General features: G+C 70.7%; 215 protein-coding genes, 3 tRNA genes and 1 riboswitch (1 of these 219 cut by a window edge). Of the genes, 116 read left to right on the plus strand and 102 right to left on the minus strand.

Annotation, left to right across the window (positions count from 1 at the left end; translation table 11 throughout):
* The 6 genes from HHX35_RS04735 to HHX35_RS04760 form a co-directional block, all read right to left on the minus strand.
* On the minus strand, positions 1-1,210 hold a 1,210-nt coding region (locus HHX35_RS04735; RefSeq protein ID WP_182897808.1), incomplete at its 3' end, for a cation-translocating P-type ATPase.
* A gap of 28 nt (positions 1,211-1,238) precedes the next feature.
* A complete protein-coding gene (locus tag HHX35_RS04740) occupies positions 1,239-1,394 on the minus strand; it encodes a hypothetical protein (RefSeq protein WP_182897809.1) in 156 nt (51 codons plus the stop codon).
* Between the two features lie 173 nt (positions 1,395-1,567).
* Complete coding sequence (locus HHX35_RS04745) at positions 1,568-1,777, minus strand: heavy-metal-associated domain-containing protein (RefSeq protein WP_041952973.1); 210 nt, start codon at positions 1,775-1,777, stop codon at positions 1,568-1,570.
* A gap of 100 nt (positions 1,778-1,877) precedes the next feature.
* Positions 1,878-3,167 carry an ArsB/NhaD family transporter gene (locus HHX35_RS04750; RefSeq protein WP_182897810.1) on the minus strand — a complete coding sequence of 430 codons (1,290 nt, stop codon included), beginning with the start codon at positions 3,165-3,167 and terminating at the stop codon, positions 1,878-1,880.
* Positions 3,164-3,601: a CBS domain-containing protein gene (locus tag HHX35_RS04755; protein WP_041952971.1), complete on the minus strand. Its 438-nt coding sequence runs from the start codon at positions 3,599-3,601 to the stop codon at positions 3,164-3,166. The genes HHX35_RS04750 and HHX35_RS04755 overlap by 4 nt, the downstream gene beginning before the upstream one ends.
* A 119-nt stretch (positions 3,602-3,720) precedes the next feature.
* Positions 3,721-5,052, minus strand: a complete 1,332-nt coding sequence (locus HHX35_RS04760; RefSeq protein ID WP_259404811.1) for an NUDIX domain-containing protein — start codon at positions 5,050-5,052, stop codon at positions 3,721-3,723.
* Positions 5,053-5,163: 111 nt separating this feature from the next.
* Here HHX35_RS04760 and HHX35_RS04765 point away from each other — a divergent pair, with 111 nt between their 5' ends.
* The 3 genes from HHX35_RS04765 to HHX35_RS04775 are packed head-to-tail and all read left to right on the plus strand — an operon-like array spanning position 5,164 to position 7,365.
* Positions 5,164-6,099, plus strand: a complete 936-nt coding sequence (locus HHX35_RS04765; protein WP_220505067.1) for an aldo/keto reductase — start codon at positions 5,164-5,166, stop codon at positions 6,097-6,099.
* A 52-nt stretch (positions 6,100-6,151) separates the two neighbouring features.
* Complete coding sequence (locus HHX35_RS04770) at positions 6,152-6,472, plus strand: helix-turn-helix transcriptional regulator (RefSeq protein WP_396779683.1); 321 nt, start codon at positions 6,152-6,154, stop codon at positions 6,470-6,472.
* On the plus strand, positions 6,469-7,365 hold the full coding sequence (locus HHX35_RS04775; RefSeq protein WP_310738899.1) for an SRPBCC family protein: 897 nt from the start codon (positions 6,469-6,471) through the stop codon (positions 7,363-7,365). The genes HHX35_RS04770 and HHX35_RS04775 overlap by 4 nt, the downstream gene beginning before the upstream one ends.
* Before the next feature lie 18 nt (positions 7,366-7,383).
* On the opposite strand, the gene HHX35_RS04780 is transcribed toward HHX35_RS04775, so the two are convergent.
* The 3 genes from HHX35_RS04780 to HHX35_RS04790 form a co-directional block, all read right to left on the minus strand.
* Entirely contained in the window at positions 7,384-7,698 is a 315-nt protein-coding gene (locus tag HHX35_RS04780) for an STAS domain-containing protein (protein WP_182897811.1), read from the minus strand.
* Between the two features lie 205 nt (positions 7,699-7,903).
* Entirely contained in the window at positions 7,904-8,725 is an 822-nt protein-coding gene (locus HHX35_RS04785; protein ID WP_041952969.1) for an SAM-dependent methyltransferase, read from the minus strand.
* Positions 8,726-8,909: 184 nt separating this feature from the next.
* The gene (locus tag HHX35_RS04790; RefSeq protein WP_041952968.1) at positions 8,910-9,314 is read right to left on the minus strand and encodes an ATP-binding protein; all 405 of its coding nucleotides are present in this window, start codon (positions 9,312-9,314) and stop codon (positions 8,910-8,912) included.
* A 316-nt stretch (positions 9,315-9,630) separates the two neighbouring features.
* Here HHX35_RS04790 and HHX35_RS04795 point away from each other — a divergent pair, with 316 nt between their 5' ends.
* The 7 genes from HHX35_RS04795 to HHX35_RS04820 all read left to right on the plus strand — a co-directional run bounded on the left by HHX35_RS04795 (position 9,631) and on the right by HHX35_RS04820 (position 13,724).
* Entirely contained in the window at positions 9,631-9,861 is a 231-nt protein-coding gene (locus tag HHX35_RS04795; protein ID WP_041953044.1) for a DUF397 domain-containing protein, read from the plus strand.
* Positions 9,862-9,938: 77 nt separating this feature from the next.
* Positions 9,939-10,844 (plus strand): helix-turn-helix transcriptional regulator, encoded by a 906-nt coding sequence (locus HHX35_RS04800; protein ID WP_052400104.1) that lies wholly within the window; start codon positions 9,939-9,941, stop codon positions 10,842-10,844.
* A 141-nt stretch (positions 10,845-10,985) separates the two neighbouring features.
* Positions 10,986-11,381 (plus strand): ATP-binding protein, encoded by a 396-nt coding sequence (locus tag HHX35_RS04805; protein ID WP_052400103.1) that lies wholly within the window; start codon positions 10,986-10,988, stop codon positions 11,379-11,381.
* 304 nt (positions 11,382-11,685) lie between these two features.
* Complete coding sequence (locus HHX35_RS42490; protein WP_208802288.1) at positions 11,686-11,805, plus strand: DLW-39 family protein; 120 nt, start codon at positions 11,686-11,688, stop codon at positions 11,803-11,805.
* Positions 11,806-11,844: 39 nt separating this feature from the next.
* Complete coding sequence (locus HHX35_RS04810; RefSeq protein ID WP_041952967.1) at positions 11,845-12,561, plus strand: HAD family hydrolase; 717 nt, start codon at positions 11,845-11,847, stop codon at positions 12,559-12,561.
* Between the two features lie 151 nt (positions 12,562-12,712).
* A tRNA-Ala gene (locus tag HHX35_RS04815) sits at positions 12,713-12,785 on the plus strand.
* A 507-nt stretch (positions 12,786-13,292) separates the two neighbouring features.
* Positions 13,293-13,724, plus strand: a complete 432-nt coding sequence (locus HHX35_RS04820; protein WP_182897812.1) for a nuclear transport factor 2 family protein — start codon at positions 13,293-13,295, stop codon at positions 13,722-13,724.
* A 451-nt stretch (positions 13,725-14,175) separates the two neighbouring features.
* On the opposite strand, the gene HHX35_RS04825 is transcribed toward HHX35_RS04820, so the two are convergent.
* The 4 genes from HHX35_RS04825 to HHX35_RS04840 all read right to left on the minus strand — a co-directional run bounded on the left by HHX35_RS04825 (position 14,176) and on the right by HHX35_RS04840 (position 16,177).
* Complete coding sequence (locus HHX35_RS04825) at positions 14,176-14,517, minus strand: type II toxin-antitoxin system VapC family toxin (RefSeq protein ID WP_231532216.1); 342 nt, start codon at positions 14,515-14,517, stop codon at positions 14,176-14,178.
* Positions 14,518-14,626: 109 nt separating this feature from the next.
* Positions 14,627-14,914, minus strand: a complete 288-nt coding sequence (locus tag HHX35_RS04830) for a type II toxin-antitoxin system Phd/YefM family antitoxin (RefSeq protein ID WP_182897813.1) — start codon at positions 14,912-14,914, stop codon at positions 14,627-14,629.
* 338 nt (positions 14,915-15,252) lie between these two features.
* Complete coding sequence (locus HHX35_RS04835; RefSeq protein ID WP_182897814.1) at positions 15,253-15,429, minus strand: tyrosine-type recombinase/integrase; 177 nt, start codon at positions 15,427-15,429, stop codon at positions 15,253-15,255.
* Between the two features lie 109 nt (positions 15,430-15,538).
* Positions 15,539-16,177, minus strand: a complete 639-nt coding sequence (locus tag HHX35_RS04840) for an FCD domain-containing protein (protein WP_310738900.1) — start codon at positions 16,175-16,177, stop codon at positions 15,539-15,541.
* 84 nt (positions 16,178-16,261) lie between these two features.
* Between HHX35_RS04840 and HHX35_RS04845 the strand changes: the two genes are divergently transcribed.
* Positions 16,262-17,518, plus strand: a complete 1,257-nt coding sequence (locus HHX35_RS04845) for a CynX/NimT family MFS transporter (RefSeq protein WP_182897815.1) — start codon at positions 16,262-16,264, stop codon at positions 17,516-17,518.
* A gap of 186 nt (positions 17,519-17,704) precedes the next feature.
* Here the strand turns inward: HHX35_RS04845 and HHX35_RS04850 are convergent, their stop codons facing one another.
* Positions 17,705-18,133, minus strand: coding sequence for a hypothetical protein (locus tag HHX35_RS04850; protein WP_041952964.1), 429 nt, complete (start codon positions 18,131-18,133; stop codon positions 17,705-17,707).
* A 573-nt stretch (positions 18,134-18,706) separates the two neighbouring features.
* Between HHX35_RS04850 and HHX35_RS04855 the strand changes: the two genes are divergently transcribed.
* The 3 genes from HHX35_RS04855 (at position 18,707) to HHX35_RS04865 (ending at position 21,866) form a co-directional block, all read left to right on the plus strand.
* Entirely contained in the window at positions 18,707-19,984 is a 1,278-nt protein-coding gene (locus HHX35_RS04855) for an ABC transporter substrate-binding protein (protein WP_041952963.1), read from the plus strand.
* A 72-nt stretch (positions 19,985-20,056) separates the two neighbouring features.
* The gene (locus HHX35_RS04860) at positions 20,057-21,013 is read left to right on the plus strand and encodes a carbohydrate ABC transporter permease (RefSeq protein ID WP_182897816.1); all 957 of its coding nucleotides are present in this window, start codon (positions 20,057-20,059) and stop codon (positions 21,011-21,013) included.
* Positions 21,014-21,023: 10 nt separating this feature from the next.
* On the plus strand, positions 21,024-21,866 hold the full coding sequence (locus HHX35_RS04865) for a carbohydrate ABC transporter permease (protein WP_041952961.1): 843 nt from the start codon (positions 21,024-21,026) through the stop codon (positions 21,864-21,866).
* Positions 21,867-22,088: 222 nt separating this feature from the next.
* Here HHX35_RS04865 and HHX35_RS04870 read toward each other — a convergent pair whose 3' ends face one another.
* The 3 genes from HHX35_RS04870 to HHX35_RS04880 all read right to left on the minus strand — a co-directional run bounded on the left by HHX35_RS04870 (position 22,089) and on the right by HHX35_RS04880 (position 24,119).
* A complete protein-coding gene (locus tag HHX35_RS04870; protein ID WP_182897817.1) occupies positions 22,089-22,331 on the minus strand; it encodes a hypothetical protein in 243 nt (80 codons plus the stop codon).
* Between the two features lie 21 nt (positions 22,332-22,352).
* Positions 22,353-23,360 (minus strand): phosphotransferase, encoded by a 1,008-nt coding sequence (locus HHX35_RS04875; protein WP_220505069.1) that lies wholly within the window; start codon positions 23,358-23,360, stop codon positions 22,353-22,355.
* 228 nt (positions 23,361-23,588) lie between these two features.
* Positions 23,589-24,119 carry an RICIN domain-containing protein gene (locus tag HHX35_RS04880; RefSeq protein WP_182897818.1) on the minus strand — a complete coding sequence of 177 codons (531 nt, stop codon included), beginning with the start codon at positions 24,117-24,119 and terminating at the stop codon, positions 23,589-23,591.
* Positions 24,120-24,747: 628 nt separating this feature from the next.
* Here HHX35_RS04880 and HHX35_RS04885 point away from each other — a divergent pair.
* From HHX35_RS04885 to HHX35_RS04900, 4 genes are all read left to right on the plus strand, one after another.
* Complete coding sequence (locus HHX35_RS04885; RefSeq protein ID WP_156101935.1) at positions 24,748-24,897, plus strand: hypothetical protein; 150 nt, start codon at positions 24,748-24,750, stop codon at positions 24,895-24,897.
* Between the two features lie 59 nt (positions 24,898-24,956).
* Positions 24,957-26,186 carry a cytochrome P450 gene (locus tag HHX35_RS04890; RefSeq protein WP_182897819.1) on the plus strand — a complete coding sequence of 410 codons (1,230 nt, stop codon included), beginning with the start codon at positions 24,957-24,959 and terminating at the stop codon, positions 26,184-26,186.
* Positions 26,187-26,328: 142 nt separating this feature from the next.
* Positions 26,329-27,132, plus strand: coding sequence for an aminotransferase class IV family protein (locus tag HHX35_RS04895; RefSeq protein WP_182897820.1), 804 nt, complete (start codon positions 26,329-26,331; stop codon positions 27,130-27,132).
* Positions 27,133-27,247: 115 nt separating this feature from the next.
* Entirely contained in the window at positions 27,248-27,655 is a 408-nt protein-coding gene (locus HHX35_RS04900; RefSeq protein WP_182897821.1) for a hypothetical protein, read from the plus strand.
* A gap of 145 nt (positions 27,656-27,800) precedes the next feature.
* Here HHX35_RS04900 and HHX35_RS04905 read toward each other — a convergent pair whose 3' ends face one another.
* Positions 27,801-28,358, minus strand: a complete 558-nt coding sequence (locus tag HHX35_RS04905) for a DinB family protein (protein ID WP_310738901.1) — start codon at positions 28,356-28,358, stop codon at positions 27,801-27,803.
* 99 nt (positions 28,359-28,457) lie between these two features.
* On the opposite strand from HHX35_RS04905, the gene HHX35_RS04910 reads away from it, so the two are divergent.
* On the plus strand, positions 28,458-29,411 hold the full coding sequence (locus HHX35_RS04910; RefSeq protein WP_182897823.1) for a YafY family protein: 954 nt from the start codon (positions 28,458-28,460) through the stop codon (positions 29,409-29,411).
* A gap of 3 nt (positions 29,412-29,414) precedes the next feature.
* On the opposite strand, the gene HHX35_RS04915 is transcribed toward HHX35_RS04910, so the two are convergent.
* Complete coding sequence (locus HHX35_RS04915) at positions 29,415-31,685, minus strand: LLM class flavin-dependent oxidoreductase (protein WP_182897824.1); 2,271 nt, start codon at positions 31,683-31,685, stop codon at positions 29,415-29,417.
* A gap of 90 nt (positions 31,686-31,775) precedes the next feature.
* Here HHX35_RS04915 and HHX35_RS04920 point away from each other — a divergent pair, with 90 nt between their 5' ends.
* A complete protein-coding gene (locus HHX35_RS04920) occupies positions 31,776-32,300 on the plus strand; it encodes a MarR family winged helix-turn-helix transcriptional regulator (RefSeq protein WP_182897825.1) in 525 nt (174 codons plus the stop codon).
* A 34-nt stretch (positions 32,301-32,334) separates the two neighbouring features.
* Here the strand turns inward: HHX35_RS04920 and HHX35_RS04925 are convergent, their stop codons facing one another.
* Positions 32,335-32,787 (minus strand): MarR family winged helix-turn-helix transcriptional regulator, encoded by a 453-nt coding sequence (locus tag HHX35_RS04925; RefSeq protein ID WP_231532213.1) that lies wholly within the window; start codon positions 32,785-32,787, stop codon positions 32,335-32,337.
* Between the two features lie 92 nt (positions 32,788-32,879).
* Here HHX35_RS04925 and HHX35_RS04930 point away from each other — a divergent pair, with 92 nt between their 5' ends.
* Positions 32,880-33,347: an SgcJ/EcaC family oxidoreductase gene (locus HHX35_RS04930; RefSeq protein WP_182897826.1), complete on the plus strand. Its 468-nt coding sequence runs from the start codon at positions 32,880-32,882 to the stop codon at positions 33,345-33,347.
* Between the two features lie 50 nt (positions 33,348-33,397).
* On the opposite strand, the gene HHX35_RS04935 is transcribed toward HHX35_RS04930, so the two are convergent.
* Positions 33,398-33,859, minus strand: a complete 462-nt coding sequence (locus tag HHX35_RS04935; protein WP_041952948.1) for an Lrp/AsnC family transcriptional regulator — start codon at positions 33,857-33,859, stop codon at positions 33,398-33,400.
* A gap of 93 nt (positions 33,860-33,952) precedes the next feature.
* Here HHX35_RS04935 and HHX35_RS04940 point away from each other — a divergent pair, with 93 nt between their 5' ends.
* Entirely contained in the window at positions 33,953-34,801 is an 849-nt protein-coding gene (locus HHX35_RS04940) for an LLM class flavin-dependent oxidoreductase (RefSeq protein WP_182897827.1), read from the plus strand.
* Positions 34,798-35,223, plus strand: a complete 426-nt coding sequence (locus HHX35_RS04945; RefSeq protein ID WP_041952946.1) for a nucleoside deaminase — start codon at positions 34,798-34,800, stop codon at positions 35,221-35,223. Before HHX35_RS04940 ends, HHX35_RS04945 begins: the two co-directional genes overlap by 4 nt.
* Before the next feature lie 9 nt (positions 35,224-35,232).
* Here HHX35_RS04945 and HHX35_RS04950 read toward each other — a convergent pair whose 3' ends face one another.
* From HHX35_RS04950 to HHX35_RS04965, 4 genes are all read right to left on the minus strand, one after another.
* Positions 35,233-35,781 (minus strand): dihydrofolate reductase family protein, encoded by a 549-nt coding sequence (locus tag HHX35_RS04950; RefSeq protein WP_041952945.1) that lies wholly within the window; start codon positions 35,779-35,781, stop codon positions 35,233-35,235.
* 104 nt (positions 35,782-35,885) lie between these two features.
* On the minus strand, positions 35,886-36,425 hold the full coding sequence (locus HHX35_RS04955) for an NUDIX hydrolase (protein WP_231532212.1): 540 nt from the start codon (positions 36,423-36,425) through the stop codon (positions 35,886-35,888).
* Positions 36,426-36,463: 38 nt separating this feature from the next.
* A complete protein-coding gene (locus tag HHX35_RS04960) occupies positions 36,464-37,009 on the minus strand; it encodes a dihydrofolate reductase family protein (protein ID WP_182897828.1) in 546 nt (181 codons plus the stop codon).
* Between the two features lie 165 nt (positions 37,010-37,174).
* Positions 37,175-37,753 carry a peptidase inhibitor family I36 protein gene (locus tag HHX35_RS04965; RefSeq protein WP_041952943.1) on the minus strand — a complete coding sequence of 193 codons (579 nt, stop codon included), beginning with the start codon at positions 37,751-37,753 and terminating at the stop codon, positions 37,175-37,177.
* Positions 37,754-37,982: 229 nt separating this feature from the next.
* Between HHX35_RS04965 and HHX35_RS04970 the strand changes: the two genes are divergently transcribed.
* The 3 genes from HHX35_RS04970 (at position 37,983) to HHX35_RS44495 (ending at position 44,948) form a co-directional block, all read left to right on the plus strand.
* The gene (locus HHX35_RS04970) at positions 37,983-42,290 is read left to right on the plus strand and encodes a BTAD domain-containing putative transcriptional regulator (RefSeq protein WP_182897829.1); all 4,308 of its coding nucleotides are present in this window, start codon (positions 37,983-37,985) and stop codon (positions 42,288-42,290) included.
* Between the two features lie 49 nt (positions 42,291-42,339).
* The gene (locus HHX35_RS04975; RefSeq protein ID WP_182897830.1) at positions 42,340-43,005 is read left to right on the plus strand and encodes a hypothetical protein; all 666 of its coding nucleotides are present in this window, start codon (positions 42,340-42,342) and stop codon (positions 43,003-43,005) included.
* Between the two features lie 260 nt (positions 43,006-43,265).
* Positions 43,266-44,948: a discoidin domain-containing protein gene (locus tag HHX35_RS44495; protein WP_041952942.1), complete on the plus strand. Its 1,683-nt coding sequence runs from the start codon at positions 43,266-43,268 to the stop codon at positions 44,946-44,948.
* On the opposite strand, the gene HHX35_RS44500 is transcribed toward HHX35_RS44495, so the two are convergent.
* From HHX35_RS44500 to HHX35_RS05010, 6 genes are read right to left on the minus strand one after another with little or no spacing between them, the layout of a single operon-like run.
* Entirely contained in the window at positions 44,936-45,298 is a 363-nt protein-coding gene (locus tag HHX35_RS44500; RefSeq protein ID WP_081964613.1) for an SMP-30/gluconolactonase/LRE family protein, read from the minus strand. The genes HHX35_RS44495 and HHX35_RS44500 overlap by 13 nt on opposite strands.
* Positions 45,219-46,163, minus strand: a complete 945-nt coding sequence (locus tag HHX35_RS04990; protein WP_041952940.1) for a sugar kinase — start codon at positions 46,161-46,163, stop codon at positions 45,219-45,221. Before HHX35_RS04990 ends, HHX35_RS44500 begins: the two co-directional genes overlap by 80 nt.
* Entirely contained in the window at positions 46,160-46,792 is a 633-nt protein-coding gene (locus HHX35_RS04995; RefSeq protein ID WP_197051795.1) for a bifunctional 4-hydroxy-2-oxoglutarate aldolase/2-dehydro-3-deoxy-phosphogluconate aldolase, read from the minus strand. The genes HHX35_RS04990 and HHX35_RS04995 overlap by 4 nt, the downstream gene beginning before the upstream one ends.
* Positions 46,793-46,797: 5 nt before the next feature.
* Positions 46,798-47,943 carry a galactonate dehydratase gene (gene dgoD, locus HHX35_RS05000; protein ID WP_041952938.1) on the minus strand — a complete coding sequence of 382 codons (1,146 nt, stop codon included), beginning with the start codon at positions 47,941-47,943 and terminating at the stop codon, positions 46,798-46,800.
* Positions 47,940-48,644, minus strand: coding sequence for a FadR/GntR family transcriptional regulator (locus HHX35_RS05005; RefSeq protein ID WP_041952937.1), 705 nt, complete (start codon positions 48,642-48,644; stop codon positions 47,940-47,942). The genes dgoD and HHX35_RS05005 overlap by 4 nt, the downstream gene beginning before the upstream one ends.
* A gap of 18 nt (positions 48,645-48,662) precedes the next feature.
* Positions 48,663-49,427: an SDR family NAD(P)-dependent oxidoreductase gene (locus tag HHX35_RS05010; protein ID WP_041952936.1), complete on the minus strand. Its 765-nt coding sequence runs from the start codon at positions 49,425-49,427 to the stop codon at positions 48,663-48,665.
* Between the two features lie 139 nt (positions 49,428-49,566).
* Here HHX35_RS05010 and HHX35_RS05015 point away from each other — a divergent pair, with 139 nt between their 5' ends.
* The 6 genes from HHX35_RS05015 (at position 49,567) to HHX35_RS05040 (ending at position 56,090) form a co-directional block, all read left to right on the plus strand.
* The gene (locus HHX35_RS05015; RefSeq protein WP_197051793.1) at positions 49,567-50,580 is read left to right on the plus strand and encodes a substrate-binding domain-containing protein; all 1,014 of its coding nucleotides are present in this window, start codon (positions 49,567-49,569) and stop codon (positions 50,578-50,580) included.
* A gap of 68 nt (positions 50,581-50,648) precedes the next feature.
* Complete coding sequence (locus HHX35_RS05020) at positions 50,649-52,142, plus strand: sugar ABC transporter ATP-binding protein (RefSeq protein ID WP_182897831.1); 1,494 nt, start codon at positions 50,649-50,651, stop codon at positions 52,140-52,142.
* Between the two features lie 8 nt (positions 52,143-52,150).
* Complete coding sequence (locus HHX35_RS05025; protein WP_041952933.1) at positions 52,151-53,164, plus strand: ABC transporter permease; 1,014 nt, start codon at positions 52,151-52,153, stop codon at positions 53,162-53,164.
* Positions 53,161-54,228 (plus strand): zinc-binding dehydrogenase, encoded by a 1,068-nt coding sequence (locus HHX35_RS05030; protein WP_041952932.1) that lies wholly within the window; start codon positions 53,161-53,163, stop codon positions 54,226-54,228. Before HHX35_RS05025 ends, HHX35_RS05030 begins: the two co-directional genes overlap by 4 nt.
* Positions 54,225-55,196: a DUF4380 domain-containing protein gene (locus HHX35_RS05035; RefSeq protein ID WP_182897832.1), complete on the plus strand. Its 972-nt coding sequence runs from the start codon at positions 54,225-54,227 to the stop codon at positions 55,194-55,196. The genes HHX35_RS05030 and HHX35_RS05035 overlap by 4 nt, the downstream gene beginning before the upstream one ends.
* 24 nt (positions 55,197-55,220) lie before the next feature.
* Complete coding sequence (locus HHX35_RS05040; protein WP_182897833.1) at positions 55,221-56,090, plus strand: DUF72 domain-containing protein; 870 nt, start codon at positions 55,221-55,223, stop codon at positions 56,088-56,090.
* Between the two features lies 1 nt (position 56,091).
* On the opposite strand, the gene HHX35_RS05045 is transcribed toward HHX35_RS05040, so the two are convergent.
* Genes HHX35_RS05045 through HHX35_RS05060 form a run of 4 tightly spaced genes read right to left on the minus strand, consistent with a single transcriptional unit; the run spans position 56,092 to position 59,089 of the window.
* Entirely contained in the window at positions 56,092-57,258 is a 1,167-nt protein-coding gene (locus tag HHX35_RS05045) for a methyltransferase (RefSeq protein WP_197051787.1), read from the minus strand.
* A gap of 25 nt (positions 57,259-57,283) precedes the next feature.
* Positions 57,284-57,988 (minus strand): hypothetical protein, encoded by a 705-nt coding sequence (locus HHX35_RS05050; protein ID WP_041952929.1) that lies wholly within the window; start codon positions 57,986-57,988, stop codon positions 57,284-57,286.
* Positions 57,985-58,323: a PadR family transcriptional regulator gene (locus tag HHX35_RS05055; protein ID WP_041952928.1), complete on the minus strand. Its 339-nt coding sequence runs from the start codon at positions 58,321-58,323 to the stop codon at positions 57,985-57,987. Before HHX35_RS05055 ends, HHX35_RS05050 begins: the two co-directional genes overlap by 4 nt.
* Before the next feature lie 31 nt (positions 58,324-58,354).
* A complete protein-coding gene (locus HHX35_RS05060; protein ID WP_182897834.1) occupies positions 58,355-59,089 on the minus strand; it encodes a CPBP family intramembrane glutamic endopeptidase in 735 nt (244 codons plus the stop codon).
* A 212-nt stretch (positions 59,090-59,301) separates the two neighbouring features.
* Here HHX35_RS05060 and thrS point away from each other — a divergent pair, with 212 nt between their 5' ends.
* On the plus strand, positions 59,302-60,588 hold the full coding sequence (gene thrS, locus HHX35_RS05065; RefSeq protein WP_310738902.1) for a threonine--tRNA ligase: 1,287 nt from the start codon (positions 59,302-59,304) through the stop codon (positions 60,586-60,588).
* A 1-nt stretch (position 60,589) separates the two neighbouring features.
* On the opposite strand, the gene HHX35_RS05070 is transcribed toward thrS, so the two are convergent.
* Positions 60,590-61,645 carry an LCP family protein gene (locus HHX35_RS05070; RefSeq protein WP_052400095.1) on the minus strand — a complete coding sequence of 352 codons (1,056 nt, stop codon included), beginning with the start codon at positions 61,643-61,645 and terminating at the stop codon, positions 60,590-60,592.
* A gap of 2 nt (positions 61,646-61,647) precedes the next feature.
* Positions 61,648-62,226, minus strand: a complete 579-nt coding sequence (locus HHX35_RS05075; protein WP_259404813.1) for an RNA polymerase sigma factor — start codon at positions 62,224-62,226, stop codon at positions 61,648-61,650.
* Positions 62,227-62,582: 356 nt separating this feature from the next.
* Between HHX35_RS05075 and HHX35_RS05080 the strand changes: the two genes are divergently transcribed.
* The gene (locus HHX35_RS05080; RefSeq protein ID WP_259404854.1) at positions 62,583-63,404 is read left to right on the plus strand and encodes a class I SAM-dependent methyltransferase; all 822 of its coding nucleotides are present in this window, start codon (positions 62,583-62,585) and stop codon (positions 63,402-63,404) included.
* Positions 63,405-63,470: 66 nt separating this feature from the next.
* On the opposite strand, the gene HHX35_RS05085 is transcribed toward HHX35_RS05080, so the two are convergent.
* The 3 genes from HHX35_RS05085 to HHX35_RS05095 all read right to left on the minus strand — a co-directional run bounded on the left by HHX35_RS05085 (position 63,471) and on the right by HHX35_RS05095 (position 67,513).
* Positions 63,471-64,730, minus strand: a complete 1,260-nt coding sequence (locus tag HHX35_RS05085; RefSeq protein WP_182897837.1) for an MFS transporter — start codon at positions 64,728-64,730, stop codon at positions 63,471-63,473.
* Positions 64,731-64,807: 77 nt separating this feature from the next.
* A complete protein-coding gene (locus HHX35_RS05090) occupies positions 64,808-65,617 on the minus strand; it encodes a glycerophosphodiester phosphodiesterase family protein (protein ID WP_182897838.1) in 810 nt (269 codons plus the stop codon).
* Between the two features lie 132 nt (positions 65,618-65,749).
* Positions 65,750-67,513 carry an ABC transporter ATP-binding protein gene (locus HHX35_RS05095; RefSeq protein WP_182897839.1) on the minus strand — a complete coding sequence of 588 codons (1,764 nt, stop codon included), beginning with the start codon at positions 67,511-67,513 and terminating at the stop codon, positions 65,750-65,752.
* Between the two features lie 222 nt (positions 67,514-67,735).
* Between HHX35_RS05095 and HHX35_RS05100 the strand changes: the two genes are divergently transcribed.
* The 5 genes from HHX35_RS05100 (at position 67,736) to HHX35_RS05120 (ending at position 74,198) form a co-directional block, all read left to right on the plus strand.
* A complete protein-coding gene (locus HHX35_RS05100; protein ID WP_182897840.1) occupies positions 67,736-69,316 on the plus strand; it encodes a PP2C family protein-serine/threonine phosphatase in 1,581 nt (526 codons plus the stop codon).
* On the plus strand, positions 69,316-69,699 hold the full coding sequence (locus tag HHX35_RS05105; protein ID WP_182897841.1) for an STAS domain-containing protein: 384 nt from the start codon (positions 69,316-69,318) through the stop codon (positions 69,697-69,699). The genes HHX35_RS05100 and HHX35_RS05105 overlap by 1 nt, the downstream gene beginning before the upstream one ends.
* Before the next feature lie 126 nt (positions 69,700-69,825).
* Complete coding sequence (locus tag HHX35_RS05110; protein ID WP_182897842.1) at positions 69,826-70,302, plus strand: hypothetical protein; 477 nt, start codon at positions 69,826-69,828, stop codon at positions 70,300-70,302.
* Complete coding sequence (locus HHX35_RS05115) at positions 70,299-71,474, plus strand: zinc-dependent alcohol dehydrogenase (protein WP_182897843.1); 1,176 nt, start codon at positions 70,299-70,301, stop codon at positions 71,472-71,474. The genes HHX35_RS05110 and HHX35_RS05115 overlap by 4 nt, the downstream gene beginning before the upstream one ends.
* A 447-nt stretch (positions 71,475-71,921) precedes the next feature.
* The gene (locus HHX35_RS05120; RefSeq protein ID WP_182897844.1) at positions 71,922-74,198 is read left to right on the plus strand and encodes an ATP-binding domain-containing protein; all 2,277 of its coding nucleotides are present in this window, start codon (positions 71,922-71,924) and stop codon (positions 74,196-74,198) included.
* Positions 74,199-74,422: 224 nt separating this feature from the next.
* Here HHX35_RS05120 and HHX35_RS05125 read toward each other — a convergent pair whose 3' ends face one another.
* Entirely contained in the window at positions 74,423-74,857 is a 435-nt protein-coding gene (locus tag HHX35_RS05125; protein ID WP_156101932.1) for a hypothetical protein, read from the minus strand.
* Between the two features lie 206 nt (positions 74,858-75,063).
* On the opposite strand from HHX35_RS05125, the gene HHX35_RS05130 reads away from it, so the two are divergent.
* Positions 75,064-75,597 carry a peptidylprolyl isomerase gene (locus HHX35_RS05130; protein ID WP_182897845.1) on the plus strand — a complete coding sequence of 178 codons (534 nt, stop codon included), beginning with the start codon at positions 75,064-75,066 and terminating at the stop codon, positions 75,595-75,597.
* Between the two features lie 122 nt (positions 75,598-75,719).
* Positions 75,720-76,583 carry a rhomboid family intramembrane serine protease gene (locus HHX35_RS05135; RefSeq protein ID WP_041952916.1) on the plus strand — a complete coding sequence of 288 codons (864 nt, stop codon included), beginning with the start codon at positions 75,720-75,722 and terminating at the stop codon, positions 76,581-76,583.
* Here HHX35_RS05135 and HHX35_RS05140 read toward each other — a convergent pair.
* Complete coding sequence (locus tag HHX35_RS05140; RefSeq protein ID WP_182897846.1) at positions 76,576-77,289, minus strand: TetR/AcrR family transcriptional regulator; 714 nt, start codon at positions 77,287-77,289, stop codon at positions 76,576-76,578. The two genes, HHX35_RS05135 and HHX35_RS05140, sit on opposite strands and share 8 nt — an antisense overlap.
* A 113-nt stretch (positions 77,290-77,402) precedes the next feature.
* Here HHX35_RS05140 and HHX35_RS05145 point away from each other — a divergent pair, with 113 nt between their 5' ends.
* Positions 77,403-78,137, plus strand: a complete 735-nt coding sequence (locus HHX35_RS05145; RefSeq protein ID WP_182897847.1) for an SDR family oxidoreductase — start codon at positions 77,403-77,405, stop codon at positions 78,135-78,137.
* A gap of 65 nt (positions 78,138-78,202) precedes the next feature.
* Complete coding sequence (locus tag HHX35_RS05150; protein WP_041952913.1) at positions 78,203-78,409, plus strand: 4-oxalocrotonate tautomerase family protein; 207 nt, start codon at positions 78,203-78,205, stop codon at positions 78,407-78,409.
* Between the two features lie 143 nt (positions 78,410-78,552).
* On the opposite strand, the gene HHX35_RS05155 is transcribed toward HHX35_RS05150, so the two are convergent.
* Entirely contained in the window at positions 78,553-78,798 is a 246-nt protein-coding gene (locus HHX35_RS05155) for a cell division protein CrgA (protein ID WP_041952912.1), read from the minus strand.
* A 195-nt stretch (positions 78,799-78,993) separates the two neighbouring features.
* Here HHX35_RS05155 and HHX35_RS05160 point away from each other — a divergent pair, with 195 nt between their 5' ends.
* Positions 78,994-79,572 carry an aminodeoxychorismate/anthranilate synthase component II gene (locus HHX35_RS05160; RefSeq protein WP_041952911.1) on the plus strand — a complete coding sequence of 193 codons (579 nt, stop codon included), beginning with the start codon at positions 78,994-78,996 and terminating at the stop codon, positions 79,570-79,572.
* 202 nt (positions 79,573-79,774) lie between these two features.
* Here HHX35_RS05160 and pknB read toward each other — a convergent pair whose 3' ends face one another.
* The 7 genes from pknB to HHX35_RS05195 all read right to left on the minus strand — a co-directional run bounded on the left by pknB (position 79,775) and on the right by HHX35_RS05195 (position 88,560).
* Complete coding sequence (gene pknB / locus HHX35_RS05165) at positions 79,775-81,691, minus strand: Stk1 family PASTA domain-containing Ser/Thr kinase (RefSeq protein WP_182897848.1); 1,917 nt, start codon at positions 81,689-81,691, stop codon at positions 79,775-79,777.
* Between the two features lie 67 nt (positions 81,692-81,758).
* Positions 81,759-83,246 (minus strand): protein kinase domain-containing protein, encoded by a 1,488-nt coding sequence (locus tag HHX35_RS05170; protein WP_310738903.1) that lies wholly within the window; start codon positions 83,244-83,246, stop codon positions 81,759-81,761.
* Positions 83,243-84,700, minus strand: a complete 1,458-nt coding sequence (locus HHX35_RS05175) for a penicillin-binding protein 2 (RefSeq protein ID WP_041952909.1) — start codon at positions 84,698-84,700, stop codon at positions 83,243-83,245. The genes HHX35_RS05170 and HHX35_RS05175 overlap by 4 nt, the downstream gene beginning before the upstream one ends.
* A complete protein-coding gene (locus HHX35_RS05180; RefSeq protein ID WP_041952908.1) occupies positions 84,697-86,040 on the minus strand; it encodes an FtsW/RodA/SpoVE family cell cycle protein in 1,344 nt (447 codons plus the stop codon). The genes HHX35_RS05175 and HHX35_RS05180 overlap by 4 nt, the downstream gene beginning before the upstream one ends.
* A gap of 26 nt (positions 86,041-86,066) precedes the next feature.
* Positions 86,067-87,341, minus strand: a complete 1,275-nt coding sequence (locus tag HHX35_RS05185; protein WP_041952907.1) for a Stp1/IreP family PP2C-type Ser/Thr phosphatase — start codon at positions 87,339-87,341, stop codon at positions 86,067-86,069.
* Positions 87,338-87,802, minus strand: coding sequence for an FHA domain-containing protein (locus HHX35_RS05190; RefSeq protein WP_041952906.1), 465 nt, complete (start codon positions 87,800-87,802; stop codon positions 87,338-87,340). Before HHX35_RS05190 ends, HHX35_RS05185 begins: the two co-directional genes overlap by 4 nt.
* 17 nt (positions 87,803-87,819) lie before the next feature.
* Positions 87,820-88,560, minus strand: a complete 741-nt coding sequence (locus tag HHX35_RS05195; protein WP_041952905.1) for a DUF3662 and FHA domain-containing protein — start codon at positions 88,558-88,560, stop codon at positions 87,820-87,822.
* 157 nt (positions 88,561-88,717) lie between these two features.
* Here HHX35_RS05195 and HHX35_RS05200 point away from each other — a divergent pair.
* A tRNA-Leu gene (locus HHX35_RS05200) sits at positions 88,718-88,800 on the plus strand.
* A gap of 597 nt (positions 88,801-89,397) precedes the next feature.
* On the opposite strand, the gene HHX35_RS05205 is transcribed toward HHX35_RS05200, so the two are convergent.
* Entirely contained in the window at positions 89,398-90,402 is a 1,005-nt protein-coding gene (locus HHX35_RS05205; protein ID WP_139579642.1) for a hemolysin family protein, read from the minus strand.
* Entirely contained in the window at positions 90,399-91,883 is a 1,485-nt protein-coding gene (locus tag HHX35_RS05210; protein WP_182897849.1) for a hemolysin family protein, read from the minus strand. The genes HHX35_RS05205 and HHX35_RS05210 overlap by 4 nt, the downstream gene beginning before the upstream one ends.
* A gap of 254 nt (positions 91,884-92,137) precedes the next feature.
* On the opposite strand from HHX35_RS05210, the gene HHX35_RS44505 reads away from it, so the two are divergent.
* Complete coding sequence (locus tag HHX35_RS44505; protein ID WP_310738904.1) at positions 92,138-93,394, plus strand: LCP family protein; 1,257 nt, start codon at positions 92,138-92,140, stop codon at positions 93,392-93,394.
* Positions 93,395-93,446: 52 nt separating this feature from the next.
* Here the strand turns inward: HHX35_RS44505 and HHX35_RS05220 are convergent, their stop codons facing one another.
* Positions 93,447-94,097, minus strand: coding sequence for a GPP34 family phosphoprotein (locus HHX35_RS05220; RefSeq protein ID WP_182897850.1), 651 nt, complete (start codon positions 94,095-94,097; stop codon positions 93,447-93,449).
* Positions 94,098-94,140: 43 nt separating this feature from the next.
* Here HHX35_RS05220 and HHX35_RS05225 point away from each other — a divergent pair, with 43 nt between their 5' ends.
* Together HHX35_RS05225 and HHX35_RS05230 are read left to right on the plus strand one after the other, a co-directional pair.
* Positions 94,141-94,746 (plus strand): TenA family protein, encoded by a 606-nt coding sequence (locus HHX35_RS05225; protein ID WP_041952901.1) that lies wholly within the window; start codon positions 94,141-94,143, stop codon positions 94,744-94,746.
* Between the two features lie 22 nt (positions 94,747-94,768).
* Positions 94,769-95,647 (plus strand): Fpg/Nei family DNA glycosylase, encoded by an 879-nt coding sequence (locus tag HHX35_RS05230; RefSeq protein WP_041952900.1) that lies wholly within the window; start codon positions 94,769-94,771, stop codon positions 95,645-95,647.
* Between the two features lie 36 nt (positions 95,648-95,683).
* On the opposite strand, the gene HHX35_RS05235 is transcribed toward HHX35_RS05230, so the two are convergent.
* Positions 95,684-96,562, minus strand: a complete 879-nt coding sequence (locus tag HHX35_RS05235) for an alpha/beta fold hydrolase (RefSeq protein ID WP_310738905.1) — start codon at positions 96,560-96,562, stop codon at positions 95,684-95,686.
* A 194-nt stretch (positions 96,563-96,756) separates the two neighbouring features.
* Between HHX35_RS05235 and HHX35_RS05240 the strand changes: the two genes are divergently transcribed.
* The 3 genes from HHX35_RS05240 (at position 96,757) to HHX35_RS05250 (ending at position 102,137) form a co-directional block, all read left to right on the plus strand.
* On the plus strand, positions 96,757-97,080 hold the full coding sequence (locus HHX35_RS05240; RefSeq protein WP_182897851.1) for a rhodanese-like domain-containing protein: 324 nt from the start codon (positions 96,757-96,759) through the stop codon (positions 97,078-97,080).
* Positions 97,081-97,135: 55 nt separating this feature from the next.
* Positions 97,136-97,252: riboswitch (TPP riboswitch) on the plus strand.
* Positions 97,243-98,583 (plus strand): cytosine permease, encoded by a 1,341-nt coding sequence (locus tag HHX35_RS05245; protein WP_182897852.1) that lies wholly within the window; start codon positions 97,243-97,245, stop codon positions 98,581-98,583. It overlaps the preceding riboswitch by 10 nt.
* 221 nt (positions 98,584-98,804) lie before the next feature.
* A complete protein-coding gene (locus tag HHX35_RS05250; RefSeq protein ID WP_182897853.1) occupies positions 98,805-102,137 on the plus strand; it encodes a BTAD domain-containing putative transcriptional regulator in 3,333 nt (1,110 codons plus the stop codon).
* A 3-nt stretch (positions 102,138-102,140) separates the two neighbouring features.
* Here the strand turns inward: HHX35_RS05250 and HHX35_RS05255 are convergent, their stop codons facing one another.
* The 6 genes from HHX35_RS05255 to HHX35_RS05280 all read right to left on the minus strand — a co-directional run bounded on the left by HHX35_RS05255 (position 102,141) and on the right by HHX35_RS05280 (position 107,655).
* Entirely contained in the window at positions 102,141-104,276 is a 2,136-nt protein-coding gene (locus HHX35_RS05255; RefSeq protein ID WP_052400092.1) for a peptidase domain-containing ABC transporter, read from the minus strand.
* Positions 104,273-104,617, minus strand: a complete 345-nt coding sequence (locus HHX35_RS05260) for a hypothetical protein (RefSeq protein ID WP_182897854.1) — start codon at positions 104,615-104,617, stop codon at positions 104,273-104,275. Before HHX35_RS05260 ends, HHX35_RS05255 begins: the two co-directional genes overlap by 4 nt.
* A gap of 41 nt (positions 104,618-104,658) precedes the next feature.
* A complete protein-coding gene (locus HHX35_RS05265) occupies positions 104,659-105,672 on the minus strand; it encodes a TIGR04500 family putative peptide maturation system protein (protein WP_182897855.1) in 1,014 nt (337 codons plus the stop codon).
* Positions 105,669-106,670, minus strand: a complete 1,002-nt coding sequence (locus HHX35_RS05270; protein WP_052400091.1) for an MvdC/MvdD family ATP grasp protein — start codon at positions 106,668-106,670, stop codon at positions 105,669-105,671. The genes HHX35_RS05265 and HHX35_RS05270 overlap by 4 nt, the downstream gene beginning before the upstream one ends.
* Before the next feature lie 67 nt (positions 106,671-106,737).
* Positions 106,738-106,899: a hypothetical protein gene (locus HHX35_RS05275; RefSeq protein WP_182897856.1), complete on the minus strand. Its 162-nt coding sequence runs from the start codon at positions 106,897-106,899 to the stop codon at positions 106,738-106,740.
* A gap of 195 nt (positions 106,900-107,094) precedes the next feature.
* The gene (locus HHX35_RS05280) at positions 107,095-107,655 is read right to left on the minus strand and encodes a methylated-DNA--[protein]-cysteine S-methyltransferase (RefSeq protein ID WP_041952895.1); all 561 of its coding nucleotides are present in this window, start codon (positions 107,653-107,655) and stop codon (positions 107,095-107,097) included.
* Positions 107,656-107,879: 224 nt separating this feature from the next.
* On the opposite strand from HHX35_RS05280, the gene HHX35_RS05285 reads away from it, so the two are divergent.
* Together HHX35_RS05285 and HHX35_RS05290 are read left to right on the plus strand one after the other, a co-directional pair.
* Positions 107,880-109,748, plus strand: a complete 1,869-nt coding sequence (locus HHX35_RS05285; protein ID WP_182898384.1) for a PAS domain S-box protein — start codon at positions 107,880-107,882, stop codon at positions 109,746-109,748.
* Between the two features lie 149 nt (positions 109,749-109,897).
* A complete protein-coding gene (locus HHX35_RS05290; protein ID WP_310738906.1) occupies positions 109,898-110,350 on the plus strand; it encodes an ATP-binding protein in 453 nt (150 codons plus the stop codon).
* Between the two features lie 39 nt (positions 110,351-110,389).
* Here HHX35_RS05290 and HHX35_RS05295 read toward each other — a convergent pair whose 3' ends face one another.
* The 4 genes from HHX35_RS05295 to HHX35_RS05310 all read right to left on the minus strand — a co-directional run bounded on the left by HHX35_RS05295 (position 110,390) and on the right by HHX35_RS05310 (position 112,093).
* Entirely contained in the window at positions 110,390-110,881 is a 492-nt protein-coding gene (locus HHX35_RS05295; RefSeq protein WP_182897857.1) for a GNAT family N-acetyltransferase, read from the minus strand.
* A gap of 25 nt (positions 110,882-110,906) precedes the next feature.
* Positions 110,907-111,569, minus strand: coding sequence for a membrane protein insertase YidC (locus HHX35_RS05300; protein ID WP_182897858.1), 663 nt, complete (start codon positions 111,567-111,569; stop codon positions 110,907-110,909).
* Positions 111,570-111,642: 73 nt separating this feature from the next.
* Positions 111,643-111,924 (minus strand): DUF6412 domain-containing protein, encoded by a 282-nt coding sequence (locus HHX35_RS05305; RefSeq protein WP_041952892.1) that lies wholly within the window; start codon positions 111,922-111,924, stop codon positions 111,643-111,645.
* A 1-nt stretch (position 111,925) separates the two neighbouring features.
* Positions 111,926-112,093, minus strand: a complete 168-nt coding sequence (locus HHX35_RS05310) for a hypothetical protein (protein WP_182897859.1) — start codon at positions 112,091-112,093, stop codon at positions 111,926-111,928.
* A 262-nt stretch (positions 112,094-112,355) separates the two neighbouring features.
* Between HHX35_RS05310 and HHX35_RS05315 the strand changes: the two genes are divergently transcribed.
* Both HHX35_RS05315 and HHX35_RS05320 read left to right on the plus strand, forming a co-directional pair.
* Entirely contained in the window at positions 112,356-113,069 is a 714-nt protein-coding gene (locus tag HHX35_RS05315) for a response regulator transcription factor (RefSeq protein WP_041952890.1), read from the plus strand.
* Positions 113,066-114,181 (plus strand): sensor histidine kinase KdpD, encoded by a 1,116-nt coding sequence (locus HHX35_RS05320; protein WP_182897860.1) that lies wholly within the window; start codon positions 113,066-113,068, stop codon positions 114,179-114,181. Before HHX35_RS05315 ends, HHX35_RS05320 begins: the two co-directional genes overlap by 4 nt.
* A gap of 172 nt (positions 114,182-114,353) precedes the next feature.
* Here HHX35_RS05320 and HHX35_RS44510 read toward each other — a convergent pair whose 3' ends face one another.
* The 8 genes from HHX35_RS44510 to HHX35_RS05360 all read right to left on the minus strand — a co-directional run bounded on the left by HHX35_RS44510 (position 114,354) and on the right by HHX35_RS05360 (position 120,964).
* The gene (locus tag HHX35_RS44510; RefSeq protein ID WP_182897861.1) at positions 114,354-116,135 is read right to left on the minus strand and encodes an ABC transporter ATP-binding protein; all 1,782 of its coding nucleotides are present in this window, start codon (positions 116,133-116,135) and stop codon (positions 114,354-114,356) included.
* Positions 116,132-116,659: a TlpA disulfide reductase family protein gene (locus HHX35_RS05330; protein WP_041952887.1), complete on the minus strand. Its 528-nt coding sequence runs from the start codon at positions 116,657-116,659 to the stop codon at positions 116,132-116,134. The genes HHX35_RS44510 and HHX35_RS05330 overlap by 4 nt, the downstream gene beginning before the upstream one ends.
* 27 nt (positions 116,660-116,686) lie before the next feature.
* Complete coding sequence (locus HHX35_RS05335; RefSeq protein ID WP_220505073.1) at positions 116,687-117,163, minus strand: S26 family signal peptidase; 477 nt, start codon at positions 117,161-117,163, stop codon at positions 116,687-116,689.
* A 2-nt stretch (positions 117,164-117,165) separates the two neighbouring features.
* On the minus strand, positions 117,166-117,720 hold the full coding sequence (locus tag HHX35_RS05340; protein WP_052400090.1) for a MauE/DoxX family redox-associated membrane protein: 555 nt from the start codon (positions 117,718-117,720) through the stop codon (positions 117,166-117,168).
* 116 nt (positions 117,721-117,836) lie between these two features.
* Positions 117,837-118,034 (minus strand): hypothetical protein, encoded by a 198-nt coding sequence (locus HHX35_RS05345; RefSeq protein WP_041952886.1) that lies wholly within the window; start codon positions 118,032-118,034, stop codon positions 117,837-117,839.
* Between the two features lie 285 nt (positions 118,035-118,319).
* The gene (locus HHX35_RS05350; RefSeq protein WP_182897862.1) at positions 118,320-119,876 is read right to left on the minus strand and encodes a multicopper oxidase family protein; all 1,557 of its coding nucleotides are present in this window, start codon (positions 119,874-119,876) and stop codon (positions 118,320-118,322) included.
* 11 nt (positions 119,877-119,887) lie between these two features.
* A complete protein-coding gene (locus HHX35_RS05355) occupies positions 119,888-120,358 on the minus strand; it encodes a hypothetical protein (RefSeq protein ID WP_041952884.1) in 471 nt (156 codons plus the stop codon).
* Between the two features lie 168 nt (positions 120,359-120,526).
* Positions 120,527-120,964, minus strand: coding sequence for a hypothetical protein (locus tag HHX35_RS05360; RefSeq protein WP_231532205.1), 438 nt, complete (start codon positions 120,962-120,964; stop codon positions 120,527-120,529).
* A gap of 224 nt (positions 120,965-121,188) precedes the next feature.
* Between HHX35_RS05360 and HHX35_RS05365 the strand changes: the two genes are divergently transcribed.
* The 7 genes from HHX35_RS05365 to serS all read left to right on the plus strand — a co-directional run bounded on the left by HHX35_RS05365 (position 121,189) and on the right by serS (position 129,978).
* Complete coding sequence (locus tag HHX35_RS05365; RefSeq protein WP_030511009.1) at positions 121,189-121,539, plus strand: STAS domain-containing protein; 351 nt, start codon at positions 121,189-121,191, stop codon at positions 121,537-121,539.
* Positions 121,540-121,543: 4 nt separating this feature from the next.
* Complete coding sequence (locus tag HHX35_RS05370) at positions 121,544-122,290, plus strand: glycosyltransferase (protein WP_041952883.1); 747 nt, start codon at positions 121,544-121,546, stop codon at positions 122,288-122,290.
* Positions 122,291-122,405: 115 nt separating this feature from the next.
* Entirely contained in the window at positions 122,406-123,866 is a 1,461-nt protein-coding gene (gene mptB / locus HHX35_RS05375) for a polyprenol phosphomannose-dependent alpha 1,6 mannosyltransferase MptB (RefSeq protein ID WP_310738907.1), read from the plus strand.
* Between the two features lie 2,103 nt (positions 123,867-125,969).
* Positions 125,970-127,223, plus strand: coding sequence for a glycosyltransferase 87 family protein (locus HHX35_RS05380; RefSeq protein WP_182897864.1), 1,254 nt, complete (start codon positions 125,970-125,972; stop codon positions 127,221-127,223).
* Positions 127,224-127,245: 22 nt separating this feature from the next.
* Positions 127,246-127,665 carry a DUF4446 family protein gene (locus HHX35_RS05385; RefSeq protein ID WP_052400088.1) on the plus strand — a complete coding sequence of 140 codons (420 nt, stop codon included), beginning with the start codon at positions 127,246-127,248 and terminating at the stop codon, positions 127,663-127,665.
* 88 nt (positions 127,666-127,753) lie between these two features.
* On the plus strand, positions 127,754-128,674 hold the full coding sequence (gene pheA / locus HHX35_RS05390; protein ID WP_041952881.1) for a prephenate dehydratase: 921 nt from the start codon (positions 127,754-127,756) through the stop codon (positions 128,672-128,674).
* A 38-nt stretch (positions 128,675-128,712) separates the two neighbouring features.
* Positions 128,713-129,978, plus strand: a complete 1,266-nt coding sequence (serS, locus tag HHX35_RS05395; protein ID WP_182897865.1) for a serine--tRNA ligase — start codon at positions 128,713-128,715, stop codon at positions 129,976-129,978.
* A gap of 348 nt (positions 129,979-130,326) precedes the next feature.
* On the opposite strand, the gene HHX35_RS05400 is transcribed toward serS, so the two are convergent.
* Positions 130,327-130,530 (minus strand): cold-shock protein, encoded by a 204-nt coding sequence (locus HHX35_RS05400; RefSeq protein WP_041952879.1) that lies wholly within the window; start codon positions 130,528-130,530, stop codon positions 130,327-130,329.
* Between the two features lie 240 nt (positions 130,531-130,770).
* Between HHX35_RS05400 and HHX35_RS05405 the strand changes: the two genes are divergently transcribed.
* Positions 130,771-131,568, plus strand: coding sequence for a Cof-type HAD-IIB family hydrolase (locus tag HHX35_RS05405; protein WP_041952878.1), 798 nt, complete (start codon positions 130,771-130,773; stop codon positions 131,566-131,568).
* Between the two features lie 19 nt (positions 131,569-131,587).
* Here HHX35_RS05405 and HHX35_RS05410 read toward each other — a convergent pair whose 3' ends face one another.
* Both HHX35_RS05410 and HHX35_RS05415 read right to left on the minus strand, forming a co-directional pair.
* The gene (locus HHX35_RS05410; protein ID WP_041952877.1) at positions 131,588-132,115 is read right to left on the minus strand and encodes a bacterial proteasome activator family protein; all 528 of its coding nucleotides are present in this window, start codon (positions 132,113-132,115) and stop codon (positions 131,588-131,590) included.
* 58 nt (positions 132,116-132,173) lie between these two features.
* Positions 132,174-133,136, minus strand: a complete 963-nt coding sequence (locus HHX35_RS05415) for an NAD(P)H-quinone oxidoreductase (protein ID WP_139579667.1) — start codon at positions 133,134-133,136, stop codon at positions 132,174-132,176.
* A 186-nt stretch (positions 133,137-133,322) separates the two neighbouring features.
* On the opposite strand from HHX35_RS05415, the gene HHX35_RS42500 reads away from it, so the two are divergent.
* From HHX35_RS42500 to HHX35_RS05515, 19 genes are all read left to right on the plus strand, one after another.
* Positions 133,323-135,761, plus strand: a complete 2,439-nt coding sequence (locus HHX35_RS42500) for a MinD/ParA family protein (RefSeq protein WP_220505074.1) — start codon at positions 133,323-133,325, stop codon at positions 135,759-135,761.
* A gap of 99 nt (positions 135,762-135,860) precedes the next feature.
* Positions 135,861-135,949, plus strand: a tRNA-Ser gene (locus HHX35_RS05425).
* Positions 135,950-136,384: 435 nt separating this feature from the next.
* Entirely contained in the window at positions 136,385-137,776 is a 1,392-nt protein-coding gene (locus tag HHX35_RS05430) for an MDR family MFS transporter (RefSeq protein ID WP_310738908.1), read from the plus strand.
* Positions 137,777-138,243: 467 nt separating this feature from the next.
* Positions 138,244-138,666 carry a nuclear transport factor 2 family protein gene (locus HHX35_RS05435; protein ID WP_220505075.1) on the plus strand — a complete coding sequence of 141 codons (423 nt, stop codon included), beginning with the start codon at positions 138,244-138,246 and terminating at the stop codon, positions 138,664-138,666.
* Between the two features lie 55 nt (positions 138,667-138,721).
* A complete protein-coding gene (locus tag HHX35_RS05440; RefSeq protein ID WP_041952873.1) occupies positions 138,722-139,183 on the plus strand; it encodes a nuclear transport factor 2 family protein in 462 nt (153 codons plus the stop codon).
* A gap of 9 nt (positions 139,184-139,192) precedes the next feature.
* A complete protein-coding gene (locus HHX35_RS05445) occupies positions 139,193-139,597 on the plus strand; it encodes a VOC family protein (protein ID WP_139579845.1) in 405 nt (134 codons plus the stop codon).
* Positions 139,598-139,802: 205 nt separating this feature from the next.
* A complete protein-coding gene (locus tag HHX35_RS05450) occupies positions 139,803-141,260 on the plus strand; it encodes an MFS transporter (protein WP_067284637.1) in 1,458 nt (485 codons plus the stop codon).
* Between the two features lie 26 nt (positions 141,261-141,286).
* Positions 141,287-142,825, plus strand: a complete 1,539-nt coding sequence (mftG, locus tag HHX35_RS05455; protein ID WP_041952871.1) for a mycofactocin system GMC family oxidoreductase MftG — start codon at positions 141,287-141,289, stop codon at positions 142,823-142,825.
* Positions 142,826-142,828: 3 nt separating this feature from the next.
* Positions 142,829-143,725 carry a TIGR03619 family F420-dependent LLM class oxidoreductase gene (locus HHX35_RS05460; RefSeq protein ID WP_041952870.1) on the plus strand — a complete coding sequence of 299 codons (897 nt, stop codon included), beginning with the start codon at positions 142,829-142,831 and terminating at the stop codon, positions 143,723-143,725.
* 18 nt (positions 143,726-143,743) lie between these two features.
* Positions 143,744-144,961 (plus strand): acyltransferase, encoded by a 1,218-nt coding sequence (locus HHX35_RS05465; RefSeq protein ID WP_041952869.1) that lies wholly within the window; start codon positions 143,744-143,746, stop codon positions 144,959-144,961.
* A 4-nt stretch (positions 144,962-144,965) separates the two neighbouring features.
* Positions 144,966-146,273, plus strand: a complete 1,308-nt coding sequence (locus tag HHX35_RS05470) for a PP2C family protein-serine/threonine phosphatase (protein WP_052400087.1) — start codon at positions 144,966-144,968, stop codon at positions 146,271-146,273.
* A gap of 6 nt (positions 146,274-146,279) precedes the next feature.
* Positions 146,280-147,050, plus strand: a complete 771-nt coding sequence (locus HHX35_RS05475) for an AAA family ATPase (protein ID WP_081964603.1) — start codon at positions 146,280-146,282, stop codon at positions 147,048-147,050.
* A 130-nt stretch (positions 147,051-147,180) separates the two neighbouring features.
* Positions 147,181-148,005, plus strand: coding sequence for a type 1 glutamine amidotransferase domain-containing protein (locus HHX35_RS05480; protein WP_041952867.1), 825 nt, complete (start codon positions 147,181-147,183; stop codon positions 148,003-148,005).
* 6 nt (positions 148,006-148,011) lie between these two features.
* Positions 148,012-149,610 carry a thiamine pyrophosphate-binding protein gene (locus HHX35_RS05485; RefSeq protein ID WP_041952866.1) on the plus strand — a complete coding sequence of 533 codons (1,599 nt, stop codon included), beginning with the start codon at positions 148,012-148,014 and terminating at the stop codon, positions 149,608-149,610.
* Entirely contained in the window at positions 149,607-152,168 is a 2,562-nt protein-coding gene (locus HHX35_RS05495; protein ID WP_220505076.1) for a DJ-1/PfpI family protein, read from the plus strand. The genes HHX35_RS05485 and HHX35_RS05495 overlap by 4 nt, the downstream gene beginning before the upstream one ends.
* 79 nt (positions 152,169-152,247) lie before the next feature.
* Positions 152,248-152,589, plus strand: a complete 342-nt coding sequence (locus tag HHX35_RS05500; RefSeq protein WP_182897867.1) for an STAS domain-containing protein — start codon at positions 152,248-152,250, stop codon at positions 152,587-152,589.
* A 10-nt stretch (positions 152,590-152,599) separates the two neighbouring features.
* Positions 152,600-154,711 carry a glycogen debranching protein GlgX gene (glgX, locus tag HHX35_RS05505; protein WP_182897868.1) on the plus strand — a complete coding sequence of 704 codons (2,112 nt, stop codon included), beginning with the start codon at positions 152,600-152,602 and terminating at the stop codon, positions 154,709-154,711.
* 6 nt (positions 154,712-154,717) lie between these two features.
* Positions 154,718-155,053, plus strand: coding sequence for an anti-sigma factor antagonist (locus tag HHX35_RS05510; protein WP_182897869.1), 336 nt, complete (start codon positions 154,718-154,720; stop codon positions 155,051-155,053).
* Positions 155,053-155,481: an ATP-binding protein gene (locus tag HHX35_RS05515; protein ID WP_041952862.1), complete on the plus strand. Its 429-nt coding sequence runs from the start codon at positions 155,053-155,055 to the stop codon at positions 155,479-155,481. Before HHX35_RS05510 ends, HHX35_RS05515 begins: the two co-directional genes overlap by 1 nt.
* 138 nt (positions 155,482-155,619) lie before the next feature.
* Here the strand turns inward: HHX35_RS05515 and HHX35_RS05520 are convergent, their stop codons facing one another.
* Entirely contained in the window at positions 155,620-157,116 is a 1,497-nt protein-coding gene (locus tag HHX35_RS05520) for an ATP-binding protein (RefSeq protein ID WP_182897870.1), read from the minus strand.
* Positions 157,117-157,335: 219 nt separating this feature from the next.
* Here HHX35_RS05520 and HHX35_RS05525 point away from each other — a divergent pair, with 219 nt between their 5' ends.
* The 4 genes from HHX35_RS05525 (at position 157,336) to HHX35_RS05540 (ending at position 164,125) form a co-directional block, all read left to right on the plus strand.
* Positions 157,336-158,373, plus strand: a complete 1,038-nt coding sequence (locus HHX35_RS05525; protein ID WP_156101928.1) for a hypothetical protein — start codon at positions 157,336-157,338, stop codon at positions 158,371-158,373.
* Between the two features lie 31 nt (positions 158,374-158,404).
* Positions 158,405-159,556 (plus strand): IS701 family transposase, encoded by a 1,152-nt coding sequence (locus tag HHX35_RS05530; protein ID WP_041952859.1) that lies wholly within the window; start codon positions 158,405-158,407, stop codon positions 159,554-159,556.
* Between the two features lie 166 nt (positions 159,557-159,722).
* Positions 159,723-160,547: a helix-turn-helix transcriptional regulator gene (locus tag HHX35_RS05535; protein WP_052400086.1), complete on the plus strand. Its 825-nt coding sequence runs from the start codon at positions 159,723-159,725 to the stop codon at positions 160,545-160,547.
* Between the two features lie 314 nt (positions 160,548-160,861).
* Entirely contained in the window at positions 160,862-164,125 is a 3,264-nt protein-coding gene (locus HHX35_RS05540; protein WP_182897871.1) for a type I polyketide synthase, read from the plus strand.
* A gap of 160 nt (positions 164,126-164,285) precedes the next feature.
* Here the strand turns inward: HHX35_RS05540 and HHX35_RS05545 are convergent, their stop codons facing one another.
* From HHX35_RS05545 to HHX35_RS05575, 7 genes are all read right to left on the minus strand, one after another.
* A complete protein-coding gene (locus HHX35_RS05545; RefSeq protein ID WP_182897872.1) occupies positions 164,286-165,455 on the minus strand; it encodes an endo-1,4-beta-xylanase in 1,170 nt (389 codons plus the stop codon).
* A 403-nt stretch (positions 165,456-165,858) separates the two neighbouring features.
* Positions 165,859-166,821 (minus strand): dTDP-glucose 4,6-dehydratase, encoded by a 963-nt coding sequence (gene rfbB / locus HHX35_RS05550; protein ID WP_041952858.1) that lies wholly within the window; start codon positions 166,819-166,821, stop codon positions 165,859-165,861.
* Positions 166,822-166,857: 36 nt separating this feature from the next.
* Positions 166,858-167,736 (minus strand): glucose-1-phosphate thymidylyltransferase RfbA, encoded by an 879-nt coding sequence (gene rfbA, locus HHX35_RS05555; RefSeq protein WP_182897873.1) that lies wholly within the window; start codon positions 167,734-167,736, stop codon positions 166,858-166,860.
* 18 nt (positions 167,737-167,754) lie between these two features.
* Positions 167,755-168,792 (minus strand): alpha-ketoacid dehydrogenase subunit beta, encoded by a 1,038-nt coding sequence (locus tag HHX35_RS05560; protein WP_041952856.1) that lies wholly within the window; start codon positions 168,790-168,792, stop codon positions 167,755-167,757.
* 17 nt (positions 168,793-168,809) lie between these two features.
* Complete coding sequence (locus HHX35_RS05565) at positions 168,810-169,775, minus strand: thiamine pyrophosphate-dependent dehydrogenase E1 component subunit alpha (protein ID WP_231532201.1); 966 nt, start codon at positions 169,773-169,775, stop codon at positions 168,810-168,812.
* A 16-nt stretch (positions 169,776-169,791) separates the two neighbouring features.
* Positions 169,792-171,009: a nucleotide disphospho-sugar-binding domain-containing protein gene (locus tag HHX35_RS05570; protein WP_041952855.1), complete on the minus strand. Its 1,218-nt coding sequence runs from the start codon at positions 171,007-171,009 to the stop codon at positions 169,792-169,794.
* Positions 171,010-171,045: 36 nt separating this feature from the next.
* On the minus strand, positions 171,046-171,312 hold the full coding sequence (locus HHX35_RS05575) for an acyl carrier protein (protein WP_041952854.1): 267 nt from the start codon (positions 171,310-171,312) through the stop codon (positions 171,046-171,048).
* 161 nt (positions 171,313-171,473) lie between these two features.
* On the opposite strand from HHX35_RS05575, the gene HHX35_RS05580 reads away from it, so the two are divergent.
* The 5 genes from HHX35_RS05580 (at position 171,474) to HHX35_RS05600 (ending at position 178,067) form a co-directional block, all read left to right on the plus strand.
* Positions 171,474-172,493, plus strand: a complete 1,020-nt coding sequence (locus tag HHX35_RS05580) for a beta-ketoacyl-ACP synthase III (RefSeq protein ID WP_041952853.1) — start codon at positions 171,474-171,476, stop codon at positions 172,491-172,493.
* A 126-nt stretch (positions 172,494-172,619) separates the two neighbouring features.
* Entirely contained in the window at positions 172,620-173,621 is a 1,002-nt protein-coding gene (locus HHX35_RS05585) for an NAD(P)-dependent oxidoreductase (protein ID WP_052400084.1), read from the plus strand.
* 90 nt (positions 173,622-173,711) lie between these two features.
* On the plus strand, positions 173,712-175,028 hold the full coding sequence (gene rfbH, locus HHX35_RS05590; protein ID WP_225898220.1) for a lipopolysaccharide biosynthesis protein RfbH: 1,317 nt from the start codon (positions 173,712-173,714) through the stop codon (positions 175,026-175,028).
* Between the two features lie 47 nt (positions 175,029-175,075).
* On the plus strand, positions 175,076-176,509 hold the full coding sequence (locus HHX35_RS05595; protein WP_231532199.1) for an NDP-hexose 2,3-dehydratase family protein: 1,434 nt from the start codon (positions 175,076-175,078) through the stop codon (positions 176,507-176,509).
* Between the two features lie 7 nt (positions 176,510-176,516).
* Entirely contained in the window at positions 176,517-178,067 is a 1,551-nt protein-coding gene (locus HHX35_RS05600) for an FAD-dependent oxidoreductase (protein WP_041952851.1), read from the plus strand.
* Between the two features lie 64 nt (positions 178,068-178,131).
* Here the strand turns inward: HHX35_RS05600 and HHX35_RS05605 are convergent, their stop codons facing one another.
* The 3 genes from HHX35_RS05605 to HHX35_RS42505 all read right to left on the minus strand — a co-directional run bounded on the left by HHX35_RS05605 (position 178,132) and on the right by HHX35_RS42505 (position 181,673).
* A complete protein-coding gene (locus HHX35_RS05605; protein ID WP_041952850.1) occupies positions 178,132-178,692 on the minus strand; it encodes a YceI family protein in 561 nt (186 codons plus the stop codon).
* On the minus strand, positions 178,689-180,230 hold the full coding sequence (locus tag HHX35_RS05610; RefSeq protein WP_052400083.1) for an MFS transporter: 1,542 nt from the start codon (positions 180,228-180,230) through the stop codon (positions 178,689-178,691). The genes HHX35_RS05605 and HHX35_RS05610 overlap by 4 nt, the downstream gene beginning before the upstream one ends.
* Positions 180,231-180,389: 159 nt before the next feature.
* Positions 180,390-181,673 (minus strand): DUF6365 family protein, encoded by a 1,284-nt coding sequence (locus HHX35_RS42505; RefSeq protein WP_220505077.1) that lies wholly within the window; start codon positions 181,671-181,673, stop codon positions 180,390-180,392.
* Between the two features lie 126 nt (positions 181,674-181,799).
* Between HHX35_RS42505 and HHX35_RS05620 the strand changes: the two genes are divergently transcribed.
* Both HHX35_RS05620 and HHX35_RS05625 read left to right on the plus strand, forming a co-directional pair.
* Entirely contained in the window at positions 181,800-182,777 is a 978-nt protein-coding gene (locus HHX35_RS05620) for an acyltransferase domain-containing protein (RefSeq protein WP_182897874.1), read from the plus strand.
* 57 nt (positions 182,778-182,834) lie between these two features.
* Positions 182,835-184,115: a DUF6365 family protein gene (locus HHX35_RS05625; RefSeq protein ID WP_182897875.1), complete on the plus strand. Its 1,281-nt coding sequence runs from the start codon at positions 182,835-182,837 to the stop codon at positions 184,113-184,115.
* A gap of 51 nt (positions 184,116-184,166) precedes the next feature.
* On the opposite strand, the gene HHX35_RS05630 is transcribed toward HHX35_RS05625, so the two are convergent.
* Together HHX35_RS05630 and HHX35_RS05635 are read right to left on the minus strand one after the other, a co-directional pair.
* Entirely contained in the window at positions 184,167-186,056 is a 1,890-nt protein-coding gene (locus HHX35_RS05630) for a KedN5 family methylcobalamin-dependent radical SAM C-methyltransferase (RefSeq protein WP_182897876.1), read from the minus strand.
* Positions 186,057-186,093: 37 nt separating this feature from the next.
* The gene (locus HHX35_RS05635; protein WP_182897877.1) at positions 186,094-187,734 is read right to left on the minus strand and encodes an FAD-dependent monooxygenase; all 1,641 of its coding nucleotides are present in this window, start codon (positions 187,732-187,734) and stop codon (positions 186,094-186,096) included.
* Positions 187,735-187,895: 161 nt separating this feature from the next.
* On the opposite strand from HHX35_RS05635, the gene HHX35_RS05640 reads away from it, so the two are divergent.
* The 10 genes from HHX35_RS05640 (at position 187,896) to HHX35_RS05685 (ending at position 201,154) form a co-directional block, all read left to right on the plus strand.
* Entirely contained in the window at positions 187,896-188,993 is a 1,098-nt protein-coding gene (locus HHX35_RS05640) for a methyltransferase (RefSeq protein ID WP_052400082.1), read from the plus strand.
* 44 nt (positions 188,994-189,037) lie between these two features.
* Positions 189,038-190,696: an FAD-dependent monooxygenase gene (locus HHX35_RS05645; protein ID WP_041952845.1), complete on the plus strand. Its 1,659-nt coding sequence runs from the start codon at positions 189,038-189,040 to the stop codon at positions 190,694-190,696.
* Between the two features lie 13 nt (positions 190,697-190,709).
* Positions 190,710-191,096, plus strand: a complete 387-nt coding sequence (locus HHX35_RS05650; protein WP_041952844.1) for a PPOX class F420-dependent oxidoreductase — start codon at positions 190,710-190,712, stop codon at positions 191,094-191,096.
* Positions 191,097-191,131: 35 nt separating this feature from the next.
* Complete coding sequence (locus tag HHX35_RS05655; RefSeq protein WP_041952843.1) at positions 191,132-192,193, plus strand: methyltransferase; 1,062 nt, start codon at positions 191,132-191,134, stop codon at positions 192,191-192,193.
* Between the two features lie 124 nt (positions 192,194-192,317).
* Positions 192,318-193,778, plus strand: coding sequence for an acyl-CoA carboxylase subunit beta (locus HHX35_RS05660; RefSeq protein WP_041952842.1), 1,461 nt, complete (start codon positions 192,318-192,320; stop codon positions 193,776-193,778).
* A 934-nt stretch (positions 193,779-194,712) separates the two neighbouring features.
* Entirely contained in the window at positions 194,713-196,572 is a 1,860-nt protein-coding gene (locus tag HHX35_RS05665) for an AfsR/SARP family transcriptional regulator (protein ID WP_052400081.1), read from the plus strand.
* A gap of 165 nt (positions 196,573-196,737) precedes the next feature.
* Positions 196,738-198,009: a beta-ketoacyl synthase gene (locus tag HHX35_RS05670; RefSeq protein WP_182897878.1), complete on the plus strand. Its 1,272-nt coding sequence runs from the start codon at positions 196,738-196,740 to the stop codon at positions 198,007-198,009.
* Positions 198,006-199,217, plus strand: coding sequence for a ketosynthase chain-length factor (locus tag HHX35_RS05675; RefSeq protein ID WP_182897879.1), 1,212 nt, complete (start codon positions 198,006-198,008; stop codon positions 199,215-199,217). The genes HHX35_RS05670 and HHX35_RS05675 overlap by 4 nt, the downstream gene beginning before the upstream one ends.
* 18 nt (positions 199,218-199,235) lie before the next feature.
* Positions 199,236-199,499: an acyl carrier protein gene (locus HHX35_RS05680; RefSeq protein WP_041952839.1), complete on the plus strand. Its 264-nt coding sequence runs from the start codon at positions 199,236-199,238 to the stop codon at positions 199,497-199,499.
* Between the two features lie 20 nt (positions 199,500-199,519).
* On the plus strand, positions 199,520-201,154 hold the full coding sequence (locus tag HHX35_RS05685) for an FAD-dependent monooxygenase (protein WP_182897880.1): 1,635 nt from the start codon (positions 199,520-199,522) through the stop codon (positions 201,152-201,154).
* Between the two features lie 127 nt (positions 201,155-201,281).
* On the opposite strand, the gene HHX35_RS05690 is transcribed toward HHX35_RS05685, so the two are convergent.
* The 6 genes from HHX35_RS05690 to HHX35_RS05715 all read right to left on the minus strand — a co-directional run bounded on the left by HHX35_RS05690 (position 201,282) and on the right by HHX35_RS05715 (position 207,310).
* Positions 201,282-203,288 (minus strand): ABC transporter ATP-binding protein, encoded by a 2,007-nt coding sequence (locus HHX35_RS05690; protein ID WP_041952837.1) that lies wholly within the window; start codon positions 203,286-203,288, stop codon positions 201,282-201,284.
* A gap of 32 nt (positions 203,289-203,320) precedes the next feature.
* Positions 203,321-203,947: a TetR family transcriptional regulator gene (locus tag HHX35_RS05695; protein ID WP_220505078.1), complete on the minus strand. Its 627-nt coding sequence runs from the start codon at positions 203,945-203,947 to the stop codon at positions 203,321-203,323.
* A 120-nt stretch (positions 203,948-204,067) separates the two neighbouring features.
* Positions 204,068-205,075, minus strand: a complete 1,008-nt coding sequence (locus HHX35_RS05700) for a Gfo/Idh/MocA family protein (protein ID WP_041952835.1) — start codon at positions 205,073-205,075, stop codon at positions 204,068-204,070.
* Positions 205,072-205,695 carry a dTDP-4-dehydrorhamnose 3,5-epimerase family protein gene (locus HHX35_RS05705; RefSeq protein WP_041952834.1) on the minus strand — a complete coding sequence of 208 codons (624 nt, stop codon included), beginning with the start codon at positions 205,693-205,695 and terminating at the stop codon, positions 205,072-205,074. The genes HHX35_RS05700 and HHX35_RS05705 overlap by 4 nt, the downstream gene beginning before the upstream one ends.
* Positions 205,696-205,699: 4 nt before the next feature.
* Complete coding sequence (locus tag HHX35_RS44515) at positions 205,700-206,863, minus strand: cytochrome P450 (protein WP_052400080.1); 1,164 nt, start codon at positions 206,861-206,863, stop codon at positions 205,700-205,702.
* A 9-nt stretch (positions 206,864-206,872) separates the two neighbouring features.
* Complete coding sequence (locus HHX35_RS05715; RefSeq protein ID WP_041952833.1) at positions 206,873-207,310, minus strand: nuclear transport factor 2 family protein; 438 nt, start codon at positions 207,308-207,310, stop codon at positions 206,873-206,875.
* Positions 207,311-207,436: 126 nt separating this feature from the next.
* Here HHX35_RS05715 and fabG point away from each other — a divergent pair, with 126 nt between their 5' ends.
* The 6 genes from fabG to HHX35_RS05745 all read left to right on the plus strand — a co-directional run bounded on the left by fabG (position 207,437) and on the right by HHX35_RS05745 (position 214,362).
* Positions 207,437-208,258, plus strand: a complete 822-nt coding sequence (gene fabG, locus HHX35_RS05720) for a 3-oxoacyl-ACP reductase FabG (RefSeq protein ID WP_182897881.1) — start codon at positions 207,437-207,439, stop codon at positions 208,256-208,258.
* A gap of 24 nt (positions 208,259-208,282) precedes the next feature.
* Positions 208,283-209,233, plus strand: coding sequence for an aromatase/cyclase (locus HHX35_RS05725; RefSeq protein WP_182897882.1), 951 nt, complete (start codon positions 208,283-208,285; stop codon positions 209,231-209,233).
* A complete protein-coding gene (locus HHX35_RS05730; RefSeq protein ID WP_182897883.1) occupies positions 209,230-211,530 on the plus strand; it encodes an AMP-binding protein in 2,301 nt (766 codons plus the stop codon). The genes HHX35_RS05725 and HHX35_RS05730 overlap by 4 nt, the downstream gene beginning before the upstream one ends.
* A gap of 6 nt (positions 211,531-211,536) precedes the next feature.
* Positions 211,537-212,298, plus strand: a complete 762-nt coding sequence (locus HHX35_RS05735; protein WP_052400078.1) for an SDR family oxidoreductase — start codon at positions 211,537-211,539, stop codon at positions 212,296-212,298.
* Positions 212,295-213,527 carry an FAD-dependent monooxygenase gene (locus tag HHX35_RS05740; protein ID WP_220505079.1) on the plus strand — a complete coding sequence of 411 codons (1,233 nt, stop codon included), beginning with the start codon at positions 212,295-212,297 and terminating at the stop codon, positions 213,525-213,527. The genes HHX35_RS05735 and HHX35_RS05740 overlap by 4 nt, the downstream gene beginning before the upstream one ends.
* A 64-nt stretch (positions 213,528-213,591) precedes the next feature.
* The gene (locus HHX35_RS05745; protein ID WP_041952829.1) at positions 213,592-214,362 is read left to right on the plus strand and encodes a cyclase family protein; all 771 of its coding nucleotides are present in this window, start codon (positions 213,592-213,594) and stop codon (positions 214,360-214,362) included.
* Positions 214,363-214,462: 100 nt separating this feature from the next.
* Here the strand turns inward: HHX35_RS05745 and HHX35_RS05750 are convergent, their stop codons facing one another.
* Positions 214,463-215,548 carry a Gfo/Idh/MocA family protein gene (locus tag HHX35_RS05750; protein ID WP_182897884.1) on the minus strand — a complete coding sequence of 362 codons (1,086 nt, stop codon included), beginning with the start codon at positions 215,546-215,548 and terminating at the stop codon, positions 214,463-214,465.
* An 11-nt stretch (positions 215,549-215,559) separates the two neighbouring features.
* Positions 215,560-216,498 carry an SRPBCC family protein gene (locus HHX35_RS05755; RefSeq protein WP_041952827.1) on the minus strand — a complete coding sequence of 313 codons (939 nt, stop codon included), beginning with the start codon at positions 216,496-216,498 and terminating at the stop codon, positions 215,560-215,562.
* A gap of 183 nt (positions 216,499-216,681) precedes the next feature.
* Between HHX35_RS05755 and HHX35_RS05760 the strand changes: the two genes are divergently transcribed.
* Positions 216,682-217,680, plus strand: a complete 999-nt coding sequence (locus HHX35_RS05760) for an aldo/keto reductase (RefSeq protein WP_182897885.1) — start codon at positions 216,682-216,684, stop codon at positions 217,678-217,680.
* Between the two features lie 59 nt (positions 217,681-217,739).
* On the opposite strand, the gene HHX35_RS05765 is transcribed toward HHX35_RS05760, so the two are convergent.
* Both HHX35_RS05765 and HHX35_RS05770 read right to left on the minus strand, forming a co-directional pair.
* Entirely contained in the window at positions 217,740-219,194 is a 1,455-nt protein-coding gene (locus HHX35_RS05765) for an FAD-dependent oxidoreductase (protein ID WP_310738909.1), read from the minus strand.
* 120 nt (positions 219,195-219,314) lie between these two features.
* Complete coding sequence (locus HHX35_RS05770; protein WP_182897886.1) at positions 219,315-220,340, minus strand: class I SAM-dependent methyltransferase; 1,026 nt, start codon at positions 220,338-220,340, stop codon at positions 219,315-219,317.
* Positions 220,341-220,645: 305 nt separating this feature from the next.
* Here HHX35_RS05770 and HHX35_RS05775 point away from each other — a divergent pair, with 305 nt between their 5' ends.
* Together HHX35_RS05775 and HHX35_RS05780 are read left to right on the plus strand one after the other, a co-directional pair.
* Positions 220,646-222,199 (plus strand): alpha/beta hydrolase, encoded by a 1,554-nt coding sequence (locus HHX35_RS05775; RefSeq protein ID WP_220505080.1) that lies wholly within the window; start codon positions 220,646-220,648, stop codon positions 222,197-222,199.
* An 83-nt stretch (positions 222,200-222,282) separates the two neighbouring features.
* The gene (locus HHX35_RS05780) at positions 222,283-223,017 is read left to right on the plus strand and encodes an alanyl-tRNA editing protein (protein WP_041952995.1); all 735 of its coding nucleotides are present in this window, start codon (positions 222,283-222,285) and stop codon (positions 223,015-223,017) included.
* Between the two features lie 24 nt (positions 223,018-223,041).
* On the opposite strand, the gene HHX35_RS05785 is transcribed toward HHX35_RS05780, so the two are convergent.
* Both HHX35_RS05785 and HHX35_RS05790 read right to left on the minus strand, forming a co-directional pair.
* On the minus strand, positions 223,042-223,656 hold the full coding sequence (locus tag HHX35_RS05785; protein ID WP_041952823.1) for a GNAT family N-acetyltransferase: 615 nt from the start codon (positions 223,654-223,656) through the stop codon (positions 223,042-223,044).
* Positions 223,653-224,198 (minus strand): DinB family protein, encoded by a 546-nt coding sequence (locus tag HHX35_RS05790; RefSeq protein WP_041952822.1) that lies wholly within the window; start codon positions 224,196-224,198, stop codon positions 223,653-223,655. The genes HHX35_RS05785 and HHX35_RS05790 overlap by 4 nt, the downstream gene beginning before the upstream one ends.
* Positions 224,199-224,257: 59 nt before the next feature.
* Between HHX35_RS05790 and HHX35_RS05795 the strand changes: the two genes are divergently transcribed.
* Positions 224,258-225,211 carry a YafY family protein gene (locus tag HHX35_RS05795; RefSeq protein ID WP_182897888.1) on the plus strand — a complete coding sequence of 318 codons (954 nt, stop codon included), beginning with the start codon at positions 224,258-224,260 and terminating at the stop codon, positions 225,209-225,211.
* A gap of 5 nt (positions 225,212-225,216) precedes the next feature.
* Here HHX35_RS05795 and HHX35_RS05800 read toward each other — a convergent pair whose 3' ends face one another.
* On the minus strand, positions 225,217-225,738 hold the full coding sequence (locus tag HHX35_RS05800; RefSeq protein ID WP_182897889.1) for a helix-turn-helix domain-containing protein: 522 nt from the start codon (positions 225,736-225,738) through the stop codon (positions 225,217-225,219).
* Between the two features lie 83 nt (positions 225,739-225,821).
* On the opposite strand from HHX35_RS05800, the gene HHX35_RS05805 reads away from it, so the two are divergent.
* The 3 genes from HHX35_RS05805 to HHX35_RS42510 are packed head-to-tail and all read left to right on the plus strand — an operon-like array spanning position 225,822 to position 227,124.
* Positions 225,822-226,163 carry a hypothetical protein gene (locus tag HHX35_RS05805; protein ID WP_182897890.1) on the plus strand — a complete coding sequence of 114 codons (342 nt, stop codon included), beginning with the start codon at positions 225,822-225,824 and terminating at the stop codon, positions 226,161-226,163.
* Between the two features lie 14 nt (positions 226,164-226,177).
* Entirely contained in the window at positions 226,178-226,954 is a 777-nt protein-coding gene (locus HHX35_RS05810) for a S9 family peptidase (RefSeq protein ID WP_220505081.1), read from the plus strand.
* The gene (locus HHX35_RS42510) at positions 226,951-227,124 is read left to right on the plus strand and encodes a hypothetical protein (protein ID WP_220505082.1); all 174 of its coding nucleotides are present in this window, start codon (positions 226,951-226,953) and stop codon (positions 227,122-227,124) included. Before HHX35_RS05810 ends, HHX35_RS42510 begins: the two co-directional genes overlap by 4 nt.
* Positions 227,125-227,276: 152 nt before the next feature.
* Here the strand turns inward: HHX35_RS42510 and HHX35_RS05815 are convergent, their stop codons facing one another.
* Positions 227,277-227,881, minus strand: the 3' portion of a protein-coding gene (locus HHX35_RS05815; protein ID WP_310738910.1) for a PIG-L family deacetylase. It continues 238 nt past the right edge of the window; the window shows 605 of its 843 coding nt (coding positions 239-843); the start codon falls outside the window, past its right edge; it ends in the stop codon at positions 227,277-227,279.

Raw genomic sequence — 227,881 nt, forward strand, 5'->3', positions numbered from 1 at the left:
CCAGCCCCAGCGCGCAGGGGCAGGCGATGATCAGCACCGCGACCGCGGCGGTGAAGGCCGCCCCGGCGCCCTGCCCGGTGCCGAGCCAATACCCCAAGGTGGCGACCGACAACGCGATGACGATCGGGACGAAGATCCCGGAGATGCGGTCGGCCAGGCGCTGCACCTGCGCCTTGCCCGTCTGGGCGTCTTCCACCAGCCGCGCCATCTGGGCGAGCTGGGTGTCGGAGCCGACCCGGGTGGCCCGCACGACCAGCCGGCCGCCCGCATTCACCGTCGCCCCGGTCACCGCATCCCCGGCCCGCACCTCGACCGGGACCGACTCACCGGTCAGCATCGAGGCGTCGACGGCAGAGGTGCCCTCCTCGATGATGCCGTCGGTGGCGATCTTCTCGCCCGGCCGGACGACGAAACGGTCACCCACCGCGAGGTCACTGGTGGGGATGCGGATTTCCCGGCCGTCGCGGAGCACGGCCACATCCTTGGCGCCCAACTCCAGCAGCGCACGCAACGCCGCACCGGCACGCCGCTTGGAACGCGCCTCGAAGTAGCGCCCGGCCAGGATGAACGCGGTGACCCCGGCCGCGGCCTCCAGGTAGATGTTGCCCGAGCCGTCGCTGCGGGTGATGGTCAGGTCGAACCCGTGCCTCATCCCGGGCACGCCGGCATCGCCCAGGAACAGGGCCCACAGCGACCAGCCCAGCGCGGCGATCGTGCCGAGCGAGACGAGGGTGTCCATCGTGGCGGTGCCGTGCCGCAGGTTGGTCCAGGCGGCCTTGTGGAAGGGCAGGCCGCCGTAGACCACGACCGGGGCGGCGAGCGTCAGCGACAGCCACTGCCAGTAGGTGAACTGCACCGCCGGGATCATCGCCATCGCGATCACCGGCACCGCCAGCACGACGGAGACCAATAGCCGGGTCCGCAGGGGAGCGAGCTCGTCTTCCGGCTCCCCGGGCGCCTGCTCGGGTGTGGGCGGCTCGGGCAGCCTGGCGGTGTATCCGGCCTTCTCCACCTCCGCGACCAGCGTCTGCGGGTCCAACTCCACAGGGAAGGTCACCTTGGCCTTCTCCGTGGCGTAGTTCACCGTCGCGGACACGCCCTCCAGCTTGTTGAGCTTGCGCTCGATCCGGTTCGCGCACGACGCGCAGGTCATGCCGCCTATCGAAAGCTCGACCGCGCCAGACGGCCGGTCACCGGTTGTCGCCGACATCACCACTCCTTCCTCTCGCGTCGTGCCGTCAACGGCTGTGCCCCGCCGCTTCCGCGTGAACCGTGAAGGCCGCGGTGCGGACGGTCCCCTCGTGCGTGAAGTCCGGGAGCAGGCGATAGTCCCTGCCTCCCGGCACCGGCGCGGCGAAGGTCGCGCCGCCCGACGTCGCGTCCTCGGGGGGCACGTGCAGGTAGACCGGGTCGCCCGCGCGGATCGCGCCCAGATGGTGGTTCGAGGTCGCCGGCGGGCCTGCCGTCCTTGCTCACCGTGAACCCGAGCTTACTGACCCGGCCCGGTGCGAGGTCGTCCGTCATCACCGTGGATCCGTCCATCCGCGTCCGAGCCGGGCGGGGGTGTTCACGAGACACCCGCTACGTCATATCCGGCCTCCCGGACGGCCGCCACGATGGCCTTGTCGTCGACGCCGCCGTCGGTCTCGACCGTCAACAGGCCGGAGGAGAGGTCCACCCGGACGTCGGTCACGCCGGCGACCGCGCCGACCTCCTCGCTGACCGAGCTGACGCAGTGGCCGCAGGTCATGCCGGTGACGGTGTAGGTGCTGGTCATAACGATCACTCCGATAGCTCGTGCCTCACTGACGAGAACACCATACCCCCCTACCGTATTTCCGCGTCAGAAGGGGCCCCCTTTCGAGGGCCCGCCGGGCCTACATGAGGTAGCGCAGCCAGAGGTACGGCACGCACAGGGCCACCGTGACGACGGTGACCACCAGGCCATATTTGGTGAACTGCCAGAAACTGATCCGCGCGCCGTTGCGCTCGGCGATGCCGAGGATGACGACGTTGGCGGAGGCGCCCACGGCGGTGGCGTTGCCGCCGAGGTCGGCGCCGAGCGCGAGCGCCCACCACAGCACGTTGTGGTCGCCGCCGGGCACGTGGTGCGCGAGATCGGCCACGATCGGGCTCATCGTGGCGACATAAGGGATGTTGTCCACGATCGCGGACAGCCCGGCCGATGCCCAGAGCAGGACCATGACGGTCACTCCGGGCCGCCCGGCCGTCGCCTCCGCCGCCGCCCGCGACACCTGGGCGATCACGCCGGTCTCGACGAGCGCGCCGACCATCACGAACAGCCCGGCGAAGAACACCAGCGTCGGCCACTCCACCTCGCGCAGCGCGTCGTCGGTGGTGATCTTTGTGACCAGCACGAGCAGCCCCGCCCCGAGCAGCGCCACGACCGACGGCTCGTAGTGCAGAACCGGATGCAGCACGAACGCCGCGACGACCACGCCGAGCACGGACAGGCTCTGCACGAGCATGACCTTGTCCTGGATGGCCGCCCGCTCGTCCAGTTGCATGATCTCGGCCGCCCGCTCGGGGTCGTACCGGAACGCCTTGCGGAACAGCAGCCGGCACAGTCCGATGAAGACCGCCGTCAGCACGATCACCAGCGGCGCGAGGTGGACGAGGAAGTCGTTGAAGGTCAGCCCGGCGCGGGAGGCGATGATGATGTTCGGCGGGTCGCCGACGAGGGTCGCGGTGCCGCCGATGTTGGACGCCATCGCCTCGGCGATCAGGAACGGCGCGACCGGCAGCGTGAGGCGTTCGCAGACGAGGAACGTGACCGGCGCGATCAGCAGCACGGTCGTGACGTTGTCCAGCAGCGCCGACGCCATGGCCGTGATCACCAGGAGCAGCACCATGAGCCGGAACGGCCATCCCCTGGCCCGTTTGGCCGCCCAGATGGCGAGGTATTCGAACACGCCGGTCTGCCGCAGCACACCGACGATGATCATCATGCCCAGCAGCAGGAAGACGACGTTCCAATCCACGCCGGACTCCTGCGAGAAGAACGCCGAGCCGGCCGTGGTCGCGTGGACGAGCAGCAGGATCGCGGCGCCGCCCAGGGCGGCCTTGACCCGGTGGACCTTCTCGCTGGCGATAAGGACGTACGTGGCGACGAAGACGATCGCCGCCACCCATGCGGTCACCGTCATGTGAGCCGCTTGAGCAGCGCGGAGAGCGTCACCGCGCCCAGCAGACGGTCGCCGTCGAGCACCGCGACCAGGGGGCTGCGGGTGCGCGCCATCAGCGCGGCGACCTCCAGGAGCGTGGCGTCGGGATCGGTCACCGGCAGCTCGCGCGGCCGTTCCGGCATCGCCTGACGGACCGTGCGCTCGCCCAGCGCGCGGACGAACGCGTCAGCGTGCGCCTCGTCGATCACCCGGGCCAGCGCGGGGTCGTCCTGGCAGTAGCGGGGCACGGCCAGGCGCAGCACCTGCGTGCCCGGCAGGATCGACACCGGTGCTCCGCGCTCGTCCAGCACGATCAGCCCGGGCAGCTCGCGCTCGGCCATGAGGCGAGCGGCGTCGGTCACGGGGGAGTCGAGCTCCACGGTGGGGATCGGCACTACGAGATCCCGGGCACGCATGCTCTCACCTGCCTGCCACGTGTGGCTGTGCTCACGTCTGCCTTCCGGTCGCCGGTACGGTCCCTCGGGTATGGGAGACCCCTTCGCCGACCAGACTTCCCGGCACGCCCCGCACCAGGCTATCGACCGGACAGGCCGTACAAAAGCCCCGAAGAGGCGCGGCGGACGAATACCCCCTCTCCGTACGGCAGGCGTCCGAGCGACCCGGCCGGGAGCGGGACCATGCCCTCGGGCACCTCCGTCAGCCGGGCGGAGAAGGCGAGACGGCGTCCGGTGAGTCCTCGGGGCGAGACGTAGTCGTCCGCGCCGGCGAAGGTCACCTCCCCCACTGGGGCGAGCCGCGCCAGCGCCGCCATCACTCCCTCGCCCGGCCGTACGACCGTGGCGGGCAGGCGGTCGGTCTCGTCGTCGGAGTGGACGAGCACCGCGCCGTCGAGCCAGCCGGTCAGGCAGACCGTGACCTCCTCGAATCCGGCGCGTACGGCCTCGGCCGCCAGATCGGCGGAGCCCGGGACGTCCCATCCGTGCAGGGAGAAGACCGGCGCCTTGGAAGCGACCAGGGCGGCATCGGCGGCCGCGGGGAGGCCCGGCGGGGTCGCGGCGAGTGCCCGCCGCACGGCCTCGACGCCCGCCCGCGCGTACGGCACGGTCTGCTCGGGCAGCCGGTCCAGCGGAAACCACGCCAGCTCGGCGCACTTGTGCGGCTCGGCGTTGACCGGCGTGCCGGTGATGGAGCGCGGCACGAGGAACATCCCGATGCGTGCCGTCCCGCCCGCGTTGCGATGGTGCATCACGTGAACCACCTCGCAGTCGTCCACCTCGACGCCGAGCTCCTCGCGGGCCTCCCGCACGGCGGTGTCCACCACCGACTCCCCCTCCTCCAGGTGCCCGGACGGCATGATCTGCCACTCCCCGTCGGCGTAGCCGGTGCCCTGGCGGCGGCCGAGCAGCACCTTCTCGCCGTCCGTGAGCATCAGGTGCACGTCGACGATCGGCCGGTAGCGGCCCGGGGCGTACGTCGCGGCGTCGAGCAGCGCGGGCAGGGTCGCGGCGTTCGCGGAGATGAACTCCCCCAGCTCGGGCGGCACCATGGTGAGCGCGCGCACCTCCTCCGGGCGCACGCGCCGCACCTCGTGCAGGCCGATGTCGGGTTCGAGGAACTCCGGGCCGCTGCGGCGCGACAGGTCGAGCGACACCAGCCGGCAGGCGAAGACCGTGCTCAATCGGCCGGGCTCGACGAGGGTGAACACGTGCAGCGCCGGTCCCGCCGTCGCTCCGAGCTCCTCGTCGAGCTCGCGGCGCAGCGCCGCCTCGGGAGAGGCGTCGGCCGGCTCCACCCCGCCGCCCGGCGTGACCCAATACGGCTCCCGCCCCGGCCGTACGCGCCGGAACAGGACGACGTCGTCGCCGTCGAACAGGATGGCCCGGACGCTGTGCCGTACGGAGGTCATGTCCGGCATCTTCTCGCGGACGGTCCGGCGTCCGCTGCCGAAGGGGGCCGAAATACGGTGAGGAGAGCTCTCCCCGCTGGGAGGGGCTCCGCGAGAAAGGGATGCAGGGGCATGACCGAAATGACCTACCGGCGGCTGGGCGACTCAGGACTCGTCGTCTCGGCTCTCGGCCTCGGCGGCAACAACTTCGGCCGCAGGATCGACCTCGACGCCACGCGCGCCGTGGTCGACGCGGCGCTCGACGCCGGCGTCACGCTGATCGACACCGCCGACATCTACGGCGAGTCGGAGACGCTGCTCGGCGAGGTGCTGAAGGGGCGGCGTGACCAGGTCGTCATCGCCACCAAGTTCGGCGGGGACGTGAACGGCGCCAACGGGCCCGACTGGGGTGCGAGGACCTCGCGGCGGTACGTCCGTCTGGCGGTCGAGCGGTCGCTGCGCCGCCTCAAGACCGACTGGATCGACCTCTACCAGCTGCACTTCCCCGACCCGTCCACGCCGATCGAGGAGACCCTGTCGGTGCTGACGGACCTGGTGCGGGAGGGCAAGGTCCGCTATGTGGGCTCGTCCAACTTCGCGTCCTGGCAGGTCACCGACGCGGACTGGATCGCCCGCACCGGCGGCTTCGAGCGTTTCGTGAGCGCGCAGAACGAGTACAGCCTGCTCGACCGGCGGGTGGAGAAGGAACTCGTCCCGGCGCTGCTGCACCACGGCGTCGGCCTGCTGCCGTACTTCCCGCTGGCCAACGGCCTGCTCACCGGCAAGTACCGGCGCGGGGAGGAGCCGCCGGCGGGCACCCGCCTCGCGGGCCGGCCACAGTATCTGACCGGCGCGCGGTTCGAGGTGGTGGAGCGGCTGCGGGAGTTCGCCGAGCGTCAGGGGGTGACCCTGCTGGACGTCGCGATCGGCGGCCTGCTCGCGCAGCCGGCCGTCTCCTCCGTGATCGCGGGGGCGACCCGGCCCGAGCAGATCAAGGCCAACGTCGCGGCGGCGGCATGGCGACCGGACGAGGCGGCGCTGAAAGAGCTGAACGAGATCGCGAGCTGAGTATATGCAGTTGCGGGTATATAGCTGATGGAGTATGTTCGAAGGCGTGTCAGTGACCTTCGACGTACTCGCCGAGCCCGCCAGGCGGCGCATCCTCGACCTGCTGCTCGAACGTCCCCGCCTGGTCGGGGAGCTCACCGAGCGGCTCGGCCTGACCCAGCCCGGCACTTCCAAGCACCTCAAGGTGCTGCGGGAGGCCGGGCTGGTCCGTGTGCGCAGGGACGCCCAGCGCCGGTGGTACGAACTGTGCCCCGAGCCGCTCGCCGAGATCGACGCCTGGCTCGCGCCCTACCGGCGGTTGTGGTCGGAGAGCTTCGACGCGCTGGAACGGCACCTGGACGCGATGCCCGACCATTCAGAGGAGACACCGTGAACGCGACACTCGGCATGTTCGACGGGCGGCCGTCGCTGCGCATGGAGCGCAGGCTGGCCCATCCTCCGGAGCAGGTCTGGCGGGCGGTCACCGAGCCCGACCGGCTCGGCCGGTGGTTCCCGTTCACGGTCGTCGAAATGGACCTGCGGGTGGGCGGAAAGATCATGTTCGACGGCGGCGGCATGACGATGGACGCCGAGATCACCGAGCTCGACCCGCCCCGCCTGTTCGCCTTCCTCCAGCACTCGCCGCGGGAGATGCCGCGCGAGGGCGACAACCTCCTGAGCTTCGAGCTGCTGCCGGAGGAGGGCGGCTGCCTGCTCGTCTTCACCCAGATCTTCCACGACCGGCCGGCCGCGGCGAGCTACGCGTCCGGCTGGCAGGTCTGCCTCGACGCCATGGAGGCGATCGTCGGCGGACGGCCTGCCGAGTGGCCCGAGGGGAACTTCGCCCACCTCCATGAGGCGTACGTGGAGGCGTTCGGGCTGGCCGAGGGCGTGGCCGAGCGAATGGCCGAGCAGCCGGGCGAGCAGCTGGGCGAGCAGGCGGGCGAGCAGGCGGGCGGCGAATGGCGGGTGCGCTTCGAGCGCCAGCTCACCCGGCCGGTCGAGGAGGTCTGGACGGCCGCCGGCGCGCCTGCCGCGACGCTTGGGGCACCGGTGCCCGACGGCCTTGGCGAGGGGATCGTCACGGCCGTCGGGAAATCCGCTGCCGAGCTTCCCGCGTACGTGGAGTCCGGTGAGCAGGGCAGGCGCGTGCGCTGGGAACTGTCGCGGGGCACCGGGCACGGCGCCCGGCTGGTCGTCACCGAGACCGGCCTGTCCGACCCCGCGGGGCCTCTGCAGGCATGGCGGGACAGGATAGAGACGCTGGCGCGGCGGCTGCTCGCCTGAGCCTGGCGGGCGGGGCCGTCACCCGTCGAGCATCTCCATGAGGCGGCACAGGTAGGGGGGCACGTTGCGCAGCCGTACGGCGTCGCCCGCCGCGGGGGACGCCGGAGCCAGCAGAGCCCGCAGTCCCGCCAGGTCGATGAACCGCAGAGCGACCGTGTCGACGGTGATCTCGCCGCGCTCGCTCCTCGCCTCGGCGAGCGCGGTCGCCAGGGCGGCGCTGTTCGAGACGTCGACCTCGCCATCGAGGATCACCGAGGAGTCCGCATCGGACCACCTGACGCTGAGGTAGGTGTCCGTGTAGAGAACGCCGCAGTGACCGGCGGCTGGATTCACGAGCCGCACCGGCACGGCGAACCGGTGTAAGACGCGATGTCCGCCCGTCGTGGGCGCGTGTTTTCGAAGCAGGACACGGTGAACGTCGTCACGGTCCCACCTCCTCGCTGGGAGTGGAAATACTCACTGAGCGTGGCCGTCCGACAGCGCATCTGTCAATGGTTAGCTCGGTTAATATTCAACGAAGATCAAAGAACTGGCGCTTTCAACGTTTTCGGCCGACGCCGCCGACCGCCCAGACCGCGTCCTTCGGCGGTCGGAGCTCGTCGGGCTCCGGCCGCCATTCGGGCACCTGGACCAGGCCGGGCTCCACCATTTCCAGGTCGCCGAACAACGGCAGGATTTCGGCCCGGGTGGGCAGCCGCAGGCGGCCGTCGTCCTTGACCGCCCATTCGTTGGCGAAAAGCAGGGCGAGCTTGTCCGTCACCTCCGGCCGGAGGTCGGAGATCGCGTGGCTGATGGCCATATAGCTGCCGGGTGCGATCGCCTCGCGCAGGCGCGCGGTGATGGCCAATGTGAGGTCGTCGTCGTTGATCGCCGCCAGGACCGCGACGAGCAGGACGCCCACGGGCTCGTCGAGGTCGACGAGCTCCCGCAGCCGTGGATGCGTGAGGATCGAGTCCGGGTCGCGTACGTCGCCGCGGATCACCACGACGCGCTCGTTGTCCTCCACCAGCGCCTGGCCGTGGTTGACCACGACGGGGTCTTTGTCCACGTAGACCACGCGCGCGTCGGGGGCGCACTCCCGTGCGATCTCGTGCACGTTGCCCTGGGTCGGCAGGCCGCAGCCGATGTCGATGAACTGACGGATCCCGGCGGCGGCCAGGAACCGTACGGACCTGCGCAGGAACTTGCGCCCCTCGCGGCACATCAGGGGAAGCTCTGGCGCGATCAGCAGCGCCGCCTCTGCGGCCTCGCGGTCCGCGGCGAAATTGTCCTTCCCGCCGAGCCAGTAGTCGTAGACCCGGGCCTCGTTCGGGACGGACGGGTCGAAACCCACAGGCTCGACCGGGGGGAAACCCGGCATGATCCTCCGTTCAGCCCTCATGACCGATATTACCGGTGTAAGACGGGCCTAAGTGAGGATTCGTGGCGCGTGTTGGGCCTATGGCGTGGATGGTGTCGGCGGCGGGGCCGGCCTTCAGGCCTTCCCTGCCGGCCGTCGGGCCTTCCCGATCGGCCTTCTCCGGCGGCGTTCTCGGGTGGAGGGATCAGCGGTAGCCGGCGGCGTCGGCCGTGAATCCGGCCCAGACGGCCTTGCCGACGGGGCGTAGCCGCGCCCAGCCCCACATGCGGCTGACACCGGCGACGACCTGCAGGCCGCGCCCGGTCTCCGCGACGTAGTCGGGCTCGCGCAGCACCGGCGCGTCGGTGCTGGGGTCGGTGACCATGCACAGCAGCGCGCGGGACGAACGGAACATCAACAGGCGCACCGGCAAGGGGTGGATGGCCTGGTGCCGCAGGCCGTGGCGCAGCGCGTTGGTGACCAGTTCGCAGACCGCGAGCGCGGCGTCGTCGGCGACGTCCTCCATGGACCAGGTCCGCAGCACCCCGGCGGTGAAGTGCCGCGCGGTGCGCGCGGCGAGACTCTCACGGTGGAACTCGTGCACGGCCACCTGGGGGACACCACACGGCTCTTCGCCGCAGGTCCAAGGCCAGCGCTTGCCTTCCGGAAAGACCTGCGCAAGCGTGCCGAGCCAGGGATCCCGGGCAACGCTATCGGCTTCTGCGAGGGAAGCTCGGTCTGTCCGATAACCAGTCATTGAGAGCCTTATGAGGTTGATGTCGACCATGTGGCGGGATGACTCAGTAAGTCATACTGCTCCCATTGATGCTCCTGTGCAAGTACAGATGCACGTGCAAACGCACGAATGTCGTCGGTTGGGCTCGGATTCCGAAACGAGGTGCCCCGTGTCCGTGATCTACAACGGAATGCCCTCATCTCACCTGGGGCAGCAGGCCTGGCGCAAGAGCCGGCACAGCAATCCGAGCGGCAACTGCGTCGAGATCGCCGCGCTGCCCGACGGCCGGGTGGCCCTGCGCAACTCCCGGCACCCGGCGGGGCCGGCGCTGATCGTTCCTCTTCAGGACATGGCCGCATTCCTCCGCTCCGCCAAGGAGGGCGAATTCGACGACCTTCTTCTTGGTGAAGTGGAGAAATGATCTCGCCACTTGCGCGGGCCGACGTGGCGAGTATCGTGAACGTGGCGTAAACATCGGTGCACCTCAAAGGACCCCATATGACTGCGGCCCCTACCGAGGGTGTGCCTCACCCGCTCGACCTGACGGCACGGTCGCGCCGCAGCCCGACTGTCCTGCGCATTCTGCTCGGCACCCAACTGCGACGGCTCCGTGAGAGCAGGCACATCCGCCTGGAGGAGGCCGGCCACGCCATCCGCGCCTCCCACTCGAAGATCAGCCGGATGGAACTCGGGCGCGTCGGGTTCCGCCGCCGTGACGTCGCCGACCTCCTCACCCTGTACGGCGTCACCGACGAGAGCGAGCGGGAGGCGCTGCTCTCGCTCGTCGCCCAGGCCAACGCCCCCGGCTGGTGGCACAAGTACGACGACGTCCTGCCCTCCTGGTTCGAGGCGTACGTCGGCCTGGAGCAGGCCGCGAGCGCCATCCGCTGCTACGAGGTGCAGTTCGTGCCCGGGCTGCTGCAGGCCCCCGGGTACGCCGAAGCGGTCGTGCGACTCGGCCATCCCGACGCGTCGAACGAGGAGATCGAGCGCCGCGTCCGGCTGCGGATGGACCGTCAGGAGGTGCTGGTCCGCCCGGATTCGCCCGTTCTGTGGGCGGTGATCGACGAGGCCGTGCTGCGGCGTCCGGTGGGCGGGGCCGAGGTCATGCGGGCCCAGATCGAGCACCTGCTCGAAATGATCGCCCTGCCTCGTGTAACGCTCCAAATCATCCCGTTCAGCGCCGGCGGGCACGCGGCCGCCGGAGGGCCGTTCAGCATCCTGCGCTTCGCGGGGGTCGGGTTGCCTGACGTCGTCTACCTCGAACAGCTCACCAGCGCCATCTACCTGGAAAAGCGGGAGGACATCGACCGCTACCTCGCAGTCATGGAACGCCTGTGCATCCAGGCCAAACCCGCGTCGGAGACTAAGCGGATGCTGCGGCAGCTCATGACGGAGCTGTGACGATGCGCTAGCGTCACGTGCGCGACCTCCGCTGCCGCACGCCGCAGGAGACTGTGGCGCAAGCCGTACCCGAAAATACGTGTCAGGTGCGCGTGGGCGGTAAATGGAGTACTACCACACCGTGGGGCAAGCAGGAGGGCGGTGAGAACCTTGGCGGGCAGCCTGCTCAGCCTGGAGTTCGACCGAAGTTCGGTCACCAGGGTGCGGCATCTCGTCATGGTGTCGGCGCAGGAGGCCGGGCTCGAGGGCGTGGTCCTGGAGGACTTCGTGCTCGCGGTGCATGAGGCGGTCACCAACGCCGTCCGATATGGCTCCCCGCCGCGGGGAATCGCCATGTGGCGTGAGGCCGGAGTGCTGGTGGCTGAGATCACCGACAAAGGCCCCGGCATTCCCGACGAGGCGCTGGATCGCGAGGAGACGGCGACGCGGTTCGACTTCGGGGGACGTGGATTGTGGCTTATGAACCGCCTGGCCGACCTCGTCGTGCGTACGGGGGCCGAGGGAACGACGATCCGCCTCTGCGTGACCCTTCCCTGATCGACATCTGACTTCCGCTGAGAGCGGAGCGCGGACCGCCTGACCGAAATCAGGCTTCCCCATCTCCCCGAACACCGCCTGCAGGCATGGTTAGCGCCACTGTGAGCTGGGCACTTCTGATCTCGCCGCCCTGCTGCCAGGGTCGGACGGCAGGCCAGGCGGGCGAGCCGTAATCATGATTTTGATTCACCGAAATTTCGGGCAATCCAGGTTGGGCGCCGAAGCCTTGCTAGGCTGCAGGGAACCGTAGAACCGGGCGTTGTCTCACCCGGCAGGTGAGACCGTCGAGAAGTGGGGTCACACCGTGAAGAAGCTGCTTGTTCTCGCTCTGGTCGCCGTCGGCGGACTTCTGGTCTGGCGTAAGGTGCAGGCCGACCGCGCCGAGCTCGATCTGTGGACCGAGGCCACCGGCAGCGAGAACTGACCACCAGGGATGGTGCTTGATCGTGGCAAGGGTACGGGAATGAGCCCCGTGAAGCTGGCCTGTCTTGACTTGGCCGGGACCACGATCGGTGACATCGACATGGTGGAACGGGCGTTCGCCGAGGCGATCGCCACGCAGGGCATCGTCCCCGGGACCAGCGCCTATGCCCGTGCCATGGTGCATGTGCACAGGTCCCGGGGATGTCCCAAAATCGAGGTCTTCCGGGGCATCTTCCCCGGCAACGAGGCCCAGGCGCAGGCCGCGAACCTGACCTTCGAGCGCTCCTACGAGGGAGCCATCGAACGGACCGGGCTCGTGCCGCTGCCGGGGACCGTCGAGGCCGTAGCGAAGCTGCGTGACGCGGGCCTGAAGATCGCCCTGATCACCGGATTCAGCCGTGCGACCCTGGGACGGGTGCTGAGCACCCTCGCCTGGGTCGACATGCTGGATCTCGCACTGTGTCCCGAGGACGCCGGACGTGGCCGTCCTTACCCGGACATGGTGCTCACCGCCGTCCTGCGTTCCGGCATCGACGATGTGAGGCAGGTCGCGGTGGCGGGCGACTCCGAGAGCGACATGCTGTGCGGCCGGCGCGCGGGCGCTTCGATCGTCGCCGGAGTGCTCACCGGCGTCCACAGCAAGGACCGTCTGCTCGGCGGCGGCGCCACTCACATCATCGAGTCCATCGCCGACTTCCCCGGGCTCGTCCTCGGCAACGAGGTCGGCGCGTCACCGGTGGCCACCTCGGCCTCCTGATCGCCGGCTCGTTTTTGCGGTCTTCCCCGGTGCGGAGGGCCACGTGAGCGGCACGGCGCGGTATCGAGTGGCGCTCGGGTGCGGGCTGTTGCTACGGTGTACGCACCGGCGGCTTGTGGATCTGCGTGTTTGCGCAGTTCGCACCCGCTAAGGGGCCTTAGCTCAGCTGGCAGAGCGCCTGCTTTGCAAGCAGGAAGTCAGGGGTTCGAATCCCCTAGGCTCCACCCACTCGAAAGCCCAGGCCAGGGACCATTTTCCCCACCTGGGCTTTGATCGTTGATCGGCCTTCGTGCTCTTCCGTGCCCGTTGCGTGCCCGATCCACTCTTGAGTTGTCCTCGCGCGAGGCTGTCAAGGGCGGCGGTGCGGCGCGCCGCCGCACCGCGGCGCATCGCTCGCCCGCCGTCCGGGCGTGCGGCCTGGGGGCCGGTCCCGGCCGGCAGCGGCTCGCGCCGCCTGCCGCACACCAGCCCGCCGTACCCAAGCATCCCCCGTACGAGCGCCGCACCGCCGCCACCAGGTGCTGGACAGTCCACGCTCCCGCCTGAGGCTGAAGGAGCGGGAGCGGCAATGAAGGGTCCGGGAATTCGTTGCCAGCCCGTCGGTCAGGGGTGCGGTCGTCAGGGGTAGTCTCGCAACCGACCCGCACTCCTCGGGCTGGACGCCCTCCCAATGGGTGATGACGTCCGATTTCCGCTAGTCCACCGACCCTGCCTCGCCTACTCTCTGCGGAATGACACGGGACAACCGGGAGATCGTGCTGAGCGCGTGGCGAGCCTTCGCTAACCATGATCTTGAGAGGATTGCGGCCTACTTCACTGAAGATGCCGAATGGTTGGCTCCGGCAGGCAACGCAACCGCTGTCGCGCTGGACGTTCCGAGCCACATGGTCGGCAGGAGTGCGATCGCCCAATTCATCGCCAACGACTTCCCCCGGCTCTTTGCACGAGATGTCTCCGTCTCCTTCCGCGGCGTCTATGCCGAAGGAGACCGCGTGATCGTGGAGGAGACAATGAGCGCGACCCTGGCGAACGGAAACTCCTACGTCAACGACTACTGCTTCATCTTCGAGTTGCAAGAAGGGCTGATCCACCGAGTTCGTGAGTACATGGACACTGCACGTGGGCACCGGATGGTATTCACTGAGGTGCTTAGAACCGACTAGCACCGACACTCGCCGCTCGCCAGATAATGCCTCCGGCGGGGGCCTCCGGCTCCGGGATGATCACCAGCAGGGAGTACGTGCGGGCCTGCGTGCCTGGCAGTGCAGCGGACGCACAGGACGGTTCACACCAACGACCGTCCAGCACTGGTCGAGAGCACAACCCGAGCCCGTGATCGCGCGGTGAACAGTCCTGATGAGGAAGAGTTCTCCCGGACGGCGTGCCCGTTGCGTGCCCGATGGGGCGGTGATCAAGGGGGAGTAGAGGGAGTCACAGAGAGCGTGATCAGTTGCCCAAGCAGCAAAGACGCAGGCCGATCATGATCGGCTTACGTGTTTGCAAGCAGGAGGTCAGGGGTTCGAATCCCCTAGGCTCCACCCACTCAAGAGCCCAGGCCAGGGACCGTTTTCCCCGCCTGGGCTTTGAATTGATTCCTGCGAACGAAAGCACGTCTCAGGTGCCGTTCCACTGTGGTCGAGTGACCGGAACCACTGTGAGCAGATGATCCAGGCCCCTGAAATCCTTTGGGTTGCAGGTGTAGAGCGGCAGTTGGTTGGCCATCGCCACGCAAGCGATCATCAAATCTGCTGTGCGGGGACGCGGGTTGCGGCCTGAGGCGATGACAGCGGTCCAGAGTTGGCCGTACTCGCGGGCAGCGGTCTCGTCGAAGGGAAGAGGGTCGAACTCAGCCTCGGCGGCCTGCAGGATCTTCATCCGCTGAGCGAGTTCCTGCGGCCCGGACGCCACGAGCACGCCGACCGAGAACTCCGCCGCTGTGATGGCGCTGATGGTCATTTCGTCGGGCAGCTCGTCCGGGTCGATCCCAGCGCGCAGGATGAGGATGTTGATGTCGAGCAGCCCTTGCGTGAGGGTCTTTGTTCGCCCTCGCTGAACTCGCCTCTGCCTACGCGCGATCGTAGGGGTCGTAGAGATCGTCGTTGACGTGCCGGTCCATGTCCTCGCGGTACTTCCGGTCATCGAGACGCGGCATACCTCGGGACATGGCGGCGAACTCCGCTCGTGAGACGGCCCGGCGCCGGCGACGGACCGGCACGAGGTCGCCGATGTGATGGCCATTACGAGTCACGGCGTACCGTTTCCCGCGTTCCAGTCCATCCATGATCTCTGCAGACCGGTTGCGGAGATCGCGCTGCGAGATCTGATGGGAACGTTCAGGCTCAGAGATGCTCACCCCACAAGTGTGGAGGGGGCGTGCTATGTGGTGCTACCAAGTAGCACCACATTGTCCATCGTGGGGCTATTGCGTTGTGGGGGCCGCAGAGTCGGGCCATTAGCGGGCCATTGAGAGCGGTCAGCAGGGGGACTCGCGGTCGCACGCGGACTGTCCCTCGCTCAGGTCGCGGCCGATGTCCCTGGTGATCAGGCCGATTTGCGAGCAGGAGGTCAGGGGTTCGAATCTCCTAGGCTCCACCAGCCAAAACGCCGCTTCTCCGATCATGGGAAGCGGCGTTCGTGTCATTAACGTGCAATAGCTCTTGCCGGCATCGCGCTCTGCCTCGACTCGCGAGCTCAGCCATCGGCGATCTTCCGGTCGGCGTCTCGCGTATCGTGCCGGTAGATCAGCGCGATCCGGTCGCTGTCGTGGCCCATCCGCGCCTTGAGGTCTGCCAGGCTTGCGCCCGACTGCGCGGCGAGCGTGTTGCCCGTGTGCCGCAGGTCGTGGAAGTGCAGGCCCTTGACGCCCATCTCCTTGAGCGCTTCCGCCCTATGTCAGCACGATCAGCGGCCTGCAGTGCTTCGCGTTGCGGGGCATCGTCGGAGACGCCTCGCCCGAGCGGAGAGGCGATTGCGTGGTTCAGCGCATGAAGGGTTTGAAGATGGAAACCACCTTCGTGGCAGCACGGTCGGCGTCCCCGTCCGCGATCGCCTCGACCAGCTCATGGTGGTAGCGGTGTGCCGCGTCCTCATCCTCGCTCTTCTCGTCGCGCATGTGGGCAGCGAAGATGTCGAGCATGCTGGAGTACAGCTTGACGTAGAGAGGGTTGTGCGTCGCTGCCACGATCGCGCGGTGCAGGGCGAGGTCAGCGCTCGCTCGCAGGTCGGGATCATCGGCCGACCAGCTCGCTTCTCGACGGTCGCGCAGCTCGCGCAGCAGTTCGACGTCGGCATCTGAGCGGTTCAATGCGGCCAGTGACGCTGCAGCGCTGTCAAGGGCAAGGCGTAGTTCCAGGTAGTGGCGACGGGTGCCACCGGCGAGCTGACGTTCAAGAGTGCCTGTCAGCTCGGAGCTGGAGATGACGAAGGTGCCGCGGCCCTGCTCACGGCGCAGCAGACCTGCGTGCACCAGTGACTGCACCGCCTCGCGCACTGTGTTCCGACCGATCCCGAACTCCGACACCAGTGCGGCCTCGGTCGGTATCCGCTCACCGACCGGCCAGCGTCCAGAGACCACCTCCTCGCGGAAGCGCTCGGCGGCCTGGTCGATGAGTCCCACTCGACGCATCGGCTGTCGCGTGCCAGACTCTTCGAAAGTCATCCCATAACCCCATCATCTGCTAACCTTACAATGGAGTATAACGTGGCAACGCTCTCCTCGTCGCTCGTTCCGTTGCATCGTGGGCGTCTGACCTTGTGGGCCTGGCTCGCCATCGCCCTGACAGCGGTCAACCTGCGAACGGCCGTGACCGGGTTCACTCCGCTTCTGGAGATCATCGGATCCGATCTCGGCTTCGGGGTGACGCTGTCCGGCCTGCTCGGCACTGTGCCAGCGGTGTCCTTCGGCATCTTCGGGTTTCTCGCCCCAGCGGTGACGAGGAAGTTCGGCCTCGAGCGCACGGCCACTGTGGCGCTGGGCCTGACGGCTCTGTCGCTCCTGATGCGCGCCTTCTCTCCAACGCCCTTGTTGCTGGTGCTTTCGACCGTGCTGGCACTGGCCGGAATCGGAGCCGCGAACGTCGTGGTCGTTCCGTTGGTGAAGGCATGGTTCGCCGATCGACTGGCCCTGGGGACTTCGCTTTACCTGATCCTCATGCAGGCGGGCCAGTTCATCGCCCCGCTCCTCGCGGTCCCGGTGGCAGAAGCGGCGACGTGGCGGTTCTCGGTAGGTATCTGGGCGGGACCAGCTGCTGTGGCTGGCGTGGTCTGGCTCATCCTGGCAGTCAGGCTGCCCGCTGATCACCACGCGCCAGCGGCCGTGACGGCGGCCGATGCGGGACCAAGGATCAGCCGGTCGTCAACCGTCTGGGGCCTGGTGATCCTCTTCGCGATGATTTCGCTGTCCAACTACGGGATCATCACCTGGGTCCCGGCAGTGCTCACCGACGCAGGAGGCAGCGCGGCCCTGGGCGGCTCCATGGTCGCGCTCTACTCGGCATGGGGCATGCTCGCGGCCTTGGTGGTGCCACACCTGGCCACGCGCATGACGAACCCGTTCATCGTGGTCGTCGGGTGCGCGATCTTCCTGGTAGCGGGATACCTGGGCATGCTCCTGTCCCCGCTCAATGGCACGCTGGTGTGGGCATGCGCGCTGGGAATCGGGGTGAGCACCTTCCCGCTCTGCATGACCCTCATCAACCGTCGAACCAAGAGCCCGCAGACAGCCTCCGCCGTGTCGGGCTTCGTTCAGGGCATCGGCTATGGGCTGGCATGCTTCGGCCCGATCGGTTTGGGCCTTCTACGCGAGGCGACCGGATCATGGTCGATCCCGCTCCTGGTGCTCGCTGCGACCGCCATTCCAGGGGTGATCGCCGGCTGGTTCGCCTGCCGTCCTCGCTTCGTGGAGGACTCTGCGCCACAGCCGACGAAGCGCGACGCCGACCAGCAGCCGCGACGATAAGAGTCACGCGTAGACGAGCGAGTCTCTTTGTACGGCGGGCATCACTGAGCATGCGCGGCATAGGTCATCCGGTCCGATCAGATGGAGTCGGCTCTCGAATGCTCCACCCTGGAGCCGGCTCCAGGGAACCGCGAGGCATGTCGGGGCCGGCCACTTCGGCGGGCGAGGCGGCCGGCCCGTTTCACGTCAGGCCGGGATCTGCTTCTCGTACCAGGTGTAGTAGAGGTAGGTGCTGCCGGGCCCGGTCATGGTGCCGTAGACCTGCCAGAAAGTGTTGGCGCCGGGCGAGTAGCGGAAGATCTTGTCCCCGGGCCGGTCGTCCACGAACACGTCCGTGGGCCCGCCCGGATGATAGATCCGCACCTCGATCGTGAACGTCTCAGTGTCCGGGATGTCGAGGCAGACCTCGTACGTGTATGCCGTCGAACCGGAGAGATTGTAGCTACGACCATCCACCGCAGGCCGCTGGTCGTTGGTGGGGACGTAGCTGTTCCGGACCCAGGTGTAGCCGCCTGTGGAGCAGTCGACTGCCGAGGCGGACGCGGGGCTGATGCCGGTGAGCGTGGCGCCGAGGACGCCGGTGGTGACGGCGAGAACGGAGATCGTGCGCTTCATGCCTCTCCTCATCCGTGCAGTGACCCTACAACCAAGTAGTTGAAGGCTGAACTGATTCTGACCCGGCAGCGATACTTGGACAAGCCTGGGCAAAGGCGTTTGCGCGTTCGAGTCAAGGTGACGCCTCCGGCCCGTGGGCGTCGGATCTCTCCCTCGTTCCCGATGACCTGCGGTGAAGGCCGCCTCCGTTGTCCTGGTGAGGGGCGGCACGTCTCCGAAAACATAAAACCGGTGGGCCGATTGTTTCAGGAAGCCAGCCGCCAGATCATTGACGCTCAGGTTGACAGCGGCCTAATGTCCTGGAGCAATGATCGAAGTGACGCCACCGAAAGTTTCAGGCTCCAGAGCGTGGAGTCAGCAGACTCCGCGGGTGAAATACCAGGTCAGCATGGCGGTGCCGAACCTGTCCGGTGTTCGCGGTCCGGAGTCTGAAGTAGCACGGCGCCGTCGCCGTCCTACGCTCCAGGCAAGCACGGGGGTCCTGAACGTAGGAGGTGTCCGGCGAGCGCAGCGCACTCTCAATGCCGGGCCGCGCCTCACATCCCTGACCACAGCAAGCGAAAAGAGGTCGCCGTGAAGTTCCGCAACGTCTCAGCGGTCGTGTTCGCCGCTACCGCGGCCCTCGGCATGGCAGCGTGCTCAGGCTCGTCGTCCGGGACTTCCTCCGGCGGGTCCGACGGCAAGTCGTTCGAGTTCTGGTCGTTCACCGGGATCGACGCGAAGGGGTCCGCGGAGGAGTACAAGAAGATAAAGCCGGACATCCAGATCAAGCTGACCGAGGTGGGGAACGCGCAGGAGACGGCGCAGGCGCTCACGACGGCGCTGGCCGGCGGCAAGGTGCCCGATCTGGTGCTGATCCAGGGCGACGACCTGCCCAAGTTCGTCCAGCAGCCGCAGAACTTCGTCGACCTGCGCACGATGGGCGCCGACAAGATCAAGGGTGACTACCTCGACTGGGTGATCAGCCAGCCCACGGCCAAGGACGGTTCGATCATCGGCATCCCGACCGACGTCGGCGGCATGGCCATCGCCTACCGCGCCGACCTGTTCAAGAAGGCCGGGCTGCCGACGGACCGCGAGGAGGTCAGCAAGCTCTGGCCCACTTGGGACGCCTTCATCGAGACCGGCAAGAAGTACACGGCGGCCACCGGCAAGGCGTTCGTCGACAACGCCGGCGGGAGCATCTACTCGCAGGTGGTCAACCAGGGGCAGGAGAAGTACTACGACCCCGCGGGCAACCTGGTGTACGAACGGAGCCCCCAGGTCAAGTCCGCCTTCGACCTGGCGCTCAAGGCCGTGGCCGCCGGGATCACCGCCAAGCAGAGCACCTTCACCGAGGGCTGGAGCGCCGCGATGAAGAAGGGGGACTTCGCCGTCATCGCCGCACCGGTCTGGATGCTCGGCTCCATCCGCGACAACGCCCCCGACACCAAGGGCAACTGGGACATCGCCACGATCCCCGGCGGCTCGGGCAACTGGGGCGGCAGCTTCCTCGCCATCCCCAAGGGCGCCAAGAACCCGAAGGCCGCCTGGGACTACATCGCCGCCACACAGTCGCCGCAGGGCCAGCTCGACCACTTCTCGAAGGCCAGGTCGCTGCCCGCGACCCCGTCGGTCTACAAGGACCCGAAGCTCACCTCCGCCAAGGACGAGTTCTTCTCCGGCGCGCCGATCGGCACGATCTACACCGACTCTCTGCTTGGCCTGAAGCCGTTCCTCATCGGGCCCGACAGCACCACGATCGGTATTGAGTTCACGAACGCCATCACCAACGTCGAGCAGGGCAAGGGTGATCCCGCGAAGGCGTGGGACGCGGCGGTGACCAACATCAAGAACGCGATCGGCGGCTAGGACCCTTCACGAGCGCCGCCGGCGCGGGCCGTCCTCACGGCACGGCGCCGGCGGCGGGGAAGCGAGCAGACCGTGACGACGAGCATCACCCCCACCAAGGCGGGCCTGCCCCCCGCCCCGCCGGTGGAGGCGGCGCGGCGCGGTTTCACCGAGATCGTCGCCCCCTACGCCTACATCACCCCGTTCTTCGTGCTCTTCGCGGTGTTCGGCCTCATCCCGCTGTTGTTCACCTTCTACGTGGCGCTGTTCGACTGGAACCCGATCGGCGAGCACGTGTTCGTCGGACTGGACAACTTCAGCCGGCTGCTCGGGGACGTGCGGTTCTGGAACGCGGCGCGCAACACCGTGAGCATCTGGCTGCTGTCCACCGTGCCGCAGTTGCTGATCGCGCTGGTGCTCGCGCACATGCTCAACCACGTACGGCTGCGCCTCGCTGTGTTCTTCCGCATGACGATGCTCGTGCCGTACATCACCTCGGTGGCCGCCACGGCCATCGTGTTCGTCCAGATGTTCGACCGCGACTACGGGCTGCTGAACTGGCTGCTCGGCCTGGTGGGGTTCGAGCACATCGACTTCACCCAGTCGGTGATAGGCAGCCATGTGCTGATCGCCGTCATGGTGACCTGGCGGTGGTTCGGCTACACGACGCTGCTCTACCTGGCCTCACTGCAGGCGGTTCCCCGAGCGATCTACGAGGCGGCCGCCGTCGACGGAGCCGGAGGTGTGCGGCAGTTCCTGCACATCTCCCTCCCCTCGTTACGGCCGGTCATCGTGTTCACGATCGTGACCTCGACGATCGGCGGGCTGCAGATCTTCACCGAGGCCCTGCTCATGAACCGTGGCGCGGCCAACACCTGCGGACCGGTCCGCCAGTGTCAGACGCTCACGCTCTTCCTGTTCGAGCAGGGGTTCATCCAGTTCAAGTTCGGCTACGCCGCGGCGATCGGCGTGGCGCTGTTCGTGATGGTCGTCGCGCTCGCCGGCCTCAACTACTTCCTGTCCACCCGGATCCGCCCGGTCAAGGGCTGAGGGGGCGATCATGCGCACGACGAGGCCACGCTCCGGTGATCGGGTCCGATGGTGGGTCTACGCGCTGCTGGCGCTCGCCGCCTTCGCCTGCCTGTTCCCCCTGTACTGGATGTTCATCGTCGCCACCACCGACACCGCGACGGCGATCAAGCTGCCGCCCGAGATCGTGCCGGGCGGCAACTTCTTCCACCTCGCCGGCCTGGTGTTCTCGACCGTGCCGTTCGTCCGGTCGATCGTCAACAGCCTGGTCGTGGCCGGGTCGATCGGCGTGGGCCAGGCGGTGCTGTGCGCGCTGGCGGGCTTCGCGTTCGCCAAGATGCGCTTCCGCGGCCGCAACGCGCTGTTCCTGTTCGTCGTCCTGACGATGACCGTGCCGACCCAGCTCGCCATCGTCCCCCAGTACATGATCATCTCGTCGCTGGGCTGGGTGGACACGCTCCAGGCGCTGATCGTCCCCGGGTTGGCCAACGCCTTCGGCATCTTCTGGATGCGTCAGCACATATCGTCCGCGATCAGTGACGAGATCCTTCAGGCGGCCCGCATCGACGGGGCTTCGACCTGGCAGATCTTCTGGCGCGTCGCGTTCCCGCTGGTGCGTCCCGCCGCCTTCGTGCTCGGTCTGCTGGGCTTCGTCACGGCGTGGAACGACTTCCTGTGGCCGTTCGTGGTGCTGAAGTCGCCGGAGATGTACACCGTCCAGATCGCGATCAAGGCGTTGCAGAACAGCTTCAACATCGACCTCGGGCTCGCCATGTCCGGCTCCTTCCTCGCCACCCTCCCGCTGCTCGTCCTGTTCGTCTTCGTCGGGCGGCGCATGGTGTCCGGGATCATGAACGGCGCCTTCAAGGGCTGAGGCCGCCGCCGCGAACGGGGCCTCGGCGGCGGCGGAGTCCGGTCCTGCAGCAACGAGGGGCTCCGCCCCACGTCAAAGGCCACCTCCCATGATCAGAAGATGGCCTTTGCGATTCCGTGCAGCAGCGAAGTACAAGAACGGCGACGAATCCGGTTGCTCATCGAGCCGCTTGAAAGGTCGGAAGCATGTGGTCGCCGAACGAGGCGGCGGGCCCGTTCCGAGTCAGGCCGGGATCTGCTTCTCGTTCCACGTGTAGTAGATGTAGGTGCTGTCGGGCCCGGTCATCGTCCCGTAGACCTGCCAGAAGCTGTTGGGGTCGAGCGAGTAGTGGAAGACCTTGTCTCCGGGCCGGTCGTCCACGAACACGGTCTGTGTCCCGTTGTTCCAGATCCGTACCTCGATAGTGAATGTCGAGGTGTCTGGGACGTCGAGGCAGACGGAGCGCGGTTCACGAAGGTGGCGCATCCCTCTCCTGCGCCAGCAGTCTCAGCTGGATTCGAGATAGCCGGTGAGGTAAGTCAACGATGCGGCGATGTCCTCACCGGTGCCGTGTGGCCGGCGCAGCTCGTCGACGAAGATGGCGATGTCGGCGAGCCGCCACCAACGCGCACAGAGAGCGAGGCCGGCGGATGAGACGGTCCGGCCGGTGGCCCGGATGTAACGGACGAGTACGTCATCGTCGCCAACCGGGTTCTTGCCGAGCATGCGGGTGAGGGCGGGGGTGAGCATCCACAGGTCCCGCTCTGGCGGCGCGATCTGCACGGTGCCCCAGTCGACGAGCCGCAGTCCAGCCGGGGTACGCATGACGTTTCCGGGGTGCGGTTCGCCGTGTGTGACCACCCACACCGCCGCAGTGTTTCGTACCTGGTCGACCCGCCGATCGAAGTCGGCGAGCAATCGTTGGACTTGCCCGGCATAGACGGACAGCAGCGTGCGGGCCGGCTCGGCATGAGGCCCGCCGGTCCACTCTCGGTCGAGGTCCTGCAGCGCCTCCTCCAGCTTGTTCCGAGCGGGCAGCACCAGGTCGGCCCGTGGTGCGGTGTCCGCCACGATCGGGGTTGCCTCGTGCAGCTCGGCCAGCAGGTCGATCACCTCGACACGGTCCTCGGGTCGGTGGGCGCCGAAGTGCCCGGCGGCACCTGACACCATTGGAAACACCGACAGGGCGTACCGCGAGGTCAGCCGCCAGACCGGGGCGTCGGTCGTGGTCGGGATCGGCGCGAGGACGAAGTCGAGCCCCGCGTCCCGGTGCAGTGCCAGGGCGGCACCGAAGGATCGGCCGAGCCGGTCGAACGCGTCGTCACGTCCAGCGCCCTCGACGCCGAGGTCGTCCACCTTGACGAACCACGCCGTCCCACGTTCGTCCACCACCGACCAGTGGTAGCTGCCTGCGCCCACCGGGAGGTACTCGACCGAGTGGGGCGCTATGCCCCAGCCCTCGGTCATTGCCACCATCAGTTCGGCTTCCGCCAGACCTGCCGGTTTATCCCGCATGCGTCGGTATTCTGTCCCACTCACCGCAGGGCCGCAGATCACTTGCCACGCCTCCGCACAGATGCAGCCCTTACGATCGCCACGGCGTGGCCGGTCACCCTATGTGCTTGGGGGCGGTCGACGGGCCGGGACTTCGTTTCTAAGCCCCGGCCCACCGAAGGCGGGTTGCGTCCCGCCCGCCGCTCATGCCCTGCGGTGCGTCGGGAAGGTGCCGGGTGCGGCCGGGGATCAGGAAAGGGTGTCCTTGACCACGATCTGGCCGTCGTCGATCACGAATTTCTGGTTGTTGTTGGGCACACACTGCCACAGGTATACCGGCGCGAGGTTGGCGCGGCTGTTGGTGACGTCCAGACAAACGCGGTTGCCCGAGTTGAGGGTGGACTTGAGGATGATCAGGCCCCTTTGGATGACCCAGAGCTGGTTGGCGTTTCCGAGGCACTGCCACTGGTACACGCGGGTGCCGTTGGCGCGGCTGTTGGAGGCGTCCAGACACATCTCCCGGCCCTTACCGACGGTGTCTTCCACCTTGATGAGGCCGTTGTCGAAGACGAACTTCTGGTTGGAGTTGTTGTTCTGGCATTCCCACAGGTACATCTGGGTGCCGTTGCCGCGATTGTTGCTGACGTCGACGCACGCCGGGGGGCCGACCAGGGGCGTGCGGCCGACGTGCCGGCGAGCAGAGGCCACGGCGGGCACGGTGGTAACCGCACCGACCGCGGCGGAGATGACGGCGACGGCTAGCAGACGGCGAGCAAGCATGGTTGCCTCCCGAGAGAGTTGATCGAGACGCAAGCACGATGTCATCACTCACCGTCACTGATCAATTACGACTCGCATGCGCCCACTGTGCGGCGGAACCCGGGCCTGTCGGAGACGGCGGCGCCGACAGGGAAGGTTCACAGCTTCGGCAAGATCCGGAATGCGCTCGGAATGATCTCATCGCCAAGCGATCAAGAACGGCGAGATGAGCAGGTCGGAGCCATGCTTGAGCAAGAAAAGATCTTCGACTCCCAATTCGATGGCCTAGAGCCGCCGCTGAGCCCCGTAAGAACTTCTCAAGCACGCTCTCAGCGTGAATGTCGATATCGCGGTGGTCGTCGAGAACCAATTCGATGTCTTCGGGGGCCATGCTGCCTGTGCTCAATCATGGCGTCCTTGGCGCGGTTGGCATGGCGGACCGTCTGACCCGAGCTGCACCGTTTTCGCTGCGGCTCTGGTAAGACGTACGTCACATGTGGCTTCCTGTCATATATAGCCCGGACTACCCGGTCAATCGTGTGTCCGCAAAACGGCAGGGAGGCTACGTGGAATCGCGTCTCACCTATTTCGGCAACTTCCTCGCGCAAGCAGAAAATCGTTTGACGAGGACCGGCAGCGCGTTGCTCTGATGTCCCTCATCGTCGTCATCAACGCCATCGACCAGCCTGCTGGGCACTACCGGCCTGGCCGGTTCGGCGAGGAGCAGATCGCCCAGATACGGCCCGAGACAGACTCCGGAATTCCGCATCCGGCCACCGTGGCGAGCCCGACCGGATGAGCCTGCCCGTGAGGCCCCTTTCCCGTCGCTCCACCATCGCGACTTGAAGGAGAAGACAGATGTCCCAGCCCCTCCCGTTCGTCATCGACCCCACCGGTGCCGACCGGCACGCCGAATACCGGGCCCTGAGGGCTCGTGGCCCGGCCACCCCCGTGGACGTCCTCGGCCTGCGCGCCTGGGCGGTCAGCGACCCCGCCGTCCTCAAGACTCTTCTCACCAGCCCCGATGTCTCCAAGGACGGCCGTGCGCACTACCCGGCCTTTCAGCAGACGACCAGCACCTGGCCGCTCGCGCTGTGGATCGCGGTGCAGAACATGTTCACCGCGTACGGCGCAGACCACCGCAGGTTACGGCGGATGGTCGCTCCCGCCTTCAGCGCACGCCGCATCGCCGAGCTGAAGCCGACCATTCGGTCCATGGTCACCGAGTTGATCGACGACCTCGCCGCGGTGCCCGGCGGCGAGGTGGTGGACCTGCGCGAGCGACTCGCGTTCCCGCTGCCCATCGCCGTGATCGGTCATCTGATGGGCGTGCCGGAAGACCAGCGGGACGGTTTCCGGAAGCTGGTCGACCGCGTCTTCGACAGTACGCTCACGCCTGAGCAGGCCCAGGCCAACAGCGCACGCCTCTACGAGCGCATCGACCAGTTGATCGCCACCAAGCGCAGCAACCCCGGCGACGACATGACCTCCTTTCTCATCGCGGCACGGGACGAGGATTCGGCCGGCGCGGGCTTCACCGATCAGGAACTGCGCGACACGCTGTCTTTGATGATCAACGCCGGGTATGAGACGACCGTCAACGTCATCGACCAGGCCGTCTTCGCGATGCTGACGTCCCCCGGCCAGCTTCACCTCGTCCAAACCGGCCAGGCCACCTGGGACGACGTGGTGGAGGAAACCCTTCGCCACGAGCCCGCCGTCAAGTACCTGCCGCTGCGTTTCGCCGTCACCGACGTCAAGCTGCCCGACGGGCAGATCATCTCGGCGGGGGATCCCATCCTCGCCGCATACGCGGCAGCCAACCGTCACCCGGAATGGCACGGGCCGGACGCCGACACCTTCGACGTCACCCGTAGGCTCAAGGATCATCTGGCGTTCGGCTATGGCGTGCACTTCTGCCTCGGCGCTCCTCTGGCCCGCCTCGAAGTCGCAGAAGCCCTGCGTCAGCTCTTCGAGCGTTTCCCCACCATGTCGCTCGCGGTGCCGGCCGCTGCGTTGCAGCCGATCCCCACCCTCATCAGCAACGGTCACCGGGAGCTCCTCGTGCACCTGCACGCCGTCGAGTAGCCGCGGCTGCCCAGACTCCACCCACTCAGGAGCCCAGGCCAGGGACCGATCTCCCTGCCTGGGCTTCGGTTGATGTGAGGCGTTAACGTCGCCCATGGCGGTTGTCCGCAGTCCAATCCATATCGCACTGCTGGAGCGATGCATGTCCTCTTATGTTGCTCACCGTAATGGCCACGCGGCGAGCGCCGAGGAGCTGGCGCCGCTCGCCTTCGGGGGCTATGCCCACTTCACCGCCATGCAGGTACGTGGGGGCCGGGTCCGGGGCCTCGACCTTCATCTGGAGCGGCTGCGATCCGCCTCCGTGGAACTGTTCGGCCGGGCATTGCCCGACGAACGAGTGCGGGCCTGTCTGCGGGCGGCGCTACAGGCCGGTCCGGCCGACCTTTCGCTGACAGCCACCGTTTATCCCCCAATGGGCGGGTTCACGGTGACAGGGGCTACTTCGGAGCCCGAGTTGCTGGTGCGTACCGGACCGGCCGCGTCCGGCCCGCAGGGCCCGCTCACGCTGGCAGTGGTCGAGTACGAACGAGTCCTCCCGGCCGTGAAGCATGTCGGCGAGATAGCCAAGACGTATTTTCCCCGTCAGGCCGTTCGACAGGGCTTCGACGACGCCGCCTTCGTCGACCGCCGGGGCCGGCTCAGCGAGGGGTCGATCTGGAATCTGGCCTTCTGGGACGGCGCAGCCGTGGTGTGGCCCGAGGCCGAGATGCTGAGCGGCACCACGATGGGTATCGTCCGGCGGCAACTGGATCGCCTCGGTGTGCCCCAACGCGTCCAGGAGGTCACGCTCGCGGACCTGCCGGCTGCGGCGGGGGCCGTGGTGATGAACTCATGGACCCCTGGAGTGCCGGTGCGCCGGATCGGCGCTGTGTCCTTGCCTGAAGCGTCATCCTTCGTGCAGGTGCTGCACCGGGCCTACCAGGCCGAACCGCTCACTCCGCTGTAGGGGCCGGCCCGGCCGCGTGCCGGACCACCCTTCGGAACGGCCGGCCCGCCCCAATGACCCAGCGAAGTCGCGATGCCACCGACGAGGCACCGGCCAGGGCGATCCGCCGGAGCCGTTGCCGGAAGTCCTCGCCGCCGACCAGATCGGTCAGCTCGATCCAGGCGTCCACCTGGCCTGGTGCCGGGTCGTCCGGCAGCTCTTGGACGGCGGCCACGGTGGTCACGATGCCGCGTGGTCGTCGCTGATCGACTCCTACCTGTCACCCGAAGCACGTGACAACCCCGGCAGCGGATGCCCGGCAGCCGGTTTCGCCGGCGATTTCGCCCGAGATCCGGAATGGCGCGACACCTACGCCGCCGGAATTCGCGACATGGCCGGCTGGATCGCTCCTGAGGACACCGGGCTGGCCGCCCTGTCCACTCTTGTGGGCGCTCTCCTGCTCGCCCGGGCGACAGCGGGCTCCCCTCTGTCCGAAGAGATCCTGCGAGCAGCGAGAAAGGCAGCAGCTCGACTGACCGAATGACGGCCACGGAGAGCCGTAGCCAGGGAAGCGCACCGCCATCAGGAGGTGAGCCACTGGCTGAAAGGCGGTTCAGCGGGGGTCGAACTCTCGGCCGGGCGAAGTTCGGGCAGGCCCTCGAGTGAGGGCCCTTGCCCGTCCTCGCGACTCAGCCCATGCTTTTGGCGCCGTCCAGGGACTCGCGGATGATGTCGGCGTGGCCGGCGTGCTGGGCGGTCTCGGCGATGATGCGCATCAGCACCCGGCGGGCCGACCATCGCGCGCCCGCCTCGAACCACGGGGCCTTCGGCAGCGGCTGGGTCACGTCGAGGTCGGGCAGGGTGGCCACCAGTTCGTCCGTACGGCGGGCCACCTCGGCGTAGGCGGCCAGCACGCCGGCGAGCGTGTCGCCGGGCAGCATCCGGAACTGGTCGGCCCACCAGGCCCGGTCGGCTTCGGTCATGGTCGTGGCGTCGCCCATCGCCGACGGGCCGTTCAGGATGAAGTCCACCCAGTTCCGCTCGACCAGGGTGACGTGTTTGATCAGGCCGCCCAGGCACAACTCGCTGGCCGTGGTCCGCTGCCCGGCCTGCTCGTCGGTGAGGTCGCGGGTCGTGAAGCGCAGGAAGTGCCGGTTCGTGGCCAGCGCCGCCAGCAGGTCGGCGCGCTCGCCGCTGATGGCCGGCGTGTCGGCGATGTCGCTGGTGATCGACTCGTTGGTGGTCACGGTCTCTCCGCCTTCCGTTTGTTCCGCTCGTCGGTCAGGGACCACGCTAGGAGCCATAGCGGTCACTTTCTGGCCTGAATCGACGAGAGAATCGACGACATGGCGAACACCAGCACGCGGACGTTGCGGTTGCTCTCCTTGCTCCAAACCCATCGTTACTGGCAGGGCACCGAACTGGCCGAGCGGTTGGGAGTCTCCGTACGCACCCTGCGCCGGGACATCGACCGGCTGCGTGAGCTGGGTTATCCGGTCGAGGCGCAGCGCGGCGTCGACGGCGGCTACCAGCTCGCCGCGGGCGCCGCACTGCCGCCGCTGGTCATCGACGACGAAGAGGCGGTCGCCCTGGCCGTGGGCCTGCGGACCGCCGCTCAGGGGGCGGTGGAGGGCATCGCCGAGTCCTCGGTGCGGGTGCTGGCCAAGGTGGTGCAGGTGATGCCGGCCCGGCTGCGGCACCGGGTCGAGGCCCTGCGCACGATGACCGTGCCCGCCGAGTGGGGCGGCCCGGCCGGGGCGGGCGTCGATCCGGATGTGCTCACCACGGTCGCGCTGGCCTGCCGCGACCGTGAACAGCTCCGCTTCACCTATCAGGCGGCCGACGGCCGGCAGACCGACCGGCACGTCGAACCGCATCGGCTGGTCTGCCTCAGCCGCCGCTGGTATCTGGTCGCGTACGACCTCACCCGGCACGACTGGCGAAGCTTCCGGGCCGATCGGCTGACCGCGCCGGAGGCCACCGGCTATCGGTTCCGCCCCCGGGACCTGCCCGCCGCCGACGCCGCCGAGTTCGTCCGTGCAGGACTGGACAACCTGCCTCGTCCGTACCGGGTGGAGGTGCTCGTCGACGCTCCGGCCACCACTGCGCGCGAGCGGATCGGCCGCTATTGCACGATCGAGGAGGTCGACGCCGGGCATTGCCGGGTCCGGATGACCACGCACTCCCTGGATTGGCCGATCATGTCACTGGGCGTGCTCGGCGCCGAATTCCGCGTCATAGAGCCGCCCGAACTGCTCGACCGGATCCACGACTGGGGAGCTCGGTTCCAACGGGCCTGAAGCTCAGTCGTCCGCCGGTTGGATGGGGAAGTTCGCGCGGAACACGTTGTCCGGGTCGTAGGCGCGCTTGACCCGCCGCAGCCGGGCGAGGTTGGCCTCGCCGAACGCGTCGAGCAGCCGTTCCGGCCGGGTGTCGGTGTCGAAGGACAGGTAGAGGCCGTCGGCGTACGGCGCGACCTCGGCGTCCCACGCGGCATCCAGGGCCGGCTGCGCCGCGCCCATGGCCGTGAGCACGAAGTTCTGGTGCCGGTGCGGATACGCGGTCGCGTCGGGAGCCAGGTCGTGCGAGGCCCCACCGGTGGCGCGTATCTGCAGGAAGTAGGACAGCCCGGATTGCGCCATCCGCTCGAAGGCGCGGCTCACGTCCCCGTCGAGATGGGTGACCAGCCCGGAGCGTACGGCGGGGCTCCCGCCGCCGGTGTGATGTTTTTCGGCCGGCTGCACGACGCCCGAGTAGGGCAGTACATATCCCTGGTGTCCCAGCAGCGGGCCGGCCTCGGCGAGCCGTTCGAGCTCGCTCACCGCGGCCTCGGTGTCCGCGCCGGCGTACACGGTCATGAGCTGGGCGACCGCGTCCTGACCGCGGCGCGCCGGGGAGAGGATGAGGAAGCTCGTCAGCTCACGCGGTGCCTTCTCGACCGCGGCGCCCCAGCGCTCGAGGAGCCCGGCCGTGTCACGGGCGTCCAGGGTCATCTGGGAGAAGACGACGTCGCCGAGCTCCATCGCCTCGATCTCGACCCAGGTGACCACGCCGAGGTTGCCTCCGGCGCCGCGCAGGCCCCAGAACAGGTCGGGGTTCTCCTCCCGCGAGGCGTGCAGCACCCGGCCGTCGGCGGTCACGACCTCCGCGGCGACGACGTGGTCGATCGTCAGGCCGAACGCGCGCCCGAGCAGGCCGACGCCGCCCGTCGTCGCGAGGCCGCCCACGCCCACGCCGCCGAAGTCGCCCGAGCTGATCGCCCATCCGTACGGCACCAGGGCCTCGGCGACCTCGCCCCAGGTCGCGCCCGCGCCCAGCCGTACCCTGCGCGTGGCCGGATCCACGACCTGGACGGCGTTGAGCGCGCCGAGGTCGAGCACGATGCCGCCGTCGTTCGTGGAACGGCCGCTGATCCCGTGCCCGCCGGAGCGTACGCCGAGCGGGACGTCCTGGGACCGGGCGTACGCGAGCCCCTCGACGACCTGATCGACCGTCCGGGGGCGCAGCACCAGGCCGGGGGACCCGGCGCGCAGGTAGTTGTGCCGCACGGACTCGTAGGCGCGGTCGCCGGGCTCGACGGCGTCGGCCGCGAGGCTCGCAGGGACCTCGTCGTAGTCGATGCCGTCGCGGCGCAGCGCGATCGCGGCGGCTCCGCGACGGGCGGCCGCGGGGACGGTGCCGGTGGTCGCCCGTTCGCGCGCCACCGCTTCCCGTACGGCGGGGGCGATCTCCTCTCCGTACACCTGGATGAGCCGCGGGTCGTCCGAACCCAGGACGAACGTGCCGATGCCGTCCTCCAGCGCCAGAGCGGTCAGCTCCTCCACCCACTGCTCGACCGGTCCCCGCAGGAAGCCCTCACGGGTCTCGGCGACCGCGCCACTGATGTTCAGCAGGCGGCGCACCTGCGCCGGGTCGCGCCCGGCCTCCTCGGCGGCCTCGTCGATGATCGTGTTGCCGCGCCGCAGGTCGCCGTCCTTGAGGTAGGCGAGCGAGGGCAGCCAGCCGTCGGCCTCGCGCGCCACCAGGCGCAGCATCCGCGGCTTGTAGGCGCCGAGCCAGATCGGGATGTCGTGCGCGGGGGCCGGGCCGCGCTTGGCGCCCGCGACGCGGTGGTGTTCGCCGTCGACGCGCAGGATGCGGCGCTCACCTGCGTTCCAGATGCCGCGGATGATCTCGATGGCCTCCTCCAGCGCGGTCACGGACTCGGCCGGCGTCAGGCGGGTGCCGCCCATCGACTCGATCGCGTCCCAGAAGCCGCCCGCGCCGATGCCGAGCGCGAACCGGCCGCCGGAGAGCAGGTCGAGCGACGCCGCGGCCCTGGCCAGCACGGCCGGCGGGCGCAGCGGCAGGTTCAGCACGTTGCCTGAGACCGTGATCCGCTCGGTGCGCGCGGCCACCCAGGACAGCAACGTCCAGGTGTCCAGGAACCCCGGCTGGTAGGGGTGGTCCTGGAACGTCACGAGATCCAGTCCGGCGGCCTCGGAGACCTGGGCGAGCCGGACCGGCCCCTGCGGGTCCTGGTTCTGCGGGGTGAGGAACGTGCCGAAGGCCAGTTCGTGGCCGTAGTCCGTCATGCCGGGCCTCTCGCGAAGTAATCTGTCTAACAGACGATATGCGACACAACTTATCGAGAAGTCATCGTATTCCGGGTTAGAGTGGATGATGTGACCACCCGCGAACCAGCCGACTCCCCGACGCCGTCATCGCAGGGTTCATCGCAGGGTTCCGTGCTCGGGTGGTCCCTCACCGTGCTGCTGCGGGAGTGGAGCGCACGCGTCGAGGACGCTTCACGCGACCTGCCGCACGGCGTGCGCGGCTACCAGGTGCTCTCCGCGGTCGTGCACGACGCACCGCCCACGCAGGCCGCGCTCGCCGCCCGCCTCGGCATCGACCGCACGGTCATGACCTATCTGCTCGACAAGTTCGAGGGGTGCGGTCTCCTGGAGCGCAGACAGGACCCGGCCGACCGCCGGGCGCGGCGCATCGTGCCGACCGACCACGGCCGGCGGGTCCTCGCCGAAGTGGACGCGCGCGTCGCGCAGGCCGAGGACGAGCTGCTCTCCACCCTCCCGCCCGAGGACCGGCCTGTCCTCCTGGCACTGCTGGAGCACGCCGCCACCGGGGCGGCTCCCGGCGAGGACCGCTGCGCCGCCGTCGCGGGATCGGCCGGACTGACGCGGGAGGCGTGACCCGGCCCGGCACGTCCCGGCTGGTCGAGGTCCGTCAATCGGTCCGCTTGTCGTGGAGCTCCGCCGTGGCCTCCACGTACGCGTCGGCGGCGCGGGCGAAGTAGTCGAAGAGGACGGCCTGCTGCTCGGGCGAGTAGCCCTGGACGATGGCGCCGATCTTCTGGCGGGCCGGAGCCAGGGCCTCGTCGAGGCCGCCGGGACTGGCGACGAGTTCGACGATGACCTTGCGGCGGTCGTCCGGGTCGGGCGCCCGGCGCACGTAACCCGCCTGCTCCAGGCGGTCGATCAGCCTGGTCGTGGGCCCGGTGGTCAGGCCGGTGCGCCGGCCGAGCTCGCCGGGGGTCATCGCGCCGCCCAGCCCCAGGATGTTCAGCGCGTACAGGTCGGTCGCGCCAAGGCCGACGGCCTTGGCGCCGGCGTGGCCGTGCAGCATCACGGCGCTGAGGTAGCGCCGGTACACCGCTCCCGGGTTGTCGAGCGTTGACACGTGCCGGACCCTTCCTTAATCTCTTCCTTAGAGAAGATAAATCTTTGAAGAAGCAAATGCTTCAAAGAAGCTATCACGAGAGGGTATGAGCAATGAACGCGTCCACCACCGCCCGCGCCGCCGACACCGCCGCCGACACCGCCGCCGTGACCGCCGTTCTGGACCGCCTCACCGCCGCCTGGAACGCGGGGGACGGGGCCGCCTACGGCGCGGAGTTCACCGCCGACGCCACCTACATCACCTACGTCGGCACCCTCTACGTCGGCGGCACCGAGATCGGCAGCGCCCACCAGGCCCTGTTCGAAAGCTTTCTCAAGGACACCCGGCTCGCCAGTGAGATCGTCGGCATCCGCTTCACGGGCCCGGACACCGCGCTGGTCGTCACACGCGGCGACGTCCACAAGGGCAGGCCCGGCAAGCTCGGCAAGATCCAGACCTACACGCTGGTCCGCCGCGCGGGCGGCGACTGGAAGATCGCCGCCTTCCAGAACACCAAGCACAAGGCCCTCATGGAGGCCATCTCCTTCAAGGCCCAGCCCGCCACCAAGCCCGCCGCCTGATCACCACCCAAGCCCATCGCACCGGAGGACCCCGTGGCCCGCGACCTCGCCTACCCGCTCGATGGCACGGGGGAATGCGGCCCCCGGTAGGGGAGCGTCTCGCTGTAGACGATGTTGGTGGTGGTGCTGCCGAACCGCGCGAGCTCGTCCACCACCTTCTCCAGGTGGGCCATGGAGGTCGCGGTGACCTTGAGCGTGTAGCAGTCGTCGCCGGTGGTGCGCAGGCACTCCAGGATCTCCGTACGCTCGCCGAGCAGCCGGTGCAGCGGCTCGTGTCGGCTCCCCGGATACTTCAGCCGCACCACGGCGAGCACGGCGTATCCGACCTTTCCCAGGTCGACGACGGCGCGGTAGCCGCTGATGACGCCGGCCGCCTCCAGGCGCCGTACCCGTTCGGTGGTCGCGGAGGCGCTGAGGCTCACCCGCCGGGCCAGCTCGGTGAGCGGCAGACGGCCGTCGCGCTGCAGCTCGGCCAGAATGGACCAGTCCGTCGTATCAAGACTCTCGGCCATCGCCCGAATATACCGGCGAATCCACGGCCGAACGGCCTGTACGCAGGGAGTTCTTTCTTCCGGATGGCCTGATCGCCTGAATACTCTGGTCCCGTGAAACTAGGCGTCAACGTCCCGAACTTCGGGCCCGGCACTCGCCCCGGCGTGCTGCGCGGCTGGGCCGAGACGGTGGAGGGGCTCGGGTTCGACCTGCTCATGGTCTCCGATCACGTCGTAGTGACCCCCGACGTGGCCGAGCAGTATCCCGCCCCGTTCTACGAGCCTTTCACCACGCTGTCCTGGCTCGCCGGGATCACCACAAGGATCAGGCTGGGCACCACCGTGCTGATCCTGCCCTACCGGCACCCGCTGCTGACCGCCCGCATGGCGGCCAACCTCCAGGAGCTGAGCGGGGGGCGGCTGGTCCTCGGCGTGGGCGTGGGCTGGGCCCGGCAGGAGTTCGAGTCGCTGGGCGTGCCGTACGAGCGGCGCGGGGCGCTGACCGACGAGCACCTGCGGGCGATGCGCCTGGCCTGGCAGGACGAGGAGGACTACCGGGCCGGGCACATTCCGATCTGGGTCGGCGGCGGCAGCGACGCCGCTCTCCGCAGGGCGGTGCTCCTCGGCGACGCCTGGCATCCCCTGCGCTTCACCCTGCCGTGGCTGGGCGAGCGGATGGACCGGCTGGCCGCCGTCGCGGAGAGCCTGGGGCGTCCCACACCCGTGGTCGCCCCGCGCATCCTGCTGCGGCTCACCGGCACCCCGGTGACGGGCGAGGGACGCCGGGCCGGAGAGGGCACCCTCGACCAGGTCATGGACGACCTGGAACGGCTGCGCGTCCTGGGCGCGGAGACCGTCCTGCTCGACCCCTTCCAGGGGGACCCCGATGAGACGAACCATCCGGAGACGGCGTGGCACATGCTCGAGACGGTGGCCGCCGCGTACACGAAGGAGCATTCATGACCCTCGACGACGAGAAGTTCCTCCGCAGGGCGATCGAGCTGGCCGCCGAGGCCCGGGCGGGCGGCAACCCGCCGTTCGGCTCGCTGCTGGTGGGCCCGGACGGCGACGTGCTCGCCGAGGAGCGCAACACCTCGCTCACGGAGGCCGACATCACCGCGCATCCCGAGCTGAAGCTCGCGCGCTGGGCCGCCCGCGAGCTCGGCCCGGCAGCCGCGGCCGGCGCCACCATGTACACGAGCTGCCAGCCGTGCGGCATGTGCGCGGGTGCCATCGAGCGCTCCGGACTCGGTCGCGTCGTCTTCGCGCTCTCCACCGATCAGCTCGGCGGGCTCAAGCCGCCGGCCGGCCCGTCGTCCTTCCGGCAGGAGGGGCCGGCGCTCTTCGACGAGGCGCGTGTGCCCGTCGAGGGCTACTACCTCTGAAGCGCGCCGTCAGCCGGCGTCCGGGACATAGCTCAGGTGAAGCACGCCGGTCTTGAACGTCTCGGACTTCACCAGCTTCAGCTTGTGCGTCGGGGTGTCCTCGAACAACCGCTGCCCGCGGCCGACGACGATCGGGTGGACGAGCAGGTTCAGCTCGTCGAGCAGCCCGTTGGCGAGAAGCCACCGCACGGTCGTCGCGCTGCCGGACATCTGGAGGTCGCCGCCCTCGATCCGCTCCTTGAGCTCGCGCAGCCTGGCCGCGACGTCACCGTTGACGACGGTGGTGTTGTTCCAGTCCGCCTTCTCCATGGTGGTCGACACGACGTACTTGGGGGCGTTGTTGAAGGCCTCGGCGATCTCCGGGTCCTGGTCCGTCGTCGTCCAGTAGGCGGACCACTCCTCGTACAGCGTGCGGCCCATCAGCATCCCGGCCGAGTTCTGCATGCCCGCCTGGACCACGGCGCCCATCTCGTCGTTCCAGTAGGGGAAGTGCCACTGGTCGGGCGACTCGACGACGCCGTCGAGCGAGATGAAGAAGTTCGCGACGATCCTGGCCATGTGCTCCGCTCCTTGTGTCGTATGACGGTGGCTGCGAATGGAAGATTAGGCGGGACGCCCGCGCGGGTCTTGTACGGAAACGACACGGCCGTACGGCTCCGCGGTCACGCTCGGCGGAGCCGCCAGAGCAGGTAGGCGGCGACGGACGACGAGTCGCTGACGACGCCGTCGAGGATCATCTGCTCGAACTCGGTGCGGTGCACCCACCGCTGGCGCATGTCCTGCTCGGTGTGCTCGCGGTGGGGTTCGCCCCTGGTGAGGCCGGTGGCCACGTAGACGTGCAGCCCCTGGTCGGTCATCCCGTGGGCGTTGTCCATGCGCCCGAGATAGCGCAGCAGGCCGGCCTGGAACCCGGTCTCCTCCACGAGCTCGCGCCGGGCCTCGTCCTCACGCGTGTCCGCCTCGGCCGACCCCTGGGGGAAACTCCACGAGCGGCGGCCGATCGGGTATCGGTACTCCTCCACGAGGTGGAAGCCGTCGTCCTCTTCCGGCACGATCAGCACGAAGTCGGGCCTGGCCACGTATCCGTACAGGCCGGGAGAGCCGTCCGGGTGCTCGATCGCGTCCTCTCGGACCGTCATCCACGGGTTGCTGTAGACGATTCGGGAGGAGACCTGCCGGATCACGTGCTGCGCTTCGGTCACGTGGCCGGATACTACCCATGCTCCGGCCGTACGTCCGCCTAAGCGACGGGCTGGTAGGCGAGGGACAGCACGCCGGTCGGGAAGGTCTCCGAGGACGTGAGCGTCATCGGGATCTGCAGGCCCTCCTCGAACAGGCGCTGGCCCTTGCCCACCACGATGGGGTGGACCAGCAGCCGGAGCTCGTCCAGCAGGTTGTGCCGCATCAGCGAGCGGACGAGGTTCGTGCTGCCGCTGATGCCGATCGTCTTGCCCGGCTGCCGCTTGAGCTTGGTGATCTCCTCGACGAAGTCGCCGGTGACGAGGGCGGAGTTCTGCCAGTCGACCGTGTCGAGGGTCGAGGAGACGACGTACTTGCGGGTGGTGTTGATGAAGTCGGCGAAGGGGTCGTCCGTGCCGGCCTTGCTCGGCCAGTAGGCCGCCCAGCTCTCGTACATGACCCGGCCCATCATCATGGCGTCGGACTCGGACATCAGCGCGCCGACGGCCGCGCCCATCTCCTCGCTGAAGTACGGGAAGTGCCACTGGTCGGGCGCCTCGACGACGCCGTCGAGGGACATGAAGAAGCTGGCGACGATCTTGCGCATCTGGATCTCCTCTGTCTCGCGCTTGCGTGACCCAGGCTGGCATCCGACGAGTTCAGCTGTCAAGACAATTTTTCTTGTCGGATGCGACCGTGTCCTCCAGGCCCCGGACTGGAGGACACGCGTCCGGGCGGGGCCGGAAGGCGCCCGCCCGGGTCGGGGGCGTCGTCAGCAGAACAGTTCCACGTGGTCCGCCCGGTTGTTGTTCACGTCCCCCACGTAGCTCCAGCCCGCATGCGGGCTGGAGCTCCAGAGCGCGTAGTCGAACTGATGGCCGTACGCCGGGTTGCCCAGGTCATCGTGCTCGTAGAAGGCCACCTGCCAGTCGGTGTTGTTGTGCACCGAGGTCGTGCGGTCGTTCCACCCCCAGGTGGCGAGGTCCTGCCAGCCGCAGTCGTGGAGCTTTCCCCGGGGGTATCCGAAGTTCTTCCCGTCGTAGAAGCAGTACCAGCTGGACGGGCAGTCGGCGACCCCGGCCGCAACGGCGGCCTGACCGGGGAGGGCGTAGGTCACCACGAACCTGCCGTTGTCGTAGGAGATCTCGTTGCGGCTCGTCTGGACGCCTCCCGGGGCGACCTTCAGCTGAAGCTCCACCTGCTGACGCAGCTCCGCGTCCGAGCGGGCCTGCCGGTGGAGCAGGGACGGGTCGTCCGCCACGCTCGCCGCGTGCACGGAAGTCCCCGTCAGGGTGACCGCCGCGGCCGCGAAGCCGGCGAGCAGGACGGCGACGATCCTCGATCTGCGCATGGTGCCTCCACGAAACGGACCAGGAGAGTTCGCCCCACACAGGGGGCGGGATCGGGTCGAGCATCGGACGGGCCGGTATACAGCGCGTATAGGCCCTGATAGAGGCCAATTTGCCGCCCGGGAATCGTCCTGGCTCCGCCAGGGGTTCACCGCCCTGACTGGATCATTGACAAATAGGGCGAAGATCCTGGATTCTTCACTCCGGTGTCCGGACAGAGGCGGAATCTGAGTGGAATTTCACGTCCTGGGGCCGCTCAGCGTTTCCCACGATGGTCACCTGATCCCTGTCGGCGGAGCGCCGAAACTCCGGCTCACCCTGGCCGCGCTGCTGTCGAAGGCGGGCCAGCCGGTGTCCGTCGACTGGCTGATCGCCGCCGTCTGGGGGGACCGGCCGCCCGCGTCCGCGCGGCGCAACATCCACCTCTACGTCCACCAGTTGCGGCGGGCGTACGGCGCCCACGTCCTGCCCGGACGGCCGGGCGGCTACGCGATCATCCCCGACGCGCTCGACGCGACGCGGTTCCGCGGCCTCGCCGCCCAGGGAAGCGCGGCTCTGGACCGGGGAGACCTCGAATCCGCTCGTGACCGGCTCCGCGCGGCGCTGAACCTCTGGCGGGGGCCGGCGTTCGCGGAGTTCGCCGACTGCGTGCTCGTCGCCGACGAGGCCCGGCGGCTGGAGAAGTCGCGGCTCATGGCGCACGAGCGGTTGGCGGAGGCCGAGCTCGCCCTGGGCCGGCACGTCGAGGTGGCCGCCGAACTCGCCGACCTCATCAGGGAGCATCCGTACCGGGAGAGCCTGCACGGGCAGCTCATGCTCGCGCTGTATCGGTCCGGGCGTCAGGTCGAGGCATTGGAGGTCTTCCGCAGGACCCGCGACGTCCTGAACGTCCAGCTCGGCATCGAGCCGGGCCCCGTGCTCCAGCGTCTGCACGAGGCCATGCTCCGGGGCGACGAGGACCTCCTCCCGGCCCTGACCCCGCCCCCGGAGGCGGAGCGGCGGAAGACGGACGACTGCCCCTATCGGGGCCTGATGGCGTTCCAGCCGGAGGACGCGGACTGGTTCTTCGGCCGTTCCCACCTGGTCGACCGGCTGCGCGACCTCGTCGACCGGCTTCCCGTGGTCGGCGTGTTCGGCGCGTCGGGGAGCGGCAAGTCGTCCCTGCTGCGCGCCGGCCTGCTGGGGTCCGTCTCCGGCGAGGAAGGTGTCTTCGGCGAGAAGGGTGCGGCCCCAGGCGGGGACGGTGCGGCGGTGCCGTGGCGGGGCCTGCTCATGACGCCGGGGGAACACCCGCTGGACGCGCTGGCCGACGTGGTGGCGAAGGCGTCGGGCGGCGACCCGGTGGCGCTGCGCGACGACCTGGTTCGGGATGCGAATGCACCGGCCGCCGCACTGGCCGCCGCGCTCGGCGGCGTGCCGGAGACCCGCCTGCTGCTGGTGGTGGACCAGTTCGAGGAGATCTTCACGCTGTGCGCCGACGACGCGGAGCGCCGCCGGTTCGTCGAGGCCCTGCTCGGCGTGGCGCTCGGCACCGCATCCGGCACCGGTCGGCGCGTCGTCCTCGTGCTCGGCGTCCGCGCCGACTTCCTCGCCCACCTGACCCAGCACCCCGCCCTGGTCGAGGCGCTCGGCGGCGAGGCCCAGATGCTCGTCGGGCCGGTGTCGTCGCCGGACCTCCAGGAGATCGTCGTACGGCCCGCCGCCCGGGCGGGGCTCACCGTGGACCCCGACCTGCTGGCCACGGTGCTGGCCGACGCCGCCGAGGAGCCGGGCAGCCTGCCGCTGGTCTCGCACGCGCTGCTGGAGACCTGGCGGAACGCGACAGGCGCGAGGCTCACGCTGCCGGCCTACCAGGCGGCCGGCGGCGTACGCGGGGCCATCGCGCAGAGCGCGGAACGGGTCTTCGGCGAGTTCGCCCCGGCGGAGCGGCAGGCCGCCCGCAGGATCTTCCTGCGGCTGACCGCGCTGGGAGACGGCACGGAGGACACCAGGCGGCCCATCTCCCGTACGGAACTCGTCGGCGTGGCCGACCCCGACGTCACCGCCCGTGTGCTCGACCGGCTCGCCGCCGCGCGGCTGGTCGTCCTCGCGGAGGAGACGGTCGACGTGGCGCACGAGGCGCTGATCAGGGCCTGGCCGCGGCTCCACCGCTGGCTCACCGACGACCGCGAGGACCTGCTCGTCCACCGGCGGCTCACCGACGCCGCGCACACGTGGCGGGAGCTGGGCCGCGACCCGGGCGCCCTGTATCGGGGCGCCCAGCTTCTGGTGGCCGGGACCTGGGCGGAGGACCATCCGCAGGAGCTCAACGACGTCGAAAGCGCCTTCCTGCGGGCCAGCCGCGCGCTGGAGGACAGTGAGCGCACCGCGGCGCGGCGGCGGACCCGGCTGCTGCAACGCCTGCTGGCCGGGATGGCCGCGCTCTTCCTGCTCGCCCTGCTCGGCGGCGGCGTCGCCGTACGGCAGGGCAGGGAGGCCGGCCACCAGCAGCTGGTGGCCCTGTCGAGGCAGCAGTCCCTGCAGGCCCGATCGCTTCTCGCCACCGATCCCGATCTCGCGGGCCTGCTGGCGATCGCGGCGTACCGGCTCGACCCGGAGCCGGAGACGCGGGGCGCCCTGCTGAGCGTGTCGGCCGCGGCACGCCGCCGCGTCGAGCTCAACGTGGAAGGGCCGGCGGTCTTCGGGCTGGCGTTCAGTCCGGACGGGTCGCGCCTGGCCGCGGCCGGCACCGACGGAGCCGTCGGCCTCTGGGACCTGCGCACCCGCACGCGTGTCGCCGCCTTCCCCGGGCCGCTGCCCCGGACGGGACCGGGCGAGATCCACGCCAGGGCGGCGGCGTTCAGCCGCGACGGCAGGCTGCTCGCCTCCGTGGTCAGGGACGCCGCGCTCGAATCGAGCAGGGGTGTGGTCGTCGTGTGGGACCTGGCCTCCCGCCGGCCCGTGTTCGAGCGGCAGCGGGAGCGGATCACCGACGCGATGGCGCTGAGCCCCGACGGGACGAGGATCGCGATCGGAGTGGGCAAGGGCGCGGTCGAGCTGTGGGACCTGCGCGACGGGAGCATGCGCACCCTGAAGGGACACCGGGAGGAGGTCGTGGCTCTCGCCTTCAGCCCCGACCAGGCGTTCCTGGTGTCGACCACGGGCGGAACCGAGAACCCCCTCGTGTGGGACGCCGCCTCCGGGGCGAAGGTCGCGGCGCTCGACGCCGTGAACGTCCACCGGCTGGGCTTCGACCCCGCCGGCGGAATCCTCGCCACGGGATCGTCGCACTACGGTGTGCGGTTCTGGCGGATCGCTCACGACCATGTGACTCGACTGCCGGGGCTGCCCAAACGGTCGCCGTACACCTGGGACATGTCCGCACCGGTCGCCGGGCGGATCGCCGTCGCCGACGAGGACGGCCTGATCACGATCTGGGACGTGGCGCGACGGCAGCCCGTCGAGACCTACCAGGACAGAAGCCGCACCGAGACGCTGTCCCTCGCCCTGAGCGCCGACGGCTCGATGCTCGCCTCGGCCGGGCTGGGCCGGACCATCGTGGTCCGGGAGCGCGCCGTTCCCCCGTTCAGCGGACACAACCAGGCTGTGAACGACATCGAGATCAGCCCGGACGGCCGGCTCGTGGCCTCGGCGAGCAGCGACAGGACCGTCCGGCTGTGGGACGTGGCCGGGAACCCGATCGCCGTGTTCGGCGACCACCCCGATCACGTCCGGGCCGTCGCCTTCAGCCCCGACGGCCGCCTGCTCGCGACCGTCACCCGCAGCCACACGCTCACTCTCTGGGACGTCGGCAGCGGACGCAGGCTCGGCACGGCGGCGTACCGGGGGCTCGGCGCGTCCACCGACGTCGGCTTCGATCCGCGCGGGCGCTTTCTCGTCGCCACCGCGCTCGGCCGGTTCCGCTGGGACGTCCGCGATCCGGGCAAGCCGGTCGAGGTGCCGTTAGCGGGTGGATATCTCGTCTCGGCGCTGGCGTTCAGCCCCCGCGATCCGCTGCTCGTCACCACCGGCCCCGCCGGCGATCTGGTCGTCTGGGACCTCGCTCGCGACAGGGAGGTACGCGCCCTCAGGACCAGGCAGGGCTCCGTGCTCGACGTCGCCTTCAGCCCGGACGGCAGGTCGGTCGCCACGGCGGGCGCCGACCGCACCGTGAAGCTCTGGGACACGCGGACCTGGGCGTCGTACGCCACGCTGACCGGCCACACCGCCCCGGTCCAGGCCCTCGCCTTCAGCCGGGACGGCCGTTCGCTCGCGTCCGCGGGAGACGACCGCACGATCATGGTCTGGGACCTGGCGACCGCTGTCCCCGGAACCGGGCACCCGGCGGCCACGCTGACCGGGCACACCGCTCCGATCAGGGGCCTGGCCTTCACCGCGGGCGGAGACCTGATCTCGGGCGGCGAGGACGGCAGGATCATCCGCTGGGAGCTGCGGCCCGGCCCGCTCGTGGGGAAGCTCTGCGAGGAGATCGGCCGCGGCCTCACCCGCGCGGAGTGGGCCGCCCACTTCCCCACAGTGGACTACCGGCCCACCTGCTGACGGCCGCGGCCCTGGACCGGCTCCGCTCGTGTTTGTGAGACTGCCGGGCATGACAAGCCGGCCTTCCACCGCCGATCTCCGCCGCAGGCTCGCGCATGTCCGCTGGATTGCCGGCGGCGCCGGAGCGGGCAAGAGCACCGTCACCCGGGCCCTGGCCGAACGGCACGACGTGCTCGTCTACGACGGCGACCGAGCCGAACTCGGCTACGTCCACAGGTGTGATTCGCAACGACAGCCCTACCTGTGGGCGTTGCTGCGAACCTCACGTGAGGACAGATGGGCGAGCCGCACCGCCGAGGAGATCTTCCACGCCATGCCCAGCCTGCACGGCGAGACTTTCGGCTTCGTCCTCGACGACCTGCTCGCCCTGCCCGCCGACCGTCCCGTCCTCGTCGACGACTTCCGTACGCTGCCGAGGGAGGTCGCGCCGCTCGTCACGCGGCCGGAACAGGCCGTCTTCCTCCTGCCGGCGCCCGAATTCCGGGCCCGTGCGCTGAGCGCCCGGTTCGCCGATCCCGCCCGAGCGCGCGCCAACTGGGGAGACGGTGACCACGCCGCCGCCTTGGCCAAGCGACTGGCCCGCGACCTGCTCTGGGACGAGGAGGTGCGACGCCAGGCCCGCGAACTCGGGCTGCCCGTCCTGCCCGTCGACGGCTCCCGAGGCGTCGCGGAACTTGCCGCGGAACTGGCCGCGATGTTCCGGCTCGTCATGTGACGTGGGTTTCCCGTTTCCAGCTGCGGTTTTTCGCAGGCCTGGGCTGGGATCGAGCGCAACCGCGCGCAAAATGCCCGCGAGTTCCAGCGTAAATCGCCGCAATATTTTGGCCTATTGCACGAAGAAGTCAGACGCGGTAACCATTACGGCAAGCGGTCCGCCGGACGGAAACGGACGGGCCGCTCCGTGCCTCCTGGCGTCCCCGGAGCTTCCGGAAGGACGGCGCGGTCAGCGAACGCTGCCCAGCATGAGGAGTGCACGTGCCGTTCTCTCGCCGTACGTTCATCACGTCCGTGGTCTCCGGATCCGCGTTGGCCGCGGTGTCGTCCAGTCAGCTGGTGTCCGCCCTGACCGCCGCCGCGAGCGCGGCGAGCGGCCCGGGCGACGTGGTGGGCAAGATCACCGTGGGTTACCAGGGCTGGTTCGCCTGCCCCGGAGACGGAGCCCCCCTCAACGGCTGGTGGCACTGGAGCCAGAACTGGTCCCAGGCGCCCTCCCCCGGCAACAGCGCCATCGTCGCCTGGCCCGACATGCGGGAGTTCACCCACGCCTACCCGACCGCGTACGGCAACCTCGGCAACGGGCAGCCCGCGACGCTGTTCTCCTCCTACGACCAGCAGACCGTGGACACCCACTTCCGGTGGATGCGGGACAACGAGATCGACACGGCCGCCCTGCAGCGCTTCAACCCGAACGGCGGCGAGGGCGCCACACGCGACGCGATGGCCGCCAAGGTGCGCAGCGCCGCCGAGGCGAACGGCCGCAAGTTCTACGTCATGTACGACGTGTCCGGCTGGACGAACTTCCACCCGGAGATCAAGACCGACTGGACGACCAAGATGTCGGCCCTGACGGCCTCCTCGGCGTACGCGCGCCAGAACGGCAAGCCGGTCGTGGGCATCTGGGGCTTCGGGTTCAACGAGGACAAGCACCCGTCCGACCCGGCGGCCTGCCTCGACGTGGTCAACTGGTTCAAGGCCCAGGGGTGTTACGTGATGGGCGGCGTGCCCACCTACTGGCGTACGGGCGTGGAGGACTGCCGGCCGGGGTTCATCGACGTCTTCAACGCCCTGAACATGCTCTCGCCGTGGATGGTCGGGCGGATCGGCAACGCGGCCGACTCCGACCGGTTCTACGCCGCTCTCAACGTCCCCGACCAGACGTACTGCGACGCCCACGGCATCGACTACCAGCCGTGCGTGCTGCCGGGGGACGTGAAGTCGCGGCAGCGCGCGCACGGCGACTTCATGTGGCGGCAGTTCTACAACATGGTCCGCGCCGGGGCTCAGGGCATCTACATCTCGATGTTCGACGAGTTCAACGAGGGCAACCAGATCGCCAAGACCGCGGAGAACGCCTCGATGATCCCGGTGGGCTCCGGGCTCCTCGGGCTGGACGAGGACGGCACGGTCTGCTCGTCGGACTACTACCTGCGGCTCACCCGGGACGGCGGCCGGATGCTCAGGGGCCAGATCGCGCTCACCTCCGTACGCCCGACGCCGCCCGTCGTGGACGGCGGAGGCGACGTCGACCTGGCGCGGGGGAAGGCGACGTCGGAGAGCGGGCACACGCAGAACTACGGCAGCGGCAACGCGGTGGACGGCGATGCGAACACCTATTGGGAGAGCCCGAACAACGCGTTCCCGCAGTGGGTCCAGGTTGACCTGGGTGCCGCCGCGACGGTCGGGCGGGTGGTGCTGAAGCTTCCGCCGTCCGCGGCGTGGGAGAGGCGTACGCAGACGTTGTCGCTGCAGGCGAGCACGAACGGGTCGTCGTTCACCACGGTTGCCGGGCCTGGCGGCTACACGTTCGACCCGGCATCGGGCAACACGGTGACGATCAACCTGTCGCCGGCCTCGGCCCGATACGTGCGGATCACCGTGACCGGCAACACCGGCTGGCCCGCCGCCCAGGTCGGCGAGCTGGAGGTCTACTCCGGGTAGCGGGTAAGGACGGCGGCGCGGGCCGGTGGGGCGCTCACCCCCACGTCGCACGTCCACAACGCCCCGTCGGCCGGTGCCGGGTCGGCGAGGCCGTACCGCGCGGAGGTCACCAGCAGCCGTGTCCCGTCCTCGCCGCCGATCGCCACGGACGACGGCTGCCGGCACGGCAGGTGCACCACCCGGTCGACCTCGCCGTACGGGCTGACGCGCAGGACGCGGGACTCGCCCCAGACCGCCGCGCCTTCGCGTCGACCAGCATCTGCGGCGATGTCATCGCAGCGTCTCCCCGTCCGGCAGGGCCAGCGCGGGCAGCTCGGCCCGGGTGGGCAGCCCTTCCCAGTCCCCGGCACAGGCCACGGAGGCGGCGCCCAGCAGGGTCGCCCGTTCGAGCCGGCCGTGCGCGTCGAGCCCGTCGAGCCGCCCGGACAGATACCCGGCGGTGAACGCGTCGCCCGCGCCGACGACGTCCACCACAGGCACCCGTCGAGCCGGGACGTCGAACGAGCTCCGCGCGTCGTGGTAGCTCGCGCCCGCCGCGCCACGCTTGACGACGACCTCCTCGACACCGGCGTCCAGCAGAACCGCCACGCGGTCGCGTTCGCCGTCGCCGTCCGCCACGAGGTCCAGCTCGTCGTCGGACGCGATCAGCACCGTGACGTACGGCAGCAGCGGCCGCAGCGCCCGCGCGGCCTCCTCCCGGGACCACAGCAGGGAACGGTGGTTGACGTCGAGGCTCACCCAGGCGCCGGAGCGGTGCGCCTGCCGGGCGGCGGCGGCGACGGCCTCCAGCGGCGCGGGCCCCAGCGCCGGCGTGATGCCGGTGAGATGCAGGCCCGCCTGACCCGCCTCGACGGCGGGGCGCACTTCGTTCCACGACAGCGTCGAGGCGGCCGAGTCCCTGCGGTAGTAGTGGACGCGAGCCCGGCCCCCCGCGGCCACGTCCCGGAGCAGCAGGCCGGTCGGGGCGTCCGCACGCCGCACGACATGGTCGGTCAGGACGTCCTCGGCCCGCAGCGTGCGCAGGACCAGCTCGCCGGGCTCGTCGTTCCCGAGGGCGCCGGTCCAGCGGGCGGTGTGCCCGAGGCGGGACAGGGCGATCGCGACGTTGGCCTCCGCGCCGGCCGTGGACACCCGCGAGTCGCCGCCGAGGCGCAGCGGTCCGGCACAGCGCACCGTGACCATCGCCTCGCCGATCGTCAGGACGTCCGCCCTCATGGAGCGCCCACCAGGTCGAGCGCCGCGGCGACCCGGTGGCGCAGGTCGTCCAGGTCACCGCCGCGCGGGGCGTCGCCGAGCAGCGGCGAGCCGAGGCCGACCGCGACGGCCCCGGCCTCCAGATAGTCGTGCACGCTGTCGAGGCCGACGCCGCCCACCGGAACGAACGGCACGGCCGGGAACGGATCGCGCAGCGCGCGCAGATAGGGGACCCCTCCCGCGGAGGCGGGGAAGAGCTTGACGGCGGCGGCGCCCCGCGCGGTCGCGGCGACGACCTCGGTGGGCGTCATCGCCCCGGCGAGCACGGGCAGCCCGAGGCGCAGCGCCTCGTCCACCCCTTCGCCCAGGCCGGGCGTGACGACGAACGTCGCGCCCGCGTCCCTGGCCGCGACGGCGTCCCGCGCGGTCAGCACGGTCCCGGCGCCGAGGTGCACGCCCGCACCCAGGGTGGAGGCCGCCTTCCGGATGACCGACAGCGCGTCGGCGCCGCTGAGCGAGACCTCCATCAGGGTCACGCCCTCCTCGGCGAGGACGTCGATGCTGCGCAGCGCCGCCGCCGGGTCGTCGCCGCGGACGATGGCCAGGAGGCGCCTGGTCTTGAGGAGGTCGAGCAGATCGTGTGGTTGCACGCCGGTCACCATTCTGCGAAGGAGCGGTCGGGGTAACGCCAGATCGGAGAGCGCCAGGTGTGGCCCTGCTTGTCGGCCTCCCGCACCGCGGCCTCGTCGACCGAGATGCCCAGACCCGGCCCGGTCGGCCGGGAGAGCCGGCCGTCGCTGAAGGCGAAGACGGACGGATCGACCAGGTAGTCCAGCAGTTCGTTGCCGTCGTTGTAGTGGATGCCGATGCTCTGTTCCTGGATCAGGAAGTTGGGGGTCGCGAACGCCACCTGGAGGCTGGAGGCCAGGGAGATCGGTCCCAGCGGGCAGTGCGGAGCGAGCAGGGCGCCGAACACCTCGGCCTGGGCGGCGATGCGGCGGACCTCCGAGATGCCGCCGGCGTGGGACAGGTCCGGCTGCGCCACGGCGACGCCCGCCTGGAACGCCGGCAGGAAGTCCCAGCGGGAGTAGAGCCGCTCGCCCAGGGCGATGGGGATGTTGGACGCCTCCACGAGGCTGCGCACCTGGGGCATCGACTCCGGCACGACCGGTTCCTCGACGAACAGGGGCGTGAGCGGTTCGAGCAGCGGCAGCAGCCGCCGGGCGTTCGGATAGGACACCCGGCCGTGGAAGTCGACCGCGACGTCCCGGCCCGGGCCGAGCACCTCGCGGACCGCCGCGACGCGGTCGACGACCTCGTCGATCTCGCCCGGGCCCGCGATGGGGGACATGCGGCCGCTGGCGTTCATCTTCACCGCGGTGAAGCCCGCCTCCACCTGGCGCCGGGCCTCCTCCTCGATCTCGCCGGGTTCGTCGCCGCCGATCCAGGCGTACGCGCGGACGTGGTCGCGTACGGGACCGCCGAGCAGCTCGTGGACGGGGACGCCGCGCGCCTTGCCGGCGATGTCCCACAGGGCCTGGTCGAGGCCGGCGACGGCGCTGGCGAGCACGGGCCCGCCGCGGTAGAAGCCGCCCTTGGTCATGATCTGCCAGTGGTCCTCGATGCGCAGCGGGTCGGCGCCGACGAGCAGCTCGGCGATCTCGCCGACCGCCGCCCTGACCGACTGGGCCCGTCCCTCGACGACCGGCTCGCCCCAGCCGACGTGTCCCTCGTCGGTCTCCACCCGGCAGAACAGCCACCGGGGTGGGACCAGGAACGTTTCGATGCGCGTGATCTTCACCGGTCTCCCTGAAGGCGGGCCGCGCGGTCGACGTCGGCCATGGACTTGTCGAGGAGCGCGAGCGCGCAGGTTCTGGCGGCCTCGCCGTCCCCGGCCCTGATGGCGTCGAGCAGGGCCCGGTGACTCGGCACCGGGTCGTCGGTGGTGACGACGTCGTGGACGATGCGGTCCCGTTCCGCGAGCACGGACTCGATGACGACCTCCATGCGGACCAGGAGCTCGTTGCCCGTCGCGGCCAGGACGGCGCGGTGGAACCGCAGGTCGGCGGAGGCCGCCTCGGCCGGGGTCCTGGCGGCGGTCATGTCCTCCAGGGCCGCCTCGAGTTCGGCGAGGTCGGCGTCGGTGCGCCGGTCGGCGGCCAGCGCGGCGGCGGCCGGTTCGAACATCTGCCGCACCTCGGCGAGCTGCCCGAGCATCTCGCTGCCCCGGTTCTCGAACTCCCAGCTGATCACGTCGGGATCGAGCAGGTTCCACTCGCTGCGGGGGCGCACCACCGTGCCCCGCTTCTGCCGCGAGTCGACCAGGCCCTTGCCGGCCAGCACCTTCAGCGCTTCGCGCACCACGGTGCGGGACACCTGCAGCTCGGCCTCCAGCTCGACCAGGTCGATGCGCCCGTTCTCGGCGAACTGCCCGGTGACGAGGCGGCGGCCGATGGTCTCGACGACCTGGCCGTGGATGCCACGCCCTTTGTAGGTGCTCATGCTCTGCGGTCATCCCTCTCAGGAGGAGTTCTTCGTCGCGCTCCAGCCGCCGTCGACGACGAGGGTGGTGGCGGTGATGTAGGACGCCTCGTCCGACAGCAGGAAGGCGATCGCCGCGGCGACCTCGGCGGGCTCGCCGAACCGCTTGGCGATCGTGGCCTCCACGCTCAGGCGCCGGTCCTCCTCCGCCACGCGGTCCCACGCGGGGGACATGATCGGCCCGGGCAGCACGGTGTTGACGCGCACCCCGGGGCCGTAGTCCACGGCGAGCTGGCGGCCGAGACCCACCAGCGCCGCCTTCGTCGCCGCGTACGCCGGGTGGCCGGGCAGGCCGACGAGGGCGTGCACCGACGAGACGAGGACGACCGCCCCCGACGTCGCCTTCAGATCCTCGTGTAGCGTGCGAAAGGCCAGGTAGGAGGCGGTGAGGTTCACTTCCAGCTGCCGGTTCCACGATGCCGCGCCCAGGTCGTGGACGGGTCTCACGTCCACGACGTAGGCGTTGCTGACGAGGTGCCGCACCGGGCCGTACTCCCGGTGGGCTACGCGCCGGAGTTCCCCCCACGCGCTCTCGTCGCTGACGTCCATGCGCACGAATCTTGCCGTGCCGCCCGCCTCGACGACAGCCGCGGCGACGTCCTCCCCGGCCGGGGAGATGTCGCACAGCAGGACGGGCGTGCCCGTCGCGCCGAGACGCCTGGCGGTAGCCGCGCCGATGCCGGAGGCGGCGCCGGTCACGACCGCGCAGCATCCGGCCTCCGTGGAAGGTCCGGGGAGGTTCACGCGGCCACTCTACGATAAGTGTTTTTTTATGACAATTTATTGACAGGCACGTTACGTCCGCCTCATCATCTGGAACGTGGCGCAGCGCGCCCTACCCGGTGGCGTCGCCAACCGAAGACAGACTCATGGGAGGCCATTCGTGGCATCAGTTCGACTCACGGTGATGCGGTGCATCGCCTTGCTGGCCGTCGGCGCCGTGCTCGCCGCCTGCGGTCAGTCCGCCGGGTCCGGCGGCGCCTCGGGCGCGAAGGAGCAGCTGCGCGTCGGGGTGATCTACCTGGACTCGCAGGGCTTCTACGCCGGCGTGAAGAAGGGCATCGAGACCGCCGCCGCCCAGGACTCGCAGCTCAAGCTGCTGGGCAACAACGCGCAGGGCGACGCGGCCAAGGAGTCCTCGTTCATGTCGACCCTGGTCGCCTCCAACGTGGACGCGATCATCACCTCGGCCGTCTCCGCCACGGCGTCCACCCCGGCGATCGCGGCGGCGAGCAAGGCCGGCATCCCGGTCGTCTGCTACAACACCTGCATCAACGACGCGGACGCCAAGAAGTACGTGTGGGGCTACGTCCTGTCCGACCCGTACGTCTTCGGCAAGAAGCTGGGTGAGCAGGCCGGTGAATACTTCGCCTCCCAGAAGGTCGACAAGCCGAAGATCGCCATCCTGAACTGCGACTTCGTGGAGGTCTGCAAAGAGCGCAAGCGCGGCTTCAAGGACGGCCTGGCCGAGTCGGTGCCGGGCGCCCAGTACGTCGCCGACCAGGAGGGCGCGGTCGTCGACAAGGCCACCCCGGTCGCCGAGAACATCATCACCGCCAACCCGGACCTCGACGCGTTCTACGCCGTGGCGGGCGGCGGCACCCTGGCCGGCATCAAGGCCGTCACCACGCGCTCCCGCGTCGGCAAGACCGTCGTCTTCGGCAGCGACATGACCGTCGACATCGCCAAGGCCCTGGTCGACGGCAGCATCCTCAAGGCCGAGATCGACGTCCCCGCGCAGACCGTGGGCAAGCTCGCGTACGACGCCGCCCGCAAGGCGTCGAGCGGCGCCAAGAACGACTCGTTCGTCATTCCGGTGGACCCGATCCTCTACACCGCCGACGACAAGGCCACCAACGAGAAGTGGCTGACCGAGCACAGCGACGGGATCCCGTAAACCGTCCCTCGTATTGAAACAGGGCACAGGCACACCCGTCCCCACCGAAGGCTCCCAGGAAGGCTCCCATGTCGAACACCGACGTCGTCGCGGAGGTGCGTGCGGGCACCAAGCGCTACCCCGGCGTCACCGCTCTCAGCGACGTCGACTTCGCGGTGCGGCGCGGCGAGGTCCGCGCGCTGCTGGGCAAGAACGGCGCCGGCAAGTCCACCCTGATCAAGGTCCTGTCCGGCGCCGAGCACCTCGACTCCGGTGAGGCGCTCGTACGCGGCGAGCCGCTGGCGGGCCTCGGCACGCGGGACGTCGCCGCCCTGGGCGTCGCGACCGTCTACCAGGAGCTGAGCCTGGTGCCGGAGATGACGGTCGCGGAGAACCTGTTCCTGGGCGCCTGGCCGCGCTCCCGCGGCGCACTCGACCTGCGCAGGATGCGCGCCGACGCGAAGGAGGCGATGGCGCGCATCGGCGTGGACATCGACGTCGACAGCCCGGTCGGCTCGCTGGGCTCCGCCGGGCAGCAGCTCGTGGAGATCGCCCGCGCGGTCGCCCAGCGGCCCACCCTGCTCATCCTCGACGAGCCGACCAGCTCACTGGCCGCCGCCGAGGTCCGGCAGGTGATCGACGTCGTGAGGACCGTCGCGGAGCAGGGAGTGGCGGTCATCTACGTCAGCCACCGAATGGACGAGATCCGGCAGGTGTCCGACACCGCCACGGTCGTCCGCGACGGCAGGATCGTGGAGACGCTGCCGGTGCGCACGGCCTCGACCCACGAGATCGTGGCGATGATGCTCGGCACGGCGCCCGAGGCCGTGGCGGCCCGGGCCCGCCGCCCGAGCGCGGAGCCGCCGGTGCTGTCGGCGCGCGGCCTGGTCAGCGACCGGCTGAACGGCCTCGACATCGACGTGCGTCCCGGCGAGATCCTGGGCATCGCCGGGGTGCTCGGCTCGGGCCGCACCGAGACGCTGCGCGCCCTGGTGGGGCTCGACCGCCCGGCCTCCGGCGAGATCCGCCTGCGCGGCGAGGCCGTACGGCCCGGCGCGTTCGCCGCGATGCTCCGCAGGGGGCTCGGCATGACGCCGGAGAACCGGCGGCGCGAGGGGATCGTGCCGCTGATGGGCGTCGACGAGAACATCGTCATCAGCGACCTGCGCGGGGTGAGCAGGTCGGGCGTGCTGGACCGCCGGGCGATACGGCAGGCCGCCCGGGCGCTCATCGACCGCCTGGCGATCAAGACGGCCCGTCCGGGGACGCCGATCGGCACGCTCAGCGGCGGCAACCAGCAGAAGGCCGTGCTCGCCCGGTGGCTGCACGCGGGAAGCGACGTGCTGCTGCTCGACGAGCCCACCCGCGGCGTGGACGTGGAGGCCAAACGCCAGATCTACGACCAGATGCGCCTGCTGGCCGACGACGGGCGCGCGGTGGTCTTCGTGTCCAGCGAGGTGGAGGAGCTGGCCGACGTCTGCGATCGGATCGTCGTCCTGCGCGGCGGGCGCGCCGTGGCCGAGCTGAGCGGCGACGAGATCGAGCTCAACCGGGTCATGGCCCTGGCGATTGCCGAGGAGTGAGGGAGAACATGAGCACGACCACGCCCACGGGCCCGCCCGTGGCCAAGGCGGACGCCCGAGGCGGGCGGCTGGGACGCAACACGCAACGGCTGAACGAGATCGGGCTCATCGGGGCCATAGTGGTGCTGTTCGTGGTGCTCTCCGCCACGGCGCCGGGCTTCCTGTCCGTGACGAACCAGCTGGCCATCCTGCGCGACGCGGCGACGATCGGCGTCGTGGCGTGGGCGATGACCCTCGTCATCGTGGCCGGTGAGATCGACATCAGCATCGGCCCGGCCGTGGCGTTCTCCTCGGTCCTGCTGGCCAAGGCCACCGGGGAGTGGCACATCCCGTTCGCCCTCGCCGTGCTGGTCTGCCTCGCGGTGGGCCTGCTGCTCGGGGCCGGGGCCGGCTTCCTGCGCGCCCGCTGGGGCATCCCGTCGTTCGTGGCCACGCTGGGCCTGTGGAGCGCCCTGCGCGGGCTGGCGCAGTACATGACCGACGGCCTGCCGGTTCCGCTGGAGGCCAACGGGCTCCTCGACGTGCTGGCCGGGAGCATCCTTGGCATCCCGACCCCGGCCATCGTCATGGCGGTCCTGTTCGTCGTGTTCCTCTTCGTCGCCAACCGCACGGCCTACGGCCGCTCGGTGTTCGCGGTCGGAGGCAACGCCGAGGCCGCCCGCCTCGCGGGGATCAACGTCTCCCGGATCCGGGTGATCCTGTTCGCCACGACCGGCCTGCTCGCCGCGGTCAGCGGCCTGCTGCTGGCCGCGCGCCTCGGGTCCGGCAACGGCGGCGCGTCGGTCGGCCTCGAGTTCGACGTGATCGCCGCGGTCGTGATCGGCGGCACCTCCCTCGCCGGCGGCAAGGGATCCCTGCTCGGCACCCTGCTGGGCGTCGCCTTCATCACCGTCATCGGCAACGGCCTCGTGCTGCTCGGGGTCAACGCCTTCTTCCAGGACGTGGTCCGCGGCGTCATCATCGTCGGCGCGGTGCTGATCAACGTGTTGCTCTCCCAGCGGAACGGAGCCCGTACCTCATGACCACCATGAAAGGCGTCTTCCTGCCCGGCGACTTCACCGCCGTGCTCCGCGACGTCGAGGTGCCCACGCCCGGTCCCGGCCAGTTGCTCGTACGGGTGGGCGCGTCCGGCATCTGCGGCAGCGACCTGTCCTACATCTACCGGGGGCACAAGACCCACGTCGGCCAGGAAGGCGCGGCCTACAAGGGGGTCGTGGCCGGGCACGAGCCCAGCGGCCAGGTCGTGGAGACCGGCCCGGGCTGCCGGCGTTTCGGGGTGGGCGACCGCGTGATCGTCTACCACATCTCCGGCTGCGGGCGCTGCTCCAACTGCCGCCGCGGCCACATGATCAGCTGCTCCGACCCGGAGCGCAGGTCGGCGTACGGCTGGCAGCGCGACGGCGGGCACGCCGAGTACATCCTGGTCGAGGAGAGCACGGCCGTGCCGCTGCCGGACGAGCTGTCCTACGTGGACGGCGCCCTGATCGCGTGCGGGTTCGGCACGGCGTACGAGGGCCTGCTGCGCACCGGGGTCGGCGGGCGCGACGACCTGCTCGTGGTCGGCCTCGGGCCGGTCGGGCTGGCCGCCGCCATGATCGCACGCGGTCTCGGCGCGACCCGGGTGCTCGGCGTGGAGCGCTCGCCCGAGCGCGCCGCGCACGCCCGGTCCCTCGGCCTGTTCGACGAGGTCCTGATCGCGGACGACGGGGTCGCCGAGGCCGTGGACGAGGCCACCGGGGGACGCGGCTGTTCGGTGACGATGGACTGCTCGGGCGCGGCCGCGGGCCGGAGCGTCGCGATCCGGGGCGCGGCCGAGTGGGGCCGCGTCTCCCTGGTGGGCGAGGGCGGCCGGCTGGAGACCGAGGTCTCCGACCTGCTGCTGCACCGCCAGCTCACCCTGTACGCCTCCTGGGTCACCTCGCTGCAGGCGATGGAGGAGCTGGCCTTCCGCCTGGTGCGGTGGGGCGCGAGCCCGCAGCGGCTGGTGACCGACGTGCTGCCGCTGGAGAAGGCCGACGAGGCGTACCGCCTGGCCGACTCGGGGCGGACCGGCAAGGTCTGCCTGGTCCCCTCGCCGGACCGATGACGAACCACGAGAACGAGCCGCTGGTCCGGCTCGCCGCGCCCTGGGGGGAGGCGGTCGTCCTGCCGCGACGCGGCGGGCGCGTCATCTCGCTGCGCGCCGCGGGCCGGGAGTGGCTGTGGCGCAATCCCGAACTGCTCGACGCGTCGCTCGCGCTCACCCCCGCCGCGCGGCGGCTGCCCGCCCCCACCGGCTTCGCGAGCTGGGCCAACTGGGGCGGAGACAAGACCTGGCCCGCCCCGCAGGGATGGTCGTCGGCGCAGGAGTGGGCGGGGCCGCCCGACCCCGTGCTCGACGCCGGCGCCTACACCGTCCTGGAGCGCGACGACCTGCGCGTACGGATGCGCAGCGGCGACGACCCGCGCACCGGGCTGGCCGTCACCCGAACGATCACGATGCCGGCCGGCGAGACCGTCCTCGTGGTCGACAGCGAGCTGGAGAACGTCACCGACCACCCGGTGCGGTGGGCGGCCTGGACGGTGACCCAGTTCGAGACCGAGTCGTTCCGCGACCACGACGATCCCCGGTGCGGGGTGTGGGTCGGGCTGACCGAGCGCCACCGGGCGCCGGTGACGTTGTTCGCCCCCGACGGCGCGCCGGTCCTGGAGCGGGTCTCCCCCTCGGCGGGCCGGGTGCCGGTCCGCGACGTGGTCGGCAAGATCGGCATCGGCGGCACGGCCGGGTGGCTCGCCGTGGTGGCCCCCGGCGGGGCGACGCTGACGCAGCGGTTCGACGTGCGGCCGGGCGCGCCCTATCCCGACGAAGGCTCGGAGATCGCCATCTGGATGCAGTACCCCAAGGAGGAGGAGCTGGAGGGGCTGGAGGGCCTGCGCCCCACCGCCCGCCTGGTCGAGGCCGAGACCATGTCGCCCCTGACCTCGCTCGCGCCCGGCGAGGTGCTGCGCCACCGCGTCACGTGGTCCGTGACGGACGTGCCGCCGCCCGTCGCCGGGGAGTGGGCGGGGGAGTGATCCGGACCGGATAACGTCGGGGCCATGCGGCTTCATGTGGGATGCGCGATGTGGACGCACGCGCCGTGGCGGGGGCGTCTCCTGCCGCATCCGCTTCCGCCCGGGGAGCGGCTGCGGGCCTACGCGACCTGGTGCAACGCGGTCGAGGGCAACACGACGTTCTACGCGACGCCCTCGCGGAGCACGGTCGAGTCCTGGGCGCTGCAGACCGACCCCGGCTTCCGCTTCGTGGTCAAGCTGCCCAAGCCGATCACCCACGAGCGCCGCCTGACCGGGGCCGACGACGACCTGCGGGCCTTCCTCGACGCGATCGAGCCGCTCGGCCCGCGCGCCCACGCGCTGTGGATCCAGCTTCCGGGCTCGTTCGGCCCGGCGGACGTCGGCGCGCTCGCGGCCTTCCTCGGACGTCTTCCCCGCGACCACCGCTACGCCGTCGAGGTCCGTCACCGCGCCTTCTTCGACGACCCCCGGGCCGCGCGGCTCCTGGAGCGGGTGCTGACCGGGGCCGGCGCCGAGTGGGTGCCGTTCGACACGACCGTGCTGTTCCGCAGCCCGCCGACCAGCGACGCCGAACGGGACGCCTGGTCGAAGAAGCCGCGCGTGCCGCTGCGGACCGCCGCCCTCACCGACCGCCCGATCGTCCGCTACATCGGCCGCGACGACCCGGAGCGTACGGCCGAGGGCTGGCGGCACTGGGTGGACGCGGTCGCCGGGTGGCTGCGTGAGGGCCGCTCGCCGACGGTGTTCGTCCACACCCCGGACAACGCCGACGCGCTGACGCTCGCCCGCCGGTTCCACGACGACGTACGCGCCGAGGTGCCCGGCGTGGAGCCGCTGCCCGAGCCCATGTCACCGAACGGGCCGATGCCGGACGAGCCGCTGACCCTGTTCTGAGTCAGCGCTTCACGGCCCGCAGCACGACGAACTTCGGGTCGCTCGCGACGACCTCGCAGTTGCCGAAGAGCCGGCGCAGTTTCACGTGGTAGCCGAGGTGGCGGTTGCCCACCACCCACAGCTCGCCGCCCCGCCGCAGCGCGGCACGCGAGCCGTTGAACATGCGCCAGGCGGTCGCGTCGGTCCTGCCCCGGTGGGTGTGGAACGGCGGGTTGTTCAGCACCAGGTCGGCCGTGCCCGGCGGGAAGCCGGAAAGGCCGTCGGCCGCCACGAACCGGGCGGCGGCGTCCGCCCCGGTGTTCGCCCGGAAGGTGGCCTCCGCCGAGGCCAGCGCCTGGTAGGACTCGTCGATGAACGTCACCTCGGCCTCGCCGTTGGACAGCGCCGCGGCGAGCCCGACCACCCCGTTGCCGCAGCCGAGGTCGACCACGTGCTCCGGCCCCGTACGCGTGGGCAGGCTGCGCAGCAGGAGGCGGGTGCCGGCGTCGAGGCGCTCGGCGGAGAAGACGCCGGCGTGGTTGACGACGGTCAGGCCGGAGACCACCCCGACGTCGGTGGGCAACGCGTGGCTCCGCGGCCACGGATCGGCCCCTCGCACCGGCCCGGGGCCGGGCGAGCAGAAGATCAGCCGCGCCTTCCTGACCGCCAGCGAGGTCCGGGTCGGCCCGAGGACACGCTCGAACAGCTTCAGCGTCGAGGTGTGGATCTCGGTGACCATCCCCGCACCGACGACCACCGTGCCCTCGTGCACGTGGGGGGCGAGGCGGTGCAACTGGTCCTCCAGGAGGGCGAGGCTCTTGGGCACCCGCACCAGCAGCACGTCGATCCGGTCCGGCGGCGCGTCCCTGGTCGTGCGCAGCCGTACGGCGTCCGCGTCGAGGCCGTTGCGCTCGAGATTGGCGCGGGTGGCCTGCTGCCCGAGGAAGGAGTCGCTGATCTGGACCGGCCGGTCGATGGGGCGGTGCGCGGCGAGCGCGGTGACGAGGGCGCCCCACCGGTCGCCCAGCACGACCAGGCTCCCCGACAGGTCCACCGGCCCGCCCTCGCGCTCGTCGAGGTGCCGCAGCAGGTATTCGTCGGCCGCGTCCCACGCGCGGAGCGGGTCGCGGGGGTCCTCGGGGAAGCGGGCGAGGTCGAAATCACCCCGCGCCGTCGTCATACGGTCCATCGCCGCTCAGGCTAGTGCCCCGGCACTAGTGGCGGCGGCGGGCCGTCCACAGCCACATCGCCGCCAGGGCGGCGATCGCGACGCAGCCTCCGACGGCCATGCCGGCGAGGAAGCCCGGCCCGTCGCCGTCCGACGGCCCCCACAGGATCCCGGGCGCGATCAGGGCGAGCAGGGCCACGGCCAGCACAAGGTAGAACCGCCGGCTGAAGAAGACGTTGCGGCCGGGGGCCGCGGGCGGGGAGTCGAGCTGCGCGGCCGGTCCCACGCTGGCGGCCCTGGGCCGCTTGAAGTAGCGCCAGTACATCCAGGTGCCGCAGGGCTCCCAGCCCTCCGGCGCCAGCCGCGCGGCCAGCGCGGTACCGCCGATCGACGGTTCCCTGCGGTACTCCCACCGTTGCGGCCGTTCCGGATCGCGGTGGCTGACGAACCTGCCGAGGTGGTCGACGCGGTCGATCTCCCAGCCCTGGTCGCCGAGCCGGGCCAGCATCTGGCGGTCGGTGAAGATGTCGGCGGTCCACCGCCACTCGGTGGCGTCCGTCGCGTCGGCCTCGGGCGCCCGCGCCGCCAGCAGCTGCCCGGCGAAGTCGCCGACAGGACCGAACTCCTCCTCCGGGTCGGCGCCGGTCTCGGCGACGTACGCGGCGAGGTCGGCGACGGTGGCCTCGATCTGCGCCGCGGGCACGCCGCCGGCGCGCAACAGGGCCTCCAGCTCGTCGAGGTAGGTGCTCACTTCAACCCTCCTGAGGCCAGCACCGTGCGTACGGACTCGTCGAACGCCAGCCACAGGCGGCCCTGCTCGGCCAGCGTCTGCCGGCCCTGCTCGGTCAGCCGGTAGTAGCGCCGGCCGGGGCCCCGCTCGGTCACCCGGAACTCGGCCGACACCAGACCCGCCTCCTCCAGCCGGTTGAGCACGGGATAGAGCGTGCCGCCCCGAATCTGGCCGAGCCCCGAGCCGGCGAGCAACTTGGCGATCTCGTAGCCGTAGTTCTCGCCCTCCGTCAGGCTGGCCAGCACCAGCAGGTCGAGGACGCCCTTGAGCCAGCTCGCGCGGCGGTCGGTCGCCATGTGCTTCATCCTCGCACGGTAGGAGTACTACCTAGACCGCTTGACCGACCGTCTTGCCATCGGGCGCCGGCATGCACACGAGGCCCCGCACGTCGATCAGGACGTGCACCAGGATCGGCAGCAGCAGGCTGCCGGTGGACAGGTACACGATGGTGAGCCAGAAGCCGAGGAGGGCCACCACGACCATGCCCTTCCAGCCCTGGTAGAAGTGGCCCGCCACGAAGACCACCAGGGCCAGGGCGGCGGCCGCGGTGGTGCTCAGGCCCAGGACGCCGACGCCGAACGCGATGAGCAGGCCACGGTAGACGATCTCCTCGCAGACGCCCGCGGTCACCGCCATGGCCAGGCCGTGCCGCCGCTCGCCGGCGGTGCGCGGCATCAGTTCGGCGTAGGCCGCCTGACCCGGCACGGCACGGCCCGAGCGGGAGAGGCGGCGGAGCAGCAACGTGCCGATCGCGATGGCGCTGGTCATACCGACGACCGCCGGGGCGACCTGGCCGAGGTGGCCCGGCATCGCGAATCCCAGATCCGCCGGGTCGAGCCCCGGCGACAGCATCAGGATCAGCGCCGTCACGGCGAGCCAGATCCACTCCTCCGCGATCCACAGCCGGTACGCGTGCACCAGCGCCCGGGGGTCATGGGCGCGGCGTCGTGTCAGCCGGTCGTACTGACGCTTGCCCAGCCAGGGAGCGGCGAAGGCCAGATAGGCCGTCAGCGCGACCGTCAGGAGCAGACCCGGGGTCGAGAAGCTCGCAGAGATGCTCATGAATTGCCGCCCTTCTTACCTGTGTTGGCGACTTAGACGATAAAGCGAGCTAGTAAGGATTGCAATCTAGGTAGTTAACACTGCTTGCAAATCGGCTCGGAGACGATCAGCGGCTGTGCTAGCGTTCGCGGCATGATGCGCGCCTGCCTGACGACGACGCCGGAGACCGTCCCGGCGCGCTGACACGTACTTCCGACGAAGCCCCGGGGCGAGTGCCCCGGGGCTTCGTCGTCCGGTCGCTCGCCTCGCCGCAGACGAAACGCGAGGAGACCGCGATGCACGACCACCGCAAGCTGGGCCGCGAGCTCGGCCTGTTCGACACCGACCCGCTGATCGGCTCCGGGCTGCCCTACTGGCTGCCCGACGGCGCCGTCATCCGGCACACCCTGGAGGAGTACGTCCGCGACGCAGAACGGCGGGCGGGCTACCGGCACGTGTACTCCCCCGTGCTGGGCAAACGGGAGCTCTACGAGATCTCGGGGCACTGGTCGCACTACAGCGACGACATGTTCCCGCCGATGGACCTCGGGGGAGAGCAGGTCGTGCTGCGGCCGAGCCTGTGCCCCCACCACGCGTTGATCTACCGCTCGCGCTCGCACAGCTACCGCGAGCTGCCGCTGCGCGTCGCCGAGCTGGGCGGCATGTACCGCTCCGAGCTGTCGGGCGTGCTCGGCGGGCTCACCCGCGTGCGGGCGATCCAGCTCAACGACGCGCACATCTTCTGCACCCTCGACCAGGTCGCCGCCGAGGCGTCCGGGGCCCTGGAGATGATCCGGCGCGCGTACGCCGTGCTCGGCATCCGCCCGGTTCGTTACCGGCTGTCCCTGCCGGGGGCCGGCGGGAAGTACGTCGCCGCACCCGAGATGTGGCGGCGGGCGACCGCCATGCTGACCGACGTCCTCGACCGCTCCGGCCTGGCGTACGAGGCCGTCGAGGGCGAGGCGGCGTTCTACGGCCCGAAGATCGACGTGCAGATCGCCGACGGCGCCGGGCGTGAGGCCACCCTGTCCACCGTGCAGGTCGACTTCCACCAGCCCGAACAGTTCGACCTGCACTACATCGGCCCGGACGGCGCCAGGCACCGGCCGGTCATGGTCCACCGCAGCATCATCGGCAGCGTGGAGCGGGCCGTGGCGCACCTCATCGAGGTGTACGGCGGCGCCTTCCCCGCCTGGCTCGCCCCCACCCAGGTGGTGGTCCTGCCGGTGACCGAGGCCGAGCTGCCCCCGGCCGATGCGCTCGTACGGCGCTGCGCCGAGCTGGGCCTGCGGGCGGAGGTCTCCGGGCCCGAGCACGGCAGCCTGGGCGCCCGGGTCAGGGTCGCCCGGCTGGCGCCCTACCAGGCGGTGATCGGCGCGAAGGAGGCCGCGGGCGACGAGGTCGCGCTGCGCCTGCGCGACGGCCGCGCCCTGGACGCGATGCCCGCCGCCGAGGCGCTGGCCCGCATCGGCGGTTTCGTCGAGGCCCGCGCCGCCGTCCTCTGGGAGCCCGTGTCGTGACTCAGCTCGCGCCGAGTCGTTCGAACAGGCGGGAGGCTTCGGGCTGCCGCCATTCGATGCGGTTCGGATCCTTCGTGTAGGGCCGCCAGGGCACGGTCAGGGCCGTGACCCGGGTGCCGGCCCGCTGCACGTCCCGTGCCAGACCGAGCATGGTGTCGAGGTCGAGCCCCGCGTCGGTGGTGACGGACGTCGCGGCCACGCGGACGAAGGAGGCCAGGGCGGCGGGATCGTCGAGACGCGAGACCTTCTTCAGCATCGCCTGCATCAGGGCCGTGTTCCGCTTGATGCGGGCGATGTCGGAGCCGTCGCCCACGTAGCGCAGGCGCGTGTACGCCACCGCGGTCCTCCCGTCCACCACCGAGCGGCCTGCCGGCAGCTTCAGTTTCGACTTCGGGTCGTTCACCGCGTGGGGGAGGGTGACCTCGACGCCGCCGAGCGCGTCGACCAGCTTCTCCAATCCGTCATAGCGGATGGCGACGGCGTGGTCGACGCGCACGCCCGTGGTGATCTCCACCGTCTTCCAGGCACAGGTGAGGCCGCCGATCGCGTACGCCTGGTTGATCATGTCCTGATGCGCGGCGACGGTCCGGCCGACGGCTGACCGGCACTGCGGGATCCGGACCATGGAGTCGCGGGGCAGGCTGACGGCCGTCGCCCGCTTGCGGTCGGCGGACAGCCGCAGGAGGACCATGAGGTCGCTGCGCTCGCCCAGGTCGCCGACGTGCGCGGACGTCGGGCGCCGGTCGGAGCCGAGGAGCAGCACGGTCAGGGCCCCGCCCTCCTTGGGCGGACGGTTCCCCGTGGGCGGCGCCACGGTGTGCGCGCCGGTCGTCCCGCGCAGCAGCACGGTCGGCACCACGACCAGCGCGGCGGTGACCACCGCGACCGCCGCCAGGGCGATCCAGCCCGCCCGTCGGCCGCCGGCCCATGGCGTCAGGCGCCGGCGGCGCCCGCCCGCCGCCTCGTCGAGCAGGCGGCGCCGCTGGCGGGCGAGACCGGCCGGGGGCTCGTGCTCGAGGCCGCGGCCGAGATCGCGGAGCATCGTGAGGTCGTCCATGGCTACTCCTCGTCCCGCAGCGGATTGGTGTGGCCGAGCGCCTCGCGCACCTTGCGACGGGCCCGGTTCAGGCGTGAGCGGACGGTGCCCACGGGGATGCCGAGGGCCTGCGCCGCCTCCTCGTACGACAGGTCGGCCCAGGCGATGAGCAGCAGGACGTCGCGGTCGCCCTTCGACAGGCGCGCGAGCGCGGCGGCCAGCAGCGGGCGCACGGCCGTCGCGCGCACGCCGTCCTCGACCCGTTCGGCGGGGGACTGCGCGACGTCGTCCAACGGGCTGCGGGTGAGCGCCCGATAGCGGGCGGCCTCGTCTCGATGGTGCCGGGAGACGAGCTTGCTGACGATGCCGAACAGCCAGGGACGGGCGTCGGGGCGGGTCAGGTCGTAACGGTCCCGGCGGCGGAAGGCGACCAGGAACGTCTCGCCCACCAGGTCCTCGGCGACCTCAGGACCGAGGCGGCGGGAAACGTAGCGGTAGAGCATCGACGCGTAGCGGTCGAACAGCGCCGCGAACGCCTCGGGCCGCGCCCTGGACTCGGCGATCAGGTCCGAGTCGAGGCGTGGGGTGGCAAGGGGGATCATCAACGACACCATGGCATCGAGCCGGCCTTGGTCGCGCGTGACAGATCAAACCCTGCTGCGCGCGGCCCAGGCGGCGCCTCGCCGCGTTGTCGCCCCACCCGCGGAGATTCCTCGCAGGCTCGGAATCTCCGCGGGGCCCGGAGTCGTCGCCCGGAGCTCCGCTCCGGCCTCCTCCGCCTTGCGATGCATCCACCTGGATCCGCGCTCGCCACGGGCAGCATCTGTCACGCACTCCCTAACCCTTCGGGGATCTGACAGCCATGTCTCGCCACTTGTCGCGCTACGGGTTCACGGTATGGACGGACAATACTCGCCGACGTATAGTCGCTTACGAGTATCAGGATGGAGTGAACACGATGGCCGGGCGGGCCGAACCGGCCGGCTGGGTGCGCGACCTGGTCGCGACTCCGGAACGCGAGCAGTCAGGCTTCCAGGCGGGTCTTCCGGTGGGTGGGGTGCTTCCTCCACGGGCCGGTTCGGACACGCATGATCCGGAACCGGAGGAAACCATGAAGAAGATCTCGCAGAGGCAGGCGCCCGGCATGGAGGGCGCGATGGCCCGGTGGTACGCGCGGCAGCGTGCCTCGGCGCCCCAGATCGCCGCCGTACGGCGGTACGCGGCGCAGGTCACCGCCGGCCTGCCGGCCGGGGCGGCCGTCCTGGAGGTGGCCCCCGGGCCCGGTTACCTGGCCGTCGAGATGGCCCGGCTCGGCTGTGCGATGACCGCGATCGACCTCAGCCGTACGTTCGTGGAGATCACCGCGGAGAACGCCGCCCGGGCGGGGGTGCGCGTCGACGTGCGGCAGGGCGACGCCGCCGGCCTCCCCTATCCCGACGGCTCGTTCGACCTGATCGTCTGTCAGGCCGCGTTCAAGAACTTCGGGCGGCCCGTCCGCGCGCTGGACGAGATGCACCGGGTGCTGCGTACCGGCGGCACGGCGGTGATCAACGACATGAGCCGGGAGGCGTCCCGGGCCGCCATCGACGAGGAGGTCAGGGGGATGGGGCTCACGCCGCTGAACTCCCTGTTGACCAAGATGCCGCTGCTGGCGCTGCGCCACCGCGCCTACTCCCGGGCCCTGTTCGCCCGCCTCGCCGCCGAGAGCGCGTTCGGGACCTGCGAGATCCGCACGGAGGGGATCAGCGTCGAGGTCCGGCTGACCAAGTCGGCCCGGTAGGTGTCCGCGAGCCCGGGGTGCGGCGTTCCGGCCCCACCCCGGGCCCTGATCAGACGCACGCGGCCGTCATAGCGACGCGGTCGGTACGCCTGCCGGCTCCTCTTCGACGACCCGCAGCCGGCGTACGCCGGGGGCCAGCAGCGCGGCCAGCGTGACCAGGATGATGATCGCCCCGCAGACGACCAGCGCGGGCCGCGGCCCCACCGCGATGGCCACCGGCCCGGCCAGCAGCAGGCCGAGCGGCCCGAACATCAGGGACCCGAGCGCGTCGTAGGAGCTCACCCGTGACAGCGACTCGGCCGGGATCTCCCGCTGCATGGTGGTCTGCCACAGCACGCCGAAGATGTCGAAGCACACCCCCATCACGAACGCCCCGCCCACGACCGTCCACAGCGGCGCGCTCAGGCCGAGCAGCACGTACGGCGCGGCGGTGGGCAGCGTGAGGAGCGTCGCGACCAGGATGGGCCGCCGGGGCCGCAGGCGCAGCGTCACGACGACCCCCACGATCATGCCGACGGCCTCGCCCGCGAGGACGGCCGACCAGGCGGGCGCCCCGCCCAGCGACTGCTTGGCGACAAGCGGCCCGAGCACGCCGTGGGCGGCCTGCAACGCCATGACCAGGACCGAGAACTGGGCGACGACCACCCACAGCCACTGCCGTGAGACGAACTCGCGCCAGCCGTCCCGCAGTTCGGCCAGCACCGAGTGCCCGCCGCCGGCCGCGCGCTCGGCGGGCGTGAGGCGTAGCAGCGCGATCAGCACGGCGGCCACGGCGAACATCGCCCCGCTGGCCGTCAGGGCCCACCCGCCTCCCAGCAGGACCACGGCCGCGCCGCTCAGCACGAGGCCGGCGACGCGGGAGATGTTCTGTCCCAGTCCCAGCAGCGCGTTCGCGGTCTGCAGCCGGTCGGCGGGCACCACGTCCGGGATGATTCCGGTGAGGGCGGGGAACAGGACCGCGGCGGCGACACCGCTCACCGCGCTCGCGGTCACGAGGGCGGGCAGCGGTGTCCAGCCGGTGAGCATCATCGCGGCCAGGCAGAAGTACGCCGCCGCGTTGAGCGACTCCCCCGCCATCATGACCCGGTGACGCGGCAGCCGGTCGGCGATCACTCCACCCACGAGCATGAACAGCACCATCGGCAGCGCCTCGGCGGTGAGCACGGCGGACAGCGTCGTGGCGGTCGCGCCCGGGAGGCCGAGCACGCCGAAGGCGAGGGCCACCGGCGCGAAGGCGGTGCCGAGTACGGAGATCGTCCGGGCCGCCAGCAGCAGGGCGAACCGCCGATCCCTGAGCAGGCCGAGATCACGGCGGAGGCCAGGCATGAGAACAACTCCGGAGAACGCGGAACACGGGGAAGGGGTGACATCTCATCGTGCCGCCCCCACCCGCGCCCGTCACCTCATTTACCGGGGCCGGCGGAATAGCGGTGGCACCTGCCGTCGAGCCAGGCGCGGTAGTCCGCGGTGTGGCTGGTCATCACGCTGGTGGGAGCCCGGTCGAACACGGCCTGCCACCGCGGCACGTTGAGCTGCCAAGGGGGCGGTGGCTCGTCCCATTTGACGCCGTCGGCCCACTTCGCCGCCGAACCTCGCAGATGTTCCGGCAGCCGGTCGGCGAGCCCCGCCTCGATCCACTCGTCGTGGGAGTAGACGAGGATCGGCTGCTCGTCCTGCCGTTCGACGATGGGATCGATGATTTCCCGCCACGCGGCGGCGCCGTACTCCGGGTCGGCCAGGACGGGCTCGGCGGACGTCTTGATCTCCAGCAGCGCGATCAGCCCCCGGGCGCGGACGTGGTCGAGCCACTCCCGCAGCGTCGGCACGCGCTCACCCGCGTACGGCCCGCGGGCGACGCGGCGGTCGCGCAGGTCGCCGGGCCCGTCGGCCCACCCGATCTCGTGGATCTCCTGCCGGGGACCGGTCAGCCCGTTGGTCGTCCTGTTGTGCCACATGACGGCCTTCGTGCCCTGCCGCGTGAGCTGGACGTCGGCCTCGACGCCGTCGGCGCCCCACGAAGCCTGGTCGTCGACCGCCCGCAGCACGTTGGGCTGGCGGATCATGTCCTTGGCCCTGGCCCCGGCGCTCTTCGGGTAGCCGCCGTGGCCGATCACCAGCGGACACGGCGGCAGCTCCGCCGCGGGCGCGGGTGCGGGTGCGGCGAGCAGCGCGACCACGAGGGGCAGCGCGATTCCCGCCGATGCCCTGGTCATCGCCCGTCCTCCCCAACCGGCCGGCACAGATCGACCGGCACAGATCGACCAGCGCATTGTGCGCGGCCGCCAGGGGAGCGTGCGGCCTGTGCCGCGCGGGCGGACCCTTTCTTGACGACAAGGGGGAGCGTTTCAGGCGAGCTGGGCGGCCTGGAGCCCGGAGTAGACGCCCGGCCTGCGGCTCAGCTCGTCGTGGGTGCCCACCTCGGCGATCCGGCCGTCCCGCATCACGACGATGCGGTCGGCCGTACGGATGGTGGACAGGCGGTGGGCGACGACGAAGACCGTGCGGCCCGCGACCAGGCGGGCGAGCGCCTGCCGGATCAGCGCCTCCGACGCGGTGTCGAGCGCCGAGGTCGCCTCGTCGAGGATCAGCACCCGCGGGTCGCGGACGAGCGCGCGGGCGATGGCGAGCCGCTGCCTCTGGCCGCCGGACAGCCGCGCGCCGCGCTCGCCCACGATCGTGTCGAGCCCGTGCGGCAGCCGGTCGATGAACTCCAGGGCGTTCGCGTCGCGCAGGGCGGCCCGCAGGGTCTCCTCCGGCACGTCCCGCATGCCGTACGTGACGTTGTCGCGGATGCTCCCCTCGAACAGGATCGACTCCTGGGGCACCACGGACAGGAACCGCCGGTAGGTCCGCAGGTCGAGCTCCTCCATGTCCCTGCCGTCCAGCAGGATGCGGCCCGAGGTGGGGCGCAGGAAGCCGATCACGAGGTTGAGCACGGTCGACTTGCCCGCTCCCGAGGCCCCGACCAGGGCGACGGTCTCTCCGGGGGACACGGTGAGGCCGAAGTCGTCCACCGCGGGCCGGCCCGCCTCGTAGGTGAGCGACACCGACTGGAACTCGAACTCGCCGCGGACCGTCGTCACCTCGGCCTTGCCGTCGTTGTTCTCCAGGTCGGGCGCCTCGAGCACCTCGCCGATCGAGCGTACGGACTCCAGGCCCTTGCTGATCACGGGCGTCAGGCTCATCAGCGTGGTGACCGAGGTGGTGAGCGTGGTGAAGAACGTGCTGAGCATGACCACGTCGCCGGCCGTGATCGGCATCACCTGGTAGTAGGAGATCAACGCGGAGCCGGCCAGGAAGCCCGCGGCGAGCACGTTGAGCGTGATCCAGGCCATCGCGCCGAACCGGCCGTTGAGCAGGTCGAGGCGCAGGCCGGTGCGCAGGACACGGGTGAGCGTGCCGTCCATGCGGTGCAGCGCGTCCTGTTCCAGGCCGTGGGCGCGGGTGATGGGGATCAGGTGCGTCATCTCGGTCACACGCGCCGACAACCGCTCGACCTCCTGCCGGAAGCTCTCGTTGTCGGCCCGCAGCCGGTTGCGCATCCGCATGACCAGGACCGCGGCGGCCGGGACGACGAGCAGGAAGACCGGCAGCGCGGCCGGCACCCGGAAGGCGATCACCGCGAGACCGCCCATGAGCATGGTCACCGCCGCCAGGCCGCTGTCGGCCGTCTGCTGCACCATCTGCTCGACGCTCTCGACGTCCCTGACGACCTTGGTCTGCAGCACCCCGGCGCTCACACGGGAGTGGTAGCCGATCGACAGGTGCTGCATCCTGCGGCACAGCGCCGACCGCAGCCCGGTGCCCACCTGGCGGATCGCGCCGTGCAGGCACCGTACGTACAGCAGGTGGCCGGGGAGGTTCAGCAGGAGCAGGACGAGCAGCACGGCCATCGACGTCAGCAGGTCGGCGACGGGCGCGTGCCGGACGAGCGCGTCGATGACGTTCGCGGTGACCAGAGGGAGGAGCCAGGTCGGGCTGTGCTTGACCGTGAAGGCCACGACGGCGAGGACGAGACGGGGCCGGTGCTCCCGGAAGAGGTAGGCCAGCGTGCGGAGCGGGTGCTCGCCCCGGTATCGATGGTCCAGAGCGTTGTGCGGAAGCACCATCCCGACAATCCCCCTATCGACACCTAGAAGGGTAAAAAGTTCTTAAAAAATCATAAGAGCTGACATGGGAGCGTGCCCAGGGACAGAGGGAAGGCGTGGGGAGAGCAAGGGCATCCCGTGCCTATCCTGAAGGGCGGAGGGTAGCCTCATCGGGAAGGCAAGAGCGATCCTCCCGAAAGTCCGCTCTTGTGGATGCCTCGCGGAAGGTGGCCGGCGGATTCAATGAGTGGAGGTGATCGCATCCTGCGGCTTACTCCTGTGAGCGGCCCCTCTCTCGACGGGGGCGAATCGTCCCCCGAAGCGGTGGCCGGGCTGGTGCAGGCCATGCTCGATGCGATCGCGATCCAGGGCGTCTGGCTGGTGCCCATCCGCGACCAGGCCGGAGCGATCCGCGACTTCGAGGTGTGCGCGGCCAGTCCCGAGGCCAGGGACGTCCATGACAGGACCGGCAAGGAGCTCGTCGGCCTGCGCACGCTCGAGGCGTATTCGGGCGTCGCCGGCTCCCCCCTGTGGGACGCATATCTCCGCGTCATGGAGACCGGGGAACCCGAGGACGTCGATCCCTACGTGCACCGGGAAGACGGGGGCGGCGTGCCTCGTCTGTCGACCTACGGTGTCCGCCTCGCCCGGCTGCAGGGCGGCCTTCTCGTCTCCTGGGTGCTCCACGACAGGGAGGAGCGATTGGCGGCCCGGCTGCTCCACACCGAGCGCCTGGGCCACCTCGGATGGGGACACTGGAGCCTGATCACCGGCGAGGCCGAGTGGTCCGACCAGCTCTACGTCATCCACGGACGGGACCCGGCAGAGGGACCGTTCGGGCTGGAGTACTACCGCGAGATCGCCCACCCCGACGACGTCCCGGTCGTCGAGCACGCGCTCACGACGCTGAGCGGCAGCGGCGGGCCGCACGAGTTCGACATCCGCATTCGCGTCGGTGACGAGTACCGGCACATCAGGGTGACGGCCGAGGTCAGCCGGGACGCGAACGGGCGGCCCGTCGAGATCCACGGTGTCGTGCAGGACGTGACCGACTGGCGCAGGACCGCGGACGAGCTCGCCGAGGTCACCCAGCGGCTGGAGGAGGAGTCGCAGCTCACCGCGCGGCTGCAGAGCATCATCCTGCCGATGCAGGACTCGGTGCCCGGGCTGCAGCTCGGCGTGCGCTACTTCCCTGCCGAGACGGCGCCGCTGGGCGGCGACTGGTACCAGGCCATCCACCTCGACCACGGGGAGGCGCTGCTGGCCGTGGGCGATGTCGCCGGGCACGGCCTGGCCGCCGCCTCCGCCATGGCCAAGCTGCGGCACGCGATCACCGGGCTGGCCTTCGCCGACCACGATCCGGCGCAGATCCTCGTGGCGCTGAACCGGCTGCTCCGGCGGATGCGGCCCGACGTGCTCGCGACGTCGGTCGTGGCCCGCTACCGCACCAAGGACCGCACGCTGAGGTGGACCCACGCGGGCCACCCGCCGATGCTGCTAGTCAGGGGGACCAAGGTGCACCGGCTGCTGCACCCCGGCGTGCTGCTCGGCGTCTTCGAGGACGTGAGCTACAGCTGTGCCGAGATGCGGCTGGAGCCGGACGATCTACTCCTCATGTTCACCGACGGTCTCATCGAACGCCCAGGCCGGGACCTGTTCGAGGGCCTCGACATCCTCAGCGCGGCGATCGCCGAGACCGTGCCGAAGGTGCCACCGCAGGATCGGGTGGCGGCGGTCATGGAGACCCTGGCCCCGAGTAACACCGGCGACGACACCTGCATCCTGGTCGCGCGCATCCTGCCGAACTCCTTGGAAGTGTCCTGATGTCTGATCTTCACAACATCTCGACAGCCCAGACCACGTTCGCCGCCGAGAGCAGCGGAAACATGGGAGTGCTGACGGTGCGGGGGACGCTCGACTTCACCACGCACGAACCGGCCACCGAGTTCTTCGACAAGGCGTTCGCCCAGTTCGGGCCGCACCTCGTGGTGAACCTGCTCGAACTGGACTTCCTCGATTCCAGAGCGACGGGGCTGCTGGTCACCTGCTGGAAGCGCGCGCTGGACGAGGGAGGCTGGCTGGGACTCGTCGCGGTCGAGCACGGCGCGGCCCGCGCGTTGTGGATCACCGGGCTGGCGTCGCACGTCCCGGTCTTCCCCACCGTCGCGGACGCCCTCTCCGCCGCGCCGTCTCCCGACGCCGAATAGCCCGCGGGCCGTCGTCCCGAGACCGTCACCTGGCGTCCAACTCCTCCTCACGTGCCAGCCGCGGGCGGATAGAGCCCATGAGCGGGGGTAGCACCCGAGGAAGTGGGCCGTGGAGGGGGCGAAGCCATGAAACGTCTCGTTGCCGGAGCGGCGGCGCTCGCGGCTGCCGGCCTGGGGGTGGCGCGATGGGCGGCCGCGCGTGGCCGGGTGCCGGCCGCGGCGAAGGACCCGCTGGAATCCAGCCGCTGGCTGGGCGTCACCGTCAATCGGCCGCCGGACGAGGTCGCGCCGGCCGGGCACCTGCCCGAGCCGCTGGCCCAGGTGGACGCCGAGGTGCGGATGAACCGGGCGCCCGGCGATCGGGGCACGGAGATCTACGCACGGCCGAGGGAGCACCGGGCCGGCGCCGACGGCGTCCTCGCCCGGCTGCGGGGTGAGGATCCCCGCACGGAGATCCGTACGGCGCTGCGCGAGACGAAGTCCCTGCTGGAGACCGGCGACGTGCTGCGCTCGGACGAGGAGATCGCGACGACCCGGCCGACCCTGCCGGGCAAGGTCCTGGACATGGCGCTGGGACGCGCCTCCGAAGGGGGGCGGCTGTGAAGGCGCTGTGCTGGCAGGGCGTGAACGAACTGTCGGTCGAGCAGGTGCCCGACCCCGTGATCCTCAACGCCCAGGACGCGATCGTGAAGGTGACGGCGAGCACCACCTGCGGTTCCGACCTCCACCTGCTCGGCGGCTACATCCCGGCCATGCGGGCCGGTGACGTCATCGGGCACGAGTTCATCGGCGAGATCGTCGACGTCGGCCCCGAGGTGAGCCGGCACCGGCCGGGCGACCGGGTGGTGGTCTGCTCGATCATCGGATGCGGCCGTTGCTGGGCCTGCCGTCACGACGAGTGGTCGCTGTGCGAGAACAGCAACCCCAACCCGGGCGTCACGGACCTGATGTGGGGCGGCACGACCGCCGGCATCTTCGGCTACTCCCACGCGATGGGCGGCTTCCGGGGCAGCCACGCCGAGTACATCCGGGTTCCCTTCGTGGACTACAACGCGTTCACCGTTCCCGAGGGCGTCTCGGACCTCGACGCCCTGTTCGCCTCCGACGCGGCCCCGACGGGCTGGATGGGCGCCGAGCTCGGCGGCGTACGGCCAGGAGACGTGGTCGCGGTGTGGGGGTGCGGCGCGGTCGGCCAGATGGCGGCCAGGGCCGCCATGCTTCTCGGCGCCGAGCGGGTCGTCGCGATCGACCGCTACCCGGAACGGCTGGCAATGACCGCCCGGCACGTCGGCTGCGAGGTGATCGACTACACGAGCACCGACGTCACCGCCGAGCTGCGCGAGCGCACCGGCGGCCGGGGCCCGGACGTGTGTGTCGAGGCCGTCGGCATGGAGGCCGACAGCACCGGGATCCAGCGCGTCTACGACGGCGTCAAGCAGCAGCTGCGCCTGGAGCAGGACCGCCCGATCGCGGTGCGGGAGGCGATCCACGCCTGCCGCAAGGGCGGCTCGGTGTTCGTGCTGGGGGTCTTCGCCGGCTTCGTGGACAAGTTCCCGCTCGGCGCGCTGATGAACAAGGGCCTCACACTGCGCGGTGCGCAGCAGCACGGCCAGCGGTACATCCCGAAGCTCCTCGACCGCATCGCGAAGGGCGACCTGAAGACCTCCTACCTCGCGACGCACACGATGACGCTCGACGAGGGGCCCAAGGGCTACGACATGTTCAAGCACAAGAAGGACGGCTGCGTCCGCGCCGTCTTCCGCCCCTGGGCCTGACCTGTGGGAGTGCGCCCGCCGCCCCCGTGAGGAGGCGGCGGGCCGGTGATCTCAGCGTACGGCCGGGGCGGCCAGCCGTTCCGCCTCGTGGTGCAGTGCCTCGATGAGGACGAGCTCCAGGCGGAGCTTGTCGTCCACGAGGCTCTCGAGGACGTCCATCCGGGCCTCCTTGTTTCCAAAGACGTCCCGCGGCGCGCGACGGTTGACCATGGCGCGATGCGAATCCGGACGGAATGTGGCGATGCGTCCCGCCGATCGCGCCGTACGCCGGTTACCCAGGACGGACGCGACATCACTCACATGAGTCACAGAAGTCGTTAAAAACAAAAATCCACCCCGGAGCGGAGTGGACGGAGGCGTGCTGCACCACAGAGGCGCGATGCCGTATAGTGAGAGATTCCCGATTATCTGAAAGTCAGACGCTCTCACTAGGAGTTTATCACAGGGATGGGTGACCGTCAATCCGACTCCGCTCGCGCCGAGGCCCTGCGGATCGAGCAGTCTCATGTCTCCATGGTGTACGGCCGCCTCGACATCGCCCGCGAACGGGCCGAGCGCTGCATGCGGGAAGTCCTGGCCCGCGGCGGCGCGGGAACCCGGCAGGCCGTCGTGGAGCGGGAGGTGGCGGCGGCCGAGCACGCCCGCCGCCTCGCGCAACTGTCGGCCGTCGAACGCGGCCTGTGCTTCGGCCGCATCGACGACGCCGGGGGCGAGAGCCTCTACATCGGCCGCATCGGGCTGCGCGACGACGACCACACCTCCGTGCTCGTCGACTGGCGGGCCCCCGCCGCCCGGCCCTTCTACGTCGCCACCCCCGGCGACCCGGGCACCCTCGTACGCCGCCGGCACCTGCACACGCGGCACCGCGATGTCGTGGGCATCGACGACGAGGTCTTCGACCTCGACCGGATGGCCGAAGGAGACCGCCGTACGCTCGTCGGCGAGGCCGCGCTGCTCGCGGCGCTGCGCCGCGGGCGCACCGGACGCATGGGCGAGGTCGTCGCCACCATCCAACGCGAGCAGGACCGGGTGATCCGCTCCGGCCTGGCGGGGGCGCTCGTCGTGCAGGGCGGGCCGGGCACGGGCAAGACCGTCGCCGCCCTGCACCGGGCGGCGTACCTGCTCTACACCCACCGCGACACGCTGGAGCGGCGCGGCGTGCTCGTCGTCGGCCCCAACGCGACGTTCTCCCGCTACATCAGCCAGGTGCTGCCCGCGCTGGGCGAGACGCAGGTGGTGCTGACGAGCATGGGCGGGCTCCACCCCGGGGTGCGGGCCACAGCCGAGGACGAGCCGGCCGTCGCCGTCGTCAAGGGCGACCCGCGCATGGCCGGGGTGGTCGAGGAGGCGGTCCGCGACCGCGAGCGGGTGCCCGAGGGCGACCTGGAGGTGAAGATCCCCGTCCGCACGTCGGTGCGCGGCGGCGTGGAGGTCGTGGTCGAGGAGATGGCGCTGCGGGTGGACCACGCCACCTGCCTGCGGGCCCGCGACCGCGCCCGCGGCCTGCGGCGGCAGCACAACATCGCCCGCTGGACGTTCGTGGACCGAATGCTGCGGGCGCTCGCGCGGGACGAGGCGGCACAGCTCGACCGGCCGCTTGAGGACGGCGACCTGCGGTACGCCGCCACGACCCTGTGGGAGCACCGGCCGGTGCGCGACGCGCTCGACGCCCTGTGGCCGGAGATCACCCCCGAGCGGCTCGTCCGTGAACTCCTGTCGGACGAGGAGCGGCTGCGCACGGCGGCCGGGCCCTACCTGACGGAGGAGGAGCGGGCGCTCCTGTTGCGGCCTCGCGAGGCGCCGTGGACGGTCGGCGACGTCCCCCTGCTGGACGAGGCCGCCGAACTGCTCGGCGAGTACGACTACGGAGCGGGGGCCAGGCGGCGTCGCGCGGAGGACGAGCGCCGCGAGGAGGAACTGTACGCGCGAGAGGTCCTGACCATCACCGACGTCGACCCGGTGCTCGACGCGACCCTGCTGGCCGGCCGCAACCGCGACGACGGGCCGTACGTGACGACGGCCGACCGGGCCGGCCGCGACCGCACCTGGGCGTACGGGCACGTGATCGTGGACGAGGCGCAGGAGCTGTCGGCGATGGCCTGGCGGACGGTGATGCGGCGGGTGCCGGCTCGCTCCCTGACGGTCGTCGGCGACATCGCCCAGACCGGCTCGGCGGCGGGCGCGCGGTCGTGGGGCGAGATGCTCGACCCGTACGTGAAGGGACGCTGGCGGGAGGAGCGCCTGCTGGTCAACTACCGGACACCGGCCGAGATCATGGAGGTCGCGGCCGACGTGCTGCGCGCCGTGGCGCCCGGGGAGGAGCCGCCCGAGTCGGTCCGGTTCGGCGGCGCCCGCCCCCGCGCCGTGCCCGCCGACGGCACCGACCTGCGGCAGCTCGTGGAGTCGGAGCTGCGCGAGATCGGGGAGGGGCGGGTCGGCGTCGTCACGCCGGACGCCCGGCACGCGGAGGTCGCCGCGCTGTTCCCCGAGGCCGTCGATCCCCTGGACAGCCCGGTGGCCGTCCTCACCGTGCGCGGCTCGAAGGGCCTGGAGTTCGACGCCGTGGTGGTCGTGGATCCCGAGAGCATCCTGCGTCAGTCGCCGAAGGGCGGCCAGGACCTGTACGTCGCCATCACCCGGGCGACCCGGCGGCTCACCGTGGTCCACGAGGACCGTCTCCCCGCCGTACTGCACCGCCTGGAAACCCCTCAAATGCCCGGATGAGCGAAGCGGGAGACACCGAGCGAGCCTGAGGGGCGCGCCGCCGGTCTGGACTGAGGAGCGAGTGGGGAGCGAGGGACGAGCGACTCCGAGCGACGAAGGACTGTGCCCCTGGCGCGCCTCCGGCACGACCCGGCGGATATCAGCGCCCCGATGAGCGAAGCGGGCGACACAGTACGGCCGGCGTTGGGGGAACGCCGGCCGTACTGGTGGCTGTGAGGGACGTACTAGGACATTTTTCCCGAGATCTCGTCGGCGGCCTTGTCGGCCTTCTCGCCGACTTCCCCGGCCTTGTCTCCGACCCACTTGCTGGCGTCGGAGCCGGTGTGCCGCATGCTCTCCCGCATCGTCTCGGTCCAGCGCTGGGCGTTGTTGCGGTACATCGCCACACCCACCGCGCCGATCGCGACGCCGCCCAGCAACGCGACGACCGGCCAGCGCCTGCGGGTCTTCCTGGCGCTGCTCACGTCGATCCGGCGGGCCAGCTCGGTCAGGAACGCGCTCACGATCGGAGCGATCTGCTCCTCGACCGACTGCGCCGCCTGGTCGAGCTTCGGCGCCGCCCAGATCCTGGCGTCCTCGATCCGATGGCTGGCGAGATCCCGTGCGGTCTCCGCCACAGGACTCATCCGGCCGCCGGCCTTCGTCGCCTGTTCTCTCATCCTGCTCAGCCACGTTTGCGGGATGACCACTTCAGCGCGGCGCCTTCTGTTCATTGTCAGGGACACGATCAACCTCCCCAATCGACGGGGCCCCGGAACGACCCCTTCCCGGATGGTCGTGGCTCAATCACGAGCGGTGCTTGAAGGCATGCTCGATACCCTGTTCACCGGACAACTAACACGAGCTACCAAAGGGGGCGGCCCTCGTGGCTGACAACCTCATCGCGAATCTGCGCACGAACCACGGCACGATCCGCGTGCAGCTTTTCCCCAACAAGGCGCCGAAGACCGTGCGCAACTTCGTCGAACTCGCCGAGGGCACCCGGGAGTGGACCCACCCGGAGACCGGCGAGAAGCAGACGAACGCCAAGCTCTACGACGGCACGATCTTCCACCGCGTCATCAACGGCTTCATGATCCAGGGCGGCGACCCGCTCGGGCAGGGCGTCGGCGGCCCCGGCTACAGCTTCGACGACGAGATCCACCCCGAGAACCAGTTCAACCGGCCCTACCTGCTCGCCATGGCGAACGCGGGCAAGCGGTTCGGCAAGGGCACCAACGGCTCCCAGTTCTTCATCACGATGAGCCCGCAGCCGCACCTCAACCAGGGGCACACGATCTTCGGTGAGGTGATCGAGGGCACCGAGGTGGTCGACGCGATCGGCAAGACCGCCACCGGCCGCAACGACCGGCCGGTGAACGACGTGGTCCTCGAAGAGGTCACCATCGAGCGGTCCTGACGCCGCCCCTTCCGACGCTCCGGAGACGCCTCGGCCGCGCGAACACGCGGCCGGGGCGTTTCCGGCTTATAGGCTGGCTGGTGGATGCGCCCCCGCACAGGGACCCGCCCAGGAAGGACCCCATGACCTCCCAGCCTCCGCCGCCCCCGCAGCCGGGGGCGCAAGCCGTGCCCACCTGCTACCGGCACCCCGAGCGCGAGACCTACGTCCGCTGCCAGCGCTGCGAGCGCCCGATCTGCCCCGACTGCATGCGTGAGGCGGCGGTCGGCCACCAGTGCCCCGAGTGCGTCCGCGAGGGCAGTCGCGAGGTGCGGCAGGCCCAGGCGACCTTCGGCGGTGCCGCCGTGGCCACGCCCCGCGTCACGTGGACCCTGCTGATCCTCAACGTGCTCGCGTACGGGGCCGAGGTCCTGCGGCCCGACGAGGTCGTCCAGCGGTTCGCGATGTGGTCACTCGGGGTCCACATGGGCGAGTGGTGGCGGCTGATCACCAGTGCCTTCCTGCACTCCCCGCCGCCGTCGTTCTGGCACATCCTGTTCAACATGTGGGCGCTCTACGCCCTCGGCCCCGAGCTGGAGCGCAGGCTCGGCGCCGGCCGGTTCGCCGCGCTCTACCTGCTGTCGGCGCTGGGCGGCTCGGTCGCCATCTACCTGTTCGGCACGTCGGCCGTCGGCGCCTCCGGCGCCATCTACGGCCTGTTCGGCGCGTTGTTCGTCGTCGCCCGCAGACTCGGCTACGACGCCCGCGGCGCTCTCTGGCTGATCGGCATCAACGTGGTGCTCACGTTCGTCGTGCCGGGCATCAGCTGGCAGGGCCATCTCGGCGGGCTCGTGACCGGCACGGTCCTCGCCGCCGGCTTCGCCTACGCTCCGCCGCGCAACCGCACCCTCGTACAGGCCGGCGTCGCCGCCGCGGTGCTGGTGGCGCTGGTCCTGCTCGTCACCATGCTCCCGCCGTACGGCCTGATGGAGGGCGCCTTCACCTGACGCCCCCCGCGCCGGGCTGCGTGATGCGGTCGAGCCAGCGCCGGAGCAGGGCGGTCTCGACCGGCTCGAGGGCGTCGGTGCCGGCGAGGTCGAGCTGCGCGCGCAGGCGCAGCGCGGCCTCGTGGAGGGGATCGGCGTCCTCCCGCACGGTCGCCTCGGTCAGCACGTGCGCGAACACGGCGTCGCGCATGCGGTGGGACAGTGCCGGGTCGTCGAAGAGCTCCGGACTGGCGATGTGGTCGAGCGCGGCCCCGACGCTCGCGGACAGGATCAGCCGGGCGGCGAGCGGCGGCTCCACCCTCAGCGCGCCGATCGCCGCGCACCGTACGAGCGTCGCCTCCAGCAGTTCGAACACCCGGTCGCGAGCCGTGGACCGGGACCACGGCCGAGGCGTGAACATGAGCTGGTAGAGGGCCTGGTTCTCCCGGGCGAACGCCATGTGGCCGTCCCAGCCGGCCCGGAGGTCGGCCACCGGGTCGGTCGTCCGCTCCTGCGCGGCCTTGAGCGCGGCGTAGCGCTCGTACCCGTGGTCGGCGACGGCGTCGAGGAGCCCTCGCTTGTCGCCGAACAGCCGGTAGAGCACGGGCTGGGTCACGCCGACCGCTTCACAGACCGCCCGCGTGGCGATGTCGTTGTCCGTGGACGTCGCCAGTTGCTTCTCTGCGGCCTCGATCATCGCCGCGCGTAGGGTGTCCGCACCTGCCATGTAACCAATGATACGAAACTCCGCTAGCGCCGATACGCACATCGTGCTAACGTCTGTCTCGTAACGTCGATACGGACAAGTCGTATCGACGATATAATCAAGGGGGTTCTCCAATGAGTGATCAACGCGTTGCCGTCGTCACCGGCGGCTCCCGCGGGATCGGCCGGGCGGTCGCGACGACGCTGGCCGCGCGCGGCTTCGCCGTCGTCGTGGGATACCAGGGGGCGGCCTCGGCAGCGGCCGAGGTGGTCGACGCCGTCACGTCGGCCGGTGGCCGGGCGATCGCGGCGCAGGCCGACGTCGCGGACGAGAACGCGGTCGCGGCGATGTTCGAGACGGCGGAGAAGCAGTTCGGCGGGGTCGACGTCGTCGTCAACTCGGCGGGGCGCCTGTCGCTGTCCCCGATCGCCGACCTCGACCTCGACGACCTGGACGCCCTGCACCGCACCAACATCCGCGGCACCTTCGTCATGGCGCGGGAGGCCGCGCGCCGCGTGCGCGACGGCGGGACGATCATCGCGCTGTCCACGTCCATCGTGGGCCTGCAACTGCCCACCTACGGGGCGTACGCCGCCAGCAAGGGCGCCGTCGAGGCGATGACGCTCGTGCTCGCCCGCGAACTGCGGGGGCGGGACATCACGGTCAACGCGGTCGCGCCCGGCCCGACCGCCACGGAGCTGTTCCTCGACGGCAAGGACGAGGCCACAATCGAGCGGATGGCCAAGCAGCCCCCGCTCGAACGACTCGGCACCCCCGAGGACATCGCGGAGGTCGTCGCCTTCCTGGCGAGCCCCGCGGGGCACTGGATCAACGGGCAGGTCGTGCGCGCCAACGGCGGCATCGTCTGACCCCGCCGCACTCCTCCGCCACATTCCGGCCCGGAAACGCCCGAAACAATCCGAAAGGAACGACCATGCCGTTCGCCAACCTCAAGGTGCCCGCCGACACCCTGACCCCCGAGTCCAAGAAGAAGCTCATCGACGCCGTCACCGACGCCTACGCCGACGTGTACGGCGAGCGGGCCCGGGCGACCACCCTGGTCCTTCTCGAAGAGGTGCCGGACGGCGGCTGGGGCCTCGGCGGGAACGTCCTCACCGCCGAGATGCTCGGCCGAAGCTGACCCTCCTCGCGGCAGGGCCGGGCAATTCGTCGCCCGGCCCTAACCCGGCCCGAACCCGGCGCCGACCCGGCCGGGGGGCCGCTCGGCGCCTGCTGCCCACAGGCTGTGGATAAAGGCTGTGGAAAGAATCTAAAGAAAGCAGCCTAACGCCACTTCGTCGAGAGTACGACGCCGACGATGATGAGCCCGAAACCGATCAGCAGGTTCCAGTTCGCCAGGCTGGAGATGCCGGGAACGCTCGGCGCGATGTAGTAGATCGCGATCCAGGCGATACCGATGATCCAGCAGACCACCATGACGGGGGCGAGCCAACGGGGGCTGACCTTCACCGTCTGCGACTTCTGCGGCGGCGTGTAAACGGCCTTCTTGCGGGTCTTCGACTTGGGCACGGGAGCTTCTCCTGGTGGGTACCCGCGCGGTCGTGCGGGCTGGTGTCAATAGCGTAATCGCTGTGGCGGTGAAGTCCCGAGCAAGGATAGTCTGCGCGGACCCCACCGGGCGATCCCCCATGCGGGATTGCCGTACGCTGAAAGTCCGATTTCCGCTCGGCACACCCAGCCACCCCGGTGAAGCGGGAGACACCTATGAGCCCGATCCGGGTGCTCGTGGTCGACAATCACGACAGCTTCGTGCACACGATCGTGCAGTATCTGCGCGGTCTGGGCGCGGACTGCGACGTACGGCCGCGCGACCACGTCGCCGTGGGCGACGCCGACGGCTTCGACGCCGTGCTCGTGTCACCGGGGCCCGGCACGCCGGAGGCCGCCGGGGTGTCGGTGTCCCTCGTACGGCACTGCGCCGAGCGCGGCCTGCCGCTGCTCGGGGTCTGCCTCGGCCACCAGGCCATCGCCGTGGCGTACGGGGCCGCGGTGGACCGCGCGCCCGAGCTCATGCACGGCCGCACCAGCCTGATCTCCCACGACGGGCGGGGCGTGTTCCGGGAGCTCCCGTCGCCGGTCACGATGACGCGCTACCACTCGCTCGCCGTGGTCCCCGGCACCGTGCCGGACGCGCTGGAGGTGACGGCCACCACCCCGGACGGCGTCATCATGGGCCTGCGCCACCGCGACGCCCCCATCGAGGGCGTGCAGTTCCACCCCGAGTCGGTCGTGTCCGAGCACGGCCATCGGCTGCTCGGAAATTGGCTCGCGCAGATCGTGTAACGCTTTCCGCTCTCGTTACGACTAGAAGAGTGAGGGCTTCCGCCATTGCCCCCGAGTGGCGGAAGCCCTTCTTCATGTCCTGCGTCGTTCGTCCGGCGGGCTGGAGGCCGGCGCGTGCTGTCGCGGCCGGGCCGGCCGGAGCGCCGATGAAACGCCGACGGCGGCCACCGCCTCGCGGTGACCGCCGTCGCTCATCTCGTAACTAGTTTCCGAACGGGTTGTCGCCGCCCTCCCCGGGCGGCCCGATCTGCACGCCGCCGCCGTCCCCGCCGTCTCCGCCGCCGTCACCACCGTCTCCGGTGCCGTCACCGCCACCGTCTCCAGTGCCGTCCGTCGGCGTGTCGGTGGGCTCGCCGGTCGGCTGCTGCTGCTGCGACGGGCCGCTGGAGACCGTCAGCGTGATGGTGGTGCCGGGGTTGAGCTTCGCCCCCGACTGCGGCGACTGGTCGATCACGTTGCCCTGCGGCACCACGTCGCTCGGCTGCTCCGAGGTCTTGACCTTGAAGCCGGCGCCCTTCAGCGTCTGGGTCGCGTCCTCGAGTGTGAGGCCGACGACGCTCGGGACCTCCGTCATGTCCTTGGGCACGTACAGCCGGACCAGGGCGCCCTTCTCGACCTTCTCGCCGCCCTTGGGGCTGCTGTCGAAGACCTTGCCCTGCTCCTTGGTGGAGGCCTTCGGCACGATGCTGACCTTCAGCTCCAGCGCCTCCAGTTCGGCCCTGGCCTCCTCCGGCGTCTTGCCGATCAGGTCCTCGGGGACGATGACCTTCTCCTCGCCCTTGGACACGACGACGGTGACCGTGGCCCCGCGGTCGGTCTGCTCGCCCCCGGCGGGGTCGGTGCTCACGACGGCACCCTTGGGGACGTCGCTGTTGTACTCCTCCGGTCCGAAGGCGACCTTGAATCCGGCCGCCTGCAGCGCCTGCTCGGCCGCCGCCTTCGTCTGGTTCGTCACCCGCGGCACCTCGACCTTGTCGGCCGTGGAGGAGCCGCCGGACCCGAGGAAGGCGTAACCGACACCGATCATGGCGCCGATCACCACCAGCGGGATCAGGATCCACAGGGTGGTCTTCAGCGCGGTGTTGCCGCCGCCGCTGCGCCGTCGCCCGTCGTACCGGCCGCCGCCGCGCTCCTCCTGGGCGTACTCGTAGTCGGGGATGGCGCGGGTGTTCTGCGTCATGGGGGCGCCGCCCGCGGTGGTCATCGTCCGCGTGCGGTCCGCCGTGCCGTACCCGTTGTACTGCTGGGTGGCCATCGCCATCGTCTGCGGGTCGACCGGCATGCCCGACAGGGCCCGCTGGATGTCGCCGCGCATCTCCGTGGCGCTCTGGTAGCGGTGGAGCGGGTCCTTGGCCATCGCCTTGAGCACGATCGCGTCGGCCCACTGCGGGATCTCGGGGTCGATCCGCGACGGCGGGATCGGGTCCTCCCGCACGTGCTGGTAGGCGATCGCCACGGGTGAGTCGCCGGTGAAGGGCGGCTGGCCGGTGAGCAGTTCGTACAGCACACAGCCGGTCGAGTAGATGTCGCTGCGGGCGTCCACGCGCTCGCCGCGGGCCTGCTCGGGGGACAGGTACTGCGCGGTGCCGATCACCTGCGCCGTCTGGGTCATCGTGGCGGCGGAGTCGGCCATGGCCCGGGCGATGCCGAAGTCCATGACCTTGACCTCGCCGTTGACCGTCAACATGATGTTGGCCGGCTTGATGTCCCGGTGGACGATGCCGCCCCGGTGGCTGTAGTCCAGCGCTCGCAGGATGCCGTCCACCAGCTCCATGGCCCGCTCGGGCAGCAGCCGCCGGTCGGCGCGCAGCAGGTCGCGCAGCGTCCGCCCGTCGACGAACTCCATCACGATGTACGGCACGGGCGTGCCGTCCATCATGTCCTCGCCGGTGTCGTACACGGCGATGATCGACGGATGGTTGAGCGAGGCGGCGGACTGCGCCTCACGCCGGAAGCGCGCCTGGAACGTGTGGTCCCTGGCGAGGTCGGAGCGGAGCGTCTTGATGGCGACGACACGGTCCAGCCGGATGTCCCGGGCGCGATACACCTCGGCCATGCCGCCACGCCCAACGACGCCGTCCAGCTCGTAGCGTCCGCCGAGAAGTCGTGGCTGAGTCATTTCCTGCACTGTCCCTTGCCGTTCATCGTGGGGTGCCACCGGTCTCCATCATCGACCCCTCTTCTCATCACTCCCCCTCATCCGGAGGGTTCGTGTCGGGTGGGGCGTCCGTAGGGGGCGGAGTCTCACTGGTTTCCGTGGCCGGGGTGGACGTCGGAGTCGGGGTCGAGGTCGGGGACGAAGCCGGTGTGGGCGTCTGGGTGGTTGATGCCGACCTGCTTACGGTAGCCGACGGAACGGCGCTCGGCTCGTCCGACGTCGCCGGAGGGGTCGGCCGATGCGTCCGCGGAACCTCTGACCTGTTCGTACGTGCCGGCGACGGCGATGGCGACGGCGAGGGGGACGGTGAGACGGGCGCGGCCGTCTCACCCGGGTCCGGCGGCGATTCGCCGTTATGGGCGGCGGTGAAGGCCAGGACCCCGATGCCCACCGCGGCGGCGCAGCCGGCCGTCGCGAGGAGCAGGGTCGCGCGACGGCGGTGCCGCCCGCCGGTCGGCCCCTGACCTCCGGGGCGCCGGGTGCGGGCGTCGGGGGCGCCCGCGGGAGCCCTGCGCGGGGCGGCCGGGACCGGGCCCAGCGGCGCGGTGGCGCTGGGACGCGGGGTGCCGGCTCCTGCGGGCTCACCCAGGGGCGCCGTCAGGCCGGGCGCCGCCGGAGGGATCGTGCGGCCGGCGCCGCCTGCCGCGGGGAAGCCCCGGGGGTCGGTCAGCGAACCGAGGAACGCCGTCGAGGCCGCCGTGCCCGCGAGGGTCTCGCGCAGCACCCGCACCCTGTCGAGGAGCACCGGCCCGGTCTCCGGTCGCGCGGCCGGGTCCTTGGCCAGCATGGCCATCACGAGGGCCGCCACCGGCGCGGGCACGTTCCCGGGCAGTGGCGGGGGCGTGTCGTTGAGGTGCCGCAGCGCGAGCGCCACCGGGGTCTCCGCCGTGAACGGCGGGCGGCCCGCGAGGCATTCGTAGGCCACCACCCCGAGCGAGTAGACGTCGCTCGCCGGGGTGAGGGTGGTGCCAGACGCCTGCTCCGGGCTCACGTACTGGGCGGTGCCGAGGATGGTGCCGGTCGCGGTCAGCGGCGCGGCCTCCAGCGCGCGGGCGATGCCGAAGTCGGTGATCTTGACCTGCCCGGTCTCGGTGACGAGCAGGTTGCCGGGCTTGACGTCGCGGTGGATCACCCCGGCGCGGTGGGCCGCGTGCAGGCCCCGGGCGGTCTGCTCGACGAGGTCGAGCGTGACGTCCGGCCCGAGCACGCCGTTGCGGGCGAGGATGGCCGACAGCGGCTCGCCCCTCACCAGTTCCATCACGAGATAGGCCAGGCCGTCGCTCTCGCCGTAGTCGAAGACCTGGGCGATCCCGGGGTCGGTCAGGGCGGCGGTGATCCTGGCCTCGGAGCGGAACCTGTCGCGGAAGGTGGCGTCGCCCGCGACATGGCGGCCGAGCAGCTTGACCGCCACCTCCCGGCCGAGCAGTTCGTCGTCGGCCCGCCAGACCTCGCCCATGCCGCCCGCGGCGATGGGGGAGGTCAGCCGGTACCGCCCGCCGAGCACCGTGTCCGTCACTGTCCGAGCACCGCCTGCATGACGTCGTGGGCGATCGGCGCGGCCACCGCACCGCCGGTGGCGTCGTTGCCGGCGCTGCCGGACTCCACGAAGACCGCCACGGCGACCTTCGGGTCCTCCACCGGGGCGAAGGAGATGAACCACGCGTGCGACGGCTTGCCCGGCAGGGTCTCCGCCGTGCCCGTCTTGCCCGCCACGGTGATGTTGGGGAGCTTGGCCGCGCCGCCGGTGCCGTGCTCGATCACGCCGATCATCATCTTGGTCAGCTCGCCGGCCACCTCGGGGGTGACGGCCTCGTCCAGCTCGTCGGGGTCGGTCCCGTCGATCTCCGCGCCGTCCGGCCCCATGATCTTGTTGACCAGGTACGGCTTCATGACCGTGCCCTGGTTGGCGATCCCGGCCGCGACCATCGCCATCTGCAGCGGGGTCATCTGGTTGCTCTGCTGGCCGATCGCGGTCTTGGCGAGAGCCGCCTTGCCCTCGTCCGGGCCGATGTTGCTGGCCGCGACGCTGAGGGGGATCTCCAGCGGCTGGCCGACCCCGAACTTCCCGGCCTGCTCCTTGAGCTTGTCGTAGCCGACGTCCATGCCCATGATGGCGAACGGCGTGTTGCAGGAGATGGTGAGCGCCTGCACCAGCGTCGCCCGGCCGCCGCACGACTCGCCGTGATAGTTGGGCAGCGAGATGCTCGTGCCCGGCAGCGGCAGCGAGTCGGGCGCGTCGACCTGCGTGTTCTCGTCGCGGGAGGTGTCGTCGCTGAGGTAGGCCGCCGAGGTGACCGTCTTGAACGTGGACCCCGGAGCGAACGTCAGGTCGATGGCCCGGTTGAGCAGCGGCTTGTTGTCGTCCTTGTCCAGCTTGTTGTACGCCTTGTTGACCTTGTCCTTGTTGACCACGGCCAGCGGGTTCGGGTCGTACGACGGCACCGACACCATGGTAAGGATCTTGCCGGTCTTCGGCTCGAGCGCGACGACCGCGCCCCGCTTGCCGGTGCCGGCCAGGTCCTTGTACGCGATCTCCTGGGCCTTGGTGTTCAGCGTGAGGTCGACGCTCGCGCCCTTGGCGGGCTTGCCGCTGACCATGTCGATCGCCCGGCGGACCACCAGGTCGGGGTGGCTGCCGTCGAGGTAGCGGTTCATCGCGGCCTCGATGCCCGAGGCGCTCTCCGGCGCGAACCAGCCCACCACGTGGGTGAACGGCTTGCCCAGCGGATACTCGCGCTCGAACCGGAACGTCTTGTCCCCGCTGTCCACGGTCTTGGCGAGCGTCGTCTTGCCGTTGTCCGCGGTGATCCAGCCGCGGTCGACCGCGTAGCGGGCGTAGAACATCCGGATGTTGCGCGAGTCGTTGCGCAGATCGTCGGCCTTCACCGTGCCCAGATAGGTCACGTTGGCCATGAGCAGGCCGAACATGAGCAGGCAGGCCACGGAGACGCGCTTGAGCGTGCTGTTCATCGCTGCATCACCTGCGTCAGTCCCTCGTCCTGGATCGCCTGCGGCGGCGGCCGGCGGGCCGCGTCGGACATCCGTACGAGCAGGGCGATGAGCATCCAGTTGGCCAGCAGCGCCGAGCCTCCGGCGGACATGAACGGCGTCACGAGGCCGGTCAGCGGGATCAGCCGGGTCACGCCGCCGACGATGATGAAGACCTGCCAGGCGAGGATGAACGACAGGCCGCCCGCGAGCAGCTTGGAGAACGGGTCGCGGGCCATCAAGGAGGTGCGCAGCCCCCGCTCGACGATCAATGCGTACACCATGAGGATGGCCATCAGACCGGTCAGGCCCAACTCCTCGCCCACGGCGTCGAAGATGAAGTCGGAGAACGAGAAGGGGGTCAGGCCGGGGTGGCCCTGTCCGAGCCCGGTGCCGAGGATGCCACCCGAGCCGATGGAGAACAGTCCCTGCATGAGCTGGTAGCTGGTGCCCGCGTCGTAGACCTCGGGAGAGTCGGCGTGCAGCCATCCGTCGAAACGGGCCTGGACGTGGCTGAAGACCTGACCCGCGAGGAAGGCGCCGCCGACGAACAGCAGGATGCCGATGAGCACCCAGGAGGTGCGCTGGGTGGCGATGTACAGCATCGCGATGAACGCGCCGAACAGCAGCAGCGAGGTGCCGAGGTCCTTCTCGGCGACGAGGACCGCGATGCTGACGCCCCAGGTGATCAGCACGGGGCCGAGGTCGCGGGCGCGGGGCAGGTCGATGAACAGCAGCCGGCGACCGGCCAGAGCCAGCACGTCGCGCTTGGCCACCAGATAGCCGGCGAAGAAGACGACGAGGGCCAGCTTGGCGAACTCGCCCGGCTGGAGAGAGAACGGGCCGAGGTTCATCCAGATCCTGGCGCCGTAGTGCTCCGTCCCGATTACGGGCAGCACGGGCAGGATGAGCAACACGATCCCGACGAAACCGGCGGTGTAGGTGAAGCGCTGCAAGGCACGGTGGTCCCTCAACACGAGCAGGGTCGCGGAGAACATCACCACGCCGAGCGCCGTCCACATGAGCTGGTTGGAGGCGGAGGCGTCCTTGATGCCGCCCTCCTCCAGCCGGTAGATCATCACCAGGCCGATGCCGTTGACCAGCGTCACGAGGGGAAGCAGAAGGGGGTCGGCCCACGGCGCCCACTTGGCGAGCACCAGGTAGGCCGCGAGCATCAGACCGCCGAGGCCGAGGCCGTAGCCGAGCATGCCGGACGGGATCTTGCCGTTGATCCCGAGCCCGACGCCGGCGTACGCGCCCATCACGATCAGCACGGCGAAGGCGAGCATGCCCAACTGGGCGCCGCGCCTCTTCGCGGTCATCGGTACGGGCGTGGCTTCGACAGCAGTCACTTACTGGACCTCGTGGGGGTCGGCGTCGACTTGGCGTCCGGCGTGGGCGTCGCCGAGTCGCCGAAGCTCTTGATCCTGGTTATCCCGGTCTGCAGGTTGTCGACCGGGATGCCGCTGCGGACCTGGTCCTGCTGCACCGCCGGCAGCGACGAGACGCGTACGTGGTCGGTGTAGGCGACCTTCTTGAAGGACACAGGCCCGACCTCCGCGTCGACGCCCTGGAAGACGACGAGCTCGTCTCCCTTGGCGCCTATGTAGAACTGACTCTGGGTCCACTGGTAGCCGAAATAGCCGCCTACCCCGAGCGCGGCGGCGACGACCAGCACCCCGACGGCCACTTTCGGACCCGATCGGCCTTTGCGCGAACGCCGCGCGGAGGCCTGGGCCTCGCGCACGGGTTCGTCGTCCAGATCGTCGTCGGTGAGCACGGGTTGGGGCGCGGTGACCGTGGTGGCCCGGCCCGCGGGGGTGTCGGGCGGCGCCGAGCGGACCCGGCCGGAGCCGGCCGCACCGACGACCGCCGCCACCCCGGGGGGCGGCTGCAGGTCGTCCACCTCGATCACGTCGGCGACCACGCAGGTGATGTTGTCCGGCCCGCCGCCCCGGTTGGCGAGGTCGATGAGCTGCCGGACGACGTCCTCGGGATCGTCGATCGTGGTCAGGGTGTGGTGCAGGGTCTCGGCGCTGACCACCGTGGACAGGCCGTCCGAGCACAGCAGGTAACGGTCGCCCACCTGGGCCTCCCGGTCCTGCAGGTCGGGATCGACCTCGCCGCTCCCGTCCAGCGCGCGCAGCAGGATCGAGCGCTGGGGATGGTTGGCGGCCTCCTCCTGGGTGATCCGCCCGTCGTCCACCAGTGACTGCACGAGCGTGTGGTCGTGCGTGATCTGGTACAGCTCGCCGTTCCTGAGCAGGTACGCGCGGGAGTCGCCCACGTGGACCAGCGCGAAGCGTGAGCCGCTCCAGAGCATCGCGGTGAGGGTGGTGCCCATGCCCTTGAGGCTGGGGTCCCGGGCCACCATCGCGTGCAGCTGGTGGTTGGCGTCCCGGACCGCCGCCTCGATGGCGCTGAGCAGGTCACCGCCGGAGGCGTCCCGGTCGAGGGACGACAATGCGGCGATGGCGACCGAACTGGCCACCTCGCCGTGGGCATGCCCGCCCATGCCGTCTGCGACGGCCAGCAGGCGGCCGCTGGCGTACGCCGAGTCCTCGTTGCCTTCACGGAGGAGCCCGACGTCCGAGCGAGCGGCGTAGCGGAGTGCGATGGTCATTTGCGCAATTCGATGACGGTCTTGCCGATGCGGATCGGAACTCCGAGGGGCACCGGGGTCGGGCGGGTCACTTTAGAGCGTTCGAGGTACGTGCCATTGGTGGAGCCGAGATCCTCCACGATCCACTGGCCGTCCTGGGGGAAGAGCCGGGCGTGCCGGCTCGAAGCGTAGTCGTCGCTGAGAACCAGCGTGGCGTCGTTCGCCCGGCCGATGGTGATTGGCGTCTCCGTGAGGTTGATGATGGTCCCTTGCAGGGGGCCACCGGTGACGATCAGCTGGCGGGGTTCACCCTTCTTGGGCTTGGAAACCTGTCGGGGCTGCTTGACCGGTTTGCGTGTGGGCGCGGGAGCCGTACGCGGACCGAACAGGTCTGTCCGGATGACGCCGACCGCGGCGATCACGAAGAACCACAGCACCGCCAGGAAGGCGAGCCGGATCAGCAGCAGCGTTAGCTCGGACATGGACCGTTTGTCTACCTCTAATCGCGCCTGAACACCAGTGTCGTGCGGCCGAGCGTCACCCTCGTCCCGTCCTGCATCTCGATCCTGCGGACCGGCTGGCCGTTGATGAAGGTGCCGTTGGTCGACCCCAGGTCCACGAGCACGACCTGCGGCCCTTCCACTCTTAGCTCGGCATGATGCCGTGATACGCCGGGATCCACCAGCCGAAGATCACAATCGGTTCCGCGGCCCAGCAAAGTGACCGGTGTGGTCAGCTCGTACGAGCGCTGGCCCTGGGGGTCGTCCTGGGTGGAGACGAGCAGCCGGGGGCGGCCCTGGAACGCGCTGGGGCGGCCGGCCGGAACGTCGCTCGGCGGCTGACGGATCTCGTCCTGCTCGACCGTGGCGCCCCGGATCACCCCCGACCGGATGCGGAAAAGCCCGACCGCGAGGTCGTCCGCGGTCTCGAAACGCACCCGCACCGGGCCGACGAACGAGTAGCCCTGCTCCTTGGCGTACTCCCGTGCGAGAGTGGCCAGCTCGTGGCCGATGCTGTCGGCGTACACCTCCAGCCGCTCGCTGTCGGTCGTCGACAGCTCCACCACGAAGTCGTTCGGCACGAGCGTGCGACCCTGAGCGACGATCGCGGCGCGCTCGTCCATCTCCCTCTGCACGGCGCTGGCAACCTCGACCGGCTGGAGATCGGACTTGAACGCCCGCGCGAAGGCACCTTCAACCAACCCTTCGAGCCTGCGCTCGAAGCGCTGAAGGACTCCCACCGGATACCTCCCTTCCATTGCCCCTATGGTCGCGACCGCTCCGGTGCTGCACTGAGCCCCTTCGCATCGTCGTTTAGAAGGATCGTATCCGGGTTCGTAAGCACGGGCGGATACGTGCTAACCTTTCCAGGCACCCAGAGATGGGGGCCAACCGCAAGGGCAAGTGGCGGAATGGCAGACGCGCACGGTTCAGGTCCGTGTGTCCGAAAGGACGTGGGGGTTCAACTCCCCCCTTGCCCACGAGAAAGCAGCCTCGCGTGGTCGGAAGCAAAGCTTCCCTCCCGTGAGGCTTTCTCTTTGTATCGCCCAGGGGGGCAACCCCCTGGAACCCCCGGGCAGATGAGCAACCTCGCCTGGCTGGAAGGAAGTCTCCGACCCGGCGGGGTTCTTTCTTCGCACCGCCGAGGGGGATCATCTCCTGCGATCCCCGCACAGGTGGGCAGCCTCGCATGGACGCAAGCGAAGCCTCCACGTCCGGCCTCCCCTCCCGGCCCGTACGGCACGGGCCCTCCTGGCGATGTCGCGGCGGGGGCCCCGAACATCGGGGCCCCTCCGTCGCGCACTGCACATTCTCAGGAGGCCGCCTTTCAAACCACTTTCCCCGCGCTTGCAGGGGCGACCTTTACCTTCTGTCCCAGTTCGTGAGCACAGGGGTCTCGCGATGGAAGATTTTCGGTGAAGCCGCAGGCGCGGGGCCGCGCCGTGGCGTCCCAGGTCGGCGCGCCCGCTCACGCGACGGGCGCGCCGCTCCCGCGACGAGGGCAGTGTTCCCCGGCGGGCCTCCGGCACGACCGGCGGGTCTAAGCGCCCCGATGAGCGAAGCGGGAGACACAGTCGTCAGGCGACGAGCAGTTCGCCGACCAGAGTGGTGAGATCGATCACACCGACGGGCGTGCCGCCGGCGTCCGTGACGAGCCCGAGCTGCGCGCGGGCCTCCTGCAGCAGGGTCACGGCGTCGGAGATCGTGGTGTCCTTCGCCATGCGGGGGACGGGGGTCGCCAGCTCGCCGGCCCTGTGTCCCGGCTGAAGGACCGCGTCGCGCACGTGGAGCACGCCGACCACGTCGTCGGGGGTGACGACCAGCATGCGCAGGCTCCCGCCGCGCGCGGCCGTCCGGCGTACGAGCAGGTCGTCGGCGTTCGCGGGCACCGAGGACGCCTCGCCGACGGGCACCATCAGCCGCTCGACCGGCTGGGAGTGGACCCGCAGCGCGCGGGTGAGCAGGTCGTGCTCGTCGCGGTCGAGCATGCCCATCCGGCCCGACTCGGCGACCAGCATGGCGAGCTGGCGGGGTGTGCGGGTGGTGGCCAGCTCGTCGCGGGGCCGCACGCCGGCCAGCCGCAGGATGCCGTTGGTCAGCGCGTTCAGCAGGGCCAGGATCGGGCGGACGAGCCAGGCGAAGCTGCGGAACGGCAGCGCCAGCCCCATCGCGGCGCGCTCGGGGTGCGTGAGCGCCAGCGACTTGGGCGCCATCTCGCCGACGACCATGTGGAGGAACGTCACCAGGGCGAGCGCCACGACGTACGCCACGGGGGTGCGCAGCGTCTCCGGCAGCAGCGTGAGCACCGGCTCCATCAGATGCTCGATGGAGGGCTCGGCGACCATGCCGAGGCCCAGGGAGGCCAGTGTGATGCCGAGTTGCGCCCCGGCGAGCATGAGCGACAGCTCGCGCCCGCCCCTGACCGCGGCGCGGGCCGTGACCTTGGCCAGCCGGCCGCCGCTGACGGCGATCTCCTCCAGGCGGTGGCGGCGGGCGGAGACCAGGGCGAACTCGGCCGCGACGAAGAACCCGTTGACGGCGAGCAGGACTATGCCGAGCAGGACGCCGGTGAGAGAGTTCATGCGGGCCTGCCCTGGAACAGCGCGGAGAACAGCTCGGGGGCGTAGTCGGCGCCGCCCGCGCCGCGGGCCGCCGCGCGGGCCTTCTCCCGCTCCGGACGCTCCTCCGCATCCGCGTCCGCCGGCGCCTCGGCCGGTGCGTCCGCCGGCGCCTGCGTCGACACCCGCACCCACTCGGGGACACGGCGGCGCACGCTCAGGACCGTGAGCACGGCCCGCTCGGCGTCGTCGTCCTCGTCGTCGAAGAGATGGGGCTCGGGCACGAGGGGGGAGACGACCTGGTCGCCGGGCTCGGCCATCCGGCCGAGGAGCGCGAGGACGAGACCGGCCACGGTCTCGTAGTCCTCGCTCTCGGGTAGCCGTACATGCGTGGCGCGCTCGACCTCGTCGAGGCGGAGGGTGCCCGGCACGTCCCAGACGCCCTCGCCCTGCCGTACGACGCCGAGCGGTTCGGGGTCGTTCTCGTCCACCAGTTCGCCGACGAGCTCCTCGGCCAGGTCCTCCAGCGTCACCACGCCGGCCAGCCCGCCGTACTCGTCGATCACGCAGGTGAACGTCTCGCCGGCGGAGGTCATCCGTCGCAGCAGCTCGGGCAGCGGCAGGGTCGCGGGGACCAGCAGCGGCGCGCGGGTGATGCCGCCGACGAGCCCGGCGGAGGGAGAGCCGGCCTTCAGATACTCGGGCAGCCCGGCCACCCCGACGACGTCGTCGGCGTCGGTGCCCAGGACCGGATAGCGGGAGTGACCGTGCGTGCGCAGGGCGTCGAGGAACTCGTCGACCGGCCACTCGGCGCGCAGCGAGACCACGCGCGGGCGGGGGACCATGACGTCCTCGGCGGTACGGTCGCCGAACTCCAGCGCACGCTCCAGCGTGTCGGCCAGCCGGGGCGGCAGCTCGCCGGCCGCGGCCGACTCCGTCACGATGCGCGACAGCTCCTCGGGGGTGGCGCCGTGTTCGAGCTCCTCCACGGGCTCGATGCCGAACAGGCGCACGAGGCGGGTGGCCGCGGCGTCGAACAGGCGGATGACCGGCCCGGTGACCACGAGATAGACGTGCGTCGGGCGGGAGAGGGCCTTCGCGACGTCCTCGGGCCGCGCGATGCCGAGGTTCTTGGGGGCCAGCTCGCCGAGGATCATCTGCACGACGGTGGCGATCGCGACGCCGAGGGCCACCGCGACACCGGGGACGGCCGAGCCGGGCAGCCCGGCGGCCTCCAGCGGGCCGCGCAGCACGCCGGCGATCGCGGGCTGGGCGATGAAGCCCACCAGCAGGGTGGTGACGGTGATCCCGAGCTGCGCGCCGGAGAGCATGAACGACAGCCGCCCGGTGATGTCGAGGGCCCGGCGCGCCGCGCCGTCGCCGGCCGCCGCCTGCTCGCGAAGGGTGCCCCGGTCGGCGGCCACGAAGGCGAACTCCTGCGCCACGAAGAATCCGGTGGCCAGGGTGAGAAGGAGGACGGCCAGGAGGCCGAGGGCGGCGCTCATCGGGCGCCCGCCGTGCGATCATGAGATCCCGTGCCTGGGCACGGGCAGGTACTCCAGGGGTCCGGAACGGACACGACGATCCTTTCGCGTGGTGGTATACCACCGTAACGGCTGGAATCTCTCCTGTGTTTCCCGGCAGCCTTTACTGACTGCTTAGAGGGCGTCTGGGTACCGTGAAGAAGGGGACGCATCGGCAAAGACTTTCGCCGCTGCGGTCAAAGCAGTCGCAAGGACGCTGAGGGCTGGGGGTTCACGTGGCCGACGAGGACGAGGCGACCCGCGCCTATCGGCGTGCGGCGGCCCAACCCCCGGCAGCACCGCCCCCGGCTGCCCCGCCCCGGGCGGCACAGCCTCAGCCGGCGGCTCCGGCGAAGTCCGGCAGGGAGGACACGGTCCCCCGCGCCCGGTCCAAGGTGTACGGCAAGCCCCGTCCCGGCAGCGCCCCGGTCCGCCCGCTCGGCGGGAGCAGGCACGAGGCCGGGGACCAGGAAGGCGCCCCGCACGGCGGGGGCGGCGGGCCGACGGGCCGCGACGGCTCCGTGCGCGGCGGCGGACGCGGACCGCGCCGGACCGGCAGGATCGTCCTGCGGGTCGTGGTCGTGGTGGTCGTGCTCCTGCTCGTCGCCGCCGTCGCCGGATATTTCTGGATCGGCTCCCGGCTCCGGCCGGTCGAGTCGCTGACCGACTACGACGGGCGGCCCGCCGAGACGCCGGGCCAGGACTGGCTGCTGGTCGGGTCCGACAGCCGGGCGGGCCTGACGGCCGCGCAGCGCAAGAAGCTGGCCACAGGAAAGGCCGTCGGCAAGCGCACCGACACGATGATGCTGCTGCACATCCCCGAGAGCGGCCGGCCCACCCTGGTCAGCCTGCCCCGTGACTCGTACGTCCCGATCGAGGGGCACGGCAGCGGCAAACTGAACGCGGCGTACGCCTTCGGCGGCCCGGAGCTGCTGGCCAAGACGGTCGAGCGGGTGACCGGCATCCGGATCGACCACTACATGGAGATCGGCTTCGGCGGGTTCGTCGGCATCGTGGACGCGATCGGCGGGGTCAACATCTGCGTGAAGCAGGACATCAAGGACCCGAAGGCCGGGATCAACCTGAAGAAGGGCTGCCAGGACATGGACGGCGGCACCGCGCTCGGCTACGTGCGCACCAGGGCCACCGGCGCCATCCCCGACTTCGAGCGCACCCAGCGGCAGCGCCAGTTCTTCTCGGCCGTCGTGCAGAAGGCGGCGAGCCCGGGCACGCTGATCAACCCGTTCACCTCGGTCCCGCTGGCGCTGAGCGCGGCCGACTCGGTCTCCGTCGACCCCGGCAGCGGCCTGTTCGACCTGCTGTCGGTCGGCATGGCCATGCGCGAGGGGCCCGTCGCGACCGCCGTGCCGATCGGCTCGCTGCCGACGATCGGCGGCCAGGCGGTGGTCAAGTGGGACACCCAGAAGGCGCTGCGCCTGTTCGAGGCGCTCGCAGCCGACAAGCAGGTGCCCAAGGACGTCATCACCAAGTAGGGGGACCGCCGCTCGCGCGGGCGCACGACGTGCGCGGCACGAGCGGCAGGGGTCAGCTCCCCGCGGTGGCGGCGACCGTCGCGGCGGTGGTGGCGGCGGCCACGGCGGCGTGGATCGAGGCGATCGTCTTGCGGACCGCCTCGGCGGTCCACTGTCCCTCGGCGATCTCCTTGACCCGGCCCTTCTGCGCGTCGGGGAACGCCTTGCGGTCGAGCTTGGCCGCGTGCATGACCGCGATCAGGACCGCCGTCCGCTCGTCCGGCTCGGCTCCGGCCAGCACGTTCTGGACGCGCTCCCGCACGCCCTGCTCGTGGCTCGGGTCGAGCTCGGGATAGCGCGTGGTGGGGAAGATCCCCAGGATCTTGCCCTCCTGCTCGCTCAGCACGCCCCGGGCGGCCAGACGGGTCAGCAGCCGCTTGCGCAGCCTGCCCGCGCGGAGCTTGCCCACCCACCAGTCGGCCTTACGCGGACCGCGCTCCTCGGCGATGCGGGTGAGCGCCGCGTCCAGCTCCTCATCGCCCACCGGGGCGGGATCGACGGGCACGACCTTCGCGCCGTCGAGGTCCACCCGGCGGCGTACGGCCAGATCCGCGAGCAGGGCCCCGGCCAGGGCGCAGTCGAGCTCCACCGACCCGATGATCGGCTTGCCGGTGTCCTCCCGGTAGGCCAGCAGCAGCACTTCCTCGGCGATCGTCAGTGTCACGCAGTCGAGCCTAACTCGCGGATTACGGCCACAATGAGCCCTTATGGGAATCTCTGCGGACCTGCACGCCATCGGGCGGCCGATGCTGGACGCCCAGCTCGCGCACCCGACCGTACGCGGCATCTCGGCGGGCGACCTGCCCGAGGCGGTCTTCCGGTCATGGCTGGAGCAGGACTACCTGTTCCTGCTCGACTACGTCCGGGTGTTCTCGCGGCTGGCCTGGCAGGCTCCGGACGCCCACCTCGGCGACCTGGTCGACCTGGCGTACGCGACGTGGCACGACGAGCTCGACCTGCACCGGTCGCTGGCGGCCGGCTTCGGCGCCGACCTCGACGGCGCGGTGAAGGGCCCGGCCTGCGCGGCGTACACCTCGTTTCTGCTGGAGTCGGCGGCGGACTACGGCGAGGGGCTGGCGGCTCTCTATCCCTGTATGTGGGGCTACTCGACGCTCGGCCGGATCCTGGCCGCCGACCCGCCCGCCGAACCGCGCTATCGGGCCTGGGTGGACACCTACGCCGACCCCGGGTTCGCCGCCCTCACCGCGCGCATCGCCGTCATGATCGACGAGGCGGCTCCGGACCCGGCACGCGCCCGGGAGCTGTTCGTCCGCGGCATGGAGCACGAACTCGCGTTCTGGGACGTCCCCTGACCGGCCGGGTTAGTGTGAGGGCATGCCGGAGCTGCCCGAGGTCGAGGCGCTCGCCGAGTTCCTTCGCGAGCACGCCGTCGGCCATGCCGTCGCCGGGGTCGACGTGACCGCCTTCCAGGCGCTCAAGACCGTCGACCCGCCCGTCACCGCGCTCGCCGGACTGCTCGTCACCGGCGTGGCGCGCCACGGCAAGTTCCTCGACGTCGACTGCGACGGCCTGCACTTCGTCACCCACCTGGCCCGCGGCGGCTGGCTGCGCTGGCGCGACGACCTCACCGGCGCGAAACCGGTGCGGCCGGGCAAAGGCCCGCTCGCGGTGCGGGTGCGGCTGTCGCCGGGCGAGGACGGCCGCGCCCCCGGGTTCGAGCTGACTGAGGCGGGCACGCAGAAGCGCCTGGCCGTCTACGTGGTGCGCGATCCGGAGGACGTTCCCGGCGTCGCCGGGCTCGGGCCCGACCCGCTGGCCGAGGGCTTCACGCCGGACCTGCTCAAGACGATCGTGGGCGGGAGCCGCGCGCAGATCAAGGGCCTGCTGCGGGATCAGAAGGTGATCGCGGGCATCGGCAACGCCTATTCCGACGAGGTGCTGCACGTCGCGAAGATGTCCCCCTTCAAGATCGCCGGAACGCTGACGGACGGCCAGGTCGCCGACCTGCACGACGCGATCGTGAGCACGCTGCGGGACGCGGTCGGGCGGGCCAGGGGGCTGGCCGCCAAGGACCTCAAGTCGGAGAAGAAGTCGGGCCTGCGCGTGCACGGCCGTACGGGCGAGGCGTGCGAGGTGTGCGGCGACACGATCAGGGAGGTGTCGTTCGCCGACTCGTCGCTGCAGTACTGCCCGACCTGCCAGACCGGCGGCAAGCCGCTGGCCGACCGCCGCCTGTCGCGCCTGCTCAAGTAGGTCTGCGAGAGCGACCCCACCTTCGGTGGGTTCACGTCAGGCCCGGAGGAACTCGGCGATCGGCTCGGCCTGGCCGAAGATGGCGTGACCGGTCCCGGGGAGCAGGTTCACGGTCGCGTGCGCAACGCACTCACGGACGCGCCGCACGGTCTGGCGAGAGTCGATCATGGCGTCGCGGTCGCCGGCGATGACGAGTACGGGCATGGTGAGGCCCCGCAACGCGTCGTCGGGGAACACCGGGAGCTTCTCCCTGCGCGGGTTGAAGTGCGTGAACGTCAGGACGACGGCGTCGAGGGCCTGCCGGTCCCTCTCCCCGTCGAGGCCCGCGACGGCCATCGCCGACTCGCGTAGTCCACCACGTCGGAACGGGCCGGTCAGCAGGGCCTTGAAGATCCAGCCGACCTTCTGCCGCCCCACGCCGCCAGGGCATATCAGGGCCAGTCGAGTCACTCGTTCCGGACGGCGGATGGCGTAGTCCAGGGCCGTCCAGCCGCCGAGGGAGGTGCCGACGAACGCGGCGTCGGCGATCCCGAGCCCCCGCAGCACGTCGTCGAGCCAGAGTGACACGGCGTCGGAGTCCAGGGCGGGGCGTGAGGGCGCGCTCAGGCCCGGCTCGCCGACCAGGTCGACGGCGTACGTGCGGAAGTGCCGGGACCAGGTGGGGACGTCTCCCCGCCACATCGAGGCGTTCGCGCCCGAGCCGTGCAGCAGCACGAGAGGCGGCGCGTCCGAGGGGCCGCAGGCGTGAACGAAGGTCTCGCCCTCGCGAGTCGGCACCCGTACGTGCTCGGCCGGGATCGGCCAGGCGTCCAGCACCCGCCGGTAGTGGTCGAGGAGCTCGCGCCGACCGGCCTCGGACTTGTAGATCGTCATGACGCCCGCGCCGCCGGCCGCGCGCCGCACCACATCGTTCACCGTCGGCCTCCCGCCGGAGAGGACCGCACATGGCGGCCTCGATTGTCATTTATCGCTCTCTAACATACGTGAATAAGGGAGGGATAGGGAAGTTTGGGTAACGCGCGACCGTGTCGATGCGGCCCGCGGATCACCGTGGGTCACAGCTCGCCGCATGGGCCCGGGCATCGGCGGTGTGCCGTCAGAATGGGCGCATGACATTGCCGGAAATCGCCCCCGAGGCACTGCCCGAAGACGCGTACCTGCTGGACGTCCGCGAGCACGAGGAGTGGGTGGCCGGCCACGCTCCCGGCGCCGTCCACATCCCGCTCGGCGAACTGCAGGTGCGGGTCGACGAGGTGCCGCACGACCGGCCGGTGTACGTGGTCTGCCGGGTCGGCGGCCGGTCGGCGCACGCCGCGATGTGGCTCAACCACATCGGCAGGGACGCCGTGAACGTGGACGGCGGCATGCGGTCCTGGGCCGCCGTCGGGCGTCCGATGGTGAGCGAGACCGGGGAGGCGCCTTACGTGGCGTAGGGACGGGGGCGGCGTAGGAAAACGGTCAAAGAAGTGTCATAATCCCCAAGACATCATCAATACCCGCGGGAGCTCGGGCGTGACCGGGCTGAGAGGGCGGATCCACATCGTGCCGCCGACCGCATGAACCTGTCCGGATAATGCCGGCGTAGGGAGCGTGTGATGACTTCTGCCGTCGTCGACGACGCGTACGCGGAGGTTCCGCTCACTCTTGACGAGGAGGCTCCGAGGACCCTGGGCGTGCTCGACCAGGGCGCCTTCTGGGCCAACCTCGGCGTCAGCCTCCTCGGCTTCTCGGGGGCGCTGTTCCTGCTCGACCCGCTGGGCGGCAAGCCGCTGACCTTCACCGCGGCGGTGCTCGCCGCCGTCGTCGGCAGCCTGCTCGGGACGGCGATGGTCGGCCTTGCCGCGATCCCCGGCGTACGCACCGGGCGGCCCGCGATGGTGCTGCTGCGCGGCCTGTTCGGGGCCCGCCTCTCGTACATCCCGACCGTGCTGAACATCGTGCAGATGCTCGGCTGGGGCGCCTTCGAGCTGTGGGTCATCGCCAACGGCGCGCAGGCGCTGTTCGGCCCGGCGGTGCCGTACGCGGTGTGGGCGGTCGTGGCGGGCGCGCTGACGATCGCGCTGACGATCCGGCCGCTCGGCGCGCTGCGGCTGCTGCGGCGGTACGTCACGGCGGGCGTGGTGATCGCGATGATCTGGCTGTCGGTCGCCCTGTTCCGGCAGGGGCCGTCCGTGGGGAGCGGCTCCTGGGACGCCTTCGCCCCCGCCGTCGACTACGTCATCGCGCTGTCGGTGTCGTGGGTGCCGATGGCCGCGGACTACGCCAGGCACTCGCGGTCGAGCGGCGCGGCGTTCACCGGTGTCGTCGCGGGATACACGATCGCCCAGGTGGCCTGCCTGGCCCTCGGCATCGCCGCGCTCGCCCTGGTCGGCAACGACGGGGACAAGGTGTGGGACCCGTTCGTGGCCGCCCCTCTCGGGGTCGTGTTCTTCGGCATCCTGGTGCTGCGCGAGGCCGACCAGTCGTTCGCGAACGTCTACTCGACGACGGTGTCGATCCAGAACCTCGCGCCGCGCTGGGACCGCCGGGTCATCTCGGTCGTGATCGGCGTGCTCACCACGCTGATCGCGCTGTTCGCCGACGTGAACTCCTACGGCGCGTTCCTGAGCGTGATCGGGGCCGTGTTCGTGCCGATGTTCGCCGTGCTCGTGGTGGACTACTTCGTGCTCGGCGGGGCCGCCCGGTGGAACACGGCCGAGGACGCCCCCTCCCGCTGGCTCATGATCGTGCCGTGGATCCTCGGGTTCGCGGCGTACTGGATCGTGACCTCCACGCCGACGGTCGGCTGGTGGGACGGGATCTGGACCGAGGTCCGCCTCGCCCTCGGGTTCGTCCACCAGCCGTGGATGAACGCGGCGCTCGCCGCGTTCCTCGTCGCCGGGCTGGTGACCGTGGCGCTGTCCCTCCCGGGCCGCCGCCTGCGGTCGCGCCGTTAGGGCGCTCGGCTTCCCCCCGCGTCGGCTTCTCACCCGCGTCGGCTTCTCACCCGCGTCGGCTTCTCACCCGCATCGGCTTCTCACCCACAGGCAAGTGAGTTGCAAGACGACGCCTCAAGACTGCCGCCCAGGGAAGGCCCGCGCCGGCCTTCACCGGCAGAGAGGCCGTGGGGGCAGTGGAATTCCGGGTTCTGGGTCCTTTCGAAGTCCGGGACGGCGAGGTGCCGGTCGGTGTCGGAGGCCCGCGGCAGCGGGCCGTCCTGGCCCGGCTGGTGCTCGCCGGGGGCGCGGTCGTCTCCACGGACACGTTGATCGAGGACCTCTATCGCGGCACGCCACCGGCCACCGCACTCGAGTCGATCCACGTCTACGTGTCGAACCTGCGTCGTGTGATCGAACCGCAGCGGGCGCCGCGGACCCCTCCCCGGCTCCTCGTCGCCAAACGCCCCGGTTATCTGCTCGCCACCCCGGACGTCGACGCACTGCGGTTCGGCGGGCTCGTCGCCGACGCGGAACGCCGGCCGCCCGCCCGGGCACTCGCGCTGCTCGACGAGGCGCTGGGGCTCTGGCACGGCCTGCCGTACGCCGACTTCGCGGGCGAGCTGTGGGCCGTCACCGAGGTGAACCGTCTCTGCGAGCTACGCCTGGTCGCCGTCGAGCGCCGCGCCCAGGCGGAGCTCGACCTGGGTCGGCCCGAGGCGGTGATCCAGGACCTGGAGGCCGAGGCCGGGGAGCATCCGCTGCGCGAACGGCTGTGGTGGCTGCTGGCCCTCGCGTACTACAGGGCCGGTCGCCAGGCGGACGCGCTGGCCACGTTGCGGCGTGCCAGGAGCCTCATCGCCGATCAGCTCGGGCTCGATCCTGGTCCGCAACTGCGGGCATTGGAGCAGGACATCCTGCGGCAGGCCCCGTCTCTCACCACACCGTCTCTCACCACACCGTCTCGCACCGTTCCCTGCGGGTCCGCCGCACCCGCGTCCGCTCGGCCGGCCTCAGAGAAGGCGCGCTCGCCGCACGGGCGTGACTGGCAACTCGCGGAGATGGAGTCGATGCTCGGCGCCGGGGTGAGCACGATCGCGGTGACCGGGGAACCGGGCATCGGCAAGACCTGGCTGCTGAAGGCGTTCAGGGACCGGTGCGCGGAGAGGGGACACCCGACCCTCTGGGGGAGCTGTCACGATCTCGAGAGCGCCCTGCCGCTGCGGCCGTGGATCCAGATCCTGAGGTCGCTGGAGCGTGTCCATCCGGCTCCCGACCCCGAGGCCCTGGCCGGGCTGCTCGACGAGAAGGCCCCGCAGGGGTCGGCACAGGGGTCGGCACAGGGGTCGGCACAGGGCGCGCGTCAGCGGCGTCATCAGGCCGTCGCCGACTGGCTTTGCGCCGCCGCCGGGGAGCGGCCGATCGTGATCATGTTGGACGACCTCCAGTGGGCCGACCCGGCGACCCTGGGACTGCTGCGCGATGTGACGGTGCTCGTCGGCGGGTCGGCGGAGCATGTCCCGCTCACACTGGTGACCGCGTTCCGGGACACCGCCCGGGCCGGTCCGCTCGACGACGTGCTCGCGAGATTCGCCCGATACAACCTGCTCCGCATCCGGCTCGCGGGCCTCGAAACCCCGGCTATCCGGGCCATCGCCGAGACCGTGGGCGCGGAGGTCGACGAGCGCACCGCTCACCTGCTGACCCGGCGCACCGGCGGCAACCCGTTCTTCGTCCGTGAGACGGCCCGGCTGCTGGCCCAGGGCCGTTCGCTGGACACGGTGCCCGACGCGGTGGCCGGCCTGATCCACCAGCGGCTGGCGGCGCTGGATCCGCCGGTCGCCGAGGTGCTCGAGATCGCCGCGGTGATCGGCAGGGACTTCGATCCCGGGATGGTGGGCGAGGTGTGGGCGGCGCCCGTGCACGACCTGCTGGACCAGGCCGTGCGGACCGGCCTGGTCGTCGTCGCCGGGCGCCGGATGGGCTTCGCCCACGACCTGGTGCGGGAGACCCTCCTGCGGGAGATTCCGCCGCTGCGCAGGGCCGTCATCCACCGGCAGGTGATGAACGCGTTGGTCGACCGGCCCTGCGCCGACGTCGCCGTCATCGCCCATCACGCGATCCAGGCCGGGCCCGCGGCGTACGCGGAGGCGGCGCACTGGGCCGCCGCGATGGCCGAGCAGTCGGGCCTCCGCCTGGCCTACGAGGAGGCGGCCACCTGGTGGGGCCGTGCGGTCGAGGCGCACGGGGCCGCGGCCGGCGAACCGGCCGACCATGTCGATCTGCTGCTGCGGCAGGCCCGCGCCCTGCTCGACGCCGGCGACGCCCTGGCCGCCAGAAGCGTGCGGGCGCGGGCGTTACGGGTGGCCGACCGGGTGGCGGGTCCCCACGGGCCCCTGCTGGCCGCCCGGGTGCTCACCGCGCTGGACGCCCCCTCGATCTGGAACCTGCGCAATCCGTACGAGGAGGTCGAACTCCAGCTCGTGCACCGGTTCGAGCGTGCGTTGGACGCCATGCCCGAGGCCGCCGCCCCCGAGCGGGCGCGGCTGCTCGGCGGGCTGGCCCAGGAGCTGTACGACGGGTCGGACGACCCGCGCTGCCACGCCCACTCCGCGCAGGCGGTCGAGACGGCCCGCAGGCTCGGCGACCCGCATCTGCTGATGCGTGCGCTCAACGCCCGTTATCTGTCGATCCCCAGCTCGATCTACATAAAGGAGGCGCGGGAGATCGCCAGGGAACTGGAAGACCTGGGCCAGAAGACCCGGACGCCCGAATTCGAGCTGCTCGCGCAGATGATGTGGACCTATCGTCGCATGGAGGTGTTCGACGTCGCGGGAGCGGACGGGGCGGCCGCCCGGTGTGACGCCATGCTGGCCCGCATGCCGCTGCCCTGGCCGCGCTTCCAGCACACGATGTGGCGGGCGGGGCGGCTCACGCTCTGCGGACGGTACGACGACGCCGAGGCCCTCTACGCCGACCTCGACCGGCAGGCCGGACGCCTCGGCATGTGGTACGCGGGATCCGTCGTGTCCCTGGGACGCATCCTCCTCGCGCACGACAGGGGGACGATGGGCGAGGCGGAGCCCCTGATCGACTCGGTCGCCGGCGCCAACCCCTGCGCCGACCAGGCGCTCCGCGTCCTCCTGCGGTGCGGCCCGGGTACAAGGGAAGCCCAAAGTGGAAGGGAAACACAGGGTGGAAGGGAAGCCCAGGTGGTAAGGGAAGAGGCGCGCGACCTGGTCGCCGACGGGTGGCGGCCGGCGCCGCGCGACTGGTCGTGGCTGACCTTCACCTGTCTGCAGGGCGCCGCGCAGGCGGCGGTGGGCGACGCTCACGCCTGCGCGGACACGTACTCCGCCCTCCTGCCCTACAAGGGACGGATCTCGGTCGGAGCCGCGATCGCCTTCCTGGGGCCGGTGGACTGGTTCCTGGCGATGCTCGCCTCGGCCATGGGGGACGACGCCGCCGCGGCGCGGCATCACGCCAGGCTCGCACGGCTCGCGGGCAGGGCGGGTCTCAGCCTGTGGCGGGACCGCGCCGTCGCCGCTGCCGACGCCCTGCGCCGGGCCGGCTGAGGGCTATCGCGAGCGCAGGTCGGCCGCGACGAGGGCCGCGTAAGTGCCGCCTTGGGCCATCAGCCCGCGGTGGGTGCCGCGTTGCACGACGCGTCCTGAGTCGAGGACGAGGATGAGGTCGGCGTCCCTGACCGTGCTCAGCCGGTGGGCGATGACGATCCGGGTCTGGGGGAGCCAGGCGAGGTTGGCCTCGACGGCGGCCTCGGTGGCGCTGTCGAGGTTGCTGGTGGCCTCGTCCAGCAGCAGCACCTTGGGCCGGGCCAGCACGGCTCTGGCCAGGGCCAGGCGCTGCCGCTGGCCGCCGGACAGCCCGCCGCCGTCGGTCAGCATGGTCTCGTATCCCATGGGCATGGCCATGATCTCGTCGTGCAGCGCCGCCAGCCCGGCGGCCTGCATGATCCGCTCCAGCGGCGCGTCGGGGTCGTTGAGCGCGATGTTGTCCCGGATGGAGCCGTTGAACAGCGCCACATCCTGGGTGACCACCCCGAACTGACGGCGCAGCGTGCCCAGGTTCAGCTCGGCGGCGGGGACGCCGTCGTAGCGGATCTCGCCCTCGACCGGGGTGTGCAGCGCCAGCAGGAGCCGGGCCAGCGTGCTCTTGCCCGAGCCGGACGCTCCCACCAGGGCGACCTTCTGTCCCGGGCGGATCGTCACCGACACGCCGCGTACGGTCCACGGCCCGCGCGGGTCGTGCCGGAAGCCGACGTCGCGTAGCTCGATCGCCCCGCGCAGGCGCAGCACCTCGATGCCCTGGCTCGGCTCGGGGGCGGAGGCGAGGATGTCGGTCAGCCGGTCGAAGTGCGCGCCCGCCTGCTGGAGGCTCTGCAGGCCGGTCATCAGCGAGGCGAGCGGGGTCAGCGCGGCCAGTGCGACGGCGTTGAGCGCGATCAGTGCGCCCGTGCTGAGCTGCCCGTCCAGCACCCGCCAGGCGCCGAGCCACAGCAGCCCGAGCGGGGTGATCACGCGGATCGCCGACAGCGCGGCCTCCAGGAGGCCGTGGGTGAGCCCGCTGCGCACGTCCGCGTCGAGCTGCCGGGCGAAGTGGGACGACCACTGGTCCATCGCCCTGCGTTCCGCGCCCGACGCCTTCAGCGTCTCGATTCCGCTGATCGTCTGGATGAGGCTGCTCTGCGAGGCCGACAGCGCCGCGAGCTCCTGCTGCGCCAGCCGGTGCACGCGGCGGGACGTGGCCGCGAGCAGCGCCGACTGCAGCGCGACCACGCCGGTCAGCGCCGCCCCGAAGACGGGGTCGCGCAGGTAGACCAGCGCCAGGTAGCCGACGGCGAGCGGCCCGTCGAGGAGCGCGGTGACGATCTGCCCGGTGAGCAGCTCGCGCAGCGTCGTGACGCTGGTGGCCCGGGTCACCAGGTCACCGGTGCCGCGCCGGGTGAAGTACCGGTAGGGCAGGGCCACCAGGTGGGCGACCACCCCCTCGGTGAGCTCCCGGTCGGCGCGGGCGCGTACGGCCACCAGCAGGGCCGCGCGCAGGTAGGCCAGGACGAGCTGGGCGGCCCCCGCCAGCAGCACGCCCACGCCGAGCAGGGGCAGCAGGTCGGAGGCGCCGCGCGGGATGACCGTGTCGAGCAGCAGTTCGGTCAGCAGCGGCATGGCAAGCCCCAGCAGTTGCAGCAGCAGCGAGGCCGCGATGACCTGCACGAGCAGGCCGCGCCGCCGCCGCAGCAACGTGCGCACGAACTCCCGCCGCCACGCGCTCGCCAGCGACGACGACCCGCGCTGGAACCCCTCCCCCGGCTCGAAGACCAGCAGCACCCCGGTGAACGCGGCGGAGAACTCCTCCTGGGTCAGCCGTCGCCGCCCCTGCCCGGGATCGACGATGTCCACCCGGTCGACCGACCACCGCTCGACCACCACGAAGTGGTTGAACTCCCAGTGCGCGACGGCCGGAAGCGGCACCCGGGCCAGGTCCTCGGGATCGAGCGAGAACCCCCGCGCCTTGAGACCATGCTCACGGGCGCCCTGGAGGAGCGCGCGGGCGCTCAGCCCGTCGCGGCCGACACCGAGGCGTTCCGACAGCTCGGTCAGCGTGACGCGGTGGCCGTGATGCGACAGCACCATGGACAGGCACGCGGTGCCGCACTCGGTGGGCGTGTTCTGCAGCACCACCGGGACACGCCTCACCGGGCCGCCTCCGACACCAGCACCGCCACGACCGTTCCCGCGACCGCCAGCACGGCCACCGCGATCCACAACAGCAGGAAGGACGGCCCGCGGAGCACGATCGGCACGCGCGGCTCCCGGCTGCGTACGGCGTGCCGCCGCAGCGCCTCCTCCCGGAAGACACCGCGCTCCTGTCCGGAGGCGGGGAGGCCCGGCTCGCGCGGCGGGCCCGGCGGCGGGTGCGCCCGGGGGTCCTCCCGTTTTCCCGCGGACAGCCGCGGGGACAGCCGCGGGGACAGCCGCGGGGACACGGGCCGGGTGCGGTCGGGATCCGGCACCGGCGTCGGGGACGACGCGGTCATCGGCGTCGCCTCGTGCTGCTCACGGCGTCGCCTCGTGCCGCTCAGAGCCAGTGCCAGGTGATCTCGGCCGCCGCGCGGCGCGCCGCCATGAACGCGGCGAAGCCCGCCCGTCCCGCGGCGGCCAGCGTCGCCGGGTCCGTGAGGTCCGCCGGCCGCCGTTCGCGTATCACCCCTAACAGGTGCCCGGCGCCATACGACGCCGGCCCCACGGCCGCGCCGGCCGCGGCGTCCCTGAGCGGTTCCGGCAGTTCACGGGCGACCCGGACAGCCGCCGTCACATCGAGGTCCCCCCGCGACAGCACGGCCGTGCCGAGAGCCGCCAACGGTTCCCCCGACGCGGCGAGGCCGGCCAGCCGCTCCGCGCTCCCCGTAGCCCATACCGCCCAGACCTGGTCGAACTCCTCGGGATGGCGCTCCAGGTAATCCCGCGCGGTCTCCCGCTCGATCCGCGCCCGCACCCGCCGCTTCAGGGCGAGCCCGTGGATGTGATTGTCGTAGGCCTCCTGCGTGAGCCCGACCTCGCCGAGCCAGCGCAGCATCCGCTCGCGGGTGCGCAGCCCGCGCCGCAGCCGGTAGGCGTCCGACGCCTCCTGCAGCTCCTCCGGGGCCGGCTCGGGCTCACGCGCGATCAGGTCCTCCAGGACGCAGTGGTCGACCAGCTCCTCCTGCACGGCCGGATCCCGCTCGGCGCGGGCGCGCAGTGTCAGCAGTGCGTTCTGGATCAGCAGCTCCCGGCCGTCGACGGTCAGCACCCGTCCCGAGGCCCAATGAGTGGAGTGGTCCACCGTCCAGGGGACGCCGTCGTCGGCCGGGGCGGTCAGCGCCACGGTCCCGCCCGCCGGATGGCCGAGCACCAGGTCGTAGTCGACGATGGGGCTGCCCGGCCGTACGTCGGTCACGAGCTGGGCCCGCACGTCCGGGTGGTCCGCCCGCCAGCGCTCGGCCGCGCGCCGGGCCGCCGCCACGCCGTCACGGGTACGCGGCAGGCCGCGCAGCAGCTCCACCGCCCCCGCGAGGACGCCGGCGAAGGAGATCTCCTCGGTGGGAACGGTCATGCGGTTTCCATCGTGGTCTCGGGCCCGGGGGCGGGTTCGGCGGCGACGAGCCAGTCGGCGATCGCCGCGGATATGGGCAGGCCGGTGGCCGACTCGATCCAGCCCCACTGGCCGGTGGGGTTGATCTCCAGGTACACGTACCGCCCGTCGGGGGTGAGGATCATGTCGATGCAGCCGTACGGCAGGCCGAGCGAGGCGGTCAGCGCAAGGCAACGGCGCTCCACGTCCTCCGGCAGCCGATGGATGCCGTACGCCGAGAAGCTGCGCTCGTAGTGGCGGTAGTCGTACCGGGTCGTCCGCGATCCCTGGGAGTGGATCTCGGCGGCGAACACCCGGTCCCCCACGACCGTGATCCGCAGCTCGATCGCCTTATCCACGTACGGCTGGAAGATCACCGGGGAAGCACCGAGCCGGTGCCGATGAGTGAGGTGCCGCCGGGTGACCGGCGTGGTGTAGAACACGTGCTCCTCGCCAACGATGTGGAACGGGACGTACTCCACCTGCTTGGCGATCAGCTCGCCTCCCGCCTCCTCCCAGAACGGGATGAGTCCCTCGGGGTCGTTGGTGACGAGCGTCTCCGGCGTGGTGAAGCCGAGCCGGGCCGCCGCGGCGAGGTTGAGCAGCTTGTTCTGCAGTCGGATGACGTCGATGGTCCGGCCGGGAAACCAGCGGGCGTCGAGGGTGTCCTCCCAGCCGTACAGCAGGATCTGCGCGGTCTTCTCGACGTACCGCCGATGGTCGGCGTCGGTCACCGACTCCGATGCCCGGGGCGGAGAGGGCCGGCGGTTCCAGACGGCGCTGAAGCGGGACGTGTCGTACGTCTTGCCGCCGATGTGCAGTGTGTGCCGCCAGGGTCCGCCGCTGAGGCGCGAGGTGATCGTGCTTTCGGCCGGGTAGTCGCCCGGATCCCACCACAGGAACTCCGCCCCGCGTTCCCGCAGATGCGGGACGACCATCTCGACCGACGCGTCGTCCGCGGCGCTGAGAATCAAGATCAACTTACTGTCCTCGTCGAGGGGACGGCGTGACCGGGCGCCCGGTCACGCCGCCGTGCTGGTTCAACCGTCAGATGCGGACGTCCATCGGGTCGCCGTTCCCGCCTCCGAGGGAGGAGGACACCCAGGCGCACTCGGGGCCCTGCAGCGGCGGCAACCCGCCGACGATGTCGTCCAGGAAGTCCTCCGGCAGCTCGGCGTCCCCGTTGAGGTCGTCGATGCGAACAGACATGCTTTTCACCACCTTTCATTTGAAACGGCGGCATGCCCGGAGAACCCGCCCACGGCTGGAGAGCCGCGGCGGCACGAGTCCGGTGTGCCGACGCGGAAGGAGCCTGTCGAGCGCGGCTAAAGGCTTACTTGTGATCTTCTAAAGGCCCCTGACGGCACCGTCGTCCAGGTGGAGTCCAGGTGGAGTCCAGGTGGGTCAGAGGGCGCCTTCCAGGCGGAGCAGGTGCTCCTTGGCCGCCGGGCCGCCGGCGTACCCGCCGAGCGAGCCGGGGCCCTCCACCGCCCGGTGGCACGGCAGGAGCAGGCAGACGGGGTTGCCGGCCAGGGCGTTGGCCACCGCGCGTGGCGCCTGCGGCCGGCCGATCCGCTCGGCGATCTCCTGGTAGGTGGTGACGCTGCCGTACTGCACGGCCGGCATGAGCTGGATCACCGTACGGCTGAAGCCGGTGACCAGGCGCAGGTCCACCGAGAGGGAGAAGGTGCGCAGCCTGCCGGTGAAGTAGGCGTCCAGTTCCCTGCGCAGGGGGTCGATGCGGCGCGGGTCGGGCCCGATGAACGAGCCCACGGCGCGGGAGACCCGGGCGAAGACCTCGTGCTCGTTCTCATAGGTGCAGGCCAGCACGCCGCGTGCGGTCACCGCGAGGACCAGGCGGCCCACCGGCGCGTCCATGGTGCCGAAGGCGACCTCGGGCGGGGCCACGCCGACGTAGCCCGGCGAGGTCACGCGGAGCAGGGCTTCGAGGTCCTCGGTGGACATGGGCGCCCCACTTTCTCTTCTCTGCGTGCAGGCAGCGTATCGGAGCGGTCGCGAGGTGACGGAAAACCCCAAGATCAAAAGGTGAAAGAAGGCACGATGGGGACGTGGGTGACAGCAGCGTGGACGGCCGGGCGGCGGACTTCGCCCCCGCGGTCCCGGACGCCGTGGCTGCGGACGTCACGGCTTTCGGTGACGCGGCCTTCGGTGACGCGGCCTTCGGGGATGTGGCCTTCGGTGACGCGGTCTTCGGCGACGTCGAGGAGGGCCTCGCACGCGCGGTCCTGGCCGGCTCCCCCGACGCGATCGTCGCACTCGACCGCGACCTGGCCGTGGTGAGCTGGAACGCCGCGGCCGAGCGGCTGTTCGGCTGGCCCGCGTCCGATCTGCTGGGCAGGCGGGCCCCGATCGTGCCCGACGAGCTGATGGCCGAGCACAACGCCGTGCTCGAACGCGTACGCGCGGGCGGCCGGGTGTCGCTGACCACCAAGCGCCTCCACCGCGACGGGCGCCTGCTCGACCTGCGGGTGGACACGAGCGCCTTGTGCTCGCCGGGCGGCGTCCTGCTCGGATACGTGAGCGTCTACCACGCCGCCGAGGACGACGACGCCGCGCACGGCAGGATGGTGCGCCGGGCCCGCCTGGTGCGGCGGCTGACCGACGTGGTCGGCGACATCAACGCCGAGCTCGACCTGCCCGTCGTGCTCGACCGCATCGCCGCGAGCCTGACCGAGCTGACCGGCGCCGACGCCGGCGGTTTCGTGTCCATCGAGGGGGAGCGGCTGCGCCTGGTCGGCGTCCACCAGTTGCCCGAGACGCTGCGTGGGGCCACCGCCGGGCTGCACACCAGCCTGGTCGCCAAGCTGCTGCGCACCGGCAAGACCGTGCTGCTCGAGACCGGCCCGGAGGGCTTCCAGGACCTGATCTGGGCGCGTCTGCCCGGCCTGCACACGATCGCCGTCGGCATCGCCGCCGTGGGCGGGCGTCCCTATGGAGCGCTCTACGCGTTGTTCGCCCGGCGTAAGGCGAGCCATCTGGAGCTCGAACTGCTCGAACTGCTGGCCGGACACGCCGGGATCGCGGTCGCCAACGCCATGGCGTACCAGGACGCGGTGCGGCAGCGCGCCCACGAGCGGGCCGTCTTCGACGCCAGCGCCGACGGCATCGCGGTGCTGGACGGCTCGGGCGCGGTCGTGCGGTGGAACCCCGCGGCGGCCGAGTTGACCGGCCACCCGGCGGACCGGGTGATCGGGGGGCCGCCGCCCTTCCCGCTGCCCGTGCCGGGGGAGAAGCTCACCTTCCAGCTTCCGTCCGGCCGATGGCTCGACGTGCTGTGCGCGGAGATCCGGGAGACGGGGGAGACCGTCGTCGACTTCCGCGACGTGACCCGGGCCAAGGAACTGGAGGAGGCCAAGGACCTGTTCCTCGCCACCACCAGCCACGAGCTGCGTACGCCGATCACGATCGTCCACGGCTTCGCCAGCACGCTCGACTCCCGCTGGGACCACCTGTCCGACGGGGAGCGGCGGTCGGCGGTCCACACGATCGCCGAGCGCGCCCGCTCGCTCGGGCAGCTCATGGACCACCTGCTGCTCGGCGCGCGGGCGGGGGCGGAGGAGCTGAAGGTCAGGGTCGAGCCCTTCGACCTGGCCGCCCGGGTGCACGCGGCGACGCTCGGGCTGCCGGTCCTGTCCGACCGGCACCGGCTGGAGGTGGACATCCCGCCCGATCTCCCCTTCGTGTACGGGGACGCGCTGGCCACCGACATCCTTCTGGCCCAGCTCCTGGAGAACGCGTTCAAGTACTCCCCGGACGGCGGCCTGATCCGGGTCGAGGCGTGGCCGGAGGACGACCGGGTCGTGCTGGTGGTGGACGACGAGGGAGTGGGCATCGCGCCGGGCGACCGGGAGCGGATCTTCGAGCGCTTCGTCCAGGCCGACAGCGGCAACCGGCGCAGATTCGGCGGGGTCGGGCTCGGGCTCTACATCGTGCGCAACCTCGCCCGCGCCCAGGGCGGAGACGTCGCCGCGCTGCCGCGATCCGGCGGGGGAACCCGCATGCGGCTGGTGTTGACCTCGGCAGGATCTTCATCCTGATAAGACAGATCGGAGCGTGGCGTCACCACTTAAGGACTGAACTATTGTCCAATGTGCACAAGCTGTGATCCGGGGCACGGTTTCCCGGCCGAGTAAGCGGGGCATTTCGGTCGTACTGGCTTGTGCAGCAGGAACGGGGGAACGGGGAGGTGAGTGCGTCGAGCGTCGTGATGCTGCCGTACGCACCGTCGAGCGTCGCCGTCGCACGTCAGCGCCTCAGCGCCGAACTTTCGAACGCGGGGCTGCTCGCCACCGCCGTCGACGACGTCGTTCTGATCATGAGCGAACTGCTGAGCAACGCGTTGCGCCACGCCCACCCTCTCCCGTCCGGCCAGCTCAAAGTGGCGTGGCTCTGCTCGGACACCCAGGTCGAGGTGGCCGTGAGCGACGGCGGCGCGTATACGGAACCCCGTGCCGGTCGCCCGACACTGTCGTCCCTCGGCGGCCGTGGGCTCGGCATCGTCGAATACCTGGCCGAGCGCTGGGGGGTCAGGCACGAGGAGGAGGCGACCACTGTCTGGGCCGTCGTCTCCGCCTCGTGGCCCGCCCGAAACGGGCATCCCGAGCTGTCCGAAACCCCGGTGCTGCGCGAGGTCGGCTGAGCGCCGCCGCTACGCTCCGCCTCCGCCTCCGCCTCCGCCTTAGAGGGCGTGCTCCATGCAGACCAGGTCGTCCCGGGAGTCCCACGACTCGGTGACGACGAAGCCGAGCCGTTCGTAGAGGGCGATCGCCGTCGTCCGCCAGCGCCACACCGACAGCCGTACCGACCGCAGGCCGGTCGCGTGCGCCCGGGTGAGCGCGGCGCGGACGAGCGCGCCGGCCACGCCCCTGCCGCGCTCGCCCAGGTCGACCCACAGCCGTTTGATCTCCGCCCGCCCCTCGACGGGCGCCGCGAGCACCACGCAGCCGATCACCGCGTCCCCGCGGCGCGCGACCAGCACGACGTCGTCCGCGAACACCGCGCCCGGGTCCTCGACCTCCACCCGATAGCGCTCGGGCAGGTGCGCGGGGCCGGCAACCGGGACGCCCTTCTCGGCCTCGGTCCGCAGGTGGTAGGCGGCCAGGAGCGCCCGCAGGTCGTCCCCGCCGGTGTCTCCGGCCGCCCAGGACACGATCACGTGGTCACGGGTCATGCCGTCAGCATTCCAGCCCCCGGCGTCACGCGGTGCGCGGGTAGAGCACGGCCCGCTCGGCCGTCGTCCAGGCGCTGCTCACGAGCAGGTAGACGCCCGCCGCGAGTGGGAGGAAGACCGCCACGGCCACCGTCCAGAACGGTGTGAGGAGCTGGATGCGCCGCATCGGCGCCGTGGGCTCGACCCTACGGGCGGCGATCACGGCCACGGCCACGAGCAGCGCGAGCAGCCCGGCGAAGACCAGGACCGGCGGGCTGACCAGGCCCGCCCCGGCGACCGCGGCCGCGAGGTGCTCCCCCAGTGGCACGCCGAGCACGCTCTGCGCCAGCAGCAGGTTCGGGTGGCCCGCGATCACGGCGGCCGTGAACAGCCGGTAGGTCACCATGAAGAACGGCGACTGCGCGAACGCCGGAAGATAGCCGGTGAACTGGCCGACGCCCTCCTTGGCGTACAACGCGTTCACCTCACGCAGGAGCCGCTGCGGATCGTTCTTCCACCGCGTGCGCAGCCTGTCCACCTGGGGAGCGAGCCGCGTCCTGATCCGCTGGGCACGGGCGACGCGGACGCTCAGCGGCAGCAGCGACAGCCGTACGGCGAGGGTGACCAGGACGATCGCGAACCCGGCGCCGGTGACATGGCTGAGTGCCTCGATGAGCCGGTAGGCGGGGTCGAGCACGAAGTCGAACATGGGAAGCCTTTCGTCTGAGACCTTCTGCCGAGGGATGAGGGCATGACGAAAGCGCTCGTGACCGGATGGCCGGTCAGGCGAGCGCGGGGCTTCCGGATGGTGCGCGGGGACGGGGACGGCCAGGCGCGCCGGGATCGCGCAGCCTGACCATCGCCGTCTCACCGTTGTACGACGCCCTGCCCGGCCCCCGACGCAGAACGGGGACGCCGGTCAGCCGGCAGAGCATCCAGGCGAACACCAGGACGGCCACGCCGGCCAGGCCGACCGCGGTCAGCGCGCCGGGGGCGGAAGACCCGGCGGCCAACTCGGCCAGCAGCCAGACGAGCGATCCGACGGCGGCCTGGAGAGCGTTCACGTCAGCGGGACAGCTTCCCGACGACGGTGACCACCACGACGGCGACGAGGGCGATGATCCCGATGATGAGCAGGAATTTCAGTGTCGCGAACAGCGCGGGGATCACGAATCCGATCACCAGCCAGACGGCCAGGAGGATCCCCAGTACGGTCAGTACGGTACGGGCCATGGCCCCAAGGTACGCGGTGACACCGACAACCGCGAGCTTGATCCAGAATCGGTTCACATACCCGCGATCCATGAGGTTTCACGTGAATCATCGTGTTCGGCGGCAGTTCACCAACAGACAGTCATGACGCCACGCCCGGCGCGCACGGAGGCGACGGCCGGGAGTGGCGTGCCCGGGTCGCGACGACCGCCGCGGCGGCCGGTTCTTACGAGACGGTGACGGGGGCTCGGCCGGGTCGCCCGGCGGACTTACCGTTGAGGGCGTGTCCTCCTCGAAGTCTTCCCCGAATCCCGCCCGTGTCCTCGTGGTGGACGACGACCCCACCGTCGCCGAGGTGGTGGCCCGCTATCTGGAGCGGGACGGGCACGAGGTCGAGTGCGTGGGCGACGGGGCCGAGGCGCTGCGGCGGGCCCTGGCCGACCCGCCCGACCTGATGGTGCTCGACCTGATGCTGCCCAAGCTCGACGGCCTGCAGGTCTGCCGGAAGCTGCGGGAGCGCTGGCCCGTCCCGGTGATCATGCTGACCGCTCTCGGCGAGGAGATGGACCGGGTGGTCGGCCTGGAGACCGGCGCCGACGACTACGTGACGAAGCCGTTCAGCCCGCGCGAGCTGGCGCTGCGCGTGCAGTCCGTGCTGCGGCGGGCCCGCGGCGCGCTGGTGCCGACGGGCACCGGCGTGCTGCGTGACGGCGACCTGGTGGTGGACGTCGGCGCCCACGAGGTGTGCCTGGGCGGCAAGGAGATCACACTGACCGCCCGGGAGTTCGACCTGCTCGTCTACCTGCTGCGCAACCCCCGTCAGGCGTTCAGCCGCACGGCCCTGCTCGACCAGGTCTGGGGCTGGTCGTTCGGCGACTCCTCCACCGTGACGGTCCACGTGCGCAGACTGCGGGAGAAGATCGAGGACGACCCCACCGACCCGCGCCGGATCGTCACGGTCTGGGGTGTCGGCTACCGCTACGAGCCGCTGTCATGATCGTCCAGATCGTCGCGGTCGCCGCCGGGCTCGGTCTCGTCATCGCGGCCCTCGGCCTGGCGCTGCTGCGGGTGCTGCGCCGCCGGTCGATCGGCGTGATGCTCGCGGTCGTCGCGGCCGTGACGGTCTCCGCGACGCTCGCCGGGGTGGTCGCCATCACCCTCGCCATGATCATCGACGGGCGGCCGAAGAACATCGTGCTCACCGTCGTCGGCATCGGCGGTCTGGTGGGCCTCGGCGTCGCGCTGGTGAACGCCCGCACGGTGGTGCGCGCGAGCAGGAGCCTCGTCGGCGCGCTGGAGAGCGTGCCGCCCTCCGGCCGGTTCACCCCGCCGCCCGCACCGCTCCCCGCCGAACTGCAGACCATCAGCACCGCGCTCGAGCAGGCGTACGAGCGGCTGCGGCTGGGTCGCGAACGCGAGCGGGCGCTGGAGAGCGCGCGGCGTGAACTGGTCGCGTGGGTCAGCCACGACCTGCGCACTCCCCTCGCGGGCATGCGGGCGATGGTGGAGGCCCTGGAGGACGGGGTGGCCGACGACCCCGAGACCGTCAAGCGCTACCACGTCCAGATCAGGGTGGAGGTCGACCGGCTCGCCGGGATGGTGGAGGACCTGTTCGAGCTGTCGCGCATCCACGCGGGCACGCTGCGGCCCGCGCCCACCCGTACGGGGCTCGGCGACCTCGTCGCGGACACCCTCGCCGCCGTCGAACCGCTGGCCCGCGCCGAGGGCGTGCACCTCACCGGCGAGGCGGACCCGCGGGTCCCGGTGTACGCGGACGCCGGGCAACTCGGCCGGGCCGTACGCAACCTGGTGGTGAACGCCATCCGCCACACGCCCGCCGGGGGCGCGGTCGTCGTACGAGCGGTGGCGGAAGGGACGACCGCCCGCCTGTCCGTGCTGGACGGCTGCGGCGGCATCCCGGAGGAGGACCTTCCCCGGGTCTTCGACGTCGCGTTCCGCGGCGAGGCGGCGCGGACGCCCGGCCCCGACGGCGGCGCCGGGCTCGGCCTCGCGATCGCGCGCGGCATCGTGGAGGCCCACAACGGCGAGATCGGTGTGGTCAACGAGGGCCCCGGCTGCCTGTTCACGATCACGCTGCCACTGGCCTGACAGCGCCTTTCCGGGGCGGGTCGCCCGCTCGGCCGGTTCCGGCGTTCACGGCGTGATCGGGAACGCCGCCGGCCTATGCGTCGGCGGGATGCCGGGCATGGGCCCGCAGTGCATTGGGCCCGCAGTGCATTGGGCCCGCAGTGCATTGGGCCCGCAGGTCCGGGTGGCCGCGTCAGCCGACCTGGTACCCCTCCGCCTGGATCGCGAACAGGTTCGCGTACAGGCCGCCGAGGCGCAGCAGGTCGGCGTGCGAGCCGCGCTCGGCCACCCGTCCCTCGTCCAGGACCACGATCAGGTCGGCCTCCCGGATCGAGCCGAGACGATGCGAGATGAGCAGGTTGGTCCGTCCCGCCCGATGCCGCCGCAGCCCGCTGTGGATCTCGTGCTCGGCCTCGGCGTCCAGGCCCGAGCTGGGCTCGTCCAGGATCAGCAGGTCGCGTCCGCCCCTGAGGTAGGCGCGCGCCAGCGCGAGACGCTGCCACTGACCGCCGGACAGGTGGACGCCCGCCTCGCCGCCGTCGAGGAAGATCCGCGACAGCAGTGTGTCGTAGCCGCGGGGCAGCGCGCCGACGAAGCCGTCGGCCCCGGCCCGGCCGGCCGCCGCGGTTATCCGCTCCCGGTCCCCCATCGCGTCGAGGTCGCCGAGGCCGATGTTGTCGGCCGCGCTCATGTCGTAGGTCATGTAGTCCTGGAACACCGAGCCGATCCGCCGCCGCAGCTGCGCGGGATCGACATCCCTGAGGTCGACGCCGTCCCAGAGGATCGCACCCCGCTCCGGGTCGTACATCCGGCACAGCAGCTTGACCACCGTGCTCTTGCCCGCGCCGTTGCGGCCGACGAGACCGACCGAGTGTCCGTACGGAATGGTGAACGAGACGCCTCGCAGTGCCCACTCGTGCTCGGCCGAGTAGCGGAACCAGACGTCGCGGAACTCGATCCCCCGCCGCAGCCCGGGCACCGATCCCGGCTCGGGCCGTACGGGGAGGTCCGGCGGGGCCGTCAGCACCGACAGGTAGTGGCCGAAGAGCAGCGCCTGCTGGTGGATCGTCGCGATCTCGCCGACGAGACCGGTGATCGACGCCTGGACCCCGGCGACGGCGGCGACGAACAGCGAGACGTCCCCCACGGTCCGTCCTCCACTGAGCGTCTCCAGCAGGGCCCACACCAGACCCGCCCCCGCCAGCAGCGCGCTCGCGCCCCCCATGACGCTCTGGACGGCCGTCTCCCGGCGGTCCGAGCGGCGGCGCTCGGCGTCGGCGGTCGTGCGCTGCTCGCGCATCAGGCCGCGAAGGTGGCCCGCGAGGCCGAACAGCCTGATCTCCTTGGCGGCCTGGGCGCTCAGGAGGAGGTCCTGGAAGAAGAACTCCCTGCGCTCGTTCGGGCCTATGCCGATCAGCATCGCGGCACGGCGCCGGGACAGCCAGACCTCGGCCGCCAGGCCCGGCACGGCGGTGGCCGCCACCAGGACGGCCATCCACGGGCTGATCAGGGCGAGAGCGCCGAGAAAGCCCGCACCGGCCAGCAGCGACCTGACGATCCCGAAGGCGGCCATGACCACCATGCCGGGCGTGGCGCCGCCGTACTGCAGCGCGAGCCGCAACCTGTCGAGGAAGGCGGGATCCTCGAACCTGGCCAGGCCGACGAACCGCTCGGTGGCGAGGAACAGGCGGTCCTGCGCGACGACGCCGATCCTCCTGCCGATCTCCTCCCGCAGATACAGGGTGATCTGGGGGACGACGGCCGCCGTGGTCCCGCAGGCGGCGAGTGCGGCGCCGAGCCAGGCGATCGACGCCGGCGTCGCCGTCCCGTGGGCGACCAGGTCGAGCACGGCCTTGGTCAGCCAGGCGATGGCCGGTGGGACCACCGCGCCGGCCGCGATCAGCGCGCCGTAGGCCGCCAGCCTCGCCCTGCCCGCCTCCCACGCCAGCCGTACGGCCGCCCAGACGGCCTTCACGCGCCCAGGCCCTCCATGCTGGTGCCGCTCGCGAGGATCGTGCGGGAGGCGTCGACCAGCGCGAAGGCGGGGAACCCGGACACCGACAGCGCCCTCGTGAGGCCGCCGCCGGAGCCGTCGATCACCACGCGGGCGACGGGTTCGAGCGCGGCACGCTCCGCCGCGACGTCCTCCTCGCGGCCGGCCAGTACGGCGAGGACCGACGACCTCCCGCCCGCACGGTTCTTGGCGGCGTCGACGAACGACGGCATGCGTTCGGCGCAGGCGGGGCAGCCCGGCGAGAAGACGCCCACGAGGGTGGGCGTCCCGGGGAGGGTGTCGTCGGACACCGTCTCCCCGTCCGTGGTCACGGCGGTGAACGGGCCGACGGCCGACCCCGCGGGGGCCATGACCCCGGGCCCGCGCCGCAACGCCGCCAACGCCTCCGAGTGTTCACGGAGCCTTCGGATGATGCCCACGGACAGGACGAGGTCCACGGCGCACAAGACCCCGACGACCGCGACGAAGGCGATGAGGAACGGCATGAGATCTCCCTGCTTGGGCCGTGATTTTCAGCGACTGCCGTCCGGCGGCAACCGCCGCAGGACCACTCCGAGGACCCGGTCGGCGGGCACGAAGCCGCGCTGGCGCGAGTCCAGGCTCGAGCGCGGGTCGTCCCCCAGCACGACCAAATGGCCGGCCGGCACCCGGTCGGCGCCCCGGAGCGCGGGGGCGTCGGCCACCTGTTCGGGCACCGGATCGCCCCCGACCGCCGCGATCCGCTTGATATGCCATTTCCGTTCCGGCCCCGGCTGGTGACTGCGAGGCCGTGGCGCCTCGATCACGACGACCTCGCCCACCCGTGCGCCGTGCGGTGGGACGCGCCGCACCAGGACGCGATCTCCCGTGCGGAAGCTCGGCCGCATGCTCGTGCCGGACACTTCGACCAGGACGAACCGCCGGCGCAGCCAGGCGACCACGGCCAGGCCGGAGAGCGCCACGGCCACGACAGGAAGGAGGATCAGCCGCCCCCTGACCGGGTGGGCCACCGCTACCTGCTCTCCCGGGTGAGCCCGAACAGGTCGGCGATCTCTCCCGTCAGCACGACCAGGACCGTCACCAGGAGCGCGGCCAGGGCCGCGACCGCCGCTCCCGCGGGCTCGGCCGGCCCGCGTACGGGAACGAGGACCGTCAGCGCCAGGCCGGTGAGGGCGATCAGCCCGAGGAGGGCGTTGCGGGCGAGGTCGGCGGGCCCGACCGGAAGCTTCCTGCCGCCGAAACAGTGGCAGGGGACCGCGAGCCCCCTGCGGATCGCGGCGTGGATGACGAAGGAGAACGCCGCCAGCGCGGCCAGCGCCACCGCGAACCCGGCGGACACCGTGGCCGGGACGGTCATCAGCACGACGACGGCCCCCTCCGCGACGGCCACCACGGTCGCGAGCGCGTGGCGCCGCTCCGCTCGCAGGGCCCCCATATGAGCGGGAAGCAGCCGCGCCGTGGCGTCGGCGAACCGCAGCCACGACTCCCGCCCGCGCAGCTTCGACGCGAGTGAGACCAGGAACGTCAGCCCGATGGCCATCCGGCAGGCGAGGAGCAGGTAGTTCATGGATTTCCCCTTCGGCTCGGACTCCGCCGCGCACCACGCGTGATCGCCGAGAGGTGACCCGGCCGGCCGAGGCCGCGCGCGGGCGTCGCCCGCGCGTGACCCGCCGCGCCGGAACCTCAGCAGGCCTGGCTGTAGCAGTAGTAGCCGTAGTTGCCGCCGTAGCAGCACACCTGCCGTACGCCGTTGTTGCAGGGGCAGTTCGGGCCGGCCTGGCTGTAGCCCGGGCACCAGCACGGCACGGCGGCCGACGCCTCGGTCCTCGGCACCAGGCGGGCCAGCAGGCGGTCGCCCCAGGACTGGAACGTGCGAACCATGCGAGACTCCTCCCTTCGCGGGCTGATCATGCGAGCAGCCGTCCTCACGTTCTCATCGGGGCGGCGGAGATCAACCGATGAGAGGTCGCGATGCGGTCCGGTGGCCCTCGCAGTCAGGGATCCCGGCACGGTGACATGCGGGGGCGCCGCCCGGACCGGAACGCGATCCTGCGCGGGTGACATCGCCTGTCATGAAAGGTTCACGGCCGTGGGCCGGACCGTTCCACATCACGAGACCAGGTCGTGGTGTGGGGCGGCCTTCGCGGGGCTCGCCTCGGCCGGGAGTCACTCCGGCTCGTTCCCGGCCGTCCCGCCCACGGTGAAGGGCGTGGTGACGCCCTCGTACATGAGATGGGCGACGAGACCCTCCGTGGCGTGCGGCAGGTTGTGGCAGTGGTCCATCCAGATGCCGGGGTTGTCGGCGACGAAGGCGATGTCGTACGACTCGCCGGTGCCGACTTCGAGCGAGTCCACCCACCAGGGGCCGCCCGTCGCGCGCACGCCGTCGCGGCTCAGCACCACGGCGTGGTGGCCGTGCAGGTGCATCGGGTGCGGCTCGCCGCTGTCGTTGACGATGCGCACCCGCACCACGTCGCCCTCGGCGACGACGAACATCGGCACGTCGGGGAACATGTGGCCGTTGATCGTCCACCAGATCCCCGGACGTCCGTCGAGGAAGCCCGGGCGGCGCCCGATCTCGTAGTCGAACCGCCGATCGGGCCGGTCCGGGTCGAACCCGAGCGGCGCCGGCGTGCCGTAGTGGAGCAGGTCCAGCGAGGTCGCGGGCCGGGGGACGGCGGGCACGTCGTACGACCGCGAACCGAGCACGACGCCGGCCGGGCCGCCGACGTGCACCCGCACCGGCGAGCCGTCCTCGGGCATGGTCACCTCGATGTCGGCGCGGCCTCCCGCCGTGACCGTCACGGCGGTGTCCCTTACGGGAGCGGGGTCGTGCAGGTCGGTGCCGTCGACGGCGGCGAGCCGGAACGGGGCGCCGCCGACCCATACGGGCGTCTGGCCGTTCTCCGTGTTGATCACCCGTACGCGCACCCGTTCGCCGGGGCGCGCCTCGGCGCGGACGTCTCCCTCACGCCCGTTGATCGTGCGGGCCCCGTCGTAGAGGTGCAGCAGCGCCACGACGTCGGCCGTGCCCGCGGGCGGTCGCGCCGCCGGGGTCACCACCAGGGCGCCCAGCAGACCGCGGCGCACCTGCTCGTGGGACACCTGGTGGGAGTGGTACCAGAAGGTGCCGGCCTGGCCGGCGACGAACCGGTAGGTGAACGACCGGCCCACGCCGACCGCGTCCTGGGTGACACCGGCGACCCCGTCCGCGGCGTTGGGCACGTCGACGCCGTGCCAGTGCAGCGTGATGCCGTCCGGCACGGACTCGTTGACCAGGCGGACCTGCACCAACTGCCCGACGGTCGCGTGGATGACCGGGCCGGGCGAGGTGCCGTTCAGCGTGTAGCCGTCCACCGGTCGGCCGGGGGCCAGCCGGAACCGCTGCCTGCGCGCGACCAGGGTGATCGAGACGTCGGCCGCGCGGTCCGGATCGGCCGTCAGCGACGTCAGGCTGCGCGCCGACGCCGTGTGCGCCGAGTGCCCGCTGTGCTCCGGCTGCCCGCTGTGCTCCGAGTGCGTGTGCTCCGAGTGCGCGGAGGTGCCGGCGGCCATGTGGGTGAGGGCGCCGCCGTAGTCCGCGTACCCCATGTCCATGACGGAGTACGCACCGGGCATCAGACTGTCCTGCCACATCCAGGCCAGCGGGCCGAGCAGGGCGATGGTCGCGGCGCCCGCCAGGGCGAGCCGGAGGCGGGCACCGCGACGGCGAGTCGCGTCCATGCGAGTTGTCGTCAGACGGCGGTCTCGACACGGGCGTGGGGCTGGGCGGTCGCGCCCGCCGCCGCCCGGCGGCCGCGAAGCGCGGCGTGGACGGCCGCGCTGAACAGCAGCAGCGCGTTGAGGCCGTGCAGGGCGCCCAGGGCGGGGATCTCGTGGCCGAGGAGGCCCAGGGAGACCTGGACGGCGACGAGCAGGACCACGAGGACGGCCCCCTTGACCGCTCCGGGGACCTTCGCGAAGAACGAGGAGATCAGCAGGAGCAGGGCGATCACGGGGATGACCATCATCCCGTTGATGCCGTGGACCATGAAGGCGAAGAACTCGGGGAACTCCATCCCTCCGCTCTCCGCGCTCGCCTTGTCGATCACACCGCCCTGCTCGACGTACTTGAACAGCCCGGCGTCGCCGAGCACGACCATCATCGCCTGCACGGCGACCTCGGCCGCGACGAGTGAGGCCAGGACCTTGTAGACCAGTTTCATGACGCTCTTCCCCTCCTGTGTCGGCCGGCGCACGTCTGCGCGCGCCGGCCCTTACACAGAGGAAGGTACGGACGCCTCCATGGAGAACACTTAATGATGACTTGTAACTCTTGGCGTCGCCGGATCCCGGCACGAAAGCCCAGCTCGGCGCGGCTCTGGCCGCCCGGGTCACAGGTCGCGCTGGTGCTCCAGCTGGCCGCGCCAGGAGGGGACGTCCGGTGCGGCCTCCCGCTGGCGCGGGGTGAACGCCTCCGCCATGGCCCGGAACGTGGGGCACGGCCAGCGCCACATGCAGCTCCGGCACCGCAGGATCGGGTTGGCCGGGTCGCTCGAGATGCCGCCCGCGTCCCTGGGCTGGTGCAGATCGAGCAGCCGGATGCCGAGCTCGGAGAAGCTCAGCAGCTCCTCGCGCGCCTCGGCGAGGAAGTCGAGGTCCTCGGCCGCCAACCGGGCGCTGACCGGGACGTACCCCTCGCGGTTGACCAGGCCGCGCAGCGGCTCGGCCGCGTCGCGCCACGACGAGGCCTTCTCGGTGCGCACCTGGATGGTCTCCAGATGCTCGCGCAGCACGCGCCGCTGTGGATCCTCGGGTATTTCACTGTTCATCTGCTCTCGGGCCCGCTGTGCTCGGCGCCCGCCCTCCTTTGCGAAGTGACGACCAAGACGCGGAGGTTCCGGGCCCTCCATCCGGCGACGCCGGTGTCGCATAGCGTCAAGCTTCGCGCACTCGGCGTTTACGTGGGGCCGGAATCGGGGACAAAGGGCGGACGACTCTTCGACGAAACCGATGGAGCGTGACCCGGGGCCGGGACGACGCTAGTGTGCGCCTCGTGGAGCTCAAAGTCGCGACGCAATCCCACGCCGGTCAGGCCGTCATGGCCGTCTTCGGCGAAATCGACCTATATACCGCGCCCCGGCTGCAGGCGGAGTTCACCCGTCTGCTGGAGACCGGGCCCGACCGGGTGGTCATCGACATGTCCGGAGTGGAGTTCTGCGACTCCACGGGCATGAACGTGCTGCTGTCGGCGCTCAAACGGCTGCGCGAACGGGGCGGCACACTGGAGGTGGCGGCGCCGAGACCGGCGGTACGCAAGATCCTCCAGGTCACCGGTCTGGACTCGGTGTTCACCGTGCACGACACGGTGCCCGCCGACCTGCTCACGGCCGAGCATCAGGGCTAGGCGCATGGGGGAGATGGCAGTGCCCGAGCCGGACACCGCGGTGGTGATCCCGGCGAAGGACGAGGCCGACCGGATCGGCGCCACTGTGACCGCCGCCCTGAAGCTGCCCGGCGTGGATCTCGTGGTCGTGGTCGACGACGGCTCGTCCGACGAGACCGGCCGGGTGGCCAGGGCGGCGGGCGCCCGGGTCGTACGGCACAGCCGCAACCGGGGCAAGGCGGCGGCGATGGAGAGCGGCGCCGAGGCCGTGCGCCTCCTGGACGAGGACCATCCCCGGCACCTGCTGTTCCTCGACGCCGACCTGGGCGAGACGGCGGCGGCGGCCCTCCCGCTGATCGCGCCGGTGCGCTCGGGCGAGGCCGACATGACCATCGCGAAGTTCGCGACCAGGGTGAAGCTCGGCGGGCACGGCATCGTCGTACGGCTGGCCCGTGACGGCATCAAGCGGCTCACCGGCTGGGAGGCCACCCAGCCGCTCAACGGGCAGCGGTGCCTCACCCGGGCGGCGTTCGAGGCGGCCCGGCCGCTCGCCCACGGCTTCGGCGTCGAGACCGGCATGACCGTCGATCTGCTCAGGAAGGGCTTCCGGGTGATCGAGGCCGAGGTCGAGATGTCGCACCGGGCGACCGGCACCGACTGGCGCGCCCAGTTGCACAGGGCCAAGCAGCTCCGCGACGTCGGCCTGGCCCTCGCCGCCCGCGAGCCCGCGGTGGACCAGGCGCGCGCCGCCCTCCGCCCGCCGCGCCGCTGAGCCTCTGAGCCTCTGAACCGCAGCGTCGTACGAGTGCCGCGCCCGGAGGCGCGGCCGTTGCCGCCGGGCACGGCGGCCGGCCGGTGACGGCGGGCTGATGTGGTGGAATTCTGGGGTGGATTCGCGGGGGCGCGCACGGATCGCCGCCCGGCTGGCCCCGGCCGCCGGCGGCCTCTCGGTCGTCCTCACGATCACGATCGGCGTCCTCGGGCCGTCCTCGATGGTGCCCGGGCTGCCCGGGAGGTCGTGGCAGCCCCCCTACTCGCTCGGTCTCGCACCCGACGGTCATCTCGTCGTCGCGCTGGCCGCCGCGGCGCTCGTCCTCGGCACGACCGGCCTGGCCGCCGGCCTCGCGTACGCCGACCGGATGCCGCGGGCGCGCACGCTGGTCGTCGCCGGGTGCGCCGCCGCCGCGGTCCTCGCGTTCCTGCCGCCCTCCGGGTCGGCCGACCACCTCAACTACGCGGCGTACGGCCGGATGGCGGCCCTCGGCTACGACCCGTACGCGACCGTGCCCGCCGACCTTCCCGCCGATCCCGTCGTCGGGCGGGTGGAGGAATGGACCAGGACGCCCAGCGTGTACGGCCCGGTCGCGACGGCCGTACAGGCGCTGGCGAGCCACCTCGGGGGCGAGTCGGTCCGCCTCACGGTCTTCGTGATGGCGCTGGTCAACGCCGCCGCCTTCGTCGCCACCGGCCTGCTGCTCCACCGCGCCACCGCCGGCGATCCCGTGAGGCAGCGCCGCGCGGCCCTGCTGTGGACGGCCAACCCGCTGATCGTCTATGAGCTCGTGGCCGGGATGCACCTCGACACCGTGGCGATCGCGTTCGTCGTGGCCGGGCTGGTCGCCCGCCGGGGCGTGCCGCTCGGCCTGGGCGTCGCGGTCAAGGCCACCGTGGGCCTGGTGGCGCTGGGCACGGCGTGGGAGCTGCGCAGGAGCCCCCGGCGGCTCGCCCTGGTCGCCGGGACGGCGGCGCTGACCGTGCTCGTGGCATACCTGCTCGCCGGGCCCCACTCGCTCGATCAGCTCGTCAACGCCAGCAAGTCGGTCTCGCTCGCCACGCCGTGGAAGCTGGCCCAAAGGGCGCTGCAGACGGTGTTCGGACCCGGGGCCTACCGGGCCTGGATCCAGGTGGGGTCGCTGCTCCTGCTGGCCGCGCTCGCCGCCCTCCTCCTGCGCGGACGTCCTGCGGCCGGCCGCGAGGGGCCGGTGGTCGCCCTGGCCGTCGCCGTGGCCTGGCTGTTCGCCACGCCGTACGCGCTGCCCTGGTATGACGGGCTGGGGTTCGCGCTGCTGGCCCTGGTCGCCTGGCCGGGCCTGGAGGCGTTCCTGGTCGCCCGGCTCGCCGTGCTCGCGTCGGCCTACCTGCCCGCGCGTCAGGCGGATCAGCCGGACGACCTGGGGTGGCTCGTCGACGTGGTCAGGGGCTGGGTGGCGCCGTCGCTCCTGCTGGCGCTGACGATCGCGCTGCTGTGGTGGGCGGCGCGGTCTGGAGCGCGCGTACGGACGCCGCGAGCGTCAGCGGCACCGCGACCGTCAGGGCCATCGCCGGAATCGCGATCCCCGAGTCGTTGATCAGGAACCCGGTGAACGCCGCGGTCAGTGCGCCGAACAGCCCGGCCCGCAGCTCCGGCGCCCGCTCGTAGGCCAGGCTCAGCGCGGGCGCGCCCCACCGGGACGGCCGGGCCAGCACGAGGAACAGGAACGCCAGCGCGACCACCGACAGCAGCGTCAGCGGGAGATTGCCCAGCGTGTGGAGCATCGCCCCGAGCTTGCGCCCGACGACCGAGCCGCCCTCGCCGCCGATGATCTGCTGGACGAACGCCCCGAGGTGGGTCCGCCGGTCGGCGGGGCGCAGCCAGTCGGCCACCGCGATCAGCGTGATGAGCACGACCCCCGCCACGGCGACCAGCCCCAGCCGGAGGATCGACACCCGCCTGCCCGTGACCATCAGCACGCACACCGCCACGCCGAGGACGAACGACGGCACCCCGCCGAAGTCCGCGCCCCAGGTCGGCCAGCCGTCCCCGGCGATCGCGAGCAGGCCGTACGCCACGCAGACGGCCACGGCGAGCCTCGGCCGGCGGCGCAGCGCGCAGGCGACGGCCGCCAGGAGCAGGATCGTGCCGGTCGAGTAGACGGCGAAGGCCATGTTGCCGAAGCCGTAGAACCTGCCGCCGGTCACGGGCTCGTAGCCGGCCACCGCGTTCACCTGCAGCCGCGAGCCCGTCACCACGTCGGCGAGGAGCGCGAGCGAGCTGATCCCGGCGACCACGGCGGGCGGCCCCAGCACGTGGCGGCGCCAGGGCGCAGCGTACGCGAGCCCGGCCAGCAGGACGGCGAAGCCCAGGATCGTGCCGAGCAGGGCGGGCATCGGATGCGCGAAGCCCCACCACGGCACGAGCTGCGCCAGGAAGATCGACACCGGGAGCGCGCCGCTGATCGTCGCGACGACCCGTGTGGTCGTCAGCATCCGCCGGTGGCGCCTGATCACGAGCGCGGCCAGGCCGTAGAAGAGCAGTTGCGCGGCGACCAGCGTGATGAAGAACGGCTCCCTGACCTCCCTGAGCACCTGGCTCGCGAGGTCGGCGTCGGCGAGCCCGGGGGCCGCCTCGCTCACCGGCGGCGCCGCGCCTCCGTCCGACCACGCCCTGCCGACCGCGCCCTCGGGAGTGGGGAGGCCGAGCAGGTGCGTGACCGTCGTCGTGACGTCGGTGATCGTGACCAGCGCCCGCTGCCGGGTCGAGGCGGCGGTCAGCCACCCGTGCCCGTACGGCCCGCCGGCGGCGATCGCGACGTGCAGGTGGGCGATGGAACCCTCGCCGCGGCCGGGGGAGTCGGACAGCCCCGCCACGAGCACGGTCGAACCGGCGGGCACCTTGGCGAGCACCTCGGCGACGGTCCGGTCGGCCGCGCTCACGGCCGCCCGCCGCGCCTGTCCGCGCCCGTCGTCGGCCGGGTCGTCGGGCTGGGCCCCGGTGATCTCCCCCGCCTCGGCGACCACGAGGGCGTACGGCGTGAGATCGGGCAGCGCGGCGGGTGCCGCGGCATACGTCGCGACCCTGCCGGACCGGTCGGCGGCGGCCAGGGCGGCCCCCGGGCCGATGGCCGCGATCTTTCCCCCGGCGGCGGTCACGGCGTCGGCGAGGAGCCCGAGCCGGGCCTTGAACGGACCGGACTGCTGCACGGCGACCAGTTCGGACCAGTTCGGAATCGTCGCCGTGCCGCCGGCGCCGGTGACGGGCTCGGGAAGGGGGCCGCACCCGGTGCCGGGAGTTCCCGCCCGCTGGCCCGCGGAGACCGTCAGCCAGCCGGCGGCCGGACAGGTCACCGGCAGCCCCTCGGGAGGGACCGTCCTCGTGGACAGCGACGCGCCGGCGCCGCGGGCGGCCAGTCCCCACAGCGCGCGGGTCCGCCGCGGGTCGAGGTCGTCCCAGCGGAGGCCGGGCACCCCGATCATCACGACCCGGCCCGTCACCGCTGCGGCGTGCTGTGAAGCCGACGCGGGAGCGGCGGGCAGGACGAGGGCCGCCACGACGAGCACCAGGATCGACGCGAAGAGCCCCGCCGCGGCCCGGGCCGCCGGGCCCGGAGCCGTCGCTGATCCAGGTGGCACTGTCCCGCGCTCCCTCATGATCGATAACGGTGCGGACACGGTCCACGGTAGCCTGCCTGGTCATGACGACTGGCCGGATCGCGGGGGCCCGCCGGCCCGCCTGGGCGTGGGCGCTCGCCCTGGTGGCGCTGGCCGCCGCGGCGTCGCCGCTGATCGCCTACTGGCTGACCAACCCCGAGGACCAGCGTCTGGTGGACCTGGACGTCTACCGTACGGGCGGCTGGGCGCTGCTGCGGGGTCTGCCCGTCTACGACGTGATCACGCCGGCTCCCCAGTTGCTGCCGTTCACGTATCCGCCGGTGGCCGCGATGCTGGCGGTGCCGCTCGCCATGATGTCGTGGCCGGTCGCGCAGTGGGTGTGGACGGTCGCCATCGTCGCCGTTCTCGCCGTGACGGTCCGGCACGCCTTCCGGGCCTTCCTGGACGGGGTGCGCGGCGCCCTGGCCGCGCCGCTGCTGTTCGCCGTGCTGTGCGCCGCGTGCACCTATCTCATGCCGATCAGGGACCAGTTCAGGTTCGGCCAGGTGGACCTGTTCCTCCTGGCGTTGTGCCTGCTCGACTGCGTGGCGCGCAGGCCGTGGTGGCCGCGCGGGATGCTGATCGGCCTCGCCACGGCGGTGAAGCTCACCCCCGGCGTGTTCCTCGTCTACCTGGCGATCACCGCCTTCCCCGCCCGGGAGGGGGATGAAGGACAGCGCCGTGCCTTCTTCATGGCGGTGTTCACGGCGGCCCTGCTCACGCTGCTGCCGTTCCTGGTGATCTTCGACGACGCCCGGGACTTCTGGTTCGGGGCGCTGCTCGACTCCGAGCGCCTCGGCGCGAACGCCGCCACCACCAACCAGTCGCTGCGCGGCATGCTGCTCAGGCTCTACCTGCCCGGCTGGCTGACCACGGTGCTCTGGCTCGCCGCCGTCGCCGTGATCGGCTGGTACGGCTTCCGCCGCGCCCGGCGGGCCTACCTGGACGGCGACGTCACGACCGCGGTGGCGCTCACGGGGCTGATGGCGGTGCTGTTGTCGCCGGTGGCCTGGATCCACCACATCGCCTGGGTCGTGGTCGTGCTCGCGGCCCTCGCGGGGTCGGGGCGCGACCGGGTCCGGCTGCTGGTCGCGGCGGGCGTATGGCTCTACTATGTGCTGCCCATCCCGTGGTGGGGCGTGACGCTCAAGGCGCTGGAGATCCCCGTGCTCAGCCCGGTAGCGGGAAAGATCGTGCAGAACGCGTTCGGCCTCGGCGCGATCGGCCTCGTCTGGCTCCTCGGATCCTGGTTGCCCCGGCGGCGGGCCGCTGTCGCCGTTCCCGCTGCGGCCACTTGACCAATTCATTACGCTCGGTGCCGTGCTGGTTACCGTTGTGGAGATGGCCGGTGTCCTGGCGGGGGTGACCGGCGTGGCCGTCGGCCTGATCGCGCTGCGCGCCGCCCGCCGTTCCGTGCGGGTGTGCCTGGACGCCCTGGATCGGCGGGCCGCCGTCGAGGGCCCGGTGGACAGCAGGGCGATCCGCGACGTGGCGTTGTATCGATACGACGCGCTCGACGAGATGACCGGCAGGCTGTCGTTCTCGCTCGCGCTCATCAACGGCTTCGGCGACGGCGTCGTGCTGACGTCCATCAACGGACGCACCGAGACCCGCACGTACGCCCGTGCCGTACGCGGAGGGAAGGGGCTGCAGCCGCTGTCGCCGGAGGAGGAGCACGCCGTGCGGGCCGCCAGGCTCGGCATCGGACCGGAGGTCGAGCCGCAACGCCTCCCCCGCTGAGCCGGGACGGCGGTGCACGGGCGGAAGCCGGTCAGCCCAGGAGTGTCTCCGCATGCCCGCCACACCTACCTGCGGATACCCTTGGGACATGTCGAAGCTCGCGTACCTGGGGCCTCAGGGCACCTTCTGTGAGGCGGCCCTGCGGCTCCTGGAGCCGGATGCCGAGCGCCTGCCCTGCGCCAACGTCGGAGCCGCGCTCGACGCCGCCCGCAACGGCGAGGCGGACGGCGCGGTGGTCCCGCTGGAGAACTCGGTGGAGGGGGCGATCACCCAGACCCTCGACGAGCTGGCCGGAGGGAGGCCGCTCCACATCACCGGCGAGTGGCTGCTTCCGGTCGAGTTCTCCCTGCTGGTGCGGCCCGGCACCGAGCTGGCCCAGATCAAGCGGATCACCACCCACCCGGCGGCCCACACCCAGTGCCGCGGGTTCATCGAGCGGGAGATGCCCGGCGCCGTGGTGATCCCGGCCTCGTCGACGGCCGCCGCCGCGCAGGAGGTCGCCTCTCCCGAGTCTCCGTACGACGCGGCGATCAGCCCGGCCATCGCCGGGGAGTACTACGGGCTCGACGCGATCGCCTCGAACATCGGCGACCGCTCCGACACCGTCACCCGGTTCATCAAGGTGAACCGGCCCGGGCGGCTGCCCGAGCCGACCGGCGCCGACCGCACCTCGCTCGTGGCCTTCCTGCGCGACGACCACCCGGGCGCGCTGCTGGAGATGCTGAGCGAGTTCGCGGTGCGCGGGGTCAACCTGACCCGCATCGAGTCGCGTCCCACCGGCGACGGCATCGGCCGCTACTTCTTCCACTTCGACTTCGAGGGGCACATCGCCGACGCCCGGGTCGGGGAGGCCGTCGCCGGGCTCCACCGGCTCTGCGACGACCTGCGTTTCCTCGGCAGCTATCCGCGGGCCGACCGGGTTCCGACGCAGATCAAGGAGGGTACGGCCGACGCGGACTTCGCCGAGGCCGCCGAATGGCTCGGAAAGATCCGCGCCGGTCTCGCTTGACGGGCGGGAGCCGCACCGGCTCCGGTAGCCTTTGAGCCGTGATTGACCTGCGAACCCTTCGTGAGGACCCTGACCGGCTCCGGGCGTCGCAGCGCGTCCGCGGCGAGGACGACTCGATCGTGGAGACCCTGCTGTCGCTCGACGAGCGCCGCCGTGCCGCGCTCAACACCTTCGAGTCGCTGCGCGCCGAGCAGAAGAGCATCGGCAAGTCGGTGTCCCGCGCGTCCGGAGACGAGCGCCAGGCGCTGCTCGACCGCGCGAAGGAACTGGCCGCGCAGGTGAAGGCGGCCGAGACCGAGGCCGCCGCGCTGGCGAGCGAGCTCGACGACCTGCTCATGACCGTGCCGAACATCGTCGAGGAGGGCGCGCCCTCCGGCGGTGAGGACGACTACGTGGTGCTGGAGGAGATCGGCGAGAAGCCCGTCTTCGACTTCGAGCCCCGCGACCACGTCGAGCTGGGCGAACTGCTCGGTGCGATCGACATCGAGCGCGGCGCGAAGGTCTCGGGCGCCCGCTTCTTCTTCCTGAGGGGCGTCGGCGCGCGCCTTCAGCTCGGGCTGCTCAACATGGCGATGCAGCAGGCGATCGAGGCGGGCTTCACGCCGATGATCACCCCTGTGCTCGTGAAGCCCGAGTCGATGCAGGGCACCGGATTCCACGTCGCCCACGACAAGGAGATCTACCGCCTGCCCGAGGACGACCTCTACCTGGTCGGCACCAGCGAGGTGCCGCTGGCGGCCTACCACTCCGACGAGATCCTCGACCGGGCGTCGCTGCCGATGCGGTACGCCGGCTGGTCGTCCTGCTTCCGGCGCGAGGCCGGGTCGTACGGCAAGGACACCCGGGGCATCATCCGGGTCCACCAGTTCGACAAGGTCGAGATGTTCTCCTACTGCCGGCCTGAGGACTCCCACGAGGAGCACCTGCGGCTGCTCGCCTGGGAGAAGGAGATGCTCGAGAAGGTGGAGCTGCCCTACCGCGTCATCGACACGGCGGCGGGCGACCTCGGCACCTCGGCGGCCCGCAAGTACGACTGCGAGGCGTGGATTCCCTCGCAGGGCCGCTACCGCGAGCTCACCTCGACCTCCAACTGCACCGACTTCCAGGCCCGCCGCCTGAAGGTGCGCTACAAGGACGAGGACGGCAAGCCGCACCACGTGGCGACGCTCAACGGCACGCTCGCGACCACCCGCTGGATCGTGGCGATCCTGGAGAACCACCAGCAGGCCGACGGCTCGGTGGTCGTCCCCAAGGCGCTGCGGCCGTACGTGGGGCTCGACGTCCTGGAGCCGCTGTCCCGGTAGATCCACCGGCCCTGATCGGGGACCTCCGGCGTGGTGCCGCCCACCGCGTCCGGAGGTCTTCGTGTCTCACGGTCACGTTCTGTGGCGGGTTGCGGCGGCAGCGCCGGGCCGGCATCGAATGCCTCAGATGTCCGGCAGAAGTGGAATCCGCACCTTTGACGGCGGGGCCCGTCAGATGTGATGTAAATCTCTCGGTTCGGACGGCGTCCGAGCGCGTAGAAGGCCTCCGCGCGTGAAACTTTCATGCGCGCAGGCCTTCCACGGGTTCGCCCCGGCTTACGGCCGGACGCCCCCGGACATGCGAAAGGCGGGGCTCGCCACGGCGAACCCCGCCTTCGTCAGGTCAGGTCAGAGACCACGGACGTTCGACGCCTGCGGACCCTTCGGACCGGCGATGACCTCGAACTCGACCCGCTGGCCGTCCTCCAGGTTGCGGTAGCCGCTGCCCGTGATGGCGGAGAAGTGCACGAACACGTCGGGCTCGCCGCCGTCCGGTGCGATGAAGCCGAAGCCCTTCTCAGCGTTGAACCACTTGACGGTTCCCTGAGCCATTACTGCTCTCCCTAAGGAAGTGAATCTTGGGGACCACACCTCGTGGACCCCGGGTGTGTCGCACAGCTCCCCGGGTGGCTCATACAGTCAAACTGGTTTTCGCTACGGGAACAGCTAATACAACGCCTTCACATCTAACACTATGTAGCCCGTTGGTGTTCCACGTCCGGGGGAGATTTCTCGCCCGAGGTGTGGCCGAGGGCATGGCATGGCCTATCTCGGTGCACACTGGAACCTGTCATGACCTGCCCCCGCCTCGTCGCCACGGACCTCGACGGCACCGCTCTGCGCACCGACGGAACAGTCTCTCCACGTACCGCCGCCGCCTTCGCCCGGGTGGAGGAGGCCGGCGGCACCCTCGTCTTCGTGACCGGGCGGCCGCCCCGGTGGATGCACAGCGTCGCGGGAGCCGTACGGCACCGCGGACTCGCCATCTGCGCGAACGGCGCGCTCGTGTACGACCTCCACACCGAGGAGATCGTCGAGTCGCACCTGATCGACTCCGACGTGCTCGAAGAGTGCGTCGCCCGGCTGCGGCGGCATGTGCCCGACCTCACGTTCTCGGTGGAGTACGAGGGAGGCTTCGCGCACGAGTCCGACTACGCGCTGGGGCGCTGGGATGCCCGGGAGCTGGCCTACGGGCGGATGGTGGCCATCGCGGCGCTGACGTCCCGGCCGTGCGCCAAGCTGCTCGCGCAGCACCCCTCGATGGACCCCGACGAGTTGCACCGCGGGGTGCTGGAGATCGTCGGCGACATCGTGACCCCGACCCACTCCAGCGGGCGGGCATTGATCGAGATGAGCGCGTTCGGTGTGACGAAGGCCACAGCGCTGGCGACGCTGGCCGAGGAGCGGGGGATCAAGCCCGCGGAGGTGGTCGCCTTCGGCGACATGCCGAATGATCTGCCGATGCTGACCTGGGCCGGCACGTCGTACGCCGTGGCGAACGCCCACGCCGACGTGCTGGCCGCCGTCGATCACGTGACGGCGGCCAACAACGACGACGGTGTGGCGGTCGTGCTCGAGACCTTGTTCTGAGTCAGCGAGTGTCGGGGTTCTACAGGTAGGGACCGCCCGCGCGGTGGCCCTGGTCGTCCTGCGCGGCCTGGCCCATGCCGCCGGGGAGTGCGCGGCGCATCTGCTCCAGCTGCGCCCGGGCGGCCATCTGCTGGGCGAACAGCGTGGTCTGGATGCCGTGGAACAGGCCCTCCAGCCAGCCGACGAGCTGGGCGTGCGCGACTCTCAGCTCGGCGTCGCTCGGCGGGGTCGCGCTCTCGTCGCTGAACGGCAGGGACAGCCGTTCCAGCTCCTCGACCAGTTCGGGGGCCAGACCCTCCTCGAGCTCCTTGATGGAGCTCTGGTGGATGTCCTTGAGCCGCTTGCGGCTGGCGTCGTCGAGGGGAGCCGCCCGCACCTCCTCCAACAGCTGGCGGATCATGCTGCCGATCCGCATCACCTTGGCGGGCTGCTCCACCAGGTCGGCGACGGACCGCTCCTCGTGCTCGCCCTTACCGTTGCCGCCGGAGACCGAGAGGCCCTGCGGCCCCACGACCACGATCTGCGGCGTGCTCTCGTCTGCGTTCATCGATCGCTTACAACTCCTGATTCGCCGGGGCACACCGTGCTCACCCCATCAACCTAACTCACCTGACCAGCAGGAGCTTTCCGATGTGTTCACCCTCTTCGAGGGTCCGGTGGGCGCGAGCGGCCTGGTCAAGGGGGATCCGCTCGTGCACCACGGGCCGTACGGCTCCGGCGGCGACGAGCGGCCACACGTTGTCCACCACGCCCCGGCAGATCACGCCCTTGTCGTCCACCGGGCGGTTGCGCAGCCCGGTCGCGTGGACCGAGGCCCGCTTGGCGAGCAGCGTGCCGAGGTCGAGCTCGCCCTTCGCGCCGCCCTGCATGCCGATGACGACCAGACGGCCGCCGGTGGCGAGGGCGCGCAGGTTCCCGGGCAGGTACTTCGCGCCGATGATGTCGAGGATGACGTCGGCCCGGCCCTCGAACCGCTCGGCGAAGTCCTCCTCGCGGTAGTTCACGCCCTCGTCCGCGCCGAGCTCGCGGCAGCGCGCGAGCTTGTCCGCGGAGCCGGCCGTCACGAGCACGCGCGAGCCGTACGCCTTGGCGAGCTGGATGGCCAGGGTGCCGATGCCGCTCGCGCCGCCGTGCACGAGCAGGGTCTCGCCCTTCCGCAGGCGGGCGGTCATGAAGACGTTCGACCACACCGTGCAGGCGACCTCGGGGAGACCGGCGGCCTCGTCCAGCGCGATTCCCTCCGGCGCCGGCATCACCTGCTGCCAGGGGACCGCCACGCGTTCGGCGTATCCGCCGCCGGCCAGCAGGGCGCAGACCCGGTCGCCGGGCGCGAGACGCGGGACGTTCTCGCCGACTTCGACGATCGTCCCGGAGCACTCGAGCCCGGGGATCTCGGAGGCTCCGGGCGGCGGCGGATAGAAGCCGCGGCGCTGGAGCAGGTCCGCCCGGTTGACGGCCGAGGCGGCGACCTCGATGACGACCTCACCTGCGCCGGGACGCGGGTCGGGCACTTCCTGCCAGGCCAAAACCTCAGGTCCGCCGGGTTCGGAAATCACGATCGCACGCATGTGACCTAAAGTAGCGTGGCGGAGAACTCGGCGGTTGCCCGCATTCACCGTATTACGTGGCGCTAATCTGCAATGTGTTTGCTACCCCATTAGCCCAGCCCGAGGGGGTACACGGTGGCGAGACATGATCGTGAGGATCCGCATTCTCTCGAGGACCAGCTGGCATGGCTTGACGCGATCAAGGAAATGCCCGACGAGGTGGAGATAGCGGTCAGCGCGGTCACCTCCGCCACGCTCGCCTCTCCACCGCCGCCGCCCGCCGACCCCGAGCCCGCCTCGCCGTACCCCGCCGACCCCTGGAGCCTCGTCCCGTCCGAGCCCGCGTCCGGCGGCCTGCTCCGCGGCGCGGCCGACAGCGCGACCGGCTCCGCGTACGGCGCCCCGCCGCAGGAGGACGCGCAGCCTTCCGAGGCGTCGTCCACCGGTCCCATCCGCGACCCTCTCTTCGATACCGACTATTCGAAGAGTTTTGGGTATGAAAGTGGCGAAAAGTCCGAATTTGGGTCCGGCTATGGCACCGACTCGGCCTACGGCGAGACGAACTTCGGCGACACGGCGAACGTGAGTGACACGACGGCCTTCGGCGATACGACGGCCTTCTTGACCAGGCCCGAGTCCTCGCCTTCCGAGAATCGTGAGGGCGCGCCGCCGGCCGAGTCGCCCACCGCGAGCACCGCGTTCGGCACACCGCCGGAGACGAGGGGTGAGGAGTCCGCCGCGTCGACGGGGCCGGTGAGCGCCCCGTCGTTCGGCTCGTCTTTCGGTTCGTCTCTCGGTTCGTCTCTCGGTTCGTCTTTCGAGGCGGCGTCGGAGTCGTCCTTCGGTCAGGCGCCGGACCGGTCTGCGGAGTCGTCCTTCCCGGGATCTTTCGGTGCCTCTTCCGACGCGGGATCGGAGTCTCCCGAGGGGGCCTCGGACGCGGCGCCGGAGAGGCCGGGCGATGGCCAGGAGTCCACGGAGGACGACGGCCGCCCCACTCCGCCGCCCGGCGGTCTGAACGGTCCCTCGTCCTTAACCACCCCCCTGCTCGGCGAACAGCCTTTCGGCGGGGGCGCCTTCCCCGGCTCCCCGGCGGACACCGACGCCTACAAGAACATCGGCGCGTTCTCCGGCAGCGAGTCGGCCAAGCCCTTCGTCTCCCCGGCGTCCGGCACGTCGTCCTCGACGAAGGAGCCGTTGCGGGGCTGGCTGGAGCCGGCCGTGCCGGTGCCCGCCGCCCAGCAGGAACCCGACGCTCCCGGCGCCCCCGCCGAGCCGGAGGAGCCGCCCGCGCCACCGGAGATCCCGTCTCCGTTCGCCGCCTCCCGGGCCGAGTCCGCGCCGGACTTCACGGACGACCGCTACATCGGCTCCCTGCGGGAGGACCTGGCCGCCGAGGAGCGGAAGCCGTACGAGCCGGGTCCGGTTGTGGCGTCGACGCCCCCGCCTGCACCTGCACCCGCGCCCGCACCCGCGCCCGCACCCGCCCCTCAACCCGCCCCTCAACCCGCACCCGAGCGAGCCTTGGCGCCTAGCCCCGCACCGGAGCAGGCGCCGGCCGTGGAACGGGACGCGGTGGCGGAGCGGGAGGCATACCAGCCTCCGCGCCGGCCGGCTCCCGTCTCCGCCTTCAGCTCGCCCGCGCGTACGACGGGGAAGTCGGCCGGGTCCAAGCCGACCGCCGACAGCCTCGATCCGGTCACCCTGCTGAGGGGGCGGCGGAACGCTCCCGCGACGGGCTGGCGGCGGCTGGTCTACAAGGCGTCCGCCGGACTGATCAAGCCGGGTGAGGCCCCGGAGGTGCGGCGGCGCCGCGAACTCGTGCAGCGCGCCCGCACGCCCGTCGCCACCGGTCACCACCGGGTCGCCGTGCTCAGCCTCAAGGGCGGGGTGGGCAAGACCACGACGACCGTCGGCCTCGGCGCCACGCTCGCGCAGGTGCGCGGCGACCGTGTCATCGCGGTCGACGCCAACCCCGATCGTGGAACGCTCTCCGACAAGGTCGAGCTGGAGACCGCGGCCACCGTACGCGACCTGCTGAACGAGCGCGCGCAGATCAAGCGGTACGTGGACATCCGGGCCTTCACCTCGCAGACGCCCTCGCGGCTGGAGATCCTGGCGTCGGACCGCGACCCGTCGGTGTCGGAGGCGTTCAGCGCCAAGGACTACCACGCGGTGGCGAATGTGCTGGAGAACTTCTACTCCATCTGCATCACCGACTGCGGCACCGGCCTCCTGCACTCCGCCATGTCGGGTGTGCTCGGCATGGCCGACCAGATCGTGCTGGTCAGCTCGCCGTCCGTGGACGGAGCCCGGGCGGCCTCGGCCACGCTGGACTGGCTGGAGGCGCACCACTACGGCGACCTCGTCCGGGCCGCGACCGTGGTGCTGTGCAGCGTACGGCCCCGGTCGAAGTCCACCGTGGACCTCGACAAGCTGGAGGCGCACTTCGCCGCCCGCTGCCGCACCGTCGTCCGCGTGCCGTACGACGCCCACCTGGAGGAGGGTGCTGAGATCGACCTGGACCGCCTCCAGCAGGCCACCAGGGACGCCTACCTCCGCCTGGCGGCCTCCGTGGGCGACGGCTTCGCCGGGCCGCACGCGCTGGCCGAGCCCAGGTTCTCGGAGATCCCGGACCACCTGTAGGCGAGACGTGGAGGCGGGATGATCTCTTTCGCGGTCGCGGTCACCAACCGGAGAGTGAGAGACTAGGCTGCTGCGTGGCGCTCCAGCATGGGGCGCCGGGGAGAGCTCGCCTAGTGGACGATGGCGGCGGTCTTGAAAACCGCTAGGCCGGGTGACCGGTCTCGTGGGTTCGAATCCCACGCTCTCCGCTCGACCAGCCAAAACGGCGTCTGACCAGCGGCTTTGCCTCGGTCGGACGCCGTCGCTCGTTCCGGCCGTGCGCAGCCGTAGGCCACGCCGATCGTGGCGGGAGGACAGCGCTGGAGTGTGTGGACCGGGCACGGATACCCGGGAGTTGGGAAGCCCGGCACCTCCGTGTACGCAGCCGGAGATCGCCATCCGATGGCGGTGAAAACCGGGTGACCGTTCCGCGTCGCTCGCCGGAACTCCGGCACGGGCGATGAGTTTTGTCGGTGGTGCCTGTCAGGCTTGCCATGAACCACAGATCCTTGTGGGACCCCGGGTTGGGACGCCAGCCAGGACCAGGTCGTTACCCGACAACCCCTGATCGAGGTGCCGTGTCCATCGCACAGCTTGATACGCCTGCCGAACCCGCTACCGCCGCCTCAAGGCGCACCCCGGCCGTGATCCGGCTGCTGGTGCTCGCCACGTTCGTGGTCATCCTCAACGAGACGATCATGATCAACGCGATCCCGCGGCTGATGGGCGCTCTGCACATCACCGAGCAGACCGCGCAGTGGCTCTCGACCGCCTTCATGCTGACCATGGCCGCCGTCATCCCGATCACCGGATGGTTCCTGCAGAGGGTGTCCACCCGTCACGCGTACGCCACGGCGATGGGTCTGTTCCTGTTCGGCACGGCGCTGGCCGCCGCCGCGCCGTCGTTCGAGGTGCTGCTGGGCGCCCGCATCATCCAGGCGTCAGGGACGGCCGTGATGATGCCGCTGCTGATGACCACGTTGATGCAGGTGGTGCCGGAGTCGGAACGGGGCCGCGTGATGGGCAACGTCAGCCTGGCCATCTCGGTCGCGCCCGCGATGGGTCCGACGGTCTCGGGCTTGATCCTTCAATTCGGGTCCTGGCGGCTGCTGTTCGCCGTGGTGCTCCCCATCGCCGCGCTGATCACGTGGCGCGGCCTGAAGCAGCTCAAGAACGTCGGAGAGACCCAGGCCAGTGCGATCGACTGGTTGAGCGTGGTGACCGCCGCCGCCGGCTTCGGCGGCCTGGTCTACGGGCTCAGCCGGTTCGAGGGCGGTGACGTCCGCGTGGCCGCCACGATCGTGGCAGTGGGCCTGGCCGCCATCGTCGTCTTCGTCGTCCGCCAGCTGTCGTTGCAGAAGCGTGGCGTGCCGCTGATGGACCTGCGCACCCTGCGCCACCGCACCTATACGGTCGCGCTGGTCCTGATGTCGGTCGCCTTCATGGCGATGCTCGGTTCGATGATCCTGCTGCCGCTGTACCTGCAGAACGTCCGCGAGCTCAGCCCCCTGGAGACCGGACTCCTCGTGATGCCGGGCGGTCTCGCGATGGGGCTGCTCGGTCCGGCCGTGGGCCGTCTGTTCGACCGGTTCGGCGGCCGGGTTCTGGTCATTCCCGGCGCGATCGGAATCGCGCTCGCGCTCGCCGGCCTCACCCAGGTCACCATGACCATGCCGTACTGGCAGCTCCTGGGTCTGCACGCGCTGTTGATGGTGAGTCTGGCCGCGACCTTCACCCCGGTGTTCACCCTCGGGCTCGGAGCGGTTCCCCCGCAGCTCTACTCCCACGGCAGCTCGATCCTGAGCACTCTGCAGCAGGTCGCCGCGGCCTTCGGCACCGCGCTCGTGATCACCGTGATGAGCGCGCGAGCCGATGCCCTGAAGTCGGCGGGAGTCGCAGAGGCGCTCGCCAACCTCGACGGCATGCGGCTGGCCTTCGTCATCGGCGCGGTGCTGTCCTTGGCTGTGGTCGTCACCGCCGTGCTCCTGCCGGCCCGAGCCGACAGCGTCGTCGAGGTCGAGGAATCCGGCCGATGAAACCGGCGTGACGCCGGTGGAGCGGAACGCCTGGCGTTGACCTCAAGCGGGACGTCCACTCCAAGCGTTGCCCGTTCCGTCGCATCGAGGGCTCGGCATCGCCCCAGAGAGTCTGGGCGCGATGCCGAGCCCTCGATCGTCATGTGCTTCCCCGCTGTTCGTCCACTCTTCGGCATCGGCGCGGGCAGTCCCGCCTCCACCCGCACCGCCGGTCCGCGCACGCCGCCGCTCCGCTCCCCGTGCGCGCCGCCGCTGTCGCCGCGCACGCCTCCGTTCCGGTCGGTGCGCCGGTGGGACCGCCCGCGGGCCGCCCGTCACGATCCCGCACGCGGCCGGTGTGAAACGGCGGACATTGCGTGCAGTTGGCGGAGTAGTTCTCTTCTCTCTGCGTTTCCTTGCCCCACCGGGCGCTGCCTTCGTTAACTCGGAACAACCGCGTGAAACGGATTCCGAGAAAGGAGTGCGCGGTGACCGAGGCAGAAGTGCGCCGGCTCGTACAGGAATGGTACGACGCGCTGGACCGGCACGACCCCGTGGAAAAGGTGATTCCTTTTCTCGCCACCGAGGGTCTGGTCATGGAATTCCCCGAGGGCACGCTGAACGGCCTCGAGGACTTCCGCAAGTGGTACGACACCGTGACGCACCGGTTCTTCGACGAGATCCACGAGCTGAAGTCCGTCGACGTGACCCCGACCGGGCCGGGCCGGGCGGACGTGCGGGTCGTCGTCAACTGGCAGGCCACGATCTGGGACGCGCCCTCGCCCAAGAGCGCCTGGCTCGGCTTCGACGCCACGCAGACGTGGTCCGTCACGGCCGAGGACGGCGCTCCCAGGATCCTCACCTACGTGGTCGAGGACCTCGCCCCGATGCCAGGGTCGGCCTCCCTCTAGCCCTCCGGCGACATCCGTCCGCAACCCAGCAACAAGAGCAGTAAGGAGCGCAAGCATGAGCGAGCTCACCGCCGCACGCGTGTACGAGGCCTACGACGCCCTCATGTCGGGCGACCTGGCCAAGGCCGAGCAGTACTGGGACCCGGCGGTCCGGTTCCTGACCCCCGGCCACCACCCGTACGCGGGCTGGCACGAGGGCCTGGAGGCCTTCGTCGCCTTCATCAACAAGGTGCACGAGGTCTCCGGCGGCACCTTCGCCATGGACCCCGTCACCGTGCTGGTCAACGACGTCGACGGCTACTCGGTCGACGTCAACCGCACCTACGCCACCCGCGGCCACGCCTCCTCCGACAGCACGTCTCCGTTCGACCGTCTGGAGATCGAGGGCCTGCACCTGCTGAAGTGGGAGAACGGCCGGGTCGTCGAGGGGCGCGGCGCCATCTTCGGCGACGGCACCACGGCGTTCAACATGTGGTGGTCGCCGGTCAACCCCGACGGCACCCGCACCGTGGTCTGAGAGGTCGGCGTGCGCTGGTCACACGCCGCCCTGAACTGCGGCGACCTCGACACCACCGAGAAGTTCTACACGACCTGGTTCGGCGCCCGCAGGGTGAACGAGTTCGACCTCGGCGACCTGCGCATCGTCTTCCTGCGGCTGGGCGACGCCTACCTGGAGCTGTTCGGGCAGGCCCGCCCGCCCGCGGGGGAGACCCCCGGCGGTGACGGCCATCCGGTCGCCGGCACGGTCAGGCACATCGCCTTCCAGACCGACGACCTCGACGGCTTCCTGCGCCGCATCGAGGGGCAGGCCGAGATCACCCTGGGCCCTCTCGATTTCTCCGCCCACATCCACGGCTGGCGCAGCGTGTGGCTGCGCGACCCGGACGGCGTGATCGTCGAAGTGAGCGAGGGATACCGGGACCGCGCCTGACGGTGGTACTCGCGATACCAGCACAGGTCGATTCTGGAGCACGCGGCCGCCGCCGGAAAAGCTTTATCGGAATCCCCCCGTTCGCAACGCCCTAGGAGAGGAAGATGAGCAAGCGAAGCGAGCGAATGACCGGGCGCTGCGCGTTTCGCAAGGCGATCGAAATCGTGCCTCCGGCAAACGCCGCGGACCGCTGTGAGGTGACGGCATGAGTAGCGTCACCGGATCGGTCCCCGCGAGCATCGGAGAAACGCACGACCGCACTCGGTGGTTCGCGCTCCCTGTCATTCTCGTCGGCACGTTCATGACAATTCTGGATTTCTTCATCGTGAACGTCGCCATTCCATCGGCCCAGGCGGAGCTGAGCGCCAGCGACGCGCAGATCCAGTTCGTCGTCGCCGGCTACGGCGTCGCGTACGCCTCGGGCCTGATCACCGGCGGACGCCTCGGCGACCTGTACGGCAGGCGCAGGGTGTTCGCCATCGGCCTCACGGCGTTCACCGTCGCCTCGGCCCTGTGCGGCCTGGCGGTGAGCGCGGAGATGCTGGTTGTCTCCCGGGCCCTGCAGGGCATGGCGGCCGCGCTCATGTTCCCGCAGGTCCTGTCCATCATCAACGTCACGTACACCGGTGACGACCGGCCGCGGGCGTTCGCCGGGTACGGCGCCGCCCTCGGCCTCGCCACGGTCGGCGGGCAGGTGATCGGCGGCCTGCTGATCGCCTCCGACGTGCTCGGGCTGGGCTGGCGCGCCTGCTTCCTGGTGAACCTGCCCATCGGCCTGGTCACGTTGCTCCTGCTGCCGCGCCTGGTCCCCGAGTCGCGTTCCGAGAGCGCGCGCGGTCTCGACCTGGTCGGCGTGGCCATCGTGTTCCCCGCCGTCCTGCTGCTGCTCGTGCCCCTGGTGGAGGGGCGGCAGGAGGGCTGGCCCGCCTGGACGTTCGTCTCCCTGGCGGCGAGCGTCGTGGTGTTCGCGCTGTTCACGTGGCAGCAGGTGCGCCTGTCCCGGGCGGGCGGCACGCCCCTGGTCGAGCCGTCCCTGTTCCGTTCCCGGTCGTTCGTGACCGGCCTGACCACCGTGCTCGCCGTGTACGGCGGCATGGCCTCGTTCATGCTCGTGATCGCGCTGTACGTGCAGGACGGCCTGCGCTACTCCCCGCTCAGGGCGGGGATGGTCTTCCTGCCCATGGGCGTGGCGTTCTTCGCCACCTCCATGAACGCGGCGAAGTTCATCCGCAGGCTCGGCCGCCGCACGCTCACCGTCGGCGCGATCCTGATCGTCGCGGGGGAGGTCTGCCTCGCGCTGATCACCCGCGACGCCGGCGCCGGGGTGAACCTGCCGCTGTACGAGGTGCTGATGGCCGTGGCCGGTGCCGGGATCGGCATGGTCGGCGCCCCGCTGCTGTCCCAGGTGCTGCTCGGCGTGGAGCCGGAGTACGCCGGGTCGGCCTCGGGCGTGCTGTCCACGGTCCAGCAGATGGCCGGCGCTCTCGGCGTCGCGATCATCGGGATCATCTTCTTCGGCACCCTCAACGGCGCGAGCGTCTCCCCCGCCGCCTACGGCAGGGCGTTCGCGGCGAGTCTCGTCTACCTCATCGCGCTCGCGGCGCTGGCCTCCGTGGTGACCATACCGAACCGGTGGTGGACCGGACGGTTCCGCGCCCGGTGACGCGACCGGACTCAGGAGTTGCCCTCATGTACACCGACATCATCATCGGGGCCGGGTCGGCCGGGGCGGTCGTGGCCGCCCGGCTCTCCGAGGACCCGGACCGCCGTGTCCTGCTGCTGGAGGCCGGCCCCGACTTCCCCGACGTCGAGACCATGCCGGAGGACCTCCGCAACGGCCTCTACCCGTCGTTCATCGACCACGACTGGGGCTTCCGGGCCGAGGCGGTGCCGGGGCGGGAGATCCCGCTGGCCCGCGGCAAGGTCGTGGGCGGCTGCTCGGCCATCAACACCTCGCTGGCCGTGCGGCCGCGACCCGTCGACTTCGAGGAGTGGTCCTCCCTCGGCGTGGGCGGCTGGACGTGGGAGGAGGTCCTGCCCTACTTCAACCGGCTGGAGGACGACCGCGACTTCGGCCCGCCCGACCACGGGAAGGGCGGGCCCATCCCGGTCTGGCGGTGGCGGGACGAGCAGCTCGGCCCGCTGCAGGTGGCCCTGCGGGAGGCGTGCAAGTCGCTCGGCTTCCCGGAGACCGAGGACCACAACGCGCCGGACGGCGCCGGGGTCGGCCCGCTGGCCACCAACCAGGTGGACGGGCTGCGGATCTCCACGGCCATCGCCTACCTCGGGCCGGCGCGCGAGCGCGGCAACCTGGAGATCAGGCCGGAGACACTGGTCGACAGGATCCTCGTGGAGGACGGCCGCGCCGTCGGCGTCGTCGTCCGCGGCGAGCGGGGCGAGGAGGTCGTCCGGGGCGATCGCATCGTGCTCAGCGCGGGCGCGATCGGCACGCCGGCCATCCTCATGCGGTCGGGGATCGGGAACGCCCAGGCCCTCGGACGGCTCGGCGTCCCCGTGGTCGCCGACCTGCCGGGTGTGGGCGAGAACCTGAAGGACCACCCCACCTGCCTGGTGACCTTCCGCCCGCGGCCCGGCGTGTACGACGAGTCGCTGCCGGTCGTGCAGATGATGCTGCAGGGGACCTACCCCGGCTCCAGCGAGACCGACGACATGCAGATCTACGTCTTCAGTCACGTCGACCTGAACGGGTTCGCCGCCGACCTGCGCGAGCAGATCGGCACCGACAAGGTCTTCATGATCTCGACGGGGGTCGAACGGCCGTTCTCGGTCGGCCGGGTGACGGTCGAGTCGACCGACCCCGCGGCCGCACCGAAGATCGTCTACAACTTCTTCGACCACCCCGAGGACCTGCGCCGCATGCGGGAGGGCATCCGCCTCGCCCGGCGCATCGCCGAGACCCCGTACTTCCGGCCGTTCGCCATGGGCGACATGGTGCCGTCGCCGGAGGTCATCGAGTCCGACGAGGCGCTGGACGAGTTCATGCGCGCCACCGTCGACAACCACTGCCACCCGATGGGCACGGCCCGCATGGGACCCGACGGGGACCCGGGCGCGGTGGTGGACGAGCGCTGCCGCGTGCGGGGCGTCGAGGGCCTCGTCGTGGCGGACGCGTCCGTCATCCCCGTCACCATCCGAGTCAACACCAACCTCACCTGCATCATGATCGGCGAGCGTGTCGCCGACTGGCTGCGGGCCGACCAGGACTAGAAAATGCCGCTCACCACCGAAATCGCACGTGCGGAGACCGCACCGCCCGCCATCGGCCTGTTCGCCCTCAACGGCGGCGAGACCGTGGCGGACCCCGCCGACATGCGGGACATCGCCCGGCTCGCCGAGGACGCCGGCTACGACTCGCTGTGGATGGGGGAGCACCCGGTGATGCCGGTGCCCCCGCCTCCTGGCGGGTGGTTCCACCCCGGGTACGTCCTCAACGACCCGCTGATCACGCTGTCCCATCTGGCGGCGCTGACCAGCACGATCCGGCTGTGCACCGGCGTCATGCTGCTGCCGCTGCGCAATCCCGTGATTACGGCCAAGCAGGTGGCGACGCTCGACCGGCTGTCGGGCGGGCGGTTCACGCTCGGTTTCGGCATGGGCTACATCAGGGCCCAGGCGGACGCGGTCGGCGTGGCCTTCAGGGGCCGCGCCGACCGCGGCCGCGAGCATCTGGAGGCCATGCGCGCCCTGTGGTACGACGAGCCGCCGGTGGCCTACCACGGCGCCCACGTCGACTTCAGTGGCGTGGAGTCCTTCCCCCGGCCGGTGCAGGCCGACCTGCCGCTGGTCGCGGGCGGCCACAGCGACAAGGCGCTGCGCCTCGCGATCACGCACGCCCACGGGTGGTTCGCCTTCGGCCTGCCGCCCGCGCACCTCGAGGCCCTGCTCATGCGCCTGCGCGACATCGCGCGGACGGTGGAGCGGCCGGCCCGGCTCGGTCCTCTGTCGATCACGGTGTCCCCGCCCAGGGGCGGGATCGACAAGGACATCGTCGAGGCCTACCGGCGCCTGGGTGTCGACCGCCTGGTGCTGTGGGCCCCTCCCAACCTCGGGGCGCGCGGGCTGGCGGACTACGTCCGTCGCAACGCCGCCCACATCTCTTCTCCGTGAGTGAGTTGAGGAGATCCAATGGAAACCACCGGCACGGCCGTGTCGACCACGCGGCTGCCGTCGCTGACCGGTATGCGGATCATCGCCGCCGGCATGATCTTCTTCTTTCACGCCCAGTTCGAGCATGTGTTCGCCGACCCCGCCGCGCAGGACGTGTACGCGGCCATCCTCGGTCAGGGCGGGCCCACGGGCGTCGGATTCTTCTTCATCCTGAGCGGGTTCGTCCTCACCTGGTCCGCCAGGGCCGGTGACACGCCGGGACGGTTCTGGCGTCGCCGGTTATTCAAGGTCTACCCGAACCACTTCGTCACGTTCCTGGTCGCGGCGCTGCTGCTGACCTGGCTCGTGACGCCTCCCCAGGCCGGGCCCGCGCTGCTCAACCTGTTCCTGCTGCAGGCGTGGACCCCGAACCTGTCGGTCATGCTCAGCGTGAACTCCGTCTCCTGGTCGCTGTCCTGCGAGGCGGCGTTCTACCTGCTGTTCCCGTTCCTGCTGACGCGGATCAACCGGATCAGGCCGGAACGGCTGTGGTGGCTGGCCGGCGGGCTGCTCGCCCTGATGTGGGCCGTGCCCACCGTCGTCGCCCGGCTGCCCCTGCCCACCGGCGGCCCGAGCATCCCCTGGCACAACGTGTCGCAGTGGGAGTTCTGGCTGGCCTACACCGCCCCGCCGGTGCGCGCGCTCGACTTCGTGCTCGGCATGGTCATGGCGCGCATCGTCCTCAGCGGCAAGTGGATAGGGCTCCGGCTCGGCCCGGCGTTCGCGCTGCTGGTGGTGGGCTTCCTGGCCGCCGGCGTGGTCCCGGTCGTCTACCGGATGGTGGCCGTCACCGCGATCCCGATGGCCCTGGTGATCCCGGCCGCCGCCATGGCCGACGTCAGAGGCACCAGATCGCTGCTGCGCCTTCCGGTGATGGTGTGGCTGGGGGACATCTCGTTCGCCTTCTACCTGTGGCACCGGCTCGTGCTCCGCTTCGGACACATGGCGGTGGGCGCGAAGCGGCAGTGGGACACCCTGCCCGCGCTCGGCATGCTGCTGGCCGCTCTCGCCGTGACCATCGCACTGTCCTGGCTGCTCTACCGCTTCGTCGAGGTGCCGGCGATGCGGCGCTGGAGCAAACCGCGCCGGCGGCCCGCCGGGGCCGTCGCCCCCGAGGCGGTGGCGGCGCCCGAGGACACGGTCGTCTCTCCCAGGCCCGCTCCCTCCGCCCTTCCCCTTCCGCCGCCGGAGGGATAGTCCGATGGCCGAGCTGTCGGCGGTGCTCGTCCTGCGCGACAGAACGTCCCTCGAGACGTCCCAGGAGGACGGGCACGACCTCGACGAGGCGCTGCGGGCCGCGAGGATGCGGGTCGTCCACGCCCTGCCGGACGAGGTCGTCAAGCACCTCACCGGACCCGACCCGCCCGACCTGCTCCTGCTCCCGTCCTCACTGGGCGCGGACCGCGTCGGCCGGTACGGAATGCTCCTGCGCCGGGGGAACGGGGACCTCCTCGTCCCCCCGGCGCCGGAGGGCGACCCGTCGGGGCGGCACCAGGCGCGGCACACGGCGGTGATGGTCTACCTGGACGGGGAGCTGGCCGACCTGGAGGCCTGCGTCAAGCACGGTTACCACTACCTCGTCCCGCCGTACCGCGGCTCGCTCATCAGGACCCAGCTGATGTGCGACGTGGAGCGGCACCGGCTGGCCCGCGTGGCGGAGGAGGCGGCCCTGGCCGTCTCCCTCCGCCAGTACGAGCGCGAGCTGCGCATCGCCCAGGAGATCCAGGAGGGGTTCCTGCCCTCCGACCTCCCGTGCGCGCCGGGCTGGGAGATCGACGTACGCTTCCGCCCGGCACGGGCGGTGGCCGGCGACTTCTACGACGCGTTCCCCCTGCTGCAGGGACGCCGCCTGTCCATCGTGGTGGCGGACGTGTGCGACAAGGGGGTCGGGGCGGCGCTGTTCATGGCCCTGATCCGCACGCTGCTGCGGCACACGGCCGAGCACGCCGGGCAGTGGAACCTCTTCGACGGTCTTCCGCCGCTCGAAGCGCTCGCCCGGGACGTCCGGCAGGAGTCCCCCGCGCTCGTGCCGGGGGCGGCGCCCCTGCTGCAGGCCATGACGGGGACCAACCGCTACATGACGAGCAACCACCAGGGGTACTTCGCGACCGTCTTCTTCGGGGTGCTCGACCCGGAGTCCGGCTGCCTGCTGTACGCCAACGGCGGCCACAACCCGCCCCTCCTCAGGAGGGTGGGCGGCCGCCTGGAGCGGCTGCAGGTGACCGGACCGGCCGTGGGGCTGCACCCCGACTCGGAGTTCCGCCTCGCCGAGGTGCGGCTCGACCCCGGCGACGTGCTGCTCGCCTACACCGACGGGGTGACGGACAGCCGGGACCCCGAAGGCGAGTTCTACGGGGAGGACCGCCTGTCGGCCCTGGTCCGCGGCCTGGCCGGCACCTCACTGGGGCTGCTGGACCGCGTGGAGGCCGACGTACAGGCCCATCTGCGCGACGGCGAGCAGTACGACGACATCACGATGCTGGCCCTGCGCCGGCTCGCCGGCCGGTGACGGCGCATGCCGATGATCGTGACGGTCCACTCGTGGGGTGGCGGGGTCGGCAAGACCACGGCCGTCGCCAACCTGGGCTATCTGCTCGCCCGGCTGGGCCTGCGGGTCGGCCTCGTCGACGCCGGCCTGCAGGCGCCCGGACTCCATCTCGCCTGCGGCGTCCCCGACGGGCAACTGCGCCGCGGCATCACCGGCTACCTGGTGGGCGAGTGCGGGCTCGACGACATCCTTTACGACCTCGGCCCGCTCGCCGGCCTCGGCGGCGGCCGCGGCGCGCTGCACCTCGCCCCCGGCGTGGTGGACATGGGGGCGATAGCCCGGCCCGCCCTCGCGGGCCAGTACGACACGGGGCTGCTGCACGAGGGCATCCGGCAGATGGCCGTGGCGCTCGACCTCGACGCCGTCCTCGTGGACACGCATTCCGGGGTCAACCACGAGGCCGTGCACGCCCTTGCCATCGCGGACGTCTGCCTGACGGCGGCCCGCCCCGACACGCGCGGCCTGTCCGGGGGCCCGCTGATGGCCACCATATCGAGACGGCTCAGCGTGCCCTTCGCCCTCGTGCTGTTCACGATGGTCCCGCCCGGGATGACGAACACCGCGCTCACCGGCATCGCGCTGCGCCGGTACGAATCCCCCATGGCCGGCGCGCTGCCCTGGGCCGCGGAGCTGGCCAGGGGCGACCACACCGGGCTGTTCGCGGCCGCCTTTCCCGAGCACCCTTTCACGGTCGCGCTGCACGACGTCGCGAATCTGCTGGCCGGGCTGCGCACCTGACGGAGTGCCGCCGCCGACTTCAAGAAGTAGGCGCGGCCCCCGCCGTTTTCCTTGTCCGTCGCATCCGCGTCGCCTTGACTTCTGGCTGACGGAATTCATCACGACCGCACGTAGATGGGAGAGCAACAAGATGTCGAAAAGAATTCTCGTTCTCCTTTCCGAGTACGGCTACTGGGGGGAGGAATTGCTCGGCCCGGTCACCGCTTTCGACCGGGAAGGATATGAGACCGTTTTCGCCACGCCGACGGGGAAGCGGCCCCGGGCCCTCCCGCCGAGCCTCGACCCCGGCTACATCGACCCGCCGCTCGGCCGCTCGGTCACCACGCCGGAGGTGGCCGTCGCGGCCAGGGACCTCGACGAGTCGAACCGGCTGGACGCCCCGCTGAGCCTGAGCGCGTGGATTCCCGAGCGGCCGTACGACAGCGAGCCCGACCACCTCCGCAAGCTGGAGGCGTACTACCGCGCCCTGGGCGAGGTCGACGCCGACATCGAGCAGTACGACGCGCTGGTGATCGTGGGCGGCAGCGGCCCGATCGTCGACCTCGCCAACAGCGGCCGGGTGCACGACCTGATCCTCGCGTTCCTCCGGGCGGACAAGCCGATCCTGGCCGAGTGCTACGGCATCGCCTGCCTGGCCTTCGCCCGCGACTGGGAGACCCGCGAGAGCATCATCTGGGGCAAGCACGTCACCGGCCACTGCAAGGAGTACGACTACAAAGACGGCACCGGCTTCCTCGGCGTGGACTTCAACATGGGCCCGCCGCCGTACCCGCTGGAGTACATCCTGCGCGACGCGACCGGCCCCGACGGCCGCTACCACGGCAACGTCGGCAGGGAGACCTCCGTCATCGTCGACTACCCGTTCATCACCGCCAGGTCCACGCCCGACTCGTTCCTGTCGGGGGAGAAGCTGGTGGACGTCCTCGAGACCGGGCTGCGCCGGTACGGCTGGTGATCCGACGTGGCTTCGAGACCGGGCAAGGTCGCGATGTTCGAGCAGTTCGCGGCGGACGGGATCAGGCTCGTCTTCGGCAATCCCGGCACCGTTGAGCAGGGCTTCCTCGATGTCCTCGAACAGCGCGCGGACATGGACTACGTCCTGGCCCTGCAGGAGACCGTCGCGGTGGCCATCGCGGACGGCTACGCCCGCGCCACGGCGGGGCCCGCGCTCGTCCAGCTCCACGCCGGCGTGGGGCTGGGCAACGCGGTCGGCATGCTGTACCAGGCCATGCGCGGCCACTCGCCCCTCGTCGTCGTCGCGGGCGAGGCGGGCGTCCAGTACGAGAGCATGGACGCCCAGATGGCCGCCGACCTCGTGGCGATGGCGCGGCCGGTGACGAAGTACGCCACCCGGGTCACGCACCCCGGTTCGGTGCTGCGGGTGCTGCGCCGGGCCGTCAAGACGGCGATGACGCCGCCGCGGGGCCCCGTCTTCGTGGCGCTGCCGATGGACGTCCTCGACGCGCAGACCGCCGAGCCGGCGGTGCCGAGCACCGTGCCGAGCCGTGCGGTGACGCCGGCCCCGTACGACCTCGACCGTGCGGTCCGGGTGCTGCGGGACGCGCGGTCACCGGTGATCCTCATGGGCGACGGCGTCGCGGTCTCCGGCGCCCAGGAGGAGCTGGCGCTCGTGGCCGAGCGGCTCGGCGCCCCGGTCTGGGGGGTCGACTCGTCCGAGGTCAACATCGACACCGCGCATCCGCTCTACCGGGGGCAGCTCGGGCACATGTTCGGCCACGTCAGCGCCGCGGCGGTCCGCGACGCCGACGCCGTGCTGATCGTGGGGACGTACGTGTTCCCCGAGGTCTTCCCCCACCTGGTCAGCCCGTTCAGAGAGGATGCGCGGATCGTCCACGTCGACCTCGACGACTACGAGATCGCCAAGAACTTTCCCGTGGACGTCGCGCTGTGCGCCGACCCCAAGCTCACACTGGCCGCCCTCGCCGACCGCCTGCCTCCCGCGCCGGTGCGCCCGGCGCTCGCGGGGCCACCCCCGGAGGGCGACACGCTGATGGACGCCTTCGCGGCCGAGATCGCCCGCCGGGTCCCGGCCGGCCTGGTCGTCTTCGACGAGGCGCTCACCGCCTCGCCCGCGCTCACCCGCCGCCTGCCCGCCCGCGTCCCCGGTTCGTACTTCCTCACCAGGGGCGGCTCGCTCGGCGTCGGCATCCCGGGTGCGATCGGGGCGAAGCTGGCCCGGCCGGACGCCGAGGTCGTCGGTTTCACCGGGGACGGAGGCAGCATGTACACGATCCAGGCCCTGTGGACGGCGGCCCGGCACAACGTGGCCGCGCGGTTCGTCATCTGCAACAACCGCCGTTATCAGCTGCTCGACGACAACATCGAGCAGTACTGGCGCGAGCGGGACGTCCCCCCGCACGCGCACCCGTCCGGCTTCGACCTCGCCCGGCCGGAGATCGACTTCCCGGCCCTCGCCCGGAGCATGGGCGTCGAGGCCGTCCGGGTGGACAAACCCGCACAGGTGGAGCGCGCCGTCGAGCGGATGCTGTCCGCGCCCGGCCCGTTCCTCGTCGACCTCGACACGGGAGGGACCCGGTGAACAGGCTGGACGGGGCCACCGTCGCCATCCTCATCGAGAGCGACTTCGTCGAGCCCGAGGTGCACTACTACCAGCGCAGGTTCGCGGAGGAAGGGGCGCGGACCCGGTTCGTCACCCGCCTGTGGGGGCAGCCGTCGCTCACCTTCCACGGGCACGAGTTCCGCGAGCCCCTGACCGTGGACGGCGACCTGGAGGCCCTCGACGCCGAAGGCCTGCGGGAGCTCGACGCGCTCATCGTCCCCTCCGGCATGGTGTCGGACCGGCTGCGCTACAGCGAGAACGCGGGGGAGCTCTCCCCCGCGGTCCGCCTGCTGCGGGACGCGTTCGCGCTGCCGGACGTGCTGAAGGGGATCGTCTGCCACGGCATGTGGCTGGTGTCGCCCATCGCGGAGGTCGTCCGGGGACGCCGGGTGACCTGCCACAACAACCTCGTCTCCGACGTGCGCAACATGGGCGCGGTCTACACCGACCAGGACGTGGTGGTCGACGGAGACCTGGTGACCGCGCGCACGGCCGACCACTGCCACGCCTTCGCCCGCATGATGATCGAGCTGATCGCGGCGCGGCGTGGGCGCAGGACGGCCGGCGCTCCCCGGCGCGTCATGCCCCGGCGCGCCGCGCCCCGCCACCTACCGGCCCGCCACGAGGCGGTCGGGAAGGAGAGCGGAGCGGAGAACAGGGGGGAGGGCGACCGGCGGCCCGCCGTCCCCTCCCCCCGGGCCGCGTCGGGGGACACGGAGCCGGCCTTGCGCGGCGGCTACACCTACTCCGACCTGGTGGCCGGCGTGATCACCGGGTACGACGCCGAGCAGGGGCTCGTCGACCTGCGCACCGCGGAGGGCCGCACGGTCACCGCGCGCCTCACCTCGACCACATCGGCCGAGTTCCTGCGCAACCTCGGCGATCCCTACCTCGACGCGTCCGGTCACCTGCGGGAGCTGCTCACGCCGGGGCGGCGGCTGTTCGCCCACGGGATCTTCTACCCCGACGGCGGGCCGGCCTCCTTCGACGCCAAGCGGCTGGTCTTCGTCGGCCGCAGACCCGACGAGCACGTCTTCGAGCAGCCCGACTGGTGGGTGCGGCAGATCCGTGAGCTGGGCCGCTTCTACCGGCGGGCCCAGTTCGGGGACGAGGGGCCGGTGGACTTCGCCGACTACCGCACGGTGCTGCGGCTGGGCGGCGACAAGGCCGACCACCACGTGCAGGAGACCGACACCATCTCCCGGCTGGTCTACGGGATGTCGTCGGCGTACATGCTCACCGGCGACGAGGACTTCCTCGAGGTGGCCGAGCGCGGCACCGCCTACCTGCGCGAGCACATGCGGTTCGTCGACCCCGACGAGGACGTCGTCTACTGGTACCACGGCGTCGACGTGCGGGACGGGGTCGAGCACAAGCTCTTCACCTCGGAGTTCGGCGACGACTACGACGCCATCCCGATGTACGAGCAGATCTACGCCCTCGCCGGGCCCACGCAGTTCTTCCGGGTGACCGGCGACCCGGAGGTGGCCGCCGACATCGACGGCACCCTGCGGCTGTTCCGCAAGTTCTTCCGCGATCCCGACCGCGGCGGCTACTACTCCCACATCGACCCGATCCTGCTCAGCCCGCACCACGAGTCGCTCGGGCCCAACCGGTCGCGCAAGAACTGGAACTCCGTCGGCGACCACGCGCCGGCGTATCTGATCAACCTGTTCCTCGGGACGGGCGACGAACGGCACGCCGACATGCTGGAGGAGACGTTCGACCTGATCGTGCGGCACATGCCGCGCGAGGACAGCCCGTTCGTGCAGGAGCGGTTCCACGGCGACTGGTCCCCGGACCGCACGTGGGACTGGCAGCAGGACAGGGCGGTGGTCGGGCACAACCTCAAGATCTCGTGGAACCTCATGCGGATGATGTCGATCCGTCCGAAGGACCGCTACCGCGAGCTCGCCGAGCGGATCGGCCACCGGATGCCGGAGCTCGGCGCCGACCTGCGCCGCGGCGGCTGGTACGACGTGGTCGAGCGGAGCCTGGAGCCGGGACGGCGGGTGCACCGCTTCGTCTGGCACGACCGCAAGGCCTGGTGGCAGCAGGAGCAGGCGATCCTGGCCTACCAGATCCTGGCCGCGCTGACCGGGCAGGAGGAGTTCCGGGGACGGGCGCGCGAGGCGGCCGCGTTCTACAACGCGTTCTTCCTCGACCACGACGAGGGCGGCGTCTACTTCAACGTCCTGGCGGACGGCACGCCCTACCTGGTGGGGACCGAGCGGCTGAAGGGCAGCCACTCGATGAGCATGTGCCACGCGGCCGAGCTGTGCTTCCTGGCGACGGTCTACCAGCGCCTGCTCCTCGACCGGGAACCGCTGAGCCTGTGGTTCCGGCCCTGCCCCGACGGGTTCCCCGACCGGGTGCTGCGGGTCGCGCCGGACGCCCTGCCGCCCGGCATGGTGCGCCTCGACTGGGTCGAGGTGGACGGCAGGCCCTACTCCGCGTTCGACCCCGAGGGCCTCACGGTCAAGCTGCCGGACTCAGAACGGCCGGTCACGGTCCGCGCGCACCTCGCTCCTCGATAGGCCCCCCGATAAGCCGCCCGATAAGCCCCCGGTGAGCCCCGATGAACATGCCGTCGAACGAGCCGACGAAGGAGTCCCGATGACCGAGCCGGTCGTGCTGGTCGACACATCCGTACGCGACGGGACGACGGTCATCGGGCTGACCGGGGAGCTCGACGGCCGCTCGGGTCCCGGCGTGCAGCGGCGGCTCATGGATCTGCTGCCGGAGGACGGGCGGGTGCTGCTGGACATGTCCGGCGTGACGTATCTGTCGAGCGCGGGGCTGCGGGTGCTGCTCCTGCTGCACCGCGCGGCCGGCGGGCGGGTGGCGCTGGCCGGCGTCCCTCCCGAGATCGAGACCGTGATGGCCGCGACCGGTCTCCTCGACCTCTTTCGCGTGGCCGGCTCCTCCGTGACCGACTCTTCAGTGGCCGACTGTTAGGCAGGACCCGATGCTCGAGACCCGCGTCGACGCGTACCCGACGCACCGGATCGGCGGCGTGCCGGTCCGGGCGGGGCGGACCCTTCCCTTCGGGGCCACCCCGGTGCCGGGCGGCGTCAACTTCTCGGTCTACTCCAACAACGCGACCGCGATGACGCTCGTGCTGTTCCGGCGGGGGGAGGCGGCGCCCCTCGTGGAACTGCCGTTCCCGCCGTCGTTCCGCCGGGGCGGCGTGTACGCCATGACCGTGTTCGGGCTCGACGACCTGGGGCTGGACGTCGAGACGCTCGAGTACGGCTACCGCGCCGACGGCCCGTTCCGCCCCCAGGACGGCCACCGGTTCGACCCGGGGACGATCCTCCTCGACCCGTACGCCAAGCTCGTCGGCGGCCGGGAGGCGTGGGGCGCCCCCCGCGACGGCGTGTACCCCTACCGGGGCCGGATCGCGCTGGACGACTTCGACTGGGAGGACGACCGGCCGCCCGGGATACGCCCGGAGGACCTGATCGTGTACGAGCTGCACGTCAGGGGCTTCACCAGGCACCCGTCGTCGGGGGTGCGGGCCCCCGGCACGTTCGCCGGCCTGGTCGAGCGGCTGCCGTATCTCGTGGACCTCGGGGTCAACTGCGTCGAGCTGATGCCCGTCTTCGAGTTCGACGAGCTGGACAACCCGCGCGGGCCGCACAACTACTGGGGCTACAACACGGTCGGGTTCTTCGCCCCCAAGGCCTCCTACGCGGCCTCCGGGCCGTACGGCATGCAGGTCGACGAGATGAAGAACCTCGTGAAGCAGTTCCACCGCGCGGGCATCGAGGTCGTGCTCGACGTGGTTTTCAACCACACGGCGGAGGGAAACGAGCGGGGGCCGTCGATTTCGTTCCGCGGCCTCGACAACAGCACTTATTACATGCTCACGCCGGACGGCCATTACTACAATTTCAGCGGCACCGGCAACACGGTGAACTGCAATCACCCGGTCGTGCGGGAATTCGTTCTCGACTGCCTGCGCCACTGGGCGGCGGAATTCCACGTCGACGGGTTCAGGTTCGACCTGGCGGCCGTGCTCGGGCGCGCCCCCGACGGTACGGTCCTCGCGAACCCGCCGCTGCTGGAGTCGCTCGCCCACGACCCGGTGCTGCGCGACTGCAAGCTCATCGCGGAGGCGTGGGACGCGGCCGGCCTCTACCAGGTGGGGACGTTCCCGTCGTACTGCCGCTGGTCGGAGTGGAACGGGCGCTACCGCGACGCCGTGCGGCGGTTCGTCAAGGGCGACCTCGGGACCGTGGGCGAGCTGGCCGCCCGCATGACCGGCTCCACCGACATCTACGGCCCCCGGGGGCCGGTCGCCTCGGTGAACTTCGTCACCTCCCACGACGGCTTCACCCTGCGCGACCTGGTGTCGTACAACCGCAAGCACAACGAGCTCAACGGGGAGGAGAACCGCGACGGGGACTCGGCCAACCATTCCTGGAACTGCGGGCACGAAGGCCCGACGGACGATCCGGACGTGCTGGCGCTGCGTGCCCGGCAGGTGCGCAACGCCCTGCTGCTCCTGCTGACCAGTCACGGGATCCCGATGCTGCTCGCCGGCGACGAGATGGGCCGCACTCAGCAGGGCAACAACAACGCCTACTGCCACGACGGGCCGCTGTCGTGGATCGACTGGGATCTCGCCCGGGAGCACCGGGACCTGCACCGGTTCGTCCGCAACGCGATCGCGTTCCGCCGTGCCCACCCCGCCCTGCGGCGTGGGGAGGGCGCGCTCGGCCATTCGGTGGACGGGCGGCTTCCCGAGGTGAGCTGGCACGGCGTGCACGCCTGGACGCCGGACTGGTCGCCGCACAGCCGCCTGGTCGCGGCCATGTTCTCCACCATGAGGGATGACGGGGGATACGACTGCGTCTACGTGGCGGCCAACTCCTACTGGGAGGGGCACGTCCTGGAGCTCCCCGCACCCCCTGAGGGCACCGTCTGGCACCTGTTCGCCGACACGGCGGCCGCGCCGCCGCACGACGCCCACGAGCCGGGACGCGAGCCCCGGCTGGCCGACCAGGTACGGGTCTCGATCGGCCCGCGGGCCACGCTCGTCCTGGTCGCGAGGGAACGACTACCAGAGGAGTGAAGGAGCATGACGTTCGACGCGAAGATGCACATCGACGAGGGCACCGCGACGATCCGGCTCTCCGGGGAGCTCGACGGACGGTCCGCGCCCCGGCTCAACCTGCTGATCTCCGACGCCGTCACCGCCCAGGTGCGCCGGTTGGTGCTGCTGGTCTCCGACGTGACGTACATGTCGTCGGCGGGCATCCGCTGCCTGCTGTTCGCCCACCAGAAGCTGCCGAGGGGCGCGGAGATCGTGCTGGTCGGCACCCGGCAGGAGGTCGCGGAGACCATCCGGATGACCGGCTTCGACCGTACCGTCGTGATGCAGGAGTCCGTCGAGCGGGAGTCCGCGGAGGCTTGATGATCGGGTGCCGACTCCGACTGGACGCCGGCGCGTCGTTCGCCGGAAGGGTGGCCGAGTTCGTCCTGACGCTGGCCCGCACCGGAACCCTCCACACCCGGCAGGCGTACTGGCTGCGCCTCGCGGCCGACGAGATCACGACGAACATCGCGCAGCACGGCTACGGCGGCCGCGGTGGCGTGATCGACCTGGAGGGCGGGGTGGAGACCGACCGGGTGTGGGTGCGCGTCGAGGACGACGCGCCGCCGTTCGACCCGACGAGATACGACCCCGCGCCCCGGCTCGCCGCCGATCCCGCCCTCCGTGAGGAGGGCGGGTACGGCCTGCTCCTGGCGCTGGGCCGGCTCGACGAGTTCGTCTACGACCGCGTCGGCGGGCGCAACCGCAACATCCTCGTCATGCGGAGGACTCCGCGCGAGGGAGAGTGAGACGAAACGAAACGAAACGAAACGAAACGAGACGAGCGGGCGGCCGCCGCGGCCCCCGCTCGTCTCGTCTTCCGTGCTCGCCCGCCGCACGGGCACCTCGTAGGCCGCCGGTGGTGTGCTCACCACCGGCGGCCATGGTCACCGCGCCGGCACCTCGTCGCGGGCGGGGGTGCGCGCCGTCCTGCTCCGTCCCGTCTCCGCACCGTTCGGCACGGCCGCGGCGGCCTCGCGGAGGTCCGGGCCGGCCGTCGCCCGCGCGCCGCGCAGCATCGCGGCGACGGCCGCGCCCACCGGCTCCTGAGCACGGTCGGCGGCCGCCGCGGACACCGGACGCCCCGCGCGGGCGAGCGCACCCGTCAGCTCGCCGCGCAGGTAGGCCGGAAGCCAGGCCGACTCGACGTGGCACCCCTCCGACACGGCGAGCGCCCGGCGGAGGTGGAGCACCGCCTGCTGCGGCCGGTCGGCGGCGAGCGCCGCCTGCGCCGCGTGCACGAACAGCGCCGTCTCCCGGTCGCCGCGGTCGAGGTTGGCCTCGGGCTCCGCGGCGCCGGTCGCCGCCAGGATCCAGGCCCGCTGCGCCAAGTGCCGGTCGCGGCGGCTGTCCCGGTCGGGCCGGGCCGCCAGAGCCCGCAGGAGCAGCAGATCGGCCGCCTCGGACGGCTTGCCGAGGCCGAAGGCCGTGACCAGGGCGCGAGCGAACGTGAGCCGCGCGGGTTCGGCGTCGTCGCCGTCCGCGGCGGCGGACGGGGGGAGCGAGTCCAGGAACGCGGCGGCCTCCTTCCCGCGGCCGCGCAGCAGGAGGACGACCGCCCAGACGTCGGCGACGTCGGCCTCCGCCCGCTGCCACAGCGCCACCCGGCACAGCTCCTCCGCCTGGTCCAGGCCGAGGCAGGCCCAGGCCCGGCGCGCGGCCGCCGCCGCGTCTGCCGCCTCGCGCGGCAGCGCCGGGTCGAGCGGGCCCGGCTCGGTCATCTCCCATCGGCCGCGCCGCTCCGCCAGGCACCGGACGAGTCCGGCGTCGGCCAGCTCGTGCAGCCGCCGCGGCACGCCGCCGGTCAGCGTGTGCAGCGCCGCCGCGGTGGCCTGCCGTACGGGACCTCCCACAAGCCGCGTGAACAGCTCCGCGACGTCCCGCGGCCCCAGCGGCGGCAACACCAGATGCACCAGCCCCCGCTCGTACATGAGGCAGTCGGTCGGGTCGGGCCGGGGAGCGGGGTCGTCCTCGCCCCGGGTGATCGCCGTCCTGCTCACCACCAGGGCCGTGGTGTGCGACCGGTTGAGCGCGCGGAGCGTCAGGAGCGTCTCGTGGTCCGCCAGGTGGGCGTCGTCGAGGACGACCATGAACCGCCGGCCGCCGGCGAGCATCCGCAGGGTCCGCGCCGCCTCCTCGGGCGCCGGCACCGGCCCCGGCGGGAGCACGCCGCGCAGCGCGGCCATCGCGCCGGTCCCCCGGGGGCGTAATCGCAGTACGAGATAACCGTGGCGCTCGGCGAGCGTGACCGCCAGCCGCAGCATCGAGGTCCGGCCCGTGCCGGGGGCGCCGCTGATGACGACGGGCCCCGACGCGGGCCTGTCCAGAGCGCTCGTCAGTTGTGCAGTTTGTTCCGTCCTGCCGACTTGAGGCCAGGGCGTCATGGCTCCTCCCCATGTCGAGGTGAATATGAGCAATGACCATTTCCGGTCGGCGCTTCCATGGTCAATGCCGAACTAACGGAATGCCGGGGGCGGGTGGGCGCGCATCCCAGTGGTGGCATTCGCAATGCCAGCGTCGATGGGCTCTGTTCATCGGCGGCCCCGTATTCGAGGCTCGTTTTTGACCCAATTCGCGAAGATCGCACGAAGGGTGCGTCCGAGGTGAGCGAAGCAGTTCCCATAGTGCTGGGTGTGGCCCTGGTCCTCACGGTCTGGAGCAGCGTGCTCCGCACCGTGATGACCCCCCAGGGCCGGTCGTCGCGCATGGCCCTGCGGACGGTCCGGGTGGTCGCGACCGGCGCGTACCTCGTGGCCAGGCACCTGCCCGGAAGGTATCGGGAGCGGGTGCTGGAGATGTGCGGGCCGACGGCGGTGTTCGCGGTGGGGGCCGCCTGGCTGGTCGCGTCCTTCGCCGGGTTCGGGCTGGTCGCCTACGGCGCGTACGGCGTGAGTCCACATCCCGAGGACATCGCCGAGGTGTTCCTGATGCGCTCGCCCGGCGCCGCCCTCGCCGCCTTCGCGTGGTTGTCGTCAGCGCTGATCCTCGTCGCGTTCACCGCGCACCTGATGCGGATCATCGACGCGTTCAGCCGGCGGGAGCGGTTCGTCCTCCGGCTGGCCGGGCAGGCGGTCCGCCCGCCGGACGCCGAGGCGGTGCTCGCGGAGTGCGTACGCTCCGGGTCGCGGGACCACCTCGACGACATGTTCGCGGAATGGGCGGCCTGGCTCGCCGACGTGGGCGCCAGCCACGTGGCCTACCCCGCGCTCGCCTTCCAGCGCCCGGCCGGGGAGCTGTGCTGGCTCAAGGCCGCCGTCATCGTGATGGACGCCGCGGCGCTCACCGAGGCGGTGGCTCCCGACTGGGCCCCGCCCAACACCCGCACCGTCCTCGACACCGGCACCCGCTGCCTGCAGCGGGTGGCGGCGCAACTGGGCGTCCGGGTCCATCCGGCGCTGGTCAGCCTGCAGGGCAGGGAGGAGCAGAGCTTCGCCGACACGATGCGGCTCGCCGTGAAGGCCGGCCTGCCCACCGACCGCGACGAGCGGGGGGCCGAGGCGGTCTTCCAGAACCTGCGCAGGCGCTACGCGCCGTACTCCACGGGCATCGCCGCCCGCATCTTCTACGAGATCGACAGCTACGAGCCGCCACCCGACAACGGCGTCGGTCGAGCGGAGAGCGACACGCCCATGGCGTGCTGAAGGATCCGCCCTCTCATCACGGGAGCGCCACATGTTGTCTGTTCCGGACGTCTACGCGTCCTCCGATCTCACGGAGCTGGCCGAGTTCTGCCGGCATCTGTTCTCCTCCTTCGCCCGGTCCGACCAGCGCCGATGGGCCGAGGTGTACGTTCGCGGCCTCGACTGCGTGCCGGGCCGCAAGTCGATCCGGCGCATCTCGGAACAGGTGGTGGGCTGGCCCGCCGACCAGTCCCTCCAGCAGTTCCTCAACCAGAGCCCCTGGCGCTGGGAACCGGTGCGGCGGCTCCTCGCGCAGGACATGGCCGCCGTGCTGCGGCCCCGCGCCTGGACCGTCGAGGAGGTCGTCTTCCCCAAGAACGGCTCGCACTCGGTCGGCGTCGCCAAGCAGTACGCCCACTCGGCCGGCCGGGTCCTCAACTGCCAGCTCGGGCTCGCCGTACTGATGGCCGGTCAGGAGGGCGCCTGCCCGGTCAACTGGAGGCTCCTGCTGCCCCGCTCGTGGGACGACGACGCCAGGCGGCGCGCGGTGACCCATGTGCCGGCGCACGAGCGCGCCCGCTCGCGCTGGCAGCATCTGCTGGACGCGCTCGACGAGATGGCCGCGTGGGAGCTCGCCGCCGCGCCCGTGCTCGTGGACGCCCGGCAGAACCGGCGGGTGGAACAGCTGATCCGCGGGCTGGAGGAGCGCGGCCTGCGCTACCTCGTCCAGGTCGACGAGCACACTCCGCTGGGCCCGGGCCCGTGCCGTACGGCGGGTGAGATCGCGGCGGCCGTCACCGGGCCGTCGGCGCAGACCCTGAACTGGTGGCACGGCCACGGCCGGGTCACCTTCCGTTCGACGCCCGTGTCGCTGCACGGGTCCCTGCCCCAGGGGCCGGGCATGCCGTACGAGATAGGCCGGTCGCGCGCCCGGGTGCTGGCGGAGTGGGGTCCGGGCCGCCAGGCGCCCGGCCGCCTGTGGCTGACCAACATCACGCAGGCCCGGCTGCCCGACCTCATCGGCCTGATCGGGCTGCGGGAGCGGGCGCGCGGCGACCTTACCCGCGTGGGTGAGGAGTGCGGGCTGCGTCACTTCGAAGGCAGGTCGTATCGGGGCTGGCACCACCACGTGACGCTGGTCTCGGTGGCGCACGCGTTCCACTTGCTCGGGTCGCTCCGCAGCGAGGCCGACCGCTCGGCCTGACACTTCTGGGACAGGCGGGAAAAAGGCGTGAGAAGATTGCAGATATTTCGCCCGGGGGGGCGGGTGCGGCATCTTCACCCGGCGATACAGCTCCACGATAATGATGGGTTAAGCCGATTTGCGCTGAACGACCCGGACCTTGTTGCGGCAGTCGTTGGGGGATGCCTTGTCCGACAGGAGCGAGAACAGACAGGAGCTCGCTCAGTTTCTGCGTAGCCGCCGCGCGCGCATCAGCCCCCAGGAGGCCGGGCTCCCCACCGGAGTCCACCGGCGTACGAAGGGCCTGCGCCGGGAGGAGGTGGCCGTTCTCGCGGGGCTCAGCCCCACCTGGTACACCTACCTGGAGCAGGCCCGCGACATCCATCCCTCCCCGCAGGTCCTCGACAGCCTGGCCCGCGTCCTCGGCCTGAGCGAGGACGAGCGCGCCTACGTCCACCGCCTCGCGTTCGGCCAGGGGCCGGCCGAGGCCGCGTACGGGCTCGACGAGTCGGACGAGAAGCTGGTCTTCCAGGTGGTGGAGGTGGCGGGTCACGGCCCTTTCCCGCTGTACGCCGGCAACCGGTACGGCGACGTGGTGGCCTGGAACCGCGCCGCCGCCGACTGGTACACCGACTTCGGCGAGCTGCCCCGGCCGCGCAGGAACATCCTTTGGTGGATGCTCACCGATCCGGACGCCAAGAAGCGACTGGTGAACTGGGCCGACGACACGCTCGACGTCATCGCGAGGCTGCGGCTGGCGTACGCCACGAGGACGGCGGACCAGAGGATGCAGGAGCTGGTGAGCGACCTGGAGAGCGCCAGCGCCGACTTCCGCGGCTGGTGGCGCGAGCAGCACGTGCGGGGTCAGCACCAGCGGCCGCGGACGCTCGACGTCCCCGGCCTTGGCAGACGCACCTTCCGTCTCGTCGTCGCGAGCGTCCTGGACAGCCCGGGGCACTCTCTGGTGATTCACCTGCCGCTGGCCGAGGAAACGGGAACCGGCTCCTCCTGAATCCCAGTTAGCCGCTTTTATCGCTTATTTCGTTATCTCACCATGGACGTACTCACGTCACCGGCGGATGGTGGAAGCACTGCGTGACGTCGGAGCCGGGCGGGGATGTCCATGCCCCGGCTTTTCCCGCAGCCGACCACAGCCGACCACAGGGCCGGTCACCGCACACCTCGCCACCGAATGGGGGACCCCGTGCACCATGACTTCACGTACCCGGACTTGACGTACCCGGACTCGACGTACCCGTCGGCACGTGCCCGCGCAGCCGCGCAGGCACGCCGGCGCCGAGCGGTCCGAACAGAGGAGACGGTCGCATGAGCATAGCGTCCGTCCCCCCGCGCGACCCGATCGCGATAATCGGCGCGGGGTGCCGATTACCCGGCGCCTCCGGTCCGTCCGCCTTCTGGGACGTGCTCGCAGGCGAGCGCGACGCGGTCGGAGAGATTCCGCCGGGACGGTTCCCCGGCGCCGGCGGCATCGGCACACGAGCCGGCGGCTTCCTGGACGACATCGACAGCTTCGACGCCTCGTTCTTCTCGATCTCCCCGCACGAGGCGCTGCGCATCGACCCCCAGCACCGCCTGCTCATCGAGGTCACGTGGGAGGCCATCGAGGACGCCGGCATCCCTCTGCACAAGCTCGCCGGCAGCCGTACGGCGGTCTACACGAGTTGCCTGTGGTCCGACTACTGGGACCGGCTGCGCGGAGCCGGCATGTACGACATGCACGCGGCCATCGGCGGGGGCAACTGGGGCAACCTCCCCGGCCGCATCTCCTACCTGTTCGACCTGCGGGGCCCGAGCATGAGCGTCGAGGCCACCTGCTCGACCTCCCTGGTGGCCGTCCACCTCGCCTGCAGGGAGCTGTGGGCGGGCCAGACCGACATGGCCGTCGTCGGCGGCGTGAACCTCCTGATGGCCCCCGACATCTACCTCGGCCTGTCCGACGCCGGCATCCTGTCGCCGGAGGGCCGCTGCAGGTTCGGCGACGCCGACGCGGACGGCTACGTGCGCAGCGAGGCCGTCGTCTCCCTGCTGCTCAAGCCGCTCAGGCGCGCGCTCGCGGACGGCGACCGCGTCTACGCCTCCATCGTCGGCACCGCGGTCAACAGCAACGGAAGGGGCGCCGGCACCCTCATCGCCGCCGGAGTGAGCGGCCAGGAGGCCATGCTGCGCGAGGCCTACCGCGACGCGGGCGTGCGGCCCGGGCAGATCGACTACGTCGAGGCGCACGGCCCCGGCACCCCCTCGGGCGACCTCACCGAGCTGACCGCGCTCGCCCGGGTCATGGGGGAGGGACGCGAGCCCGGGCAGCGGTGCCTGGTCGGCTCGGCGAAGTCCAACATCGGCCACGGGGAGGGCGCGGCGGGCCTGGTCGGGCTGCTCAAGGCCGCCCTGGCGCTCCGGCACAGGACGGTCCCCGCGACCCTGAACGTGCGCAGGCCCCACCCGCTGTTCGAGCAGCCGGGCATGCCTCTGGAGCTCGTCCGCCGCACCCGGGAATGGCCCGAGCGGTCCTGGCCGGCGATGGCCGGCGTCAGCTCCTTCGGCCTGTCGGCCACCAACGCCCACGTCGTGCTCGCCGAGGCGCCGCCCGTCGCGGCGGCCCGCCGTCGCCGGTCGGGAACATACCTGCTGCCGCTCTCGGCCAGGGACGAGCGCGCGCTGCCCGACCTGGCCCTCCGGTACGCCGACGCACTGCAGCCGAGCAGCTCCTCCCCGCACGACGTCTGCTTCAGCGCCGGCGACCGCCGCAGTCACCACGGGCACCGGGTCGCGGTCGTGGGCACGAACGGCCGGGGGATCGCGGCCGCGCTGCGGTCGTACGCCGCCGGGGCGGCCCCCCAGTCGGTCGTCACCGGGACGGCGAGGGCCGGCGCGACGCCCAAGGTCGTCTACGTCTTCCCCGGGCAGGGCGCGCAGTGGCCGGGCATGGCGAGACACCTGCTGGACGACAACCTCGTCTTCGCCCGGCGGCTGCGGGAGTGCGACAGGGCGATCCACGACGAGCTCGGCTGGTCGCTGATCGACCTGCTGCGGGAGGGCCGCCCGCTGGCCGGGACCGACGAGATCCAGCCGGCTCTGTGGGCGATCCAGGTCGCGCTCGCCTCCGTCTGGGCCGCCTGGGGGATCCGCCCCGATCTCGTGATCGGCCACAGCATGGGCGAGATCGCCGCCGCGACCGTCTCGGGCGCCCTCACCGTACGGCAGGGCGCCGCCGTGGTGTGCCGCAGGAGCCGCCTGCTGACGCGGCTCGGCGGATCAGGTGCGATGTGGGCGGTGCAGGTCGGCGAGCTCCACGCGCGCGAGGCCATCGGCGAGAACGCCGACAGGGTCTGCGTGGCGGTCGTCAACAGCGTGCACTCCTGCGTGCTCGCGGGCGACGCCGACGCGCTCGGCGAGGTGGTCGAGCGGCTGCGCCGCGACGGCGCGTTCTGCAAGCAGGTGCAGGTCGCCTACGCTTCGCACGCCCCCCAGATGGATCCCATCCGGGACGACCTGATCGAGGCGTTGGCGGAGCTGCGCCCCCGGTCCGGGGCCGTGCCGATGCACTCGACGATGCTCGACGACATGGTCGACGGCTCCCAGCTCGACGCCGGCTACTGGATGGAGAACCTGCGCCGGCCCGTGTGCTTCGCCTCCGCCGTGCGCGCCGCGCTGCCGGACGAGGGCCCGGTCCTGTTCGTCGAGATCAGCCCGCATCCGCTGCTCGCCTCGGCGATCGAGGACGAGATCGCGGCGGCGGACGGCGCCGGGACCGTGATCCCCTCGCTGTGCCGGGACGAGCCCGAGCTCGAGTGCATGCTGCGGTCCCTGGCCGTCGCGTACGTGCAGGGCTGCGATCCCGACTGGAGCCGGTTGTATCCCGGGGGGCGGTTCACCCCCCTTCCCGGGTATCCCTGGCAGCGCCGGCGGTTCTGGGTCGATCCGCGGGACTCCGCCGCGCCGGCGTTCGCCGCCACGGCCCTGCCCGCCGTGACCGGGCCGTACACCGTGCCGGGTGTGGAGGCGGTCCCGGGCTTGGAGCCCGTGCCCGGCCGGGACGACGTGACCGTGTCTCCCGTGCTCGTGTCCTCCGCGTCCGTGTCCTCGGTGTCGCCCGTGTCCTCGGTGTCGCCCGTGTCCTCTGTGTCATCCGTTTCCTCTGTGTCCTCGGTGTCCTCTGTGTCCTCGGTGTCCGTGGGGGACGTCACCGCCGGCCCGGCCGCCCTCGTCGGGCCCGGTCCCGTCGCGGCCCTGCCTGCCGTCCCCGTCGCCGAGGCGGCCGCAGCCGGTGCGGACGGGGACGGCAGGGCGGACCCGCCGCTCACGGACAGGTCGGCGGCCGCCGCGGCGATCACCAGATACGTCGTGATGCGCTCCGCCGGCATCCTCGGCATGTCGCCCGACGAGCTCGACCTGGACTCCCCGATAACCGTGCACGGTCTCGACTCCGTGCTCGCCGCCAAGCTGAGCGCCCAGATCCAGGCGGACCTCGGCGTGCACGTGCGGGTCGGTGAACTGCTGCGGCACCGCCCGCTGAGCAACCTGACCGGCGAGCTGTACGAGGCCGCCTCGCTCCGCGCTTCCGGCCGCTGACGCGGAAGACCCGCCCGTTTCGCGGGCGGGTCTGGTCATCCCGACGAGCGTCACGCCTGGCGGCACATCCCTGTGGAGAGGACGCCGCCACGCGTCATACGGCGGAGTGCGGCGAACGGGGCCGCCTCGTGGAGCGCGGCCCCGTGCCCGCCGGTACCGGTCAGTGGCGACCCGCGCCCGGGCCGGACCGGTGCGGCGCGCCCGCGGCGAGCGCCAGGTCCTGCTGGAGCACGTAGTACTGCGACTTGGGCTGCAGGTTCCCGTCGTAGAACAGGGCGGCACCCTCCTGCGGGTCGTCGAACCAGCCGGGAATCCAGGAGTACGTGTCGGCGAATCCCCACGGGGTGAACGAGATGCACTCGCGCACCGCCAGGCAGGCCTGCAGGGCGCGGGACCAGTAGCTCTCCTGGGCGTACGCGGCCAGCGGGCTGGTGGGGGTGTTCTCGTTCGGCGGGGCCTGCGTGAACGTGCGGACGTCCACCTCGGTCTCGGCCACCTTCAGGCCGAGGTCCGCGAAGCGCTGCAGGTTGTTCTGCAGGTCAGGGAAGCCGTACTGGGTGTCCAGGTGACCCTGGAATCCGACGCCGTCGATGGGCACGCGCTGCGCCTTCAGGGTCTTGACGAGGTCGTACACCGCGTTGCTCTTCGGCCCGGTGAACTCGAGGTTGTAGTCGTTGTAGAACAGCAGGGCCTTGGGGTCGGCCTCGTGCGCCCAGCGGAAGGCGTCGGCGATGTAGCCCAGGCCGCCCCACGCCTTGTACCAGATGTCCTGGCGGGGCTGCCCGTCGTCGTCGAACGCCTCGTTGACCACGTCCCACTGCCAGATGTCGCCCTTGAAGTGCTTCACCTGGTCCTGGATGTGCTTCTTGAGCAGGGCCTTCAGCTCGTCGTTCGACAGGGTGGTGGTGTAGCCGTCGGAGGAGAGCCAGGTGGGCAGCTGGCTGTGCCACACCAGCGTGTGGCCGCGCACCAGCTGCTTGTTCTTCTTCGCGAAGGCGACCAGCCGGTCGGCCGCGGCCCAGTCGTACGTGCCGCGGTTGGGCTCCACCAGCTGCCACTTCATCACGTTCTCGGGAGTGACGGTGGAGAACTGCTCGGCCGTGATCCGGGTGTAGTCGGCGTTGCTGCCCAGTTCGTCCGTGTTCACGGCGGTGCCGATGCGCAGGCCGATCCGGTCGCCGAGGGCGCGCAGCGAGTCCGCGGGGTACTTGACGGCCTGGGACTGCGCGGGGGCGGGGCCGGGCTCGGCCGAGGCAGAGTCGGCGAGAGTCACCCCGCCCAGCAGGACCGTGGCGCTCACGAGGCCGATGGACAGTGCGGGACGAAGCAAGGGAACTCCTCGGGTTGGGGGGAAACGGGGGTGACGCCCGAAAGTTTCTGCGACATTACGAAAGTAATGCAGACCATAGGAACGCGCTTGTGGTACGTCAAGGGGTCAAAACCGCTCGTAAGTTCACGGGCGGCGCGGCGTCGGTCGCGTGGCACGCGAGAGTCGGCCTCCCTGCTGCCCCAAATCACTCGACAGCTCTTCCGAAACTTTTCGGCGATCGGAGGAAGATGATCCCAGGAGGCGGCCTGCCGGCGGGGTCGCCGCATAGTCGCGCCGGGCCGGGTGGCCGGTCTCGTGGGTCCGACGCCCACGCTCTCCGCCCGAGCCGCCAAAACGGCGCCCGACCTGGGGATTCACCCGGTCGGGCGCCGGCGTCGAGATGCAGGCCCGAGACGCGGCCAGGTCACGCCGGCGGCGTCCACCAGTGGGGGTTGGCGCGGTACCAGGCGACGGTTTCGGCCAGGCCTCGGCCGAAGTCGACGGTCGGCTCATATCCGAGCGTTTGGCGGATCTTGCTGTCGTCCAGTGCGTAGCGGCTGTCGTGCCCCTTGCGGTCCGCCACCCGCTTGATCATGGAAGCGTCGCCGCCGCACAGGTCCAGCAGTCGTTCGGTGATTTCCAGATTGGTGTGCTCCGCGCCGCCGCCGACGTTGTAGATCTCGCCGGCGCCGCCTTTCGTCAGCACCAGGTGAACGGCTCGGCAGTGGTCCTCGACGTGAATCCACTCGCGTCTGTTGGCGCCGTCGCCGTACAAGGGCACTTTCCTGCCTCGCAGGAGGTTCGTGACGAACAGCGGAATGAGTTTCTCGGGGTGCTGCCGGGGGCCGTAATTGTTGGAGCACCTGGTGATGGAGACGTCCACGCCGTGAGTGCGCCAATACGCGCGGGCCACGAGGTCGGAACTCGCCTTCGAGGCCGCGTAAGGCGAGTTGGGCAACAGCGGCGCCTCCTCGGTCCAGGCCCCGTCGCTGATGGACCCGTACACCTCGTCCGTGGAGACATGCACCACACGCGCGACACCGCAGGCGAGCACGGCTTCCAGCAATGTCTGCGTGCCGAGGACGTTGGTGTGGAAGAACGCGGACGCGGAGTCGATCGAACGGTCGACGTGGGATTCGGCGGCGAAGTGGACCACCGCGTCGTGGCCGGGCAGCGACTCGCGCAACAGTTCCGCGTCACAGATGTCGCCGTGAACGAACGTGAGCCGCGGATGTTCGGCCGGCAGGTTGGCCCGGTTGCCCGCGTACGTCAGCTTGTCCACAGCGGTCACCCGGGCCGATTCCAGCCCGGGAAACGCGCCGCCCAGAATGTTTCGAACATAGTGCGAGCCGATGAAACCGGCGGCGCCGGTGACCAGGATTCGCATGACGTCCTCTCCGCGTACGAACGGAACGAAAGGGTCCTACACGGCCGCGAGCTCTTTGGCGATGGTCATGATGTACTGGCCGTAATTGGAATTCGCGAGCCGCTCGCCCAGCGCGTAGCACTCGTGTGCGGTGATGAACCCCATGCGCAGCGCCACTTCTTCGACGCAGGCGATCCGCACGCCTTGGCGGTTCTCGAGCGTCTGCACATACTGACCGGCCAGCAGCAGCGACTCCGGTGTACCGGTGTCCAGCCAGGCGAAGCCCCGCCCGAGGTCGACGAGCTTGGCTCGGCCATGCTCGAGGTATCGCTGGTTGATGTCGGTGATCTCCAGCTCGCCCCGCGCCGACGGCCGGAGATTCTTCGCGATGTCCACCACGGCGTTGTCGTAGATGTAGAGCCCGGTGATCGCGATATTGGATCGGGGGCGAGCGGGCTTCTCCTCGATGGAGATCAGGTTGCCGTGCGCGTCCTTCTCCCCCACCCCGTATCGCTCGGGATCGTGCACCGGGTAGCCGAACAGCACGCAGCCCCGCACGTCCCGGGTGTTCCTGGCCAGGACCTCGGAGAACGCCGGGCCGTGGAAGATGTTGTCGCCCAGCACCAGCGTCACGCTGTCGTCGCCGACGTGGTCCGCGCCGATCACGAACGCCTCGGCCAGGCCGTTGGGCTCGGCCTGCTCGGCATAGTCGATCCGCAATCCCAGGTGCGCGCCGTCGCCCAGGAGCCGCCGGAAGTGCGGCAGGTCCATCGGAGTGGAGATGAGAAGGATGTCGCGGATTCCCGCGAGCATGAGCACGGAGAGCGGGTAGTAGACCATGGGCTTGTCGCCGACGGGTAGCAGCTGTTTGGACACCGCGAGCGTGATCGGGTGCAGCCGGGTGCCGGACCCGCCGGCCAGGATGATGCCTTTCATCGAAGCTCCCGTCCTGAGTCAGTACGGCCCGACGAAACCGGCGGTGATGTCGGTCATCTCGCGCATCGGGAGGGTCGGGTCGCCGCCCAGCACGTCCAGGCAGGCGGCCGCGATCGTCCGGGCATTCGGGTGGAACGCCTCCTCCAGCGGCCATGAGACGGGGGCCGGGCTGTCCGGCAACGTCACGCGCCGGACGGGGCCCAGCAAGGCGCCGTGGACGTTCTCCGCGACCACGGCGGCGACCTCAGCGGCGAGGCCGTAGCGCGCCCAGCTCGTGTCCGCGACGACCAGCCGCCCGGTCTTGGCCACGGACGCGCAGATGATGGCCTCGTCCAGCGGCCTGATGCTGCGCACGTCCACCACTTCGGCGCTGATCGCCTGCTCGGCCAGCAGCCCGGCGGCGCGTTCCGCCTCGTGGACCATCAGCGAGGCAGCCACGATGGTCACGTCGCTGCCCGTACGGACGATCCGGCCCTTGCCGAAGGGCACCGGCTCCGGGTTCTCGGGCACCTCGCCCTCGATCTCGTACAGACCGCGGTTCTCCAGCAGCACGACAGGCGTCTCGTTGCGGAGCGCGGACACGAGCAGCCCCTTGGCGTCCGCGGGACTGGCGGGGGTCGCGACGTACAGGCCGGGGAAGTGGCCGAAGACGGAATGGAGGTTCTGCGAGTGGGTCGCGCCCTGGCCCCAGCCCCGTCCGACGATGCCGCGCATCACGACCGGCACTCCGCCCTTGTCGCCGTACATGTAGCGCCATTTGGCCGCGAGATTGATCAGACCGTCCATGGCCAGGAACATGAAGTCGGCGCGCGCGTGCACCACCAGCGGCCGCATCCCCATGGACGCGGCGCCGACCGCGATGCCGGCGACGGCGTTCTCGGAGTTGGGGATGTCCAGCACCCGGGACGGGCCGAATACGCGGAACGCGTCGGTGGTGGTGCCGTGCCCGCCCTTGTGGTCGTCGACGTTCTGGCCCGCCAGGACGATCCGGGGATCGGCCTTCATGCACTGGACGGTGGCCTCCCCGATGGCCTCCCGGTACTTGAGCTTGCGCATCCTCGAGACTCTCCTTGTCAGCTCTCGTAGGCGCCCTGCAGCAGGTCCGCCACCGCGGGGAACGGGTCGGCCTTGGCCGCGGCCACCGCGTCGAGCACCTCCTGGCGGAACTCCCGCCGCCAGCCGGCGACTTCCTCGTCGATGTCCGGGTGCGCCGCGCCGAGGCCGGCCGCGGCCACCTTGATGGGGCAGCGCTCCATCCAGGAGTCCAGCTCGGCCTTGGTCCGATAGCCCTCGTCGTAGTCCCAGTTCGGGCCGACGTGCTCACGCCAGCGATAGGTCCGCAGCTCCAGGAAGTACGGCCCCCTGCCGTCCCGGCACCATTCGACGGCTTCCCGCGCCGCGGCGTGCACGGCGAAGACGTCGTTGCCGTCGAGCTGACGGGACGCCATGCCGTACCCGCGGGCCCGCTCCCAGATGGTCGTCCCGTACGGCTGACGCGCCCGCAGCGGCGACGAGATGGAGTATCCGTTGTTCTCGCAGACGAACAGCACCGGAACCCGCTGCGTCGCGGCGAAGTTCAGCGCCTCGTGGAAGGCGCCCTCCTCGGCGGCGCCGTCGCCGAAGAACGTGATGGCGACCCGGGGCGCCCCTTCGAGTGCGAACGCCCACCCCGCGCCGACGGCAAGAGAGATCGACTCGGCCAGGATCGCCGTGGCGCCGATGAACCCGGTATCCGGAGAGGTCAGGTGCACCGACCCGCCCCGGCCGCCCGCGCAGCCGGTGGCCTTGCCGTACAGTTCGGCGACCATGGCCCGCAGGTCGCCGCCCTTGGCCAGGTACGGTCCGTGGCTGCGGTGGCCGCAATAGGCCACGTCATCGGGCCCGGCGGCCGCGCACACCCCGACCGGCACGGCCTCCTGCCCGATGGAGAAATGGGTCGGGGTCCGCATCTCCTGCTCGTCGCGGTAGAGGTCGGCCAGCACCTCTTCGACGCAGCGGATCCGGACCATCTCGCGCAGCAACCGCTTACCGGATTCCACGCGTTCCTCCTTCCGGCTACGTGGTTTTCGAGTCGACAGTTCGCGAGTCCACAAGGGATTCGAGAACGGGGACGATCTCCGCCGGCGACGGCGTCGCGGCGATCTCGGCGCGGACCCGCTCGGCCGCCTTGCGGTAGCGGGGCTCGGTCAGCACTTCGGTGACCGCGTCTCTGATCGCGCCCACGTCGACCCGGGCGGCCTCTTCGACCAGTCCCAGGCCCGCGCCGCTTTCCGCCACCGTTTCGCCGACCTGGACCAGCATCGGCCCTTCCTGCGCGACCACGACCTGCGGAACTCCGTAGGCGTAGGCGGTCAGCGACCCGCCACCGCCGCCGTGGTGGACCAGGAGGTCGGTGTCCCGCATGACGGCGCTCACCGGCAACTGGCCGACGACCCGGATCGTGTCCGGCACGGTCCCCAGATCGGCGTGGTACTGCTCCGGTGCCAGCAGCAGAACCTCGACGTCGTCCATCCCGCGGGCGGCCTCGTGGACCCCCTCGATGACCGCGTGCAGGTCACCGCCCTGGGCCAGCGCCTCGCCCGACCACAGGCCGAACGACATGCAGATTCTGGTGCCCGCGCCGCGCTTGACGGCCCACTCCGGGACACCGGCGGTTCCGTTGTACGGCACCCACCGGACCGGCGTGCCGGGAACGAGGTTCGACGACACCATGCTCGGCGGGCACGGGTCGAGGATCAGCGCGGGGTCGGCCATGCCGTTCTCCGCGCCCAGCCGCGCACACGTCTCCTGCAGTGCGTGCTTGGCCGGCTCCAGCAGGGTCGACGTGAAGGCGTCGAAGCCCCACCTGTGCACGACACCCGGCACGTCGAGCGCGGCCGCAGCCACCAGGCCGCTGAACTCCATCGGATCCGTCATGATCACATCGGGCGACCACGCCTGGGCGAACTCCAGGTACTCGTCGATGAAGATTTCGATCCTGGCCTTCCAGCGGCCCGCGATCGCGGTCGTCCGGGCGTCCTGGGGAGGCGGCGGTGCCTGTTTGGACCCCGGCGCCCAGAAAGGGTCCTTCTTCTTCACCGGCGGCCGCCAGCGCCCGACCGAACCGGCGTCACCGGACAGCCGCCTGGTGAGGATCCCGGCCTCGTGGGCGCTGTGCGCGGTTTCCTCGTATCCCAGGAACAGCACCTCGTGGCCGGCGGCCCGCAGGGCCCAGGTGAACGGCACCATCGGCAGGAAATGGCTCGGTGCCATCGAATTGACCAGCACGCGCATCGCGCTTCTCCGTCCTCGCAGGCTCGAAGGGCAGGGTCAGGGACCGGCGAGCTCGACCAGCCGGCCGTTGATCGAGTCGAGCATCAACCTGGGCGTGCTGAAGGTGTCGATGTCGTCGTCGGAGATCTTCACTCCGAGCTCGTCCTGCAGACGGGTCACGACCTCGTACACCGCGAGGGAGTCCAGGCCGAGCTCGTCCCACCTGGTGTCGAGAACGGAGTCGTCGACCCTGGTGGTGCTGCCGTCGGTGCCCACACAGGCGTCGACGATCGTTCTGAGCTTGGCGACGGTAAGTTGCTTCATTCGGCGGGTTCCCTTCCTTCGCTGCTGCACGCACTCTCGTCAGCCGCCCTCGAACGGTGGTCGAAGCCAACTCGGAGCCCGTGTGGTTCGAGCCCGGCTCCGGCCGGTTTCGAGTCGTGCCGGAGACCGTGAGCGGGACATCCAGTGAGGAAGGAGATGCCGTGGCCGACCTGCGCACGACAACGCCTACGCACAGCCGGATCCTCGGCGTCGGTACGTACCGGCCCCGCCGCGTTGTGTCCAATGAGGAGGTGTGCGGCCGGATCGACTCGACCGAGGAGTGGATCGAGACCCGCTCCGGCATTCGCACCCGCCGGTTCGCCGACGCCGACGAAACCCTGTGCGACATGGCCGTGCTGGCGGGGCAGGAGGCGCTCAAGCACGCCGGCATCACCGCCGACGAGATCGATTGCGTCGTCCTGGCCAGCATGTCCAATCTGGTGCAGACCCCGCCCGCCGCCGTCGTCGTCGCGCACGAGCTGGGCGCGGCCAATGCCGCGGGCTTCGACATCTCGGCCGCTTGCGCGGGTTTCTGCCACGCCCTCGCCGTGGGAAGCGACCTGGTGAGGGCCGGCAGTGCGAGGCACGTGCTGGTGATCGCCGCGGAACGGATGACCGACATCGTCGACCCCACCGACCGCACCATCGCGTTCATGTTCGCCGACGGCGCCGGCGCTGTCGTGGTCGGGCCGTCCGGCGAGCCCGGCATCGGCCCTGTCGTGCGGTGGGCCGACGGCTCGGCCCGCCACGCGTTGCGGATGAACACGACCTGGGGCGAGTTCAGGGACGATCCCTCTCTGGAATGGCCCGCCATGAAGATGGACGGGCGCAGGGTGTTCCGATGGGTCGTGGAGCACGCCGTACCCGCCGCGCGGCACGCACTGGACCGGGCCGGGATCGGCGTCGGCGACCTGACGGCGTTCATCCCCCACCAGGCGAACCTGCGGATGATCGAAGTCATGGCCGACCTGCTCGGCCTGCCCGCGCACGTGGCGGTGGCCACCGACGTGGTGACGGCGGGGAACACGTCGGCGGCCTCCATCCCGTCGGCCATGGACAGGTTGCTGCGCGAGGAGAAGGCGCCGCCGGGCGGCCCCGCCCTGCTGATCGGGTTCGGCGCCGGCTTGAACTACGCGGGTCAGGTCGTGCTGCTGCCCGAGGTGAGGAAGACCGATGCCTGACCCGTCGTTCATCGGCCGCACGTGAACCACGCACCCGATGCGCCGCCCGGCGTGCCACCTGGCCGTCGGAGCTCGTTCGAGTTGGCTTCCAACATGGCTCGACCACCGCTCCCTAGCGTCGTGAGGGTGCACGACAAGACCGAGGTGAGAGCATCCGACCAGCGGCGCGTGCTGGTCCTGGGCGGCACCGGTTTCATCGGGACGTACGTCTGCGCCGCCTTCGCCGAAGCGGGGTACGACGTGCTCGCCGTCGCGCGCAAAGCGGCGCCCGGCGTGGTGCCCGGCGTCCGGTTCGCCACGCTCGACGCCGCCGACGGCGCGGCGGTCACCGGCCTGTTACGCGTCGAGCGTCCCGACCTCGTGGTGAACGCGGCGGGCGCGGTGTGGGATCACGACGAACGCAAGGTCCTGTTCTCGAACGTGACCCTGGTCCGGCGACTGGTCGCCGCGCTGGCCGCGCATCCACGGCCGATCAGCCTGGTCCACCTGGGGTCGTCCACCGAGTACGGTCCGCAACCGCGTGGCGTTCCGCTGCGGGAGGACACTCCGGCCCGGCCGGTGAGCCAGTACGCCCGGGGCAAGCTGAAGGCCACGGAGGTCGTGCTCCGCGCGTTCGAGGAGAGCGGCCTCGGTGGTTCGGTCCTGCGCCTGTGCCAGGTCATCGGCCCGGGGCAGCCCGCGCAGAGCCTGCTCGGCCAGGTGGCCGACGCGCTGGCCACACGCGACGGCCGCGGTGTGGAGCTGACCCTGGGTTCGCTCCGCGACGAGCGGGATGTCGTGGATGTTCGAGATGTGGCCGGTGCGGTCCTCGCCGCGGCCGAGATGGCGCCGGCCCCGCGCCGGGTGGTCAACATCGGGCGGGGAACGGCGGTGAGCGTCCGGGATCTGGTCGAGCGGCTGATCGCCATCGCGGGCGTGCCGGCCACGGTCCACGAACTCGAACACTCGCGTGCCACCCGGTCCGCCGGGATCGCATGGGAGCAGACGGATGTCACGGCCGCGCGGGAGATCCTCGGCTGGACGCCGCGGTGGCCGGTCGACGAGACGCTGGGAGATCTCTGGCGGACCGCGGGAACGCGGCCTTCGAGCGGGCATCGAGGGGCCTTCCAACCGTTGCCGCAACACTGAAGTCCGGTACGGCAGGGACGGCAGGGAGGTGTGTCATCTTCCGCGTACGCCGGACCCGCGCCACGAAAGTGGGAGTGGGAGACAGTCACGATGACGAGCCCGATGGCGAGCGACACCAGGACGCTGATCCTCGAGCAGGTCCGCAAATACCATCAGCAGATCGGCACCAAGCCGTTCGTGCCAGGAGAGACACCGATCACCCCGACCGGAGCGGACCTCGACGAGGACGACCGGGTCGCGCTGGTGAAGGCGGCGCTGGACATGCGGATCGCGGCAGGCGCCTACTCACGGCGGTTCGAGCTGGCGCTGGCCAAGACGGTCGGCCTGCGCAAGGCCCACTTCGTCAACTCCGGTTCGTCGGCCAACCTGGTCGCGCTGACCGCGTTGACGTCGCCGCTGCTGGGCCGCCGGCGGCTGCTGCCGGGCGACGAGGTGATCACTGTCGCGGCGGGTTTCCCGACCACGGTCAACCCGATCGTGCAGAACCGGCTCATCCCGGTGTTCGTCGACATCGAGCTCAGCACGTACAACACGACCCTCGAGCGGGTCGCCGAGGCCATCGGCCCGAAGACCAAGGCGATCATGATCGCGCACGCGCTGGGCAATCCGTTCCCGGTGGCCGAGATCGCGGAACTGGCCAAGGAGAAGGGGCTGTGGCTCGTCGAGGACAACTGTGACGCGCTCGGCTCGACCTACGGCGGCCGGTTGACCGGGACGTTCGGCGACCTCGCGACGCAGAGCTTCTATCCGGCGCACCACATCACCACCGGCGAGGGCGGCAGTGTCCTGACCGACAACCTGCAGCTGGCCAGGATCGTGGAGTCGGTCAGGGACTGGGGGCGCGACTGCTGGTGCGAGCCGGGTGAGGACGACAAGTGCGCTCGCCGCTTCAAGTGGACGCTCGGCACGCTGCCGCCCGGCTACGACCACAAGTACATCTTCTCCCACGTCGGCTACAACATGAAGGCGACCGACCTGCAGGCCGCGCTCGGCGAGACCCAGCTGCGCCGGCTGCCGGAGTTCGGGGCCGCCCGGCGTCGCAACTGGCGGCGAATGCGTGACGGCCTGCTCGGCGTCGAGGGCCTGCGGCTGCCCGAGCCCACTCCGGGCAGCGATCCGAGCTGGTTCGGCTTCGTGCTGACCGTCGAGGAGGGCGCGCCGTTCGAACGCAGGGACATCGTGGCCGTACTCGAACGGGCCGGGATCGGCACCCGCCAGCTGTTCGCCGGCAATCTGACCCGCCACCCGGCCTACCGCAACGAGACCTACCGGGTCGCCGGCGATCTGACCAACAGCGACATCGTCACCGAACGTACCTTCTGGATCGGCGTCCACCCCGTGATCACCGCCGAAATGATCGATTACATGACCTCAACCATCCGTGAGTTCGTCGCGGGCTGCGCCTGACGTGCGAGCCGACCTGTCCAGCGGACAGACCTAGTCAGGAGGTGCACGTGGTGCAAGTGCCGGCCAACGCCTTGCTCCGGCGCGAGAACCGGGAGCACGACTACCGCTTCACCGAGTCAGGGTCCACGAGCGACAACCGGCTGATGCCGACGGACCAGTTCCACGAGTGGTTCGCCGAGCGAGCCCGCGCCGGTGTGCTGGAGGTGCGCCGAGTGCCGTTCGCCGAGTTGGACGGATGGGACTTCGATCCGGACACGGGCAACCTGGGGCACGTCAGTGGGCGGTTCTTCACCGTCGAAGGCCTGGAGGTGCAGACCGACTACGGTCCCGTTCCGCGGTGGACGCAGCCGATCATCAACCAGCCCGAGATCGGAATTCTCGGGATCCTGGTCAAGCAGATCGACGGCGTGCTGCACTGCCTCATGCAGGCGAAGATGGAGCCGGGCAATCTTCCGCTGCTGCAGTTGTCGCCGACCGTCCAGGCCACCCACAGCAACTACACCAGGGTCCACAGGGGCGGCAACGTGCCCTACCTGGAGCATTTCGTCGGCGACCGGCGTGGCCGTGTGCTGGTGGACGTGCTGCAATCCGAGCAGGGCGCCTGGTTCCACCACAAGCGCAACCGCAACATCGTCGTGGAGACCACCCAGGACGTTCCGCTGCACCCGGATTTCTGCTGGCTCACCCTGGGCCAGCTGCAGGAGCTGCTCCAGCTGGACAACGTGGTCAACATGGACGCGCGGACGGTCCTGTCGTGCATCCCCTTCGGCACGCCCGGCGGCGCCGGCACCGACTCCGGGTTCCGGTCGGCGTTGGTGCGGTCGCTGGCGCGGGACGAAGGAACGCTCCACTCGATGGGAGAGATCCTCAGCTGGGTCACCGAGACCAAGACCCGCTACCGGCTGGCCGTACGGCGCATCCCGCTGAACGACGTCACCGGGTGGCAGCGCGGCGACGACACGATCGCGCACACCGAAGGAAAGCACTTCGAGACGATCGCGGTGTCGGTCGAGGGGAACACGCGTGAGGTCGCGAACTGGACGCAGCCGCTGTTCGCGCCACGCGATCAGGGGGTGATCGCCTTCCTCACCAAGCGCATCGAGGGCGTGCTGCACGTGCTGGTGCACGCCCGGATCGAGCCCGGCTATCTCGACATGGTCGAGCTCGCGCCCACCGTGCAGTGCACCCCGTCGAACTACGACGGGCTGCCGGCCGGCAGCCGACCGGCATTCCTGGACGAGGTGCTGACGGCGCCGCCGGAGAGGATCCGTTACGACGCCGTTCAGTCCGAGGAAGGCGGCCGCTTCTACCGGGCGCGAAACCGTTACATGGTCGTCGAGGTCGACGGTGACTTCCCGCTGGCCGCGTCCGAGGATCACCGCTGGCTCACCGTCAGCCAGCTGACCGACCTGTTGCAGCACAGCCGCTATCTCAACGTGCAGGCACGCACCCTGACCGCCTGCCTTCATGGTCTGTGGTGAAACGCCGATGACCGAGGTTCTTGTCGTCGGCGCGGGCCCCGCCGGTTTGACGATGGCGCATGAGCTCGCTCGCCGCGGCGTCCGGGTCCGGGTGGTGGACGCCAAAAAGGCTCCCGCGGAGACGAGCCGGGCGATCGCGACCCATCCGCGCACCCTGGAGATCTACGAGCAGATGGGAGTCGCCGGCCGGATGGTCGGGCGGGGAGAACGCGTGCAGGCGTTCACCTTGTTCCAGAACGGGCGGAGGCTGACTCGGCTGGAAGCCGACTATGACGAGATGCCGACCCGGTTCCCGTTCACCCTCTGCATCGACCAGGTGCTCACCGAGGAGGTGCTCAGGGACGCGGTGCGCGCTCAGGGCGTCGAGATCGAGTGGGGTGTCCGGCTGGAGGACTTCGAGCAGGACGAGCACCGGGTGCGTGCGGCGCTGGGGCACGACTCCGGTGCGTCCGAGGCCGTCGCCGTGGACTACCTCGTCGGTTGCGACGGCGGGCACAGCACGGTCCGCAAGAAGCTCGGGCTGGAGCTGATCGGGGAGTCCGCGGAGACCTGGTTGATCGCGGACGCGACGATCGACGTGGACGTGCCGAGAAACAGCATCTACTGGGTCCGCAACCGCGGCCTCACCATGATGATGGCGCCGATGAGCGGCGAGCGCCGGTGGCGGCTGCTGGACACGGTGAACGTCGAGCACGGCACCGACCCGGCGACCGTCGCCGAGCGCTTCAGCCGCGAGCTGAGCGCGGGGCTGGGGCGACGGGTGCGTGTGGACGAGCCGACCTGGACCTCGGTGTTCACGTTCCAGCAGCGGATGGTCCCGAGAATGCGGGTCGGCCGCTGCTTCGTCGCCGGCGATGCCGCCCACGTGCACAGTCCCGCCTCGGGCCAAGGAATGAACACGGGCATCCAGGAGGCGTACAACCTCGCCTGGAAACTGGCGATGGCGCTGCGCGGGCGTGCCGAGGACAGGCTGCTGGACACGTACGCCGCCGAGCGCGTCCCGGTCGGTGCGGCATTGCTCAAGTCGACCAAGAAGGCCACATTCCTGGTGCAGCTGAAGAACTCCGTCGCGGGCTGGCTGTTGCCGATCGTGTTCACCGTGGTCCGTACGGTGCCGCCGGTGCGCAAGAAGCTGCAACGGGAGATCCTGGGCGGGATCTCCGGGCTCAACCTGACCTACGCCGGCAGCCCGCTCACCGTCGCCGGCCCGGACAGGGACGGCGGCCCCCGGCCCGGTGAGCGGATCACCAAGCTGCCCGCGGATGTCACGTCCGGCCCGGAGTGGCCGCAGATGCAGGCGGACCTCGCCGCTGCCCGATGGCTGCTGCTCGCCGGGCCGGACTCCGCCGATCTCGCCGACGAGCTGTCGGCGAAGGCGGGGGAATGGCTGACGGTTCGCGTCCTGCGGCCTGACAGCAGGCTCGGCCGTCATCTCGGCATCGCCGCGGGCGGCTGGGTGCTGGTCCGTCCCGACGGTTACGTGTGCGCGGCCGGTGCGGAGCTGACCGCCGGCCGGCTCTCCGCCGCGCTGACCTCGGTGGGCGTCGCGGCCCCGTAGCGAGAAGTAACGAGAACAAGCCCTTGTGGAGTTGTCCACAAGGGCTTGTTCCACCTGTGCTCTCTTACTGTGCCGTGGCCTCCAGCTCGATGGTCAGGGTCACCTCGCGTCCGACGAACAGCTCGCCGCTGTCGAGGGGCATGTCGGTGACCATCCCGAAGTCGTGCCGGTCGATGACCGTCTCCGCGCTGAATCCCGCTTTCGTGTTGCCCCACGGATCCACCCGGACCCCGTTGAACCGCAGGTCGAAGCGGACCTCCCGGGTCGTGCCATGCATGGTCAGCTCGCCGGTCAGCACCGCGGTGGAGGGGCCGGCCGGTTCCAGCCTCGTCGAGCGGAACGTGGCGGTCGGGTATTTCTCCACGTCGAGGAAGGTCGCCGACCGGATGTGCTCGTCGCGTTTGGGGTTGCGGGTGTAGACCGACGCGGTGTCGACCTCGACCTCGATCGACGAGGCCGTCAGTTCCGGCGCGACGTCGATCGTGCCGCTGACCGCGCCGAACGAGCCGCGGACCGCCGCGATCATCATGTGCCGCACCGAGAACGACACCTCTGAGTGGGCGACGTCGATCGTCCAGAGGCCGGCGGTGAGGCCGGGTGCCGACAGGGTTTCCGTGGTGGTCATTGCTGGGTTCCTTCCGCTGGCTGAGACGCGAGGTCCGGCTTGGGAGGACCGCCGGGACGGCGAATCGTCACCGGACGCATGAACAGGGCGGACAGGCCGGCGAGGACGGCGCCGGCGAACCCGACCGTGGCCACGGTCATGGTGAGCGCGTCGCTCATCCCGGCCAGTGGGCCGGCCGTGGTCGACTGGAGCAGTGCCGAGAACATGGTCTGCCCGATCGCCAGGCCGAGGGTGTGGCCGACGGTCTTGGTGAGCATCAGGGTGGACGTGGCGGTGCCGATGTCGGTCGGCGGCACCGAGTTCTGCGCGAGCAGGCCGACGCCGGCCATGGACGGCCCGATGCCCACCCCGATGAACGTCAGGTAGAGCACGACCAGGACGAGCGGCGTTTCCGCACTGACCGTGAACGACAGCGCCGAGCCGACGCCGAGCAACGCGGCCGCCGCGACGAGAACCGGCTTCGCCCAGGTGGGGCGCCACATCATCGGGACGCTGTACCGGTTGCTCAGCACCATGCCCAGGAGCAGGGGGAACAGCAGCAGCGCCGACACGGTCGCCGAGATGTTCCGCACCTGCTGGAAGTAGAGCGGCATGAACAGCACGGCGGGGAACATCGCCATGGAGAAGAAGCCGCTGGCCCCGAGCACGGCCGAGAACGTCCGGTTGTGGAAGAGCTCAAGCGGCAGGAGGGGAACCCGCGTGCGCCGCTCGACCAGTACGAAGACCCCGATCAGCACCACCCCGAGGACCAGGCACCCGGCCACCGGCGGGCTGAGCCAGTCGTACATGACCTGTCCGTCGGCCGTCCTGCCCTTCTGGGTCAACCCGAAAAGGATCAGCGACAGGCCGCTCATGAACAACAGGGCGCCGCGCACGTCCGCCTTCCCCGACGGGACGTCGGCGGCGCGGAAGCGCGGCATCAGCAGCGCGACGACCGCGATGATCGGCGGCACCAGCAGCAGGTTGATGAAGAACACCGAGCGCCAGCCGGCGAAGTCGGTCAGCAGACCACCGACGTACGGCCCGCCCATCAGGCTGACCGCGATCATCGTGCCCATCGCCGACTGCAGCTTGCCGATCGCCTCCATCGGGAACGCCTCACGGGCGAACGCCATGGCCACAGGGAGCAGGCCGCCGGCCCCGACGCCTTGCAGCGTCCGGAAGACGATCAGGAAGGGGAGCGACTGGGCGAGCCCGCAGAGGACCGATCCGAGGAGGAAGAGTCCCAGCGAGATCAGCAGGGCCGGCCGGCGGCCATGGAGGTCGGAATATCTGCCGTACAACGGCGCGGTCACCGTGGACGTCAGCAGATATCCGGTTACGGTCCAGGTGTAGAGCGTCTGGTCGCCGTTGAGCTGTTCAACGATCTTGGGGAGCGCCGTACCGATGATCGTCGCGTCGAGCAGGCTCAGGAACGCGGCGGCGAACGTGCAGATGAGCACGATCCGCTGGGCCCGCGGGTCCATCCGCCCGAACACGTCGCGTATGGTCGGCCGCTCGCTGCCGGTGGAGGCGGCGGGGTTGCCGAATTCCGCCACAGTGTGCTCCTTCCTGTGCTGGGAATGGAATGACCGGTGAGGACGTGCGCTGCCGGGCCGAGCGGGATACCCGGCTGCGAGGTGGCGTCCCTGAACTGCTTCACGTGCGTGGCACGGCCGGCGTCGCCATCCCAAGATACGGAGTGAGCACTTACTCCGTCAATGGCCGGAGAGCGCGGCGGTGGCGCGCTGGACGGCGGCGAGCACCACGTCCGCGGTGTCCGGCAGGGCGTTCACCGCCCGCAGATAGTCCGCCCGGGCCGACGCGTGCCGATCGCGGATCTCGGGGTCGTACAGCGCCCCTTCCATGGCGGCGACGGTACCGGTCTCGTCCAGGATCTCCGCCGTGATCAGCGCGTCCGTGTACGGGTTGTCGGTGAACATCGGCTCCTGGACGAAGTAGGCGCCCTTCGGCCACAGGCGGAACGGGTCGATGGGCGCCGCTCGGCCCAGCCAGTCGCGCACCGTGCCGGTCAGCTTCACCTCGGCGTCGACAAGCGCCACGTCCGCGTCGTTGTGCACCCGGAACCGGTTCTGCACGACCATCGCGGTGCGGTTCATCAGGACCGAACGGGCACTGGTCGCGCTCGTCGGGCTGAACACGATGGTCAGGTCCGACGTGCCGAGCAGTGTGGTGAACCGCTCGATCGAGCAGGGCGGGATGACGTGCAGACGCTCGGCGGGCAGGCCGAGCAGGGCGGGCGGCGGCTCGCCGATCACCAGGAAGTGGGTGCTGGCGGGCAGCCGGCCGAGATAGTGGACCAGCAACTCGGGGACGCGCTCGGCCAGTCTGGCGCTCATCTCACCGGACATCCGGCCGCCGGGCTGCTGCCACGACGAGACCGGGATCAGCACCAGCCGGTCGTCGCGGCGCAGGCCGAACTCGTTGAACACTCCCGCCCTGGCCAGGTCGGTCACGGGTGGCTCCGGTGCGACGACCCGGTAGGGACAGCCGCTGCCGCCCGCTCCCGCGTCCAGGTGGGCGGTCGGGACGGGGCGCAGGTGGGCCGGCCAGTCCAGGATCTTCTTGCTGACCGGTACGGGATCGCGGCCGACCAGGTCGATCTCGAAGGTGGTGTTCTCCCATTCGCCCAGATCGATCGGCAGGATCGGCAGGCCGTACTCCTCGATGAACCACGGGTCGAGCCGCAGGTGGAACTCCACGCTGCGGGAGTACGAGCCGTAGTCCGACAGCACGATCGCATCCGGTTCCACGGTTTTCACCAGGTCGTCGATGAACGCCCGGGCGGCAGGTCCCTTCGGACAGGTCGCGTAGTCCACCACGGTGTGCTCGAAGCCGAAGTGCCGTACGGCGGAGGCGGTGACCGGCGGCACCACGAAATGGTTGTCCATGCCCGCCCGGCGCAGCTGTTCGGCCAGTGACAGGCCGATGAACGTCTCGCCGAACGCGGCCGCGGAGAGGCTGAAGTACAGCAATCTCATGGGAACTCCCGTCGTGTCGCTGCTACCGGCTGCCGAGACTGCCGACGCCTGCTCGAGGCGGGTTCGAACCGTCCTCGATCATCGGTGCTTACTCAGTCGGTCAGGCACGCACTGAGGAGGTTCGCGATGACGGCGCCCAAACCGGTGGCCCTGCTGTTGCCGGGACAAGGCTCGCAGCAGGCGTTGATGGCAGCCGGCCTGTACGGCCACGAGGAGGTGTTCACCGAGGCGATGGACGAGGTGTTCGCGGCCTTCGAAGACCAGGGCCCGCGGTTGCGGGACGACTGGCTTGCCGCACGTCCTCAGGTGTCCATCGATCACATGACCCGGTCCCAGCCGTTGCTGTTCGCGGTCGACTACGCCCTCGGCCGGCTGGCGGGGAGCTGGGAGCGCCCCGCGGCGCTGCTGGGACACAGCATCGGCGAGATGGCGGCGGCGGTCCTGGGCGGTGTCTTCGACCTGGCCGACGCCGTGCGGCTGCTGCGGGAGAGGGTGCGCAGCCTGTCAGGGGCGGTGCCCGGCGGGATGCTGGTGGTCGCGGCCTCGGTGCGGGAGGTGGAGCCGTTCCTGCGCTCCGACGTGGTGGTCGGAGCGATCAACGCGCCTCGCCAGACCGTGCTCGCGGGCGCCGAGGCGCCCCTGCTCGCGGTGGAGGAGGCGTTGCGCGACAACGCGTTCACCTGCCGCCGCGTGCCCGCGACCTGCCCGTTCCACAGTCCGCTGCTGGCGTTCTCGGTCGCCGGGGCGGAGCGCGCCTTCGCGGCGGTGCCGGCCCGGCCGCCGAGCATCCCCGTCTACTCCGGCTACACCGCCGCGGTGCTGACCGCGGAGCAGGTGGCCGCCCCGGCCTTCTGGGCGAGTCATCCGGTCGCTCCGGTGCTGTTCCGGCCCGCGCTGGACGCGCTGCTGGCGAGCGGGGACTTCCTGCTCGTGGAGGCCGGGCCGGGGCAGGGCCTGGCCAGCCTGGCCCGGCGTCACCCAGCGGTGCGGCCGGGCGGCAGCGAGGTCGTGGCCATGTCGCCGGCGCGGGCCGGCGACCCGCGGGCCGACCGGGACGTGGTGCGGGCGGCCATGCGTCGCATCCGGGCGACCACCCGGGCTTGAGCGGGTCTCGAGGCGCGCTCGCCATCGTCGACGGAGAGTCCACCAAGGGGAGTTCGGATGAAACTGTTGCACTTCAGCCTGCCGGTGCTGGGTGGGTACGGCGAGACCTTCGTCGGCCTGTCCCTCGCCGACCAACTGGCCGACGGCGGGGTCCAGAACCACTTCGTCACCACGCAAGCCGTGGAGCCGCTGTTTCGCGCGGGCAGGTATCCGTTCCACATCATCGACGGCGACGCCCGGCCGGTCGAGCGGTTCGTCGACGAGGTGATCAAGGATGTCCGCCCGGACGCCATAGTGCTGGCCGACTACACCAACTTCTGGGGCCACATGGTCCGCAGCGGCGTGGACGACCCATGGTTCATCGAGAAGCACGGCGTTCCGTTGCTCCCCATCGACATGTGGGAATGGGAGAACACCGTCTTCGCCTACGACTTCTGCGGCCGGGGCTGGGGGCGGGAGTACGACAGGCACATCCTGGACATGGACGTCCATCTCCGGCCGGTTCCGATCGCGCACCTGGACCCGGGGCCGTCCGGCCGCGGCTACCCCTACCGGATCGTCGCCCCCGAACCAGGCCGCGACGAGCGCACCAGGGCCAAGGTGTTCGCCGAGCTCGGCCTGTCGCCGAACGACCGGTTGGTGCTGATTCCGGTGTCGAGCTGGCAGCAGCCCAAGGAGGTCACCCGGCAGACCACGGACATGATGGTCCGCCTGGGCGAGCGGGTGCCCGAGCTGCTCGCCCACTATCTGCGCCAGCTGCCCGACAGCACCCACGTCGTGGTGGTCGGTCCCATGCTGGAGCCCTTCACAACCCTGCCCGCGGAGCGGCTGCACGTGCTCGCGCCCACCACACCCGACCGCTATCACGCGCTGCTCAGCTCCGCGGACCTGCTGCTGTCGCTGAGCATGAACGCGGTGACGCTCGCTCGCGCCGTGCTGATGGGCACGCCGGGCATGCTGCTCACCAACCGGTTCACGTTGACCGACGAGCAGAGCGTCGCCGGCATGGAACAGGAGCTCGGCGGTCTGTCGGACACCGTGCGCTCGTGGCTGGGCGAGGTCGTGCCGATCGATCCGTTCCGGCACTGGCCGAAGGGGCTGTATCACTTCGTCGAGCCGCTGGTGCAGGGCAACGAGTACCTGACGGCGATGGCCCACGAGCAGCTGTTCGATGAGAAGGCCGTGGTGGAAGGGATGCGGGGCATCCTGTACGAACCCGCGGTTCGTGAGCGGTTGGCCGAAGCGCAGTCGCGTTACGTCCGGTTGGTCGACGACCTGCCGCCCACTCACGAGGTGATCCGGGCCGCGGCCGGCAAACTCGGCATCAAGAACGCCTGACCCGAATGCGAGACCCGTGGGCCACCGGTGGCCGCCCACGGGTCTCGCCGTTCAGACCGTGGCGGGCTGAGGGACGCGCCTCGGCTGAGCCATGTAGTGCGCCGCCGTCTCGTGGTTGTCCAGGTGGTCGTGGAAACCGCGACGAGCGGTGAACGCGAACGCCGTCGGCCGCTCCGTGGGGCCGGACGTCACGGTTTCCGCCCAGTTCGCGAGGGCCTGCTCCACGTCGTACGGCAGGCACACGGTTTCGCTCTCGTACCCGTCGTCACCGGCGAGACGCCAGCCGGCCGGTGGATCCTCGCCCGGCACCACGTACACCGGGCGGGACCAGCGCTCGTACTCGTAGAGGGCTTCGGCGAACCGCCGCCACCGGGGCGGGAACCGCGGCACCATCACCTCCCGCCACCACCGGTGTACGACCGCCTCCAGTTCGGGCCGGCCGTACAGGGAACGCAGGGCGCCGGCGATGGCCGGTGACTCGGCGAGGACGGGAACGGCGTTGAGCAACGCGATCGCCGAGGGGTGGTCGGACTCTTCGAAATACTGCTTGAGGCTGCTGATCACCTGCGACTGCGTCAGCCCGGCCAGCTCCCGGGCCGCCTGCCAGACGTACCGCAGGTACTGGTTCTCGCCCAGTATCCGGGCCCAGAAGATGAACCGCTGCATCTCCAGGTTCTCGGTGAGAGTGAAACTGCGGTTGGCGAGCACGTACTCGAAGTCGTCGTCCTCACCGCGGATGGTCACGAACCCGTGCACTTCCCTGTGCTCGCTGTAGGACGTGTTGGGCAGCAACAACATCGGGTAGACCGCGATGCGCGACAGTTTGGCGGCCAGTCTGTCGTAGCCGGCGAGGAACGACGCGGGCGTCTCGCCCGGAGCGCCCCAGATCAGCTCGGCGTAGCAGTCCAGTCCTTCCTCGTTGAGCCAGTCGACCAGGCTCTCCCACTGGTTGACCTTCATGTTCTTGCGCAGCATGCCGGTCAGCGCCTCATCGGAGAGAGTCTGCAGGGCCAGCGTGAACGAACTCTGGAAACCGTGTCGCTGCAGCTCCTTGACGATCTTGTAGAACCGGGCCGACTTGTTCTTGGCCCAGCTGGTCTCCAGCGCGCGCGGGTAGCCGTGCCGCTCCCTGGTCTTGATCAGCATTTCGACGAACTGCTCGTCGGACTCCAGCAGCCCGAAATTGGAGTCGCACAGCACGATCGACGGAGCCTGGTGGAAGCCGAACACGTCGAGCTCCTCGGCCAGTCGTTCGGCGGAGAACGATCGCATCTTCTGCCCGACCGCGCCGCCCCAGTAGCAGAACGAGCACTTGTACGGGCAGCCTCGGTTGGTCTCCATCAACGCCACGTCATAACGGAAGTTCCCGGCCGAGTCGGTCATCGGGATGGCCCCCGTGAGGAAAGGCGAGGGGATGGTGTCCAGGTCGGAGATCCGCTCCCGCTCCGGCGTGGTGTGCGCCGAGCCGTCCGGGCGGCGGAAGGAGCAGCCGGCCACGCCGACCGGGTCCAGGTCGCCGCGGCGGCCGAGCAGGTATGCCACCAGCTCGCGGAAGGTGTGCTCGCCCTCGCCGTTGACCACGATGTCGACGTGCGGGAACTCGCGGAACACCCGCTCGGACTGGTACGCGACGTGGTTGCCGCCGAAGATCACGGTCCCGTGCGGGTTGAGCTGCTTGAACATCTCGGCCAGTGCGCCGAAGTTGCGGTAGTTCCAGCCGAGCACGGAGAACGCCAGCACGTCGGGAGTCTCGTCGAGGAACAACCGGCGGGCCATCTGCGTCAGCGTCCGGCCGCCCCGGAAGTTGCGGATCCGCACGGTCGCCTCCGCCGACAGATCCGGATCGGCGTCGACCACCGCCTTGAGGTACCCCGCGGCGAGCGGCATCGAGTCGAGCGGCATGTCCCATGCGCCCTGCTGAACGAGGCTGATGTTCACCATCGACCGCCTTTCCTGTCCTGGAGTCTGTGGGGAACGGTCAGGCGGTCCGGTGCAGGAGGGCGTCGAGGATCCCGGTGAGCTGCTCGCGCGGCTCGGGGTGGGCTCCCGTGGCACGCCAGGCGACGAAGTTGTCCGGCCGGACCAGCAGCGCGCCCTCCTCGCCGATGCCGGCGACGGTGGCGAACCGGCTGCCGGGGTCGTCGATCTCGGCGCCCGGCCCGATGCGGTAGACGCCCAACGGCAGGCCGGTGTGCTCGGCGACGGCCTGCCCGGCCTGCTGCCAGCCGGTGGCGTTCGGACCGGTCAGCAGCGCGAAGCCGGTGCCGGCCAGGTCCAGGGTGGAGACCTTCTCCCCCTTGCGCTCGACCCACACGTGCGGCACCCGGCTGCCGGGCGAGCCGTCCAGGTTCTGCTCGACGTCCTCAAGGGAGGGCAGCTCCTCGCGGGCATCGATCACGGCGCCCTCGGTGTACTGGTAGCCCGAACTGGTGACGAGCGGATCGGCGATGCGCAGCATGTTGCGCTCCTGCTCGGCCTCCGGACGGGGATCCCAGTGCAGGGCCATGTACCGCAACCGCAGCACGGCCTGGTCCCTGGTGAACTCCGCGATCGGCAGCCGCTCCTGGGAGTAGGTGTCCAGCAGCCCCGGCCCGGCGTGGCCGCGCAGCACCATGGCCAGCTTCCAGCTCAGGTTGTAGGCGTCGGCGATGCCCGTGCTCATGCCGAAACCACCGATGGGCGGGATGACATGAATGGCGTCTCCGGCCAGGAAGACGCGGCCGTCCCTCACCGCGTCGGCCACTCCGGCCGAGATCCGCCACGGCAGCATGGCCAGGATCTTCACCGGCAGGTCGGGCAGCCCGATCGCGCCCTTGATCAGCTCAAGGCAGCGCTCCTCCGGATAATCCGCCACGGACTCCTTGGTCTCGTCGTAGCTGCGGTGGAACACCCAGCGGTCCCTGTTGTTGATCGACAGCAGCAGTCCCTCGTAGTCCGGGTGCCTGATCTCGCAGAAGTTGAACTCGTTGCCCCGGACGAGATCGCCGAGGTCCGCGTCGAACAGGATGTGGATCATCGGGTTGCCGAGCCGATCCTCGATCTCCATGGGGATGCCCAGCAGCTCCCGCACCCGGCTGGAGGAGCCGTCGGCGCCGACCAGATAGTCGGCGCGTACGGTGTAGCGCTCGTCGGTCGCCCGGTTGAGCAGCGTCGCGGTCACCCCGGACTCGTCCTGGGTCATCGACACCAGTTCCGTGGAGAACCGGACGTCCACTCCCCGCTCGGCGGCGGCGGCCAGCAGCACCCGGTCGATCTGGTCCTGCGCACAGGGGTTGACGTCCGTGGGACTTATCCGCCGGGTCGCCGCGACCACGTCCTCCGGCGGAGTCGGGATCCGCTCCACTTTCGACAGGTCGTCGCCCGCGAGCGTCGTCACGCTGAACTTGGTCAGGCTGCTGGCCAGCACCGCGCTGGCCTCGCGCATCTGGGCGTCGAGACCGGTGCTGCGGAAGAACTCCCGGGCCGGCGGGTGCAGCCCGGTCGCCCGCGGGTGGATCAGCGTTCCGTCCCGGCGTTCCACGAGCATCGGACGTAGTCCGTGCTGGGCAAGGGCGACGGCGGTGGACAATCCGACGGTGCTGCCGCCGGTGATCAGAACGGGAACGTGCTCGACCGGCATGAGTGAACCCACTTCCTCGCTTGTGGACGTCGCGGAGAGTTGTGCTGGGTCAGGTCACTGTGGTGGCGCCGCCTTGACCTGCGATCCATCCCGGCTCGAAGGGCTCGCCCCAGCGGCGGATCGAGCGGGCTTCGAGAGGCGGTCCACCGAGGATGGCGACAGTGCCTGTCGACGACCCGACGTGGAAGGACGTGTTCATGGCGCTGGCAGAGTTGACCGGCACGAGCGATTCACCGACTACCGCCGTCAAGTTGTTCCAGTCGATCACGGCGCACCATGTGTCCAGCGCGGTGCACGTGGCCGCCAGACTCGGCCTGGCCGACCTGGTCGCCGCCGGGCCGGTCGGCTTCGAGCAGCTCGCGACCGCCACCAAGACCGACGCGTTCGCGCTGCGCAGACTGCTTCGGCTGCTGGTCAGCTCGGGCGTGTTCACCGAGCCTGAGCCGGGCCTGTACGGGCTGACCCGGGTGGGCGAACACCTGCGGACCGACCGCCCCGACTCGCTGCACTCGTTCGCGCTGATGATGGCGAACCCGCGCAACCAGCAGCGCTGGGGCGAACTCGCGGACTGCGTGCGCACCGGCGCGTCCCGGGTGCCCGAGGAGCACAAGGGTGATCCGTTCAAGCAGATGCCGCCGCACATCCTCGAACTGCTGGGCAAGACGATGACCTTCTTCGTCTCGCACACCGCTCAGGCCGTGGTGCAGGCCTACGACTTCGGTCGATTCGGCACCCTGGTCGAGCTCGGCGCGGGCGAGGGCATCCTGATCTCGGCCATCCTGGCCGCCAACCCCGGCCTGCGCGGGATCATGTTCGACCTGCCGTACATGGCGGAGAACGCCAGGAAGCGGATGGCGGGCAACCCCGTCGCCGACCGATGCGAGATCGTCGGCGGGGACTTCTTCGACGCGGTGCCGGCCGGCGGTGACGCGTACCTGCTCAACAACGTGATCCACGACTGGGACGACGAGCGCAGCGTCGAGATCATGACCAACTGCTACAACCAGCTCAAGCCCGGCGGCAGGCTGCTGGTGGTCGAGACGCAGTATCCCGAGAGGTTCGACGACTCGATCGCGTCCAGGATCGCCGCCCGCAGCGACGTCAACATGATGGTCAACGCCAACGCCAAGGAGCGGTCGGCCGCCGAGTTCCAGGCGCTGGTGTCGGCGGCCGGATTCCGGCCCGGACGGATCATCGAGATCAGGCCCGCCTGGACCGGCGTGCGCTCCAGCATGATCGTCGAGGCCGTCCGCCCCTGACCCGGCCCCCTCCTAGCTGTCCTCCTCACCAGAAAGGCCTTGTCATGGCGTACGAACACGTTCCGGTGCTGATCGTGGGCGGGGGCACCGTCGGATTGTCGACGGCTGTCGCGCTGGCCCGCCACGGGGTTCGATCACTGGTGGTCGAGCGCCGCGCCACCACGTCCATCCATCCGCGGGCCACCGGTGTGCAGCCGCCGGCGCGTGAGTTCTTCCGCGCCATGGGGCTGGAGGAGCGGATGCGCGAGGCCAGCGCCGACCTGGCGCCGAGCATGAGCAAGGTCAACCTGTCGCCGTCCCTGGCCGACAGCGACCTGGCCGCGGCACCGCGGTTTCCCACGCCTCCGCTGGACGTGCTGGAGGTGACCAAACGGATCAGCCCGACCGACATCGGCCCATGCTCACAGGACCAGATCGACCGCATGCTCGTGGCCGCGGCGGCGGACCGCGGGGTGGAGGTCCAGTTCTCCACCGAGCTGGAGTCGCTGACGCAGGACGACTCCGGAGTCACCGTGACGCTGTTGAACAACGAGACCGGCGAGCGCCGCGACGTGCGGGCCGGCTACGTCGTCGGCGCGGACGGCGCGTCCAGCCGCACCCGGCGTTCGCTGGGGCTCACCATGAGCGGCTTGGACAAGCTCGGCGAGCCGATGATCAACATGATGTTCCGCGCGGACCTGAGCGATCTGGTCGCCGGCAACGAGTTCGCGTTCGCCGAGATCCGCACAGGGGAGATCGAGGGCATCCTCCTGACGATCAACAACAAGGACCGCTGGGTCTTCCACTTCACCTACGACGCGGACAAGGAGTCGCTGGAGGACTACCCGCCGGAGCGCTGCGCGGAGATCGTGCGCAAGGTCGTCGGCAGGCCGGACCTCGAGGTGGAGGTCCTGGCCCGGCTCGCGTGGCAGATGTCGGCACGCGTGGTCGACAAGCTACGGGTCGGCAGGGTCCTGATGGCCGGCGACGCCGCGCACACCATTCCACCCGTCGGCGCCTTCGGCATGAGCACCGGCATCGGCGACGCCTACAACCTGAGCTGGAAGCTGGCCATGGTGATCAACGGCGAGGCCGGGCCGGGGCTGCTGGACACCTACGACCAGGAGCGCCTGCCGATCGCGCAGTTCACCTGCGAGCAGGCCAGGCTGCGCTTCCGGTTCATGGAGTTGCACTGGGACAACAGCCCTGAGGGCGAGGCGGAGAAGGCGAAGCTGCGGATCGCCGACCCGCTGGTCACCGGCTTCGGTTTCCAGTACACGCGGGGCGCCGTGATCGATGCCCGCGAGGAGCTGCCCTCCCTTGAGGACGTCGAGCAGAACCTGGACGGCTCGCCCGGCAGCAGGTTGCCGCACGTGTGGGTCGAGCGCAAGGGGGAGAAGGTCTCCACCCTGGACCTGGCCGGTGCCGGTTTCGCCCTGCTCCTGGGGCCGAACGCGGCCGGGTGGCGGCAGGCCGCGGACAGGCTGAACAGCGAGCTGCCCGTGACGGTGTACCGGCTGGGGCCCGACGGCGACGTCAAGGACGCCGACGACAAGGTGATCGAGCAGATCGGCATCACCGCCGAAGGTGCGGTGCTCGTCCGGCCGGACAATTTCGTCGCCTGGCGCAGCACAGGAGCGCAGCAGGACGCGGGCGAGCGGCTCGCCGGCGTTCTCAACGGTCTGCTGGACCGCTCCGACGCCGGTGCCGCGGCATCGGCGTGAAAGGAGAAGTGAAGTGTTCACAGAAAACGAGCTCGCCTTCCTCGGGGCGCAGCGGCTGTGCCGGCTGGCCACCGTGAACGCGAGCGGCGCGCCACACGTCGTCCCCGTGGGGTTCGACTACAACGCCGACCTGGGCACGATCGACATCCACGGCTACGCCGAGGTGATGCGGCGCAGCAGGAAGTTCCGGGACGTGCAGGAGACGGGGCAGGCGGCGCTGGTGGTCGACGAATTGGAGTCGGTCGACCCGTGGCGGCCGCGCGGCATCGAGATCAGGGGCAAGGCCGAGGCCATCGGCGCCGACTCCGACACCCCGCTGATCCGGGTCACCCCGCACCGGCTGGTGGCGTGGGGGATCGACGGTGACCGGTTCGGGCCGATGAACGCGAGAGACGTGTGACCGTCGGCGAGGACTTCCACAGCAGAGGAGTACGCATGGTCGAGATAGAGGTCGCGGGCGGAACCGATGCGCCGACGTCGGCGGTCGAGCTGTTCCAGCTGATCACGGGCCACCACGAGTCGAGCGCGGTGCACGTGGCCGCACAGCTGAAGATCGCGGATCTGCTGGCCGACGGCCCGCGGCCGGTGGACGAACTCGCGGCCGCGTCGGCGACGGACGCGGCGTCGTTGCTCAGATTCCTGCGGCTGCTGGTCAGCTCGGGGGTGCTGGAGGAGCCCCGGTCCGGGGTGTTCGGATTGACCGATGTCGGTTATCACCTGCGCAGCGATGTGCGGGATTCGCTCTACGCCGTGGCGATGACGCTGGCCAGCCCGGAACATCTGGAGCGCTGGGCAGGTCTGGCCGACGTGCTGCAGACCGGCAAGACGGCCCTGTTCGAGAAGGGGTCGGCGGTGTTCTCCGAACCGCCGCCCGAGGTCATCGCCCTGCTGAGCCAGTCGATGACCTTCTTCTCCACCTACACGGTCGGCTCGGTGGTCGACGCCTACGACTTCAGCGGATGTTCCACCGTGGTCGACGTGGGCGGCGGCCTGGGTTCGCTGCTCGCCGCGGTGGTGGCGGCCAACCCCGGGCTGCGGGGGATTCTCCTCGACCAGCCGTTCCTGCTGGAGGCGGCGAGGTCGCACCTGGCCACGACGGAGGGCGGCAAGGACATCGAGATCGTCGCGGGTGACTTCTTCGAGTCGGTGCCCGCCGGCGGCGACCTCTACATCCTCAAGAGCGTCGTCCACGACTGGGACGACGAGCGCAGCGTGCAGATCCTGGCCAACTGCCACAGAGCGATGAAGCCGGGTGGCCGGCTCCTGCTCGTCGAGACCGTGTGCCCGGAGCGGTTCGACGACTCGGTGGCGTCGAAGATCGCTGCTCGCAGTGACGTGATGATGTTGCTGAGCAGCCCCGGCGGCAGGGAGCGGACCGAGGCGGATTTCCAGAAGCTGCTGGAGCGTGCCGGGTTCGAGCTGTCCAGACTCATCCCGGTGCGTCCCGCGTGGACCGGCGTGCAGTCGACCACGATCATCGAGGCGGTCCGCCGCTGACCTGTCGCCTTTCGCGGCGGTGCCGTACCGGCCCGGCTTCCGCGAGCCGGTCCGGCATCCGCCGTGCGCTGGAAACCCCGTTCTCCTTGCTTTCGATCGGACGGATGACCACAGGAGCCCGCGTATGACGACGACAATCCCGCGATCGGAAACCGGCAGCGAGAACACCCGGGACCCGCGTGTCCGTGTAAGGAAACTGCTCGACCAGGATTCCGTGGAGGAGTTACGGCCGGCCGACGACAGCGGCGCCTACGCTGTCCGCGGGCAGATCACGGGCCTGCCGGTGGTCGTTTACTGCAGCGACGCCACGACGATGGGCGGCGCGATGGGCACGGCGGGCTGCGACCACATCGTCGCGGCGATCGACACCGCCGTGCGGGAACGGTGCCCGGTGATCGGCCTGTGGCACTCCGGCGGCGCCAGGCTCGGCGAGGGGGTGCAGGCGCTCGACGGAGTCGGCAGGGTCTTCGCGGCCATGGTCCGGGCGTCGGGCAAGGTGCCGCAGATCTCGGTGGTGCTGGGCCCCGCCGCGGGCGGCGCCGCCTATGGCCCCGCGCTGACCGACATCGTCGTCATGGCGCCCGAGGCGCGGGTCTTCGTGACCGGTCCTGACGTCGTACGCAGCGTGACCGGGCAGGCGGTGGACATGGTCACGCTCGGCGGCCCCGAGCTGCACGGCAAGGACTCGGGCGTGATGCACGTCGCCGCCGACGACGAGGCGGACGCCTATCTCAGGACACGCCGGCTGACCGGGCTGCTGGCCGGCGCCGGTGACATCGATCTCGACCTGCTCCCCGAGCACGGCCCCGACCTGCGCGCACTGCTTCCTGACGAGGCCAGACGCGCCTACGACATACGTTCGATCGTCCACGAGCTGCTCGACCCGACGATCTCCCCGGACGCCGAGCTGCGCAGCAGCTTCGAGGAACTTCAGCCCAGATGGGGGCCGAGCATGGTGGTCGGGCTCGGTCGGTTGGCCGGCGGCACGGTGGGGGTGGTGGCCAACAATCCACTCCGGCTCGCCGGTTGTCTCGACTCGGTCAGTGCGGAGAAGGCCGCACGCTTCATCCGAATGTGTGATTCCTTTGGCATTCCACTCGTGGTTCTCGTCGACGTGCCCGGATATCTGCCCGGGCTCGGACAGGAACGCGGCGGTGTGGTGCGGAGGGGCGCGAAGCTGCTGCACGCGTTCGCCGAAGCCACCGTGCCACGGGTCACCCTGGTGCTACGCAAGGCGTACGGCGGCGCGTACGTCGCGATGAACTCGCGGGCTCTCGGCGCCACCGCCGTGTTCGCCTGGCCGCAGGCAGAGGTCGCCGTCATGTCCGCTCAGGCCGCGGTCGGGATCCTGCATCGCCGGCGGCTCGCCGCCGCCGCCGAGGACGAGCGGGAGGCCTTGCACGATCGGCTGGCGGCGGAACACGCGCGTGCCGTCGGGGGCGTGGACCGGGCGGTGGCGATCGGCGTGGTGGACGAGGTGATCGACCCGGCGTCGACCCAGCGCCGGCTCGCCGCCGCGCTGGCAGCCGCGATCGCCACACGCGGCGGCAATTCGACAGGACGACACGGAAACATTCCGCTGTGAATGAACATCGGCGGGAATCGATATATCAAGGCTACTTCGATGAATTATCAACCAATTCGGAGGGAACGCATTGGTGATCACAGGCGCGAACGGCCGTTGTGATCGACACTATGTGTGACTGGAGCTAACCAGAAGTGGTCAAGACGGGCCTCGACCGACTGTTGACACGAGAAGAGCGGGCGATCGATGCCGGGCCGTTGCCGCAGGTGGCGCCTGTGCCCTCCTTTCGGTCCGGCCGGGATTGCGTGCAACGGTGGTTTTGACCCCGGGTGACCTCTTGATCCCCTCTCGAAGATTTGCCAGAATAAGTAGCGCACGGGGCGAAATTGTGCAGTCTGCTTGTAAAGCCATTTCGCAAAGCAGGGTTCGATGGCTGCAGGCAGGATCTTGGGCGCTTTTTCCGTGGGCCTTCATGTCGCGCGGAGCAGGTGACACCCGGCCGTTCATCCCGTCGTTTCCTCCTGGGCGAGGTATCGGCGCGACCATGACCTGATCAGTGAGATCGGAGGCATGAAAGGCGTGAGGGATATGTCGAAAGCCTGGAACGGGATTCTTGCCGATGGCGACGGCTCGCTCGGAACACGCCTGTAGCGCCTGTCCGGATCAAAGACTTTCTCTACTGATGTGCGCACGCCGGGAGAAGGCTTCTGGGCGAAGTTGAGATCGCATGTGCGGTGGTGTGTCCTGCCGGCTCGGTGATCTCATTCTCCGGCGATGCGAGAAACGGGGGATCAATGTGAGTCACATCATCAGGTGATCTTCGGCTCTTGACTGGGGACCGCTGCGACGAGCGGTCATCCAACTCCCTTGTCTCCGGTAAGCCGGCATCGGCGTGGGTGTCCAGCCGCGCGCCCTCCGGCGGCTTGCCCGTGTCCACGTGGTGGGGTGCCGCGTGCCCGAGCCACTTTGTCGATCATCGCTGCGAGGTCAACTTATGCGGTTCACATTGCTCGGTCCGCTGGAGATCGTGACATCGGAGGGCTCGCTGACTCCCTCGGCGCCTATGCTCCGGCGCGTCCTCGCCCTGTTGCTCTTACGCGCCGACACGGTCGTACGCAGTGGCGCGTTGGTCGAGGAGCTGTGGGGTGACCGGCCTCCGAGGAGTGCCAGAACGACGCTGCAGACGTACATATACCAGCTGCGCAAGCTGTTCGGCAGTTTCGAGGCAGGCCAGGACGCCTGCGGCTCACTGGTCCTGCTGACCAAGCCGCCCGGCTACGAGCTGCAGTTGGGCGAGGGCGACCAGGTCGACGTGTACGAGTTCGAGGCGCTGGTCAATCGCGCGAAGGCCTGCCGCCACGAAGGGCTCATCGAGGACGCGGTCGCCGCGTTGAACGAGGCGCTCGGTCTCTGGTCGGGGGCGGCGCTGACCGATGTGGAGAGAGGGCCCCTGCTCGACGCCGAGGCGACTCGGCTGGAGGAGATCCGCAAGGAGGTCCTGGAGCTGCGGCTGGAGCTCGACCTGCAGCTCGGCCGGCATCACGAGGTCGTCAGCGAGCTGCTCTCACTGGTCAGCGCGAATCCGGCACACGAGGGTTTCGTGGCCAAGCTGATGCTCGCGTTGGTGCGCTGCGGACGCCGGGCCGAGGCGCTGGACGTCTACCAGCGGACCAGGGCCGAGCTGGTCGCCGGGCTCGGCCTCGAGCCGTCCACCGAGATCCAGCGGCTGCACCACTCGATCCTCAAGGGCGACGGGGAAGTCGGCCACCAGGTGTCGGCCATGGCGCCCGCCTCGCCCGCACAACTGCCGCCCGCGATCACCGATTTCGTCGGCCGTACGGGGGAGACGAGGAGACTCCGGTCGGCCGTGGCCGGTGACCGTGGGCTGAGCATCGTGCAGGTCCTCGGTCCGCCCGGCGTCGGCAAGACGGCGTTCGCGCTCCAGGCGGCACACGAGCTCCGGTCGTTGTTCCCCGACGGCCAGTTCTACGCGAGCGTGGGCGACCTGGGCGACTGTGGGCGTGGGCTGGCGGACATCCTGGCGGGCTTCCTCCGCAGCTGCGGGATCCCACCGGACCGGTTGCCCCCCGGGCTGCGGGAACTCAGCAACATGTTCCGCACCTGGACCGCGGACCGCAAGGTTCTGGTCGTACTCGACGAGGTCCTCGCCGCCCGGCACATCCGGGAGCTCACCCCCGGGGGCTCGTCATGCGCGATGCTCGTTGTGAGCCGGACCCGGCCGACCGCGATGCCCGGCATGGTCAACATCAGCCTGGGGCCGCTGCCCGAGGACTCGGCGCTGGAACTGCTGGGCCGGCTGATCGGTCCCGAGCGGGTCGAGACCGAGCCCGAGGCCGCGCGGACGCTCATCCGGACCTGTGACCGGTTGCCGCTGGCCCTGCGTGCGGTGGCCGGCCGAATCGCCGCACGGCCGCACTGGAGCCTCGACCGGATGATCGGCCGGTTGAGCCGGTCCGACAACCTCCTGGTGGAGCTGGGGGAGCACGGGGACGAACTGCTGGCCAGCGTCGAGGCCAGCCGCCGCCAGCTGAGCGGAATCACCCGCGACGCGCTCGACCTGGTGGCCGGACTGTGCGGGCAGACCGTGACCCCGGCCGTCGTGGCCGACCTGCTCGACGTCCGGGTGGCCGCGGCCGAGACGTTGCTGGAGCAGTTGGTGGACGCCAGCCTGATCGAGGAACAGACGTCCACGCGGGAGGGCCACGAATCCGGCTACCGGGTTCCCGCGCTGTTCCAGGCCGCGGTCCGGCAGCTCGTGGAACCCTGGGATGTGCCGCAGGCCAGACCCGCCGGGCCGAGCACCAGCCCGCTCCGGGAGCCCGCTGACGTCTGACGAACGGCACGGCCACAAGCGGCACGTCACCCACTCATCGGGCGACGTGCCGCTTGTCGTCCTGCGGGGCGAATTCGGTGGGCTTCGAGTCCCGCTCTAGGCGCTTCCTTCAGCCTTACACCGACCACAGTTGGTATCCCTACTTTCCCCCGCTAGGAGGCCGTGGTGAGCCAATGTCGCGTCGTGATAACAGGGATCGGCGTTGTGGCGCCGGGCGGAATCGGTAAGAAGGCGTTCTGGGAGCGGATCACGTCGGGAATCAGTGCGACCCGCCCCATCACTTCTTTCGATCCCTCGCCTTATCGATCCCGGATGGCCGCCGAGTGTGATTTCGACCCGAGGCAGGAAGGCCTTCGCCCACAGGAGATCCGGCGAATGGACCGGGTCACGCAGTTCGCGGTCGTCGCCGCCAAGGAGGCGATCGCCGACAGCGGTTTGGACATCACCTCCGGTCAGGCACACCGGGCCGGGGTGAGCATCGGGTGCGCGGTCGGCTGCACGCAGAGACTCGAGGAGGAGTACGTCACCATGAGTGACGGCGGTCGTCATTGGCTGGTGAACCACACCTATGGCGTGCCGCATCTTTACGACTACTTCGTGCCCAGCTCGATGGCCGCGGAGCTGTCGTGGCTCGCCGGGGCCGAAGGGCCGTCGACCGTCGTCTCCGCGGGCTGTACGTCGGGGATCGACGCCATCGGATACGCGTGTGAGCTGATCCGCGAAGGCACCGCGGACATCATGATCGCGGGGGGTGCGGACGCGCCCATCGCGCCCATCACCGTCGCCTGCTTCGATGCGATCAGAGCGACCTCGCGGCACAACGACGACCCGGCCGGGGCGTCCAGGCCGTTCGACGTCACCCGCAACGGCTTCGTCCTCGGCGAGGGAAGCGCCGTGCTGGTGCTGGAGGAACTGACCGCGGCCGTGGCCCGGGGCGCGCACATCTACGCGGAGATCGGCGGATTCGCCGGCCGCAGCAACGCCTATCACATGACCGGTCTCCGCCCGGACGGCGAGGAGCTGGCAGCCGCGATCACCGCGGCACTGGACGAGGCGCGGCTGAACCCGGAGTCGGTCGACTACGTCAACGCACACGGCACGGCGACCAAGCAGAACGACCGCCACGAGACAGCCGCGTTCAAGCGCAGTCTCGGCGAGCACGCCTACCAGGTGCCGATCAGCTCGATCAAGTCGATGATCGGCCACTCTCTTGGGGCGATCGGCTCGATCGAGGTCGCCGCGTGCGCGCTGGCCATCGAGCACGGTGTGGTGCCGCCCACCGCGAATCTGCACTCGCCTGACCCGGAACTGGGCTTGGACTACGTGCCGCTGGTCGCCCGCGAGCGGCAGGTGGACGTGGCGCTCACGGTCGGCAGTGGATTCGGTGGGTTCCAGAGCGCGATGGTGCTGGCGCGGCCTGCGGAGGCGGCGGCATGACCAGGACGGTCGTCACAGGAATCGGGGTCGCCGCACCCAACGGAGTCGGCCTCGACACGCACTGGTCGTCGACTCTGCGCGGTGAGAACGCGATCCGGCGGATCACCCGCTTCGACCCGAGCCCGTATCCGATCCGGCTGGCCGGCGAGATCGACTTCGAGGTCGGCGGCCGGCTTCCGAGCCGGCTGATCCCGCAGACCGACCGGATGACCCAACTGGCGCTGGTCGCCTCGGACTGGGCACTGGCCGACGCCGGGGCCGACCTGGCCGGCATGCCTTCTCTGGACGCCGGGGTGATCACGTCCAGCTCCGCCGGAGGGTTCGAGTTCGGCCAGCACGAACTGGAAAAGCTGTACAGCAAGGGGCCGAACCACGTCAGCGCCTATATGTCGTTCGCATGGTTCTACGCCGTCAACACCGGGCAGCTGTCGATCCGGCACGGCATGCGCGGTTCGACCGGGGTGTTCGTCACCGAGCAGGCAGGCGGTCTGGACGCGGTGGCGCAGGCTCGCCGCAAGATCCGCGGCGGTCACCGGCTCATGCTCACCGGCGGGATCGACGCCTCCCTGTGCCCGTATGGGCTGGCGGCCTACCTGGCGAGCGGCCGGGTCAGCCTCGGGGACGACCCGGACGCGGCCTACCTGCCGTTCGCGCAGGAGGCGACCGGAAGCGTGCCCGGCGAGGGCGGAGCCATCCTCGTCCTTGAGGACGCGGACGCGGCGCGGCGGCGTGGGGCCGAGATCTATGGCGAGATCGCCGGCTACGGCGCGACCTTCGACCCCGCGCCCGGGTCCGGCCGTGAGCCGACGCTGCGGCGTGCCGCCGAGATCGCCCTCGCTGACGCCGGCGTGCGGACCGAGGACATCGCGATGGTCTTCGCCGACGCCGCGGCGGTTCCCGAACTCGACCGGGTCGAGTCGGACGCGATCGTCAAGCTGTTCGGTCCGCACGGTGTTCCCGTCACCGCCCCCAAGAGCATGATCGGGCGACTGTCCTCGGGTGCCGCCGCACTCGACATCGTCGACGCGTTGATGGCGCTGCGAGACGGCGTCGTGCCACCGACCGTGAACGTCCGGTGCCCCGCGCCCGGCTACGACATCGACCTGGTGATCGGGGAGCCGCGCCCGGCCAGGGGGACGGCGGCACTCGTGCTGGCCCGGGGATACGGCGGTTTCAACGCGGCAATGGTCGTTCGCTCAGCCGGTTAACAGATCAGGAGGATCTCAATGACGACGTTCACCCTCGAGAACCTGGTGCGGATCATGCGCGAGTGCGCGGGCGAGGACGACGCGGTGGACCTGGACGGCGACGTCGCGGACATGGAATTCGAGGACCTCGGCTACGACTCGCTGGCGGTCATGGAGACCGTGAGCCGGATCTCCCAGGAATACCGGGTGTCGCTGCCCGAGGAGTCCGTGTCCGAGGCCAGGACGCCCGCCGAGCTGGTCGCCCTCGTCGCCGAGCGCCAGCAGCAACCGGCACAGGCGTGACGGGCGAAGGGGAGGGTCCGGTGGCGGACGAGCACGTTTCCGTACTGATCGTCGGTGGTGGCGGGGCAGGCCTGGCCGCGGCGCTGTTTCTCGCCCGCCAGGGTGTCCGGCCGCTACTCGTGGAGCGGCACGCGCGCACGTCGATCTACCCGAGGGCGACCGGGCTCGCGCCGCGAACCAGGGAGCTGCTGCGTACGGCCGGGCTGGACGAGGTCGTGCTCGCCGCCGGCAGCGTGATGGCACGCAACGGCGGGAAGGTGGTGGTGGAGCGGCTGGCCGGCACCGACCTCGGCACGGCTAAGCGCATCTCCCCCGTCGCCGACGACGCCGACGCCGTCGACGTGGTCGCCTCGGTCAGCCCGATCACCAGCACCAACGGCATCTGCCCGCAGGACGAGCTCGAACCGATCCTGCTCGCCTCGGCCAGGGAGCACGGCGCCGAAGTGCGCTTCGACACCGAAGTGGTGGATCTGCGGCAGGGCGAGGACTCGGTCACGGTCACCGTGGCCGACCGGGCGGCCGGACGGACATCGGTGATCACCGCCGACTATGTGATCGCGGCGGACGGTGCGAACAGCTCGATCCGGGAGCGGCTGGGCATCGGCACGACCGGGCCGGGTCCGCTGGGCGCGCCGATGATCACCGTGCTGTTCCGGGCCGATCTCACCGACCTCGTTCGCGGCCACGAGTTCGTGGTGTGTGAGATTCGCTGCCCGGGCGCCGAGGGGCTGCTGCTGGCGATCAACAACACCGACCGCTGGGTGTTCTACATCTCCTGTCCCCCGGACAGCGGATTGACTCCCGAGGACTTCCCGCCGGAGCGCTGCCTTCAGGTCGTCCGCCAGGCCATCGGACTGCCGGACCTGGACATCGAACTGCTCGCGGTGATGCCATGGCAGGCCGCGGCGTTCGTGGCGGACCGCTTCCAGCGGGGCCGGGTGTTCCTCGTCGGCGATTCCGCGCACGTGATGCCGCCCAGCGGCGCGTACGGGCTGAACACCGGTATCGCGGACGCGCACAACCTGGCGTGGAAGCTCGCCTTCGCCCTGCGGGGGAAGGCGAGGGCCGGGCTTGTGGACAGTTACGAGCGGGAGCGCCTGCCGGTCGGCCGGTTCACCGTCGAGCAGGCCATGCTCGTGCAGCGCAACCCGCGGCTGCACTGGGATCTGAAGTCCTCGCTCGCCGAGCGGGAGCGGTTGGGCATGGCGCACCCGGTGGTGGTGTCGCTGTGCCCGCAGTACGACTCCCCGGTGATCGTCTCGCCCCGGTCAGGTCTGCCCTCGATCAGCGATCCGGGGCTCAACCTGGACGGGCACGCGGGCAGCCGGGTGCCGCATCTGTGGGTCGACGGGCCTTCCGGTGCGCGGATGTCCACGCTGGACCTTGTCGAGTCCGGTTTCGCCCTGCTGTGCGGACCGGCAGGCCAGGTATGGCAGGAGGCGGCCGAGCCCTGGGCCGACCTGCCGCTGGCGGTCCACCGGCTGGCGGAGGAGGGTGACCTGGTCGACGAGGAGCGGCGCTGGCCTGCCGTCGCCGGCATCAAACCTGATGGTGCCCTGCTCGTCCGGCCCGACGGATATGTGGCCTGGCGCGCGCCGTCCGGTGACGACGCCGCCTCGCTCGACGCGGTCATGCGTCAGGTGCTGGGCGGATAGCACGGCGCCCCCGGACCGATGGCACGGCTGGACGGACGGCCCGGTTGAACAAGGGCACGGCTGGACAGCCGGCACGGCGCCCCTGGACGGTGGTGAGCGAACGACCACCGGCCAGGGGCGCCTTTGTTCATGACCCGACGGCTTTCTCGTCATCGAGGTACGCCGACGCCTGCAGGGTGAACAGTTCGGCGTATCTGCCCTCGAGTCGCATCAGTTCGGTGTGGGTGCCGTCCTCCACGAGCTTGCCGTCCTCCAGGAACATGATCCGGTCGGACTGGCGGACGGTGGAGAAACGGTGCGAGATGTAGAGCGTGGTCTGCCCCGCGGCCAGGGCGCGCAGCCTGGTGAACAGATCATGCTCGGCCTGCGCGTCGAGCGCGGAGGTCGGCTCATCGAGCACGAGGATCGCGGACTTGCGCATGAACGCTCTGGCCAGCGCGATCTTCTGCCATTCACCGCCGGACAGACTGACGCCCTGGTCGAACCACCGGCCGAGCGGACTGTCGAAGCCCCGGGGCAGCCGCTCGATGCGCTCGGCTATCCCGGCCCGCTCGGCCGAGTCCACGATCGCCTCCCTGTCGTCGAGCTGCGGCAGGTTGCCGAGGCCGATGTTCTCGCTCGCGGTGGCCTGATAGGTCACGAAGTCCTGGAACATCGCGCTGATCCTGGCCCGGTACTCCTCCGGGTCGTACTCCCTGATGTCGGTGCCGTCCAGCAGGATCCGGCCTTCTGTCGGGTCGTACAACCGGCACAGCAGCTTGATCAGGGTGGACTTGCCCGCGCCGTTGCGGCCGACCACCGCGACGGTCTCGCCCGGACGGATCTCGAAGCTGACCCGGTCGAGTGCCTTGACGTCGGATCCCGAGTAGCTGAACGAGACCTCCTCGAACCGCACGTGACCGCGCACGTCCGCCGGCATCGGGCGGGGCTGCTCCGGCCTGCGGATCGCCGGGCGGGTGCCGAGAAAGCGGTACAGCAGGTCCAGGAACAGGTTGTTCTCGTACATCCCGCTGACGCCGAGGAACAGGCCCTGGACGGAACTCTGCACGGCGGCCGCGGCACCGGTGTACAGCGCGAGATCACCCAGGGTGAGCCTGCCGGAGACGGCCTGCAGCGCGATGTAGAGGTAGATCGCGGAGCTGGTGAGGGTCGTCAGCATGCTCCAGGCGGCGGCGGCCATGTTGCGGGTGCCGATCAGCTTGCGCTGCCGTTCGTAGTAGACCTGGCCGAGCCGGCGGAACCGGTCGACGAGATAGCCGCCGAGCCCGAAGTGCTTGATCTCCTTGGCGTACGTGTCGGTGGTGACGAGTCCTGCCAGGTATTCCATCCGGCGGCGGATCGGGGAACCGAGGAAGTTGAACGCGAAGCTCCGGGCGGAGTACCGGGTTTGCGAGACGAACGCGGGGATCGGGGTGACGAGCGCCACGACCGCGAGCAGCGGGCTGATCGCGATCAGCAGGGCGATCATCGTGCAGAACGTGATCACGGTCTTCACCAGTCCGAACGCGGAGTTCATCATCGACAGCGGGCGGCTGGGCGCCTCCTGGTCGGCCTGCCGCAGCAGATCGTAGGACTGGGAGCCTTCGAAGAAGGCGAGATGCAGGTTGCTGGCGTGGTCCATCACCTTGTGCCGGATGGTGAGCACCATCTTCTCTTGCAGCAGTTGCTGGGCGATGTTCGTCAGCGACGTGATGACCGTGGTCAGCGTGAAGAGGAGAAACTGCAGCGCGGCCACTGTGATGATCTTGGTGATCGACGTCATGGCGATGCCGGGGAACAGCGGCACCGTCAGCATGACGACGTCCGGACGGTGCTGGGTGTGCACCTGGATGCCCTCGACCACCGAGTCCATCAGCAGCTTCGTCATGTACGCCGAGGCGGTGGGCAGCAGGCCGCTCACGACGGTGACCACGCCGATCACCACGGTCAGCACCGGACTGGCCTGCCACGTCAGCCCGATCACGCGCGGCAGGCCGCGCACGGTGCCGACGGAGGTCTGCCGAATCCGTCGCCACCGCGACCTCAGGTCCCTGGGCTGTTTTCGCGGTTTGGGGTCCGGAATGTCGATGGGGCCGGTCAGGCCGCTGTCGGCGACGCTGGTCGGGTCGTCCAACCCGAGTGGAAGGCGGCGCATCGCCGATTCGATACCGCCCCCACCTTGATCCACTAAGCACCGCCCCGAAACTCGGCCGGCAGTTTGCTCTCGTCGAACGCGCCGTGCAGGAACAGCCTGATCAGCGACGCCAGGCAGATCGGTTCGCTGTCGGCGTCGGGCCGGTGAGACCGGGCGAACAGCAGATCCAGCAGGACGCCCGCGAGCTGGTCGGCGGGCAGGCGCAACGCGGGCTGCTCGGGCGCGAACAGTTCGGCGAGCGCCGCTCTGGTCGCGGCGATGCCGGCGACGCGGCTGCCCCGCTCGCGTGGTTGCGCGGACGCCTCGCCCCGCTCGCGTGGTTGTGCGGACGCGTCGCCACGATTGCGGGGGCCGCTGCGGAAGCCGGAGGCGGCCACCGCGCCGAGCACGCGGCCCATTCTGTCCATGTGCGCCTCCATCGCGGAGGCGGCCTCGTGCAGCCTTTCGTGCAGCGAGATCTCCAACGGGATGGCGCGGATGGCCTCGACCACGTTGTCCGGCCGCAGCGCCTCGGCGATGCACGCTTCGAGAAGCTCGTCCTTGTCCTTGAACGCCCGGAAGATCGTGGCTTCGCCGATCCCGGCCGCCGCGGCGATCTGGCTGGTCTTCACCGCGGCGCCGTACTCGGCCACCAGCGGCAGGGTCACGTGCACGATCATGGCGCGGCGTTCCTCGGGGCTCATGCTCGGGGCCCGGCGCCTGGTCGGCTGTGCGGAGGGGGCTACGTCAGTGTCATTCGGCTTTGGTTTCGTCATGCCCCCACTGTACGAAGTGAGTGCTCACTCCGTCAAGGCGTCCTCCCCGACCCGGATCATCCGGGACCAGGCCAGCACCTCGTCGACGAGGCGGGCTTGGCGCAGGGTGTTCTCCGCGTCGAGGGCCAGGTCGCTGCCGTGCCGCAGGGCCTGCGTGAAGTGGCGCACGACGTTGGCGAACTGGTGGTCGGCCGGCAGGACGCGCTCCTCCCTGTGATCCTGGCGTTCGATGTGGACCACCGGCTGGTAGCTCTCCGGCGGTGTGAACACCCGGTCCAACAGGATCCTGCCGGTGCTCCCGGACAGTTCATAGGTCGAACGGTAGGAATGCTCCATGCCGAAGGTCAGCTGCGCGGCGACTCCCTGCGGTGTGGTCAGCAGGATGCTGCCTGAGCTCACCACGTTCCTGCGCGCGTCCCACCGCAGCACTCCGCCGGCGAAGCCGAGTTCCGGGCCGAGGAAGTGCAGCGCGGCGCGGATCGGGTAGACGCCGACGTCCAGCAGCGCGCCACCCCCCACATCGGCCTGATAACGGATGTCGCCCGCGGGCTTCGGAGGGATCGTGAAAGCCGCGGCGAACGCCCGCAACTCGCCGATCGCGCCGTCCGCCAGGAGCCGCCGCACGGTGGCGTGCTGCGAATGGTGGAGGAACATGAAGTTCTCGAACAGCAGCAGGCCCCGCGACGCCGCCAGCTCGACCAGCCTGCTCGCCTGCCGGTGACTGGACGTCAGCGGCTTCTCCGCCAAGACGTGCTTGCCCGCCAGCAGGGCCTGCTCGACCCATTCGGCGTGCAGCATCGCGGGCAGCGGCACGTACACGGCATCCACGTCGGATCGGAGCAGCAGGTTGCGATATCCGGTGACCGCGTCGCAGCCGAACCGCGCGGCGAACTTCCGCGCCTTGGCCTCGTCGCGGCTGGCGACGGCAACCAGCCGGACATCGGGCTCGGCCGCCATCGCGGGAAGCATCCGCCGCCACGCGATGTCCGCGCAGCCGAGCACGCCGAACCGCACAGGACCGGTGATGCTCATTTCGACTCCGATGGGACCCTGCCGCCGTCCAGCGACGGGCGGACGTCACGGCACTGCTGGTAGGTGGGCAGCAAGCCCATCGCGACCGCCTCGTCCAGAGTCGGTGCCACCCTGTCCTTCTCCGACATGATCGGCGGCTCGGTCAGCTTCCACGGGATTCCCAGCTCGGGGTCGAGAGCCTGCACGTCGATCATGGTGCCGTGCACGTACTCCTCCGCGCACACGTAGTTCATGCACGCGCCCTCGGTGAGGGCGAGGAACGCGTGACCGAGTCCGTCGGCCAGGTAGACCGCGATGCCGGACTCCTCGTCCTGGATCGTGGTGTCGTACATCCCGAACGTGGGCGACCCGACCCGCAGGTCGACCACGACGTCCAGCACCCGGCCGCGTACGCACGTGATGAGCTTGGCCTGCCCCGGAGGCACGGCCGTGCTGTGGATGCCGCGCAGGGTGTTGCGCCTGGAGACCGAGTAGTTCACCTGCATGACCGGAAACGGGCGGCCGATCGCCTCGGCGAGCTCGCTCATCCGCCACGCCTCGTAGAAGTTGCCCCGCACGTCCGGTATCCGTTCTGGCCGGATGCGGTAGGCGTCCGGAATCGCCATCTCGGTGATTTTCATGGCTTCACTCCAAACCTCGGCCCTTCAGATCCACCGGTAGCTCGAGCAGCCCGCGCATGATGTTCTCCCGCCAGCGGGTCGGCCCGGCCAGCGTGGCGTGCGGGAAGCGGCGCACCAGCGTGCCGATCGCGATCTGCGCCTCCATCCGGGCGAGCGGCGCCCCGAGGCAGTGATGGATGCCGTGTGAGAAGGCCAGGTGCGGGTTGGGGCTGCGCGTGATGTCGAGCCGGTCGGGGTGCTCGAATCTGGCCGGGTCCCGGTTGGCGCCGCAGAACGAGATCAGCACGACCTCGCCCGCTCGCACCACGATTCCCTCGACGTCGACGTCCTCCTTCGCGATCTGCCCGGCGGCACTGAACGAGCTCTCGTACCTGAGGAACTCCTCGACCGCCGAGTCGATCAGATCGGGTTGCGCGCGCAGCAGCGCCAGTTGGCCGGGGTTGGTCAGCAACGCGTGGATGCCGTTGCCGATCAGATTGGTCGTGGTCGCGTACCCGGCTGCGATGAGCGCGATGCCCAGCTCGATCAGCTCCGGCTCGGTCAGCGTGCTGTCGCCGTCGCGGGCCGCGATCAACGCGCTCATCAGGTCGTCGCCCGGCTGCCGCCGTTTGGCGGCGATCAGGTCGACGATGTACTCCTTGGTCCGGTCGTAGACCTCCTCGCGGTTCTCCGCGACCTCTCCGGCGAGGATCTTCTCGGTCCTGCGGCGTACGTCGGCCCGGTCGGTCTCGGCGGCGCCGAGCATCTCGCAGATCACCGCGATAGGCAGCGGGTAGGCGAACCGGTCGAGCAGGTCGACCGGGCCGGCCCCGGCGATCTCGTCGAGCATGCCGTCCACCAGGCCCTGCACCCAGGTGCGCAGACGCTCGACCCGGTTGCGGGTGAAGGCCTTGCCGACCAGCCGGCGGATACGGGTGTGGTCGGGAGGGTCGGAGTCCACCGCGGCCACCGGGCTGTCGTCCGGGCGCCGCCTGCTGAACCTCAGGTCGGCGAGCAGCTCCCTGGCCAGGTCGTACCGGGTGACCAGCCAGACCTCGCCCATGAACGTGGTCTGCACCCGGACCATGGGCGCCAGCTCGCGCAACCGGGCCAGGCCGGGATAGGGATCGGCCGCGCACACCGGGCTCTGCGCCAGCGGGATCACCGGGACATCCACATCGCCGATCACGGCAGCTCCTCAGACCAGGTCGTCGCGGGTGACGTGGCGGCTGCGGACCAGCAGGTCGTCGCCGTCCCGCACGAGCACATCCGCGCACACCGTGCTCACGTGGATCGCCGCCTGCCCGCCCTTGGGCGTGGAGATCACCAACGCGTAGCTGCGTGCCAGCACCGTCCCGTCGGATCGCGTGTCGACGCTGAGCATGCCCAGCCAGTGCCGGCGGACCAGACCGTCAAGCGCCAGCTGCTCGGTCGCCTGCCGCGCGCCGGCGGCGATGTCCGCGCGGCCGCGCACCGGCTCGGGACGTGCGTTCGCCGCGAACACCGCGTCCTCGGTGAAGGTCGCGGCCCACTCGTCGGCCTTGCCGTCGTCGAGCAGCTGCATCTGGCGGGCGTAGAAGTGCTGGACGGCGAGGTAGAGCTCCGCGGACTGCGGGGCCTGCGGTGGCAGCGCCATGAGAATGCCCTTTCGGCCAGAACGGATTCGAACCCCGAGGCTGACGACCGCTTCTCAAGCGGTGCTTGACGCGCGATGGAAGGCGGCGGCGTCCACCGGCCGTCGAGCCCGGTTCGAGTGGCGCGGATGACGCTCGGTGCCGGCAAGCCGACCGGCGGAGGAGGAGTCGTGGGAGAGCAGAGGGTCGCCGTCGTGACCGGCGCGACGCGGGGCATCGGCCTCGCGGTGACGGAGCGGCTCGCCCGTCTCGGGATGCGGGTGTTCGTCTGTTCCCGCAGTGCGGACGACCTGGAAATCACCGTGAAACAGCTGCGTGACCGCGAGCTCGACGTGGACGGAACGACGTGTGACGTCCGCTCGGCCACGGACGTCGACGCGTTCGTCCGGGCGGCGGTGGATCGCTACGGCCCGGTCGACGTGCTGGTCAACAACGCCGGCCGCAGCGGCGGCGGGGTGACCGCCGAAATCACCGACGAGCTGTGGTACGACGTCATCGACACCAACCTCAACAGCGTCTTCCTGATGACCAGGAAGGTGCTCACCGCCGGCGGCATGCTCGACCGGCAGCGGGGCCGGGTCGTCAACATCGCGTCCACCGGCGGTAAGCAGGGTGTGGTGTTCGGCGCGCCCTACTCCGCCTCCAAGCACGGTGTGATCGGGCTGACCAAGGCACTCGGGCTGGAGCTGGCCAAGACAGGGATCACCGTCAACGCGGTCTGCCCCGGCTATGTGGAGACGCCGCTCGCGGAGAAGGTGCGGCAGGGATACGCCGAGCACTGGGGGATCACGCAGGACGAGGTGCTGCACCGGTTCCAGGCCAAGATCCCGATCGGCCGCTACTCCACTCCGGAGGAGGTGGCCGGCCTGGTCGCCTACCTGGTGTCGGACGACGCCGCACCGATCACCGCTCAGGCGCTCAACGTCTGCGGTGGCCTCGGCAACTACTGATCCCTGTCCCGGAAGGACTGACCCGTGTCCCAGCTCGCGACGCATCATGACGAGCATGCGATCACCGTGCCGGCCCCGGCCGAGGTCGTCTACGAGGTGATCGCCGACGTCACCCGCTGGCCGTTCACCTTCACGCCGACCGTTCACGCCGAACGGCTCGAGCAGACCGGTGACGAGGAACTGATCAGACTGTGGGCGCTGGCCAACGACGAGGTCAAGACGTGGACGTCCAGGCGCGTCCTCGACCGGGCCGGCCGCCGCGTGCGGTTCCGCCAGGAGGTCTCGCAGCCGCCGGTCGCGGCGATGGGCGGCGAATGGGTGCTCGAACCGGTCTCGGAGGGCGAGACGCGGGTGCTGCTCAAGCACGACTTCCAGGCCCTCGACGACGATCCGGCGGGCGTGGACTGGATCAAGAAGGCGGTCGACCGCAACAGCCTGTCCGAGCTGGACAGGCTGAAGCACGCGGCCGAGGCCGCCGGCGAGCTCGCCGAGCTGACCGTGAGCTTCGACGACTCGATCCGGATCGACGGCGGCATCGACGACGTGTACGAGTTCCTCTACGAGGCGAGGGAATGGCCGCGGCGCCTGCCGCACGTCGCACGGCTCGACCTCGCCGAGGACACGCCCGGCATCCAGGTCATGGAGATGGACACCACGGCGGCGAACGGCTCGGTGCACACCACCAAGTCGGTCCGGGTGTGCTTCCCGAACAGCCGGATCGTGTACAAGCAGACCGAGGTGCCCGCGCTGATGTCCGCCCACGTCGGCGAGTGGTCGCTGCGCGCGGAGGGCGGCGCGGTCACCGCGACATCGCGGCACACGGTCATGATCAGGCGCGATGCCGTGACCGCTGTGCTCGGTGAAGGCGCCACGGTCCGCAAAGCACGCGACTTCGTGCGCCAGGCCCTGGGCAAGAACAGCATGACCACCCTCGAGCACGCGAAGGCGTTCGCGGAGAGCCGTGGCCGAGGATGACCGCCGAGAACGCGGTGAGCGCCGCGACAGAGACGGTCAGGACGGTCGACGGCCTGCTCGGCGCCGCGGCGGCCCGTGACCCGGACGGCATCGCGATCCGTGCGGAGTACGGGGACATCAGCTTCGGCGAGGTGGATCGCGCCGCGACCATGTGCGCGGCGGCCCTGCGCGGCCTGCTCGGCGAGGAACGCTGCGTGGTCGCCATCGCCTCTCCGCCGCATCCCGATTTCGTCGTGGGCTTTCACGGCATCGTGCGCAGCGGCAACATCGCGGCACCGATCAACCCGTTGCTGCCCGAGCACGCGCTGGAGCACTTCCTGTCCACATCGGAGGCGAAGCTGGTGTTCGTCACCACCGAGCTGTTCGCCCGGCTCCGCAAGATCAGGCACAGGTTGCCGCGCCTGCGCGAGGCGGTTCTGGTCGGGCCGGGACCCGTCCAGGACGCCAACGACATCCGTACGATCGACGACCTGAGCGCCGCCTACGAGGTGCGGGGAAACGCGATGGCGGCGCCGCCCGAGATGGCGCCCGACGACGTCGCCTGCATCCAGTTCACCAGCGGCACCACCGGCCTGCCGCGCGGGGTGCTGCTGACCCACCGCAATCTGACGGTCAACGCCGCGCAGGTCGCCGAGGCACACCGGCTCGACGCCGGCTCGATCGTCCTCAACCACCTGCCGAAATACCACCTGATGCACATGAACTCGGGGCTGTTCGCCGGTGCGCGGCAGGTTCCCTGCGTCGCTCCGGAGAACGCGGCCGCGATCGAGCTGGCCAACCGGGTCGGTGCCACCCACTTCTACACGATTCCGATGAAGCTCAACCGGCTCGCCGCCGACCCCGGCCTGCCGGACATGCGGCTGGAGACCGTCCGCATGATCGCTTCCGGTGGGACGGCGCTGGCGCCGCGGGTGGCGAGGAAGCTGTCCGAGCATTTCGGTGTGCCGGTGTTCCAGGGGTACGGCCTGGCCGAGACCTCGCCGCTGACCCACTCCGCGGGCCCCGGCGATCCCCGGCCGGGCACGGTGGGCCCCGTGGTCGCGGACACCGAGTGCCGCATCGTGGACCTGGAGTCCGGGGCCGTGCTGGCCGCCGGCGAGCGCGGCGAGGTGCAGGTTCGCGGACCGCAGGTGATGAAGGGATATCTCGATCCCGGCCGGCCCTCCGGCATCGACGCCGAGGGCTGGCTGCACACCGGGGACGTCGGATATCTCGACCCCGACGGCGCGCTGACCATCGTGGACCGGATCAAGGACTTCTTCAAACGGGACAACTACATGGTCTCGCCGTCGGAGATCGAGGGCGTGCTGGAGGCACACCCGCTGGTCGCCGAGTCGGCCGTGGTCGGCTACCCCGACGAGATCAGCGGAGCGGTGGCCAACGCCTTCGTCGCCCTGCGCGAGCCCGTGCCGGACCACGTCGCCGTGGCAGACGAGATCGCCCGGTTCGTAGCCGATCGGGTGCCCTACTACCAGCGCTTGGAGCACATCGAAGTGGTCGGCGCGGTGCCGCGCTCGCCCAACGGCAAGGTGCAGCGCCGCGATCTGCGGGCGGAGCTCATCACCCGGCGAGAGCTCACCGTACGGCCCGATGGCACGCAACGAGAGAGGATTTTCGACATCGTGGGCGAGAGCAAGGACCTCAGCAACCTGATCGCCGTGATCGCCAGGTTCACCACCCAGGGTGACCCCAAGGCGTTCGAGCGATTCTTCCTCGAACACGTGGAGTACATGCGGGCGCAGGAGGGGTTCGGCTCGCACCAGGCCGTGACCTTGGCCGACGACCCCTCGGTGTACGTGAACTTCGGATGGTGGCTGAGCCAGGAGGCATTCCAGCGCGTGGTGCAGAGCGACGAGTTCCGCTCTCATCAGGCCACGATGCGGTCCATGCTCGCCGACGCCGAGCTGGACCTGTGCAAGAACATCTTCAGGGTCAACGCCGAGAAGGAAGCGGGCTCGCGTGGCGAGTTCGACACGCCGCTGATGACCGTCACCCGCTACCGGCTGACCGGCTCCGCCGAGGAGTTCGAGGCCGCCTTCACCGACTACGCCAAGCACATCCGGTCGACGTACGGCTTCGGCTACGCCGACCTCAACCGGTCCATGGCCGACCGGGGCAGCTACACGGGAATCGGCTACTGGTGGGATCCGGCCGCGTACGACCGGACGGTGGAGCACGAGACCTTCCGCAGGCTGCGTGAACTCGCGGACGTGACGGTGGAGAAGGTCGACCACGTCGCCTGGAACCGCGCGCTGGGCGCCGACGAGGAGCCCGCGGCCGCGGGCAAGCGGGGTTGATGCGAGGTGGACGTCGCAGCGACACCGGGACTGGACGGACGGGTCGCCCTGGTCACCGGCGCGACCAGAGGCCTCGGCCTGGCGATCGCCAGGAAGCTCTGCGCCTCCGGGTGCCACGTCTACCTGAACTACGCCCATTCCGATGAGGACGCCGAACGCGCGGTCGAGCTGCTGTCCGGATCGAAGGGGACGGCGACCGCGCTGAAATTCGACGCCGCGGAGCCGGATGTCGCGCCGAAGCTGCTGGAGGCGGTGCGCGAGCGGCACCCGCAGCTGGATGTCTTCGTGCACAACGCGGCGTCGTTCCACCCCATGTCCGCGGTCGAACCACAGGTGGGCGACTTCTGGGACGACGTACGGCTGGCGGTGAGCCCGCTCGTGCAGGCCGCGGCCAGGCTCGGCGAGACGATGACGCCCGGCACCGGACGGATCATCGCGGTCTCCAGCATGGGCGCCAGGTCCGTGGTGCCGGATTACGTCAGCCAGGGCGTCGGCAAGGCCGCTCTGGAGAGCCTGGTCCGCTATCTCGCCGTGGAGCTGGCGCCGAAGGGGATCGCGGTCAACGCGGTGTCCACAGGGAAGCTGGACAAGGGCGCCGGCGGGCCGGACGCGCCCGCGGTCAGGGCCCTGGCCGCCAGAACCCCGGCCGGCCGGTTGACCAGGCCGGAGGACGTGGCCGACGTGGTGGCGCTGCTGTGCACCGACGAGGCGGCCTGGATCCACGGGCAGGTGATCACCGCAGACGGCGGCCTGAGCATCCGCGCGTGAACGGAGTGACAGTGGACCTCAAGGCCGACTTCTGTGTCGTGGGCGGCGGTCCCGCCGGACTGACCCTCGCGTTGTTGCTCGCCCGGTCGGGCGCCGCCGTCGTCGTGGTCGAGCGCAGCACGTCGATGGAGCGGGAATACCGCGGCGAGATCCTCCAGCCGGGTGGTCTGCGACTCCTCGCCGAGCTGGGAGTGCTCGACGGCGCCCGCGAGCGCGGGTGCCACGAGCACTCCCGGTTCCGTTTCGTCGACCGGGCCAGGGCGCTGGTGGACATCGACTACCGCCGGCTGCCCGGGCCGTTCAACTACCTTCTGAGCATTCCGCAACGGCATCTGATCGAGGAACTGCTCGCCGCGATCCAGCGGCTCGGCGTGACCTATCTGGCCGGCCACAGGGTGAGCGAGCTCATCACCGAGGACGGCAGAATCGGCGGCGTCGTCGCCGGAGGGCCGGACAGGCGGCAGGTGGTGCGGGCCCACTGCGTGGTGGCCGCGGACGGCCGATACTCCAAGACCCGGCAACTCGCCGGGATCGAATTCGATCGGCGCGACGTCTTCGATCACGACGTGCTGTGGTTCAAGATCCCGTGCCCTGCCGGTGATCCGCCGGACGTCCGGATCTTCCGGGCCGCGGGCAACCCGGTGCTGGTCTACCGATCGTTTCCCGACAGCCTGCAGGTCGGCTGGACGTTGCCGCACAAGGGTTACCGGGCCATGGCCGAGCAGGGCATCGACCACGTCAAGGCGCGGATCGCCGACGCTCTCCCGCCGTACGCCGGCCTGATCGACAGCACGTTGACCAGCCTGAGCGACCTCACGTTGCTGGACGTCTTCTCCGGCACCGCGCGCCGGTGGGCGGCGGACGGCCTGGTCCTGATCGGCGACGCCGCCCACACGCACAGTCCCATCGGCGCCCAGGGCATCAATCTCGCGGTGCAGGACGCGGTGGCCCTGCATCCCCTGCTCATGGCCTCGTTGCGCGCCGGGGACCCGAGCGCGGACCTGCTCGGGCGGTACGTCGCAGTGCGCAGGCGCGACGTCGCCGCGATCATGAGGCTGCAGGTGATGCAGAGCAAGGCGATGCTCTCGCAGAGCCCGGTGGCCGCCGCACTCCGGCCGAGGGCGGCGAAGGCGCTGTCCCGCACCCCGGTGTTCCGCAAAGTGCTGCACCGGCTCGCCTACGGCAACAAGGACATCCGGATCGCGGCGGACCTGTTCGTGACCGACTGACCCTCAGCACTGGCCCCTCAGCACTGGCCCCTCAGCACCGACCTCCTCAGGACCTGGAGCACACATGCCGCTGATCGACTTGTCGTCACCCGTCGACGCGACCTTCTGGGAGCCCGACCCGGTCGTGCATCAGGCCATGACGCCCGCGGAGGGCGCACGGCACATGAGCGCCGAGATGCGCGAGCACCTGGGGCTGGAGTTCGACCCCGCGGTGCTGCCCGACGGCGAGTTCCTGAACAATGACACCTTCACCTTGACGACGCACACCGGCACACACGTCGACGCGCCGTCGCACTACGGGTCCAAGGCGGCGTACGGCACGCCTCGGACCATCGACCAGATGCCGCTCGACTGGTTCTACCGTCCGGGCGTGCTGCTCGACCTGCGGGACGCGGAGACCGGCGCCGTGGGCGCGGACGTGATCGAGCGAGCGCTGGCCGAGATCGACTACAGGCCCGAGCCGCTGGACATCGTGCTGCTGAACACCGGCGCCACGCGGCACCTCGGAACCCCGAAGTACTTCTCCGACTTCGTCGGCCTCGACGCCTCCGCCGTCCATCTGCTGCTGGACCTCGGCGTCCGCGTGATCGGGACCGACGCTTTCAGCCTGGACGCGCCGTTCGGCAACATCATCGAACGGTTCAACGCCACCGGTGACGCGGGTGTGCTGTGGCCCGCGCACATGGTGGGACGGGAGCGGGAGTACTGCCAGATCGAGCGCCTGGGCAACCTCGACGCGCTGCCGCGGCCGTTCGGCTTCCAGGTCATGTGCTTCCCGGTGAAGCTGGCCAACGCGGGCGCCGGCTGGGCCCGTGCGGTCGCCCTGGTGGATTGAGCGGTGGACTGAGCGGTGGGCTGAGCCGTCGACTGGGCGGTCGACTGAGTGGTTGTGTGGGTGTTCCCGCGAGAGGGCTCGCGGGAACACCCACGTGTTTCTAACAGCGGATCCAGGTCTGGGCGGTCGCCGAACGCGCGGCCGCGTCGAGAACGAGCTGACCGGTGTGCCCGTCGGCCAAGGTCGGCACGCCGCCGGGCGCCTGCCCGCCGAACACCGCGAGCATGTCGCGTGCCTGTGCGGCGGCGCCCGCGTCCATGACCGCCATCAGCTCCTCGAACGACCCGGGTTCGGCGTCGCCGGTGTCGAGGCCGTCCGCGCGGACCACCGAAGGCCGGCCGCCGGGGTTCGACAGGATGACCTCGACCGGCCGATCCGAGTCGTAGGCCAGCGTTCCGGCACTGCCCACGATTTCCAGCTGGTGGTGGAAACGGCGGTACGGGCTGACCGGAAGCATCCTGCTCACGAACATCGAGGCCCGGACTCCGTCGGCGAGCCTGACGGTCAACGAGCACTCGTCCCAGTTCTCCACCTTCTTGGCCTGCCCGTCCGGCGTGGACCTCTCCGCGAAGACCGTGTGCGCGGCGGCGGTCACCTCCGTGATCTCGCCGCCCAGCCACCGCACCACGTCCACCGCGTGCGGTCCGAGGTCGCTGAGCACGCCGTAGGCGTACTCGTCGGCGTCGTAGCGCCAGTCCCAGGGGGCGGTGGCGTCCGAGGACAACGCGCTGGCCGTGCTGTAGCGCACGTGCCTGAGGCGCCCGACCGCGCCCTCGGCGAGCAACCTGCGGGCCGTCCTGATCGCCGGGTTCCACCGTTGCGTGAACCCGGCGACCGTGGGCAGACCCGCGCAGGCCGTCACCATGCCCGCCGTCTCCTGAGCGGTGCGGCCCAGGGGCTTCTCACAGAAGATCGGCAGGCGGGCGGCGGCCGCGGCTCGTACCGCCTCCGCGTGCGATGACGGCGGGGAAGTGATCACCAGGGCGTCCAGCTCGACCGACTCGAGCATGGCCTCGATCCGGTCGAACGACCGCGGCACACCGAACTCGACGGCCGCCTTGGCGGCGCGGGCGCCGTCGCGGCCGCAGAGGGCCACCAACTCGGCACCCGCGCCGGACAGGGCGGGCGCGAGATAGCGGCGCGCCCACCAGCCGTGCCCGAACAGCCCGACCCTTGTCGCGCTCATCGCGGCGCCGCTCATCCGCGCCGGCGCCGCAGGAAGTCGGCGGCGCTCTTGAGCGCGTCGAGATTGCGACCGCCGCGCACCTCGGCCACGTGCCCCTTGGCCTCGTCCATCGTCCAGCCCCGCTTGGCCACCCCCGTGGGCTTCAGCAGCTCCGTCTGGCCGGTCCTGACGAGCACGCCCTCGGGAGTCTGCGTGAACGTCATGTAGCCGTACAGCATGTCGTCCAGCGGGGGCAGGCCCTCCAGCTGGCGCCACATGATCTTCTCGTTGGGGAAGCACACCCGGGCCTGCTTGGTGGTGTGGATGGCGCCGCTCGGCACCTGCACGTCCATCACGACGACCTGCTGTAGCGGAACGTCCTCCTTGCGGCTGGCGCTCAGGCAGTGCGGTATGCGTTCCGGCCACCTGTCGGCCTCGTAGAAGTAGTTGTAGACGTCCTCGATCGGTTCGTCGATCACCAGCTGCACCTCGTAGGAGACCTCAAGCCCGGCGATGGACGACAGGCTCTCGGCGACGTGCTTGAGCCGTCCCAGCTGCATGCCGGCGCCGCGGTCGAGCATCGCGGCGGCCTGTTCGGCGTCCGGGTGCGCCGGGTCCACGGTGAACTCGTGCCGCAGCTCGATCTGGGTCGTGTCGCCGGACGGGGTGAACGACCATTCGCCGGCGACATCGAGCATCGGCGGGTTGGGGTTCTCGTGCCGGAACCGGATCCGGCCGGCCTCCCGGTCGAGCTCCCGGCGGGCCCGCCAGCTGCGGACCGCGTCGAGCTGCCGCTCCCACGACCACCGTTCCACCCGGTCGGCCGACTCGCCGCGCTCCAGATAGGCGGTGTGGATCACTGGGGTGAAGATGCGCTTGAGCTGGTCCACGTCGGCGATCAGGTCGAAGACGACGGCCGCGGGCGCGTTCACACTGATGGCCTGGACGGAGTCTCTGGTGCTGGTCGGCACGGCTCCGCTCCTTCCTTGGAGTTACCGTTCGCGCTGGAAGAATGACGATTCGAATCTCCCCAGGGGCGCTCGAACCCCGCTACATGCCCGATCGATCGCGTCAGCTGGATCGCGGTTCTAATCCCGGTCTAGCCGCCGCGGCGATGGTGGCGGAGAGCCGGTGCCGTCGGACGGAGAGATCACGTGGAGCGCAGAAAGCTGGGAGCGGACGGGCTGACCGTGTCAGCCGTCGGGCTCGGATGCATGGGCATGTCCGGTGGTTATGGCGCGGTCGATCGCGCCGACTGCGTCACCACCATCCGGCGTGCCGTGGATCTCGGTGTGACCCTGCTCGACACGGCGGACTTCTACGGGGGCGGGGAGAACGAACGGCTGGTCGGCGAGGCCGTACGCGGTCGCCGTGCCGATGTGGTGATCGCGACCAGGGGAGGAGTGCGGTCGGAGGTCCCCGGTGGGCCGCCGCGCATCGTGGACGGCAGTCCCACCTATCTCCGGCAGGCGTGTGACGCCTCACTGGCCCGGCTGGGAGTCGACCACGTCGACGTCTACTACCTGGGCCGGGCCGATCCGCGGGTGCCGATCGAGGACAGCGTCGGCGCCCTCGCGCAGCTGCGGACGGCGGGCAAGATCCGGCACATCGGACTTTCGGAAGTGTCCGCCGAGGTGCTTCGCCGGGCGCACGCCGTGCAGCCGATCAGCGTGCTGGAGAGCGAGTACTCGTTGTGGGAGCGGCACATCGAGGCGGAGATCCTGCCCGCCGCCCGCGACCTCGGTGTCGGCCTGGTCGCGCACAGCCCGCTCGGCAAGGGTTTCCTGACCGGGACCCTGCCGTCGCCCGAGCACTTCGGCGAGGGGGACCAGCGGCGCAACCATCCGCGCCTGCAGGGCGACAACTTCCGGCACAACCAGCGGATGGTCACGCAAGCCCGGCCGATCGCTCAGGAGCTGGGCGTGCCTCTCAGCCGGCTCGCGCTGGCGTGGTTGCTCTCGCGCGGTGACGACGTCGTGCCGATCCCGGGCAGCCGGAGTCTCGGACACCTGCACAGCAACGTCGCGGCCGCCGAGATCCGGCTGACCGAACGGCACATCCGCCTGCTCGAGGAGAGCTTCCAGCCCGGCCGGGTGGCCGGATCCCGCCACCCCGCGCATCGCCGTGCCGCCGGGGTCGACAAGGACGGCTGACGTCAGAGTGACCGGGCGAGCCGAAGCCCGCCCGGTCACCCCGGGTTCTCCGCGTGCTGTCAGGGCGTGCCGAACCAGGTGCGCAAGGCGTCCGGCAGGGTTGCCGTGTCGCCGTCGCCGGCCCACGCGACGTAGCCGTCCGGCCGCACCAGAATCGCGGCGGCGGGCGGCTCGTCGCAGGTCGCGGTCACGGTGTCCACCCGGGACGACCACGCCTCGCCCGCGCCGGCGACGTCGCCGTCCCCGGCCAGGTCGAGCAGCACGCCACGGCCCGAGCGCAGCAGCGCCACCAGGCTCTGTTCACCGTTGCCGGTCTTCAGCCGCGTGTCCCCGGCGAAGGAACCGACCAGGGGGTGCGCGCCTTCGCCCGGCTCGTAGCGCAGGCCGGTGCCCGTCGCCTGTTCGGCCAGGAGACGGTTGACCTCGGGGATCTCCAGCAGTGAGCCGAACAGCGTGCGCAACGCGGTGACGTTGCGGTGCGGATCCAGCAGCGCCAGCTGTGTCCTGCTGTAGTCCAGCACCGCGGCGGCGGCGGGCCGCCGCTCGGCCTCGTAGGAGTCCAGCAGCCCTTCGGGGGCTCGCCCCTGGATCTGCGCGGCGAGTTTCCAGCCGAGGTTCACCGCGTCCTGGAGGCCGAGGTTCAACCCCAGGCCGCCGTAGGGGAAGTGCACGTGGGCCGCGTCGCCGGCCAGCAGGACCCGGCCCGCCCGATAGGCGTCGGCGAGCCGGGTGGAGTCGCCGAACCGGGTCATGAAGGTCGGCTCCACGATGTCCAGGTCGCGGCCGAGGATCCGGCGGACGGCCCCGCGGAACTCCTCGATCGTCACGGGCGCGTCCCGGTCGGAATGCGGCCGGCCGAACTCGGTGGTGACGATCCGGACCACGCCGTTCGGACGCGGGTTGATGTTCACGGTTCCGTGGGGAGTCCTGGTGATGCCGCGGCGTTCCTGCGCCATGGTCGGCAGCGTGCAGTCGCAGAGCATCCCGCCGACGGTCGGTTCCGTTCCGGCGAACTCGATGCCCGCGAGCTTGCGTACGACACTGCGACCGCCGTCGCACCCCACGAGGTAGGAGGCCTCGAACCGCCGGGTCTCTCCGAGGGAGTCCCTGACCTCGACAACGACGCCGTCGGCGTCCTGGTCGAACCCGGTGACGTCGTGCTCGCGCGCGATCGTGACGCCCAGTTCCCGCGCCCGCGCCTCGAGGACCTCCTCGACCCGCGTCTGCGGCACGTTGAGGATGTACGGATGGTCGGAGGTCAACGCGCTGAGGTCGAGCAGCGGCCACATGCCGGCGAACGGCATCTTCGGCCAGGCGGCCTTCTCGTGCCACAACGCCTCGACCAGCCCGCGCCGATCGAGTGTCTCCACGGTGCGCGCGTGCAGTCCCCACGCCCTGGCATGCGGTGATCGCTGTGCGGTGCGCTCGAACACGGTCGCCGGCACACCGGCCAGGCCGAGTTCGCAGGCGAGCATGAGCCCCACCGGGCCGCCGCCGGCAATTGCCACGTTCACACTGGTTCCTTGTCGGTTCTGGGAGCAGGCCGTCCGGCAGACTCCTGAGTGGGTGGCCGCCCGGCCGGGAGCACCCGGACCTGAGTCCGCCGCCGGCCGGCCGGAAGAGGTCGAGCGAGGTCAGGCACGCCGGCCGCTGACCACGCGGAGCGGCAGGCCGGGCTTCTCGTGCGTGTCGAGGTCGACCAGCCCGGCGGAGGCGAGCATCTTCTGGTACATCAGCGGCGAGTGGAGCTCGCCCTGGCTGGTCCACGCCAGCATCAGCAGACTCAGCATGTGCGCGTGGTAGTCCTGGGCGGGCGGCCGGTCGCCGGTGGTGAACCCGACGATGAGCACCTGGCCCCCCGGCTTGAGCGCGGACGCCAGGCGGCGCAGCAGGTCGATCCCGCGGCTGGGCGGGAACTGGAAGAGGAAGTTGCCCAGGATGATCACGTCATACCGCCCGTCGAGCGGGACCTCGAACGCGTCTCCCGGAAGGTAACTCACCCGGTCGCCGACGTGAAGCCGTTCGGCGTACGTCCTGGCGACGTCCAGCACCTCCGGCCAGTCCAGACACGTCACCGTGGCGCGGGTGTCGCGGGCGGCCACGGAGAAACCGAAGAGACCGTGTCCGCACCCGACGTCGAGCACGTCCAGCGACGCCCGATCCTCGGCCCACGGCACGAGCAGGTCGGCGACGAACTCGGCGCCGGGTTTCGTGGCGAAGGTCAAGTGTGTGGCGAAGTCCACCCAGTAGGGGAATCCCGGCGTCTCGGCGTTGACGTCGAGCAGGGTGCCGCCATGCCGTACGACGTCCGCGAGGTTCTTCATCGCGTCCCATTCCCAGTCGCTGGCCGCCACCCGCACCACCCCGCCGCCGTACTGCGGGCTGGAGGTCACCAGCAGCTCTCGCGCGCCGCTGACGAGCTGGAACTGCTCGCCGTCCATGTCCAGCAATCCGGCGGCGGCCAGAGCGCGCAGCAGAATCCGGGTGGCTCGGGGATTGGTGCGCAAGATGGCCGCGACATCGTCAGGATCGGCGGGCCCGTCGGCGAGCGCGTCGAAAATCCGCAGCTCAATGGCGGCACGCAGCAGGTAGGTGGATTTGAACGCCGTCATCATCGCCAGCAGCCGTTCCCGGCTGACCCCGCGATCGGTTCCCGACATAGCGCTCCTTCGTGTCGAACCAGGCGGACAGGTGCGACGCTGGCAACGGTGACTAGAAGCGCGGTAGATGCCCGGTGGAGGCCGAGCCCGACGTCGCCGCGCTCGCCGGCCTGTGGGACAACCGGTGGGACGCGTGGGTTTCCGTCCTGTCACCTGACCGGGAATTCCGGTCGCAACACAACGGGCGAATCAGACGTGAATACGCCGAACGGATGAGGCGTTTTTCCGTCTCCAGTCGGATTCCCGTATTGACATGAATTGCCCACAATTGGTGCTCCATGTTGTCACTCGATAATGGAGGCCGTGTGCGAGCGCGATTAGCCGTCGTCGTCTCATCCCTCATCGCCGCCCTGCTTCCCCTCTCGCCGGTCGCCGCGGGCACCGCCGAGCAGGGCGGAGGCGGGCCCGCCGCATCCGTCACCTGGACGCCCTGTACCGACGACCCCACCGCCGACTGCGGCACGCTGGCCGTGCCGATCGACTGGGCCCGGCCTCGCGGCGCGACCGTCGACCTCGCGCTCGTCCGGCGCAAGGCGACCGACCCGGCGGCCAGGGTGGGTTCGCTCGTCATCAATCCGGGCGGCCCCGGCGGGTCGGGCGTGGACGCCGTCCTCGAACAAAGGCTTGCTTTCAGCGCGGAAATCACCCGCCGTTTCGACATCGTCGGCTTCGACCCGCGCGGCGTCGCGCGCAGTCACCCCGTCGTCTGCTCGGCCGCCCTCGCCTACCAGGCGCCCGACCCGCTCGCGTTGCGAAGCCAGGCCGACTTCAGCGCCCTCGTCGCCTACAACCAGCGGTTGCGCGAGGACTGCCGGGCGCGCACCGGGCCGTTGTTCGACCACGTCGACACGCTCAGCGTGGTGCGCGACCTCGACGCCATCCGCGCCGCCCTCGGCGACGAGAAGCTGACCTACTACGGGGTCTCGTACGGCACGCTGATCGGGCAGCTCTACGCGGAGCGCTTCCCCGGCCGCGTACGGGCTCTGGCGCTCGACAGCAACATGGACCACAGCCTGGGCACCCAGGCGTTCCTCGACACCGAGACCGCGACGGCGCAGGACTCGTTCGACGAGTTCGTCTCCTGGTGCGACCGCACCGAGACCTGCGCGCTGCACGGGAAGGACGTGCGGGCATTGTGGGCCGGTCTGATCGCCCGCGCCGACCGGGGCGAACTGCCGTTCCCCGGGGACCCGTCGGTCTCCCTGAACCGGACCTCCCTGCTTTCCCTGGTCTTCGGCGCCTTCTACGGGCCGGCCTGGTCGCAACTCGCGGACGTGCTCGTCGCGCTGGACACCGGCGTCCAGCCCCCCGCGCCGCCGGCCGAGCCGCGCCGGCAGGAGGACGAGGTCGTCGAGAATCCGGCGCAGGTGTTCTGCGAGGACTACTTCCTGCCCGTGCGTGACTTCCGTGAGTACGCCGCTCACGTGAACCGGGCGGCGAGGATCGCGCCGGACATGCGAATCAGCCCGCTGGCGATCGCGATGGTCGCCGCCTGCCTCGGTCAGCCCACGCCGATTCCCGACCCGCAGCATCAGCTCCGGGTCGCCCCGAACGCGCAGGTGTTGCTGGGCAACGCGGTCCACGATCCGGCCACCCCCTACATCTGGGCGGCGAGCACCGCCAGGCAGATCGGCCGCGCCGGCGTGTTGCTCACCTACGAGGGCTGGGGACACCGCATGTACGGTCGCGGGGACTGCACGACGGGAGCGTTCGACCGCTACCTGGTCTCGCGCGCACTCCCGGCCCGGGGCACCCGCTGCCCGGCGGTGCCGCCCGCCGAGGCCACGCTGCGCCGGGCCCCGTGGCCCGTGCCGTCCGGACCCGTCCCCGGCCTGCCCGGCTGGCGATTCCGGCCCTGACCGATGACACCACCCGGGCGCGGGCCGCACGGCCCGCGCCCGGGATGGGCCTCGGCCCGGCGGCCGTGACTAGACTCGGTGACGTGACGTTCGATCTTCACGGGCGGACGAGGCGGCTGGAGCTGACCGACCAGGGCCTGCGGTCTTTCGAGGCCGTCGTGCTGGAGGCCACGCCGGACGGGATCGTCCTGGACCGATCGGCCTTCTACCCGGGCGGCGGAGGCCAGCCGCCGGACCACGGCGTGCTGCTGTGGCAGGGCGTCGAGACCCGCATCGAGGGCGTGCGCAAGGGAGACGACCTCTATCTCGTCCCGGCGGCGGACGACCCGATCCCGCCCGCCGGCACGGTCGTGCGGGCGGCGGTCGCCGACGAGCGGCGTTCCGCGCTCATGCGCACCCACTCGGGCCTGCACGTGCTGTGCGGCGTCGTGTTCCGCGACTACGGGGCCCTGGTCACCGGCGGGAACATGGAGCCGATGACCGCGCGGATGGACTTCAACCTCCCCGAGGTGCCGCCCGGCTTCAAGGAGGCGATCGAGGACGCGTGCAATGCCGAGATCGCCGCCGACCGCAGGATCGACGTACGGGTGCTGCCTCGTGCGGAGGCCTTCGCGATTCCCGACATCATCCGCACCGCGACGAACCTCGTGCCTGAGGGCATCCCCGAGGTGCGGATCGTCGACATCGTGGGCCTGGACACCCAGGCCGACGGGGGCACGCACGTCGCCTCGACCAAGCAGATCGGCAGGATCAAGGTCGCCAAGATCGAGAGCAAGGGCCGCGGCTTCCGCCGCCTCCGCATCGCGATCTCGGACTGACCGCGCCGAACCCCGGCGGGACGGTCAGAAGTCGATCCGTACGACGGCTCGCCTGAGGGTCGGCCTGCTCACCTCGGTGAACCCCGCGTCGAGGAAGACGTCGCGGCTGCCGACGTGGAGCTCGCCCCAGGTGATCTCGACGCCCGGTCTGGTGATCATCGGGTATGCCTCCAGGGCCCGGGCTCCCCGTTCTCGCGCGAAGTCGATCGTGGCACGTGCGAGCGCGTACGTCACCCCACGCCGGCGGAAGCCCTTGCGGGTGACGAAGCAGGTCACGGCCCAGACGCTGTCGTCGGTCTCGTCCTCCTGCCGCCCCCTCCAGGGGACGCGGGTGCGGGTCAGCTGGGGGTAGGCCGTCCGGGGCTCGACCGCGCACCACCCGACCGGCTCACCGTCCAGATAGGCCACGAGACCGCTGGTCGACCGGGCTCCGGGGGTTCCGCAGCCGGTCTGCTCGCGCAGCCGCGCGGCACGCTCGGCGTCGGAGACCGAGCCCCACTGGTACGTGAAGATCTTGTAGCGCTGGCAATGGCAGTCGGTCGTGCCGAAGATCGCTTGCAGGTCGTCCCACGACGCCCGGTCGGCGGGGACGATGACAAGCCGATCGGCGGGAATCGGCTCGGTGACGTCCTGCCTCATTCCGCCGGCTGGTCCTCTCCGACCAGGCCGTCGACGGACTCGCGGATGAGGTCGGCGTGCCCGACGTGGCGGGCGTACTCCTCGATCATGTCGATCAGCAGGCGGCGGAGGCTGGGCGACTCGCCGCGGGAGCCGGTGTACACCGCGAGCCGTCCGAGGCCGCCCTCGGCCAGCGCCTGCCGTACGCCGGCCCGGGAGCGGGCCACCGCGTCCTGCCACAACGTCGTCAGCTGCTCGGGAGTGTCGTCGGCGGCCGTGCGCCACTCCCAGTCGGGGTCGGCGCCGAAGTCCACCGTGTCCCACGGCGGCGCCGGCGGTCGCCCGAACAGCTTCTGGGAGAACATGTCGTCCTCCACCAGGGCCAGGTGCTTGAGCAGCCCTCCCAGGGTCATGGACGACGCGGCGGTGGTCGCCCGCAGGCCGGCCGCGTCGAGCCCGCCGCACTTCCACGCGAAAATCCGGCGCTGGCGGTCCAGCGAGCCGAGCAAGGTGTCGATCTCGTCGCCAGCGACCGGCGGCTCATAAAGGACGTTTTCGGTCATGGGGGACAGGCTACGGTGCATTCCGGACGATCCACTTCCGGAATGTGACGGCTGGCCGAATGACACACGACGAGAGCCCGACCGCGCGGGCGCTCCTGCTCCTCGAACTGATCCAGAGCAGCCCCGGCATCACGGCGGAACGGCTGGCCGGCCGGCTCGGCGTCTCCGAGCGGGCCGCCCGGCGTTACGTCGGCATCCTGCGTGAGGCCGGCATACCGGTCGAGTCCGTTCGCGGCCCCTACGGGGGTTACCGCGTCGGCCGGGGGCTCCGGCTGCCTCCCCTGATGTTCACTCAGGCCGAGGCGCTCGGGCTGGTGATGGCCGTGCTGGACGGCCACCACGACTCGGCGGACCCGGCCGATCCCGTGGGCGGCGCGCTCGGCAAGATCTTGCGGGTGCTACCCGAGGCGGTCGCCGGGCCGGCCGCGGCGGTGCGGAGCCTGAGCACGAGACACCCCGAGCCCGGGGCCAGGACTCCCAGCCCCGAGACCACCGCCGTCCTCGTCCAGGCCTGCGCCGGGCACCGGCGGCTGCGGCTCGGATATCGCATCCGCCCCGGGGAAGAGCGAATCATGGAGGTCGACCCGTGGGCCGTCGTCGTACGCCGCGGTCGCTGGTATCTGCTGTGCTGGTCGCACACGAAGAACGCCCGCCGGGTGCTGCGGGTGGACAAGGTGGCGGGCGTCGAGGTGCTCGACGTGCCGGCCGTCCCTCCGGCCGATCTCGATCCGGCGGAGATGCTGGAGGACCATCTGTCGGCAGGGTGGCGGCACGAGGTGGAGGTCGTCGTCGACGCGCCCGCCGAGGCCGTGGCCGAGTGGATCCCGCGCAGCCTGGGCCGCCGCGAGGCGATGGACGCGACCACCACGCGCCTGGTGGGCAGCACGGACGAACCGGACTGGTACGTCCGGCAGCTCACGGCGATCCGGGCGCCCTTCCGCATCGTCGGGTCACGCGAACTGCGGGAGGCCGCCGAAGCCCTCGGACGGCGTCTCCTCCAGGCCGGTGCCTGACCGCTTCAGGAGGGCATGACGATGGTGGACAGCAGGCGCCGGGTGCGGCCGGGCGCGGGCTGGTTGGCGAACCTGGGCGCGAGCACTTCTCGCAGGTCCCGCAGGAAGTCCTGGAACTCCTCGTCGCTGAGGTACATGGCCGCCTGCCGGAATCCCACTCCGTCGCGCCCGAGGTCGACGTCGTCGCGGGTGAGGTAGCGGTCGAAGTCGGCAAGCAGCAGGGCGACGAACGTCATGAACGCCTGACGGTGCTCCTCCGCGCTCAGCCCGGCGGCCTCCTCGGCGCTGACGTGCGCGTTGGCCGTACGCAGCCGGTAGGTCCGTTCGAAGGTGCCCCGCACCTTGCGCTCCGCCGCGACCTCGAGAACCTCGCCTTCGACCAGCGCCGCGACCTGTCTGTAGAGGGTCGCGGGCGGCACGTCGGGGAGCTCCGCGCGAAGGTCGGCCGTCGTCAGCATCCGCTCGCCCAGGAGCGCCTGGACGATGCGCAGCCGGATCGGGTGCAGCAGCAACTCGGCCGTCGTCATGGCCCCTACGTTCTCACATTTGACATCATTCTCACAACCGAGAACAATCAGGCTCACCGAAGCGACAACCTGTGAGGGATGCCATGAGCACCGTGACCGTCACCGCCGACGCCGTCGAAGTCCGCCTCACCGCCGCGGAGAAGGCCGCCGCCCTGCGTGCCGACCTGCGCGTCCCGCGCTCGGCGGTCCGGTCGGCCGAGATCGTGGACGACGCGCTCGGCGCGGCCCGGGGCGTGCGCACCGGCCTCGGCGTGCCCGGGTGTCGCAAGCTCGGCACGTGGCACAGTCGGTCGGGCAGGGAGTTCGTCGACGTGCGCCACGGCCAGCCGGCGGTGCGGATCCACCTCGACGGACACGGCTACTCCTCCCTGCTGCTGGGCGTGGACGACCCGCGCGCCGTGATCGCCACCCTCTCCGGCGCCTGAGGAGGACCGGCACGATGCGCGACATCGACCTCGCCTTCGCCTCGGGCGGCGAACGGCTCGGCGGCACGCTGACCCTGCCCGACGGCGACGGGCCCTTCCCCGCGGTGCTGCTGGTCCCCGGCTCGGGACCGGTCGACCGTGACTCCGACCACCGGCGCCTCCCCCTCGGGGTGACCCGTCAGCTGGCCGAGGCGTTCGCGGCCGCCGGGATCGCGTCCCTCCGATACGACAAGCGGGGAGTGGGGGCCAGCACCGGTCGCTTCCTGGCGGCCGGGTTCCGCGACAACATGGACGACGCCGGAGCCGCGCTGGCCGCGCTGCGCGAACGTCCGGAGATCCACCCCGGCCGCGTGGCGTTGACCGGGCACAGCGAGGGCGCGCTGATCGCGGCGAACCTCGCCGCCCACGACCCCGCGGTGGCGGCGGTCGTGCTGCTGGCCGGCACCGCCGGGAGCGGGGCGGAGACGCTGCGCTGGCAGGCCGCGCGTCTCGCGCCGACCCTGCCGGCGTTCGTCCGCGCCGTGCTGCGCCTCACCCGCACCGACCTGGTCGCCAAGGTGACGAAGAACCACGAGCGCATCCGCCGTACGACGACCGACGTCGCCCGCATCGGCGGGGTCCGGGTGAACGCCCGGTGGACCCGCGAGTTCCTCGACTACGATCCCGCCGCCGATCTCGCCGGGATCCACGCGCCGGTGCTGGCCGTCACGGGAGACAAGGATCTCCAGGTGAACCCGGAGGATCTGGCCCGCATGGCGGAGTTGGTGCCGGGACCGATCGAGACCACGTGATCCCCGATCTCAGCCACATCCTGCGCAGGCAGCCCGGGCCGCCGTCGCTGCGCGCCTACCGGCGTGAGGCGCGCGAGCCGATCGACGCGCGGGTCGAGGAACTCGTCACCGGCTGGCTCGCGCGCACGCTGCCGGCCCCGGCGAATCCTGTGCACCCGACGAAGCTGTGATGTGGGCCGGCGGCCGTCCGCGCCGGCCGCGGGCGTCGCGTGTCGTGCGATCCGTTCACCGGGAAACGGCCACCTCGACCCGGGCCAGGCCGCGCCCCTGACACCTGACGGCGGGGGCGCGGCGGTTCACCGGTTGTCGCTCGGGGCGGGCGTCAGCGCAGGCCGGCGAACAGGTCGTCTTCCTGGTCGGGAGCGGCGACCCGGGACGTCGTCCGGATGAAGTACTCGCGCGAGAAGGCCTGGTGCTGGGCCTCCGGCGGCATCCTCAGGAAGGGGATGTTCTCGCCCTGGCTCGCGTGGGCCTGCAGGGCCTTCAGCTTGTTCTCCACGTACGGCGAGACGTCCACGACGCTGCTGATGAGCTCGTCGGGCGTGCCGAAGTCGTCGGGCAGCTCGAAGTCGGGGGCCATGCCGTTCGCCCGCATGAACTCGAACATCTGCCGGATGGCCTCACGCGGCACGGCGGTGTAGTAGAACTTGTCCGGAATGCCGGTCTTCTCGGCCGCCGCGACCGCGATGCGGTGGGCCTGGATGTGGTCGGGGTGCCCGTAGTTGCCGTTCTCGTCGTAGGTGACGATCACCTGCGGGCGGTAGCGCTCCATCAGCTCGGCGAGCCTGGCGGCGGCCGTCTCGACCGGCACGTTCGCGAACGCGTCGGCGTGGCCGTTGCCGTCCCAGCCGTCCATGCCGGAGTCGCGGTAGCCCAGCAGTTCCACGTGATCGATGCCGAGGTGGGCGACCGACTCGCGCAACTCGG

The organism is Microbispora sp. H10830 (assembly GCF_014161375.1).
GTDB classification, from domain to species: Bacteria; Actinomycetota; Actinomycetes; order Streptosporangiales; family Streptosporangiaceae; genus Microbispora; species Microbispora catharanthi.

Bases quoted from the DNA above. Each gene is read 5' to 3' on its own strand.
- HHX35_RS05380 (WP_182897864.1), top strand. From the start codon at position 125,970: ATGACGACTGGCCGGATCGCGGGGGCCCGCCGGCCCGCCTGGGCGTGG.
- HHX35_RS05745 (WP_041952829.1), top strand. From the start codon at position 213,592: ATGCCGCTGATCGACTTGTCGTCACCCGTCGACGCGACCTTCTGGGAG.
- HHX35_RS05600 (WP_041952851.1), top strand. From the start codon at position 176,517: ATGACCGAGGTTCTTGTCGTCGGCGCGGGCCCCGCCGGTTTGACGATG.
- HHX35_RS05340 (WP_052400090.1), bottom strand. From the start codon at position 117,720: ATGAACTACCTGCTCCTCGCCTGCCGGATGGCCATCGGGCTGACGTTC.
- HHX35_RS05330 (WP_041952887.1), bottom strand. From the start codon at position 116,659: ATGCCGTTCCTCATCGCCTTCGTCGCGGTCGTCGGGGTCTTGTGCGCC.
- HHX35_RS05465 (WP_041952869.1), top strand. From the start codon at position 143,744: ATGGAAACCACCGGCACGGCCGTGTCGACCACGCGGCTGCCGTCGCTG.
- HHX35_RS05005 (WP_041952937.1), bottom strand. From the start codon at position 48,644: ATGAGCACCTACAAAGGGCGTGGCATCCACGGCCAGGTCGTCGAGACC.
- HHX35_RS05560 (WP_041952856.1), bottom strand. From the start codon at position 168,792: ATGCGCAAGCTCAAGTACCGGGAGGCCATCGGGGAGGCCACCGTCCAG.
- HHX35_RS05295 (WP_182897857.1), bottom strand. From the start codon at position 110,881: ATGACCCGTGACCACGTGATCGTGTCCTGGGCGGCCGGAGACACCGGC.
- HHX35_RS05460 (WP_041952870.1), top strand. From the start codon at position 142,829: ATGCCGCTCACCACCGAAATCGCACGTGCGGAGACCGCACCGCCCGCC.
- HHX35_RS05510 (WP_182897869.1), top strand. From the start codon at position 154,718: ATGACGTTCGACGCGAAGATGCACATCGACGAGGGCACCGCGACGATC.
- HHX35_RS04915 (WP_182897824.1), bottom strand. From the start codon at position 31,685: ATGACGGACTACGGCCACGAACTGGCCTTCGGCACGTTCCTCACCCCG.
- HHX35_RS05470 (WP_052400087.1), top strand. From the start codon at position 144,966: ATGGCCGAGCTGTCGGCGGTGCTCGTCCTGCGCGACAGAACGTCCCTC.
- HHX35_RS04820 (WP_182897812.1), top strand. From the start codon at position 13,293: ATGACACGGGACAACCGGGAGATCGTGCTGAGCGCGTGGCGAGCCTTC.
- HHX35_RS05715 (WP_041952833.1), bottom strand. From the start codon at position 207,310: ATGGCGCTGCCACCGCAGGCCCCGCAGTCCGCGGAGCTCTACCTCGCC.
- fabG (WP_182897881.1), top strand. From the start codon at position 207,437: ATGACGCTCGGTGCCGGCAAGCCGACCGGCGGAGGAGGAGTCGTGGGA.
- HHX35_RS05145 (WP_182897847.1), top strand. From the start codon at position 77,403: ATGAGTGATCAACGCGTTGCCGTCGTCACCGGCGGCTCCCGCGGGATC.
- HHX35_RS05675 (WP_182897879.1), top strand. From the start codon at position 198,006: ATGACCAGGACGGTCGTCACAGGAATCGGGGTCGCCGCACCCAACGGA.
- HHX35_RS05055 (WP_041952928.1), bottom strand. From the start codon at position 58,323: ATGGCGACCGACCGCCGCGCGAGCTGGCTCAAGGGCGTCCTCGACCTG.
- HHX35_RS05785 (WP_041952823.1), bottom strand. From the start codon at position 223,656: ATGAGGCAGGACGTCACCGAGCCGATTCCCGCCGATCGGCTTGTCATC.
- HHX35_RS05480 (WP_041952867.1), top strand. From the start codon at position 147,181: ATGTCGAAAAGAATTCTCGTTCTCCTTTCCGAGTACGGCTACTGGGGG.
- HHX35_RS05440 (WP_041952873.1), top strand. From the start codon at position 138,722: ATGAGCGAGCTCACCGCCGCACGCGTGTACGAGGCCTACGACGCCCTC.
- HHX35_RS04865 (WP_041952961.1), top strand. From the start codon at position 21,024: ATGCGCACGACGAGGCCACGCTCCGGTGATCGGGTCCGATGGTGGGTC.
- HHX35_RS05160 (WP_041952911.1), top strand. From the start codon at position 78,994: ATGAGCCCGATCCGGGTGCTCGTGGTCGACAATCACGACAGCTTCGTG.
- HHX35_RS04835 (WP_182897814.1), bottom strand. From the start codon at position 15,429: ATGGGCGTCAAGGGCCTGCACTTCCACGACCTGCGGCACACGGGCAAC.
- HHX35_RS04945 (WP_041952946.1), top strand. From the start codon at position 34,798: ATGACCCTCGACGACGAGAAGTTCCTCCGCAGGGCGATCGAGCTGGCC.
- HHX35_RS05620 (WP_182897874.1), top strand. From the start codon at position 181,800: ATGACGGCGCCCAAACCGGTGGCCCTGCTGTTGCCGGGACAAGGCTCG.
- HHX35_RS05680 (WP_041952839.1), top strand. From the start codon at position 199,236: ATGACGACGTTCACCCTCGAGAACCTGGTGCGGATCATGCGCGAGTGC.
- HHX35_RS05540 (WP_182897871.1), top strand. From the start codon at position 160,862: ATGAGCATAGCGTCCGTCCCCCCGCGCGACCCGATCGCGATAATCGGC.
- HHX35_RS04825 (WP_231532216.1), bottom strand. From the start codon at position 14,517: ATGACCATCAGCGCCATCACAGCGGCGGAGTTCTCGGTCGGCGTGCTC.
- HHX35_RS04870 (WP_182897817.1), bottom strand. From the start codon at position 22,331: ATGCGCCACCTTCGTGAACCGCGCTCCGTCTGCCTCGACGTCCCAGAC.
- HHX35_RS05655 (WP_041952843.1), top strand. From the start codon at position 191,132: ATGGTCGAGATAGAGGTCGCGGGCGGAACCGATGCGCCGACGTCGGCG.
- HHX35_RS05475 (WP_081964603.1), top strand. From the start codon at position 146,280: ATGCCGATGATCGTGACGGTCCACTCGTGGGGTGGCGGGGTCGGCAAG.
- HHX35_RS05695 (WP_220505078.1), bottom strand. From the start codon at position 203,947: ATGATCGTGCACGTGACCCTGCCGCTGGTGGCCGAGTACGGCGCCGCG.
- HHX35_RS05080 (WP_259404854.1), top strand. From the start codon at position 62,583: ATGGCCGGGCGGGCCGAACCGGCCGGCTGGGTGCGCGACCTGGTCGCG.
- HHX35_RS05605 (WP_041952850.1), bottom strand. From the start codon at position 178,692: ATGACCACCACGGAAACCCTGTCGGCACCCGGCCTCACCGCCGGCCTC.
- HHX35_RS05260 (WP_182897854.1), bottom strand. From the start codon at position 104,617: ATGACCGCGTCGTCCCCGACGCCGGTGCCGGATCCCGACCGCACCCGG.
- rfbH (WP_225898220.1), top strand. From the start codon at position 173,712: ATGACGAGCCCGATGGCGAGCGACACCAGGACGCTGATCCTCGAGCAG.
- HHX35_RS05320 (WP_182897860.1), top strand. From the start codon at position 113,066: ATGATCGTCCAGATCGTCGCGGTCGCCGCCGGGCTCGGTCTCGTCATC.
- HHX35_RS05645 (WP_041952845.1), top strand. From the start codon at position 189,038: ATGGCGTACGAACACGTTCCGGTGCTGATCGTGGGCGGGGGCACCGTC.
- pheA (WP_041952881.1), top strand. From the start codon at position 127,754: ATGTCGAAGCTCGCGTACCTGGGGCCTCAGGGCACCTTCTGTGAGGCG.
- HHX35_RS04935 (WP_041952948.1), bottom strand. From the start codon at position 33,859: ATGGCCGAGAGTCTTGATACGACGGACTGGTCCATTCTGGCCGAGCTG.
- HHX35_RS05210 (WP_182897849.1), bottom strand. From the start codon at position 91,883: ATGAGCGCCGCCCTCGGCCTCCTGGCCGTCCTCCTTCTCACCCTGGCC.
- mftG (WP_041952871.1), top strand. From the start codon at position 141,287: ATGTACACCGACATCATCATCGGGGCCGGGTCGGCCGGGGCGGTCGTG.
- HHX35_RS42505 (WP_220505077.1), bottom strand. From the start codon at position 181,673: ATGAGATTGCTGTACTTCAGCCTCTCCGCGGCCGCGTTCGGCGAGACG.
- HHX35_RS05175 (WP_041952909.1), bottom strand. From the start codon at position 84,700: ATGAACAGCACGCTCAAGCGCGTCTCCGTGGCCTGCCTGCTCATGTTC.
- HHX35_RS05265 (WP_182897855.1), bottom strand. From the start codon at position 105,672: ATGACCGTTCCCACCGAGGAGATCTCCTTCGCCGGCGTCCTCGCGGGG.
- HHX35_RS05310 (WP_182897859.1), bottom strand. From the start codon at position 112,093: ATGGCCCGTACCGTACTGACCGTACTGGGGATCCTCCTGGCCGTCTGG.
- rfbA (WP_182897873.1), bottom strand. From the start codon at position 167,736: ATGAAAGGCATCATCCTGGCCGGCGGGTCCGGCACCCGGCTGCACCCG.
- HHX35_RS05730 (WP_182897883.1), top strand. From the start codon at position 209,230: ATGACCGCCGAGAACGCGGTGAGCGCCGCGACAGAGACGGTCAGGACG.
- HHX35_RS05345 (WP_041952886.1), bottom strand. From the start codon at position 118,034: ATGGTTCGCACGTTCCAGTCCTGGGGCGACCGCCTGCTGGCCCGCCTG.
- HHX35_RS05750 (WP_182897884.1), bottom strand. From the start codon at position 215,548: ATGAGCGCGACAAGGGTCGGGCTGTTCGGGCACGGCTGGTGGGCGCGC.
- HHX35_RS05530 (WP_041952859.1), top strand. From the start codon at position 158,405: ATGTTGTCTGTTCCGGACGTCTACGCGTCCTCCGATCTCACGGAGCTG.
- HHX35_RS05570 (WP_041952855.1), bottom strand. From the start codon at position 171,009: ATGCGCGTGCTGGTCAATTCGATGGCACCGAGCCATTTCCTGCCGATG.
- HHX35_RS05075 (WP_259404813.1), bottom strand. From the start codon at position 62,226: ATGATCCCCCTTGCCACCCCACGCCTCGACTCGGACCTGATCGCCGAG.
- HHX35_RS05795 (WP_182897888.1), top strand. From the start codon at position 224,258: ATGACACACGACGAGAGCCCGACCGCGCGGGCGCTCCTGCTCCTCGAA.
- HHX35_RS05350 (WP_182897862.1), bottom strand. From the start codon at position 119,876: ATGGACGCGACTCGCCGTCGCGGTGCCCGCCTCCGGCTCGCCCTGGCG.
- HHX35_RS05070 (WP_052400095.1), bottom strand. From the start codon at position 61,645: ATGGACGACCTCACGATGCTCCGCGATCTCGGCCGCGGCCTCGAGCAC.
- HHX35_RS04965 (WP_041952943.1), bottom strand. From the start codon at position 37,753: ATGCGCAGATCGAGGATCGTCGCCGTCCTGCTCGCCGGCTTCGCGGCC.
- HHX35_RS05180 (WP_041952908.1), bottom strand. From the start codon at position 86,040: ATGACCGCGAAGAGGCGCGGCGCCCAGTTGGGCATGCTCGCCTTCGCC.
- HHX35_RS05085 (WP_182897837.1), bottom strand. From the start codon at position 64,730: ATGCCTGGCCTCCGCCGTGATCTCGGCCTGCTCAGGGATCGGCGGTTC.
- HHX35_RS04795 (WP_041953044.1), top strand. From the start codon at position 9,631: ATGCCCTCATCTCACCTGGGGCAGCAGGCCTGGCGCAAGAGCCGGCAC.
- HHX35_RS05700 (WP_041952835.1), bottom strand. From the start codon at position 205,075: ATGAGCATCACCGGTCCTGTGCGGTTCGGCGTGCTCGGCTGCGCGGAC.
- pknB (WP_182897848.1), bottom strand. From the start codon at position 81,691: ATGACTCAGCCACGACTTCTCGGCGGACGCTACGAGCTGGACGGCGTC.
- HHX35_RS05110 (WP_182897842.1), top strand. From the start codon at position 69,826: ATGAAACGTCTCGTTGCCGGAGCGGCGGCGCTCGCGGCTGCCGGCCTG.
- HHX35_RS04890 (WP_182897819.1), top strand. From the start codon at position 24,957: ATGTCCCAGCCCCTCCCGTTCGTCATCGACCCCACCGGTGCCGACCGG.
- HHX35_RS04760 (WP_259404811.1), bottom strand. From the start codon at position 5,052: ATGACCTCCGTACGGCACAGCGTCCGGGCCATCCTGTTCGACGGCGAC.
- HHX35_RS05240 (WP_182897851.1), top strand. From the start codon at position 96,757: ATGACATTGCCGGAAATCGCCCCCGAGGCACTGCCCGAAGACGCGTAC.
- HHX35_RS04785 (WP_041952969.1), bottom strand. From the start codon at position 8,725: ATGCCGGGTTTCCCCCCGGTCGAGCCTGTGGGTTTCGACCCGTCCGTC.
- HHX35_RS05690 (WP_041952837.1), bottom strand. From the start codon at position 203,288: ATGCGCCGCCTTCCACTCGGGTTGGACGACCCGACCAGCGTCGCCGAC.
- HHX35_RS05225 (WP_041952901.1), top strand. From the start codon at position 94,141: ATGGGAATCTCTGCGGACCTGCACGCCATCGGGCGGCCGATGCTGGAC.
- HHX35_RS05500 (WP_182897867.1), top strand. From the start codon at position 152,248: ATGACCGAGCCGGTCGTGCTGGTCGACACATCCGTACGCGACGGGACG.
- HHX35_RS05245 (WP_182897852.1), top strand. From the start codon at position 97,243: ATGACTTCTGCCGTCGTCGACGACGCGTACGCGGAGGTTCCGCTCACT.
- HHX35_RS05805 (WP_182897890.1), top strand. From the start codon at position 225,822: ATGAGCACCGTGACCGTCACCGCCGACGCCGTCGAAGTCCGCCTCACC.
- HHX35_RS05410 (WP_041952877.1), bottom strand. From the start codon at position 132,115: ATGAACGCAGACGAGAGCACGCCGCAGATCGTGGTCGTGGGGCCGCAG.
- HHX35_RS05575 (WP_041952854.1), bottom strand. From the start codon at position 171,312: ATGAAGCAACTTACCGTCGCCAAGCTCAGAACGATCGTCGACGCCTGT.
- HHX35_RS04880 (WP_182897818.1), bottom strand. From the start codon at position 24,119: ATGCTTGCTCGCCGTCTGCTAGCCGTCGCCGTCATCTCCGCCGCGGTC.
- HHX35_RS05135 (WP_041952916.1), top strand. From the start codon at position 75,720: ATGACCTCCCAGCCTCCGCCGCCCCCGCAGCCGGGGGCGCAAGCCGTG.
- HHX35_RS05630 (WP_182897876.1), bottom strand. From the start codon at position 186,056: ATGGTGAACATCAGCCTCGTTCAGCAGGGCGCATGGGACATGCCGCTC.
- HHX35_RS05045 (WP_197051787.1), bottom strand. From the start codon at position 57,258: ATGGACCGTATGACGACGGCGCGGGGTGATTTCGACCTCGCCCGCTTC.
- HHX35_RS05635 (WP_182897877.1), bottom strand. From the start codon at position 187,734: ATGCCGGTCGAGCACGTTCCCGTTCTGATCACCGGCGGCAGCACCGTC.
- HHX35_RS04875 (WP_220505069.1), bottom strand. From the start codon at position 23,360: ATGCGGGATAAACCGGCAGGTCTGGCGGAAGCCGAACTGATGGTGGCA.
- HHX35_RS05790 (WP_041952822.1), bottom strand. From the start codon at position 224,198: ATGACCGAAAACGTCCTTTATGAGCCGCCGGTCGCTGGCGACGAGATC.
- HHX35_RS05105 (WP_182897841.1), top strand. From the start codon at position 69,316: ATGTCTGATCTTCACAACATCTCGACAGCCCAGACCACGTTCGCCGCC.
- HHX35_RS05125 (WP_156101932.1), bottom strand. From the start codon at position 74,857: ATGAGAGAACAGGCGACGAAGGCCGGCGGCCGGATGAGTCCTGTGGCG.
- HHX35_RS05030 (WP_041952932.1), top strand. From the start codon at position 53,161: ATGACCACCATGAAAGGCGTCTTCCTGCCCGGCGACTTCACCGCCGTG.
- HHX35_RS05450 (WP_067284637.1), top strand. From the start codon at position 139,803: ATGAGTAGCGTCACCGGATCGGTCCCCGCGAGCATCGGAGAAACGCAC.
- HHX35_RS05705 (WP_041952834.1), bottom strand. From the start codon at position 205,695: ATGAAAATCACCGAGATGGCGATTCCGGACGCCTACCGCATCCGGCCA.
- HHX35_RS05300 (WP_182897858.1), bottom strand. From the start codon at position 111,569: ATGTTCGACTTCGTGCTCGACCCCGCCTACCGGCTCATCGAGGCACTC.
- HHX35_RS05140 (WP_182897846.1), bottom strand. From the start codon at position 77,289: ATGGCAGGTGCGGACACCCTACGCGCGGCGATGATCGAGGCCGCAGAG.
- HHX35_RS05520 (WP_182897870.1), bottom strand. From the start codon at position 157,116: ATGACGCCCTGGCCTCAAGTCGGCAGGACGGAACAAACTGCACAACTG.
- HHX35_RS04850 (WP_041952964.1), bottom strand. From the start codon at position 18,133: ATGAAGCGCACGATCTCCGTTCTCGCCGTCACCACCGGCGTCCTCGGC.
- HHX35_RS05035 (WP_182897832.1), top strand. From the start codon at position 54,225: ATGACGAACCACGAGAACGAGCCGCTGGTCCGGCTCGCCGCGCCCTGG.
- HHX35_RS05020 (WP_182897831.1), top strand. From the start codon at position 50,649: ATGTCGAACACCGACGTCGTCGCGGAGGTGCGTGCGGGCACCAAGCGC.
- HHX35_RS04910 (WP_182897823.1), top strand. From the start codon at position 28,458: ATGGCGAACACCAGCACGCGGACGTTGCGGTTGCTCTCCTTGCTCCAA.
- HHX35_RS05095 (WP_182897839.1), bottom strand. From the start codon at position 67,513: ATGGTGCTTCCGCACAACGCTCTGGACCATCGATACCGGGGCGAGCAC.
- HHX35_RS05190 (WP_041952906.1), bottom strand. From the start codon at position 87,802: ATGTCCGAGCTAACGCTGCTGCTGATCCGGCTCGCCTTCCTGGCGGTG.
- HHX35_RS04975 (WP_182897830.1), top strand. From the start codon at position 42,340: ATGACAAGCCGGCCTTCCACCGCCGATCTCCGCCGCAGGCTCGCGCAT.
- HHX35_RS05370 (WP_041952883.1), top strand. From the start codon at position 121,544: ATGGGGGAGATGGCAGTGCCCGAGCCGGACACCGCGGTGGTGATCCCG.
- HHX35_RS05120 (WP_182897844.1), top strand. From the start codon at position 71,922: ATGGGTGACCGTCAATCCGACTCCGCTCGCGCCGAGGCCCTGCGGATC.
- HHX35_RS04765 (WP_220505067.1), top strand. From the start codon at position 5,164: ATGACCGAAATGACCTACCGGCGGCTGGGCGACTCAGGACTCGTCGTC.
- HHX35_RS05405 (WP_041952878.1), top strand. From the start codon at position 130,771: ATGACCTGCCCCCGCCTCGTCGCCACGGACCTCGACGGCACCGCTCTG.
- HHX35_RS04755 (WP_041952971.1), bottom strand. From the start codon at position 3,601: ATGCGTGCCCGGGATCTCGTAGTGCCGATCCCCACCGTGGAGCTCGAC.
- HHX35_RS05360 (WP_231532205.1), bottom strand. From the start codon at position 120,964: ATGAACAGTGAAATACCCGAGGATCCACAGCGGCGCGTGCTGCGCGAG.
- HHX35_RS05150 (WP_041952913.1), top strand. From the start codon at position 78,203: ATGCCGTTCGCCAACCTCAAGGTGCCCGCCGACACCCTGACCCCCGAG.
- HHX35_RS05660 (WP_041952842.1), top strand. From the start codon at position 192,318: ATGACGACGACAATCCCGCGATCGGAAACCGGCAGCGAGAACACCCGG.
- HHX35_RS04990 (WP_041952940.1), bottom strand. From the start codon at position 46,163: ATGAGGGCGGACGTCCTGACGATCGGCGAGGCGATGGTCACGGTGCGC.
- HHX35_RS04930 (WP_182897826.1), top strand. From the start codon at position 32,880: ATGAACGCGTCCACCACCGCCCGCGCCGCCGACACCGCCGCCGACACC.
- HHX35_RS05770 (WP_182897886.1), bottom strand. From the start codon at position 220,340: ATGTCGGGAACCGATCGCGGGGTCAGCCGGGAACGGCTGCTGGCGATG.
- HHX35_RS05625 (WP_182897875.1), top strand. From the start codon at position 182,835: ATGAAACTGTTGCACTTCAGCCTGCCGGTGCTGGGTGGGTACGGCGAG.
- HHX35_RS05060 (WP_182897834.1), bottom strand. From the start codon at position 59,089: ATGAGCATCTCTGCGAGCTTCTCGACCCCGGGTCTGCTCCTGACGGTC.
- HHX35_RS05515 (WP_041952862.1), top strand. From the start codon at position 155,053: ATGATCGGGTGCCGACTCCGACTGGACGCCGGCGCGTCGTTCGCCGGA.
- HHX35_RS04810 (WP_041952967.1), top strand. From the start codon at position 11,845: ATGAGCCCCGTGAAGCTGGCCTGTCTTGACTTGGCCGGGACCACGATC.
- HHX35_RS05355 (WP_041952884.1), bottom strand. From the start codon at position 120,358: ATGAAACTGGTCTACAAGGTCCTGGCCTCACTCGTCGCGGCCGAGGTC.
- HHX35_RS05800 (WP_182897889.1), bottom strand. From the start codon at position 225,738: ATGACGACGGCCGAGTTGCTGCTGCACCCGATCCGGCTGCGCATCGTC.
- glgX (WP_182897868.1), top strand. From the start codon at position 152,600: ATGCTCGAGACCCGCGTCGACGCGTACCCGACGCACCGGATCGGCGGC.
- HHX35_RS04745 (WP_041952973.1), bottom strand. From the start codon at position 1,777: ATGACCAGCACCTACACCGTCACCGGCATGACCTGCGGCCACTGCGTC.
- HHX35_RS05275 (WP_182897856.1), bottom strand. From the start codon at position 106,899: ATGTCTGTTCGCATCGACGACCTCAACGGGGACGCCGAGCTGCCGGAG.
- HHX35_RS42500 (WP_220505074.1), top strand. From the start codon at position 133,323: ATGCCCGACGAGGTGGAGATAGCGGTCAGCGCGGTCACCTCCGCCACG.
- HHX35_RS05280 (WP_041952895.1), bottom strand. From the start codon at position 107,655: ATGTCCACCGAGGACCTCGAAGCCCTGCTCCGCGTGACCTCGCCGGGC.
- HHX35_RS05230 (WP_041952900.1), top strand. From the start codon at position 94,769: ATGCCGGAGCTGCCCGAGGTCGAGGCGCTCGCCGAGTTCCTTCGCGAG.
- HHX35_RS05810 (WP_220505081.1), top strand. From the start codon at position 226,178: ATGCGCGACATCGACCTCGCCTTCGCCTCGGGCGGCGAACGGCTCGGC.
- rfbB (WP_041952858.1), bottom strand. From the start codon at position 166,821: ATGCGAATCCTGGTCACCGGCGCCGCCGGTTTCATCGGCTCGCACTAT.
- HHX35_RS05040 (WP_182897833.1), top strand. From the start codon at position 55,221: ATGCGGCTTCATGTGGGATGCGCGATGTGGACGCACGCGCCGTGGCGG.
- HHX35_RS05100 (WP_182897840.1), top strand. From the start codon at position 67,736: ATGAGTGGAGGTGATCGCATCCTGCGGCTTACTCCTGTGAGCGGCCCC.
- HHX35_RS04885 (WP_156101935.1), top strand. From the start codon at position 24,748: ATGTCCCTCATCGTCGTCATCAACGCCATCGACCAGCCTGCTGGGCAC.
- HHX35_RS05665 (WP_052400081.1), top strand. From the start codon at position 194,713: ATGCGGTTCACATTGCTCGGTCCGCTGGAGATCGTGACATCGGAGGGC.
- HHX35_RS04950 (WP_041952945.1), bottom strand. From the start codon at position 35,781: ATGGCCAGGATCGTCGCGAACTTCTTCATCTCGCTCGACGGCGTCGTC.
- HHX35_RS05185 (WP_041952907.1), bottom strand. From the start codon at position 87,341: ATGACCATCGCACTCCGCTACGCCGCTCGCTCGGACGTCGGGCTCCTC.
- HHX35_RS05090 (WP_182897838.1), bottom strand. From the start codon at position 65,617: ATGACCAGGGCATCGGCGGGAATCGCGCTGCCCCTCGTGGTCGCGCTG.
- HHX35_RS05205 (WP_139579642.1), bottom strand. From the start codon at position 90,402: ATGAACTCTCTCACCGGCGTCCTGCTCGGCATAGTCCTGCTCGCCGTC.
- HHX35_RS04895 (WP_182897820.1), top strand. From the start codon at position 26,329: ATGTCCTCTTATGTTGCTCACCGTAATGGCCACGCGGCGAGCGCCGAG.
- HHX35_RS05415 (WP_139579667.1), bottom strand. From the start codon at position 133,136: ATGCGTGCGATCGTGATTTCCGAACCCGGCGGACCTGAGGTTTTGGCC.
- HHX35_RS04750 (WP_182897810.1), bottom strand. From the start codon at position 3,167: ATGACGGTGACCGCATGGGTGGCGGCGATCGTCTTCGTCGCCACGTAC.
- HHX35_RS05025 (WP_041952933.1), top strand. From the start codon at position 52,151: ATGAGCACGACCACGCCCACGGGCCCGCCCGTGGCCAAGGCGGACGCC.
- HHX35_RS05400 (WP_041952879.1), bottom strand. From the start codon at position 130,530: ATGGCTCAGGGAACCGTCAAGTGGTTCAACGCTGAGAAGGGCTTCGGC.
- HHX35_RS04800 (WP_052400104.1), top strand. From the start codon at position 9,939: ATGACTGCGGCCCCTACCGAGGGTGTGCCTCACCCGCTCGACCTGACG.
- HHX35_RS04960 (WP_182897828.1), bottom strand. From the start codon at position 37,009: ATGCGCAAGATCGTCGCCAGCTTCTTCATGTCCCTCGACGGCGTCGTC.